Genomic DNA, 199,096 nt, shown 5'->3' with positions numbered 1-199,096 from the left:
GGCGATAGCCAATGGGAAGCCGTTTCAGCAATTTGATACAGGAGAGCGTTCAATTTGTTATGAACGCTCGTAATTGCATTCTGAACCCAGTGAATCTTCAACCACGTGGCACTTTTGGGACGACTTCTATGGGTGGCATAAAGAAAGCCACCTCATTTCCTTTTCTTGCGAGGAACCAGGAGAATTGTGTAAGAAGTATGCGACTATTTCTGGTCCGCACATTTCCTCCTCAGAATCACTATGCTTGTAAGAGGTGCCCTTTATGTCAAGAGATTCTAGGATGTTCACAACTATATCCTTGGACAAGAGCGAGAAAAATTTGGGGTAGTTTCATGGCTAGAGGAGGATCGTGAAGATGCAGGGAAAGAACCTACTTTTCTTGGTTATATGGACGTTTTTCATTCTTGTGCCGGGACCGGTCCTGGGAGAGAGCCCGGGCCAGCAGATCGCCATCGAGTATTCGTTTAACGAGTCGCATGTGCGGATATACGAGCAGATGCTCGCGCAGAACGCATCTGTGGGCGAGTATTATGAGAGGGTCTGCCCTGAGTTCCTGGAGGGCATGTCCCCGGAGACGAGGGCGCACGCCTACAACACGACGATGGCGCGGCACGAGCCTCCCGGGAAACAGGCCGCTATCGGTGTCGCTTCGCCCGTGATCTCGGTCTGCGGAGTACCTACCCACCTTGCAGGTATCGGGACCCTTGCCCTCGTCGGTATCGTTATCCTCGGCCTGCTCGCGGCAATCTGGCTCATCCGGAAGAAGAGGTGAGCCTCACTGCGCCCGGCTCGCCGGGCCCCGCGCACAGTAGAGGTACTCCTGCGCGTACCCGGCATATCCCCCAAAATAGTCCCGGCTAAATCGCCGGATCCGCTCGTACTCCGCCGGTGTGCATTTCCTCCCGGCAAGGTCGGGGAGGTAGGTCTCCGCCACGATCCGGTGTATCCAGACGTCGACGGGGAACGCTTCAAAGAACCCGAATGCAAAGAGCAGCACGCAGTCTGCCGCCTTCGGCCCGATGCCCCGAAACTGCATCAACGCCTGCCGCGCCTCCTCGAAGGGAAGGTCGGCGACCCGCTTTGCCCAATCAGGGTTCTCACTTGTGAATACGGCAGCCTCCCGGGCATAATCCGCCCGGTAACCGAGTTTGCAGTCCCGGAGATCCGCAGAGGAGACGCCCGCAAGCGTTTCCGGATCCGGGAACGTATACGCCGTGCCGAAGGGGCCGTCGATCGGCCTTCCGTAACGCCCTGCCATCAACGCGATGCGCCGTTTCACCGCCGGGATGTTCGTGTTCGTGGCGCAGATGTACGACACCAGGCACTCCCATGCCGGCTGCCCTACAAGCCGGAGGCCACAGCACTCGCTGATCGCGGCGCTGATCGCCGGGTCGCGGTCGATCGATGCGAGGATGGCCAAAAGGTCCTGGTCGAGCCGGAAGTAGTCGCGGACGAACCCCTCATTCGCCCCTTCAAACGTGAGCCGGTCTCTCTCCTGCCGTATTCGGACGGCTCGCCTGTCGACGACGCCCTGCCACCACCCGTCCGCAGTCTTCTCCCAGCGGAAGGCCTGCCCGCAGGAGAGGGTCAGGTTGAGGTCGAACGGCTGGTCTGGCCCGAGTTCGATCGTCTTCATGGCCGGTAACAGCGGCGAACTAAAAAAGAATGGATTATTCTGCCTTCTCATCCTTCATCTGCTGGTAGACGCAGGACTGAACGTCCTGACCCAGTTTCCCGATCGCGTCCGCCCGGCAGCGTGCGCAGTGGCGCATCTGCTTGATGAACGGGGCGCACTTATCCTGCATCTCCCGCTTCTCCTTCGACGTCGGGGGGGTGATACCGGCGAACTTGTACTGCGGGATGAGCGGGATGACGTTGAAGGTGAACGCCCCCATCTCGCCGACCTTCTTTGCAATCTCGGGGATGTGCTCGTCGTTGATCCCGGGGATGTAGACGGTGTTGATCTTGACGAACATCTTCTTAGCGACCGCCATCTCGATCCCCTTCATCTGCTGGGAGAGGAGGAGTTCAGCCGCCTCACGCCCGTGATACTTCTTCCCGTCGTACTCGACCCAGGAGTAGATCTTCTCCCCGATCGCCGGGTCGACGGCGTTGAGCGTGACCGTAACGTTCCCGACATCGTACTTCGCGAGTGCCTCGATCGACTCGGGGAGCATGAGGCCGTTCGTGCTGATGCACATGATCAGGTGCGGGAACTCCTCGTGGACCAGCCGCAGAGCCTCGAACGTCTCGGGGTTTGCGAGCGGCTCACCCGGCCCCGCGATGCCGATCACCTTCACGTACGGGTACTCCTTGACGACGTTCCTGACCAGGTCGAGCCCCTCTTCCGGGGTGAGAACCTTGCTCGTGACACCCGGCCGGCTCTCGTTCACGCAGTCGAAGTCGCGTATGCAGTAGTTGCACTGGATGTTGCAATCTGGAGCGACGGGGAGATGGCATCGTCCGAAGGCGTGGCATGCTTTCTCGGAGTAGCAGGGGTGCTCGCTGATCTTGCGTAACTGCTCCGGATCGTAAGGAACCTCCCTGCCCTGGACCGTCGCGGTCCGGTACTCATCGGCCATATAACTGATCTATGTGCCGGAGGGTATTATATACTGATGGTTTCCGGCGGGCCCAGCGGTTGGTAATAGGTGGCGCGTACTCCGCCATCCTCGCGAGGAGGACTATCCCGGATCCCCAAGAAGTACCTATATATACAGGCAGGTAGTTGTATGTGTGCAGACTATCTGCATGGTTGAAGTATATGGAAGAGAGATATCCCCGCAGGGGCCCCCGTTCTTATGACGACCGTCCCCGCGAGTTCCACAAGGCGGTCTGTTCCGACTGCGGCAAAGAGTGCGAAGTTCCTTTCAAGCCTACGGAGGGTCGGCCGGTCTACTGCCGTGACTGCCTCCCGAAGCACAGAAAACCCCGATTCTAACCCCCTTTTTAACTGATCTCTGATTGCTCGTTACACGACGAGCCGCCTTCGCATCAGCCTGATGGCGAGAACGAAGAAGATCACGGTAGCCACTGCTATCCAGGCAAGGTTGAGGAGATTTATCGGCGAAAACGTCGCGAGCGTGATCGCCCGGTTGAAACCGACGACGTGCGTGAGCGGAAGGGCGGCGAGGGCGAAGTACTGGATCGGTTCGGGCAGGATGTCGAGCGGGAAGAACGTCCCCGAAAAGAGGAACATCGGGGTGATGAAGAGGAACGAGGGGTAGTTCAGCGCGTCGATGCTCGGGGTGATCGCCGTGAAGCACATCGCGATGCCTGCAAAGAGGAGGCCGGCGAGGAACGCGAAAGGTATGAGGAGCAGGGACGACGGCATGGCGACGACGCCGAAGAGGAGGAGCACGGGGAGCATCAGCGTAGCGTAGATCATCCCACGAGTGGCGCCCCAGAGCATCTCTCCCGCGATCACCTCGTCGATGGCGACCGGGGTCGCGATGATTGCATCAAACGTCTTCTGGTAGTACATCCGGACGAACGACGAGTAGGTGCACTCGAAGAAGGCCGAATACATAACCGATATCGAGACGAGGGCCGGTGCGATGAAGACGGGGTAGGGAATCCCGTCGACCGCCTCGATGTACGTCCCGAGACCGAACCCCAGCGCCAGGAGGTAGAGGACCGGCTCGATGAAGGGTGGGATGAAGTTTACCCGGTAGGTCCTGAGGAAGGCGTCCCAGTTCCTCCGCCAGACGCTCTGCACTCTTGTGGTGATGTCGATCATCGCTCACTCCCGCAGGCTCCGGCCGGTCAATCGCAGGAAGACGTCTTCGAGGGTTGCCGGCCGAACCGTCACCGCCGCCTCGTGCCGGCAGACCTCGAGCAGTTCTTGTGCAACATCGTTCGGGCGGTTCGTGAATACCTGGATTATGTCCCCGGCAAGGTCGTAGTTCAGCCTGAGTTCCTCCAGGCGGGCAACCACCTTCTCCGTCCGCTCGACTTCGACGACGTCGTTTCCCGCATGCTCCCGGATAAGGTCCGCCGGGGTGCCTTGGACGAGGATCTTGCCGTGATCCATGATCACCAGCCGGTCGCAGAGGCGTTCTGCTTCGTCGAGGTAGTGGGTGGTGAGGACGAGGGTGTTTCCTTCGGCCCGGAGGTTCCGGAGTTTCTCCCAGATCAGGTGCCGCGCCTGCGGGTCAAGCCCGATGGTGGGTTCGTCGAGGATGAGCAGTTCGGGTTCGTTGACGAGCGCCCGGGCGATGATCAGCCGCCGTTTCATTCCGCCTGAGAGTTTGTCGATCAGGACGTCCCGTTTCTCCTCTAACTGCATGAAAGTGAGGAGTTCTTTTGCCCGTTTCTCCACCTGCCGTTTCGGGATGCCGAAGTAACGGGCGTATATCAGCAGGTTCCGGTAGGCCGAAAAATCCGGGTCGAGGTTGTTCTCCTGCGGCACCACCCCGAGATGGCTCTTGATCTGGCGTTGGTGGGTATCCACGTCCATGCCGAAGACTTCCAGGGTGCCGCCGGATTTAGGGGAGATGCACTGGATCATCTTCATGGTCGTTGTCTTTCCCGCTCCGTTCGGGCCGAGAAACCCGAAGACCTCTCCTTCTCTGACCTGGAAGGCGATATGGTCGACCGCGATGAGGTCTCCGAACCGTTTCTCCAGGTCGTGCGCTACGATGACGTCCCCGATCGTCTCTCCTCCCGAAGGGTCAGTGGAGTCGTGTGACTACAACATTCTTTCGCTCACCCCTCCTCCACGCGGGCACCCGCCGCCGTGGCGCCGGGTTACGGGGCGTTCTGCAACCCTTCCTGCCACGCGAACGCGGATCATGCCTGCGATCGTCTTCAGGGCGTGATCCGCACCTCTGCCCATCGCCCCATCTTAAGGGGCGAGGAGATCACCATCCGCTACGGCGGGCTGCCTGACTGCCCCGGCCCTGTCTGGTTCGGTACGGTGGAGGGGCGAGTGTTTCTAACGCCTCGAATCGTGTCAATTTTCCATTCCCGCCTCAATTTGTTCAGATAAATCCACCCGGATACAGCGTGTTTACCAGTATAGCGAACCGGGTGCCGGAGGACTGCACCATCCTCTCCGGGCCGCTCAGGGTTGTCTGCCGAATTCTCCAGTGGAAATCAAGGGGTTTGGAAGATCCTCACTGAATCATTGAGATTCTCTCGATCGTCGGTAATGTCTGCCGACCCTTGTAACCGGCCCGCCGGTCGTGTAGGTATCTCAGAATCGTCCGACAATTTGAATGGTTTTTAGGGATTCGGGGGTAATTTAGAGATATGGTAGGGGGGTGTCCGGGATGCAGGGGCATGGGAATGGCGATGTGGCCTGGAAATTCTGCGATATGTCTGGAATGGGCGTTCCGGCCGCTACCCTATCGCCTGATGACGAGCTGCACCTGCTCGGTCCGCACGGTGCCTCCGCCGGTCGCCGTAACCACGGCGTCCACGGTCGCGGTGGAGATGAAGGGCGGGAGGTCGGGGGCCGTGACCTCATACGTGAGCGGCGGGTAGGGCACGGAGACCGTGCCAAGGTCACGGTTCTCGCGGTATACGCCCCCGAGCGCCGTAGCGGAGATCTTGATCTTGACGGGTGCGGAGAATCCGCCTTCGGGGTGCACCGTGAGCGTGAACCTGACCGTATCGCCGGGCCGGGTGGTGGTGGACGCCGGGGTGACGGTGATCGAGAACGTGCGGGATGTAACCTGCACCGGGGCGCCCGTCGTGACCGGGGTTCCCGGCGTTCCGGCCGGGGGCGGTCCCGGAGGGGGTGCGCCCTCGTTCGCGAGGAGGGCGTAGGCGCCGGCGAGCACGGTCATCAGGACGCAGATGATGACTGCGGTCAGGAGAGGAGGGTATTCTCGTGCCATGGTTACCCTCACGGTGGGTATGCCGGCAGAACGGTTGCCGGACTATTTATGCGTTGCCGCCCTGCAAGCTGCAGGCCGGGGTAAAAGGGGTGGGTTTTAGTCAATAGCGACCATGACCTCGGTCGATTTGACCACGGCGTAGACCTTTTTGCCGACGGCAAGCCCGAGGTTCTCCACGGACTTTTTCGTGATGACCGCGACGAGTTCGCCGCCGCCGTCCAGCGCGATGACGACCTCGGCGGTGACGACGCCCTCATCGATGGCCTTTACTTTTCCGGGAAGCTGGTTTCTTGCACTTAACTTCATGCTGCACCGCGGCGGTAGTCCGTCTATTCGGGGTATATAGGTTTCGATGCCCGAAACCCCGGTGCGGTGCGCATACTCTCCCTGCAGGCGGGAGTACGGGCGTTTTTTGGGGCGCAAAAAAGTGGATCCGCCTCCCCCAGGTCAGTGTGCCTGCACATCGTTCAGTATGTGGCCCCGACAGAATCATTACATCTTATAGTTACCCATAGTTGGCTATGGCAACCACGATCCAGCTCCAGCCGGAGACCAAGTCCCGCCTGGATACCTTGAAAGCACATCCCCGGGAGAGTTATGACGAGACGCTCAACCGCATTATGGACGCATTAATCGATCCGGAGCCGCTTTCCGAAGAGACGTTGCAGCGGATCGAAGAAAGTGTCGCGGACATGCGGGCCGGTCGGGGTCGCCCCTTTGAAGAGTATGTTCAGAAACGGGGCCTCTGATGATCTGGCGGCTCATCCTGATGCCGGTTGCCGAGCGGATTCTCAATAACATCCCGGACCCTGATGCCGGACGGATTAAGGAAGAACTCTATGCTCTGGCAGATGAGCCGTATCCCCGATTTCACGTTAAGAAACTGAAGGGACACCAGAACAGTCCACTAGACTCTCTTCGTGTAGGACAGTACCGGATCATTCTTGTGATCGAGGACAATGTGATGGTCATCACCGTGATTGAGATTGGAAATCAGAGCAATATCTATCGGGAATATTGATCTGCGTCGCGAGATGTTCGCTGCTCTTGTCTATCAACGTCTCGTCGTCGCAATGGGCCGATGTGTCCTTCCGCTATGAAAAACACATTTCTTTGACAGGAAAATTCTCAAACTACGGCTCTGGAGAATACCTTCCCCTGAGACCGTGGCACCTGCTGTTTCCATTGACGCATGCGAAACATCTCTCCAGGGCGCAAAAAAACGGGTTCGCCGGGCCCCGGGTCACTGTGCCGCATCGACCCGGGATAAAAATTCACGCACGGTCGCGAGGTACGCGTCGGTCTCTTCGAGGTGGTGCTCGTGCGAGGCGCCTTTAAAGACCTTGAGTTCCGATCCCGGCACCTGGCTCCGGAAGTACGCCATGGTCGCGGGCGATGCCTCGTCGTGCTCCCCGCAGGTGAAGAGCACCGGGACCGGGACCTCGGCGAGCCGGCCGGTGACGTCGAACGTCCGGAGGGTTCCCGTGCAGGTGAACTCGCTCGGTCCCCACATCCCGAGGTAGACCGGCAGGGAGATCTTCTCGAACGTCCGGTTCAGGCATTCGGGCCAGGGGTCCGTCCGGCAGACGTGCCGGGCGTAATACGCCGCCATGGCTTCCTGGTACTCCGGCGAGTCGAAGTTCCCGGTCGCCTCCGCTTCCCGGACAACCTCCTGGATCTCTTCGGGGAACGCCGCAAGGTGCGCCCGCTGGTCCGCCACCCACCGGTCCGCGTCCAGCAGCGGCGCGGAGAGGATCAGGCTCTCAACGCCGTCGGATTCTGCGGAGAGCACGTATTCGACCGCAAGTGCCCCTCCCCAGGACTGCCCGAGGAGGTGCACCCGGTCGAGTCCGAGCGCCTGGCGGACCTCGCCGACCTCCGCGACGTAGCGTACCACCGTCCAGAGAGCGGGGTCGTCGGGCCGGTCGGAGTTCCCGCACCCGAGCTGGTCGTAGAAGACGATCGGCCGCTCGTCCGCGAGGGCCGCGAGCGGCTCGAGGTAGTCGTGGGTCGCCCCCGGTCCCCCGTGGAGGATCAGTAGGGGCGTTCCGGGACTGTCGGCACCGACGATGCGGAACCAGACCCGGCCGCCGGTGACGTCGACGTAGCCCTCGTGGGTGTCGCCGTCGGTTCTGGTTATGGTGACGTTCGATCTGTCGGCCGGCCGATCCGTCGTGATGCAGAGCGCGAGCAGGACCGCTGCGGTTGTGAGAAGGAGAAGTAACATGAGATCTCTCCTGAACGTTTTTTTGGTATGGTTGACCCCTGGGGTGCCACGGCCGGGGGGCTGTAGGGGGCCGCCGGCGGTGTGTTCCTGATGTGGTGTTTGTTTTGGAGGGGATTTGAGTTTTTGGGATGGGATAGGTAAGTAAAAAAGTTCGACATAATCCTCTCCATGTGATCCCACAGCACGGGGTGCCTGCAGTTTCGGTGATCCTGAATAATCGATCATTTCTTGTGCGGCAGTCGGTCAGCGGGGTCCCTGACGGCCGCGACTGGCTCGAACCTCGCCAGCCGTCGCCTCCTTAACCCTTCACGCCGGCGGCCGTCCACCCATCCGGTCGCCCAGGTACCGGACATCGTGGAGGCTGGTTTCCGAAAGAATGAGTTCGCGGTTGGCAATGATGTGGCGGTAGTCCCCGGTATAGAGCACTGTGCCGTCGATCGCCGTGGCGACATCGTGGGCGTCGAGGAGCACCTCGCAGTCGTCGTAGTCGTCGATGACCGCACTGAACCGGTTCCAGATCTCGCGGTAGGGTTCCGTTCGCGCGTGAAGCGCCAGCGCCTCCCGGTCGTCGAGGACAGAGCGCCGCTGCTGGCAGAGCCCTTCATACCACTCTTTCACCGCGAGGAGTTTCTTGTGGGCCGCTGCCGGCTGCTCGCGACAGAGTTCGGCAACATGCCGGAGAAGCGGGACGATCTTCCACCCCCGGCTCTCGGCTTCGGCGAGGAGGGTATCTGCCGAACCGTCCCTTTTTAAGTGCGCAACCGCCCGCCGGAACTCGCGAACGAGATTCTGCTGGATGGTGCGGCACCGTCCTCCCGTCCCGTCCCCGAAACACTCGGCCCAGACCCCTGTGCTGGAATGGTTCGGCTCCGGGTCATCGAAGACATCCGCGGCCTCGGTGCCCCAGGTGTCGGCGACGTGAAAATAGTACCCGATGAGAACGTTACTGTCGAGGAAATAGGGCAGGTTACCTCCTCCCTGCCGGAGACTCGCTGCACGCGAGATCGCGAGAGATGCGCATTGCCATATCGACAAGAGTGAGGACCTCGCCATCGGAATCCGGTGGGGGCGAGGGGGGGTTATCGCGGGTGATCGCGTCCCGCTCGGCGTTGAAGCGCCGCTCCGCGGTGTCGCAGAACTCCTGCAACTGCTCCTCCCGATACACACCCGGGATCATATGCGTCGTGACGACATGCGAGACGAAACAGAGGGCATCGCAGCCTTCGGTCGCAAGTGCGGGGGCGTGCGAAGGGTTGTGCCGGAGCATCGAGCGGTAGGCGTCGTCCCACGCCAGGTATGCGTCGTAGAAGATCTCCAGGGCGGGCAGGGGATACGCCGCGATGAAGCTGTCTAAGATCTCCTCAACGGTGGCAATCCGCTCCGCATTCAGAGGGTGGAGCGCATTGCTAACTTCCGTGGAGAGAGGGAGGATGCCGGTGCAGACCGTGCGCTCGAAGCCGTCGGCGTGCAGGCCGGACTGTTCCAGATACATCCTCTCGCGACGATTCAACTGGAAGTAATCGAGAGGAATATCTTCTCCGTCTGAAAACTCCTTCCAGAGGCGGAAGTAGTGGGAAATATCACTGATGAGATCCGTTTTCTTGAACTTCATCCACTGGAGCACCGACTCGAGGAGGACTCGCTCGTAAGGTGTAAAGATCGTGAGGTCTGCCTTGCTCTTGGGCCTGTATTCGTATGACTCGTAGGTGTTTCTCCGGAAAGAACCGCCCGGCACTCTCCTTCCCGTATGCGCATTTGCTGTTGGCGCCTTCACATCGAAATATGCGTTCGATTCGGACGTCAACTGGAACGCCGCAGCCTCGGCAGGTCCTTTCGGCATGCGGATGTAGGTCGTCCCGCAGAGTGTTGTTCCTCTCTGGTTGTAGTAGATGAGGTCCACGAAGAAGATGAACTTCAGGAGCTTCGTCCGGCCGATGCGGCCGTCGCGCTCCACCGCGTATAGCAACGCATTGATCAACTTCTGCTTCCGCATCTTATCACCTTGGCCCTGAAGCTTCCGCTATAACCCGGAAACAAGTCTGTATGCGTGCGTATTACAGGTAATAAAAGATAACTCTTTCTGAACGCAGGTATGAAGGCGCGATTGGCGACTGGCCGGGTCATCAAGGATCAGGTATCTCCCCTCGCAGAGGCGGAGAATCGTCGCCTCAACTATCTTCCTCGGCGCTTTCCGCACAGATCTTACCGGGATCGATGGGGTGGTTTCTCCGGGGATCTGCACTCCAGATTACATGCTGGTTACATGCCCCGCAAAGCGATATACGAGGAGATAGGACGATGCAGTGCACGATCTGGAGTTTTACGATGAGGGGAGGCCTGTTCCTGCGCGAAGGTCTGCACCGGCTCGCCGACGAGTACGCCCGCGAGAAAAGGGGTGCCGGCTCTCCTCCCTGATGGAAGAAGGCAGCAATGCAATGTGGCCGTGTGCGGATCGAGCGATCTTTTTTCCCGCCGGAGGGGTGAGATGAAGGGCCATCCAATGTTTTTTTTCGTTATCTTTTCCTGAAGAACCTCAAAGAATTAATTTATCGATAAATCCGGCTGCAATATCAACCGGATTGACATTTTATTAAATTAAATTTCACGATTTCTCTGAACCCCTTTGCCTGAATGGTATCACAAAGTTAATTTATCGATAAACAAGACTTCAATATCAAACCGATTGGCATTTTGTTGAATTATCGCCCTTCGTGTGCCTTGCCGATGAGTGAAAACGAATATCTGACCCGTAAATCGAGGATCGATCCGAAGTTACGGGTGGCTGGCTGGGATGTCGTTCCCTACAGAGAAGGCAGTTCGCTCAGTGTATACGAACGGTGTGCTATCGAGGAGTATCCGACCGAGAACGGCCCTGCCGACTATGCCCTCTGTGTCAACGGAGAAATCCTGGGGATTGTCGAGGCGAAGAAAGTCTCGCTGGGGCCGCAGAGTGTTCTTGTGCAGGCGGAGCGGTATGCGCGCGGGATCACCGATACTTCGTTCAACTGTGACGGCATCCGCGTCCCGTTTCTCTATGCAACCAACGGCGAGGTGATCTGGTATCGCGATGCACGGCACCCACGGAACCGTTCGCGGGAGATTGCGGGATTCCATTCGCCGGATGCTGTGCTGGAACGCCTGCAGAGCGATATCGATCGAGAGTGTTTGCAGTTCTCCACGGTCCCGGATAATCCCCGGATGCGTCCCTATCAGCGCGAAGCCTGCAATGCCATCGGAAATGCGATCGCAGAGCGCCATCGGGCAATGCTGGTTGCGATGGCGACCGGGACGGGTAAGACGTTCACGATGGTCAACCTCGTCTACCGCCTGATGAAAGCGGGTGTGGCAAAGCGCGTCCTCTTCCTCGTCGACCGGCGGGCTCTCGCGGCGCAGGCGGTGCGTGCATTCGCCTCGTTCGATACCGAGCAGGGGTTGAAGTTCGACAAGACCTACGAGGTCTATAGCCAGCAGTTCCACCGCGGCGACCTGGACGACGACGATCCCTTCGATATCACGGTGCTGCCGAACGCCTACCTCACCGATCCACAGCCCGGACATGCCTTTGTGTATGTCTCGACCATCCAGCGGATGACCATCAACCTCTTCGGCAGGGCTGCCGCCTTCCCCTGCACGGAGGAGGCGGAAGAAGACGCCGAGAAGATGGATATCCCGATCCACGCCTTCGATCTCATCATTGCAGATGAGTGCCACCGCGGGTATACCTCGCAGGAGATGTCGATCTGGCGCAGCACGCTCGACCACTTCGACGCGATAAAGATCGGGCTCACCGCGACGCCCGCCTCGCATACGATGGCCTACTTCAAGCACAAGGTCTACGAGTATCCCTACGAGCGGGCTGTCGGGGAAGGCTACCTGGTCGATTACGATCTCGTTGCCATCGAGTCCAGCGTCCGGATGCAGGGGATCTTCCTCAAGGAAGGCGAGACTGTCGATCTCGTCGACCCCGAGACCGGACAGAAGACGCTCGATATCTTAGAAGACGAGCGTGAATACCCCTCGGAACAGATCGAGCGGAGTATCACATCGATCGACTCGAACCATAAGATCCTCGAAGAGATCAAGCGATACGCTGATGAGCACGAGGAGCGCTACGGCCGCTTCCCGAAGACCCTAATCTTTGCCGTCCAGGACATCCCGCATACATCCCATGCGGATCAACTGGTCGATGCCGCCCGCGAGGTCTTCGGGAGAGAGGATGCGTTCGTCCAGAAGATCACCGGCAAGGTCGACCGCCCCCTGCAGAGAATAAGGGAGTTTCGGAATCGGAAACTACCGGGAATCGTCGTCAGCGTCGATCTCCTTTCGACCGGCGTGGATATCCCCGACCTCGAATACATCGTCTTCCTCCGGCCGGTGAAGTCCCGTATTCTCTTTGAGCAGATGATGGGGAGAGGCACGCGCAAAGGGGAGCATCACCCGGACAAATCGCACTTTACCGTCTTCGACTGTTTCGGCGGGACGCTGATCGACTACTTCCGGCAGGCCACCGGTATCACAGCCGAACCGCCGCAGAGGGAGGCAAAGCCGATCACGAAGATCATCGACGATATCTGGAACAACCGGGACCGCGCCTACAACCTCCGCGTGCTCGTCAAGCGCCTGAACCGGATCGACAAGGAGATGTCGGGGGAGGCGCGGGACCTCTTCCGGAAGTTCGTCGATAAGGGAGACCTGAAGCAGTTTGCCGTCTCTCTGCAACGCCGGCTGGAGGAGGACTTCACCGGGACGATGGAGATCCTCCGTGACCCTGACTTCCAGAACCTCCTGGTAAACTATCCCCGGCCCCCCCGGACGTTCCTCATCGACTACCACACGCAGGACGGGGTGGCGTCGACCTGGGTGGTGCGCGATTCGGCCGGGCAGGAGTACAAGCCGGCGGACTATCTCACCCTCTTCGCCCGGTTCGTCCAGGAGAACCCCGAGAAGATCGAGGCCATCCGGATCCTCCTCGACCGGCCGCAGGAGTGGAGTACGGACGCGCTTGCCGAACTGAAGGAGAAACTCACGGCGACACCGCAGCGGTTCACCATCGAGAACCTGCAGCGGGCGCACCAGGTGCATTACCAGAAGGCGCTCGTCGACATCATATCGATGGTGAAGCACGCCGCCCGCGAGGACGAGGAACTGCTCACCGCGGAAGAGCGGATTGATCGGGCGTTTGCGGCGATCGTGGATGGAAAGAACTTCACCGCAGAGCAGGCTGCATGGCTGGATCGTATCCGCGCTCATTTAACCCTTAACCTCTCAATAGATGAGGAAGACTTTGAGATCATCCCCGTCTTCGCCGATCACGGCGGTTGGGGACGGGCAAACCGCGTTTTTGGAAACCGGCTCTCAAGACTTCTTCACGAGTTGAATGAGGCTATTGCGGCATGAGTGACGTCGTACAGAAACTCTGGGGATTCTGCCATACGCTGAGGCACGAAGGGATCGATTACGGCGACTACATCGAGCAGATCACCTACCTGCTCTTTCTCAAGATGGCCGACGAGCGCGGCGTCGAGCTTCCCGAGGGCTGCGACTGGACCGCGCTCAAAGAGCAGTCCGGGACCGACCTCACCGAGCACTATGCCGACCTGCTCCGCACCCTCGGCAAGGCCGAGGGGTTGCTCGGCGACATCTTCGCCGGTGCGCTCTCCCGCTTCCACAACCCGGTGAACCTCAAGAAGTTGATCGGGGTGATCGACGAGACCGAGTGGACCGGGCTCGACGTCGACGTGAAGGCCGCCGCGTTCGAGGGGCTGCTTGAGAAGGCCGCAAGCGAGGGGAAGAAGGGTGCCGGGCAGTACTTCACCCCGCGTATCCTCATCCAGACGATCGTGCGGTGCACAAAACCCGACCCGCGTAAGAGCCGCGAGCTCACCATCACCGATCCCGCCTGTGGAACCGGCGGGTTCCTGGTCTGCGCCTATGAGTGGCTGAAGGCGGTGACCGGCGGCGGGGCGTTCGACCGGGATCTTGCGCCGCGTATCCGGAAAGGCACCTACTTCGGGCAGGAACTCGTCGAGCGCCCGCGGCGGCTGGCGTTGATGAACCTCTACCTGCACGGCATCGAGCCGGAGATCAAACTGGGCGACTCGATCTACGAGGTGCCCGACTCCCGGCGGTTCGATGTGGTGCTGACCAATCCTCCCTTCGGCACGAAGGGCGCGAACCAGGCACCGCACCGGGAAGACTTCGTGGTGGAGACGAGCAACAAGCAGCTCAACTTCATCCAGCACGTGATGACGATCTTGAAGCCCGGCGGCCGTGCGGCGGTCGTGGTGCCGGACAACGTCCTCTTCGCGGACGCGGCGGGCGAGGTCTTCAAGGTGCTCTGCGAGGACAACGATCTGCATACGGTTCTCCGGCTGCCGGACGGGACGTTCACCCCTTACTCGCCGGGGACGAAGACGAACGTGATCTTCTTCACGAAGGGCATCCCGACCGATCACACCTGGGTCTACGACGGACGGACGAACGTGCCGGGGATCACGAAGAAGGACCGGCCGCTCACGAAGGAGCATTTTGCGGAGTTCGAGCGCTGCTACGGCGAGGACCCGAACGGGAGGTCGCCCCGCCGGCCCGAAGACTCGGCGGAAGACCGCTGGAGGTCGTTCCATATCACCGAACTCAAGGAGCGGGACTACAAGATCGACTCGCTGAAGTGGCTGCGGGATGATTCGCTCTCGGACGGTGATGACCTGCCGGCCCCGGAGGAACTGGCCGCGGAGGCGATCGACGAACTTGAGGCCGCGGTGGAGGAACTGAACGCGATCCTTGAGATGATGGGGAACGGGTATGCCAGAGAGGAGTGAGGTGCCGGAGGGGTGGGAATACGCAAATCTCGGCACTGTTGCAGAATTAATTAGCGGATCGGGGTTTCCACTAGAATATCAAGAAAAGACCGGGCAAAAATATCCCTTTTATAAAGTTGGAAACCTGGGCGAAGTAAAATCAGGACAGTATCTCACCGAATCGAAGCATACGATTAGTGAGGATACTGCATCTGAGTTACGGGCAAAAATAATTCCGAAAGACTCTATTGTCTTTGCAAAAATCGGAATGGCTATAGCTCTTAATCGACGACGGCTGATTGGAGTTCCGAGTTGTATCGATAATAATATGATGGCGGCTGTACCTAATACCTCGATACTATCGCAATACTTACTACGATTTCTTGAAACCATCGATTTTATGCAATATTCGCAAGCCACAACTGTCCCGAGCCTTCGTCGAACAGACTTAGCAGAAATTAAAGTTCCTCTCCCACCCCTCGCCGAACAGCACCGCATCGTCGCCGCCATCGAGGCGCTGTTTGCACGGCTGGACGCCGCGAACGCCCGCCTTGAGCGCGTGCCGGGCATTCTCAAGCAATTCCGGCAGGCGGTGCTCGCCGCCGCGTGCGATGGGCGGCTGACGGAGGATTGGCGGGCTGAAAATCCTAACAGGGAGAATGGAAGCGTCATAATAAGCAGGATTGTTGCCGAACGAAAACATCAGAGTGTAATAGGGAACAAAAACAAAGAGCGGATAGTTACCCCTAAAATAATTCAGAATGGGTATGAAGAATATTTTGAAATACCATCCTCGTGGCTTTGGGTTAATTTCGGCACGGTTTTAGGTGAAATAAAGAACGGCATTAGTATAAAGCCGCACAATGACCCTCCAGGAGACCGAATTCTTCGGATTAGTGCTCTTCGTGCACGAAATGTGAATCTGAGCGATTACCGATACCTCCGAAACTCTGAGATACACATTAAATCGTATCAATTAGAGGATAATGATTTACTATTTACAAGATATAGCGGGAGTGAGGAGTTTGTAGGTATTTGTGGATTAGTGCGTGGTCTAAAAGACAATGTGATTCTATATCCTGATAAATTGATAAGAGTCAGATTTGATCACCAACAGATTCTACCAAATTACGTCGAATTATTCTACCTAAATGGGTTTGCGCGTCAAATGATTATCGACTCCTCAAAATCTTCTGCTGGTCAAAGAGGCATCAGTGGCAAGAATATCAGGGATCTACCCCTTGCACTCCCACCCCTCCCCGAACAACACGAGATTGTCCGCCGGGTCGATGCCCTCTTTGCCCTTGCCGACCGGATCGAGGCCGAAGTCGCCGCGGCACGCGCAAAGACCGAAACGATGCGGCAGTCCATCCTCGCCCGGGCATTCTCTGGCCGGCTGGTCCCCACCGAAGCAGAACTCGCCCGGCGGGAGGGACGCGAGTACGAGCCGGCATCGGTGCTGCTTGAGCGGATACGGTCGGGGGAGAGAGCGAAGAAAGCGGGAAAAGAATCTCAGTCCACGTTGACATGAAGGCGCCGGGATCTTCGAGAAGGAGATCTTCGACCTCGGAGAGCGGGAGGGAGATCGGTTCCCGCCGGCCACCGGGGTACAGCGCCACCTCGATCAGCCTTTTTAGCATCCTCGCCGGAGCGGTCACGCTGCATCCCGCCCGGCGCTCATCCTCAATTGGTTTTCTTATCTATCGTATCGTTCATTCATCGTTCATTCATCGTTCATTCATCGTTCATTCATCGTTCATTCATCGTTCATTCATCGTTCATTCATCGTTCATGTATCCACGCCAGGTTGGGCATCTACCTTGTTTTCGGCCTGGATCAGCCGCTTATTCGCCGGAGCGCTCTGGAAATGCCTTCGATTCATCGTGACCTCTCCCGCAGGATATATCGTGTATTCCTCCTCGACGTGCCCACCTGCTCCAGGATACCGCGGTCAACCAGGCCCTTGAGATCCCTGAAAGCCGTCGGTGCCGAGACGCCGGTGAGTGATTGATAGACACCGCTCGTGATACTCCCCTCGGCCTTGATCCGCTCCACCGCAAGGATCTGCCGTTCACTCAGTTCCATCTTCTGAAGATAACTCGCGCTCAGCGTATCCATCCGCATCGTCAGGGTGAACCCGAGCGAGGTGCTCGCGAAGGCGGGAACCGGCATACCGGCATCGCGGAAGGCCGTGATGATCCGCTCAACCCCTGACCCGTAGCGTTCGACAAGCCCGGCACGGTAGAAGATATCAGCAACCTTCGGGTTGCGGTGAAAGGAGTAGTGCTCCTGTATGATCATCTCAACGGTGACACCTTCGGGAAGATGGCCGGGATTGTGAAAGCGGATATGGTCGTCAAAGATCTTGACCTGCGTCTGGATCGTGTTGTTGAAGTAATCGCGGTGGATAAGCGCGTTGAGAAGCGCCTCCCGGATCGCCAAAAGTGGGTAGTCCCAGATCTCTCTCCTCTGGAAGGACTCTCGCATCGCCTCCTCTGAGATGTCGTACCTGACGCCGAGATACTGCTTGATAATCCGCTCGCCCTCCTCGAACTGCTGGAAGAGATTGCCCCCGATCTCGTGGTCGCCGATGATGATATCCGCCCGCTTGAACCGCCCGATCCGGAGGATGCAGTTCAAGAAATACCGCTGCGGGTTCTTGCCGAAGAGGGCGATGGCGCCGTTGCTGATCCCTCCGTCCCTGGCAAGCCCGAGTCGAGAGAGCACTGTCTCTACTGATTCGGCCGGATCGACAGAAGTGAGTCGGCCCGTCGCATTTGCCCGTGCAAGGAAACGCCGCACCGTCTCTTCGTCGATCTCATCGAACGAGTACGGCCCGGTGACGCTGTCCCACTCAATGCTCTGCTGGAAGTACTCCCTGAGCTCGTCGGGGAGCATCTCGCGGGTTGTATCGCCGACACGGGTGTAGTACCGCCCGTCAAAGGCGACCGGAACGCGGCTCCGCTCGACAGTGACGATGACGATGGACTTCCCCTCGATCTCATGGATATCGATGACCGGATGAACGCCGAGCCGGGTGGTTATGCTGTCCGCGAGTTTCTTAACAGCGTTATTCCTCAGGTCGAGCCCGATGACGGCATGGTCATGGTCCCGGATTCCGATGACGGCGGCACCACCGGCGGTGTTGGCGAAGGCGGACAGGAGCCGGTAAAGGCTTGCGCTCACATCTTCCTTGAAGTCGATCTGCCGCCCTTCAAAGCGGGCGAGCAGGGAGTATAGGTCATCCACGCGCATCTCTCCTGATATCTTCCCTTTGTAGCATGGCGGAACTCCTCTCCGGTTGTACGTTCTTCTGCATGCCTGATCGGGTGAAAGGCAAAGTTGCCGAATTTCCTCCAGGATGAATGGCAGAGCAATGGTAACTCTATTTTTCTGCTGAAAATTTCTTTGTTTGTGGGATGGGATTATGATTTCGGTTTTAAGGCCCTGCTAAACGAGGAGATTCAGGAAATAGAGGGATATACCTCAAAAGTCCCTATGGTGGTGCACGCCACCGTTGACTGTCCATCGTTCACCTCACCCCCTCCCCCACCGTGGCGATACCCGGTGGGAGGCCATGCCGGCGTTTGACCTCAGGCGAACGTGCAGGAGTGCTCAGAATCATGGGGGATATTCTACAAAAGGAATGGGCCTGCCCGGATTCGAACCGGGGATCTTCGCCGTGTAAGGGCGACGTCATAACCAACTAGACCACAAGCCCCGTGGATGCCTTATAGTGTTTTGCACCGTGACGGATAAACGTGTTGCCTGCCGGTGATTCCGGGGGCGTCGTGCGCGGCATCTCCCGTCCTTTGTGGCTCATGCTCGCAGGGATGCTTTATTGGAATAGGCGGGAAGGAAGTTCGGACTCTGCAGACTTCGCGTTCTTCGCGGCTTCGCGTGAGGTAGCTGGCGCAGATAGCGATACAGTCTCACGCGAAGGACGCGAAGCCGCGAAGGGGAGTTGCTCTCAGATTAACCGATCATCGTGCTCTTCGCACCTGACGGTGCTCTAACTCCTTTCCCGCACCTTGCGGTGCTCAAGCTCCGTTCCTACGGAACGTCGCACCCTGCGGGAAAGTCGTTCTGCACGTGAGGTAATGGAGATTGCTGAGCCAATCACAAAAAAAAGAGTTCAGATGAACCCGAAGGACTTCAGCGTCACTTCGGGGTTGACGGCTCCCACGTGGTAGACGGCACCCTCGGAGAGCTCGTTGATGACGACCTCCGCCGGGGAGAAGAGCGAGGTGTCGATCTGGTAGAAGTCGAAGTTGGCTTCCTTGAAGATATCGTAGAACGGCTTCCCGTATCCCTTGGACTTGTTGCTCGGGATCTTGTCCAGGTAGTCCTTGATCTCGGGAGCGTTCATCGTCAGCATGATGCTGCCGTGGTAGATCGTCGCGTCGTTGGTGCTGCCCATCGCCTTCGTGCCGTCCTTCTTGACGGGCGCGATCGGGGCGTGGCCGATACCGGCGGTGATCTTCTTGGTATCGAAGCCGAGCTCGTTCAGCTTGTAGACCGCCGTCTCGACACAGCGGCCCGCGACCTGGATCGAGCCGACGAGGGAGGCCGTGGGGGCGACGACCGCGCAGGTGTTCGCCACGTCCACGTTGCAGGCCTCGGCGATGTTCTCCATCACCGCGGCGTTCGGGAGGTGGTCGCTCTCGAGGCAGATGACCGCGTAATCGAATTCGTCCTCGTAGTCAATGACCTCGTAGGTGTGCTTGGGCTTTAAGGAGAGCGCCCGTGCGGGGCCGCTCCCCATCGCGAAGTACTTGTTGACGCTGACCGTCCAGCCCGCTTTCTGGGCGCCGAGGCACGCAATCGACGGGAAGTCGGTGCTGACCTCAACGAACGGCATGGGGAACTCCTTGATCCGGCCCATCGTAATGTCGACCTCGCCAAGCCCGCCCATGCAGATCTCGGTGAACCGTCGCCCGGTCAGGTACCCGCCGGTTGTGCTGACGCCGCAGTCTACGACGCGTGCGCCGTTGTCGAGCTCGTGCGGGACGGCATGTAACTCCTCGGCGTATTCGAAGAGCTCCTCAAAAATATCCAGTGCCAGTTCGTTCACGCTGAGCATGTGGAAAACCTCATCAGAGTACAAACGCCGGGGGAACAGATAAGGATTATTAAATCGATTGCTCCTGTCCCAGGTGCTCCAGCACACGCCCGGGATCGTAACGGAGACTGATCAGCCTCGTTCGCCCCCTTCCCTGGCGGTAATGGAGGTTCAAGAGCCGCATCGCGTCGAATTTCTGGATGATCTCGTAGAACTTGGTGTAACTGACCCCTCCCACCTGCTCTTTTACGAAACGGTAGACGTCGCCGGCGTTCATCTCCTTATCGTCGCGGGCCGACATATCCGCGATCCTGGCCAGCACCTCCCGCTCCTCGGCCTTGAGCGCCCGGAGCGAGAACGCAAGGTGGAGGTAGCGGGAGACCTCGTAGGCCTTGCAGACGTCGTCCCGCTCGACAGCCCGGCGCGCTTCCCGCTCGGCGTTCAGGGCCGCACGCTTCAGGAGGTCGATACCGACGCGGAGGTCGCCGCTCTTCATCGTCTGCTCCACCACGAGATCCAGCATCTCGGTCTGGATAACGTTCGGGTAGAGTCCCTGCAGGACGCGCTCCTCGAGGATCCCGAAAACCTCTTCCTCCGAGTAAGGGGGGAAGTAGATCTCGGTGGGCCTGAAGACCGACGCCACCCGTGCGTCGACCTCGGTCTGCAGGGTGACGGACATGTCGCTGACGATGGCGATGACACCGATCCGCACGCCCGGATAGGCCTCGTGCGAGCGCAGCAGGGGATAGAGCACCTGGTTGATCTCGCTCTCGTAGAGGAGGTAGTTCGCGTCGTCGAGCGCCACGAGGAGTACCTGCTCTTCCCGCTGCAACGTCCTGGCTATGGCGTCGAACACCTGCTTGAACGACGTGCCTGACGCCGGCGCCGGGTGCCCGGTGACCCTGCGGTAGATCTGGGAGAAGATGGCGAACCTGGTGTTGTCGATCTGGCAGTTGATGTAGACGGGAATGAGTTTCTTCGTAGCCTCTTCGATCTGGACAAAAACCTTCTTCACGCTTGTCGTCTTCCCGGTTCCCGGGAGGCCGCGGCAGATGGTGTTGAGCGGCCTCGCTCCGCGCAGTCCGGGCTTGACCTGAAACGCGAGTTCCTGGATCTGGGCGTCACGATGGTTGAACTGCTCGGGGAGATAATCGATCTCGAAGACCTCCGGGTCCCGAAAAAGCGTCTCGTCCCACATGAGCAGGTTCTTCTTCATTATACAATCCTCGGGTACAGTAGTATTTATATCCTCCAGGTTGGCATTTCTTCATCGTGCGGAGCCTGCAGGAATTAGGGCTGTTCCATGCACTTCTTGCAGAGTGTTTTGCTCATGAAGAGCTGAGAGAGTTTTGCCTGTGATTTCGACACTCCCGCCCCGCAGACCTCACAGACGTCCTCCGCCGGAGCCCCGGACGGCTTCGCCGGGGTCGGTTCCTGTTGCGGCGGTGCCTGCACCGGAGCCGCCTCCGGCTGTGCGGCGGGCTTCTCCTCCGGTTTTTCGGGGGGCTTCAGTACCCGTGGCGGCTCCGGGTGCTCCGGTGCCGGGGGAATCGCCGCCTCGATGACCTCGGGCGAGGGACAGGTTTTCTCCTCCTCCCGGTGAATCGGTTCCGTCACCGGGGCAACCGGCTCAGGCGCCTTCTTCTCCGGGGCGGGTGCCTCTTGAACCGCGGGCCTGCCCGTGAGAACGCGGCGCCGGTATGCGTCCACACGCTCGGCGGTCGCCTGATCGCCGCGCCCGAGCCGGCCAAGGATCCCGTCGAGGAATGTGATAAGGTCGTCCACATCCTCGTGGGTCTCTACATCTCCTTCGACCTCGAGACGGAGATTTTCGTAGTTCTCGAGGTTGATGGTGATCCCGATGGTGACTTCCTTTTTTCTGGACATATATTCACGTAAATATTGTATTCCATTATATACAATTCCACCGGCGACCCGCATCGCCCCGCCGTTCGCCCCTTCGGGTCGCATTCCTCCGCCTTCGGTATCGAAGACGATCCGGGCCGGCAGCCGGCGGCACGATGGGGACTGGGGGTTGCCCCGGGTATCCGTGCCGGTTCCGGCCGCCGCCCGTTCGGGTGCCTGAAAACTCGTGTATGGCGGTGTATGGTCATTTCGCCGCGCATGGATTTTTATATCTCTGCTACTATACTCAGGAAAAGTTCCCGACACCTCTACCCGGTAGCCCGTACAATATGCCCGAGGAGCGTGATGATTGCCCACTTGCGTCAAAAAGCGCCGTTCCCATCCCGGCCACGCCCACCCGCCGCGGACCTGCCGGTCGTACTCCTGGTTGGCGTAGTTGCCGGCCTCCTGCTCGTCCAGAGTGTTGCTGCCGCATCCGTGGCGCCGATCGTTGTGGCGGCGAGCGACAGCAGTGCTGCAGCGGATGCGAACTACACCTGTGACGGCCTCGACGACCAGGTGGAGATCCAGGCAGCGCTCGCAGACCTCCCTGACGGCGGCACGGTCGTCCTCTCGGACGGCACGTTCAACTGTTCTGGTAGCCTCATCCCCGGCGCCGGAACGACGCTTCTCGGGCAGGGGCCAGAGGTAACGTCCATCGAGTTCAGCCGGAACGGGGTGCTCAACGTCTCGGAAGAGCGGGTCACCCTGGATGGGTTTCACATAGCGGGCTCGGGTTACGTGAATGCGAGCACGAACACGACCCTCGATCTCACCCCGTGGCTCGGGGTGCTCACCATCTACGCGAGCCACGCCCGGGTGTACAACGTCACGGGCACCGCCGACGCAAGCATCCAGGCAGTCTTCCTCCTGTTGCACAACCCGAACGTCTACGCCCCCGTCCTCGAAGACGTCGAGCTCGTCAACTGCCGGGCCGCGGACACCGGGACGTACGGGTTCCTCCATAACGCCTGGGGTTCAGAGAACACGACGATTAAAAACGTCCGATACGAGAACTGCGCCGCCGTTAACTGCGGGAGCGACGGCGCGTTCAACCAGTGGGTGACCGGGTTCAACTTCGCGGAGTTAAACGACATCGAGCGTCTCCGGGTGACGGACTGCCTCGCGGAGGGCAACATGGAGTCCGGGTTCCACTTCGAGTGGGATCCAGAGAAACGCGACTGCGTCTTCACCAACTGCGTGAGCCGGAACAACGGGCAAAAACCCTATCCCGACGACTACCTGGTGGGCGATCCTGACTTCTTCGGCGCCGGCTTCTACCTCCCGGGAGGGGAGGTGGCGCTGGTGAACTGCCGGGCAGAGGGGAACGGTGCGTTCGGGTTCTTTGTCATCAACCCGGAAGGCATGCTCCTCTACAACTGCACCGAGAGCGAGACCGGTCGTGATTCGACCGCCGGTGATTCCGCAAAACCCATATCCTACTGCATCCTCCAGTCCCTGCCCGTCACGAAGAGCCCGTCCATCGTGATGGATTACTGCCGGAGTCTCGATTCCTATGGCTGGAGCCTTTTCATCTGCGGCACGAAGAACGCGCTCATCAGGAACTTCACCATGACCAATCCGGCGGGCATCGATGGGATCGGCGCGATGCTGGGGTGCCCATCCCACGAACTCCCGGTAAACTCGACGATCGATGCGGGCATCTCCGACTCGGTCATCGATCTCGCCGCATCGGGAGACCGGCCACAGACGCTGGTCTATATCATCAACAACAGAAACGTCGAATACTCCGGGAGGGTCGTCTCCGATGCCCTCCGGCCGGTGGTGGCCGAGTGGACTCTGGCGGGGGATGTGGATCTGACCGATCTCGAAGTGCTGCCGGCCGGCGGTGCGGCATAGTTGCCGGGGCACCTGTGGTCTGAAATGCGTCGTGCGCGGATATTTGCGGTTCCGGGGGCTGCAGGGTCCGCTGTCCCCCCTGAACCCCTGGATGGAACCCTTCGGTTTGAGGGGGTCGGCTAAACCCTTAAATGGTACTTCCGTGCCATAGGGTATGAGCCGGGGTGAACGGCGTCACCGGGCACTCGCGGCCTCGTGCAATCTCCCGGCAACAGCAATAATGGGCAGGTCGTAGTTCCATGTCGGCAAGACTGCAACTGGGGGCCAGAGAACGGCGCATCCTCATCGCCATCGCGATCATACTCTCGGTGATCGTCGCCGTCGTGCTGATCATGCACTTTTACCCTCCGGTTCCGGTGCCCCCGCCCCCTCCTCCTCCACCCATCACCCCGATCCCGACAACTCCGGCGGTGCCCCCGGAGATCGCCGGGCCGACGATCGTCGTTGCAGCAAGCGACAGCAGCGCTACGGCGAAAGCCCGGGCCGACATCCAGTGCGACGGTACCGATGATCAGGTGGATATCCAGGCAGCGTTCGATGAACTATCATCGGGCGGCACGGTCGCTCTCCTCGATGGCACGTTTAACTGCGCCGGGAGCATCTACCCCGGTGCGAAGACCATGCTTCGCGGGGAGGGGGCGAATGCGACGTTCATCGAGTTCACCAATAACGGGCGGCTTCTTGTTCCCCATGAGTTCGTCACGCTCTACAACTTCCACGTCAGGGGCACCGGGTACCCGAAGGCCGGGGCCGACCAGTGGCTCGGCGTGGTCACCATCTATGCGAGCCATGCGAAGATCCTGGGTGTTGAGGGGACTGCTGATGCCAGCACCCAGGCGGTCTTCCTCCTGATGCACGACCCGGACGTCTACACCCCCACCCTCGAAGACATCGAGTTCGTCAACTGCAAGGCCGTGGACACCGGGACGTACGGGTTCCTCCATAACGCCTGGGGGACGGCGAACCGGGTTATCCGGGATGTCCGCTACGAGAACTGTGCTGCGATCAACTGTGGCAGGTTCGGAGCGTTCAACCCCTGGGTGACCGGGTTCGATTTTGCGGAGTTAAACGACATCGAGGGTCTCCGGGTGACGAACTGCCTTGCGGAAGGCAACCTGGAGTCCGGATTCCACTTCGAGTGGGACCCTGAGAAGCGGGACTGCCTCCTCACAAACTGCATCAGCCGCAACAACGGGCAGAAAGACTATCCTACAAAGCCCTATCGGGAGGACGACCGATCCACGCACTACTTCGGATGCGGCTACTACGCCCCACGGGGGGATATCACCTTCATCAACTGTTACTCCGAGGGAAACAGCCGGCACGGGTTCTACGCGACGAACGGGGGCAAACTCTACAACTGTGTCGACCGAAACGTCGGGGTCGAGAAGACCGATTATCGGATTGTGCAGCCGGCATCGTTCTACGCCGCCCCGACGCGTTCGATTGCCCCGTCGCTCGTGCTCGAGAACTGTTCGAGCATCGACTCGTGCGGCTACGGCCTCCACATCGACCTTGCGAGCGACGTCTGGATCAAGAACTTTCACCTGGAGAATCCGGCCGGAATCGATGGAAAAGCGACGAACCTCGGGGGATCACAGGGGGGCCCGCTGGCAAACTCCGTGGTCAACATCTATGCATCGGGTGACCGGGCTGAGACGCTTATATGGGCAAGGAATAACGAAAATGTCGAGTATTCGGGCAGGATCGTCTCGGACTCGTCAAAGCCGTTCGTGATCGAGGGCGATCGCACCCAGAACGTCCGGGTCAAGGATATGGAGATCGTCTCCGCGAACCTCGCGCCGTTCACCAACGGCGTCATCCTCACGAATACAGTTCCTACCGGTGCGGTGACGTTTGAGAACGTGGCGGTCACCTCGGCTTCGCTCTGACCGTCTGTACATCCCCCGGATCGCCGGTGCTGTTTCCCCGGCTGATCCTGTTCTGGCGGGGGTGCGGCAGGGGGGTTGTTGCCGCCGCGGCCGACGGTCACGGACTCTCATGTGATTTCGTGAGTTTTATAATTCTTATCGTATTATAATGGATATTCAGGCCCCGTTCATCCTCCAGGAATGCCCCCGGGGATCCCCGGGCAGGGTGCGTATTCTGCGGCGGGTATGTATTAAATTCCAAATTTGTATATATTCTTTTTCGTCGGAACACAAATTCCCAAAATGGTGAAAATTGTTGATTACCTCGCTAATGCGAGCTTTTTTTAAAATTCAGCTCTTTCAAATAGGCCCACTTTATTTAAAAAACCTTTTAAAACACAACTATCAGATAATGGAGTATCTCCCAAGAGGTGAGATAATGCGAGATAGACGGACAACCAAGCTTCTTATTGCAGTGTTCCTGATCGTCGGGCTCGTCCCGATTGTCGGGGCACTCGAAGCGACTCCCACCACGATTGTCGCGGCAAGCGACAGCAGTGCGGCCGATAAAGCGGCGGCTGCCTACGTCTGTGATGGGGTCAACGATCACGTGGAGATCCAGGCAGCACTGAATGCCCTGCCGTCGTCCGGCGGTGTTGTCCTCCTCTCCAGTGGTACGTACAACTGTGCAGGGATCATTGCTCCTAAAGCAGGCTCCACCCTCAAGGGGGAGGGTGCAGACAAGACAAACCTTGTGTTCACCCGTGACGGACGCATCAACGTCGACCGTGAGCATGTCACGCTGGACGGGTTCCACATCAAGGGAACCGGCTACAGCAGCGGCGTCAAGTGGCTCGGTGTGATGAACATCCGTGCAAGCCACGCAAAGATCCACAACATCACGGGAACCGCTGATGCAAGCATCCAGGCGGTCTACCTCCTGATTCACGATCCGACCGTATACGCCCCGACCCTCGAAGATGTCGAGTTCGTCAACTGCAAGGCCGTGGACACCGGGACGTACGGGTTCCTCCACAACGCATGGGGTTCGACGAACAAGGTGATCAAGAACGTCCGCTACGACAACTGTCAGGCAATCAACTGCGGTAAGTTCGGAGCGTTCAATCCCTGGGTGACCGGGTTCAACTTTGCAGAATTGAACGACATGGATGGCCTTCACGTGAAGGACTGCTACGCGGAGGGCACCCTCGAGTCCGGGTTCCACTTCGAGTTCGACCCGAAGGTGACGAACGCCGTCCTCGAGAACTGCACGAGCAACAACAACGGGGTTAAGCCCTTCCCGACGCGTGCTTACCAGCAGAACGACATGTCGACCCACTACTTCGGGTGCGGCTACTACGCCCCGAACTGTGACGTGACGTTCATCAACTGCACCGCGGAGGGCAACTCCATGAACGGGTTCTACACGACGAACGGCGGGAAGCTCTACAACTGTGTCGAGAAGGACACCGGCATCGGGAGAACCGACTTCTCCTACCGGGTGCCCGCCGGCTACTACAGCATCCCGACCCGTTCGGTCAACCCCTCTACGGTGATGGAGAACTGCACGAGCATCAACTCGCGTGCGTTCGGTCTCCAGGTTGACCTCGCGAACAACGTCAAGATCCGGAACTTCCACCTGGTCGACCCGGTTGGGTACAACGGCAAGGGTTCCAGCCTCGGCGGCACGAACGGCCAGTTCGACAACTCCGAGGTGAGCATCTATGCATCCGGCAACCGCGTTGAGACGCTGGTCTGGGCGAAGGAGAACATTAACACTGTCTTCTCCGGTCAGATTGTCTCCGACTCCGCGAAGCCGTTCGTGATCGAGGGCTACAGGACCAAGAACGTCCTCGTGAAAGACATGGAGATCGTCTCTGAGACCCTCCCCGCCGGTTCCCCCGGCGTGACCATCGTCGGCACGGTTCCGGCAGGCCAGGCGACCCTCCAGAACGTGAAGGTGACGTCCACCGGCTCGCCGGCCCCGACCCCCACCCCAACCGTTCCCACCACCCCGGCTCCCTCCGGGAAGCCGGACCTTGTGGTGACCGACATCTCCTGGACGCCGGCGAAGCCCGCCTCCGGGGATGCGGTGACGATGAAGGCCACGATCAAGAACCAGGGCGACGCCCCGACGCCTGCGGGCACGAAACACGGCGTCCTCTTCACGTTCGATGACGGTGCCGCCGGGCCCGGTGTCTGGTCTGATGCCCACACCTCGCCGATCGCTCAAGGTGAATGGGTCACCGTGACCGCGAACGGCGGCTCTGCTGGTGCAACCTGGGCGGCCGTCGAAGGCACCCACACCGTGATGGCGCACGTCGACGACGTCAACCGGATTGCAGAAAGCAACGAGAACAACAACATCAGGAGTGAACAGATCACGGTCGCAAAGGCCGCGTCGGGGCCTACCCCGACCCCCACTCCCACCACGCCTGCCCCCTCCGGAAAGCCCGACCTCGTGGTGACCGACATCTCCTGGACGCCGGCGAAGCCCGCCTCCGGGGATGCGGTGACGATGAAGGCCACGATCAAGAACCAGGGCGATGCCCCGACGCCTGCGGGCACGAAACACGGCGTCCTCTTCACGTTCGATGACGGCGCGGCAGGCTCTGGCGTCTGGTCGGACACTCACGCCACGGCCATCGCTCCCGGTGCGTCGGTCACCGTGACCGCGAACGGCGGCTCGGCCGGTGCGACCTGGAAGGCCGTCGAAGGCACCCACACCGTGAAAGCGCATGTGGACGACGTCAACCGGATTGCAGAAAACAATGAGAACAACAACGTAATGAGCAAAGAGATCGTCGTTGGAAGCCTGCCGGCTCCCGTCAGGGGCGACCTTAACGGAGACGGCAACGTCGATTGGGTCGACGTGACGATCGCTGCCGAGATGGCGCAGAAAACAACTCCGTCCAACGCATCTGCTGACTTTAATGGAGACGGCACTGTGGACTGGAAGGATGTTGCCCTGATCGCCGACTTCTTCTTCGGCAGGACCTCTTCTCTCTAAAGCGTCTACCTGGAGGAGCGGTTGATCCCTCCTCTCCTCCTGGTTTTGCCACAGGTGCCGCCCCGTAACACCTGTACAGTACATGGTCATATTGGTTATGGACAGGTCTTTTTCACCTGATCCGAGGAGCATTTTCCGTTGCCACATCGTGCAACACGGCCCTGAGAGTTCTTTCCTGAATGATATCCGGCTCCCCCGGGGTCAGAGTGGTGGATACATCTATATAGGTGCCGACCGATACTGGCGACCGAATGGCAGTAGCGCTCCCGAAAAACTTCAGTGAGGTCAGGCAGCACTTAGAGCAGCCGCTTATCAGGAATTCGTTCTTTATCATGGCCTCGTCGTTCGCTGCAGCGGGGTTTGGATTCTTCTTCTGGATGATCGCGGCCCGGTTCTATTCGCAGGCGGACGTGGGTATTGCAACCGCCCTGATGTCGTCGATGGGCCTCCTCATCCTTATCTCCCGGCTCGGCCTGGACCAGTCGGTGATCCGGTTCTTCCCGACCCGCGACAGGAACCGGGTGCTCGGAACCGCTGTCCTGGTCCCGACGGCGGTCGCGCTCGGTGCGGGCCTCTTCTTCATCGCCGCGGTCGACGTTCTGGCCCCCGAGCTCGCGATCGTCAGATCGATCGCGCCGTTCTACCTCGTCATCCTCGGGGCTTACTCTATCACCTGGGTCTTTGAGGGCGCGTTCAACGCCCTGCGGAAGTCCGAACACTACTTCACCCTGAACCTCCTCTACGGGACACGGATCCTCTTCCTCGTTCCCCTGGTATCCCTCGGTGCGATGGGCATCTTCGGCGCCTTTGGCCTCTCGTTCATCCTCGGGCTCGTCCTGGCGCTCATTCTCCTTGCCCGGTGCTCCGTGAAACCGACGCCCTGCGTTGACCGGGTCTTCATGCGGGAGGCATGGCAGTTCTCCGCCGGCGCATACATCGCCGGGATCCTGATGGCCGCCCCGAACATGCTCATCCCGATTATGGTGCTCAACGTGCTGGGGGCGGAGAGCACCGCCAACTACTACATCACCTACGCGATCGTCTCGATCCTCTTCATGATCCCCTACGCGTTCACGACCTCGCTCTTTGTCGAGGGAAGCCACGGGGAGGAGTTGAAGAAGAGCGTTTTCCGGGCGCTCGGTGGCATGCTCGCCCTGCTTGTGCCGGCGATCATCGGCCTTTCCCTCTTCGGGGAGCAGATCCTCAACCTGATCGGCAAGGACTACCTTGAAGGGATGGCCCTGCTCCGCGTGCTTGCCGCATCCGCCCTCTTTGTCTCTGTCTGCCAGACGTTCATATCCATTGCAAAAGTTCGAAACGATATCCGGAGCCTCGTCGTCCTCAGCAGTTTCATCAGCGTCGCCCTGCTCGGGCTCGGCTATGCCATGATGAATCAGTTCGGCCTCATCGGCATGGGATACGCGTGGCTGGCCACGTATGCGGCGGGAACGCTCCTCGTTGGCCTGCTCCTGAAGAAGAAAGGATGGCTATAACCCTTTTGCGACTCCCAGGTATGGTCACCGGTAGTAAACGGCGGAACCAGCGTTGTCGTATATCTGGTGGTGGCTCCAGATGAACCGGTCCGCATCCGTATACGTTGCCGTCGTGACTGCGTGCTCCTGCGTCTCGATCCGGATGCTGTCCCGCATGAGGTTGTACGTGCCGAAGTAGAGATAGGTGTTGGGCTCCAGCAGCGATGCATCTGCCGGAACGTATCGCTGGCTGTCCGGGTTGAACCCCAATAGAAGCCACCAACGTGTGCCGTCGACGTAGATCGGGCGCTCATTCCCCTCTGAAAAGAGCCATGCCGCTCCCTGCACCTCCATGCCGTTGAAGACCGGCTTATCGCCGGCGGTGTCGAGCGCCATCGATGTCGGGTTGTCGTCCATGACCTGGTAGAGGAGCCCGCTGTTGAAGAGGAAGAAGACGACGAAGAACGCCGACAGCGCCTGGTACGCCGTCCCCATGAATGGAGCGGTCCTGATCGCGCGTATCCACCCGGTTAACTTCTCATACAGCGCTATGCCGCCGATGACCGCGAACGGGGCAAGGAAGATCAGGGTGATGTGGTAGAGCCTGCTGGTGTTGAGGGAGCTTGCGAAAAACGGGACGGCGATACCGGCGACGTTGATGAGCAGGAAGACGAGCGAGACGGCAAGATACTCGGGCTCGATGCGCCACCGCTCGCGTTTTACGAGGGTTGCAAGCAGCCCGACGGCGATGAGGCCCTGGGTGGCGATATGGACGATCTTCGCGAGGCCGTGCAGGACCGTTGTCGATTGGCTGGTGAGGATATGCATGCCCTGGGCGGTTGTCGGGTTGAATGAGTCCATAAAGAGGGTATTCCATATCTTGTCCCCGATGCCGGTGACGGTAGCGAGCGCCGTGCCTCCGGCGACCGTCGAGTACCAGAGGTAGACGAGGGCGGCGAAGATGAGGATGTAGGGGAGGATGAGTGTCCTCACCGGCCCCCTCTCGCCGGTTCCCGCCGGTGGGGCGGAGTCGGGTTTCAGGAGGGAAGCGCCCCGGGCGAGCCTCTTCGGCAGCCAGGACTGCAGGCGTTCGGAAACGGCGAGCAGCAGCCATGCCGGAACGAGCGAGAAGAGGTAGATGTACGAGAGCCCGTAGTGCGAGACGATCATGGCAAATGCAAAGGCGATCATGAGAAACGCCTGCTTCCCCCGGTCCATGGTTTTATCGATCATCGCAAGAACGGTCAGCGCGAGGAAGAGTTCCGCGATCTGCTGGCGGGCAAGGGAGATCATCTCCGTGTAGAACGTGAAGAACGAGAAGAAGAAGAAGATCGAGAGAAACCCGATCCTCGCGTCCGTCTGTTTCTCGACCGCGCGGTAGAGCCCGAGCGGCACAAGCGCAAAAAGGAGGGGGTAGATGATCTTGAAGACCCAGACGGGATCCAGATCGCATATGAGCGAGTAGATGGGAACGAGCGCAACGACGGAGAGCATCCCGTTCGTGTTAAATGGGATGGTCATATCCCAGAGCCCCGGTATCAGCACACTGTTTACAAGGTGGAGTTCGTGGTGGATATCGTAGCCCCAGACATACTCTGATATCAGCGAGGTATGGTAGAGGAGCGACAGCGCGATGGCGTAGATCCCGAGCGGGTAGCAGGACTTCGGGATGAGGCGCTCGAACCCGACGGCGAGGCCGATGACGGCGATCAGGATGAGGAGCAGGAAGAGGAGCGTGACCATGTGGTAGCCGTCGCGCATGTATGTCCCGATGATCGCAAGGAACGGAAGGAGTAGCAGGAACGGTACTGCAGGAGAGGAGGGGACGGCCAGCCCCGGGCTCTCACCGGTACGCCCCTTATCCCTGGTGAGCGCGAGGTAGAGCAGGACCTGCACCACGGCGACGAGCGTGAGAAGGAGGATCGTAAACGAGAACGGCCGCGTATACCCGAGCAGCGGGTACACGAAGTTGGCCGTAAGGCCGGTGAGCATGACGACCACGAGGCTCAGCCCTGCGGAGTAGAGCACCGTCTCGATCGAGCCGAGATCGTGGAGCCTGAGCGCCTTCAGAACGAGGACTCCGGGCAGGAAAGTAAGGTAAAGAAACGCCAGGACTTCCCTGGCAACCGGTATATAATAGCCGACGAGATCGAGGCAGACCACCCCGAGGAAGACAAACTGGAGCGCCTGAAATACCCAGAAAAACGTTCTATTATTCCAGTCATTCATCCGGAACGGGTTTGGAAGGTGCATGGTATCCCTTGTTCAGTCTTTGGTCGGCTACGTGCATGGACGATGGGCCTTCTCCGTTAGCGGCATCCGACAGATCGTGCGCTGCATCAGTGCACCTACTCTCCGGTCAACCTATTAATGTGTTGCGCCGGTCCGGCCCCCATTACGCGAGGGGGGCCAGGTCATCGCTCTTTCCCGGAAGCGGGAGCGGTATCGACGAATGCCTCATCCGCAGGAACGGTTCCCCTCCCCGGAGCGGATCCGAGTTCGCTGTAAACCGCGAGGAGAGATCGCGCTATCGTCGACCAGGCCATGTCCGTCTTCAGTTTTGCGTAACCCTGCTCCCCCATGCGGCGGCACGCCCCGGGATCCTTCAACAGGCGGACGATCGCGTCTGCCAGTGCTTCCGGGTTTCGCGGCGGCACGACATAGCCGGTCACCCCGTCATCGACGACCTCGGGCAGGCTCCCCACGTCGGTCACCACCACCGGCCGCCGGAACCCGTATGCGGTCGGGATGACGCCGCTCTGGGACGCTTCGAGATACGGGAGCGCCACGGCGCTCGCCTGCTGGAAGAGCCGGGCGCCCTCTTCGTAGGGTATCCGGTAGTTGTAGACCTCGAAGGCGTCACGGCCCGCCATCGCCTCCTCATACCTGCCGAAATCCTCGCCCGTTCCGGCGATGACGATCCGGGCGTCCGGGATCTCCCGGGTGATGAGCGGTTCTGCCTGGATCAGGCAGTCGAGCCCTTTATAACGGTGAATGCGTCCGAAGAAGAGAACCCGGTGGCCGTCGGGTTCCAGGTCGTCGCGCTCGAACTTCACAAACGGCGCCACCTCGTGCTCGCCGATGGGGATGACGTGCACGTTCTCTCCGTGGACGTGGTAGTTCTCCACCAGGGTGTCGCGGAGGGCCTTTCCGTGAACGAAGATCCGGTCGGGCATGACCCTTGATACGAGGAGGGTGAGCCGGTAGAGCAGCGAGCCCACATCAAGGAGACGGTCTTCGCCGCGGTGGGGTTCGATGTCGTGAAACGTCGCCACCAGCGGGTACTTCCGGAGCATGGGGAGGAGCGGGCAGAGCATGGGGTTGTTCACCTGGAAGTGGACGACGTCGGGCCCGAAGCCGTTGATTGCGGCGACGATATCTTTGAGCATCGGGTAGCACGACGGGCCCGGCCTTCCGGCGTACCGGGAGTAACCGAAGATATGGACGTTCACCCCCGGGTCGATGCTCTCCACGTACTCCTCCGACCTGTAATCGGGGAGGAGGAGCAGCACCTCGGCATGCCGGGCAAGTTCGTTTGCCATCTGGATGGTGTAGTCGTAGAACCAGAAGGTCAGGCACGCCACTCGCATAGGGGCTCTCTCTGTGAGGATGCTCTATATAGAGGTTGTGCCCTGGAGCGTCGTTGGGTGGATGAACCCTTCTGGTGTGCATGTAACCCCGCCGGCATCCGCCCCGCCAGCCGTTTCCCTCCGGGCGTATTCACATGGTATTCCTGTTGCATCAGGCCGCAGCGGCTCCTGATTCACGCAAGCGATGTGGAATCCGTGCTTTTTAACGCCGTCGCCTCGTAGCGAGGGTCGGGGGGCTCGTGCCGTGCCGGCGCACGAAACTGAATTCCCATCAGTCCCGGATGAAAACGTTTCGGGGAGGGTCACTCCCGGCGAACGGCAGCGAAAAGCGCGAGTATTTGTATCCTTCGATTTTAATTAAATTGATCATATAATATCTTTTTGCAGGAATCGATCTCCGTTATGCTACGGCAGCGTCGCAACTGACGGCATTCCTGCAGTCCATATTGCCGATTAAGCCCTCAAAATAATTTTATTTCAACAATAAAATATTTATATGGCAATGGAAAGACGGTAGTGATACCTCACAGAGAGGCTGAATGGCATGACAGATAGGCAGAATATACTGAGACTGGCTGCAGCACTTCTGGCGTGCTGCCTGATTATTCCGGCACTCTCCCCGGTAAGTGCAGCCGAGTCCGCAAGTCCGGCCACGCTCACCGTGGCTGCAAGCGATAGCACCGAACTGTCGAAAAACCAGGCAGACTATGTCTGTGATGGAGTCGATGACCAGGCCGAGATCCAGGCGGCGCTCGCCGCGCTGCCCGACGGCGGTAAGGTAGTCCTTACGGGCGGTACGTTCAACTGCGCCGGCGTCATCGCGCCGCCTGCGGGCACGACGCTCTCCGGACAGGGTCCGGATGCAACGAACCTCGTGTTCACCAGTGACGGGCGTATCAACGTCGACCAGGAATACGTGACCCTGGACGGGTTCCACATCGAGGGCAGCGGCTACAGCAGCGGTGTCAAGTGGCTCGGTGTGATGACTATCCGGGCAAGTCATGCAAAGATCCACGACATCACGGGTACCGCTGACGCAAGCATCCAGGCGGTCTTCCTCCTGCTGCACGATCCGGCGGTCTATGCCCCGACCCTCGAAGACGTCGAGTTCATCGACTGCAGGGCCGAGGACACCGGGACGTACGGGTTCATCCACAACGCGTGGGGCTCGTCCAACAAGGTGATCAAGGACGTCCGCTACGAGAACTGCGCCGCGATCAACTGCGGAAGCACGGGTGTGTTCAACCCCTGGATCACCGGGTTCGACTTTGCGGAGTTAAACGACATGGACGGTCTCTACGTGAAGGACTGCTATGCGGAGGGCAACCTGGAGTCCGGGTTCCACTTCGAGTTTGACCCGAAGGTGACGAACGCCGTCCTCGAGAACTGCACGAGTGTAAACAACGGGCAGAAACCCTACCCGACGGTGCCCTACAAGCAGAGCGACATGTCGACCCACTACTTCGGGTGCGGCTTCTACGCCCCGAACGCCGACGTGACGTTCATCGACTGCACCGCGGAAGGTAACTCGCTGTATGGGTTCTACGCGACGAACGGCGGCAAACTCTACGACTGTGTCGAGAAGGACACCGGCGCCGGGAAGACCGACTACACCTACCGTAAGCCGGCCGGCTACTACAGCATCCCGTGCCGCTCGACCGATCCCGCCCTGGTGCTTGAGAACTGTACGAGCATCGACTCGCACGGCTACGGCCTCCAGGTCGACCTCGCGAGCAACATCCAGATCAAGAACTTCGAGCTCGTGAACCCGGCCGGGATCGACGGCAAGGGTGCAAGCCTCGGCGGCACGAACGGCCAGTTCAGCAATGCCGAAGTGGACATCCACGCCTCCGGCGACCGGGCCGAGACGCTCGTCTGGGCGAAGAACAACCAGAACGTCCAGTACACCGGAGATATAACCTCCGCCTCCGAGAAAGCGTTCCTGGTCGAGGGCGGAGAGAACGTCCGGACAGAAGGCATGGCGGTTGCGTCTGCCGGCGCGTAAACCGGTCGATACTATCGGGCCCGACGGGCCCGGTCATAATCTTTTTTTGGTTTTGCACCCGGCCGGAGGGCGGGTGCATGAGAAACTCGGAGAATTTTGATAGTGCCGGCCCGCTGTTCCGCCGGAGTCGCAACTCGAAGACCTTTGGCCTTTTCATGCTCCGGCCCTTTGGCCCATCGCAACTCGCACCTTCGGTGCTCGCACCGTGGTGCTTCCAGCCAGTCGCGTTTCGGGACGTCATACTAATGAACCGTCGCACGTTCCGACAGTTTCACTCCGAACGGTTGTATGCTGCGGGCAGTCGTTTCAGTCGGAACATTGCATGCCCCGTGTACGGCTTTCGAGGGGCTATCGGCGAGAGGGGGGTGGGGACAGGGGAGGGGGGAATACTCCCCCCTCCCCGTCAGCCCCTCCCCCATATGGCGATAGCCACCACGGTCCACTTTTTTGGGCTTTTTCCTCGCTTCGGCCTTCCGAACGCCCATCGCAACTCTCACCTTCGGTGCTCGAACTCCTGTCCTACGGGCAGTCGTTCCTAACAGTGCTCATGCACCCGCCGTTCCACCGGGTGCACTCAAAAAGTATCCGGGGCCTTCGGTGTTGTCCCTTTCGAGACCCCCGCCGGGATGCCTCCTTCCGCCTTCCCGGCAACCTTCGCGTAGAACGTCTCGATATCGCTGACGATTGCCTGCCAGTTGTACCTGGTCCGGACGAGTTCTTTCGCCTGCTCCCCGAACCCTGCCCGCAGCGTTTCGTCAGCAAGCAGGCGTCCGATGGCGTCGGCGAGCGCCTCCGGCGTGTACCCGGCATTGAACCCGACGGTGTTGTCGATCCACCCGAGCAGGTCCCCCTTGCCCGTGGTCACGATGGGTGTCCCGCAGAGGCACGCTTCAAGGAACGTGACGGGGAAACCGGTGAAACTCGGCGTCACGAAGACGTCGGCGTCGGTGTACGCGGCCATCTTGTCCTCCTTGCTCACGAACCCCGTGAAGATCACCCGGTCGTCGAGACCGAGCGACTCTACCCGCTGCCTGAACTCCTCGTTGTGGCCCATGTCCCCGCCCACGATCACCAGGACAGCGTCGTCGAACTCCCGCGCGACCACGGCAAACGAGCGGATCAAGAGATCGATCCCCTTCGTGGGGTCGAGCCTCCCGAGGTAGAGCACGATCTTCGTGGCGTCGTCGATCCCCCATGCCACACGGAACCTGCCTCGGGCCGGGAGGGAGGGATACTCGGCAAGGTCGATGCCGTTCGGGAAGATCGCGATCTTCTCGTCGGCAACACCCCGCTCGCGGTAGCGCTCGGCCTCCGTCTCGTTGAGCGCTATAACGCCCGCGGCGCCGAGGATCACCTTGTCCGACCAGAACTGGTCGAAGAGCCGCTTCATCCGTTTTGACCCCGTATCCTGCGGGAGCGCCCCGTGCGCCTGGAGCACGTAGGGTATCCCGTACTTCCTCGCGTAGTGCGAGGCGATGACGGTGAGCATGGTACGGTGGTCGTGGATGTGGACGAGGTCGAATGCGGCAATCTCCCTTCTCGCGACCGCCGGCATCCGGTAGGGCAGCACCGGCGGGGTCACGCCCGGGGCGTATTTTCGTAAATTCTCGAAGTAATAGACGTTCATCCCGTCGACGGAGGTGGCGCGGTTCGTCGGCAGGTCGTTTGGGTAGATGCTCCGGTTCGTCGTGTAGACGGTGATATCGTGCCCGTTCTCGTGCAGGGTCCGGGAAATATCATATGCGACCCGTGCCACCCCGCCCGACTCCCAGAGCGGTTTGAAGAACGGGGTCACCTGTAATACCTTCATTCACATCCTCCTATGTTCCGTGTCTCAACCGTTTCCGGATCACACCTGCGTAGCAGTTCAGGCAGAACGGCGTCACCAGCCAGACTCCGCACTCGATCAGGGGCGCAAGCCCGTGCTGCCGGATCCGGTAGCGGTAACTCTCCAGGTTGTACAGCAGGTAGTCCTCGCCGATCTGCTCGAACCACCACTGGCGGGTAACGTTCCCGTTACGCACCCTCTCGGAGCACCTTGCTATCCAGCGTGCTACCCGTTCCCTGGTTCGGCCCTCCGCCACTCCAGGCTGGAAGTCGCTGTTGATGACGCAGGGAATGGTCGTGTAGTCCCGGATGCCGTGCCGGTCGAAGTCCACCGAGAGGATCATGGAGGTGTTGATCTGCTCCTTGAAGATCTCGGTATCGAACTGGAAATTCCCGAGTGAATAGGCGATCAGGCCGTCTTTGTAGCGTTCCAGCCCCTGGATGGTATGCGAGTGGTGCCCGAGGATCAGGGTCGCCCCGTTGTCGATGAAGGCGTGAGCGAGCCTGACCTGGTCGGGCGAGGGGTAGTAGGTGTTCTCGATCCCCCAGTGCAGGGAGACGACGACATGATCGGTATGCTCCTTTAACGCCCTGATATCTTCGATGACGCTCTTCTTCTTCAGTTTGGCAACGGTGACGCCCGGCGGCGACCGGAACCTCCCGGTCGTGTATGCGAGGAAACCGAACCGGATCCCATTGCGTTCGACGATCAGCCCTTGGGGTCTTTCATCGCCTCTTCCTCCTCCTACGTAGGCGATGCCCCGGCCTTCAAGCTCTTCGAGGGTCTTCTCAAGCCCTTCCCGGCCCATGTCGAGCGTGTGGTTGTTTGCCACGCTGAGGATGTCGAACCCGGCTTCTCTGAGGTACTCGCCCGCCTCCGGGGGGGTTGTATTGACCCAGCGTTTCTTGCTCTCGGTTCCGCTCTCGGAGAGAACCGTCTCCAGGTTCCCGAAGAGCAGGTCTTTCTGTTGGAGTTCGTGCTGGACAAGGGCAAACGGTCTCTTGCCGTTCCTCATCCAGAGGAGCACGTCCCCGACCGCTCGCAGCCGCACCGATGTCACAATTCGCCTCCGGCAGAATCGTTGCTCGGGACGGGAGATCCGGGCCTGCAGCCGGCCTTCATCGTCGACCTGGAGATCCCCAGCCCTATGAACCGTAACGGTGGAACCCTACCGGCGTCTGCGGGAGAAACCATCCTGTACGGGTATTCGTGAATGCTGCCTTCCCTCCTCGATGCGTTGAGTTCCAGACAGGCGATGCGACAATATATATTTTGCCCTGATTATGACCTTGGGCATGCTTATCTCGACGCATATGGCTTCCCGGGAACTCCGGAATCCCGGCGAGGCATGGTGCGGGCCCCGGTAACGGTGGAGCTCATGATGCCGAACCATTAACTGCTTATGCACCGAGTATGTACCTGGATCGCCGGGCGGCAGATGATGAGAGTTACCCCCACTGATCGGTGATGAAGCAGGGGACTGATGCCGCCATCCTGCGGAGATGGTTTTTGCACCGGGGACCACTTATTTTGTATCTTTGCTCTCCGTCATGCGGTCGACGTCGTCGACCGTCGCGGTGACAGTGTGCGTGCCTGCGACCGCGGTCCAGGTTGCACCGTCAACGCCGCCGTTTGCGGTCACCGTAATCCATTCGCCCGGGGCGATGGACGCCGTGTGGCTGTCCGACCAGACCGCGGAACCGAGGTTCCCGTCCGCTGTGAAGGCCACGCCGTGGATCACGCCTGCGGGCGTTGCACCGGTGCCCTGGTTGCGGATCGTCGCCTTCATCGTGATTGCATCACCCGGAGCCGGGCTTGCCGGTATCCAGGAGACGTCGGTCACGACGAGATCGGGCGTTCCCGGCGTGGGCGTCGCGGTAGGCGTCGGTGTTGGCGTCGGTGTCGGGGTTGGATTGGATACCCCGATCTCGATGGGGTTCTGCAGGGCATAGGTTCCTGCCAGAAGGACTACGGTACCGTCACCGACGGCCTGTACTGCGGCCTGGACGACCTCGCTGTCATCCGTTCCCGCGGTTCCGGTGCTGATCACCTGGCCGTTGCTGTCTTCCGCAAGGACCTTCGTATCGTCGATGTACACAACGACATCATACGACCCCTGGGAGGCCTCCTGGTCCTGGGTTGCCAGTGCTGGTGCGACCACAGCGAGCATCACGGACAATGTCAGTACCAGAAACTGGGTTTTTTTCATGCGTCATCTCCTTAGAATGCCTTCTGGAAGCCGATGTAGCCCCAGAGGATTCATAGAGGGTAGCCCCTCAGTAATATGTTCTTGAAGTCTGATATTTATTTGTTTCTTTTTTGGTATCGTCTGATATGTGGCTCAGATCATTTAAATTTTCTATAATCTTCTTTATTTTCATGTAGTGATCTATTTTGGAATAAATTTTGATATTGGAAATATTTATATGGGATTCCTGACGATGGCGGAGTTGGTGGTGTTACACACTTTTTCCGGTGAGCTGGTGTTCTATACGGAGTTTCGCCTGTTGGGCTTGTTATAGTTCCAAAATTTGGTGATATTGTTGTTTTTTTGGCAAACCGATGTTGTTGGTGGGTCGCAGGGCTTTTGGGATGCCTTTCACATGAACCCGGGCCATCGCATCCATATGTCTCTTTCCTGCTGCACCGGTGGCTGCGAGAGCGGATCCGGGAAGCCGATTCGTAAAAATACCCTTAAACCCCTGTAAAAACCGGTGTGCACCGCCCCGATCACCTCCGATCACGCACATCGCGCGGTTCAACTCCCGGCACCCCCGTCGAAGCACCCCTTATCCGCGTTCACCGGCCCCGCAGCGCTAGATATACCCCGGAGGGGATATGCGCGAGAATCAGTGCCCGCCATTTAGATCTCCAGAGCCGCCGCGTCTTACAACCCTTCAAATTGTTCCTCGCGAGATCGGGCCTGCCGGCTTCGAGGTTGCGGCACGCGATCTGGATCTGCCTGGATGCGACGAACTCGAGAACGCTCTCGGTCAACTCCGGCGGCACCTCCCCCGCCTGCAACGCATTCCGTGCGGAGGCTACGAAGGCATGCTCCAGGATCGGCTCTCTCCTGTTGCAGGCTCTGTTCGATGCCTCCGTATGGTAGATCCCCATGCCGTCCCACGTAAACGCGATGGGATATTTCAGGGCAATCCGGCCCCACAGGTCCACGTCTTCCCCGTACCATGCGCCGGTATTAAACCCCCCCACCTCGTTCAGGATGCACCTCGGGACGGCGACGATCGATGACGATATCGGCGGGCTGCCAAGGATGGCGTCGCTGAAATAGTTGGGGAGCAGCCCCTCCCACGGCTCCGGGGGTATGGCGGCACTGTATGAGGGCGTCTGGATCGTCGACCCGTTCCCGGTTATGAGATATGCCGTCCCGTACGCTCCCGCCTGCGGGTACTTCTCCCGCAGTCGTAGCAGGGCTTCAAGATGCCGCGGCATCCATTCGTCGTCTGCGTCCAGAAACGCGACCAGTTCGCCCCGGGCCGCCTCGATCCCCCGGTTTCTTGCCGCCGACACCCCGCGGTTCTCCTGCCGGATCAGCCGGATCCGGGGGTCGCCGAATCCCCCGACCACCTCCGCCCCGTCGTCGGTGGAACCGTCGTCCACCACGATCACCTCGAACTCCCGGACGGTCTGCGCGAGGACCGAGTTTATGGCCCGGGTTATGTAGGGACCTTTGTTGTAGAGGGGGATGACGACCGAGACAGCCGGCAGCGCCGTCTCTCCCTCGACCGGGTACTCGCGGGCATACCCCGAACCGGTGCGGTTCTTTTTGGGAGATGCAGGGGCCTGCCGGCCCCCGTCTCCAGAGATCCCGATGCGGCCGCCGCCTCCGAATCCGGCACCCCCGGCGCGTGCGGACATTCATGCCGGAGGTAATATATAACTATTAAAATGTTCAGAGAGCTGACTGGAGCAGGGTTCATGGTGAGGCCATCCCAGAACATCTCTGCCGGGAGGGGGGCACCCCCTTCGAAGCCTGATGGCTTCTCATGCTCGCTACACTCGCACTTCGCACCTGACGGTGCTCAAGCTCCCTTCGGTCGCACCTCCCCGGTCCCTCCCCCGCGTGGCGATATGCGATGGTTCGTAGAACGATGTTCCGAAGGAACGGAGTTCGAGAAAACCATGGGGTTTCGAGAACCGGAGCAGGAGCACCGGAGGTGCGATAGCCAATGGGAAGCCGTTTCAGCAATTTGATACAGGAGATCGTTCAATTCTCTATGAGCGCTCGTAATCGTATTCGGAATCCCGTGAATCTTCAACCACGTGGTACTTTTGGGACGACTTCAGTACCTGAACAAGGCTTATTTCTTCATCCTGGCCTGGGTGGGACACTTCATCTTGAGGTCGTCCCAAAATGCCTCTGCCGGGAAGGGGCACCCACTCGCGCCTGACGGTGCTCATGCATCCGCCGTCCCGCAAGGTGCGAAGAGCGTGAAGCCGCGAAGTGCGATGTTCCGTTTGAAGCGGAGCATGAGAAACCCGAAGGGTTTCGAAGGACGACGGCCCTTTGGGCCGGAGTTCGAGCACCGAAGGTGCGAAGGAGAGTTACAGGTAATTATACCGAACTTCGCGTTCTTCGCGTGAGCTACTTGCTGGGGATAACAATACAGTCTCACGCGAAGGCCGCGAAGCCGCGAAGGGGCATTCGAGGTCGTCACCCCGCCCGCACGTTCGCCCCGCAGTTCCTCGCCCGCGTCAGGAGCACCGACCCTCCCCGGTCGCCGAGCACCTCCCTTGCTGCCCGGGCTGCATCCTGCATGCCGGAATCCCCGACGGCGTAGACCGTCGGCCCGAACGAACTCAGGCCCGCTCCGGCGGCCCCGGCCTGCACCGTCGCCTCGAGGAGCGAGGAGACGACCGGGTTCTGCAGCCCCACCTCGACCTTCTTAAACCCGAGCGACTGCGTCCGGTTGATTGCCGAACCGAAGAGGTCGAGATCGTGCTCGACGATGCCCGGGATCATCCGCATGAGCACCTCGTGGCAGACCTCGCGGACTTCGTCGAGCGGCACCGGGCAGTGGGTGCGGAAGATGTCGACCTCCCCTCTCCCGTGCGCCCCTGCGCCTACCTCAGGCGTCACCAGCAGGATGCGCCAGTCCTCCGGGAACCGGTGCCGGGCGAGAACCGGCGGGGGCGCGACGCCCCGTGACGCTGCCGACGGGCGGAAATCATCCTTGCCCCCCGGAGAGCCGAACCGGTGCCCGCCGTCCAGGATAAACCCGCCCTGCTCGAACGCCGCCGTGCCGATGCCGGAGGTCCCGCCGCGGCCGACGGCCTTCGCGAGATCGCATACGGAGACGTCCCGCTCGTAGAGGCGGCAGAGGGCGGCGGCCGTGGCGAGAGCAACCTGCGTCCCGCTTCCGAGCCCGGCGTGCTGCCGTGCGGCGGCGTGCAGGGCGATCTCCGCACCCCCCGGGAGCCCGAGCGTCTCCTTCGCTGCCCGGGCCGCATCGGCAACCCTGCGGCGTGCTTCCTCGTCGCCGCCGCGAACCTCGATCCCCGCGGCTTTCCGCGCATCGAGCACGCACCCCGGCTCGTCGAGGGTGACCCCGACCCCGCCGTCCACCCTGCCCGACGTACCGTTCATGTCGAGCAGGGTGATGTGGATCCGGGACGGAGCATCGACCAGCACCCTGATCTCGTCCGTAAACGCCGTGCAGGGGAAAATCTCCTCGATGGCGATCAACGGCTCCTCGCGGTGGATGATCCGGTACTTCCGCGAGAGCATCGGTTCGCACCGGTGGACGCTGAACGTCCGCGCGAGATCCGCGCCGGCACGGACGACGCGGGCGTCGGTGATCTCCCGGCGCGACTCTATCCGGTGACGGCGAAGGATTCTCCCGATGGGGATATCGGCCCGCATGAGGTCCTGCCTGAACTCCGGTGCAAGCCGCCGGAGCGGGGTGCAGGAGACCGCGTAGATGAGCACCTCTCCCGTTACGGCGTCTTTCAGTTCAACAACACGGTAGTTGACCTCGTCGCCCTGCTCGATATCGAGTGCCGCCGCTGCCTCGGTATCGGCGGCGACGACATCCTGCACCAGGGTGGTGATGGTGACGGGATGGCCGGTCGCCATCTCGAGCAGGCCGGTCACCGACCCGTCGGTCCCGATGAGAACCTTCTGCATCGGGGAGAGCCTTCCCACGCCCTGCTCGATCTCCCGTATCTTCTCGACGATGCTGTCTGCCGTCAGGGGTTCCATGTCCTTGGGTAGCGTTGTACATGGAGACTACAAAAAGGTGGTGCCGGAAAATCCGCCCCGTCAGGGGCGGATCACGGCGAAAAGAACAGGGATAGGAAGTCCGGGGCCTCTATGAGCCCTAACGAGCCCCCTTTCGCCCCGCGCTCGGAGAACGCGGAGACACCGTCCTTTCCTTTCCCGAGCACCGCGAACGGCACCGGGTCTGCAGTATGGGTCTTACACCGTATCGGCGTCGGGTGGTCGGGGAGAACCGCGACGGCCGTGTCCGGGCGGTCGAGGACGATCCCGATCGCTTCGTCGAGCCGCTCGATCGCCCGCACCTTCTCCTCCACGCTCCCCATGTGCCCGGCCTCGTCGGGGGCCTCGACGTGCATGTAGACGAAGTCGAGGCGGTCGAGGGCGTCGACCGCGTACCGGGCCTTCGCCTCGTAGTCGGTGTCGATGAACCCGGTGGCGCCGGGGACGTGGATCACCTCCATCCCGGCAAGGCGGGCGATGCCGGCGAGGAGGTCGACCGCGGAGATCACCCCCCCGGCAAGGCCGTACTTCTCGCGGAAGGACGCAAGGGACGGCTTCTTCCCGCCGCTCCATGGCCAGATCTCGGTTGCCGGGGTCTTCCCCTCCTCCCGGCGGCGCTGGTTGACCGGGTGGTCGGCAAAGACCTCCCGTGCCCGCTCCATGCAGCCGAGGAGACGTTCGGCGTCGTCTCCGCGCGGGAGGAACTCTGTAATCGGCTGACCGACGATGTCGTGGGGCGGGGTGGTGACGGCGCCGCGCGCTCCGGGGACGGTCATCAGGTTCCGGTAGCTGATCCCCGGGTGGACCCGGACGCCGTCGAGCGCGGCATCGAGATCGCGGAGGAGCTCGGCGCCTTCGGCACTCGAGATGTGCCCGGCGTTGAAGTCCTCCATCACGCCGTCACGGACCGCGACCAGGTTGCACCGGTAGGCCATCTCCCCCTCCCCGAGATCGATTCCCATGCTGGCCGCCTCGAGCGGCCCCCTCCCGGTGTAGGAGGTGCGGGGATCGTAGCCCAGGATCGAGAGGTTCGCGACGTCGCTCCCCGGCTCGAATCCATCCGGCACGGTCCGGAGCATCCCGCACCGCCCCTCGCGGGCGATCCTGTCCATATTCGGTATCTCTGCGTACTCGAGGGGCGTCCTGCCCCCCAGTTCGGCAAGCGGCTCGTCCGCCATGCCGTCCCCGAGAATGATGATGTACTTCATGTGAATCCTTGTGAGTCCCGATAGTGAACTGTTTCACCTATTTTGTTGTCCTGGTACGTGGAGAACTGCCATCTCACGCGAAGCCGCGAAGTGCGACGTTCCGTTGGAACGGAGCAAGAGCACCGTTAGGTGCGAAGGACGCGAAAGGAGGGCGTAACAATCCCACGGACTTCGCGGCTTCGCGTTCTTCGCGTGAGGCGACGTTGCGTGAAATTTTAAGTGCAGTGGTCCAACAGCGCCCGAAACACCGACCCGGCTGCAATTCCCTGGATGTGCGTCCTTATCCGAGCATGGCGCGGACCGCTGTCCGGACGCTCTCTTCCGATGTGGTGGCGCACCGCCAGCCAAGATCCTTGAGTTTCTCGACCGAGAGCTGCATCCTGGGCACGTCGCCAACCCAGCCGCGCGCTCCGCCGGTGAACCGGTAGCGAACGCCGGAGAGACTCATCTCCTCCGCAACGATGTCGGCGATCGTGACGACGTCGATCCAGTCCTCGGAGCCGATGTTGAAGGTGTTCACGGGGTCGCTCGAGTGCTCGATCCCGAACTGCACGGCGCGGACGCACTCCCCGACCTCCAGGTAGGACTTCGTCTGCCTACCGTCGCCGAGGATCTCGAGTTCCTGCGGGTTCTCGCGGAGCTTGCGGATGAAGTCGGAGATGACGCCGTGCCCGCTCCGCTCACCGATGATGTTTGCGAACCGGTAGACCCAGGACGTCATCCCGAACGAGTGGCAGTAGGACGATATGAGCGCCTCGCAGGCAAGTTTCGTCGCGCCGTAGACCGATATCGGCTGAAGCGGCGTATAGGTCTCCGGCGTGGGAATGACGGCGGCATCGCCGTAGACGGTCGAGGTCGAGGTGAAGACCAGTTCCGGCACGCCGTGCGCCCGCATCGCCTCGAGCACCCGGTGCGTCGCGACGATATTGTTCCTGATCTGGGAGTCCGGGGTCACGGCGCTCTGCCGGACGTCGGGGTCTGCGGCGAGATGATAGACCCGGTCTGCGCCGGAAAATCGCTCCTGCCACCCGTCGTCGAGCAGGTTCTGCCTGACGAAGGCGACCCGCCCGCCCGCCGTGTGGTGGGCAAGGTTCCTCTCGGTGCCCGCACTGCAGTCGTCGATGACCAGCACGTCGTCTCCCCCTGCCGCCAGGGCGTCGACGATGTGCGAACCGATGAAACCGGCACCACCCGTTACGATACAGAACATCATAGAGTAATCTTCCTCTCACGCTATAGGATTTACTTATGGGTAGAGCGGGGAAAAGCCCCCTTCATCCGGCGGGAGCGGGGGAGTCCGACACGGGGAAAGGTTAATGCCCGTATCCGGTTCACTCCACGATCCGATACCCTCGTTCGGGGCATATTTTTCATGATTGCCTCCGATATATGATGAATCACAAGGAGTTGTCCGATTGAGAGAGGTACGCACCTGTTGCAGATCCGGCCGATTTCCCGCCGCCATCACCCTGCAGAGCCGAGTTTTCGTGTTCGTCGATAGCCCGAACGGAGCCGGACGATGAACCTCCGCCCGGACGGTATACGGGAACACGCAGGAATTTATCTCCGCGGCCTTGCGATGGGAGCCTGCGATATCGTTCCCGGCGTCTCGGGAGGGACGATCGCCCTCATCACCGGGATCTACGAGCGGCTGGTCGGGGCCATCGGCAGCATCGACCCTGCCTCGGTAAAACACCTCGCGAGGGGCGACTTCGCCTCTCTCCAAAAGGATCTCGAGAAGATCGACATCCCGTTCCTCGTCGTCCTCTTTGCCGGGATCGGCACCGCTTTCCTCCTGATGTCCCGCGTGGTCCTCTCCCTCCTCGACAACTATACGGTGGCGACCTACTCCTTCTTCCTCGGCCTCATCATCGCCTCCGCAGTAGCCATATTCCTTGAGATCCGCTCGCACAACGTGACCACTGTTGCCTTCCTCGTCGTCGGGACCGGCGCCGGCTACCTCCTCGGGGGCCTCGGGAACTTCGACGCCGGCCATTCCCTGCCGGTTCTCTTCCTCACCGGGATGGCGGCGCTCTGTGCCATGATCCTCCCCGGGATATCGGGCGCTTACATCACCCTCGTCCTCAACCAGTACGAGTTCATGCTTGCGGCGCTCCGGGCCATCTCGCTCCCCGAGATTCTCGCCTACATCGCGGGCGGTGTCGCGGGGCTCCTCCTCTTCACGAAAGCCCTCAAATATCTCCTCGCGACCTACCACGGGGCGATGCTCGCTCTGCTCACCGGCCTGATGCTCGGTTCGGCCAGGATGCTCTGGGAGAAGGGAGCTGCGGCCGGAGATATGTTCACCGGCGGCTGGATGTTCTTCCTTGTCGGTCTCGCCGCTGTCGGCGCGGTGGAGTACATGAAGAGGCGCCATCAAGCCGTTTCAGCCTGATTTTCAGTCTTTTTACAGGTGGCGATCCGAAAACTTACTTCCTATTCTGGGTGCAACGGGATATATTATGTTCATCGGCATCGACCACGGTACCACCGCGATGCGTTTCTCAAGCGGCGATGCGGAATTCAAGATCTCCCGGGAAGAGGCGAGAAGCTTCTCGGTCGCTGATCTTGCTTGCATCGCTCCGCTCGACGAGATCGAGGGCATTGCTGTCTGCTACTCGATGGGTGACGGCATCTCGGCCGTAACCAGTATCAGGAACGTCGAAAACCGCGGCGTCATCTCACGGGAGGGCGCCGGCAAGCACATCGGCGGCGGCACCCGGGTCTACGATGCGATCAGGGAGAGCGGCCTTCCTGCGTTTGTCATCCCCGGGCTGCACCGCGGATCCCCGACCGATCCCCGGTTCAAAGCCTACTCCCACCAGGCGAGCCCCGAGAAGATCGGGATCCTGTATGAGGTCGCGCATGACCTCGGCGGTGATGTCGTGGTCTGCGACGCAAGTTCGAACACCGTCACCCTCCTCGTGACTGGAGGCCGGATAACCGGCGCGTTCGATGCCTGTGTCTTCGCGCCCGGAACCCGGCACGGCGCTCTCGATGTGGACGCCATCCGCCGGATCGACCGGGGCGAATCCACGGCGAACGACGCGTTTCTCCATGCGGGCGTGAACTACACGACCCCCCCCGATCTGCGGGTGGAGACGATGGCCATGTTTGCCGCGATGGAGTGCGCCTCGATGCTTCTCCTCAACCCCGGTGCGAACGTCGCCCTCGCCGGCACCATGGCCCCCGCTATCGCGCCGCGGGTGGAGGAACTCCTCTCCCGCGGCGTCACCGTCTACGACGAGTGGTGCGCGGCCCGGGGGCTCGCCCGGATCGCCCGCGACGTCTTCTCGGGAGCAACCCATATCCTCGGGCTCGCGGTTGAGCGGTAGCCCGGCCCGGGCAGACCGGCGGGAAGCGCCCCTCCGGTTTCATATTCTTTTAAGTGGTGCCGGGTAGTATAGTGGTTTAATTGAGGAGAGGCCGGAACCATGCAGCAGGAATGCCCCAGTATCGCCGATCTCATGCTCCTGATGACGTCGCGTCTTGAAGAGGTGGCGCGCACGATAGATCTGGAGAATGCCGGCCGGTTTCTCGAAGAGATTCTCAACGCAAAGCGGATCTATCTTGCTGGAGCCGGACGCTCCGGCCTTGTCGCGCGGGCGTTTGCCCAGCGGCTGATGCATCTCGGGTTCGAGAGTTACGTCATCGGCGAGACGATCACGCCCGCGTTCGGCCCGGAAGACGTTCTCGTCGCGTTCTCGGGCTCGGGGGAGACCCGATCGGTCGTGGACGCGTGCGAGACCGCCCGGGAGATCGGGGGGAAGATCTGTCTCATCACCTCGACGCCCGACTCGCACATCGGCCGTATGGCCGATTGCATCGTCGAGATCGGGAACAACCGGCTCAAGGATGCGGATATCCCAAGTGACTTTGAGATTCGCCAGCTCACCGGACAGTACCGGTCGGTCTCCGGGTCGTTCGCCCCTCTCGGGACACTCTTCGAGACCGCGGCACTGGTCTTTTCGGACGCGATCGTCTCCGCCCTTATGGAAGTGCGGCACTGCACCGCTGAGGAACTCAAAAGCCGCCTTGCAAACGTCCAGTGAAAGGCGACAGCCTCCGCGCCTCCGCTCCACCTCTCCCGGCACCGGCAATAATTATGTCCTCTGCGGGGCAACGGATGTTCCGGCCTGTTCACGGCTCCGGCGCGCCCTATGAGTGCCGGGTATTTATATTATTAATCATTAAGATTTAAAGGGGGTTTTTGTTTGAGAGAGTTACGCATTCACGGCAGGGGTGGTCAGGGTTCCGTGACCGCCGCCGAACTCATTGCTTACGCGGCTTTTGAGGGCGGTGTCTTTTCCCAGGCATTCCCGGCTTTCGGTGTGGAACGCCGAGGTGCCCCGGTTCAGGCGTTTGTCCGGTTCAGCGACGAGAAGGTACGGCTGCGCAGCCAGATCTATGAACCCGATTACATCATCGTGCAGGACCCGACCCTGATTGGGGATGTCGACGTCTTCAACGGTATGAAAGCAGGCGGGATCGCCATCGTCAACACCGAGAAGTCCGACTTTGATTCCGGTGTTCCGGAGGGCGTCAAGGTCTATACCATCGATGCGACCACTATCGCGCTCGAAGAACTCGGTGTGCCCATCACCAATACAACCCTGATGGGCGCGTTTGCCGCAGCCACCGGAGAGATTGGACTTGAGCCGCTTGAGCACGCGCTGCGGCGCCGGTTCTCCGGGAGCATGGCCGATAAGAACGTCAGGGCCGCGGAACGCGCCTACAACCAGATCGGGGGTGCCGCATAATGGCGCTGCGGGTCGGGTGTGTTGCGCCTCCCGGGAAGGCGCTTGATAACAAGACGGGCGGCTGGCGGGTCTTCAAACCGGTCTTTGATCCCGAGAACTGCACGAAGTGCGGCATGTGTGCCCTGGTATGTCCGGAAGGGTGCGTCCGCGAGACGGAGGAAGGCACGTTCGAGCCCGACCTTGACTACTGCAAGGGCTGCGGGATCTGCGTGGAGATCTGCCCGAAGAAAGGCATCACGATGGAGAAGGAGGAGAAATAATGCTGGAGTTTATGGAAGGATCCCATGCGGTAGCCGAGATTGTGAAACGTTGCCGCCCGCAGGTGATCTCAGCCTACCCTATCACGCCACAGACGCACATCGTCGAAGACCTTGCCCAGATGGTGGCGAACTGCGAGATCGATGCCGAGTACATCACGGTCGAGAGCGAGTTCTCGGCCCTTTCCGCCTGCCTCGGTGCGAGTGCGGCGGGTTCCCGGGTCTATTCGGCAACGACGTCCCAGGGGCTTGCCCTGATGTTCGAGGTCTGCTTCAACGTGGCGGGGATGCGCCAGCCGATCGTGATGACGATCGCGAACCGTTCTCTCGGCGCGCCGCTCTCGATCTGGAACGACCAGCAGGACTCGATATCGTTGCGCGACTCTGGGTGGCTGCAGTTCTACGCGGAGGACAACCAGGAAGCCGCCGATCTCCACATGATCGCCTACAAAGTCTGTGAGGATCACGACATCCTCCTCCCGGCGTTCGTCTGCTTCGACGGGTTCATCCTCACGCACACCTATGAGCCGGTCGCCCTCCCCACTCAGGAGGAGGTGGACGCCTACCTGCCCGCTTTCAACCCGTACCAGCGGCTGGACGCCGCAAACCCGTTGAGTTTCGGGATGTACGCGACGCCCGAGTACTACATGGAGTTCCGCTATGAGGTCGACCGGGCGATGGAGCGTGCCAAGCAAGCGTTTATCAAGGCCGGGCGTGAGTTCGGCGAACAGTTCGACAGGGACTACTCCGCGCTTGTCGAGGGCTACCGGCTCGAGGACGCCGATACCGCGCTTGTCGCCATGGGCTCCATCTGCGGCACCGCAAAGGACGCCGTCGACGAGATGCGCGAGCACGGACGGAAGGTTGGGCTCTTGAACATCCGGGTGTTCCGACCATTCCCCGCTCAGGAGATCGCGGATGCGCTCAAAGATGTCTCGACGGTCGCGGTGCTCGACAAGAACATCTCGCTCGGCAACGGCGGGGCTGTCGGCACCGAGGTGAAAGCGGCGCTCTATGGCTCCGGCATATCCGTATACGACTACATCATTGCCCTCGGCGGGCGCGACGTGAGAAAGCGGGATATCGCCGCGGTCGTCGACCTCGCCGAGAAGGGAGAAGGAGATATGTTCTATGGACTACGGACGGAGGTGCTCTGAATGGCTGAAGTAGAGGGAGGATGCGAACTCTTCTCGGCCGGGCACCGGGCGTGCGGCGGGTGCGGCCCGGCGCTTGCGGCCCGGCTCCTCCTCAAGGCGACCGGAAAGAACGTCATCATCGCCGCCGCGACGGGGTGCATGGAGGTCTTCTCCACACCCTATCCTGAGACGGCCTGGGGCGTTCCCTGGATCCACTCGCTCTTCGAGAACCCCGCGGCGGTTGCCTCCGGCATCGAAGCGTCGCTGAAGAGGCAGGGGCGAACGGAGAAGGTCGTCTGTATCGGGGGCGACGGGTCCACGCTCGATATCGGGGTGCTCTGCATCAGCGGCGCCTTCGAGCGCGGCCACGACATCACCTACATCTGCTACGACAACGAGGCCTACATGAACACGGGCATCCAGCGGTCGGGCGCGACGCCCTACGGCGCGAGCACCACGACGAGCCCGGCCGGGGCGTGCTCGCTCGGCAATCCGCGTCCGAAGAAGGATATGCCCGCGATCCTCGCGGCTCACGGTGCGCCCTACGTCGCAACCGCCTCGATCGCCTACCCGAACGACTTCATAAAGAAGGTCGAGCGGGCAATCAACACCCCCGGCCCCTGCTACATCCAGGTGCACACCCCCTGCTGCACGGGATGGGGCTTTGAGGCCGGCGAAACGCTCAACATGGCCAAACTTGCCATCGAGACCGGTCTCTGGGTGAACTACGAGATGGTCGACGGCCGGGTCGAGAAGGCGAAGAAGGTGAGTCGGAAGCCGGTCGAGGAGTACCTCGCAAAGCAGAAGCGTTTCCGGCACCTCTTCAAGCCCGCCCGCCGGGACGACGTGATCACGCAGATCCAGGGGATCGCCGACGCAAACGCCGAGCGGTTCGGGATCGATATCAAGGCGAAAGAATCGTCAGAGTAAAGTATAGCCCGAAGAGAACCATGGCGAGTCCGCTCGCCTGCACCACTTTTTTGTAATGATGGCCGAGAACATTCGCTCCCCGTGAGACCGCAAAGGCAAGGAGGCCCAGCCAGACGATATCCGCGCCGATATGCCCGACGTAGAACTCTACGAACGCTGGGTGGAGCGCGAGAAACCCGACGCCGAACGTGAGCCACCAGACCCACCAGTAGGGGTTGCCGAGCGTGCAGGCCAGCCCGAGGGCAACCGGTGCCCGGGTTTCTTCCTTCACGATGACACTTTCTCCCGCATGGAGGAACTGCACAATGCCGAACGCGATCAGAATACCTGAGCCGAGAAGAGCAATGAGATCGATATGGGGGATGTCGCGCACACCGAAGGCTATGGCCGCGACCATGGCGGCTTCAGGGATGCCGTGCCCCGCGACAAGCCCCGCAACGAACCGGCCGGGCTGCCGCGACCCGAGGCCGAGGACCGAGGCGGTCATGGGCCCGGGGGAGGCGGCCCCGGAGAACCCGATCAGGAACGATGCCGCGACGACGTCGATCATTCGCCCCCCTTCCTTCGCGAGATGAGGAGGGGAAGGATCAGGACGAGCGCGACCGCGATCCATATGGTGCCGAAGGTGGTGAGCAGGATCTCGCGTTCGGGTGTGTAGAAGCGTGTCTCCACGACACGTATCTGGTCCCAGGCGACCTCCGTGGTCCCGTTCGCCCCGGTAGAGATCACCCCACCGGGGCTGATCATGCCGATGAGCGGGTTTTTGACGTCGACTCCCTCGGGAAGAGCGACGGTTACGGAGTACGGCGTATCGAAGGCCGCGACAAGGTGGTTATCTCTCACGGGGGCCCGGTAGGTGATCGTGTAGTTTCCCTCCGGGAAGGTGATGACGCCTCTTCCCGCGTCCTGGTACTCGATAGGGCCCGCAGAATCGAACACCTCGAGTTCCTCGACCTGAAGTGGAACCCGCTCCCCCAGCATCCCTGGTGTCCAGAAGGTGTGCTCGCTCCCCGTGACCTGGATCGTGGCCTCGTAGGCAGTGCCCCCGGGGAGCACCTGGACGACAGCCTCCTGTGCCGCCGCCGGAGCACCGATCAGGATCAGCGCAAGGCAGAGAGCAGCGAGGACAGATCCGCGTCGATCTCGATGGGGGGCTCGCATTGTCGCACCACTGTTTCGGGATCTTTCAAGAGGTGGCCGGTCACCACGCAGACGATCCGTTCATCCTTATCGATCAGGCCGTTTTCGGCAAGTTTCCGTATTCCGGCTACCGAGGCCGCCGAGGCGGGTTCGACCCCGATTCCTTCTTTTCTTGCAAGGTCGCGCTGCATGGCAAGGATCTCCTCGTCGGTCACGGATGCCGCCGTCCCGCCCGTCGCGCGGATGGCGACGAGTGCCTTCTCCGCGTTCACCGGGGCGCCGATCCGTATCGCGGTCGCAACGGTCTCGGGTGCGGACTCCGGAACCAGCACCTCGAGGTTCTGCTCTATCGCCTTCACCACCGGCTGAGAACCGGCAGCCTGGATGCCGGTCATCATCGGCAGCCGGTCGATGAACCCGAGGGTTTCGAGTTCGCGGAGCCCTTTGTAGACCGCGGAGATGTTGCCTGCGTTTCCTACCGGGAGGACTATCCTGTCGGGCACCTCGCCGCCGAGCTGGTCGATCGCCTCGAACCCGATCGTCTTCTGCCCCTCAAGCCGGTAGGGGTTGACCGAGTTCAAGAGGTAGAGGCCGTGGCTGATACAGAGCTCGTGTACCATCTCGAGCGCCCGATCGAAATTGCCGCGGATGGAGATGACCCGGGCACCGTGCATCAGCGCCTGGGCGACCTTCCCGAGAGCGACCTTTCCCGCGGGCAGGAGGACGACGCAGGGGACGCCGCCCTTCGCCGCGTAGGCAGCGAGGCTTGCGGAGGTGTTCCCGGTGCTGGCACAGGCGACACTCTTCATCCCGAGTTCGCAGGCCATGCTGACGCCCACGGTCATCCCGCGGTCCTTGAACGAACCGGTCGGGTTCATCCCCTCGTGTTTTGCGTAGAGTTCGGAGAGACCCAGTTCTTTGCCGATTTTTTTCAGGTGGTAGAGCGGGGTTCCTCCTTCCTGGAGTGAGACCGGCTCGCCCCGAACCGGGAGGAGTTCGCGGTAGCGCCAGACGGAGAGGGGGCGCCGGTTCCATTCGTCGCGTGAGACGTTGATGCCGTCAAGGTCGTATTCGACGGTCAGCAGATGTCCACAGCGGTTGCACGTATAGATGATCTGGTCCGGTGAGTAGGTTGCACCACAATGAACGCAGACGAGACGGTACATAGAGAATCGTTGATCGCGCGGATACGTATAGATATGCTATGGGCTCCAGGGAAGTCCGGTTTACCGCCGCCGCTCGGGCCGGACGCGAGAGACGAGCATGAAGACCAGCCAGAGGACGGGAGCGGCGACGAGCGCGAGAGATCCGAGTTCTTTGACCGGGATGGCAGTCACGAACGGCGCGATGAACATCCCGGCCGCTGCTATGACAAGCACGATGCCGAAGGCTGCAGGGCGCACCTCAAAGGCTCCCTGGGTCCGGACACGGCCGGCCACTCGCCGCCGGGAGAAGGGGTAGAGCCAGGCAACCCCGGCCGGGGTGCAGGTGTCCTCCACGAGGTGGAGGATGCACCCTGCAAAGAATGCGCACCCGAAAGCCGGAAGAAGCGCGAGGGAACTCCCGAGCCAGGTGAGGATGAGAGCCAGGTAACCGGAGAGGGCGAGGGTTGTCAGCCCGACACCTGAGAACGAGTGGAGCAGCCCGCGGTGCCTGTGCCGGTAACTCTTCCGGAGGATCAGCATGAAGACGAGAGAGAGCGGGTAATAGATGAGATACCTGATGGTATAGCCGAAGATCGGAAGCAACACGGCAAAACCGTTTACGACCTGTCCTCTCTTCCCTTTCGCGCCGGCAATTCTGCCGTTGAATATCGCCGCATCGACGGCGTCAGCGTCCGGGGCAAGCGATCCGACGAAAACGCCGAAGAGAAGCACGGCGATCGCGGCCGGGTCGATTGTGGTGGCCCAGGGAGCGATAAGGAGTGCTGCTGTGGCGAGACTGAGCGATACGTGCTGGTCACCCCGCATGGGAAATCTCTACAGTTTGGAGAGGAGACTGTGATAAAGGTCACTTCTGCGGTCTGAAAGTGAAGGGAGCGCGGATCGGGCATCATGAACCGCCGCTGGATCGACCTCGACGGTGAGGGCCTCTTCTCCGGCCCCGCATCGGCCGATGACGGCGCCGTCCGGATCGGCAGCGAGCGACCCCCCGCAACAGGGCGCGCCCGGTCGGCCGGCCGTGTTGATCCCGGCCACGTAGCACCGGTTCTCAAGAGCGCGTGCGGGGAGCAGGGTCTCCCAGTGGGAGAGCCGGGAGCAGGGCCATGCCGCCGGGACCAGCATGCACTCCACGCCGGCTACGGCGTAGATCCGGAAGAGTTCCGGGAACCGCAGGTCGTAGCAGACGGCGATCCCGAACTTCGTTTTGTCGACGGTGAACGTGGCGATCCGGTCGCCTGCGGTGTAGTATCGGTCCTCTCCCTCGGGGGAGAAGAGGTGGATCTTCGCGTAGGTTGCGAGGAGTTTCCCGTCTCCATCGAGCACCACGGCGGTGTTTTTTGGGAGATGCCCCTCTCCCGCTTCGACGATCGAGCCTGCGACCGCGATACCGTTATCCTGTGCAATCCGCGCAAACGCGACAGTGAGCGGGCCGTCCAGGGATTCGCCGGAGCCCGGCGGGATCTTGGGTGACCATCCGGTCACGAACTGCTCGGGAAAACAGATGAGCGATGCTCCCGCCGCTGCAGCATCCGCGGCCATCCGGCCGGCCGCCTCGAGCCTCTCGGCCGGCCTCTTACCGCCGCCGGCAACCTGGGCAAGCGCTATCTTCGTCATCGTCAGGATGGGATTACGTCCCGGCCCCTGCAGGAGAGAACGAGCATGGCGGCGCCGAGGACGACGAGGGCGGCGAGCGCCACCATGACGTACGGGGCGAACGGGACTTCTACAGCGAATATCTGCGCCGCGATCAGGATCCCGCCTGCGATGATGCAGGTGCTGACCAGGGCGGCTCCAGGAAGCGTAAGGTCGGGTGTCATGCAATTCCTCCGGTGAGTATGGGGAAGGCGGTTCTGATGCCGATGAGGATGAACTGGACCGCAATCGCGATGAGAAGCATCCCCATCAGCCGGTTGACGGCGCGGTACTCTCGTTGGCCGATGCGCCGGACAATAACGTCGGAGCGCTGCATCATGGCGTAGGTGATCCCGATGGCCACAACGGCAGCGAGCGGCACGATGGCGATTGCGGCGACGCTCATGCCCATTGCCTCGTTCATCAGCACGATTGCTGAGGTGATGGCGCCGGGCCCCGCGATCATCGGGATGGCGAGTGGCATGACGGCGATTTCATCCGCGTCCTGCCCTTCGTACTTCTCGGTAGCGGTCATCTTCGTCCGGGAGGTCTTTGCATAGACCATGTCCATGCCTATGCCGAAGAGGAGGAGACCGCCGGCGATGCGGAAGGCCTCGATAGAGATGCCGAAGAGCTGCAGGATCCAGCCTCCTGCGAAGGTGAAGAGGAGCAGGATGACCAGGGCGAACCGGCTTGCGTCGCGTGCGACCCTGAGCTTTGCTGCCTGTTCCATCGTGCCGGTGAGGGAGACGAAGATCAGGGTGGCTGCAAGCGGGTTCACTACGATGAGGATCGAAGAGAACGTCAGCAGCGCAAAACTCAGGAGATCAGCCATTCGTGATCAGGTATGCGGTAGGTTCGATATTAGCGCTTGTGGTTTTGGGGGGGACGGCCGATCCGTTGCTCCGGAAATCTTTTTTTGTGAAGAATGTTTCCGATGATGGGGCCCGGAAGTGCAGGCTTATTCCCGTGCGGGGGCTTTTCGTGGTCTGGAAGGTTTGCGGTGTGGGGGGTGGTCGGGGTTTCCTGTTACGTTGGGGGTGTTTCCGTTTTCGAGATGGTGAGTATAAGCCCGGTTTTTGTCTTCCTAGGGCAGGGTTACTGGACCCCTGCCGTTCGCACTTGATAATTCTCTTCGAGACATCAAACCGTACACGGCTTTCCAGTGGATATCGTGGCTGGGGAGGGGCTGACGGGGAGGGGGTCCCGCCCCCTCCCCTGTCTTCCCTCCTAAAACCATACCTGTAAAACCCCCACCCCGCCCGGCCTTCGGCCTCCCCCTCTGCACCTTCGGTGCTCATGCTCCGGCCCCGTGGCCCGTCGCAACTCGCACCTGCGGTGCTCAAACTCCTGCTGTTCCAGCAGTTGTTCCCCGCCCCAAGGGGCGGGGGCAGTGCGTGGCGATATCCTCACGGTCCACTGCACGGGGTCTTTCCTCGCATTGACCACTTTGTCGCAACTCACCCCGAAACTCTTCCCTATATAGTGATTATCGGTGCAAATCCCTTTGTGCCGTACACAAAATCCAGCAGCCCGGCGCTGTGCAAGCAAAGGTCCGGCCTACACCTTTTCATCCCGGGCGAAAAATCCCCACGCACCGCTACGCAACACAATCTCCAGGAAAAAGAAACGGTATCCCGCCGGAATCCAGCGGTTTCGCCGTTCACTCGTAGAGAACGGGCTCGTCGATACGGGAGTAATCGACCAGTTCGCCCGGCGCGAAGTGGATGCCGAGTTCGCGAGCGGCGCTCTCGGGGGAGTCGGATGCGTGGATCACGTTCCGCCCGATATCGAGCGCGAAATCGCCGCGAATTGAACCCGGCTCGGCCTCCGCGGGGTTGGTGGCGCCGACCATCTTGCGGACGATCGCGACGACACCCTTGCCCTCCCAGGCCATCAGGAAGCAGGGTCCGCTCATGATGTAAGACTTCAGGCCCGGGAAGAAGGGCTTCTCCAGATGCTCACGGTACTGCTCGACGACCCGCTCCTCGGGGAGGAGTTCGAGTTTCGCCCCGACGAGTTTGAGGCCCTTCGCCTCGAACCGGGAGACGATCTCCCCGACGAGTCCGCGCTGGACACCGTCGGGTTTGACCATCACGAAGGTGCGGTCCATGCCGATCACTCTTTGCCGCGGGCCTTGCGTCCCATCGCGGTCCACTCGACACGGCGCGGCACCCGGCCGAGCCTGTAATTGTTCTGGCACTTGGTGCTGCAGAAGTAGAGGATGGTTCCGTCCTTCTTGACGAACATCTTGCCGGTGCCGGGCTCCAGAACCTCTCCACAGAAATTGCAGACGTACTTGTCGACCATGGTTATCGCCTCGAGAGCTTCTTGGCCTCACGTTCGGTCTCGAGCAGCGAAAGGATGTCTCCCTCCCTGATCGGGCCTACCGTGTTGCGGGTGATGATCCGCCCCTTGTTCGGGCCGTCGAGAACCCGGCACTTCACCTGCTGGGCTTCGCCATGCATCCCGGTCATGCCGATGATCTCGATAACTTCTGCAGGCGTTCCGTCGTTTGCCATAATTTATCCCTCACTCTCTCAGTGCAGCAATCTGCTTCGCGATATCTTCGACAAGGTCCTTCGCCTTACCGGACTTGACGATCGCGGCAGCTGCCGAGCCAACCTCGAGGCCGCTTGCGGAGCCGATATCGTTCTGCTTCGTGATGTAAACGAACGGGATCTGCTTCTCCTCGCAGAGCGGCGGCAGATGCATCACAATTTCTTCTGGCTCAACGTCCGAACCAATGAGAACCAGCTGGGCAATGTTGCGCTCAACTGCTTTTGTTGCCTCGTTGGACCCCTTCTTCACCTTGCCGGTATCTCTCGCAATCTCAAGGGCTTCAAGGGCCTTATTCTGGATCTCTTCCGGAATCTCGAATTTTACATATGCCTTTGCCATAACTCACCTCTTTCAGGAGCAGTTCTCTGCTGCTCCGTCATCATTCATCAGTAGCGTAGCTGATCGAATGCGCTCTATTATGTCAATAAGAGGATTGATAAAGGTTTGTCATTCGACCACTTTTTTGGGGTAGGAGTCCGCTGTTTTCGCGCCTGTCCGCATGGGCGTGGCCGCAGACAGTTTATGCGGGGATCCGGTAGATCTGGACTCCCTGCGCATCATAGATGAGTTCCAGGGTTTCCGTCGGGATCGAGACGGCGTAGCGCTCGCGCTCCGCCGCACCCACGTACAGCAGGGTGGCGTTGTACGCCCGCGCAAGGTCGACAGTCCGCGCGGGCTGCTCGTATATCGTCCGTACATCGGCGCTCCGTTCGGTGATGCGGCCTTCGTCGCCCCGCCACATGTACTCATGGAAGGGCATCCCGATGATGGCCGGGATCCCGGTGAACGACGAGACCCGTGAGTAGTAGGTGTAGTCGCCGCCCTCAGCCTCGACGACGACGTGGTCGCCGGGGAGGGTCCGGAGGAACGCGATCGCCGCTGCATCTCCGGGGTGCGAGCCTTCGAGGTATGCCGCCCCGTCGAGGGTGTGGCTCCCGTAGCCGAAGTCGACGTTGATCGCGAACGGTGCGACGAGGAGCAGCACGGCGGCCAGTGCCGGGAGCGCCTTCTCCATCCGGGTAGAGATGTGTCGGTCGATGCCGGCGCCCTGGAGCCACTCCCCGACGATGGCGAGGCTCGCCGTCCCCATCAGGAACCACGCGGGGAGGTAGAACTTGAAGACCGTGTTCATCCGGAAGTAGACCTCTCCCATGTTGTCCACGAGGTAGATGAGTTCGGTAACGAGGATGATCACAAGGCCGAGCATGGCAAGCGTTTCGACTGCCGTAAAGCGGCGGCGGGCGAGAAGGTAGACCAGCGGGACGGCGGCGATGGCCGCTGCCGGGTAGCCAGCGAGCATGAACGGCACCGCGGCGAGCAGGAGGTAGGGGCGCCTCCGGATATCCGGGACGCAGTACGCGACCAGCACCGCGAGGAAGAATCCGTGAACCAGCAGGAACTCCACCGGTTCGGAGGGAATGGGGACGATCCCGATCCCTTCCACGCCGGGGCTGTTGAGTTGCAGGTAGAACGGGAGGTAGGTCGCGATCGCGAGCGGCGGCACCGCTGCAAGCACCATCCAGGATTTCAGGCTGTCCGGCCGAAGGTTCCCGTAGCGCCACCATATCAGGAAGCCGAAGGCCAGCGTGACCGGGGCATAGACCAGCACGTCCCAGGAGTTGAACCCGGGCATCGACCCGAGGGAGAGGGCGGCGAGCCCGCAGAGGAGCGCCCGCCCCCGCATGGAGATGGTCCCCCACCGCATGTAAGCAAAGACCAGAAGAAAAAGCAGGAACCCCTGGTTGAAGAAACTCATGACGTGCGGGTGCACGTCGCCCCAGAGCATCGAGAAGATGGGATATTCATTGATGGTGTTCTCGATCGTCCGGGTGCTTCCCCAGAGGACGTCGAACCAGGCATCCCCGATCAGGATGTGGTAGATGGCAGAGGGGTTCGGAAGGAAGAGTGCAACCACCGGGAGCCACCGGTAACGGTCGAGGAGAAGGTGCCCGAGGGCGTAGAGTGAGACGACGGCAAGACCGAGCACCGTCGGGAGTGCGAGGTTGAAGGCGATCGTCGAAGGCACGCCGGATACAAGCCCGAGCGCCCCGTTCATCCAGTAGCCGAGGTAGTAGTAGACGTCCAGCGTTCCCCCCGCGTACCAGGGATCGAGCGGCGGGACGGTGGGCACCCGCATGATCGAGGCGAGGATCGCGTGGTCCATGAACTTCTCGGCGTAGGAGATGCTCGGGTTGATCCAGCGCACCTCGAGCATGAAGAGGAAGGGGAGCAGGAAGGCGAGGTCCCAGGTGAGCGCGGACCGTAGCCGTTCTTTCGTGAAGAACCGGCGTGACCCTGCATACGCGATCGCGACCACAAACGGCAGAAGACCGAGCACGATCGGGAGTCCCGTCAGTCCCAGGTACCACGTGCCGAGCGTGAAGAGGAGGGCCGATGCCGGGTATGCTGCGGCTGCCGAGAGGTCGCCGAGGGTGCGGTTGAGCGCCGGCCAGACGGCGAGATGGAGCATTTTGACGACCGCAAGCCAGAGCAGGACGGGAACGATGAACTCAACCGCCAAACGTATCCTCCTTCTCGATCTCCCTGTTGAATGCTTTCTTTAAGAGGTTCATCGACCAGTCGCCGAAGTAGTAGATCGACCCGACGCCCCCGACGAGCGTGACGAGATTCTTGATCAGGTGGTCGATGACCGCTATCAACGTTGCAGTGGCCGCCGGGGTCCCCGCGAGCCCGAACGTCAGAGCGAGCGCGAGTTCGTAGGTTCCCACCCCGCCCGGGGTGATTGGAACAGCCTTGACGAGGTTACCGATGACGATCGCGAGGACGACGATGCCGAAGGGAACCGGCGCCTGAAACATCAGGACGACCGCATAGCAGACCAGCACGTCGACGAGCCAGATCAGGAGTGATGACCCGCTGAGCACACCGAGGGCCTGGGGGTTGAGTGAGGCTCGCTTCACTTCATCGAGCATTCGCTGGATGGCGGCGACGATCCGGTTTCCTGATTCCATCCTGCCCGACCAGAGCAGCACGGCGAAGAAGACGGCCCCTGCGGCGAGGGGGACAATGATGACCGTGATGAACCAGTCGGGGACGTCGAGGACCGCGAGGACGAACGGGAGCGCGACGGCACCGAGTACCGCGATCATCAGGATATCGAAGACACGCTCGACGACCAGGGAGGAGAATCCCTGCGAGTAGGTGGCGTCATCTTCGTGCTTTAAGATGAGCATCCGCACGAAATCACCGAGGCGCGCGGGAACGATGAGGTTCGCCGTCTGGGAGATGAAGATGCAGGCGGTTGAGAACCAGAGACTTTTTCTGACGTCGAGCCCCTGCAGGATGAACCGGTACCGGTACCCCCGGAGGATCCAGGCGGTGATGCAGATCCCAACGGCGGCAAAGAGGAAGGGCAGCACCGCATGTTCGAGCGTCAGCAGGAGGTCGTCCCATACGCGGTAGATCATGTAGGCGACGATTCCGACCGCGATCAGGGTGGGGATGACGACCGCGCTAACTTTTTTCCACATGAATCCGCCACCAGAGGCGAAGAATCGCCGATCCCATCTCAACTACGTCTGTTCCCCGTACCGTTGTCCCTTCTCCCTGCCGCCATTGCACGGGGAACTCCCGTATCCGGTAATCGTTCTTCTGTGCCCGAACCAGCACCTCGGTGTCCCAGAACCAGTGATCTGCGGTCACCGACGGGATCAGCGAGAGCAGGCGGTCACGCCGGAATGCCTTGAACCCGCACTGGTGATCGCAGAGTGAACTTCCGAGGATCGTCCTGACAAGCGTGTTATAACCGCGGCTCGCGATCTCCCGCCCGCCGCTCCGTACGATGACGCTCTCGGGAAGGAGGCGAGAGCCCGTTGCAATGTCGTTGCCGTCGCGGATGGCCTCGACCAGTTCGGGGAGGTGCCTCATGTCGGTGGCAAGATCCACGTCGTAGTAGCAGACAATAGACCCCAACGCCTGGGTAAATGCGCGGTTGAGTGCCCGTCCCCGCCCGAGCCGCTCGTCGGAATGGAGCAGGCGAACCCGGGGATCTCCGGCCTCGTACTCCCTGACGAACTCGGTGCTCCCGTCGGTGCTCCCGTCCTCGGCGACGATCAGTTCGAACCTCCCCGGAGCGATCGCCTCGAGTGTCTCGAGCGATCGCGGTATGGCGGTCTTAAGAGCCGCAAGATCGTTGTAGACCGGAAGGACGGCGCTCACCTCGACCTCACGCATCAGGATACCTCGCGAGAACCCTCTTCGCCACTTCCTGCCCGGCGACGACCGAACCGTTCATGCTCCGCTCCGGGTAATTCGGGGGACTGAACATCCCGGCGAGGAAGAGTCCGTGCTCTTCGTAGTCGGGCAACCGGTTGCGGAGCCCCGTCGTGTAGACCGGGCCGGCATACGGGTCGACCGCGAGCCGATGCCAGTGGATCTCGTCTCTGCCGACGGAGAACCGCCGGCAGAAGTCGGCAAGCATCGACTGCTCGAATCCCTCCGGCAGCCGGCCGGTGAAGTAGGATGCAAGGTAGACGATATGCTCGCCGTACCACTCGAGCGGAGCGAAGTTGGTGTGTGAGACCACCGCACCGTAAGGGGCCGCATCCTTCATATTCAGCCAGTATATGCCATTGGTCACGTCCCGGTTGAGTGCAAGGGTCATGCAGGCAGCGCCCTGATAGGGTATCCGGGCGATATCGAGACCGGCAAGGTCTGCGGTCACCTGCGGAGGGAGCGTCGATACGACGGCATCATACGGTCTCCCGTTGACTACCCAGCCGGTCCCCTCCCGCTGGATCTCCTCGACGGGAGTGTCAGGCATGATCGAGGCGCCTCGTCGCGCCGCCTCTTCTTCGAGCCGCGCGACAAAGTGCCGGAAACCCCCTTTCAGGTACCCCAGGCGCTCGCCCCCGGCACCCCGGTCAGATCTGATGGCGATGCGGGATATGAGCCAGGCTGCGGAAACCTCACCTGCGCGGTCTCCGAACTTGCTCTTTAAGAGCGGTTCGAAGAACGAGGAGTAAATCCCGGAACCGAGGTTATCGAGGATAAAGTCCCTTGCCGTGATCCCATCTAGCGCCGAGACGTCGAACCGGCGGGAGCGGAGGGTCAGCAGGCCGAGACGGGCCTTTTCCATGAGCGTGAGATGGGGGTAACGCAGGATCTCGGTCGGGGTGGTGAGCGGGTGGATGGCTCCGTCGACGTAGTAGCCGGTGGATCCTTGAAGCCATTCCAGCCGATCCGACACCTGTAGCGTGTCGAAGAGTTCGAGCAGAGCGGTATCCCCGGCAAAGCAATGGTGGTAGTACTCCTCGATCCAGTAATCGCCGATCCGGTACGATCCGAGGCAGCCGCCCGGAACGGGCCTTCGCTCGAAGAGATCTACCTGGTGTGTCCCGGTGAGTTCAAGTGCCGAGACCAGACCGGACAGACCTCCCCCCACAACGCAGATCTTCATTACTCACCCTTCGTCTGAAAATTATAAGAACACTTTTGGGTTATAATGTATGTATGGTCTTTATACATAAGCGTGGATATAATTAATTAGTCAATATGAGGGTGTGAAGCTGAATGAGGGTCTTCTTCATAGGATTCGGTCAGGCTGGGGGCAAAATTGTCGATATGTTCATCGAACAGGACAAACGAATGCAGACCCAGAGTTTCAGGGGAATCGCGGTAAACACGGCGCGTACCGACCTGATGGGACTGAAGAACATCGAACTTAAAGACCGGCTCCTGATTGGCCAGACCGTGGTGAAAGGCCATGGTGTCGGAACCGACAACGTGACCGGTGCGCGGGTAACCGCCGATGAGATTGATGCCATCATCAACGCCGTCGATTCGCGTGGTACACACGATATCGATGCCTTTGTCATCATCGCCGGCCTCGGTGGCGGAACCGGCTCAGGGGGCTCGCCGGTACTCGCCCGCCACTTAAAGCGCATCTACCGGGAACCGGTCTATGCGATCGGCATCCTGCCTGCCCCCGAAGAGGGGCGGCTCTATTCGTACAACGCAGCGCGTTCCCTGAGCACCCTGGTGAACGAGGCGGATAATACCTTCATCTTCGATAACAGTGCCTGGAAGAATGAAGGGGAAAGCGTCAAGGATGCGTATAACCGGCTGAATGACGAGATCGTCCGCCGCTTCGCGGTGCTCTTCCGTGCAGGCGAAGTCGGCAAGGGGGGTGTCGGCGAGATGGTGGTGGACTCGAGCGAGGTCATCAACACTCTCCGGGGTGGCGGCATCAGTACCGTCGGATACGCCATCAGCGAGAAGATCAGCCCCCGTACGAAGCAGAGCCAGGGGATCTTCTCCGGCCTGGTGCGCAAGAAGGAGAGGACCGAGGAGGTCCTGACCGGGGAGGACAAGTCGGCGAAGATCATTGCCCTTGTCAGGCGTGCCATGCTCGGGCGCCTCACCCTGCCGTGCGATTACTCTACTGCCGAGCGGGGCCTCGTTCTTCTCGCGGGCCCGTCGGAGGAGATGGACCGGAAGGGTGTGGAGAAGTCGAAGAGCTGGGTGGAGGAGAACATCGCCGGTGTCGAGGTGCGTGGTGGGGACTACCCGGTGCAGAGCGACTATGTCGCTGCGGTGGTGGTTCTTGCGACAGTCGGCAACGCTCCCCGGATCACGGAACTTCTCGAGATTGCGAAGGCCACGAAGGAAGATGTCCTGAAATCGAAGGAGAAGCGTTCGACTATGTTCGATGACGGCATAGAGCCGCTGTTTGAGTGAGGAGGGCGTTATGAAGACAAACATCAGCAGATGGCTCGTTCTCCTGCTGGCACTGGTCTGTGTCGTGCAGGCGGCATCGGCATTTGAGGTCACCAACGAAGGGATACAACCCGATAGCGAGATTCTCGAACCCGGTCAGAGCGTGAACGCGCACTATGTGTTCTCTTATAAGATGCTCACCACAGGCAGTGGCTACATGGATGATGAAAAATTCGAGTTCAGTACCGGGCTGGAGAGACCTGCCTGGGATTTCAAAATCCGGCGTGAAAACTATCCTGATATTGAAATCCCCACAAGAGGAGGTCCCTACCAGACCCTGTTAGAGTTCGATGTGGGTTACAGTGGTGAAGTCCAGCTCGAAGTACAGCTGCGCGGTACCGTGCCCACAACTTCAACCGGGAAGTTGGAGGTCGTCAAGATTGAGCATTTCAGGGACAAGACTGTGGAGGATGAATACCTTATGACCCGCGACGTCGTGAGCGCGGCCCAGGCCGCGGGTTCCCTCGCCGCCCAGCAGCAGCGTCTCAAAGACCTGAAGGCCGATATAGATGAGAAGGCTGCAGAGGGCGTGGACGTCGCTGCCGTCCAGACCGAGTACAACGCCGCGAGCCAGGCGCTCACCAGCGCCGCGTCGGCAGGCCCATCACAGGCGGCGAGTTACATCGCTACCGCCAAGAAAGATATCGATGAGGGGATTGCCCTCCTCGATAAGGCATGGGCCGAGAAAGCGGTCGCAGACACCGGTGCGGCAATTGAGTCTCTCGACGGGATGATTAACTACTTCATCGAGGATCGCTCCATGAGCTCCGACCCGCAGGTGGTCGCCATCATGACCAAGCGCGAGAGCGCTGTCCAGTTCTACTCGCAGGCACAGGATAACCTGAATGGCGAGAACTATCCGCTGGCGCGCTCGAAGGCGTCTGATGGCCTGAGTAAGGCGAACGAGGCTCTGGGTGATGCGAATGCGCTCAAGGAGAAGATCGGCGAGGGGTTCAACCTTGGAGGTGACCTTCTCCTCTACATCGGTGTCGGAGTCGTCATCGTTCTTATTGTCGCCGGTGTCGTGATATACCGGAAGAAGACCGGCTGGGACGAACTCGGATAACCCGTCCCTCCCCCTTCTTCGCACTTCCTGCTTCCCTATTTTTTCGCCAGGCTCTTTTGGCCGATGACTGTACATTCGAGTTGACTTCCGGTGCGCGTCTGATTTGTTGCCGGGGGTGCCGTCCCCAAACGCCTCTGCCGGAGGGGGCAGCCATTCGAAAACCGAAGGTCTTTTCGAGCTCCCTCCGGTCACATCTCCCTGGTCTCCGCTCGAAATTCGAAGAATTTCGGCGGCTTTGTCGAACCCCCCTGTTTGTTCCAGATGGCCGCACTCCGGGGTACGGCTTTCCACCGGGTATCGCCATGACTGCCCCCGCCCGCAGGAAGGGGGAGGAGCGCGAAGCGCGGGCGGGGTGGTGCCTGAGATATGCGGTTCTTCGCGCGAGACAGGGGAGGGGGAGACCCCCTCGCACCTATTGGTGCTCATGCTCCGTTCCTATCGGAACATCGCACTCCCCGTCAAGCCCCGCCCCCCCCATGGCGATAGCCACCATGGTCCGCTGCATGCGGAGATGTCCACGAAAAAAAGTCGTCCCGGCGACAGGCCGGGTGAGCACCGTCAGGTATGAAGGCAGGAACTTGAGAAACTTGGGGCTTGTTGAAAACCTCTCAGGAGAGTCATTGATTGCATTCCAGACACGGATTCCGAGGGGACTGCGCACCTACGGTGCTCGTGCTCCTGACCCGAAACCCTTCGGGTTTCTCCAGCTCCGGCCCTTCAGCCCATCGCACCCTTCGGCCAGTCGCATATCGCCATGACGGCCCCCGCCCCAAGGGGGGCGGGGGAGGAGGCCGGGTGGGGTGGGGGTTGACGAGGAGTGTTAACACAGTGAGTTTGAGAGGTCATCCCAAAAAGATCTCCGAACCTTCGGCATACCCTTATCGGAGCCCTTACGTCTCAGGTATCTGTCATCCGAGCCTCATCCTGAGCCAGGAGGGTGAAACGGTTTCCGTTGGATATCGCCACCCGGGGGAGGGTCCGGGAGGGGGTGTCCCCTCCCGGTAACAGCGTTTTGAGACAACTTGTGAGCATCAATGGTATGAGTTGGAGACAGGGGAGGGGGGCACGCCCCCCTCCCCACCTGACGGTGGTCGAGCTCCGTTCCTGCCGGAACATCGCACTCCCCGTCAGCCCCTCCCCGCGTGGCGATATCCCCACAGTCCACTGCACCGTGATATTTCTCCCATTTTGACTACTCTGTTTGTTACACAGCGAAGGCCTTCGGCCTTCTCTAACTCCTGTCGTTCTGACAGTCGCACCTCGCACCTACGGTGCTCGAACTCCGCTCCCAGGAGCGTCGTTCTTCGCATGAGTTGACGGTGGAAGCATTAACGAAATCTCACGCGAACCGCGAAGAAGAGTGGAGGGCATCAGCAGGGTGGGACACACATCTGGTGATGGGGGCTTGCACTGTTGGTGATGCCGGTTACAGCCTCCCGGACTCCCGGCGCCCTCGCGGTCTCAGGCAGTCGTGGGACCTCTCGAGAAGACCTCGAGATTCCTGCTCCCTACCTTCCCGTCCCGCAGGAAGTAATACTCAAGCAGCCTGTCCTTGTTCTCATCGTACGAGAACCAGTAGTTCAGCCGGTAGGTCTCCTTCACGTAGCCGTCAAGAGTCGGGTAGGTATCGGCGTCGTGGGTGATCACGACGTCGAAGTCCCCTCCGTATATCGTCGGCTCGCTCACCTTCTGGCTGTAGTACGCGAGTTTTGAGGCGCGGTCGCCCCGGTAGTACCAGGGCAACGGCCAGTAGGAGTCTGTCGCGACCGCCACCTTATCTGCGGCATCGATCTTCGCGAAGACCTCCCGCAGGTCTTCGGAGTTCTGCACCTGCACGATGGGCTCGTTGATATCCGCCGGGGTGAACGCCACATGGAACGTCATGACGATCAGGAAAATGCTTGCCACGACGGCGATGACCGCCTTCTTTGTGGTCATCATATAGACCGCGACGAAGATCATGGGCAGGAGCTGGTGGAGGATCAGCCACGGCACCTTCTCGCCGATGTAGGCGTAGGCCGCAAGCGAGAGAATCATCCAGAAGATGGCGAACCTCGCGAACTCCTTCTGCCGGTCAATCGGCCGGAGTTCCCCGGTGCCTGAGAGGATCTCGCGGAGCCGGTCTTTGAAGCCCGGTCTCTGCTCGACGGGTGGGAGTTCAGTCTCCCGGCTCGCCTCAGTCTCTACCTCTGCCTCTTCTTCTTCGCCGGGGCTCCTCGTGTGCCCCGCCCGTCGCTCCCTCCAGCGGGAGACGATGCCGGGGATATCGACGAACTGCAGGACCCCGACCCCGGCGAGGATCAGGATCGGCGCCTCATAGAGGAGGAAGAGCAGGATGTAGAAGTACGGCGGCCCCCCGAGACGCTGGGCCTGGTGCATCGAGGTCCAGTGCTCGATAGCCCGGAGCCACCCGTCCATGAGCACCTCGGGGTGGGCGCCGAACGACGAGTAGAAGACCGCCATGATCCCGACCGCGACGAAAGCCCCGAGCGCCAGATCCCGGATCCAGCGTTTCGGGAGCCGAACCTTCCTGGTCCAGACCAGGTAGAGGAGATACGCCCCGAAGATCAGGACGACGATCGGCATGTTCTCCTTCGTGGACATCCCGAACCCGATCGCCGCCCCGGCGATGAGCGCGTACTGCACCTTGTGCCGCTCGAAGTAGTAGAGGAGAGCGACGAGGAGCACCATCGTAAAGAAGATGATGAAGACGTCGTTCCTGAGGAACCGTGAAAAGTAGACCATGTTCGGCGATACGGCGAGGAAGAGCGCCGCGACAACGGTCTGCTTCTTATCGAGATAGCCGAGCCTGTAGATCGGGTAGAGGAGCGGGACGAGCAGGGTGCCGAGCAGCGCCGGGAAGAGCCGGCCCACCAGATCGGAGTCTCCAAGAAGCGAGAAGATTCCGGCCGTCACGTAGTAGAGGAACGGCCCGTGGTACATGGGGTCGTAGCTGTAGGTCCCCTCAGTCAGGAGTCGATAGGCAAACCACGCGTGAATAGCCTCGTCGTGGTGAAATAACTTTACGTCGAGCGAGTAAAAACGGAGGGCAATTGTGGCCAGAAATATGAGGAGAAAAAGCCCCTCAAATGAGAGCAGTCGTTCACGGAATCCTGCCGCGAACACGGCGGCCTTCACGCCGCACTCACCTCAACTCTCCAGCACAATCTCAATGCCGATGTCTTTTGGAACCTGAATGCGCATCAACTGGCGCAACGCACGCTCGTCGGCATCAATGTCGATGAGCCTCTTGTGCACCCGCATCTGCCACCGATCCCAGGTTGCGGTACCTTCGCCGTCAGGGCTCTTCCTGGTGGGGACCACGAGTTTCTTCGTGGGCAGCGGGATCGGTCCTGCCAGATTGACGCCGGTACGCTCTGCTATTTCTTTGATTCGGTCGCAAACCGTCTCGATTTTTTCGAAGTCGGTTCCGGAAAGACGTATTCTGGCCTTCTGCATATTAACCACCAAAAAATTATAGGTACCCTCTTATCTCATCTGCTTGGGCGTGATGTCCATGCACACGCCTGCTGCAATGGTGGATCCCATATCGCGGACAGCGAACCTGCCGAGCTGCGGGATCTCCTTGACTTTCTCGATGACCATCGGCTGGGTGGGCCTGACCTTGACGATTGCGGCATCGCCGGTCTTGAGGAACGTGGGGTTCTCTTCCTTGACCTGGCCGGTCCGGGGGTCGAGTTTCTTCATGAGCTCGACGAAGGAGCATGCGATCTGGGCGGTGTGGCAGTGGAAGACCGGGGTGTACCCGACGGTCAGAGCGCTGGGGTGGTGGAGCACGACGACCTGTGCGATGAACTCCTCTGCAACGGTCGGCGGCACGTCGGCGGCACCACAGACATCGCCACGGCGGATGTCGCCTTTGCCGATACCACGGACGTTGAACCCGACGTTGTCGCCGGGGAGTGCCTGCGGGATCTCCTCGTGGTGCATCTCGATGGACTTGACCTCACCTTCCTTGTTCGCGGGCATGAAGCTGACCTTCATTCCCTTCTTCATGACGCCGGTCTCGACGCGGCCGACGGGCACGGTTCCGATACCGGAGATGGTGTAGACGTCCTGGATGGGGAGACGCATGGGCAGGTTCGTGGGTTTCTCGGGTTCGCTGAGCGCGTTGAGTGCGTCGAGCACCGTCGGGCCCTTGTACCAGGGAGTGTTCTCGCTGGGCTTCGCGACGTTGTCGCCGACGAATGCGCTCATCGGGATGAAACTGATGTCGTCGGGCTTGTAGCCGACCACCTTGAGGAGCTGGGAGAGTTGCTCCTTGACCTCGTTGTAGCGCTTCTCGTCGTACTTGGCGGCGTCCATCTTGTTGATGCCGATGATCAGCTGGTTGATGCCGAGCGTACGGGAGAGGAAGACGTGCTCCTTGGTCTGCTCCATCACGCCGTCGGGTGCGGCGACGACCAGCAGTGCGGCGTCTGCCTGGGATGCGCCCGTGATCATGTTCTTGACGAAGTCACGGTGGCCAGGGCAGTCCACGACGGTGAAGTAGTACTTGTCCGTGTCGAACCGCTTGTGGGCGATATCGATGGTAATACCACGCTCACGTTCTTCCTTGAGGCTGTCCATGACCCAGGCGAACTCGAACGAGCCCTTACCCTTGGATTCAGCCTCCTTCCTGAACGACTCGATGATGTGGGGCGGTACGGTTCCAGTCTCAAAGAGCAACCGACCGACGGTGGTAGACTTCCCGTGGTCGATGTGTCCGATAACTGCTAAATTCATGTGGGGCTTTTCAACTGCCATAGATTGTATCCTCCACTCAATAGGCCTGTCAGCTCGAACAGCCTGCTTATGCGAGTATCTTATACATATGACGTCTACCATATAAAGCATTTCTATGCGCGTCGATAGCGCGCATGCCTCAAAAACCGCCGGCAATCGACAGAATCTTATTCTCGGGAAATCTACGTTCCTCGTACCATGAAGATACTTGAGTTTCACCGTGACGATGGGAGTGACCGGGTGACGGTAGCATGCGCAGATCGCGAGGTGTCGGTCCACTCCCACTGTAGTTACTGCAGGCACTGTGCGGGCGTCCGGGTGGGCAGGCGGACGATCCCGACACCGCAGCGCCAGGCGCTCTCCGGCGTCCGGTTGGGTGGCAACCCTGACGAGAACCTGCTAAATGCAGCCATGATGTTCAACACCCTTGTCCGGGACGGCACCGCTATCGAGTGCGAGGACGACGCGGGTGAAGGATTCTCTTCGATGTACGGCCGCTAGATCCCGGCGCTGAACTCTCCTTTATTACTCCGCTGCCGGGACTTCGGGCCCAAACTCTTTTCGAATCCCCTCTGCGAACTTATCGTATCCAATCTCGTCCATCTGGTCGGCGAGGGGCCGGCCGCTCCATGCGGTCCGGTAGACCCAGTAGACGATGCGATCGATGACTTCGATGACCTCTTCTTCGGTCTCGACGGTGACGAGTTCTCTTCCTGGGGCGGGAGAGTCACCGCGCCGGCCGCCGACCGTGATCTGGTAGTGCGCATACTCGGACTTCAGGAGGTGGTAGGGGCAGGAGTGGATGCAGATGCCGCACTGGACGCATTTGCTCTCGTCGAGAACCGATACACCGTTCTTCAGCGCTATGGCGCACTGCTTGCAGTACTCCACGCAGGTGCCGCATCCCGTGCAGAGCCCCGGAACCCGCAACGGCCGGATCCTGCCGATGATCCCGATGTCGTTTAAGAGCGGGCTGTTGCACATGTAGGTGCAGCCGGATATGGCGATGCGGAGCCGTATCGGGAGTTCCTTTCCGAATACCCGCTCGTCGATCTTCCGGGCGAGGTCGATCGTCTCGCAGTTGGCGTATTTGCACCGTTCCGTGCCCGGACAGGCCATGATGTTGACGACTTCGTTCTGCTCCGCCCCGATGGGCGTCCCGTTCTTCTCGAGGGCTTTTGCGATCTTTACGAGGTTGTCGGGGTTCACGTGCGGGATCTCCACCGTCTGGCGCATGGTGAGGTGGAGCGAACCGTCGCCGTACTTCTCGCTGATTTTTCCGAGTTGCTTGACCTGCGCCGCGGAGAGAACTCCTGCCGGGACCCGCAGCCGTACTGTCGCATAGTCCGCGTCCCGCTCGGTGATGATCCCTCCCCGGGAGTAGAGGGTATGGTCCTGCATCATTCTACAGTAGTAGCGGTCGCCGGGATAAAAAAGGTGATTACGGGAGAACGAGGAGGAGTATGATTCCTGCCCGGACGATCTCGTTTGCGGCGCCGACGACGTCGCCGTTGACGCCGCCGAAGAGCCGCCGGGCGAGGGCGAGCATCAGTGCGGTGATGACGCCCGTAGCTACGAGGGCGAGCGCGACACTCGCCCGCGGCACCGGCAACAGGAAGAGGGGCAGCGCAAGCAGGATGGCCGGAACGACGAACCACGGTTTTACAAACCCATGGAGGTAGGAGTGAATCCCCTCCCGGAACGGTGTGCCGAGCGTGGTGAGCCAGGACATCCCGATCTTCGCGCAGACCTCGGCGATGAGGATGGCTGCCGGGAGGTTCGCGGCGGTCTGGAGTCCGGCGAACAAGAGAAGTGTGACGATGATCCCCGCCGCAACGGCTCCGGCCCCGGTCGTCCGGTCGGTCATGGCCGTGACTCTCTTTTCCCGGCTCCCGTGGGCCATGAGCCCGTCGCCGAAGTCCAGCAGCCCGTCGAAGTGGTTGCACCCGGAGAGGAGAAGCACCACGGCGACGGCGACGGCCGCACCCACCACGGGGGATGCTATCCAGCAGGTGATACCGGCCGCTATCCCGCCGATGACGTACCCGGCGAGCGGGTAGAGGTAGGAGCGGCGGGCGAAGTGCTCGAAGCCGACCGGTCTCCCGAGGGGGAGCGAGGTGCAGAACTGCAGGAGGGCGAGGACTGATCTCACATCGATCCCATCGACTCGCTGTAGAGGCGCGACGTGCAGCCGGCGATCAGCCCGGCGACGGCGTCGTCGAGGAACGGTCCGAGTTTGCCCAGGATCCCCGGCTTCTTCTGGTCGTAGCGGGTGAACTCGAACCGCGCGTAGGTTCCCCCGATCACCTCAGCGATGGCCATCCCGATGATCTCGTCGGAGAGGAGGAAGACCGGGTCGTCGGCGATCTCGGAGTCTTTCCGCTTCACGTAGAGTTCGTCCTCGAGCAGGAGGGCACCGAGGAGGAGCGATGAAATATTCGGATCCTCAAGCGCCTTCCCGATCTTTGCGTCAAGCCTGCGCGCGGCCTCATCCGCCTCTATTCCGTGGGGAACGTAGAGTTCCATCGCGGAGGCGACGATATCTCTCCTTACGATGCCCTTCTCTTCCAATCTGCGCTCTATCTCGAACATTGTTGAATTATTTGGTTTGGGGAGGTATTTTTGGGTTTGGTATTAACGACGCTCGGAGAAGACCGAAGGTCTTCGACGCGTGAGCGTAGCGAACGTGAGCACCGGAGGTGCGAACGGCGATGGGCGCTCGCACTGGACGGTGCGAGCGGCCGGAGCTCGAGAAAACGTGAAGCGTTTTCGAGTGGCGAGGTTCCGTAGGAACCGAGTTTAAGCCCTGTAGGTGCGAGTGGCGAGGTTCCGTAGGAACCGAGTTTAAGCCCTGTAGGTGCGAGTGGCGAGGTTCCGTAGGAACCGAGTTTAAGCCCTGTAGGTGCGAGTGGCGAGGTTCCGTAGGAACCGAGTTTAAGCCCCGTAGGCACGACCGGCGAAGTTCCGATGTGTGGAAACCCACACCCATCCACTGCGCCCCCCTCCCCGCCCACGCCCGACCACCACACTCCTCCCCCACGCTCCGACAGCAATCTCTTCTACCTCACGGTACCTATCCTGTACACAATGTCCAACCCGTTCCTCTCAGAAGACCCGGGGATAAGGCCAAAGCGCCCGATGCTGGCGCTCGTTCTCGGTAACACCATGCTCTCCACCGTCCCCGGCATATCCGGCGCAGGGCCGACCCCCGAAAAGACCCTGCTCACCCCAAACCTGGATGCGGAGCTCGTCACGACCGGCGCGATCACGAGCGTTCCGGCCCGGCCGAACACCCCCACCGGCTGCCCGACGCCCGCGAGCATCACCCGGTCGATGGTGGAACTGACCGGGCTTGCCCCCGTCATCATCAACGCAGGGCTTGCCCATACGCCAACCGTCCCCTGCATCGACGTCTACGGGAGCCCCGGCGGCGATCCGCGGACGGAGGACGCGGTGCCGCAGACGGAAGCCCTCTTCGAGCGGGGCGAAGCGGTTGGGAGGCTTCTCTCACAGTACAGCGATTTATTGATGCTCGGGGAGTGCGTCCCCGGCGGTACGACCACCGCCCTCTGCGTTCTGCGGGCGCTCGGCTACGACGCCTCGGTCAGTAGCGCGTTTGTAGAGAACCCTCTTGGACTGAAAGACGCCGTCTGCCGGGAAGTGCTCGCCCGGGTCGACGCGACGGGCGCAAGAGAGCCCCTCGAGATCCTCCGTGCCGCGGGCGACCCCATGATGCCGGTCGCTGCAGGGATCGCGAGCGCCTACTCCGGCGAAGTCATGTTTGCCGGCGGAACCCAGATGCTTGCCGTTGCGGCCGTCCTGAAGGCGCTCGGAAGACGGGTGCCCGGTCTTGCGACGACGGTCTACGTCAGGGACGATCCGTCCGCCGGGTTCGTCCGGTCGGTTGCCGACGTCGGCACCGCCGCGTACTACGTTGATCCGAACTTCGCCGAGCTCGGGCACGTCGGGCTCGCCCGCTACTGCATCGGCGAAGTCAAGGAAGGGATGGGGGCCGGAGGGGCCCTGACGCTCGCGTACCTCATGGGCCATGAGCCCGAAGAGATCTCCCGCAAAGTCTTCGATTTCGTCAAGAAGTACGCCTGAGGGAAGGACTATTACCTTTTTGCATCTATCTATAAGCAATGCTTCCACTCTATGTGGTCAACAATCACGGACAGTTCAACCACCTGATCCTCCGAACGCTCCGTGACATGGATATCGAGGCCACGATGGTCTCAAACGAGACGCCGCCGGCCGAGGTCGCCCGGGGCTGCCGGGGCATCATCCTCGGTGGCGGCCCGACCCTTGAGCGCGCCGGTGTCGCTCCGGCATACCTCGATCTCGGTCTTCCTGTTCTCGGCATCTGCCTTGGGCTGCATATCATGGCGACAGCCCGCGGGGGCGCGATCCGTCAGGGTGCGAGCGGCGGGTTCGGTGCGGTCGAGGTCGAGACCCTCGAACAAAACACCCTTCTCCAGGGCTACCCCGATCGGATACAGGTATGGGCATCGCACGCGGATGAGGTCTCGGTTGTGCCGGAAGGGTTTGTCCGGCTTGCCAGATCGTCTATCTGCGGCGTGGAAGCAATCGCATCTCCCGATGAACACCTCTACGGCATCCAGTGGCACCCGGAGGTCAGCCATACCGTCAACGGACGGCTTCTCTTTGAGAATTTTGACAGGATATGCTCGGAGTAGATGACGTTGCGGCTCAACTCGGGTCGATTGGATTTCGTTGCAGAGGGTGCGGCGCCTGCTGCCGGCGGGTTGCGGAGGACTCGAACCTCGTGCTGGTGAGCCCGGCCGAGGTCCGGGCAATCATGGCGGCGACCGGTATGGTCTGGGACGAGGTTGCCGAGCCCTATCCCGACTTTATCGATGCCGGGAACGGCGCCGAGTACACCCTTGCATGGTGTCTCAGGCGAACGGCCGATGCCTGCATCTTCCTCCGGGACGGGCGGTGCTCGATCTACGCTCACCGCCCCTGGATCTGCCGCACCTATCCCTTCATGCTGGTGGACGACGACCTCGCAGTATCGGAGTGCCCCGGTCTCGGTGTGCCGCTCTCCCCCTGCGATGCGCACGATGCGGCGGCCAATATCTGCAGGCGGCAGGCCGCCGAGGCGGTAGAAGAAGCCGGTATCCGCGCCGTCTTCCATGACGCGGCGGTGCCGCCGGGGAAACGCGTTGTGATCGACAGCGAAGGCGTGAAGGTGCTCGATGGGTGAGATCCGCCTTGTCGGGACGGCGCATGTCTCGCAGAAGAGTGTCGAGGAGGTTCGGTCTGTCATCGAGGAGTTCCAGCCCGATATTGTCGGTGTCGAGCTCGACCGGGGACGGTTCATATCGCTCAGAGAGGAGGCGGCCGAACCCTCGGTGGGGGAGATCCTGAAAAGCGGGAACTTCGGCCAGCTCCTCGTTCAGTGGGTGCTCACCTACATCCAGCAGCGGATCGGCGCAGAAACCGGCGTGAAGCCCGGTGCCGAGATGCTCGCCGCCGTCGAGGAGGCCGAGGCGCACCAGAAGCCCGTGGCGCTCATCGACCGGGATATCCGGATCACACTTGCCCGGTTCTGGGGCCGGATGGGTATCTGGGAGAAGATCAAACTCATCGGAGCCCTGATCTATTCGCTCGTGAGTGTCGAGGGGCAGAAGATCGACGTCGACGAGTTCACGGACCAGGACGTCGTGAGCGCCGCCATGGAGGAGTTCAGGAAGTTCTCTCCCCGGGGCGCACAGGCCCTGATCGATGAACGGGACGCCTACCTGGCCCACCAGGTTCTGATGCTCACCGGCCGGTACGAACGGGTGCTCGCCGTCGTCGGCGCCGGGCATATCCAGGGTGTGCAGCGCTATCTGGACGCACCGGAGACGCTGCCGCCGCTCCCGACTCTGACCGCCGGGGTGAAGACCCTGCCGTGGGCGAAGATCATCGGAGTGGGCGTCACCATTCTCTTCCTCCTCCTGATCGCCGCGATAGCCTTCTCGGGCGTGGGGCTCGACGTCCTGCTGACCGCTCTCCTCTACTGGGTTCTGATCAACGGGGTTTTGTGTGCTGTGTTCACCCTGGTTGCCGGCGGGCATCCCCTCTCGGCCGCCACGGCGTTTGCGGTCTCCTGGATGACGTCGCTCAACCCCCTGCCCCTGCTTGCGGCGGGATGGTTTGCCGCCATCGTCGAGGCGAAGATACGCAAGCCCGCCGCCGGAGAATTCCGGCAGATCATCGAGGCGGAGACTCTTGCAGAGATGCGGCGGATCCCGCTCTTCCGCGTGGTGCTGGTTGCAGCTCTCGCGAACGTCGGGAGCACGCTCGGGACAATCATCTACTTCCTCTTCATCTTCCCGGTCCTCGGGATCGATCCGACCGTGGTCATCGTCGAGGGGTTCTCGAACATGGTGGAGATGATACGGGGCCTCTTCTAGGCCGGCCTTTCTGCCGGAGTCCTTCCTTCCTCCATTTCCCCAAGGTATTTAGGCCAGGAGTGCCCACCATCGTTGCATGAGTCCGATTGGTGGAACGGTTAATCTCGGTGTCACCGTGATACGGAGCAGGCACAGCGTGCGGAAGTACAAGGACAGCCCTATCGAGGATAAGATTGTAAAAGACGCCCTCGACTGCGCACGGCTTGCCCCGACCGCGCGAAACGAGCAGCCCTGGCTCTTCGGGACGATCCAGAACTGCGATACGTTGAAGGCGATTGCCGATCTCGCCGAGAACGCCAGGTTCATCGCCGATGCGCCCATCTGTTTCGCCGTCTTCGGGAAGCGGGATGCGAAATACTACCTCGAAGACTGCTGTGCGGCGACGATGCAGCTCCTCCTCGCGCTCCAGGCGTGGGGTGTCGGAACCTGCTGGGTTGCGGGGGAGAAGAAGGACTATGCCGAGGATGTCCGGAAACTCCTCAACGTCCCGGAGGAGTACACGCTTGTCTCGCTCGTGCCTGCAGGATACCCCGAGGAAATCCAGATCAAGGAGAAAAAAGTCCCCGACGAGGTCACGTTCTTCGAGCGTTACGAGGAAGAAGAATAAAACCGTATATCGGAGATCTCTTTTTTTTGCTGCGCCTTCTTCATCCGTCGCTCTGCTTTGCCGGGCAGTAGGGGCAGAGGGCGTTCTCGACGTCGTCGGCCTTCTCCCTGACCGGGCAGAGGTATTCCCCGTTCCTGACCTCGACCTCGAACCCGCCGGGAAACGGCGTGCCCACGGGGTGAGCGGGGCGGTCGAGGACGAAGATGTTGAAGGCGGCAAGGAGGAAGTAGAGGAGTTCGAGGTGCCGCTCCTCCTCGCCTCCGCGAAGGCATGTCTCCTCGACCATGTCGCAGAAGTCCTGGAACTCGCCCGGGAGCAGCCTCTCCCCGTCTCCCGGATCTCCGCGGCGGCCAGCGACGATGAGGGTGTGGTGCGTCTCGAAGATCTGCTCCATCGCGCTGGGGTAGAGGCGTCGCCGGTATCCGGCGGGAACTGATCGGAGGTCGCGCTCCACCCTCCCCCGCATCTCCTGGAGGTCGAAGAGCGAGTAGCCTGATACCGCATGGTAGAGGATCTTCGCGAGTTCCCTTTGGGTCTTCGCCGACCGCAGGCGGGCGCAGACCTGCCGGACATCGCCCTTCGTGCTCATCGCATCACGCAGATATGATCTGTACCTCCAGATGCATCAGTCCTTCCGTTGCGCACACAAACAGAAAAATTTATATTTGTAAGAAGGAAACTTCCTTCCGATGAATGGCGAGAACACTTTGTGGGTGAGCCGGGAGCCGGACTATGATTGATTCCGGCGCCACGGCGTTTATCCTTGTCTGTACGGCACTGGTCATGCTGATGACCCCGGGAGTGGGGCTCTTCTATGGCGGGCTCGTGCGGCGGAAGAACTTCATCTCCATGCTTGCGCTGGCGTTCATCGCATTCGCCCTCGTCAGCATCCAGTGGGTCGTCTGCGGCTACAGCCTCTCCTTCGGCGCCGACATCAACGGGCTGATCGGGGGCTTGGAGTACGCCTTCCTGCAGGGTGTCGGGATGGAGGGCGACGGTATTCCGGATCTGCTCTTCATGGCCTTCCAGATGGTCTTTGCGGGCCTCACGCTTGCAATCGTGACATCCGGGGTTGCGGAGCGGATAAAGATCAGTTCGTTCGTCGTCTTCGGCCTCCTCTGGACGACGCTGGTCTACGACCCGCTTGCCCACTGGGCGTGGGGCGGCGGATGGGCGGCGCAACTCGGTGCGCTCGACTTCGCCGGCGGCACGGTCGTTCACATCAGCTCCGGGTTCTCGGCGCTGGCGCTCGCGCTCGTCATCGGGAAGCGTCTCGGGTTCGGCGGCCACGGCATGGAACCGAACAACATCCCGATGGTCCTCCTCGGCGGGGCGCTCCTCTGGTTCGGGTGGTTTGGGTTCAACGCCGGGAGCGCTCTCGCCGCGGACGGCCTTGCGGCAAACGCGTTCGTAGCAACGAACATCGCCGCCGCTTCCGGGGCTCTCGCCTGGCTCTGTGCCGCCTGGGTTCGCGGCAGACCCGGATCGGTCGGGATCATCAGCGGGGCGATTTCCGGGCTCGTAGCCATCACGCCGGCGGCCGGGTTCGTCACACCCATGGCCGCGATTCCCATCGGGGCCGCTGCCGGTCTCGTCTGCTACGGTGCCCTGCTCTTCCGGGTTCGTGAGGGACTCGACGAGAGCCTCGATGCGTGGGCGATCCACGGCGTGGGCGGCATCTTCGGCGCTCTCGCAACCGGGATCTTTGCGGCCGCGGCTATCGGGGGCATTGACGGCCTGTTCTACGGGAACTCGGGCCAGCTCCTCATCCAGGCCGTGGATGTGGCCGTCGTCGTGGCCTACTCGTTCGGCGTGACCTACGTCATCGCAAAGGTCGTCGATGTAGCGATGGGCTTGCGGGTCACCGAGGAGGAAGAGTATGTTGGACTGGACATCGCCCAGCACGGCGAGTCCGTGCGGGTGTGAGGTGGTGCGGATGAAGATGGTTACTGCAGTCATCAGGCCCGAGATGTTCTACACCGTGAGGGCGGCGCTCGAGGCCGACGGCATCTACGGGATGACCGTGAGCGAGGTGATGGGGCGGGGGGCGCAGAAGGGCATCGCCCTCCGGTTCAGGGGAAAGACGGTGCCGGTCGAACTCATCCCGAAGGTGAAGATCGAGATGGTCGTCAGGGACGGCGATGTCGAGCGGATCGTCGGGATCGTCCGGGCGAACGGCCGGACCGGCAGGCCGGGCGACGGCAGGATCTTCGTCCTGCCGGTCGAGAGCATCTGCCGGGTGCGGACGGATCAGGAGGAGCCGGAGGAATTGTAACTTTTTTTGGGCTGGTCTGGGGGTTTTTGCCCGGGGGTGGTTAGTGGCATAGAATGTTTAAGATCAGGACGTTCCGCCTGCTGTCACATGTGAGCGTAGCATCACAATTATGGGCTGGAGACAGGGGAGGGGGGATGCTCCCCCCTCCCCGTCAGCCCCACCCCCAAGGGCGATATCCCCTTGAAATCCGTGCATTGGGCAGGCGATACTCCGAAGAACGGCATATGGAGATCTAACGGGTCGAAAGATAGGAGTACAAACGCTGCCAGATGCGAGTGGCGACAGCCAAAATGCGAAAAAAGCGAGGGAAAAGTCCCGGTGCAGTGGACCGTGGGGATATCGCCATGACTGCCCCCGCCCCCGGGGCGGGGAACGACTGCTGGAACGGCAGGAGTTTGAGCACCGAAGGTGCGTAGCCCCACGGTCCACTGCACTGGGATCTCTCCTCATTTGTAGGTTTTACTTGGCAAGACCCACAATCACTGGTGTTTTCCGCCTACCGCGGCTTGCCCTCGCCCGGGTTTGTGCCTCCAAAACCCTCTTCTGTAGCGCCGTCATTTCCCAAAATGCGGCAGAACCTCCTTCGCGTAAAACTCCATGAACTCCCGCTGCTGCTGCCCGATCTGGTGGATGCAGACGTGGTCGAACCCCTTCCCGATGCTCTCCTCGATCTTCTTGATATGCGCCTCCGGGTCTGGGCCGCAGACGACGTGCTCCGCCACGTCCTCCGGCGTCACCATCTTCGCCGCCTGCTCGTAGTGGGTCGGCGTGGGGAGGAGCCGGTTGAGTTCCCCGGTGTTTGCAGGAATCGGCCACTGCTCGTAAGCCGTCCTCTGCCCTTCCTCCTCGGTCTGGGCCCAGCAGACCGACGCCTCGATGTATGCCGGTTTATCGCCACCCCCCGAGTCGCGGAAGATGATGAGGTTCTCCTCGGCGTTGCTGCCCGGGTTGATGAACCCGTCACCGACCCGCGCGGCCATGGACGCGCTGATCGGGCCTTCCGACGCGATGTAGATCGGGGGGAGTTCCTCCGGGAGCGAGAAGACCTGCGTGTTCTCGAGCGTGTAGAAGGCGCCGTAGTAGTCCTGCATCCCCCCCTTCCAGAGCAGCCGGATAACTTCTACCGCCTCCTCGAGCATCTCGATCCTGACCGGCGCCGGAGGCCAGCGGTCGCCAAAGACGTGCTCGTTGAGGTTCTCCCCCGACCCGAGGCCAAGGGCAAACCGCCCCGGCATCATCATGGCGGCGGTTGCGGCGGCCTGGGCGATGATGCCGGGGTGAATCCGTATCGTCGGGCAGGTGACGCCCGTCACCAGCGGGAGATCCGCCGTCACCTGCGAGATGCCGCCGATGACGCTCCAGACAAATGGGCTCTGCCCCTGCTTACTCGTCCAGGGGTGATAGTGATCCGATATCATGGCAAACGCAAAGCCGGCATCTTCCGCCTGGCGGGCGTTGCAGACGAGTTCCAGTGGGCCGTGCTCCTCGCACGCCAGTTTATAACCGATTTTGACCATCCGTCATCACATCCATGCCGGCGACCATCTCAAGCATCTCACGTCATATAGGTTTCCCCGGCCCGGCACCAGATAAATAGAACCCCGCCATACTGTACTGCATGGCAACGCCTACTCTCCAGGTGGCGCTCGATCTTCTCGAGCTCGATCGTGCGGTTGAGATCGCAGATGAGGCAGTCCGTGGCGGTGCGGACTGGATTGAGGTCGGGACGCCCCTGATCAAGAGCGAGGGGATGCAGGCCGTGCGGACGCTCCGGGAACGCTTCCCCGGCCACGAGATCGTCGCGGACATGAAGATCGCCGATACCGGGGCGGTCGAGGTGGAGATGGCGGCGAAGTCCGGCGCCGGTGTCGTCTGCATCCTCGCCGACGCCGACGATGCCGTGATCGTCGAGGCGGTGCGCTCCGCCCGCAAGTACGGCGTCCGGCTCATGGCCGATCTCATCAACGTCGCCGACCCCGTCTCCCGGTCGCGGGAACTTGCCGCGCTCGGCGTCGACTACATCAATGCCCATGTCGGTATCGACCAGCAGATGATCGGCAGGTCGTCGCTCGACCTCCTCCGCCGCCTTGCCGGGGAAGTGGGCACGCCCGTCGCCGTTGCGGGCGGGCTCGATGCAGAGACCGCATCCGAGGCGGTCGCCGCCGGTGCCTCGATCGTCATCGTGGGAGGAAACATCGTCAAGGCCGCCGACGTGACCGGCGCGGCGCGGCGGGTCCGGGAGGCCATCGACCAGCCCGAGATCCGGCCGCGGGAGGAAGAGAGCCAGGACGCAGCTATCCGCCGCCTCTTCGAAGCGGTCTCCGCACTGAACGTCACCGATGCCATGCACCGGAAGGGCGCAATGGCAGGGGTCGTCTCCATCTGCGGCAGGGTAAAGGCGGTCGGCCGGGCGGTGACCGTCCGGACCCTCGCCGGCGACTGGGCAAAACCTGTTGAGGCGATCGACGTCGCCGGGCCGGGAGACGTCCTCGTCGTCCGAAACGAAGGGAGGACGGACGTCGCCCCCTGGGGCGAACTTGCCACCCACTCCGCGGAGAACCGCGGGGTCGTGGGTATCGTGATCGACGGAGCGGTGCGGGACGTGGATGATATCCGGGAGATGAAGTTCCCGGTCTTTGCCACGGCAACCGTCCCGAATGCCGGGGAGCCCAAGGGTCTCGGGGAGATCAACACCGAGGTCGCCTGCTGCGGACAGGAGGTGCGGCCGGGCGACTGGATCGTCGCCGACGAGAGCGGGGTCGTGGTGGTCCCCCGGGAGCGCGCTTACGAGGTCGCACGCCGGGCGATGGAGGTCAAGAAGAACGAAGAGCGGATCCGCGAGGAGATCCGGCGCGGCCGGACGCTCTCGGAGGTCTCCGAACTCCTGAAATGGGAGAAACGGCACTGATCGGGGGCAAGCGCCGCTTTTATTTCTGCTTACGACAGAATACCTGATCACCGGGGAGGAACGGTAAGGTGATGCAGGATATCAGGGAGTCGGTCTTTGAGGTTCTTCGGGCAGTTCTCCCCATCATCCTCGTCATCACCATCTTCAAGATCGTCCTTCTCCGGGTTCCGCCTTCCGATCTCCTCCTCTTCCTGCTCGGAAGCGGTATGGTGATCCTCGGGATAGCGCTCTTCCTCTCCGGTGTCAAGGCGGGCCTTCTGCCCGTCGGCGAGGCGATAGGTTCGGAACTGCCCGCCCGGGGCTCGCTCCTGCTGGTCGTCGCAGGCTCGTTCCTCTTTGGGTTCCTGACGATCGTGGCGGAGCCGAACCTCCGTGTCCTCACCGAGATGCTTGATGCCGTGCCCGGAGCCGGTATCCCCTCGGGCCCCCTGCTCCTCGCGATCGCGGTCAGTGTGGGTTTTGTCATCACCGTTGCAGTCCTCCGCATCATCTTCGGGTTTCCTCTCGCGTATCTCTTCGTCGTGGGGTATGGTGCAATCCTCCTCCTTGCGCCGTTCTCATCGCCTGAGTTTCTCGCGGTCGCTGTTGATGCGGGGGGGATTACCACCGGGCTCCTGACGATCCCGATCATCCTGGCGCTCGGAACCGGTGTCAGTGCGGTTCTTGCCGGACGTTCGGCTCTCACAGACGGGTTCGGGTTGATCGGGCTCGCCTCGATCGCCCCCATCCTCGGCGTTATGGTAATGGGGTTGGTCTACGCATGATCGCAGCGGCGTTTCTCGCCGGGATCGGCCAGGTTGCCCTCGAGGTTGTCCAGGCACTCCTTCCCCTGGTCATCTTCTTTTCGGTTTTCCAGGTGCTCTACCTGAAACTTCCGCGAGTCTACGTCGTGAACCTCGCCAAAGGCATCCTGCTCGCGTCTCTCGGCATGGTTCTCTTTCTCCAGGGCGTCAACGTCGCGTTCCTCCCGGCGGGCAGGGAGATCGGTGAGGCCTTAGCCGCGTTCGACCAGCGATGGCTGCTCATCCCGTTCGGGTTCTTCCTCGGTTTTCTCGCTACCTATGCGGAGCCTGCAGTCAGAGTTCTCGGCTATCAGGTCGAGGAGTCGTCGAGCGGTTACATCGGGGAGTCCCTGATCCTCTATACCCTCTCTCTTGCGGTCGCCGTCTCCGTATCGCTCGGGATGGGCCGCCTTGTTTATGGTATCCCGCTACTGTGGCTCCTTATCCCCGGCTACCTCCTGGTCATCGTCCTTCTTCTCTTCACCGATAAGGAGTTTGTCGGGATAGCGTTCGACTCGGGGAGTGTCGCCACCGGCCCGATGGCGGTCACTTTCCTCCTCTCCCTTGCCGTCGGGGTTGCGGCGGGGATCGAGGGCCGCAACCCCGTCGTGGACGGGTTCGGGCTGATCGCGCTGATTGCGCTTGCACCCATCCTCTCGGTGCTGATGCTCGGCGTCCTCTACCGGAGAACACGAGGTGAAGATACATGAACGATTACGGTAACGAACTGATCATCACGATCGTAAAACGGGGCTGGTCCGAGCCGGTGCTCGCGGCGGCCCGCGGTGCCGGGGCTGAAGGAGGAACCATTCTCCTCGGCCGTGGAACCGGTATTCATGAGGTAAAGACGCTTCTCGGGATCGCCATCGAACCCGAGAAAGAGATCATCTTAACGGCCGTTGCCGCCGACCGGACGGATGCGGTGCTCGATGCAATCGTCGCCGCCGCAGAACTGGACCAGCCCGGGATGGGCCTTGCGTTCGTCCTCCCGATCAGGCGCATCGCGGGAAGGGTCCACATGTTCCGCAAGGACGAGGCCGAGGGCCCGGGAGCGCCCCGGGCCCCTGTGTGATCCGGGTTACCGGGAGAGGGATGCCTTGAGGAGTTCCCCGCCGCGGGCGAGGATCTGCCGGACGGCGTCCTCGACCAGATCCACGCGCAGGATCAGGACGGCCGCATCTTTTCCCGAGTAGGCGTAGGCGTACTCGATGTTGATCCCGGCGTCCCCGAGGATCGACGCGATCTCCGAGAGGCCGCCGGGCTCGTCGCGCATCTTCACACCGATGACGTCGGTGAACGAGACGCGGAACCCGAGTTCGGTCAGCGTCTGGTATGCGTCCTCCGGCCGGTCGACGAGCGCGCGAACGACACCGAACCCGTCCGCTTCGGCGATACTGAACGCAAATATGTTGATCCCCGCATCCCGCAGCGCGCCGGCGATAGCCGCGAGACGCCCCGGGCGATTCTCCGAAAAGATGGAGATTTGTTTGACGATATACGATTTCTCCATTATAATGACCTCCTGTCAACAACCTTCTTCGATTTGCCTTCGAACCGCGGAAGAGTTCCCGGTTCGACCAGTTCGACATCCACGCCCACGTTTAGCGAGCTCCGCAGGCGGTGTTCCACGGCCTTCTTGATCACCATCAGTTCGGTGATCTTGTCGGAGAACGCCTCCTCGCTCACCTCCACCCGCACGAGCATGGAGTCGAGCGCACCTTTGCGGTCGACGACGATCTGGAAATGCCTGCCGACCTCGGGGATCTCGAGCAGCGCGTGCTCCACCTGCGACGGGAAGACGTTGATGCCCCGGACGATCAGCATATCGTCCACCCTCCCGCGGATCCGGCCGATACGCGGATGGGTCCGCCCGCAGGCGCAGGTTCCTTCCTCGATTGCCGTGAGGTCGCCGATCCGGTACCTGACCATGGGAAGCGCCTCTTTCTGCAGCATGGTGATCGTCAGCTCGCCCTGTTCGCCGGGCCCGAGCACCTCGCCGGTCGCGGGATCGATGATCTCAATGAGAGCGAGGTCGCCCCAGATGTGGATCCCCTGCTGTTCGGCGCACTCGGTGAACATCGGGCCGGAGAGTTCGCTCGTCCCGTATATGTCGTAGGCGCGGATCCCGAGCCAGTCCTCGATCCTGCCCCGCATCTGCTCCGACCAGGGTTCGGCGCCGAGGAAGCCCATGCGAAGATCGGTGTCGTTCTTGATCGAGATGCCCATCTTCTCCGCCACCTCTCCCATGTGGAGGAGGTAGGAGGGGGTGCAGGCGATGGCAGTGACGTGGAGATCCTGCATGAGTTCGATCTGCCGCTCGGTGTTCCCGACGCTCGTCGGAAGAACGGTCGCGCCGACCCGTTCGGCACCGTAGTGGGCGCCGAGGCCGCCGGTGAAGAGGCCGTAGCCGTAACTCACCTGCATAACGTCGCCCCGCCCGAGGCCGCAGGAGGAGAACGCCCGCGCGAGCGACTCGCTCCAGTTCTCGATATCACGCTCCGTGTAGCCAACGACCGTCGGTTTTCCCGTCGTCCCGGAGGAGACGTGGTACCTGACCAGTTCATTCCGTTCGGCGGTGAAGATCTTGTCCGGGTAGCCGTCCCGCAGGTCGCTCTTGTACATGAACGGGAGTTTCGCGACATCCTCAAGTGTCCTGATGTCGTCGGGATGGACCTGGTGCTCCTTCATCCGGCGCCGGTAGAACTCGTTGAAACTGTAGAGCCGATATACCAGGGATTTCAAGAGTTTGAACTGGAGCCGCCGCAGCTCATCGAGCGGCATCTCTTCCGTCCGCGGGTTCCACGAAGCCATCAGATCGCCCCCCGGCGGTCGATCACCCGCTTCGCTTTCCCTTCGAACCGGGGGAGCGTTCCGGGCTCCACCAGTTTCACCGCGGTCCGAAGGCCGAGCGTATTGTGGAGTTCGCCGGAGATCTTCTTCTGCATGCGAGCGAGATCCTGGAGTTCGCCGGAGAACCCTGCCCTGCTCATCTCTACCTCGATAGTCATCTCATCCAGATGTTTGACGCGATCAATATATACGATGAACTGCCCCCCGACCTCCGGGAGAGCCCGCAGCACGTGCTCGATCTGTGACGGGAAGACGTTGATCCCCCGGATGACCAGCATATCGTCGCTCCGGCCCGTTATCCGCTCGATCTTCTGCCCGCGCCCGCAGACGCACCCGTCATCCATCAGCCGGGTCACGTCGCCGGTGCGGTAGCGGACGAGCGGCAGGGCGTTTTTGACGAGCGGTGTGATGACGAGTTCGCCGCGCTCCCCGGGAGCGAGCCGCTCGCCACTCTCCGGATCGATGATCTCGACAAGGTAGGAATCGTGCCAGATGTGAAGCCCGTCCCTCTCCGGGCACTCGAACGCTACGCCGGGACCGTACATCTCCGAGAGCCCGTAACTGTCGTAGGCCTTCACCCCGAGACGCCGTTCGAGCTCTGCCCGCATGCTCTCCGACCAGGGTTCGGCCCCGAATATCCCCGTTTTCAGGGTATCCAGCGTCTTTCCCATCGACTCGGCCACCTCGGCGAGGTGAAGGGCATAACTTGGCGTGCAGTGGATGGCAGTCACCCCGAAGTCCTCGATCATCTCGATCTGGCGGCGGGTGTTTCCGGTCGCGCTCGGGATCACGGTCATCCCGATCTTCTCGGCGCCGTAGTGGAACCCGAGGCCGCCGGTGAAGAGGCCGTAGTTAACCGCGTTCTGAAAGACGTCGTCCTCGGAAAGACCTATCATCATCATGTTCCGTGCGATCAGTTCCGACCAGTTATCCAGGTCCTGCCGGGTGTAGCCGACAACGGTCGGCTTGCCCGTCGTGCCGGAGGTGGTGTGAATTCGGACGATCTCTTTCAAGGGAACCGCGAAGAGGCCGAACGGGTATCCCGCCTGGAGCTCCTTTTTGTAGGTAAAGGGGAGTTTCTCCACGTCGTCGAGCGTCCTGATGTCGTCAGGCGAGACGCTGGCATCTTTCAGTTTTCTCTGGTACAGCCCTACTTTCTGTGCCTGGGCTAGCGACCATTTCAGCCGCTTCAGTTGCAGATCCGCGAGTTCGTCAGGCCGGATCGTCTCCATCTCTCTATTCCAGAACATAGTATCCCATCGGTTGTTCGCCGGTTGGAGAGATCGTGCTCCATTCCGGCTATATTGCCCGGTATCTAGTTGCGATACCCCTGACGGTCCCGCTCCGGCAGGCCGTCGGGCATACTTTACCGTTATATGAGCCGGCGGTGCGGAAAAGGTTTGTCAATGCGTGGCGTGTCACGCCGTGACAGTCCACTGCTCCGGCTCCACTGTCCTGTGCCGTCAGGGTGTTTTCTCCCCGAAACGTCTCCCGAGCAGCCCCCTCAGGCACCCGCACCGGACGGCGGCGGCACAGGTGGCCGCCCGGCTGCTCTGCCACCCTTACCCTGATATTGCATTCTCTCTGTATCCGGGAGATTCGATGCATTAATCACCAAAAACCGCCCAATACTCCTTTCCAGAGTGATTGGATGACAGCGACGGAACCCTGGCTCCCCATCTTCGGCTACGGGGGGCACATCAAGGCGACGACACAGGAGTTAATCATCGCGCGCGGGAGCAATACCCGGCGTTATCCCATACAGGCGGTGAAACATCTCCTTATCGTCGGCGGGCATACCCTGCACACCTCGGCGGTGACAAATCTCCTCAAAGCCGGCGCTGCCATCACCATCTTCGATATCGACGGTACACCCGTCGGGTACCTCTACCCCTACGGCTACCGGCCAGACGGGGCGGTGCGCCTCTCCCAGGAGCGGGCCGGCCCCCACCGGTTCGCGCAGCCGCTCGCGCGGGCCGCCCTCCAGTCGAGGCTCCTTCTCATCGAGGAACTCTACACCCACACGGGACACGACATCTTCTACGCCGGAGAACTCGACTTCCTCCACCAGGCCCGGGAGGAACTCTCGGCCTCGGTCACGATGGAGAATCTGCGGCGGCTCTCCCGCCTGACCGCCGATATGTACTACGAGATCCTCTCCCGCGCACTCCCGCCGGAACTCGGGTTCCGCCGCAGGACGAGCCGCCCGTACCTCGATCCCGTCAATGCCATGTTCTCGCTCGGATACGCGATGCTTTACGGCAACTGTTGCGTCTCGGTGGTCGGGGCGCACCTCGATCCCGACCTCGGCATGCTTCATGAAGGGGCGGGGAGTTTCATCCACGACCTCATCGAACCGCAGAAAGCCTCGATGGTGGATCGCACCGTCATCCGGTTTGCCCGCGAAGAGATCAAAAGCGGGGATTACGAATGCAGCGAAAAGAGGTGCTATCTGGGTAGCGATATCTCGGCCCGGCTGGCCGCGGCGCTCCGTGACTCCATCGATCAGGACCGTATCGACGCGCAGGTGCGCATTGTGCGGGATGCGCTCCTTGCAAACGCCGAGTTTCACGTGCTGTACTGGTAACTGCCCCGCTGGATGGTGAACTCGGGGTAAGGGGCGTGAGAGATCTCCTGCTGGACGAGTTCTCTGATGACGACCCGGGGGCACCCGTACAGCATAGAGACAAACTTGTCGAGAATGACCGGGTCGGCGGTTGCGGTGATGAGCACCCGCCCGTCGGGGAGATTCATTGCCTCGCCGCCGACGCCGAGGTTGGTGGCGATCCTCTTGATGCATGCGCGGAACCCGACGCCCTGCACTCTTCCTGAAACCCGGATCTCGATCGTCTTCACAGCCAGTGCTCCTGGATGATCCGCATGGACATATCCAGCTCGTCGTAGACCTCGTCCCGGATCGTCGAGTCGCGGATGTTGAGCGCCTCGCTCACGGCCAGATCGAGGATCTCCCTTGACCGGTCTTCGTAACGCTCCGCATAGATCCGGCACGCCATGTCGCCGAGCACGAACGCCCGGCGTGAGAGCGGCCTGATGATCCGTGCCTCTTCGAGCGCGCAGAGCAGCATCCTGTCCGCAACCTCCTGCTGCCCCGCGCCCCGGGCGATGAGGTAGAGTTCCGTGTAGTAGGCTGCCCGCTTCGCTCTGTCGGGCGCCGCACGTATCGCCCGATCGAGCGTGACCATGTCCTTTGTGGTGTACTCGCTGTTCCGGATCTTGTCCCGGCAGTCGAGGATCCTGGCATAGACCGTGTTCTTCCAGGACTGAGGCATAGTCTGCTCGAGCTGGACCGTCAGGTTGTACCGGATCCTGTCGTCATCGATGGTGGAGACGATATCGGCGGCACGCTCTCGGGCGGCAGGTTTCCCGCTCGCCCGGTAGAACGAGAAGAGCATCTGGGCCATCCGCTGTTGCGTCATGGCGGTGATGAACGGGATCTGGATGTAACCGGCCGTTCTCTCCATGCCGTTTAGCAGTTCCTCGATCTCCTCTTCGTCACCGTACGTCTCGGCGAACTGCGCCACGTCAAAGAGCATCGAGAGCCGGACGTAGGGAGAGGGGATGTTCACGACAGTGTGACACATCGACGAGAGAATCTCTTTTCTCTGTGCAGGTTCGCTGACCATGTCGAAGACCGCCGCGAGAGCGTCCACGTACTCGACCGGATCCTCGATCCTGCCGACCTGTCCCATAGCCCATTCGACGTCCTTCTCCTGCCGGCTTACAGCACTGAGGTTCCTTGCGGCATAGATCAGGTTCTTCCTGACGAATGCCTCCCGCTCGATCCCTATGTCATCAAGCGTCTTCTGCGCCTCGGCAAGATACTCCCTGGCTGCATCGTGATCGATCCCGGCCATGAGTCCGGCGAGGTCGGAGAGCATGATCGCGCGGACGGATGGGTCGGAGAGATCGCCGATGGTCTCGTGGAGCCTCCGGATGATCGTCTCGGCCTGCTCAACGTTTTCGAGAGCCGAGTAGGCACTCACGATCCGGTACATCCCGGTGTAGCGTGCATAGACGTCGCTGGTGTGCTCGAGGAGCCGGTACATCAGTTCGAGCACCGGCTGCGCTGCTGCACCTCCTTCGATCCCCTCGAGCAGATACGCCGTCACCTCATAGGGATCGGCCGAGTCGAACTCTTTCGTGTAGTCGGTGAAGAACGTGAGGATCCGCTGGATCATGGCGGTCCGCTCGTACTCCCCGTCGATCTCCAGGGAGAGGAACGACATGGGCGCCGCAAAGATCGGGCTTGCGTAGACCTGCGTGTACTCGAGCATGATATCGACGTAACTTGCTATCTTGATCGATATCTCCTCGTGCGGGGTGCTGGCCTTGAGGAGGTCGAGCGCGATCTCGAACGGCTCCATCATGCCGTCGAAGATCTGCGCCTTCCCCCGGGAGATCTGGTCTGCCACCTGCAGGCTCCCGACCCGGACGTAGCCTTCGACGAGGGGATCGGCCAGTTGCCGCTGCAGGGACGGGTCGGCAATCTGGGAGAGGATCTGGGCCGCCTCGTCCAGCGCCTGGAGCGAGAGTTGTTCGATCCCGTACATGATCAGGCCGTGAACGACCTTGCCCATCGCAAAAAGGCAGTAGTCCTGCTCTAAGAGGGACGTGGAGAGAACCCGCATCCCGTGGAGCAGGTCGAGGTCACCGTCCTCGACTGCGAGCACGGCAGCCTGATCGACGATGCCTCCCATCGCTTCGGCCCGCGCTCGCTGATCCATGATCTCGCAGGTGAGTCCGGTCGCGTGCCGGAGGAGATCCCGGTCTTTTCGGGCGACGCCGATCCTTGCCATCTCGACTGCGATGGTTGAGATTGCCTGCTCGCGCAGGTCTTGTTCTCCAATCTGGCTCACCAGATCAACGAGCGCCGACGGCTCCTTCTGGCGGACGAACCCCCGCTCGATCAGGATGGTGTTGCACTCGAGAAGCAGGGTGTCCTGTGTGCGGTGCGAGCCCGCGAGTTCCTTTATGGCCGGTATGTGCCTGACGACCTCGTCAAAGTCGTACTCCTTGCAGAAGTCGGTCACCGCCTGGTGAACCAGCGAATCGGCGATATCGATATCCAGTGTGGCGAGGATGTTCTCGCGGACGAGCCCGATCTCGTCGCGCCGGACACCCTCCTTGATCAGGCGGACACTGGTATCGAAAAATTGGGCGTTTATCCTCTGCGCACTGCTGCTGGCTTTTTTCATCACCTCGATTGCGTGATAGAAGTCCCCCATTCGGGAGAGTGCGTCGGTGATCTGCCGGTAGAGTTGAGCCGCTTTCGCAGCATCGCAGGACTCGTCGATCAGCGGTGTGATGTCGAGGAGGATGGTCGGGTTGCCGCTCTTCTCAACGACCGCGATCCCGGAGAGGACGATCTCTTCGATGGGGAGTTGGGTCTCTGCGCCCCGGGCGTTGAACTCGAATGCCTTCTCGAGGAACCAGCGCTCCCCGCTCCGCTCGGCTTTCTTCAGGAGTTCGAGGACGAGGGTCTGGCCTGCCCACGGTTTTTCGTCGTCGATCCTGAGCAGTTTGGTGTATACCTGTTTCTTGTCCCGCTGGCGGTCGAGGAGCTGCTCGGTCAGGATTGCGAGAACCTCCGTGAGCCGCTCTTCGGGGATATCCGGGAGAGAGTCGAGGGCCCGTTCGATATCAGAGATCTCCTTCTTCAGAGAGGATTTCCAGGCAGCTTCCACGATGTCGGCGATCGAGTTGGTGCGCCGGATCTTCTGGTTGATCTCCGTGGCGCTTGAAAGCCCGCTGATCACGAGGTTAATGTCGCCGGATTCGATCCCCGCTCCGGCGATTGCCCGGGCCACGTCGGCGTGGAGTTGCGATTGCCGCGATATGTCGCCGATTTCGGGAAGCATCTGGAGGGCATATTGCATGATGTCGACGTTCTGATGCTTCTGTCCGTATTGGATGAAGAGCGGGATGATCTCCGAGAGGATTGCTGAACGGTATTTGCGGATGCTGATCTTATCGAAGGCCTCTCCAGCTTTTTCGATGTAGTGGATGTCGCCGGTATCGACCCCGGCCTGGACCAGGTCACGGGAGATCCTGGCGAGGATATCGGATTGATGGCTTTTGCGGTCGAGTTTATCGACAAGGGTGAATATCGCCGAGAACCATGGTGCGTCTTTTTTCTCGCTATAGACAGCGGCGGTGCGTTTGGTGAGGTCGAATATCTCTTCTCTGGTCAGTTCGACGAGCTGGCTTAAGAGTTCCGGTTGGCCTTCGTTAAACGCCGCTTCGACCAGGGCGGCATTCATCTGCTCGTAGAGTGATCGCTTCTCCTTCCTCGTCTGGGTCTCTGATATGTCCGAAACCACCTTTTCAAGCTCACGCAGATCACCAGAAGAGATAGCGGAGTTGATCTTCTGTTTTATCTGTAGTTTTCCATCCATTTTGATCAGCGCTCTCCCGTGGGTTCTGCATCATGCATGTCTATTATCAGATATATAGATTGCCCTCCTCTCACAAGAATGTTTTTCAACGGAATTGGAGTGTTCCTCAAAAATATCGGGGATTAGGTAGAGGATAACGGTCATCCCGAGCACCCCGGGCAGAACTGCTCTATGGGGGTGCCGATCCTGCGGTGAGGGGTCGGGCGCGGTGAGGCGATCGTGCCAGACAGACCGCGTGCACCTGGTGCTCGTGCTCTGGCCCAAAGGGTGTTGTCCTTCGCACTTCGCGGCTTCGCGTCTTTCGCGTGAGGCCGCGTTGTCTCTCATAACCTGTCTGCGAGCCGCGAAGGAGGCAAAGTTCGGTTATATGTATGACTCTCTTTCGCGCCTGACGGTGCTCGAACTCCTGTCCTACTGCAGTCGTTTCTACTGAACCGTCGCAACTCGAAACGCTTCGCGTTTTCTCATGCTCCCGCCCTTCGGCCGGTCGCGTCCCGTCCATCGCACTTCGCACCTGCGGTGCTCATGCTCTGGGCGTCCCGTCCATCGCACTTCGCACCTGCGGTGCTCATGCTCTGGGCGTCCCGTCCATCGCACTTCGCACCTGCGGTGCTCATGCTCTGGGCGTCCCGTCCATCGCAACCATCATAATCTCCCGGTACATGGCGTCCGCGACGGCCGGGTCTTTTGCCTCGATCATGATCCTGATCATCGGTTCCGTGCCCGATGCCCGCACCAGCGCCCAGACGTTGTCCCTGATGATCTTGATGCCGTCGATCTTCTCGACGGTCTCTCCCGCGAATGCCTCTTCGACGGTGCGGACCAGCGCGGACGGGTCGCCAGTGTGGTATTTCTCCTTGACCAGGTGATACGCGGGGAGTTCGTCGACGATATCCGAGAGTTTTCTGTTCTGATGGCTCGCGAGCACCGCCACCATCATGGCGGCGGTCATGCCCCCGTCCCGGCAGAACTGGTGGTCGGGATATATCAGCCCGCCGTTTCCTTCGCCCCCGAACGAGACGTTCCTGCCCTCGCCGATCAGTTCGATCATCCTTCTCGCAACGTAAATGCTCCCTACGGCTGTGTAGTCGACGGTGCAGTTGTGTTTCTCCGCAATATCCCTGATCAACCTGGAGGTAGCGACCGGGGTGACGACGAGCCCGCTGCCGTTCCTACCGCAGACATAGTCCTCGATGAGACCGAACTCGTAGTTCTCTTCTATATAGCGTCCTTTGGTGTCGACGAAGACCGCCCGGTCGGCGTCGCCGTCGTGTGCCACCCCGAAGTCGGCGCCCGTAGCGAGAACCATCTCCGAGAGGGGCTGCAATCCTTCGGGTGTCGGTTCAGGCATCCGGCCCGGGAAGGTGCCGTCGAGCCTGCCGTTGATGGTATGGACCCGGCACCCCATCCTCGAGAGGATGATCGGGGTCGTGAGCGCTGCGGGCCCGGAGCCGGGGTCGACGACGACGGTCATGCCCTTGCCGATGCCTTCCGGGAAGTGGTTCACGACGGCCTCGATGTACTCCTCCAGCCGGACGGGTGCGGCGCTCTCCTTGCCGACACCGTCCCACTCGACCACATCGAACTCCTCTGCAAAGAACCGGCCTTCGAGCCGGATGATCTCCTCATCGGACATCTCGGTACCGTCGGCCTCGACGATCTTCACGCCGTTATACTCGGGCGGGTTGTGGGATGCGGTGATCATCGCGCCGCCGCCAAACCGGTTGGTCTTGATGATGTACTGCAGGGCCGGGGTGGGGAGGACGCCCATGTCCACCACGTCGCACCCCGTCATCAGGAGTCCGGCCTTGAGGGCATGGGTCAGGGCTTCGCCGGATGTTCGCGTGTCTCTGCCGACTGCGATGGTGCCTCTCCTCATCGATCCGAGCGCTGCGCCGATCTTGAGGACGAGGGCCGGCGACATCGTCTCTCCGATCACACCCCGCACGCCGTTCGTTCCAAACATCTGTTTTCCATTTCGCATCCCATCACTTCTCCACGTCGTGTAGTTCTCGTTTTAGCCTGTCAATTGCGTTGGCGGCGGCGGCGAACGCCTCCTGCCGGTGTTCCGCAAGTATAGCAAGATATGTTATATCCTCTCCAGCATAGAGGCGCCCTTTCCGGTGGTAGAACCGGGCGCCGATGATTCCCGGGACGGTTTCCATCTCTTTCCGGATGTTCTCCGCCACGGCGTCGACGGTCTCGTTGAAATCCATGTATTCGGTCCGGTCGTCCCCCGACCATTCCCTGACGATTCCGTTGAACGTGAGGATGGCCCCGGCGTGCGAGATGTCGCACTCGCGCTTCAGTTCCCTGACCAGCCCCTCGACGGTATAGTAGTCTTCGAATCGGTCGAGTGCGGCGATCACCTCCTCGATGGTGGGGTTGCGGAGCACGACGTTCTCGCTATCGAGATCGCCGATCACGATCCTCGGGAACGATCTCGACTTGAATCCCTCGAGTATAGCATACTCGATCCCGGCGTTGCAGAGGGCCTCCAGGGTAGGGTTAAGATCGTTCTCGCGCCTGACGATGACCGATTTCTCTTCATCGACACCACCGGATATAGCGGCATGCGATTCATAATACGCGGTGGTATCCTTGCCGGGCTCAAGCGAAAAGCCGTGGTGCCCCAGATGTTTGACTGCTCCGACGCCCCCATGTCTGGAAAGCGCCCCGATCAGGTTCTTTATGAACGTGGTCTTCCCGGCGTTCGAACGGCCGACGACCTGTATGATCTTCATACTTCTTCCTCTCCTTCTTCTTGATCGTGTACTTCCGGTTCTTCTCCTGGTTCTTCTACTTCCTGGCTCTCGACTTCCGGGGTCACATCCTCTTGGCCGGGCCTGGCCTTTAGGATGACCGAAGCAGCCTCGGCCACGCCCCGCATCACCTCCGTGATTCTGTCCTCGACGTCGATCTCGTCGTCGAGGTTCAGGCTCGTTCCTTCTACCTCTAGCAAGAACCGGGCGACTTCGCTCGCCTCAAAGAGGATCTCGTCGAGTTCCTCCGCGGTGAAAAAGCCGCACATGGCCCCGTAAAAGAACGTGGCTCCGGCTTTCTTCACCTTCTTCTTGAACGAGCTCCGTGCCTGGTTGACCGCCTGCGGCGAGTAGGAGTCAACCATGAACGGGCAGAGTTCGGGAAGGTTCTCACCGATGAACGTCATCTCCGAGCCGCTGGTGGTCTTGAAGTCTGCGCAGAGCCGTGCTATGGCCCATTCACGTGCGGTGATGTGGGTGTGTTTGCGCAGGAACTGGTTGACCCGCTGGTAGGTGGCGCCATCCACCTTCTTGAATTTCTGGTACTTGTTCGGGTCTTTGATGCTGTCAGGATCTTCCATTTTACCTACCTTCTTGTTGGTTTTGCTATTTCAATAAGGCTGGTTGAACGGCGGTGGTTCAAAAGAAACCGGATGCGCCGCCGGGATCGGATTGCTGTGTAGGTGCTGCCGGCGTCACGATCGCCTCCTTTCACTATATAGCATTATGGGGTTTATGTGTGCCTCTTTGCTCCCAGGTGTTGGGGGGGTAAGTCGGTGATGTAGGTGGCGTGGCGCTCCGTTTGGAGTGCAATAATCGCCGCTTGGGGGGCCGGCATCGATCGGGCGGTTGAAATTGTATTGGGCTTCAAAGGCGGTATCGATCGTCGGGAACGGCATTCCTTTAGGCAACTGGGTGAAGACGCCCGAATCAGGTTCAAATTTTTGAGGAGGTCCAATCATCGGTTCCCTTTCGTGACCTGGCGGATTTCTGGCCGCCTTTAGCGTGAGGTGGTGATAAGGTGGTGATAAGGTGGTGATAAGGTGGTGATAAGGTGGTGATAAGGTGGTGATAAGGTGGTGATAAGGTGGTGATAAGGTGGTGATAAGGTCTCACGCGAAGAGCGCGAAGCCGCGAAAGACGACTTTCCCACAAGGTGTAGCGTTTGAGTTGCCTGATCTCGTGGGTGCGATGTTCCGATGAGAGCTGGGTTCGGATAAATACCCGGTTGTATGAAACGCTTGCTGGAGGGTCTCTGCCTTGCCTTTTCTCCCGGGTGTGCTGTGGCCCTGGTATTCTACGCCGGGTCATCGGGATCCGGTGCCCTCGTATCGCAATTTTGAGCGCTGATCATGCCTGGGTCTATAGTGGAGGTTGCTGGAGTGGTCGATCGGGCGCCTGTGCTTGATTGTGGGGGTCATTTATATGTGGGCGGGGGGTGCGGGTCGCGTGGCGCCGGTGCTGCTCCCTGGTCGTTCACTTTCTCCCCGCGCGGTAAGGGGTTCATATACTTGAATGAGGACGTATTCCACAGGGTTTGCTTCCCTGTCCACCTGGGATGGCGGCCCCTTCATACCTCCTAACTCCGACACTATCTGCATCACCATACTTTTTTTAGGGTTCTGGTCGGCCCGATCTGTCTGCAACCTCTGGGATGCGTTTTTGGGCTTTTCTGGAGCCTACGCCGGGGATTCTGGGCCGCCTCCCGTGGGGGCATGCCTCCGGTGGGGTCGTTCCTCCTGTTGTGTATCTGCCCGTCTGTCGCGTTTGTCCGGGGATCGGGATGCCCTCTTGCATTGGCTCTCTCGGCGTGGGTGTGTATGGGGTCGGTGAACCTCCCTGTGTGGGGTCCTGTTTTTGTGGCGATACGATCCGTTGCGGGGAATAGGCATTTACCGCAATATTGATATGCTCCGTTATTTAATTTATTGTACAATGGAAAACGCCTGTTTCTCGGAATGGCTGGATCGCTTCAGCAGTTACCTCCGGATGCGGAATTATTCGCCCCGGACCATCGAAAAATACCTGCAGACCATTCGGCGTTTCGCCCGATACGCCTGGCTGCGGCAGAATTCGGATTCCGGTGAGGTCTCGTTCGATGAGACTGCGTTCGAGAGCGCTCCGCTGGATGCGGACGTCAACGTCTCTGCAGCTCTTGTTACTGATTTCTTCTCGTATCTTGCGGAGAATCAGGATTATAAGCCCAAGACTCTCCACCGGATGATCTCGACGCTCTCTTCGTTTTACAGGTATCTCTACGTGCAGGGGGCCGTTGTCGCCGACCCGATGCTCGGGGTGGAGCGGCCCCGGATCAAGAATCAGGAACTGAAATACCTTAAACACAGTCAGGTCATCCGCCTGATCAACACCATCGAGAACGAGCGCGACCGGCTGATAGTTCGCCTCATCTACGCCACTGGTGTCCGTGTTTCGGAACTCTGTGCTATAAATGTTGAGGACATCGATTTCGAGGAGCAGACGATACGGGTGAAGGGCAAGGGTGACAAGATAAGGACTGTTTTCATCGACGAAGAGACGCTCGAAGAGATTAACCGGTTCATCGGCAACAAGATCGAGGGGCCGCTCTTTATAGGTCAGCAGGGCAACCACATCTCCCCGCGAACCGTCCAGCATCTCTTCAAGCAATGCGCTCCTTCCGGGATTACGCCACATAAAATTCGCCATTCTTACGCGAGCGAACTCTATCGGAGGTCGAAGAACCTCCGCGTCGTGCAGGAGAACCTGGGGCACTCCTCCATCAAGACGACCGAGATCTACCTGCACACCGACATCGACGAGCGCAGACGCGTCTATCAGCAGTATTTCCCGCTCTCGAACGGAAAAAAGGAGGAGTGATCGGGCCGCTCGGGCTATACAAATAAACTATATGGTGCTATATGGGTGTGGTCCGGCATGGGAGTCTTAGAGTGGCTAGCGGGTTCATGCTCCGACGTCAGGAATGGATGGTGACAAGATCTCACGCGAAGGCGGAAGGCGCGAAGTTGGATTTTGTGACTCCCATGGAATCAGCATCCCTTTCACCCTCAGCATAGAGCACCTGTGTGGGTTTGGCATCCTCCACGGGCCGGAGCATGGAAGACTCCCGGCCCGCCGACCGAGATCTGCCATAGACTGGTGATTCGCCGGGGGTATTGACGACTTCCCTTCGCGTTCTTCGCGGCTTCGCGTGATTCGACAGAAATCTGAATCCTCCCGCATCAGAGCGGTGGCGGCGGGGGGTTGGGGGCAGTATCTGAACCCACTTGCAAGGCGCTGACTGCTTGTCCTGTGCAGGCGCATCTTTCTCCCAACCGATCTTCCCCTCCGGCAACGCTCAAATCACTGGAACGCCTACCAATCCATATGCGTTACATCGTCACGGGCGGGGCGGGGTTCATCGGATCCAACCTCGCAGAGCGGCTGGCACGCAACGGTCACGAAGTCGTAATAGTCGACGACCTCTCCGCCGGACGGCGAGAGAACATCGATCATCTCCTGGTTCACCCCCGGGTGATATTCATCGAGGGGAGCGTCACCGATCTCGACCTGCTCATCGACGCCTGCGCCGGGGCGGATGGTATCTTCCACCAGGCGGCCGTCGCTTCGGTTCCCCGATCCGTGGCAAACCCGCTGGAGACGAACGCGGTGAACGTGACTGGAACCCTGAACGTTCTCTGGGCCGCAAAGGAGTGCAACGTCCCGACGGTTGTTGCGGCTTCCACCTCGGCGATCTACGGCGACGATCCGGTCTTCCCCAAACGCGAGACGATGGCGGCGGGACCGCTCTCCCCCTATGCGGTCTCGAAACTCGCGGGCGAGTACTACGGTAAGGTGTTCGCCGACCTCTACGGCATCCGGACGGTATTTCTGCGCTACTTCAACGTCTTCGGTCCCCGGCAGGACCCGAACTCCGAGTACGCGGCGGTGATCCCGAAGTTCATCACCCGCCTGCTTGAGGATAAGCCGCCGATCATCTACGGCGACGGAGAGCAGACCCGGGACTTCATCTTTGTCACCGACGTGGTTCGGGCGAACATCCTGTCAATGGAGGGCGGCGCTTCCGGCGTCTTCAACATAGCCGGGGGCAGCAGGATCAGTTTGAATCACCTTGCATCCATTCTCGCGGAGATCACCAGCATACACCACCAGCCGATATACGAACCGCCGCGGCCGGGGGACGTGCGCGACTCCCTCGCTGAGATCACCCGGGCTCAGGATGCCTTCGGGTTCTCTCCCCACTCCACGCTTGAAGCGGGGCTCCGCGAAACGGTGGCGTGGTTCCGCGACGGCGGCCGGTAACCTTCTGGGGGACCTGATTTGCTGATCCGGGTTCGCCACACTCCCGGGCGCGGGAGGTGCAGGAACCTATATATCGTTACTCCACAGTAAAGGGGGGCGAGGTGCAGACGTATGCCCCAATTGGTTACACCGGAGATGCCCCGCAAGGGTGATGACAGAGATTCGTCACGGGCGTACAGCGACGTCGCCACGGAGGGTCTGTATGATCCGGCTGCCCTGAACAACAGGGGGGTGGCGTTTGAACGGCAGGGGCGCTACGAGGAAGCGCTCGCTGCATTCAGTGCAGCAATACTCTGCGAAAACGATGATGTCTACGCCTGGAACAACCGGGCGGTGATCCTCACCCGGCTCGACCGGCCCCAGGAAGCGGCGCTTGCGTGCAGGCAGGCACTCGCGATCGACCGGTCGTGCATCTTTGCTCTGGTGACGTACGGCATGGTGCTCGGCAGGCTTGGGAACTACCATGAGGCCGAGCATGTTCTTGCGATGGCCGAAGACCTCGACCCGCAGGCCCGGGCTCTCTACCCGGGGAACTCGACGATGACCCGGGCCTGACCGGGCAGGTTCACTCATTTTTCCGGGGGGTCGGGGCCGATACACTGTTGGGTGCGATACGGGTTGCTGTATAGTGTACCCCGCCATGCACTCGTGGCACGAGTGCCCCGGTTCGGCTCGCCGCACCGCGAGAACTCCCGGAGAACCTTACGTTTTTATCCTTCCTGCCGAAAGAGTGTACAATCGAGTGCCTCCGGCACGGAGTCGATCCCATGAAGACGCTCATACTTGCAGGCGGGAGCGGCACCCGTCTCTTCCCGCTCTCAAGGGAACACTACCCGAAACAGTTCATCCCACTCGTCGACGACGAGTCTCTCTTCCAGAAGACCGTGAAGAGGGCGCTCCTCTTCTCCTCGCCGCAGGAAATCGCCATCGTCACGAACACCGATCACCGGTTCCTGGTCAGAGACCAGCTCGCCGCCATCGGGTGCGACTGCCGTGTCCTCGTGGAGCCGGTGGGCAAGAACACCCTGCCGGCGATCTACTACGGCGCCCGCGAGATCACCCGGGACGGGCCGGACACGGTCGCGGTTCTCCCCTCGGATCACCTGATCACCGCGGCCGGTCCGTTCCAGGATGCATTCCGCCGGGCGGAGCGGCTTAGCAAGGACTGCCTGGTGGCCTTCGGGGTGCGGCCGACATCGCCGCACACCGGATACGGCTATATCCGGCCCGGCGAGCCTCTCGAGGAAGGTTCACTCGTGGACGCCTTCGTCGAGAAGCCCGATCTCGAGACCGCCGGCCGGTATGTCGCCGACGGCTACCTCTGGAACTCCGGAATGTTCTGTTTCGACGCGGGTCTCTTCCTCTCCGAGTGCGAGACGTGCGCACCGGAGGTGGCCCGGGCGTTCGAGCAGCCCCTCGAGGAGGCGTACAACGCAACTCCCGCTCTCTCCATCGATTACGGGATCATGGAGAAGACCCGGAAGGCGGCGGTCGTGCCGCTTGAATGTGATTGGAGCGACGTGGGGAACTTCGACGCACTTTACGCCGCTCTCCAAAAGAACGGGAGCGGGAACGCGGTCAGGGGCGAGCATATCGGGATCGACTCCTCCGAAAACCTGATCATCGCCGACCGCCTGGTCGCCACCGTCGGGGTTCACGACCTTGCCATCGTCGAGACGAAGGATGCGATCCTGGTCGCCGCCCGGGACGAGGCCCAGCGGGTGGGCGAGATCGCAAAGGCCCTCCGTGAGAAGGGGGATTCGCGTGCTCTCTTCCACACGCAGGTTCACCGGCCCTGGGGCTCCTACACGAACCTCGAGGAGGGACAGGCGTATAAGATCAAGCGGGTAACCGTCCCCCCGAAACGGCGGCTATCGCTGCAGATGCACCATCACCGCTCCGAGCACTGGGTGGTCGTCACCGGGTGCGCCGAGGTAACGATCGGGGACGAGACCTCTCTTCTGCGCAACGGCGAGTCCACTTTCGTCCCGGCGGGAACGGTCCACCGGCTCGCGAACCCCGGCCTCCTGCCGCTCGAACTGATCGAGGTCCAGATCGGGGAGTACACCGGCGAGGACGACATCGTCAGGTTCGAGGACGACTTCGATCGGACGTGAGCGTCCGGGTGGGTCCCCTCCCCCCCGATCTGCCTGTGACCAAACCGATATAATCCCGCGCTACATAGAATATAGGAGCCGATGCCGCGGGTATCGGTGGTTTAGGTTTCTTGTACCCCCGTAGTGTAGTGGTCAATCATGCAGGACTTTGGATCCGGCGACGGCGGTTCGAATCCGCCCGGGGGTACTACATTCGCCCGGCCTTCACATTGTCGTATCTTGCTTCCGTGTGAGTATTTCGCGGAACCCTCATCCTGTTCGGCGGCGAAACCGGAAGAGATTTTTTGGCGTACGGCAAGCATACGAGAATGACCCATCTCTCTCCTCTCCTGATCGCCCCCTGCGGCATAAACTGCGGGCTCTGCATCGCCTACCTGCGGGAGAAGAACAGGTGCCCGGGCTGCCGGACGGAGGATGCCGGCAGCCTGAACGCGTATTGCGTCCGGTGCAAGCTCCGGCAGTGCGAAGACCGTACGGGGGAGTACTGCTACGAATGCGCCGGATATCCCTGCACGCGGCTGAAACACCTGGACAAGCGCTACACAAAATACCGGACGAGCGTGCTCGACAACCTGTGCGAGATACGGGAGCGGGGAGTCGCGGAGTTCGTCGAACAGGAGAAGGTCCGCTGGACTTGCCTGGAGTGCGGACATATCCTCAGCATGCACAGGGATCGCTGCCTGCACTGTGACCGGACGTGGTGAGGGGGGAGCATCACCCGCACCGCCGCCGGCTCCGTTTGTATCTCGCCAGAACTTCGCATACCTCCCCTGTGCCTCAATAACCTCCGGCGACGAACGAGAACGGGCAATCGGGTTCATCGCAAACGGCAATGTGATATCGACCCATGCTGCCGCCACCGTCCGGACGGATCCGGCGCCGTCGATACCTTTTTTGCGCTCGATACCCTCCCGCCCCACGGTGCCATCGAGTATGACCGAGGTTGATACGAGGATACTATCAATCCATGCCCGCGAGATACTGGACTCAAGGGGGAACCCGACCGTCGAAGTGGATGTCACGCTCGCCGGCGGGGCGTCCGGGCGTGCCGCGACCCCGTCCGGGGCATCGACCGGGAAACACGAAGCCGTCGAGCTCCGGGACGGCGTGAAAGACCGTTACGGCGGCAAAGGAGTGCAGAGACCCATCGCCCGGGTCAATGGCGATATCGCCGTTACCCTGCAGGGCATGGACGCCCGCGATCAGGCGGCGGTGGACGAGTCGCTCATCGATCTCGACGGAACACCGAACAAGCGGAACCTGGGCGCCAACGCCACGCTTGCGGTCTCTATGGCCGTCGCCCGTGCGGCCGCCACCGCAGAGGATCTCTGGCTCTGGGAGTACCTGGGAGACCCGCTAAAGCCGCTCCTTCCCGTCCCCATGATGAACATCCTCAACGGCGGCGTTCACGCCAACTGGCAGGGCCCGGACTTCCAGGAGTACATGATCGCTCCCTACGGCGCTCCGAGCATCGCGGAAGCGGTCCGGTGGGGGAGCGAGACCTACCATGCGCTCAAAGATATCCTCAAAACGCGGGGTTACACGACCGGCGTCGGCGACGAAGGCGGGTTCGCCCCTGCGGTCTCCACGAACATCGAGCCGCTTGACCTGATCGTGGAGGCGATCGAGCGTGCCGGGTATGCGCCCGGCAAGGAGATCGGGATTGCTCTCGACCCGGCGTCGAGCGCGTTCTACAGCGACGACGTCTACAGCCTCAGGACAGAAGGGCTGACCCTGACCGCTGCCGAGATGGTGGACCGATACCGTGACCTTGTGGCGGCATACCCGATCATCGTCATCGAGGACGGCCTTGCCGAGGATGACTGGGACGGCTGGCGGCTCCTGACCAAAACGATCGGCGATCGGGTGGAACTCGTCGGTGACGATCTCTTCGTCACGAACGTCGACCGGATCGATATGGGTATCCGGAAAGGGGCTGCCAACGCCGTCCTGATCAAGCCCAACCAGATCGGGACGGTGACCGAGACGATCGCCGCGGTGCACCTGGCGCAGCAGCAGCACTGGGGTGCGATGGTCTCCCACCGGAGCGGCGAGACGGTCGACACGTTCATCGCCGACTTCACCGTCGCCATGCAGACCGGCCACCTCAAGACCGGTGCACCCGCACGGGGTGAGCGAGTGGAGAAGTACAACCAGCTCATCCGGATCGAGGAGGCGGCCGGGGATACGGCCCGGTATGCCGGCCGGAGCGGGTTCGTCCGATAGTGGCGGGGTGATGCCTTAGACCCGTATCGGCAGTGGAATCTCCGGCGCAGCGGAGAGGCGGTTCCGGATCGCGCTGCAACTCTCCGGTGTTCCACATACTTCTCAAGGCCTCCCTCCCAGATCATGGGTGACAATGGAAAGCGCTGCCCTAGCAATTGAGATTCAAATGAGCCTCCTTCTCTTCCTCGCGCTCGCCGGCTACCTTGTGGCATCCCGCATCAACCAGTCGGCGACGATCGGGGCGATTCTTGTGGGGGTTTTGGTCGGACCGAGCGTGCTCGGCCTGATCACTTACACGGACTTCGTCGCGACCCTGGCGCATCTCGGGGCCATCCTCCTCCTCTTCGTCATCGGTTTCGAGTTCAATATCAAGGACATCGTCGATCCACGCTACGGTGTTATAGGCCTCCTCGGCGTGGTCATACCCTGGATAGGTGGCTACGCAACCGCTGTCCTCTTCGGGTTCGACTTTACAAGTGCGGTCTTCATCGGTACTGCGCTGACAGCGACCAGCATGCTTATCTGGCATCATCGGCGCATTCCTCGCCGGGATCGCCTTCGCCGGAGTCAAACTCCGACAGAGTAAGGGCGTCCACGAGGGTGCCGAGTACTTCCAGATCGTCTTCGCCTCGATCTTCTTCGTATCCCCGGGGTCCTCGCGGACATCCGTGCGCTCACCCCCGACATGGTTCTCTTCCTGGTGGCCCTGACCCTCGTTGCCATCGCCACCAAGGTTATTGAGTGCGGTCTCCCCGCCCCGGTGATGGGGATGTGCCGTGAGGACTCCCTCATTGTCAGGTTCGGGGTGGCGCCGCGGGGCGAGGTGGCGATGACCGTTGCCCTGATCGGGCTCGAGTCAGGACTCATCGGCCAGAACGTCTTCGTGGTGATCGTTCTGACGAGTCTGTTGACCACGCTCATCACCCCGATCGTCTACCGGAACTGGTTCTTCAAGGGGGCCTACTGCGCTGTCGACTGATGCAGGGGAGAGCCTGCACCCCTCTCTTTTTCTCCCTCCGCGTGCAAAAAAAAAAGAATAGCGGAGCCGCGAAGCCCCGCATTCACCAGGCTTCCGGGAACGCCATGTTGGTGTAGATGTCCTCGAGGCGCGCCTTGTGGCCGCGCTCCATCGCGGCGAGGCTCTCGAAGAGCTCGATCTGCTCAGGGTCCACGCTCAGGCTCGCGAGCTGGGTATACATCTGCATCGCATCGAGTTCTTTTCTGATTGCGATGACGAGGCCGTCGAGCGGCTTTAAGTCGGCCGAGAGCGGTGGCGTCTCCAGGGTATCGGCAACCTTGTAGTCCCGCTTTGTGTTGAACGCGAGTTTCGCAGGTTCCTTCGTGAGAAGGGCTTCGAGGGTCTTCCGATGTTGGCTCTCCTCCCCGGCGAGCTCGTTGAAGAGGTTTTTCAGGTTCTCATCCGTGACCTTCTCCCTGACGGTGCGGTAGAAGGTGTATGCCTCGATCTCGCGGTCGATGGCATTCGATATGATAGAACGGTATTCTTCGGTGTCCATGACTTCATGCACCGGTGGGACAGTAGCATCCGGGGTTTTTAAACCTTGTCAGGGGCGGATTTGGTGTGGTGTTGGACCGGCCGGTGGGTGTCTGCGGTGTGGCAGGATGGGGCTGGTTTGGGGATGGGAAGATGGAGTGGCCAAACTGACGATGTCAAACATTGGTTTCCCGCCTTACTGTTTTCAGAAACATCACAAACCGTACGAGGATTTCCAGTGGACATCGCCACGCGGGGAGGGGCTGACGGGGAGTGCGATGGGCGGAACGCCCGGAGCTCGAGCACCCGAAGGGTGCGGAGTGCGAGCGTAGCGAGCTTGAGAAACTCGAAGAACTTCGTTCTTCTCAAGCAACTGCCCTACGGCCAGTTGTCTCCCCAATGGCGATAGCCCCCGCCCCCTGGGTCGGGTAACGACTGCTGGAACAGCAAGAGTTTGAGCACCGAAGGCGCGGAGGAGGAGGCTGGGTGGGGTGGGGTTATAGGAATTCCTTCGTATGTGGAGACAGGGGAGGGGGGATGCTCCCCCCTTCCCACCTGACGGTGGTCGAGCTCCGGTTCTATGAACCGTCGCACTCCCCGTCAGCCCCACCCCCAGGGGCGATACCCCCCATGCGATCCGTGCTAGGTGTCGCCCAACCGCTTCGCCTGCTACTATCCGTTTCATCTGCTTAAACTTCGTTCCTGAGCGTGACAGTCTGAAAGACGCGACGGACGGCACATCCGTTGCAAGGCATACGTGACTAAGCTCCGGTTTTAACGAACCGTTACAAGCCACACCTGACGGTGACCACGCTCCTGTTTTTATGAGCCGTCGCAAGTCACCCGCGGTGCTCGCGCTCCGACCCCGAAAACGCTTCGCGCTTTCTCAAGCTCCGGTCCTTTGGACCATCGCACCCTTCGGGCCGTCGCGCCTCAAATTTTCTCGCAAAAAAAAAGAGTGATTAAATAAACCGGGGCTTCCTCGACAGAAGCTTCGGTGTGTAGGGCGGGCGGAAGGGCTTTCCGGCGGTCTCTATCTTCACCGCCTGGACGAGCTCGCTCTCGGTCATCATCTCCTTGTAGGGCTTTTTCTTCTCCGAGAGTTTCCGGATGGTGACCATGAGCCGGCCGGTCTCGGCTTCCTGGTCGCCGATCACCGCGACGTACGGCACCCAGTCCATCCCGGCCTCGCGGACCTTCTTGTTCACGCTCTCGTCCCGGTCGTCGACGTCCGCCCGGATGCCGGCCGCGTTCAGCCGGGTGCCGATCTCTTCCGCGAAACAGACGTGGCGCTCCGCCACCGGCACCAGCCTGACCTGGGTCGGGGCGAGCCAGGTCGGGAACGAGGGAACCTCCTGTGCCGCGGTGCCCTCGAGCATCGCGCAGATCACCCGCTCGATCGAGCCCGTCGGCGAGCAGTGGAGGATCGGGGGGTGGATCTCCGTCCCGTCCGGGGCACGGTACTTGATATCGAACCGGTCCGCGCTCTCGACGTCGATCTGGACGGTCGGGTTCTCGATGGGTCTTCCCTGTGCGTCGATCGCCGCGAGGTCGACCTTTGCTATCCAGTAGTGGGTCCGCTCCGAGAGAACCTCGATCAGCATCGGCACGCCCGACTTCGCGACGATCCCCTTCACCCAGAGTTCGTACTGGTCGAAAAAGTCGCGGGTGCACCGGAAGATCCCGACGAGCGGGGTTTCGAGGTCGTCGCCGGTCTTCCAGCCTATCGCGAGTTGCTCCTCGAACGCCGTGAGCGCGCCGTCCATGTCCCGGCAGAGGGTGTGCATATCGGGCATCGTGAATGCGCGCAGACGCTTCAGCCCGATCACCTCGCCCTTCTGCTCGTGGCGGAACGAGTAGGTCGAGAGTTCATAGAGCTTCATCGGGAGGGTGTTCGGGGAGATATGCATGTCGTGCATGATCGAGAACATCCCGAAACACGCCGCGAACCGGAGCATCATGTCGCGGTTGCCGCTCTTGAACCGGTACTGGCGCTCCCCGAACTTGGCGGCGTGCTCTGCGATCGCCTTATCGCCGAGGTCGTACATCACCGGGGTCTCGACCGGCATCCCGCCGTAGTCGAGCACCTGTGTAAGGACGTAATCGGAAAGAAGGTCCCGGATCAGCTTGCCCCGGGGCATCCAGCGGTGGTGCCCGACGTCCGAGCGCGGTTCGTACTCCACGAGTTCCTTCGCGCGCATCAGGTCTACGTGCACCGGCTCGCCCCCATCCGGCCCCGGGTGCCCGAGTTCCTTCCGGATCAGGGCGGCGAACGGCGTCTCCTCCTTCGCGTAATCGACCGCATCTTTGCGGTCCCCTTCGGGGGTGATGACGAAGAATTCGTGTTCGATCTCCTTTTTGGGCGCGGGCGCCCCTTCGCCCGGGACGATCGTCCGCGAGAGCTCGGAGAGCGGGTGGCCCTTGCAGGAGAGCGAGAACGCCTTGTACCAGCCGAACGGCGCGCGTTTCACGACGAAGCCGTCCATACCGCTGAGAGCTTCCTGAATGCCCTTAAGAACGTTCACCGCTGCATCAGGTGATGCAAGGTTGGAGGAGAGGTGGGCATAGGGGTAGATCATGATATTGGTGGTGCCGAGCTGCCGGGCGGTGGCAACGATCTCGTCGGCCGCCTGCCTGACGGCATCCTCGATGTTCTCCTCGTCGACAGACTCAACCGCGCAGAAGACGGCAAGCGCCTCATCGAGTGCGTCCTTTGGGACGGCATCCTCTTCGGCGACCTTCGTCTTCTTCCGGGCCTCGTATTCGATGTGATCAGAGTGGATCAGAAGAAGTCGCATTGGTATCCCCAGTTGAATCGTTCAATATCTGTTTTCCTGCTATATAGTGCATGGCGCTCGGCGGCCGGGGAGCATGAGTTCCGGGCCGCTGTTCTCGCCGGATTCCCGGCATCACTCCTCTGCGCGGCGCGCGTTCTCGTGGTAGCGGGAGAGGGTCGCCTGCCGCTGGTCCATGTACTTCGCGTCCTGCTTCATGTTGTAGGGGCGCGCGGCGCGATCTGTTCTGTAGAAGACCAGTTGCCCGATCGGCATCCCCGCGTAGACCTTGACCGGCCGGGAGTTCACGTTGCACATCTCGAGCGTGATCGTCCCTCGAAAGCCCGCGTCGATCCAGCCTCCCGTCTGGTGGAGTTCGACCCCGAGGCGCGCGATGCTGCTCTTCCCCTCGATGCTCGCAACGACGTCGTCGGGGAGTTCGATCGCCTCGAGTGTCTCGGCGAGGAGGAACCGGCCCGGTGCGAGGACGATCGAGTCGGCCACCGTCTCTTCGGTCTCTCTGCAGACGGTCTCGCTGTCGTAGGGGTCGATCACGGTCTCCCCCGGAACGTACCAGACAAAGTGCGAACCGAGCCTTATATCCAGGGAGTTGGGCTGGATCTGGCTGGGTTCGAAGGGATCAACCCTGATATGCCCGCGCCTGATGCGGTCTTCTATCTGCCAGTCGACAAGAATCATTCCAGTACATCTCTCCCGCAAACTATTCTTTGTTTTCGAGATGCCACTCCGTCCGGCGCATCAGCCCATGAAGCGTGCTTGCCTCGCGGATGGTCAGTTTCGTCCGGCCGAGCACCCGGCGGATCAGGGTCATCGTGTTCTCCCGCTTGAAGTCCGGGTGATCGATCCGGTTCAGGAACGCGTCGATATGCCGGTAGAGCGAATCCATCTCGACGGCCCCCGCGAGCGGGTAAGTCCCGCGCGGCAGGTTCGCGAGCTCGTAGCAGAGGATGCCCACCGCGTGGGAGAGGTTGAGGATCGGGTAGATCTCCGAGGTTGGGATGGTGCAGATGAGGTTCGCCCGTTTGAGTTCGGTGTTCGCGAGCCCCCAGTTCTCCCGCCCGAAGAGGATCGCGACCGTCCCGTCGATGTCGGCGACAATCTCCCTGACCTCCGCCGGCACGTAGTAGGGCATCCGCATCGGGGTGCAGACCGACTTGCTCACCTCGCCGGTCGTCGCGACCACGAAGTCGAACTCGTTATAGACCTCTTCGACCGTCATCCGCCGGGCGCCCTCGAGGACGTCACGGGCGTGGGAGGCACGCATGATCGCGTCGTCGCCGAGTGCGCAGGGGTTGACGAGAACCAGCTGGGTGAACCCGAAGTTCTTCATCACCCGGGAGGTAAACCCGACGTTCCCCTCATAGAGAGGTTCGATCAGGACGATTGAAATCTCGGGCATGCCTCAATGTACCGCCCGGACCGTCGCCCGGAGCACGTCGATCCCTTCCTCGTAGACCGCGTTCCCCACGACGATCGTGTCGGCATACCGGCCCATCTCCGCCGCCTGCTCGGCCGAACGGATCCCGCCGCCGTAGTAGAGAACGGCGTGCTCGACCGCCCCGGCCGCCGCCTGCACGATTGCGGGATCCCCGTAGGTTCCGCTGTATTCTATGTAGACGATCGGGAACCGGAAGTAACGGTCCGCGATCTGCGCGAACGCGGCAACGTCCTCAGTCGAGAGGCTGCAGTCTGCTCCCGTCACCCGCCCGACGGCCGAGTTCGGGTTGAGGACGATGTAGGCCTCGGGCACCACCATCTCCCAGTCGACGCTGCTCGCCTGGTGGAGCCAGGTGTAGTGCTTCCCGACGACCCAGCGGACGTCGTTCGTGTTCATCACGCTCGGCACGAAGAGGTAGTCGATCCCCCCATCGAAGATGGCGCAGTCGGGGCTCGCTGGTTCCACCACCAGCGGCAGCCCGTAGGAGGAGACCAGATCCAGGAGTTCATGGAGATTCTCCTGCGTCACGTTCAGCGTGCCCGAGAGCATCAGGGCGTCGGTCCCGCTCGTCGCGATCTCCTCAACGGCTCCCTCGGGGAGGCGTTTATCGGGGTCAAGTTTCGTTACGTGTGCCCAGGTCTTCCAGTTCGCGTGCATGGTGTCACTTCAGGTGGCCGATGTAGTCGCGGAGTCTGGCCTTCGGGATGCCGGTGATGGAGGATATCTCCTCGGGATTGGCTTCCCGAAGCGTTGCGGCGTCGTAAATGCCTGCAAGGTAGAGCCTGTCCACGGTCGCCTCGCCGAGCCCTGGGATCTCCAGGAGTTCTTTGCGCCCGCGCTCAAACATCGGTTTGGTGATCTTTTGCGGGGTGGGGCGCCCGCGGTGCCTGCAGACCAGATCCACATGTTTATGTACGGTTTCTGGGTTAATGCCGGTTTTGCTTGCAAGGTAGGGGATGGGGAGGTAACAGAGGTCATCGGGACTTGCGACGCCGCCTGCCTGGTACTTCTTCAGGCTGACCGCGGGAACCCCGGCCTCCCGGAGGGCGCGTTCGTTGCAGAGCCCGCGGGCCGATTCCAGGAGTTCGGTTCCGGCGGTCTCCGGGATGCCGGCCTTCTTGAGCGCCGCAATGTCGGCCACCGAAAGCGCGTGGATATCGCCGATCCCCTGTTCGAGGAGGTTTTTGATGATCTTCGCGTGGCTCCGGCCCCTTCTCGGGGGGACAATCTTGCGGACGAACTTCCTGAGTTCCGAACGGCGGCGGAGAACCTCGAGCGCATCCTCTGCCTCTCTCGCGAGTTGCGCAGCCTCTTTTGTGTCGACATCGACGGTGTTTGCGAGATCTTCAGGCTGCATGCCCGCGATCTCGGAGACCGTGTAGATATGGTGCGCGTGCAGACGCTGCATGAGGTCGTCGGTCATCGAGGGCATCATCCGGAGCGCCTCGACGTTCGAGGCGATGTGGCTGCAGAGCGGGCAGCCTATGTCCCACGGGCGGGCGCCCTTCCTGATCAGGCGGACGTGGGAGAGGTTGTGCTCCGGGCAGGTCGCTTCGACCCGGATTGCCTTACCCCAGGTGCTGCCGGGCAGACTGATGTTGAACCGGCACTCGGGGTAGCCAGTGCACCCGATGAATTGCGAGACGCCGATGTGCCGGATCCGGAGATCGTGGCCGCAGGCGGGGCAGGGGCCGACGGTATGCTCCTCGGCGGTCTGCTCCATGATCTCGGTGCCGATCTCCGACTTGTGCGCCTCGAGTTTGTCGAAGACCCGGTGCAGCATCTCGCGGGACTCGGTGACGACGTCGTCGCGGGAGCGCCGACTCTGCTTGATGAACTCCATGTGTTCCTCGAGCGTCCGGGTCATCTCCGGCTCCGTGATCGTCTCGGCGTGGTTGTCGAGCGCGTCTATGACCGCCCTGCCGACGAGTGTCGGGCGGAGGGGGTTGCCTTCCACGTAGCGGCGGGAGACGAGTTTGCCGATCACCTCGTGTCGGGTGCTCTTCGTGCCGAGGCCGTGTTCCTCCATCACCTGGATGAGCCGGCTCTGGGAGTAGCGCGCTGGCGGCTGCGTCTCCTTCTCCTCGAGGCTCACCTTCTTGATCGGCAGCCTCTCGCCGGGGGCGAGCACCGGGAGGATGTTCTCCTTGGCCTCCGAGTAGGGGTAGACCCGGCGCCACCCGGCGTAGAGGAGCCTGCCGCCCGTGGCTTTGTAAGGCTCTCCAGACGCATCGAAGGTGCACCTGGTGGTCGCCCACTTCGCATCGGGGGAGAGGGTCGCGAGGAACCGCCGTACGACGAGTTCGTAGACCTTCCACCGGTCCTGTCCGAGAGCCTCGCGGGTCGCGGAGCCCGTCGGGTGGATCGGCGGGTGATCGGTGCTCTCCTTCTTGCCCCGGGTCGGGACGGGCCGCCGGTTCTGCTGCACCCAGGCGACGTCCTTATCGAAGACTCCCCCTTTGAGGGTATTGAGGATCGCGTTCAGGTTCAGCGATTTAGGATAGACCGTGTTGTCGGTCCTCGGGTAGGATATGTACCCGTTCATGTAGAGGTCTTCGGCAAGCCGCATCGCGTTTGCCGCCGAGAGCCCCAGGCGGCTCGCCGCGACGATGAAGGTCGTGGTGTCGAACGGTGTCGGCGCCCGGTCGTTCTTCTGCCCCTCTTTGATGTCCGCGACGACGAGCGGTTCCTTTGTCCCCGCCTCCGCGGCGAGGGCTGCTTCGTGGTCGGTGAATCGCCCGGCGGTGTGCCGCGCCTCGATCGGTACGCCGTCTTTCTCGGTTGCAAGCGAGAGCATCCAGTAGGTCTGGGGGACGAAACTCTCGATCTCGCGCTCCCGCTCGACGATCATGGCGAGCGTCGGGCTCTGCACCCGGCCGACGGAGAGGATGTTCGTGCCGCCCCGGCGTGCCGCGAGGCTGATGAACCGGGTCAGCGCTGCCCCCCACATCAGGTCGACCGTCTGGCGGGCCTCGCCGGCAGACGCGAGGTCGAAATCGAGGTCGGTCAGGTTCTCAAACGCGGTGCGGATCTCCGCCGGGGTTATCGCGGAGAACCGGGCACGGTTGATCCTGACGCCGGGGTTCACCGCACGGACGAGTTCGTAGGCTTCCTTCCCGATCAGTTCTCCTTCCGTATCGTAATCGGTCGCGATGGTGACGAGATCCGCCTTCTTCGAAAGTTTCTGGATGAGGCTGACGATCTTCTTCTCGGTCGGCTTCTTGACGATGCCTGCGTCGATGAGGGTTCGCGGCGTGTGGGTCTCGCTTCGCCAGTTCGTGTAGCCGGGTTCGAAGTCCACCTCCACCACGTGCCCTTTGAGGCCGACCACCGTCTTCGTGTCGAAGGAGTAGGTGGATACCTTTCCGTCTTTTTTCGCTCTTACTTTCTCGTTGCCGGCGAGGATCTGCGCGATACGATTTGCCGAGATGTTCTTCTCTGCGATGATCAAGTGCACTGCGGATTACACCCCGCCTGTGTCAATATATTCGGATACGATCTTCCCGAGTTCCCTCGGGTCCGCCCGTCCGCGGGTCTCTTTCATCACCTGCCCCACGAGGAAGTTCAGGGCTCCCTTCTTGCCTGCCCGGTAGTCCTCCACGGCGTGGGGGTTCGCGGCGATAACCTTCTCGACGACCTGCGTGAACTCGTCTCCCGTGGCCCTGGCAAGCCCCTCGCGCTCCACGATCATGGCGGGAGGCTCGCAGGGCTTGCCGGCGGCACAGGTGTCGAGCATCTCCCGCAGAACCTGGACGCCGGCCGTATCGGTGATCGTCTCCGACCGCAGAAGCGCGAGGAGTTCCGCGATGCGTTCGACCGGGACGGCAGCGATGCCCATGTCACGATAGTTGAGTTCTCCAAGCAGCGTGTCGGCAACCCAGGTGGCGGCAAGAACCGGATCGACGTGGGCGACCGCCTCGTAGAAGTCGGCGAGTTTTGGGTCGCCGGTCAGTGTCCGGGCGTGGTTGAGCGATATGCCGTACTGCGTCATGAACCGGTTCTTACGGGCGGTGGGAAGTTCGGGGAGGTCGATCGCCGCGACCCAGTCCGCGACGCGGAGCGGCCGGAGATCGGGCTCGGGGAAGTAGCGGTAGTCGTGCTCCTCCTCCTTGCTCCGTGAGGAGGTGGTGATCCCGCGGCCTTCCATGAAGTGGCGGGTCTCTCTCGTCACCCTCTGTCCGCGCCGGAGCAGGTTCTTCTGCCGGGTCACCTCGAAGGTGAGGGCCTTCTCGACGCCCTTGTAGGAGGAGATGTTCTTGACTTCGACCCGTTCGGAGCCTTCAAGGGAAATGTTTGCGTCCACGCGGAGGCCCCCCTCCCGCTCGCCGTCGAAGACGCCGAGATACTCGAGGACCGTCCTGAGTTTGTTCAGGAACCGGCGTGCCTCCTGCGGGGAGCGCATGTCCGGTTCGGTGACGATCTCAAGAAGCGGGATACCCGATCGGTTGTAGTCGACGAGCGAGTACTTCGAGCCGCCCGCGACGTGGACGAGCCTCCCCGGGTCCTCTTCGAGGTGCACCCGGGTGATCCGGACGATCTTCTCATGTCCTTCGTCGTCCTCGATCTCGACCGTCCCTTCGACCGCGAGCGGTTTGTCGTACTGCGTGATCTGGTAGGCCTTCGGGAGGTCGGGGTAGAAGTAGTTCTTCCGGGCGAACTCCGACTCTTCGAGAACCTTCATGTCGAGGGCTTTTGCGACGCGGAGGCCGTATTCGACCGCCCTTTTGTTCAGGCGCGGGAGGGCTCCGGGCAGGGCGAGACAGACCGGACAGCAGTGGGTGTTCGGCTCGTCGTCGCGGTAGTCCGTCGAGCACCCGCAGAAGAGCTTTGTCGCGGTCGAGAGCTGGACGTGGATCTCGAGCCCGACGATCGTCTTCATGCCCTCACCTCCTGCTCGTAGGCAAACGCAGCATCGACGACGCGCTCGTCCTCAAACTGTCTCCCCATGATCTGGAGGCCCACGGGGAGGCCGTCCACCGTACTGCACGGGACGGATATCGCCGGGATCCCGGCGAGGTTCGCGGGTGCCGTGAGGATGTCGGAGAGGTACATCGAGATCGGATCGGACCTCTCGCCGAGGCGGAAGGCCGTCGTCGGCATCGTCGGGCCGGCGATGACGTCCGCGTCGCAAAATGCCCGCTCGAAGTCCTCTCTGATGTTGCGGCGGGCTATCTGCGCCTTCGCATAATATTTCCCGGCGTAGCCTGCGGAGAGCGCGAAGGTTCCGAGCATGATCCGGCGCCGGACCTCCGCGCCGAACAACTCCTGCCGCAGGTCCTGATAGGCCTCGTGCCAGGACTTCCTGGTATCGACCGCCGGGCCGTAGCGGACGCCGTCAAACCTCGCGAGGTTCGAGGAGGCTTCGCTCGTGCAGATGACATAGTAGGCCGCGAGCGCGTGCCGCATGCCGGGGATGCTCACCGGGACGGTCTCGGCGCCGAGCCCTTCGAGGATCCCGACGGCGTCGCGGACGCTCTCCGCGACACGGGGGTCGACGCCTTCGCCGAAGTACTCCTCCGGTATCCCGACCCGGAGCCCTTTGATCTCGGCCGACGGCCGGTGGTCGTACGGACGGTCGATCATCGTCGAGTCGCGGGGGTCGTACCGTGCGATCACCGACATCAGTTTCGAGACGTCCTCCACCGTCTGCGCCATCGGCCCGATCTGTTCGAGGGAGTTCGCGTAGGCAATGAGGCCGTAGCGGGAGACCCGGCCGTAGGTGGGTTTGAGCCCTACGATCCCGCAGAACGCCGCGGGGCACCGGATCGAGCCGCCGGTATCGGTGCCGAGTGCCATCGGGACGAGGCCCGCGGCGACGGCGGCGGCGCTCCCGCCGGACGACCCGCCGGGCACCCTTGACGGGTCCGCTGGGTTTTGGGTGGGGCCGAACGCGCTCGTCTCGGTGGTGGTGCCCATCCCGAACTCGTCCATGTTGGTCTTGCCGACGATCGCGGCTCCAGCCTGCCGGAGGAGTTCCACGACGTAAGCGTCATACGGCGGGACGTAGCCTTCGAGGATCTTCGATGCGCAGGTGGTCTGGATGCCCTTCGTGGATATATTGTCCTTGACCGCGACGGCGGTGCCGGCGAGCGCCCCGTCAGAGAACGGCGCCTGGCGGCAGGTGGTGATGAAGGCGTTGTACCGGTCGTCCGGCGAGAATTCGAGGGTTCCCGCCACTCACATCACCCTCGGCGCCTTGATGAACCCGTTCTCGGTCGACCCTGCGTTTTCGAGGGTTTTTTCCTGCGAGAGGCACGGCCGGGGCTCGTCGTCCCGGAAGACGTTCACGATCCCGGCGTCTGGGGCGCTTTCTCCCTCGACGGTGTCGAGAACCTCGAAGTAGTCCAGGATTGCATTGAACTGGGTGGTGAACTCCGGCACCTCGTCTTTTGAAATGCCGATATCCGCAAGTTCTGCTATATGTTCAATATCGCTCTCAGTAATCATGTTCCGCCCTACTGATATCCGTTAAGTACCCTTGTACCGACTTTTTATAACCATTGTCACGTGCGAGCCGTCGCATCGTTCTCCAGATTCCGCTCCCGTATTGCATCGCTTTCTTCTCGGACCGGGCGATTTCAGCGGGAATGTGCAGTTCTGCGATCTTGCGCAGGGGGTGTTTTCTCACCCCGCCGCGCACCTTCTCCTCGGCCGGGATTGCTCGAGCGGCGCGCACCACCCTGACGTCGAGGTAGGGCATCGAGAAGTATGCCCCGTGGAGCGCCGCAACCGCCTGGTCCCGCGTTCTCTGGCGTCCGAGGTCGGCGAAGTCCCGTTCGAGCTCCGCCGCGAGGTCGGGGGAGGTGAGGTAGCGGGCGTAGCCGCCGAAGAGTTCGTCCGCTCCCTGCCCGGCGAGGATCCGGGTGTGTCCGTGCTCTTCCGCCCATGCGGCGACGAAGGAGAGGGTCGTTGCGATCGAGGCCTCGAGGGGGTTCGTCGGGTCGGGGATGACCCGGACGACCCGGGCGAGGGCCTCCGCGACCTCTTCCTCGGTCGGCGTGACGATATCGAGGTCGAGTTCCATCATCCGGGCGGCTGCGGCGGCCCGCCTGACGTCGTGCGACCCGCGGAGCCCCACGACCACGCAGGGGAGGCGGGCGAGGTGGGCGACGAGAGCAGAGTCCACGCCGCCGGAGAACGCCACCGCGCCTTCATCGCTCCGGAGACTGACCGCGGTGACGATCGCCTCTTCGAGGGTGCAGGGCGCCGGATCGGGGGTTATCCGGGCAACCTCCCGCCCGTCGCAGCATACGGTTCCCGGCGGAACCGGGCCGGGCATGATGCCGAGAGCGTCGCGGGCGGTGCAGTCACCGTAGGTGAGCAGGAACTCGCCGCCGCACCGGGCGAGGGCCTCTGGTTCGTCTTCGAGCATCCGCTCCGCGTCGGCAGGGGAAAGCCGCACCCCGTCACGTTCGATCCAGCCCGTCAGGTTCATGGTCGGCATATTCCGTAATCCGGCAGTTGTCGCCGTGAGGTTCACGCGGTGCGCGATCGCCTCAAAAAACGGATCCGTGTCAGTGTTTGCACTGTTGGACTATAAATGTGCGTACACCGGCCGGCACGAAATGCGGGCGGGTTGGAGGGTTTCAGCCTGAATCTGCCCTCCCCGGGCTGAGACGGCTGCCCGAACCCGGCGAAGCGTCACCTCGGGCGCGTGGCCTTGCCGCCTCGCTACGTGTTTGCATGGTATCTATTGGGGGTGGCGATATATGTTGTGTGCTATTTGTTGCGGGTATAATTACATATGATCATATTTTTATTATTGTTAGTATTATTCCCTCATAGTCAGCCGCGGAGAGACTTGCCCGGCTGAAGAGGCAATGGTGAATGTTGCATGAGAGAGGGAACGATGAGAACACTGTCTCGCTGGTTATCGGCGTGATGCTTATGCTGGACGTGACGTCAGGGTCACGTTGTGGTATCGCTACGGGAAGAGACCGGTGCATTCTGCGCCGCCCGCAGACCTTGAACTGATTACAATGGAGGCCGCGCATCCCTCCCGGTTGAAATCCGGGATTCCTGCGCGACGATACTATGAAGAATGTTATTAAGCTGTTATCCGGCATCCTGCTGGTATGCCTGCTCTGCTTCCCGGCAATGGCGGCATTGCCGGACGCGGATCGTATGGACGAACTGGGACAGCGTGCGGCATTGACCGCGATGGACCAGTTGAAATTCAGTAAAGGTGATCCGAATGTCCTTGTTTTGACCAACGCCGGTCGTGCCGTCGTGGACGGCCAGACGACCGAGCGGGCGGTATCGGGGATCACAAAGGTAAGCGGCCTGCAGAACGGGGACAACACGCTCTGGCAGGTGAACCGGGCCGACTGGAAACCGCTCTGGTTCTACTTTTATAACAAGAAGTCCGGAGAGGCCGTCTACCTGGTGCCCGACGAAGCCAGTTACACCAAAAGTCCGGCCGAACTGAAGGCGACGCCCCTCCTTAAGACATTCTCGAAGGTCGTTGTCGTCACCGGCGACCTGAATAAGATGCTCGCCGACACCGAGGTAGGGAATGCGACCATGAAGGACCTGGGTGACGCGTCCTCGCTGGTTCCGATCGCCAACGCATGGGCGCACGGGGCACCGTACGACCTCATGTCGTGCGTCATGCTCCACAATCACTTCTGTCCCGGTGTATCCAGCGGATATCTGCTCGCAACGTACGTCGAGCAGGAGATGCCGATCACCAACGATACTTCCTATGTGGTCATCTCCTGTCCCATGTGGTGCAAGGACGACATATTTCCGATCCTCTGGGACCTTACCCCCGGAAAAGGCGGCCACTACATCTTCCCGCTCTCCGGGGAAGACGAACAGGCACTGACGGAGGCGTACGGCACCCGCCCGGCGGGAATCTTCATCCGCTGGGATGGTCAACAGAAGACCGGCCGTGCGCTTGCCCTTGGGTTCCAGTTCGATTCGACGCCCTGGACCGGGCCTTCGTGGGGAGAGAAGCCCACACGGACCGTCGAGATGGTCCAGAACATCGGGAACCCCGGGGACTACGTCACGGTGATGGAGGAGTTCGAGGTGAACGAACAGATGCTTGCCGACCTGAAGAATCCGGCCAACAATCCCTATGAGGTGGTGGGGATGCTGTGCGCGACCAGTGCGTAATCCGAGAAGTGTTCCTTTGATCCGGGTCTTTGGACTCATGGTTCCCGTAGTGATGCAATGAGTTTGTCCCAAAACATCACTACCGGGAGGGGGATACCCGCTCACACCTTGCGGTGCTCACGGATGAAGGATTATCTCCATTGGGTGGTTGCTGAGCGCTTCTTGGCTTACCATACTGGTCTGGCTGGATGGGTTATATCGCCGCTGCCGTCCGCGTGGTAACCGCACGGTGGGGAGCACGGGAGAAGGAGAGTGATATGTGAAGGCGGCGATGGCGCAACCTGTTAACGTTTTGCGGTCCATAATGCCACCGGTAATCGCCTTCATGCGGCATGTCTCCGCTCTTCACTCATTCCTGCTTTCGCAGTCTGAGCAGACATGCCGTGAGAAGCAGTGCACCCGCTGCAGAAACTACCTCAAATCCCGGCGATGCGGGTGCCGCCGGATCTTCGAGCGGGATCGCATACAGGTCGTTTCCATCGCTCACGACGATCGTTCTGCCGTCGGGAGACCACTGGTGCATCATGTATGCCGGATTATCAGGACCGAGGGGTGCGAGGCCGGAACCATCGCTCTTCATCACCCAGAGCGCCCGGTCCCGCGACTCCGACCGGAAGGCGATCCTGGTACCGTCCGGCGACCAGACTGGTGATGTGTCCCGGTTTCCGGTTGTCAATTGCTCCGAACCCGATCCGTCGCTATCGATAACCCAGAGAGAGAACTCCGGCAATGTCCCCGGCGGTGACGCGACGACGTAGGCGATCCTGGTGCCGTCCGGGGACCAGGAATACCCGGATACGCTCCCCTCGCTGAACGTCACCTGTGTCTTGCCCGTTCCGTCGCTCTGCATGGTCCAGATCTCCCGGTTCCCGGTTCTGTCTGCGAGGTATGCGATCCTGTCCCCCTGCGGCTGCCACAGGGGCAAACGCGCATCTCCATCGGTCGTCAGCTGCTTCTTGTTACCCCCGTCCGCGTCCATGATCCAGATGTCCGCTTCCGTGCGGATGGCCGAGAGGTTCACCGCAGGCGACCCTTCCTGGATGGCCGCATCATCGAAGAGGCAGGAGGTATAAACGATCCCCCTCCCATCGGCGCTCCAGTCCGCCCCGTAGCCGGAGAGCCCCGGAATGGGGACGATGCAGCCGCTTTCGGTCAGGCGCACCTTCCCGGTCCCATCCGGGTTCATCGTCCAGAGGTCGAGCCCTCCTCCGTCGTCGGAGAGGAAGAGGAGTTTCTTCCCGTCCGGCGACCAGGGATCGAACTCGGTGAAAAGATTCCACGAACGGTCGTCCGTCACCGGTACCGGGTTTTGGCCGTCGCGCTCCATCACCCGGATACCGGCATGGACTCCGTCGGATGAGACGAAGGCGATCCTGGCACCGTCCGGCGACCAGAAAGGATACGAATTGAATGCCGAATCGTTTGTTAGCTGGACGGCGGGTGCAGCCGCTGCCGGGAGAGCGGACGCGATCAGCAGCAGGACGATACATATCGCTTTTCGGTTCATACAGGCCTCTCCTGTGCGTCTCATGGATATATTTCGGCACATTTCTTTCCCATTGCAATACTATGTCACTCGAAATTCCGTAACAGTGCCTGGAGGAACACGGAACCGCAACGGCTATCCTCTGGCACCCAGCAGCCCTATTGCCCTCCGGGCACGCTTTTGGGGCCGGGATACGACGGCAATCGGGGTTCCCGGCCCCCGCGGGATACCGTACGCGGTGTCACCGTTCAAGGCGTCAACGTTCCCCCATATACCTTTTCTGTGACAAACATCGAACTGTCGTGGCTGTACCCGGGCCGTCTCCTTCTCCTGACATGCCCTCGTTGTTCCATCTCCCGGCAGTACGGCCGATATCCAGTGGAAATGTACCTCAGTCCCCGGATCGCGGGTATGAGTGCGTACCCCGGTAAGAATCCTGCATACCTCCCCCAAATATCGAAACCCGGTGGAATAATCGGCCTGCCTCTGATGCAGCCCCTCCCGGGAGCGAAAGTGCGCGCCCGTCTATCATCGGATATCCGTCCGCATGAACCGCGTGTCTGCGACGGCAAAGACGACGACGGGGTAGAGGATCAGCGCCACCACGCTCGACCATATCTCGCTGAGTGTATCTTCAAGGGTCGCCCCGGGGAGGCGTGAATCCTCAGGATCAGGATGCTCCTCAGGGAGCGTCCTTTGAGCATCGTCAGGTGCGCGTCCGGTGAACCGTCGTGCCCGGGAGTTGCGTTCGTCGGGAGCAGGCGCGGAAGAGGTTCAAGAGATCTGGTTTTTCTTGTATCGGTTGGTTCCCGGGGGACCGTCCGGCATGCCGGGGAGCGAGGTACTACGGTCCTACGGTTACGGCATCGCGGAAGAGTTCTGAGCGACTCCTTCCGTTTCGCCCAACCACTGTCCTCGTGCAGAAGCGGCCATCGTTCACACCGGTGAGATAACGCCACCCTGTGCCGCGTTGGTAAAAAGATGTGGTGAAGGGACGTTTTTTTTATCGCGATGATGGCCGTCGTTGCCGGTGATCGGACGGGATGCGGCGGCGCACCCCGCCCCGGGATCCCTTCACCGGCAGAGCGGCGTGAGTTTCTCGATCAGCCGCTCCACCTGCCGGACGGCCGTCCCGATGTAGGCGTCCGGGTCGAGGAGTGCGTTGAGTTCCTCGCGGGTGACGAACGCCGTGACCTCGGGCCGCTCGCCGAGCACCTCGGCGAGATCGCGGTCTTCGGCGAGGGCCTGCATGCTCGCCGTCCGCATCGCTTCGTGGGCCTCCTGCCGGCTCATGCCCCGCTTCGTGAGGTCGATCATCACCGACTCGGCGAGGTTCACGCCCCGGAGCAGCATCAGGTTCTTCCGGATGTTTGCCTTGTTGAACTCGAGGCCATCCATCACGCCGATCATCACGTTGAGGATATGGTCGGCGAGCACCGACGCCTCGGGGAAGAGCACCCGTTCGGGGGAGGAGTTCGTCAGGTCGCGCTCGTCCCAGAGGACGTTGTTCTGCAGTGCCGGTTCGACCGCGGAGCGCACGATCCGGGCAAGGCCGCAGACCTGCTCGCTCTTGATCGGGTTTCTCTTGTGGGGCATCGTGCTCGAGCCCACCTGCTTCTTCCCGAACGCTTCCGCGAGTTCCCCAATCTCGGAGCGCTGCATCAGCCGGAGTTCAAGCCCGATCTTGTCGAGCGTCGTCGCGATGTTAGCGAGGAGCATGAAGTACTCCGCGTAGCGGTCCCGTGCGATGATCTGGTTCGAGACGTCCACGGCGCCGATCCCGAGGAACTCCATCATCGTCTCCTGGATCTCGATACCGGCATCCCCGAGGGCCGCCTGGGTGCCTACGGCACCGGTGAGCTGCCCGACAACGACCCGGGGTCGCATCTGGCGGAGCCGCTCGATGTGCCGGGAGACCTCGCTCGCCCAGATCGCGAACCGGAGGCCGTAGGTCGTCGGGACGCCGATCTGCCCGTGGGTGCGGCCGGCGCAGACGAGGGTCTTCGTCTCGGCGCTCCGGGCAAGAAGCACACAGAGGAGTTTACCGAGTTTCTCCTCGATGAGCGCAAGGCTCTCGCGGACCTGCAGGGCGGTTGCCGTATCCAGGATGTCGTTCGAGGTCGCGCCGTAGTGAATCCACCGCCCGGCGTCGCCGCAGACCTCGGTGACGGCCTTGACGATCGCCATCATATCGTGGTTGATCTCGGCCTCGATCTCCTTCGCCCGCTCGAGGCGCGCGTCATGCGCAGAGATCGCGATCGTCTCCGCATCCTCGCGGGGGATCATCCCGTGCGCCGCCTCCGCTCGTGCCAGCGCCACTTCGGCCGTGACGATAGCCCGGAAGCGGTTCTCCTCACTCCAGACGGCACGCATCTCCGAAGTGCCGTACCGGTAGTCGATGGGATGGATTGCCATAATGGAGAAGTGTTGGCATTCTCGCTACAAAAAGGGGGTTGCCGCCCCTCTCCCCGTGCCGCGGGGCCCGCCGTCATATCCACTCTTTCTTCCTGAAGTAAAGGAGCATCGCGAACGCGACGCCTACCATGAGGAGGAGGACGAACGGATACCCGAGCGGCGAGTCTTCGAGCGGTATGTCCCTGAGATTCATCCCGTAAAACCCGGTGATGAAGCTTAAAGGAATGAAGATGCTCGCGACGATGGTGAGGATCGTTGTGATCTCGGCGAGCCTGTTGTTCTGGTTCGAGGTATGGAGATCCATCACGCCGGAGAGGGTATCCCTGGTATACTCCGCGACCTCTGCCGCCTGGATGCACCGGTCGTATATATCCCGGAAGTACGGGATCGTCTCCTTCCGGACAAGGCTCAACTCCCGGCTTGCAAGCGCCCCGAGAACCTCGCGTGCCGGGACGGCCGCTCTCCGGATGGTCAGGAGATCTTCTTTGAGTTCGTAGATCTGTTTTAAGGCAAGCGGGTCCGCGGAGGCCAGAACCCTGCCCTGAAGGTCTTCCACCCGGTCGTCGACCGCGTCGAGGATGGCGAGGTAGACGCCCACCATGGCGTCGAGGAGCGTGTAGACGAGAAAATCCGGCCCCGATCCACGGGTGACGCTCAGCTCGTTCCTGAGCCGCTCCCTGACCTGTTCGAAGACCTGGAAGGGCTGCTCGCGGAACGTTATGATGTAGTTCTCCCCGAAGATCAGGCTGACCTGCTCGCTTGCGACCCTGCCGTCTCTCTCCGAGAGCATCCTCGCAATGACGGCGACGTAACTCCCGAACTCCTCCACCTTCGGCCGCTGGTCCGGGGCCGTGATATCCCCCATCGTAAGCGGGTGGATCCCCGCCTGTCTGCCGAGAACCACGAGTTCGTCGCGCTCCGGCACCCCGACGACGTCGATCCAGGTGACCGTCTCCCGGCCGATCCACGACCAGGCCTCGTTGAGTTCGATGCATTCGTGCTCCTCGAGGCGGTCTACTGTGTAGTCGATTACCCGGATCGAGAGTATCCCACAGGTTTTTCCGGCCGCATCACCACCTCCGGACTGCCTGCTCCCGGGAGAAGAGGCGGATACACCCTGCCGGTCCCGGCGAGCCGCCCGGCAGGGGCCACGGACACCTTCTCGGGGAAGGGGCATTCATCCCAAGGTATAAAACATCACTGTCGGGCCGATCACGCGTCTTTGAACGGCCCGCCGTCGTAGACGATGATGTTCTCGGTCGCAATGGCGATACCGTCGGCCGCTTCGACCGCCTCGAGGAGTTTACGGGAGAGGTCGTCTTTCGTGGCCCGCTTCCTCCGGACATCGGTCACGTACCGGATAGAAAAGTCGATCCAGTTGTCGGTGAGGGTCAGGTAGACGGACGGCTCCACCTCTCTCCTCGGCAGGTAGTAACGCATGCCGATCCTCTCGATCTCCTGCTCGGCCCGTCCGGACGTCGCCGCTGTCTCCCGGCGAACGATATCGAGGAAGAGGGAGACCGCCCGCCGCCAGTCCGACCCGTAGGTGATGGGGATAGAGATCTCGTCCCAGACGAAGGTGTGATCCATCGTGTAGTTGAAGACCCTTGATGACAGGACGGCACCGTTCGGGACGACGGCGATCCTGCCCGTGGCCTGATCACCCTTGACGTCGCGGGCGTGGATCTCCAGGATCTTCGTCGCGAGGATCCCGATATCGATCACGTCGCCCATCGTCTCGCTGATCTCGATACGGTCGCCGATCTGGTAGGTGCGCGAGACGATGATCAGGATCCCGCCGACGAAGTTCTTGAAGAGATCCTGGAGCGCGACGGCGATCCCGGCACCGATGATCCCGTAGGCGACGAAGATGTAGTTGGTGTCGATCCAGACCCGGAGGAGGATGACGGCGACGACGACGAACTTTAAGATGGACACCGTTCTCCGAAACGAGTAGCGCTCCCGCTCGTCCTTGATGCGCCGGAGGGTGAGCGACTCGACGACGAGGAAGAAGAAGTAGACGAGGCTGATCGTGAGGGACGTGTAGAAGACGCGTTCGAGGAAGATGTCCGGGTAGAGGAGTGCTGCAAGCAGGAACAGGGCCGTGGCGGTGCCGGAGATCACGATGACGGCGACGGTTCTCAGCGTCGCCCGTCTCTCTTCCTGCCTCTCCGGGTTTCTTCGGTCCGCCTGCATACCCCTCGCCCTGCTGCTCCCGGCGCACGCGGCCTGCTTCTCCCAGCAGCAAGATGGCGCGGGTTTTGACGTTGCGCGATATAATGGTATCCGGGCTTATGGGGCGGGAAAGGGTGGCGGCCGCGGTTCAGATCCACCCTTTCTTCCTGAAGTAGAGGAGCATCGCGACCGCGACCGCCGCCATCGAGGCGAGGGCCAGGGGATAGCCCCAGGGATGGCTGATCTCCGGCATATATGCAAAGTTCATGCCGTAGACCCCGGCGATGAAGGTGAGCGGGATGAAGATAGTGGCGATGATGGTGAGGACCTTCATGATCTCGTTCATCTTGCTGCTCTGGCTCGAGAGGTAGACATCAAGGGTTCCGGACATTGTATCCCGGTAGGTCTCCACCGTCTCGGCGACCTCTATGGTGTGGTCGTAGACGTCCCGGAAGTAGACGAGCGTCTGTTCCCCGATCAGGGACGATTCGCCCCGTTCAAGTTGTGCAACCGCTTCGCGGAGCGGCCAGACCGAGCGTCGGAGCGCTATAAGAGACCGCTTCAAGGCGTAGATTGCCTGCAAGGTCTCCCGGTCGGGGTCCGCCACCACCTCCTCCTCGACCGTCTCGATGCGCTCCCCGAGTTCCTCGATCACGGCGAAGTAACCGTCGACGATCGCGTCCAGCAGAGCATAGAAGAGGTAATCGGCCCCCTCGCTTCGGAGCCGCCCGGCTCCCGCACGCAGCCGCTCCCGGATGCGCTCGAAGACGTCGCCCGGGTGTTCCTGGAAGGATATGACGTAGCCTCTCCCGAGCACCAGGCTGACCTGTTCGCTGTGGAACTCGCCGTCGCCGGGAGCGAGCATCCGGACTGCAACGTAGAGGTAATCACCGTAATCCTCGATCTTCGGCCGCTGGCGGGTGTTCGAGATGTCCTCCAGGGTCAGGGGGTGAATCCCGACGGCATCCCCGACCGCCTGGATCACCTTGGTATCGTGGACGCCGTCGACGTCGATCCAGGTGACCGCCGGACGGCGAGCCGGGAGCCGGATCTCCGGCAGCGTATACGTTCGCTCTTCGAGGTGGGACTCATCGTAATCGATGACTGTGACGGTGACCGGTCGTGAGCGGGGAGTCGTTCCACCCGTCACCCGGTCGTCGTGCAGGCTCATAGGGTATCCGACTGGTTCAGGAGGGTTTATCGAAAATGAAGGGATTTTTGGGCTTCATCTTCTTGTTGCCGCTACCTCATCCTCTCTCTTCGCCTTCGCTGCAGCGCGGCCGATCAGGATGACCGCGATCACCGCGATGATCGTCACGATGACGGCGTACGCAAACAGTGCAACGAGCGAGCCCTGCTCACCGAATATAACCGTGAAGAGTTCCTGGATGGCGCCGTTCCATGCGAGAGCGGCGATCAGGCCGAATGCAGCCGCGAGAAGAGCCGATACCTTTTCAATGACCTCGGTCTTGAAAGACATGTGATTTTTCACCGGCGAGCGATAACTGGAGTGGCATATAATACTTTCGTCACCCCGTCCTGGTCTGCGCTCACCTTCCCTTCCGCCGTTCGGGCAGCACCGCCACCGTTCACTTTCGCCCCGGGCACCCAAACTACATTGACGTAAGACGTCGAACTATATGCAATGGATAGCCTCGACGACTGGTTCCCGTACCGGGAGTACCGGCCCCATCAGCGGGAGATGCTTGAAGCGGCCGCTTCCATCGCACGCGACGGCGGCATCGCCATGATCGATGCGCCGACCGGGAGCGGTAAGTCGAGCGTGGCCGCCGCGCTCCTTGCGGAGAGCCGGGGACGCAAAGTCTTCGTCGCCGTCCGGACCATCAGCCAGCTTGCGACGTTCATGCGCGAGCTTGAGCTCATCCGGAAGAAGCGCGGCAACCTCAAGTTCGCCTACCTCATCGGCAAGTCCAGCATGTGCCCGCTCGGGGGCGAAGGCGATATCTACCGGCGATGCGAGGGCGTCAAATCCTTCTCGACCGCGCTGATGCGGGAGCGGGCCCAGAAGGGATCGCTCGTCCCGGCAAACGATCGCCAGATAAAACAGCAGATCCGCAAGATGGATCCGGAGCACCCGCTCATCTGCCCCTACTTCGTCCACGGCAAATCCTTCGTGGAGCCTGAGGACGGGGGATTGAAGATGATCCCGTCGGCGGCCCTGCGTGTCCGGGCCGAGCGGGTGAGCACCGAACTGATCTGGCCTGACCAGCTCGCCGGGTTCTGCGGCGACATCTGCCCCTACGACACGATGATGCATGCCGCCCGGGACGCCGATGTGGTGCTCGTGAACTTCTATCACCTCTTCGACGACGCCATCCGGGAACAACTCTACCAGTCGCTCGGGATCGAGGGGCACGACGCCCTGCTGCTCATCGACGAGGCCCATAACTGCGGGGACGTCGTCCAGAGCATCGAGAGCGTGACGATCGAGGAGCGCGATGTCGTACAGGCCGGCCACGAACTCTCCGGACGCCGGCGGTCGCCGCAGGCGGACGCTATCGTCCAGATCCTGCCGCAGATCACCCGGTTCATGGAGGCGCTCAAGGGTTCGCATGAGGCCGAGGACTGGTTCGACCCCGCCATCTTCCAGCGGATGATCCTCTCCGGCACGCTCTACCGGAGCATAGAGGAGATCGTGGACGACCTCCTCAAGATCAGCGAGGGGATCCGCGAGAAAAACATGCAGGCGGGAGATTTCCGGGAGAGTGCGATCGAGCGGCTGACCGAGTTCTTCTATCGGATCTTCCGCTCCGCCGCCGACCCGGCCTACCTCACGGTCTACCGCAAAGAGGACGAGGGGGCCGTGGCGCTTGAGGTCAGAAACATCGACCCGAGCACCAAACTCCAGGACATCGCCCAGGCGCACGCCTGCTGCGTTCTGATCTCGGGGACACTCTCCCCCATCGAGAGTTACCGGCGCTACTACTTCGGCGACCTTCCCGTCACGACGATGTCGCTCCCAAACTCTTTCCCCCCGGAGAACCGCCGTATCTTCTGCGCAACCGACATCACCACCGCCTACTCAATGCGCCGGGATAAAGAGAACCTCGCACGAACCGAGGACTACATTACCACGTTTGCCCGCCTCCCGGGCAACCTCGCGGTCTATTTCCCCTCCTACGACCTCCTGAACACCTTCGCGGATCGCTGCGCCCCACGCATCAGGAAGAAGCAGATCTACATCGAGTCCAAGGATACCGCGGCATCGGCTGTGATGCTCCGGGAGTTCATGGCCCTCCCGGGAACCGGCCGCTCGGGCATCCTCTTTGCGGTCTGCGGCGGCAAGTGGAGCGAGGGCCTGGACTACCGTGGCGAGATGCTCTCGGGGGCGCTCGTCATCGGTCTCCCGCTCGCGCCGTTCAACCGCGTCCGCAGGATGGTGATCGACTACTTCCGGATGAAGTTCGGCGAGGAGGGGGAGTTCATCAGTTACACCCTCCCGGCGGTCAACCGCGCCCTGCAGGCGCTCGGCCGGGTGCTCCGGACGCCTGAGGACAGGGGTATGCTCATCCTCGGGGAGAAGAGGTTCCAGGAGCGCCGGGTTCATGCGGGGCTGCCGCCGTGGATGCAGGAGGAGATGACGGCATGCACCGTAGAAGCTTTCAAAAAAGAGGCCAAGAGATGGCGATCCTGACCGGATCGTGCCGGTTCGGCCTCTGGCACGTCCACGTCGCGTGGCAGGACGACCTCGTCTACCGGGTGCGGTTCGCTCGTGACGGCATCCCCGGCCGGGTCCCGGAAGAGATCCTGCGCTACTGTTCCGGGCGGCCGGCGGATCTCTCTTCGCTCAAGAGCGTTGCGACCGAGGGCGACACCACCTTTGCCGGGATTTACCGTGCGGTCCTGACAATCCCCTGCGGGGAGACCGTCACCTACGGCGAGGTTGCCCGGATGGTCGGAACCGCGCCCCGGGCGGTCGGGGCGGCGATGGCCCGGAACCCGACCCCGATCGTGGTGCCCTGTCACCGGGTCGTCGCGAAGACCGGTATCGGCGGGTTCTCCCCTGATCTCGCGATCAAAGAGATCCTGCTTGGTATGGAGCGCCGGGGAGATGTCTGCACGCCGAAAAAGCGAGAAGTTAACAGGTAACTCCGCCATAATATTATTGAAATGAAGATCGTGGTCCTGGGTGCCGGGGCGGTCGGGCTGACCGTTGCCGCAAAGTTGTCCCGCGTCGCGGACGTTCACGCCGTAGCGAGGACGCGGCACGCTGATGCTGTGCAGGAACGGGGCTTTCTGATGACGGGCATATGGGGGGAGGACGCATACCGGTTCAGCTGCTCCGAGGATCTCCCCGACGCGTGGCGGGACGCCGACTACTACATCGTCGCCGCAAAGTCCACCGGCACGGAGGCGATCTGCCGCCAGTTCGCCGACGTCATAGGAGGGCGCGAGGTGGTGAGCCTCCAGAACGGTATCGGGAACGAAGAGATCATCGCGCGGTTCACCGACCGGGTCATCGGCGCCATGATCATCACCGGGTTCGAGTGGCGGGGCGATGCGTCGGTTCACGTCTCTGTGGAGGCGGCGCCCATGAAACTCGGGCGGTTCCCGTCCGGTACAGATGACGCGGTCGAGCGTCTCGCCGCCCTCATCCGGGAGGCCGGTATCCGGGCGGAGGCGACCGCCGGCATCAGGACGGACATCTGGGGCAAGACCCTCTATAACTGCGCGTTAAACCCGCTCGGCGCCCTCATGAACGTCCCTTACGGCGCGCTCGTCGATCCGCACGCATGGGCGGTCGTCACCGGGATTGTGGAGGAGGCTTACCGGGTGGCGGAGGCCGAGGGCGTCCCCCTCCCCTGGGAGACCGCGGAGGCGTACCTGGAGTATCTCCGGACGACCCAGCTCCCAGCGACGGCCGCCCACCACTCGTCGATGCTTCAGGACATCGCCGGCGGGAGGAAGACCGAGATCGACTTCATGAACGGTGCGGTGGCGGCACTCGCCGAAAGGCACGGCATCAAGGCGCCTTATAATGCCTGCATCGCCGAGCTGATCCGTTTCCGGGAGCGGCTCTGACGGCCGGGAGAGAGGAGCATGCGATCTGCGATAGTCCTTGTTGGCGGAGCGGCACAGCGTGCCGGCGGGCGGGAGAAGTACTTCTTTACGTTCAGGGGCAAGACCTTCATCGAACGGCTCACCGACACCCTGAAGGAGGCGGTCGACGAGATCGTGGTCGTTGCGCGGGATCCCGGGCAGTGCGAGCGGTTCGGCAATATCGGGGATATCAGGTGCATATCGGACGTCCGGAGAGGTCTCGGCCCCATCGGCGGCCTGCACGCGGGGGCGCTCGCGGTGCACGGCGATTACGTCTTCGTTGCCGCCTGCGATATGCCCTGCATCCACCCGGGAGTGATCCGGCTGCTCTTCGATGCCGCCGTCGGCTACGATGCCGCCATTCCCTGCTGGAACGCCGATATGCTCGAACCACTCCACGCGGTTTACCGGAGGAGCGCACTGCTCGGCTATCTGGAGGAGCACAAGTCGCTCTCGCTCCGGGCGATGATCTGGAGCCTTAACACCCGGTACGTGTGCGTGGATAAGATTCGCGAGATCGATCCGGGTCTCCTGACGTTTACGAATATCAACAACCTTGAAGACCTGGAGTCGATCGATCCCACGGCAGGACGTGACACTGACAACCTGCGTGATCCTTGCTGAACGTCTCGCGCTGATTTTACGGATGCCTGGCCCATAAGCCGGCAGGATACCGCCCTGCCTGCCGCATCCCTGCGAGCTACCCTTTTTCCCGTGCCCGGGCCGGTGTGTTCCCGGCTCCGGCCCTTGCGATCCCTCAAAATGTTCTACCGGCATTCCCGAAACCGCGGCAACCTTTGCCCGTCCCTGGTTGAGGGCGGGCAGGAACCGCCGAACCGTGCCGGAAGCCGGAGGGGGTAGGTTGCCCGAAAATAATATATACACTCTCTGAGATGTCAGGCCTGATGTCATCGGGGGAAGCGACTCCATCCAGTTCTGCCGTCAGTGCTCGGGCTGATTCCGGGATAACGCCTTTCAGGCGTGAGATCCATGGATGCCGGGCCGGGCGCATTGCGACACTGCTCCTTCTCTTCTGCTGCCTTATCGCTGTCCTGTGTGGGGTTGCCTCCGCGGACGAGGGGGAGTACATTCCCGTCTGGAAACTGGGGGCAAACGGCCCGGTCAGTTCCGTGGCGGTCACGCACGACGGTTCTGCGATCGTTGCCTCTGCGGGTTCGGTGGTGTACCTTCTCGACCAGCAGGGCGATGTCCTCTGGCAAAGCGCCGTCGGTTCACGTGTGAACGGCGTCGGGATATCGCCCGAAGGGTCGCGGGTCGGCGTTGCTGCGGACAAACTCTATCTCTACAGCAGAGATGGAGACCTCATCTGGGCCGAGAAGACGGGTTATATCTACCGGAGCGTTGATATATCGTCAAACGGTGCGTATATCGCAGCTGGATGCGACAACGGTGCGGTATGCATCTTTGATCGAAACCAAAAGCAGCTCTGGGATTATGATATGGGAACCGATAGTTACGCCCTCGCGATATCGGAGAACGGCCGCAGAATAGCGATCGGCTGCGATAACCATGGGGTCTACCTCCTCAATAGCAGGGAAGGGGAGTCCTGGAGTTACGGGACCGGCAAACTGGTGAGGGGCATTGACCTCACCCCGGACGGGCGGTTCGTGGCGGCCGGATCGGGCGACCGGTGCGTCTACTTCTCTACGGGAGAGGGCGAACACCTCTGGAAGTACCCCGTGGGGGACGCCATCTTCTCGACGGCCCTGACGAACGAGGGTAGGAGGATCTTCGCTGCAGCCGGCAGGACGGTCCACGTCCTCGACCGCACGGGAGCCGAGGTCCAGAAGATCGGCTTCGGCGGTCGTGCTGAGTCCGTTGCCGTGACCCCCGACGGGTCGTTCCTTGTCGTCGGGGGCGGCGAGGGCGATCGGTCGATCCATCTCTTCACAAACGATCCGGACCTGGTCGAGGCCTGGAATCCGCCGGAGGGCGTGGTCAATGAGACCGAACCGTCGGGCAACACAACGCCCAGCATGACCGTCCCCCCGGCTCCTGAGGATGCCAGCGCGGATACGGCGGCGGAAGTGAGTGCCGGGGGCCGGGAGGAAGTCCCGATAACCTCAAGGGTGCTTGGGTGGGTGGAGAACATCATCTCCCTTCTCTTCGAGCCCCAGGATGACTTCCTGGCCTGACCCCCTCTTTTCTGGCAGGAGGGGCGCACTAGATCCGGTGCCTGCTCCCGCTCGCGTCACGCGCGTAATGCCCGAACTCGCTATCGAGCAGGACATCGCCGGAGAAGACGGGGCCGTCCCTGCAGACCCGCAGGCCGTGCGGGTCGGTGCAACACGAACCGCAGAGGCCGACCCCGCACTTCATGTAGCGGTGGAGTGAGAACAGCCCCCGCTCGGCACACCCTTCACGGTCGAGGACGGCGAGCACCGCCGTCATCATGATCTCGGGCCCGCAGACACAGATGTGGTTGAAGTCGGCGAGATCCACCCGTGCCATGAGTTCCGTCACGAACCCGTGATGGCCGGCGGTGCCGTCGTCGGTCGCGACCATCAGCGTCGCCGCATCGCGTATCCTCTCCGCGAAGAGGAGCTCGGAGGCCGTCCTGGCGCCGAGGAGGAAGGTGTCCACCTGCCCTGCTGTGACCAGCGGCAGCAGCGGGGAGGCCCCGACGCCGCCGCCGACGGCAAGCGTTCTGCCGGAGACGGGAAACCCGTTCCCATAGGGCCCCCTGACACCGATCCGGTCGCCCTCGTGCATCGCAAAGAGCGCGGCGGTCGCGTCGCCGACTTTCTGGACGGTGATCGAGGACGGGGAGGAGAGGGCCATCGGGACCTCGTCCACGCCTGGCACCCAGACCATCACGAACTGGCCCGGCCGCGCTGCAATCTCGCGGTCAAAGACGAACGTTCTGATCGACGGCGTCTCCTCCACGATATCCGTTATCACAACCCCTGCGGGCATCTGCTCATGCATGGGCGCACCCCACGATCTCGCCCGCGTCGATGCCGTCGCTGCTGTAAAGTTCGTCTGCGATCGCAGCAAAGATCCCGATGTCGTCGATGATGGCGCTCCCGATCTCGACGGCGCTGGCTCCTGCCATCATCATTTCGACGACGTTGTCGGCGGTGGAGACCCCGCCGCACCCGACGATGGGGATGGAGCACGCCTCGTAGAGGTCGTAGACGCACCGAACCGCGACGGGGAAGATGGCTTTACCCGAGAGTCCGCCGAACCGGTTCCCGAGCACTGGCCGGCGGAGCGCCGTCGAGATCCGCATCGCTTTCACGGTGTTGACCGCGACGATCGCGTCCGCCCCGCCGCGCTCCGCTGCCGCCCCGATCTCGGCGATATCGGCGACGTTCGGGGTGAGTTTCACCCAGGTCGGAACCCCGAGGGAGGCTACGGCCCGGGTACACTCCTCCACGAGAGCCGGGTCGCTCCCGATGGCTGCCCCGTAGCCCTCCGCGTGGGGGCAGGAGAGATTCAACTCGAGCCCGGATGCCGTACCGGCGAACCACCCGGCGACCGTCCGGAACTCCTCCGGCGTCCCCGCAAAGATGCTCACGATCACCGGTTCCCCTTGAAGGGCGGCCAGTTCGTCCTTGAACGCGGCCGAGGGGTTCGGAAGGCCCATGGCGTTGATGATGCCGCCGTCGACCACGACCAGACAGGGCCCGGGATGCCCCTCTTTCGGGCTCGGGCCGATGGATTTCGTGACCACGCCGCCCGCACCGTTCGCGAGAATGCGGGCGAGCGACGCCCCGGTGGTACCGAGGATACCGGCCGCGAGCAGCAGGTGGTTCCTCAACCGGATGCCGCCGACCTCGATGGGGCCTGGATAAAGCGCAACCATTGAAAAAAGGTAGGAGTAGAGTATTATTATACTCTCGCGCCAAGTGTACTAACAGGAAAAAATGTGCTCCGCTCTCCGGAGCCCGGGTACCGGCACGGGAGGCGGTAAAGAGGCTCTTTTCCCCGCCGGATTGTTATTCTCCGTGCTGTCAGGGGCCTCTTTGCGCGCACAATATGTACGATAACTCTGATCAGGATCGATACTATGACCTCGCTTGCAATCTTGGGCGTCGGAAAAGTGGGGGGTGAGACGGCGTTTCTCTCCGCCGCGCTTGGTCTCGCAGACGAGATCGTCGTCTACGACGTATACGACCCCCTCCTCCGGGCGCAGGTGCTCGACCTGCAGCACACGGGTATCGACATCGCGGTCTCCACCAAAACGGCGGCAATGCGGGATGCCGATATATTCGTCTTTGCGGCGGGCACCCCGAGGACACCGGATATCAAGACCCGGGCCGACCTTCTCGAGGCCAACATCCCGGTAGCGAAGCGGTGCAGCGAGCTCCTGCAGGAGTTCCCCGGGATTGTCATCTCCGTCACGAACCCGATGGATGCGAACAACTACGGCCTCTGGAAGATGATGGGCAGCGACAGGCGCCGGTGCATCGGTTTCGGCGGCCAGCTCGACAGTGCGCGATTTGCCGGCTTCCTCCACGAAGCGGGGATCAGCGGGCCTGCCTGGGTGCTCGGGGAGCACGGCGATCGCCAGGTGCCGGTTTTCTCGAAGACCGGCAGGGATGTTGATTCCAGAGAGCGGGAAGCAATCCTCTCCCGCATGCGGGGGGCGAGCATGGAGGTGATCCGCGGCAAGGGCGGTACGGTCTTCGGGCCCGCATACCATATCGCCATGCTGATCCGGGCGATCCTCGACGACCGGCGGGAAGTGCTCCCCTGCTCATGCGTGCTCGACGGCGAATACGGTCTTTCCGGCTGTTCCCTCGGCGTCCCCGCCCGGATAGGCCGCGAGGGTATTCTCGGCATCGAGGAGTGGGAACTCGATGACTGGGAGTCCGCGAAGATGGCGGAGGCGGGAGCGTTCGTGCGGGATCTCTGCAGGAGATTCGATGGTTGACCGGGTGCTTGAGTCCGGCATGAGCGTTCCGGCAACGCTGGAGGACTTCGGGAAGATCCGTGTCGGTATTCATCAAGTGGAGTACGGTAACGTCGGTGCCGATACCCCGGTCGTTTATATCTTCGGTCGGGACGCATCTGGAAAGGCCATTCAAGTTAGGGTGAGCGGTTTTCGGCCCTATTTCTATGCGCCTGCCGATCAGGTGGATGGCAGATCTCTCCCGCAGGAGATCGTCGGCGTTGAAGAGAATACGACCTACCGCTCTATCCAGGCCGTTCCCCTCCGGCGGCTCTACACCCGGCGTCCCGGCGATGTCCGTGCCGTCCGCGATGTCTTTTCGCAGCACTATGAGGCTGATATCCCGTTTACCACCCGATTCATGATAGACTGCGGTCTTACCGCCGGTGTCGAATTGCCTGCCGATGCAGTTGAATCGTTCGATGGTGCCTTTGAGATCGAGTGTCGCGAACTCGCGCCGGCCGAGATCAAGGCTCCGGCCCGCACCTGCATCATGGATATCGAGTGCGTGGACGAGCAGGGGTTCCCCGAACCTGAGCGCGACCCGATCATCTGCGTCACCTGCTGGGACTCGTTCGACGACGACTACACGACGCTCCTCTGGCAGCCCGGCGAGGCGGCGGCCGACGTGCCCGACCTCTCTGTCAACGAGCGGCACCGGGTCGTCCGGTACCCGGATGAGGTCTCGATGCTCAAGGGGCTCGTCGATTACGTCAAAGAACGCGACCCCGATATCCTCTCAGGCTGGAACTTCGTGGAGTTCGACATCCCTTACATCGTGAAACGGATGGGGGCGCTCGATCTTAAGGCCGAGGGTCTCGCCCGTATCCCCGGGCAGACCGAGCGAAACGCCGTCCGTGGACGGTCGATCTTCGATCTCCTCGGCGCTTACCGGAAGATGCACCAGGCCCAGAAGGAGTCGTACCGGCTCGATGCGATCGCCGAAGATGAACTCGGGGTGACGAAGGTCCGCTACACCGGGACGATCACCGAGCTCTGGCGGTCTGACCCGAAACGGCTCGTGGAGTACAACTACCGCGACGTCGAACTCTGCGTCGGGATCGACCGGAAAAATAACATCATCGAGTTTTACCGGGAGATCGCCCGGTACGTCGGGTGCCCGCTCGACCGAACGCTGAACTCCTCAAACGTCATCGACATCTTCGTTCTCCGGAAGGCGTCGGGCAGGTTCGTTCTCCCATCAAAAGGGCTCGCCGCCGGGGACGAGTTCGAGGGGGCGACCGTCTTTGAGCCCGCCACCGGTCTCCGGGAGAACGTGGTTGTTCTCGACCTGAAATCGCTCTACCCGATGGCGATGATGACGATCAACGCCTCGCCCGAGACGAAGAACCCTGACGGCGAACTGCGGGCGCCGAACGGTATCCGGTTCTCCCGGGAGCCGGATGGGTTGACACGGAGCATCATCGCGGAACTCCTCGAGGAGCGGGACGAACGCAAGCACCTCCGAAACCTTTACCCTTTCGGGTCGCCGGAGTACGTCCTCTACGACCTCCAGCAGAACGTCCTGAAGGTGATCATGAACTCCTACTATGGGGTCTCGGGCTATACCCGGTTCAGGCTCTACGACCGTGAGATCGGGTCGGCCGTCACCTCGGTCGGCCGGGCGATCATCGGGCACACCCGGGATATCATCACGGGGCTTGGGTACACCGTCCTCTACGGCGACACCGACTCCTGCATGGTCGAGGTCCCGCCGGGGAACCTCGAAGAGACCATCACACGGGCGAGGGAGATCGAGGCGGAGCTGAACGCGGGCTACGGCGACTTTGCGAAAGCTGAACTGAACGCCGATATGCACTACTTCTCCATCAAGTTCGAGAAGGTTTACCGCCGCTTCTTCCAGGCCGGCAAGAAGAAGCGCTACGCCGGGCACCTGGTCTGGAAGGAGGGCAAGGACGTCGACGAGGTCGATGTCGTCGGCTTTGAGATCCGGCGCAGCGACTCCCCACAGATCACGCGGGAGGTGCAACGTGCCGTCATCGAGATGATCCTGCGCGGGGACGCGTTCAGCGACGTGCAGGCATACCTGCGCGACGTCATCAGGAAATACCGGCGTGGTGAGTACTCCCTCGACGAAACCGGCATTCCGGGTGGGATCGGGAAAAACCTGGATAGTTACGAGAACGCCGACGCCCACATCCGGGGCGCCAAGTACTCGAACGAGCATCTCGGAACCGACTTCAAGCGGGGCAGCAAGCCCAAACGGATCTACATAAAGACCGTCACGGCGAAATACCCGCGAACGGACGTGGTCTGCTTCGAGTACGCCGATCAGGTGCCGCCGGAGTTCGTCGTCGACTGGGAGACGATGCTCGAGAAGACGCTCAAAGGCCCCATCTCACGGATCATTGAGCCGCTCGGGTGGGACTGGCACGACGTCGATCCCTCAAGGACGACGCTCTTTGACTTCGGGATGTGAGAAAAGTTTTGAGGGGCCGCGTTACGCGAGCCCCCTTCTCGCGCGCTCCTCCTCGAGGAACGCGCTCTTCTCGATGTTCTTCGCCCAGGCGATGCGACCGCCGACGATCTGCCAGTTGCCCATCTCCAGGACGTCGACTCCCTCGGGAACCTCCGGGACGGCTGCCCCGCCCGGCACGACGAGAACAGCCCTGTCGGCTTTGCCGGCGCTTGCGGCTGCCGCAAGCGCCTCGATGGTGCCTGCCGGGACACTGGGGGTCATCTTCACGTTCACGAGCACCCGTTCCGTCTTGCCGGCAACCCGGCGGGAGACCAGACCCTCCGGCTGTGCACTGCCGGCAGGGGACCATGCGAACTGCCACCCGTCCTGGGGAGAGAACCGCCGGGCGAGGGCTTTCTGAACATCAAGATACGTAGAATCCTTTATGCCACCCATATCAATAGCCTCTACTTTACTGTATGGTTACGGTCGGATATAAGCGTTATAGTTCTTTCATCTTCTCGCGCATTCGATGGCAGTGCCAGCGTTTTCCCTTCTCCAGGACCTGTACGGTGCTGAGAACCTACGTCGATCCGGGCGGCGCGTCAGGAAAACACGGAGGAACACTTTTATCCTACCACTGATATTATGCACCGGGGTTTGTTAGTATGGCAGAGGCAACGCAGACAGAGGCCGGGGTTGTGGAAGCGTACGAGAGGCTGGCCCGTCAGGTGCTGGATCGGCCGGAGAGCATTCCGAGCTCCATCCACAACCTCCTCCTGAAACTGGCGGAGACGCACCCGGGAGCAGTCTACTGGATCGTCCGGAAGTTTTACCAGGAGTATCTCCGGCTCTACGTCTCCGATACCGGCTACATCGGTATCGCCGATCGCTACGAGCCGGAACTGATGTACCCGGGTGATATCGTCCTTTACATGGTGCCCGAGAGCCCGCAGCCGGGCGACGTCGTCCAGATCTCCTTCACCGACAAGGACGATGTGAGCGTCTACGTCATCCACGCCCGGGTCGTCGGGTGCAACGACGACCGGTCGGTACAGGTGGCGGATACCAGCACCGGGGAAGAGTACCGGGTCGTCGACTGGAACATTCTCGGAAAACTTGTCAGGGTCATCCCGTTCGGCTCCGGGGAGTGGCAGGAACTCTTTGCGGCGTCGGGCGTCCCGAAAGAGTGGATGGCAACCTCGGTCGAGGAGAACATTCGTTCCGTCCAGGATTCGGATGTTTCCGGGAAGGACGAGGCGATCACCGAACTCAAACGCCGCCTTGCGGATCTGGTGTAGCGGGGACGGTTCCGGGGCGCAATTCTCCTGGATGGCTGGCGGATCGGCTTTCCTGTCGGCTGTGACCGCCGCCGCTCCGATATCGCCATCCCTTTTGCACGAACATTTTTGAGGTGGAGCGATCTATCGGGCCGTATGAAGCATCTGGCAGTGCTGATCCTCGGCCTGCTGCTCATCCCGTCCGGGGCTCAGGCGCTCACGTTTCTCGGCGGGGACCAGCAGGTGATCGATACCGCCATCCCCGACGATGTGGTTGCCTCGGGCGGGTCCGTGACCGTCAACGCTCCCGTAGACAGCCTGACGGTCGCCGGCGGCATGGTGACGGTGGATGCGCCGGTCGCCGGCGACGTCATCGCCGCGGGAGGCACCCTGGTCATCAACGGGAATGTCGGCGGGAAGGTGCTTGCCGCCGGAGGCGAGATCGAATTGAACGGGAACGCGACGAACGCCCTCATCACCGGGGGAACGGTCACAATTGGGGAGAATGCTGTCATAGAGCGCGACGCGTTCATCTCGGCGGGGGAGGTCACCAACGCAGGATCGGTTCTCCGCAACCTGACGGTGTCGGGCGCGACGTTCAACAACCCCGGTACGGCCGGGAACGTGACGTTCGAGGAGCCGCCGGAGCCCGGGCTGCTGCCCGACCTCTTCTCGGTGTTCTTCGCCATCGGGTTCCTGATCCTCGGGCTTCTCCTCATCCGGGGATTCCCCGATCTGTTTGCGGCGGTGGTCGGGCAGGTCAAGAAGAACCCGGTTCTCCTGACGGTTCTTGGGTTCGTCGCGATCATCGTATCGGTGATCATCCTCGTCATCGTCGCAATCACGGTCATCGGCCTCCCCATCGCGCTCGTAGCGGGGTTGCTCTTCATCGTCGCCTTGATGCTCTCGTCGCTCTTTGTCGCATACGCCCTCGGGGACATCATCGCTTCCCGGGCAGGGTGGGAGACGGGACGTTCGTGGATATTTGTTCTGGGGTTCGTGATCCTGCAGATCCTCTTCTTCATCCCGCTGCTCGGGGCGATCGTCCAGATTATCGCGGTCAGTCTTGGTTACGGGGGATTGCTCTACGCGCTCAGGAGTTTCTGCCCGTTCCGTGCCGGTGGGGGGGAGGCGTAGTATCTTTTTTTGGCCGAATGCCCTCAGTCCGGCAGATTCACCGCAACCTTGCTAATATCATAGGGTTTTTCCGGGGACGTTATCGGCATGCGGAATCGCCGGTGGTACTTGCTACCTGCTATACCCCATTTACGGATTTCGAGGGGGTATCGCCATGGGGGGTGGGGACAAAGGGGAGTGCGAGCGCAGCGAGCATGAGAAACTCGAAGAGTTTCGAGGGGGGTCTCCCCCCTCCCCTGAAACCCCTCCCCCAGACGCGATAGCCACCACGGTCCAGTTGATCGGGTTTTTATCGAGCTCTTACTGCTCTGAGGTGCTATCGAAGAGCCCGTTCTGCAATCGGTTCCTGTTTTCTCTTCTCGCCTGTGATGATAACGGTAACTATACCTGAGTGCCGGCAGGAGGAGTAACTCCTGCTTACATATCCGCCACTCTGCCCCCTTCTCCCCCCGAACACCCGACCGGCTCGATCCGCGTCCCCGGCAGGACGACCAGGTTGTAGGCGCCGTGGTCGCGGTTGAACCGGACGAGAATCCCGTAGAGCCGGACGATATCGCCGTAGGGGAGACCTTCGAGCGCGTCGCGGTTCGTGCCGCGGAGGGTTGCCGGGACGACGGCATACGTTGGGTCCGCAGGCGTCCCGTCGCAGACCTTGTAGACCTTCGTCCGGTTATCCCCGAGGTTGCCGGACATCAGCGCGGCGACGACGTTGATCTTTTTGTCGCGGTGACGGCGGAGGTGGGAGAGCCGGGCGAACTTCGCTCCCGGCGGGACGTGGTAGGCGTGCTGCGTTTTTGTATCCTTTCGCAGGAGTGCCGATGAGTATTTGATATCGACGTTCACGAACCGGTAGCCGTCTTTCCGCGCTGCAAGGCGCTCCATGAGCCGGGTCGGCCGGATGTCGCCCTTCTGCTCGAACGTCCAGCACCGGGTGGGGTTGCAGGCGGTTCCCCGGATGAACGAGCAGGGACTGTAGATAGCAAGGCCGCGCTCCGCGATCGCCCGTACGGTCTGCCGCATAGTGGTGGAGTTCGCGAGATCGGCGGGCTCCACGACGACGATCGTCCCGTCTGGCGCGAGCTGTTCGGCAAGGCCGGTGACAAGGTCGGCGCGCCGGTCGATATCGAGGTGGCGGAGTTCGTTTAAGACGTTCGAGAAGACCATGAGGTCTATCCGGTCGGGCAGGTTCCCGGCCTCGAGCGCCCCGATATCGGCGCGGATGGGCTTTTCCACCCGCACGGCGTTACCTCGCGCCACGGCAGCGGCCGGGACGAGGGCGTTGTAGGCCTCGAGGTGCTCCTCCGATTGCTCGACGGCGTAGACATCCGCGGAACCGTTCCCGAGCCGTCCGAGAAGGTCGATGACGGCGAGCGGCACGACTCCCGGCCCGGTGCCGAGATCGAGGATGCGCATATGGGGTTTTGCGAGCCCCTGGTGGATGATCTGCCAGAGGATGTGCTCAAACTGCACCAGGTAGACCGGCGCGTGGTAGGCCAGGTAGCCGAGAACCTGGTAGGCCTTCCGGTAACTCACCCGCCTCTCCTTCCAGTAGCGGCTCTTCTGGGCAAGGATGGCGTTACGCATCCGGTCGAGCACGACCGGGTCGTCCCGGGACTTGGCGGTCTTCTTCTCGATGTAGGACTCGACCAGACGCTGGATATAGTCCGGAACCTCCGGCTTCTCGAAGAACGCGAGCTGTCGCTCGCGCCCGGCATCGTCGACCGCTAACGGCCCTTCGACGCTACCCTGCTCACTCATGGCATACCAGCTCGGCAGGATGGGTAATACAGGTTGCGGGCGCCAAAAGGTGCTTCATGTTTCGCGCCTTCGCGTGAGCCAAAGGTTTTGAGACTCGGATTGGGTCTCACGCGAAGCCGCGAAGGGCGCGAAGGGGCATATGAAACGCCTGGATGCGGTTGACCGTAGTGATGGGGAGAGCGGGGAAACCCCGGGAGCCTCCCGATCAGGGCGTGCCGGCGCCCTTCTCCCGGCCGATCCGGAAGGCTACGGTGTTGACCTCGACGGTTTTTGGCGGCACGCACCGCCGCACCGCCTCTTCGAGGGTCTCGGGCCGGAGCGGAATGTCTCCCGACGCCGCCCCGAGCATCACGATGTTCTGCGAAAGGATGCTTCCCGCCTCCTCTGCGAGGCTCGCGGCGTCGATGCAGGTGACGTCGAGGTCGGCGAGCGCGGCGAGGATGCTCTCCTCGTCGGGGACGTCCAGATCCTGCTGGTAGACCGACGTCGGGACGACCAGGTGCCGGTTCACCACGAGTTTTCCCCCCACGGGGAGGTAGTGGCGGTAGCGGAGGGCCTCGAGGAGGTCGAAGGCGATGAGAAGATCGGCCGTCCCCGGCACGATCAGGGAGCCGTGCTTCCCGTCGATGCGGATGTGGCTCTCCACCGACCCGCCGCGCTGTGCCATCCCGTGAGTCTCGGCGCTCCGGACGGTCCGGTTCTCGATGATGCACGCCTCCCCGAGGACGTTCGAGGCGAGAACGGTTCCCTGGCCGCCTATCCCGACAATCAGGACGTCGAACGAGGGTTTCATCGCCGTCCCTCCAGGATGATCGCGCCCGACGGACAGATGTCTGCGCAGACGCCGCAACCGGCGCAGAGTTCGGTTATCGTCGCATTCTTATCGACGAACGCGATCGCCGGGCAGCCGAACGACCGGCAGGCGCCGCAGCCCGTGCACCGTTCGGGGTCGACCGTGTAGGGTTTGCGTTTGATCCCGCTCCGGCGGGCGGTGATGACGCAGGGCTGTTTTGCGATGACGACCCGGACGCCCTTGCGCTCCTTTGCCCTCCGGAAGGTGTCGAGGAGCACCGGAAGGTCGTAGGGGTCGACCGTCTCGACCCAGGAGACCCCGCACGACCGGCAGATCGCGTCAAGCGATATTGGGGTGCTCTCGACGCCTGTCGCCGTCACTCCCGTATTGGGGTTTGGCTGGTGGCCGGTCATAGCGGTGATCCGGTTGTCCAGGATGACGACGACCATGTCCGCGCCGTTGTAGACGGCGTTTAAGAGCCCCGGTATTCCCGTGTGCAGGAACGTCGAGTCGCCGATGGTCGAGACCACGGGGCGCTCCTCCCCCGACCGGGCGATCCCGCTCCCGACGGTGATCGAGGCGCCCATGCAGATGGTGGTATCCACCGCGCCGAGCTGGAGCCCGAGGGTGTAACACCCGATGTCGCTCGGGAAGATGCCGTCGCGGAAGACTTTCCGCATCGCGTAGAATGTCGGCCGGTGCATGCACCCTGCGCAGAGGATCGGCGGACGGGGCGGCACTCCCGGGACCGGAGCGGCCGCCGGGAAGTTCGCCGTGGGGGCCATGCCCGCTTGCTCAAGGGCGGCGGCGACGGTCGCCGGGGTGAACTCCCCTTCGTATGGAACCGTGCCGTCTATCTTACCGAATACTTCGGTCTTCGTCGCCGCCTGGCGCACCACCTCCTCGACGACCGGATCGAGTTCCTCGACAACGAGAACCTTCTCGTGCCGGTCGACGAAGTCCGCCAGCCACTCCTCGTCGATCGGGTAGGCGCCGACGATCGCGAGCGAGACGTCGTCGGGGAGCACTTCCTGGACGTAGGCGGCCGAGACGCCGCTCGCGACGACGGCGGTCCTGCCCCGGACGGTGTGACGGTTGTAACCGAGTTCGACCAGCCGCCGTTTAAGTGCCGGCTGTTTCTCGTTCAGGACCTTATGCAGAACCCGGGTGTGCGCGGGGATGACCACGTACTGCTTCGGGTCGCGCCGGAACTCGGCGGCCCGGTGAACGGTTCCGACCTCTCCGAGGTCGACGTCGCCCTTCGAGTGGCAGATCCGGGTGGTGGGGCGGAAGATCACTGGCAGACCGACCTCCTCGGAGAGGGCGAAGGCGTCCCGCATCATGTCGTGCGCCTCCTGGACTGAAGCCGGGTCGAGGCAGGGGAGCCGGGCGAAGTGCGCGTAGCGCCGCGTGTCCTGCTCGTTCTGGGAACTGTGCGCGAAGGGGTCATCGGCGGAGAGGATGACGAACCCGCCGGTAACCCCGGTGTATGCGCTCGTCATCAGGGGATCGGCCGCCACGTTCAGCCCGACGTGCTTCATGGTGCAGAGTGCGCGGACTCCACACCAGGCGGCGGCGAGTGCGTTCTCGAAGGCGACCTTCTCGTTCGTGGACCACTCCACGGTGAAGGGCCGCTCCTTCTGCATCCGGAGGACGTCGATCACTTCGGAGGACGGTGTTCCGGGATAACCGCTGGCAAAGTCGATGTTTGCCTCCAGGCATGCGTGAGCGATGCCCTCGTTTCCGAGTAGGTATCGTATTGCCATTGTTCCACTCAACTATACTTCTATCATCTGTTTTCAACATAGCCCTTTGGATGCCTGTCCGGAACAATTCGGTGCTGAAATACCGGGTATTGCGACCGTGCGCGCCGGATCCTTTTCCGGAAGGCTACCGATATCTGGAGTTCGCCGCCGTGCTGCTGCCCCTGCGTGTTCTTCGCCGGTGCCATACCCAGACGATTCAGGAGCAGAGTCCTTGCACAACCTTTAAATTGAATATTGTACAATATTTGTAGGCACTAATACAGGTGTATCAGGGCCCGTAGCATAGCTGGTGGTGCACCCGGCTGATAACCGGGAGGTCGTGCGTTCGAATCGCATCGGGCCCATCGTTTCTCATATTATCTCGTTTTCAGGAGTTTTTTGAACAGGTAGTGTGCCCGATAGATCACCGGGTTGGTGTATGTCCGAATCTCGCCTTCCCACAATCCAATTTATTTTATGTCGGCTATGGGGGACCCTATGGAGAATCCGTGCCGCATTTGGTGTTCCCCGGGGATACTCTCTCTGGTCCTGGATTTCGAGAAACGGGAGGCGGTGGGCGAGCGCACCCGTTCAGGTTTGGTTCTCTTGTCGCTGCCGGTAAATGATGTGCTCGAGCCCGAGAACGGTGACGATGCCCACAACGAAGCCGTTCGTGATCAGCGGGCGGATGAGTGCCGGGAACCCTGCGGCGACCTCCGGAGGCAGGAAGGCCACCAGCGTCCCGAGAAGGAGGGGGACACCGATGATCAGCCCTTCGTCAAACGTCCCGACCGCCCTGTTCTCCTGGCTGAGCATCAGCCCCGCTGCGATCTGGGAGGCCATGACGTAGGCGAGGACGACGCCGATGACCGGCCCGGGGATGCTCGCAAGGCCGGCGATGGCGAGGGGAGATAGAGCCATGAGTGCGAGCGCGATACCTGCCGGGACCAGGGCGAACCGAGACGCGCACCCGGTCGCGGCGATGACGCCGGGGGAGAGGGAGAAGTTCACGGGGCCGATCACCCCGGTGAGGCCTGCGAGGACGTTCCCGAGACCGGTGACGGCCACCCCGCGGTTTGTGCGTTCGCCCATCTTATCTGCCCCGAGAAGGCCGCCCACCGACTGGATGGATCCGAGATCGTTGATGGCGAGCGCAAGGAAGCAGATCAGGAACGCTGCAAGAACCCCGACATCGGGTAGGGCGAGCGGCGCGAGCAGGCTGGGAGGGAGCGCAAGCAGCGCGGTGCCTTCTGGCGGCAGGGGAACCGGACCAAAGAGGACGATGTAGGAGAGCGTCCCGAAGATGATCGCCCAGAGCGCCAGGGTCGACTTCCATATCCCCTTCAGGCGCCCGTTTGCAATGAAGAGGGCGAGGGCAAACGCGACGGCGAAGAAGAAGGTCTGCGTCGCCGGAACCGTGCCGCCCCCGTCCGTGATCAGGTTGAGGATGGTGGGTGCGAGGGTGAACGCGATCAGCATGAGGACGACCGCGATCACCCGGGGCGTGAAGAAGCGTTTAAGATACTCAAAGAGACCGACTGCCGCTATCCCTGCAAGGAGGAGCCCGCCGATCAGGATCGATGCGTTGATCGCTGCAAAACCACCTTCAAGGCTTGCAAGGATGCCGATCAGGAGCACCGTCGCCGGGCCGAGCACCAGGGGGAGCCTGTGGCCGAGGTAGATCTGCGCGAGCAGCAGCAGGGCGACGAGGAGGAAGAGTTTCTGAAGGTAGGGAATGGCTGACCCTTCGGTCTGGAGGGTGGCCAGCACCTTGCCGATGATGAGGATGGCCGGCACGCTCACCGCGAGCCATTGCAGGCCGAAGATGAGAAGGGATGCCGGTCGCGGCCGGTCGTCGATGCCGTAAGAGAACTCCATGGTAGTGGCTCCTGGCGAAACGACCGGCCCGGGGTGGAGCACGGGGCGTTCCTGCCTATAATGATGATAATCTCCTCTCCGCCTCCATAATAGTTCCCATTTCAGCGGGAGAAGGTCTGGGCCGGATGGAGGATATGGGGCGCGGTGCGTCCGGGTGTTTGGCGATACCTCTTTGCAGCCTCTTACCAATCCGGTATATCTGTTGTAACCCCACCCCACCCGGCCTTCGGCCTCCTCCTCCGCACCTTCGGTGCTCAAACTCCTGCTGTTCCAGCAGTCGTTCCCCGCCCCTTGGGGCGGGGGGCAGTCATGGCGATACCCCCACGGTACACTGCCTGGGGATAGGCTCTAGATAGGGGGATGTATGGCCCCCCTCCCGGATACGGCTTTCGTGGGGGTATCGCAATTGGGGGAGGGGCTGACGGGGAGGGGGGAGCATCCCCCCTCCCCTGTCTCCACCTGCCGCGGATAACTGTAGCCCCCACCCCACCCGCGCTTCACGCTCCTCCCCCTTCCTGCGGGGCGGGGGCAGTGTGTGGGGATAGCCGGTGGGAAGTCGTGTCCGGTTCATCTCGGGTTCTTCGCGGCAATGCGAGGGAGAAGAGCCGGGTGAAACTTCAGATGCGTTCCTTCTCCGACCTCCCCTACCCTACAGGATATGGTTCCGGCGCAATCTCATGGTTGTTTCCGCACAAACCGATGGATTGATGCCCCGTGGCCGGGAATTGATCGGTATGCTTTCACCCAGTCATGCGGCTGGATCCTGTATCCGTCCCGCCCTCTCCCGGCCCTGTGCCGTGCGGCGCGGGAGGAGGAGGCAGGCGTGAACGCCGTCGAGGTAAGGGGGCTCTCGCGTTCCTTCGACGGCCGCGATATCCTCCGCGACGTCTCGTTCACCGTCGGGCACGGGGAGATCTTCGGCTACCTGGGGCCGAACGGCGCCGGAAAGACCACGACAATCCGGATTCTGCTCGGCCTGCTTGCTCCCGGCACGGGCGAGGTCCGGGTTCTCGGCCGCGACCTTGCCGCCGATGACGAAGCACGCGCGCACGTAGGGGTGCTCTTCGAGAACAACGGTCTTTCCGACCGGATGAGCGCCGCCGGCAACCTGGCCTACTACGCCGGGCTCTACGGCGTCGAAGACCCCGCAGAACGGATCGACGAACTCCTCGCACTCGTCGATCTCGCCGACCGGCGGGACGACCCGGTCGGGACGTTCTCGACCGGCATGAAGCGGAAGCTCGGTATCGCCCGGGCGATCCTTCACCGGCCCGAGGTGGTCTTCCTCGACGAACCTTCCTCCGGGCTCGACCCCGGCGCGCAGAGGATGGTCCGCGACCTCATCATCGAACTCTCCCGCCGGGAGGAGATGACCGTGTTCTTAAACTCCCACCACCTCGATGAGGTTCAGCGGATCTGCTCCACGGTCGCGATCCTTGCGGGAGGGAGGATCCGGGCCTTCGATTCGGTAGAAAACCTCACCACGGCCTCCGGCCGCCCCTCCGTGACGGTCACCCTCGCCGGTGCCGGCGAGGGCGCGTGCGAGGTCGTGGGGAACCTGCCGTATGTCACGGAATGCGACGTGGACGGCGACGCCCTCCACTGCACCCTCGCCGACCCGACCGCGACCCCCGACCTCATCACGGCCCTCGTCGGGGCAGGGTTCCGTATCGAGGAGGTTCGCCGGTCGTCGCGGTCGCTTGAGGAGATCTATCTCGAGCACGTCGGCCGAGCGGAGGATGAGGCATGAACACGTTTCGCGTCATCGCCGGCCGCGAGATGCGGCTCGCCCTCCGGAACCGGAGCGTCCTCATCTCGGCGCTCATCTTTGCAGTATGGTTCCCGGTCATGTCGGCTCTCAGTATCGCTGTGGGTGCCGAGGGAGATGCTGCCGCCGTCGCCGGCGGGATCGCTGGGATCACCCTCCCGGTCGGGGTCTTCATGGGCTACATCTTCTGCGCCGACGCTTTCCTCCGCGAGAAGCGGGACGGCACCATCGAGACACTCCTCTGCGCCCCGGTCTCGCTCCGCCGCCTCTGGGAGGGGAAGGCTATCGGGGTCACCGTCCCGGCTTATGTGATGATGCTTCTCTCGGCCGCAGTAAGCGTCGCGGCGATCACCGCCCTCACCGGCGTCTCCATCGCCGCTGAACCCCTGCTCATCCTTCACTTCGTAGCCGTCGTCCCGGTCTGGATCGCCGCTTCGGCCGGTCTCATCGGCGCGGCCCAACTCGCGCTCGGGATGCGGGAGAACCAGATCCTCGGTTTCGTCTTCATCTTCGGGTTCATCTTCCTCATCGTCGTGCTCCAGGGCGTCGCACCGGGTGGCGGGGGCCTCTCGGTGACGACGGAGGGTATCTTCGCGGCAGCAGGGCTCGCGCTCCTCGCTCTCGCCCGATTCATTGCCGGGAAGGTGACGAAGGAGCGGATCGTCCGGACGATCCCGTGAGGTGCGGGGCGGGGGGTCGATCCCCCTTCCCGTACGGCATTCGGCCGGCAATTCCCGGCTGCAGGTGGTTGCTGACGGACCCGCCTGTGCATACAAAAGTGTTCTTTGCCAGTTTCGCCGTTCCGTTCGCATCCGGGGTGCTCCGGAAAACGGGTGGTTCATGGAGCCCGTTGCCCCAAAGATCCCGGGTTGCTGGCAGGCTTACTGCCCGCCTGCTGCCTCGTCCTTGAGGTACAGGAGCACCGGGGCGAGGATCTCCCGGTTAACTGCACCCGCTTTTGCCGCAGAGTTGCTGTTCATGGCGATATAGGTGTCCTTCTCAGCCCAGTAGTAGAGGATCGTGTACGAGCCGTAATACCCGCCGGTATGGCCGTAGAGGGTCAGGCCCTCCGACACGTTCTGTTGTGCAAAGTATCCATAACTGCATCCGACGCTCATCTCTCCGAGACCCTGCACCTCCCCGATCTTTCGGGACTGCGGAGAGGTATTCTCCATTGCAGCAAACGATGCCGGGCTGATCAGCGCCCCGGAGCGGAGTGCCCGGTGGAACCTGTTGAGGTCGGCCGTCGTGCTCACGATGTCCCCGGCGCCCCGGTCGAACTGGATGTAGAGATCGCTGAAGTCCATGACGGTGCCGTCCTCTCCGCTCTCCTGGGCCCGCATGTGCGGTCCGGGTATGTGGTTGGTCCGGTGGACGAAGGTGTCGTTCATCCCGGAGGGCACGAGGATCTCCCGGGTGACGTAGTCCTCGTAGGGAACGCCGGACGCTTCATCGATGATCAGGGTCAGGAGGATGTAGTTCACGTTCGAATAGGTGTAGTTCGTTCCAGGCGGGTACAGGGGGCCTGTATCGAGGCTCTGGCGAATCCCTTCCTGGTAGGGGACGGGGGTGTCGGGGTTCTCGTACTCTTCAAAGACGATCGCATCCTCGTCGTAATCCGCGATACCGCTCGTGTGGTCGAGGAGCTGGCGGATCGTGATCGCGTCGCTCTCCGGGATCATCGCCGCCACGTCCGCTGGCAGCCGGCGGTCGATGGGGTCGTCGAGCGAGAGTCTTCCGTCCTCGGCGAGCTGCTGGATGGCGACGCTCGTGAAGGTCTTCGTCACGCTCGCGATGATGAACCGCATCTCCGGCGTTGCAGGTCTCGCGGGAGCGGTCGAGGCGTTGCCGGCCGCGTAGTTCCAGGTCCATTCAGGCGTCGAGATCTCGATCAGGGCGCCGGGGACGCCGGCGCTGACAACCCCGGCCGAGACGACCGACTCAAGGTCGGCAGATGTCGCCGGCGGCGGGGGATTTTTGTAGGCATCATCTGCTTCCTGCACGGGTCCGGCGCTCTGCATGCACCCGGAGGAGAGGACGGCCGCCGCTACGACGATACCGACGAGAAGGAGGATATGAAACCTCGGATTTGAGAAGAGGGGCATAATCATTCCTATGAGATTTTTCACATATATGCCATCCTTTTCTTCCGGAGGAGCACCCGGCGTGCCTCTGCCGTCGAGCATCGACTCCGGCCGTTCGGTGGCACCTGTGACGGGTTTGACGAGGGACACGTCGACTTTCGGAGTTGATCCGGCCCGCTGCGCGGAGTCCGGTGGCGAGCCTCCCGCTGAGGGTTATGGATTACGTCACCTACGATAAGCTCGCCGAGGAGCGCCGGCTCTACGGGGTGCTGCTCGGGAAGATCGCAGGGCTGCGGCAGAAGTAGGCTGCCGTCCTGCCAAAAAGAAGGTGTTTCCGGGCTCCTGGAGGCCCGGTGCGCCTACAGCGTCTCCTCGCCGTAGAGGTAGGGCCTGAGGGCCTCGGGGATCGTGACCGAACCGTCCTCATTCTGGTTGTTCTCGAGGATTGCGCGGATCGCGCGTGACGTCGCGATCGCGGTGCTGTTTAAGGTGTGCACGAAGCGCTTCGAGGTGAATTCAACGGGGTCGCGCACCTTGATGTTCAGCCTGACCGCCTGGTAGGCCGTGCAGTTCGAGCACGATACCGCTTCGCGGTAGCGCTCCTCGCGTGGCATCCAGACCTCGAGATCGTACTTCTTCGCAGCGACCGTCCCGATATCCCCCGTGCAGATCGAGACGATCCGGTAGGGAAGTTCGAGTTGCTGGAAGACCTCCTCGGCGTTCGCCATCAGCTCCTCGTGAAGGTCCCAGGACTGCTCCGGCGTCGCATAGATGAACTGCTCCACCTTGTGGAACTGGTGGACTCGGAAGAGCCCTTTCGTATCGAGCCCGTGCGCCCCGATCTCGCGCCGGAAGCACGGGCTCAGGCCCGCAAGCCGGAGCGGCAGATCCTTCTCCTCGAAGATCTCGTCGCAGTACATCGCGGCCATCGGGTGCTCGCTCGTCGCGATCAGGTACTCGTCCTCGCCGTCGATCTTGTACATGACGTTCTCGAAGTCGGCGAGATCGGTCACGCCCTCGTATGCTGCCCGGTTCATCATGTAGGGCGGGACGATCGGGGTATACCCGCGCTCGACGAGGATATCCATCGCAAACCGCTGGAGCGCCATATCGAGCAGGGCGAGCCTGCCCTTCAGGAAGTAGAACCCGGACCCGGCAACCTTCGCCGCGCGTTCGAAGTCCGCCCAGCCGTGCTCGACGGCGAGCGCGCCGTGGTTCTCCAGGTCGAACGCGGGAATCTCTGGTTCACCCCAGCGCCGGATCTCGACGTTCTCGGTGTCGTCCTTGCCGACGGGCACGCTCTCGTGGAGGATGTTCGGGAGCCGCATCAGGCGGTAGCGTACCGCTTCGGTGAGCGTCTCGCGCTCCGCCTCCGCCTCCTTGATCCGTTCGGGAAGCCCTGCGGCTTCGGCGAGGAGCTCGGTGATGTCGTTCCCCGCCTTCCTCGCCTGGCTGATCTCGCGGGATATGACGTTTCTCCGGTTGCGGAGATCTCCGATCGCAACGGTGAGTTCCCGTGCCCTCCTGTCCATCTCCAGCACCTCGTCGACCCAGGCCAGTTTCTCGGTGTCTCCTCTCTTCGTGAGGTCTGCCCGGACGATCTCGGGGTGTGCACGAACGAACTTCAACTCAAGCATACTGTCTCGTACGTACTTCGTTATGACGGTATATGGTCATGTTGCCCTTCCTGTGTGATGAACGCGGGCGACTCCCGGGGCACGGCGCCCGGGCTGCGCCCCGCCACTCCCGCACAAAAACCTACTCTTATAATTCCCGGCGAACCAACTCATTAACATGGATAAGAACCAGAAGATCGTTCTGGTGATGGGGGGCCTCATTGCGCTCGGGCTGTTCATCATCGAGCCTTTCTTCGGCCTCATCGCGCTGGTATTCATGATTGCCATCCTGATGAGTCTGCGTATTATGGGGGATGCGGGAAACTACCCGCTCGTCACCGCGGATCTCTCGGAGAATGCGCGGGAGATCATCGTCACCAATACGGGGACTGCGGAGGCGCAGAAGATCCGTGTGGCCCTCGTTCCGCTCGACATCGAGTTCGATATCGCCTCGCTCGACCCGGACGAGGAGTCCGGGTTCAGCCTGTCGTCGATGGTTTCGGAGGCAAAAGCGGTCGTCACCTACGAAAACGCCGAGGGGCAGCGGTTCCAGCGCTCGTACCCTCTCACGGCGCTCAGGGCCGGGTGCGATCTCACCGAACCGATCATTCCCATCTTCGGGCGCCGGTGAAGGGTTAGGTGGTGCATAGTAGGACGGGCAGGACTCGATCAAAAGTCCAGTGCAGTGGATCGTGAGGCTGCGCACCTCGAAGCCTCACGGCTTCTCGTGCTCCGCTCCTCCGGAGCATCGCATTTTGCACCTCCGGTGCTCAAACTCCATTCCCGAAACCCTTCCGGTTTCTCCAGCTCCGATTTTGACGAACCGTCGCATCCTGAAGGAACGTCGTTCTTCGGTGCTCGGTCTCCTGCCCCCGCACCTAACGGTGCTCAGGCTCCTGTCGTCCTGGGAGTTGTTCTCCGGAACATCGCACCTTCGGTCAGTCGCTAGTCTTAAGACCTTCGGTCTTCTCCTGCTCCGGTTCTTCGCACCTCACGGTGCTCACGCTCCGGCTCGAAGACTGGAGGTCTTCGAGTGGGGGTTATACGAACACATTAGTACGTGGAGACAGGGGAGGGGGGCAAGCCCCCCGCCCCGTCAGCCCCTCCCCCTGGGCGATATCCAGTGGAAATCCGTGCACGGGTACGGTGTCCCACCCATTGCTCTTCGGGACGCCCCGGGGCTCGGAAGCTGCTGGCCTCCCACCGCACGCATGCAGTGACTCAAAGCCTCCAGGGGTGCCCGCTGCAGCCGCCTCTCCCTCGATATCCGGGGGCCGCCTTCGGGAAAAAAGTGTTTTTCAGGAGCCGAGATAATCGAGCGTCCGCGCGAGTGCGGCCGTCAGTTCCTCGTCCATCTTCGCGTACTCGTAGAGCGCCCGGTAGAGCATGAAGACGAGTTCGTAGCTGTAGATGTCGAACGCCTCATCCGGTGTGAGTGGGGCGAGATAGGAATCCGTCCGGATATCGGTGTTGGTATACATCAGTTCGTGGAAGGCTCCATCCTCGTCGAGGACGCAGATCTGCGCATCGACGGGCTTTGTCGGGTCGTCAGGGCGGTAGGGGAGCGGGTCGCCTTTTCCGAGAACGATCATCCTCTTCTCGTAGAACTCCTGGTCGTAGAGTTCCCCTGACGCCTCCCTCTTTGCGCGCCGGAGCATCTCGAGCCCGATCTGCTTCACGACCGGCGCCGTATCGGTGCCCATCCGCGCAAGAAGGGCACCCATGTTGCCCCGGATCTCCGAGGCCGATTCTTCCTTCTTCGCCTGCAGGTCCTCAAGGGTTTCGAGGAGGCGGGCGTATCCCTCTTCGATGATCGGATCCATTGCTCACTCACCTCTTACGTATGCCGGCATAAGCGCACCGGTTTGTCCCGCTAGTCGCCCTGCCGGAGGCGTTCGGCCCCGAGGGCGCCCGCATACGCGAACGTGCTCACGAGGATGATCGTCGCGCCCGACGGGACGTCGAGGAGGTAGGAGAGCCCTATGCCCGTCAGGGTGAAGGCGATGCCGAGGGCGACGGCGAGAAGCATCATGCTCCATATCCGGGTGGTGTAGAGGCGGCTGATCGCCGCCGGGAGCGTCAGGAGCGCGATCACGAGGATTATCCCCACCACCCGGATCAGCATCACCACCGTGAGCGCAACCAGAACGAGGAGGAGGAGCCAGAGCCGCTCGACCGGGAGGTTCATGACCCTCGCGTAGTCCGGGTCAAACGTGACCGCCTGGAACTCCCGGTAGAGGAAGGCCACGACGGCGACGATGATGGCGACGAGCACCCCCATCAGCAGGATATCTCCCTGCGGCACAAGGAGGATGTTCCCGAAGAGGTAGGAGAAGAGGTCGGGGGCGAATCCCGGCGTTAAGTAAACAAAGAGGATCCCGATGGCCATCCCCGCCGCCCAGACCGCACCGATGATGGTGTCCATCTGCTGCCGGGCCCGGAGCTGGAGCGTGCCCATCCCGAGCGCCGTCGCCACGGTGAATCCGGTCGCGCCGAGGAGCGGATCGATCCCGAGGAAGTAGCCGAGGCCGATCCCGCCGAAGGCCGCGTGGGATATGCCGCCGCTGACTGAGACCATCCGCCGCACCACGACGTAGGTGCCGATGATGCCGCAGGCCACGCTCGCGAGCACCCCGGCGATGAGGGCGTTCCTGAAGAACTCGAACCCGAGCACCTCGAACATGCTCACTCCTCCTTCGTATGCTCCGAAAAGACCCGGTGCGGAACCCCATGAGCGATGAGATCGACCGGGCAATGATACGCGGCTTCGAGCATATCCGGCGTGATCTCGTTCGTGTCGTGCGTATAGAGGCGCCGGTTTAAGCAGGCGACCCGGGTCACGTGCTCAGGGATCACCCCGATGTCGTGGGTCACGAGGACGATCGCCATCCGTTCGCGGAGCCGATCGAGGACACTGTAGAACTGGGCCGCAGTCGGGGCGTCCACGTAGACCGTCGGTTCGTCGAGGAGCAGCACCTTCGGGTCGCTAACGAGCGCCCGGGCGATGATCGCCCGCTGCTGCTCCCCGCCGGAGAGATCCCGGATCTGCCGGTCGGCAAGATCGATGATGTGCATCGTCTCGAGCGCCTTCTCCGTCCGGGCGCGGTCTTCGGCGTCGTAACGCCGCGGGATTCGGGTGATGTGGCCGAGGCGGCCGGAGAGAACCATCTCCCGCACGGTGATGGGATACTCGAAGTCGAACGTCCGGAACTGGGGGACGTAACCGAGATCCCTCCTTGCCGCCGCCCCCGTGGCGCCGAGGATCCTGACTGCGCCGCGGGAGGGCTGAAGGAGACCGAGGATCACCTTAAGGAGCGTCGTCTTCCCGCCGCCGTTCGGCCCGATGATCGCGTAGAAGTCGTCCTGGTGGACGGCAAAGTTCACGTCTTCGAGGACAGTATGGCCGCGCAGCCTGATCCAGACGTCCTCGACCTCGATCACGGGTGCGGTCATGGTCTGCCGCTCCCCGTAAACGCCGAGACCACGTGCCGCATGTTCGCGAGGTAGTCTTTCGCGAGCGGGTTTACCGTCACCACGGTGCCCCCGATCGCGTCCGCAATCACCTCTGCGCTCCGGGTGGAGTGCTCGGGCGACGCGAATATCACCCGGACCTCCTCCTCCTCTGCCTGCTTGATGAGGTGCTCTATCCTCTGCGGCGAGGGCTCTTTTCCCTCGCTCTCAATCGGCACTTCAATAAACCCGTAGTCCCGGGCAAGGTAGGCCCACGACGAGTGGTAGACCATGACCTTTTTCACCCCTGATTCGGCAAGCGCGCCGGCGATCTCCGCGTCAAGGGCGTCGAGTTCCCCGAGGTAGGCATCGGCGTTCCGGCGGTAATCTTCGGCGTTGTCCGGATCGACCGTGATGAACCCTTCGCGAATGTTCTCGACCATGATCTTCGCGTTTTTCGGAGATGCCCAGATATGTGGGTCAGCTCCCCCGTGTTCGGCGTCACCGACCGCGATCAGGTCGACGCCGCGCGAACAGTCGACGACCAGCATCTCAGGGTTCAGGGCGGCGATCTTCCCCTGCCAGGTGAGTTCGAACTCGATCCCCGAACCGACCACGGCGTACATATCCGCCTCTGCGACGTCGGCGAGGACCCCCGGCGGGGGTTCGTAGGTGTGCGGGTCGGCCCCCGGCGGCACCAGCAGGATAACCCGAACATGATCGCCCCCCACCTGTTCTACGAACTCCTGTTCGGGCGGGATGGTGACCGCGACGATGACATCCCCGCCGTTCTGCCGGTCGGTGTTGGTACATCCCGCTGTGGCTGCTGCCAGCAGAAAGACTGTGAATACGGCTGCGACGAGAGATTGAGATCTGGTGGTATTGTTGTTGCCTTTCGTCTCCATCGTTCTCCACTCCTGATTTGGCAGGTATCTAAATTTATCCCATGTGAAAGACGAAGACGTTCCGTCGTCACCCGTGGTACCCGCCGGGAGGACTACAGTAGCGGTGATCGTGCTCAATCTCCCCGCAGACGCTCATCATCGGGTGCCCGAGCGACATGCACATCCTGTTGGTAAGGTCCTTCGAGAAGCACTGCTCGATCTTTTTTGCCTCCCTGCAGGCCTCTTCGGGCTCGAGCCCGTGGCGGCTGAGCACCAGGGCAACGATCCGGTGACGGCGAACCAGGAACCGGGCGTATTCGGTGCCGAAAGGTGTGAGTCTCACCCCACGGTAGGGCGTATGCTCGATATATCCTGCTTTTGCAATCTCCGTGAGCGCCTTTGTTACCGTCGAGGGTGCGACAGAGAAGTGGGCGGCGATCTCGGTCGTCTTTACGACATCGGCTTGCATATGGATGTATTTGAGGTATTCTGCCTTCTTTGAAGAGAGTTCTTGCCCGGTGATCTCTTGCATGGAGGGAGATAGGCCTTGACGGAAGAAAAAGTTTCGGTGGGGCTAAACCTCTTCTTCTCCGGACGGAACCAGTTTGGCGATGACGTAGTGCCGGCGGTTCCCGGTTATCACCGCCTTTCCGGTGAATCCGAACGGCAGATCCTCTTCTACGACGACATTGAGGTAGCAGGGATTGCGGCAGACGGTCGATCCCGGCATGTTCTTCTCGGTCGCGACGACCGGTGTCTCCCGCCCGATCCAGCGTTCGTTGTAAGTGTCGTAGTTCCGGTTTGCTTCGGCAAGCAGTGTGCGGGAACGGTCTTTGCGTATCCGCTCGGGGAGGTCTTTTAGGGCCGCGGCGGGCGTCCCGGGTCGCCGTGAGTAGCGGGTGATGTTCACCTTTACGAACGCCGCCCGTCGAAGGAGTTCGAGCGTCTGTGAGAACTCTTCGTCCGTCTCCCCGGGAAACCCGGTGATGAAGTCGGAAGAGATCATCATATCCGGGTAACGTTCCCGGAACGTATCGACGATCCGGACGACGTCGGCTGCAGTGTAGCCGCGCTGCATCCGTTCGAGAACGGCATCCGAGCCCGACTGGACAGGGAGGTGGAGGAACCGGAAGACCTTTTCGCTCTCGCAGGCATCAGTGAGCGGCTCAAGGATTCCGAGCACCGCAGCCGGGTTCATCATCCCCAGCCTGACGGCGAACCTCCCGGGTATGTTCGTTATCTCCCGCAAGAGTTCGGGGAGCGATTCGCCCCGATCAAGCCCCCATGCGGCCACGTCCTGCCCGGTCAGCTGGATCTCGTAGGCGCCCGACGCGACGAGGGCCCGGACGGCGTCGAGTATGTCCTGTGCAGGCACACTCGCGAGCCGCCCCCGGGCGAACCGGGTGATGCAGTAACTGCACCGGCCGATGCATCCGCTCGCTATCTGCACCACGCCGGTTGCCCCCGGCCCACGGGTACCGACGCTGCCGGATCGTTCGTGGATCTCATCCGGGCGGATGACTTGCGGGGTGCAGACCGAACGAATCTTATCCATCTGGACGAGCGGCATGCATCCGGTCACGTAGAGGTCGCGGTCGGCAAACGCCGCCAGGCGCCGGAGCATCTTTCGTTCGGTCGCGCCGATCACCGTGCAGGTGTTGACGATCACAGCATCCGCCTCCTCCGCCCGGCCGGTCAGTGTGCAGCCGAAATCTTCCAGTATCGCCGTGAGCCTCCGTGCGTCAGCGTGGTTATAAGTGCACCCGTAACTCTCGATGTAGATCTTTTTTTCTCGTAGATCTTCAAAGGTGATGATTATCGACTTCCTGTGTATGATTGGCAGCCTGTCCTACTGCTGAAATTTGGTGTTCTTTTTTCGCTGTGTGGAGCACAATACTTAACCGCTGATATTACAATTTCTTTATTTGATGATTAAAATAGGGTTGCTGGGATGCGGCAACGTTGGACATATCATCGCCACACACGCTGAGAGCATCCAGGTTGTTGCGGTCTTCGATATCATCCCCGGGCGGGCGGAAGAATTGGCGGCGCTCTGCCATGCCCGAGCGTATACGGACTTTGACGCCTTCATGCAGGAAGATTTCTCGATAGTTGTAGAAGCCGCCTCTGTCGGTGCCGTCAGGTGCTATGCGGAAACGGTTCTTCGGTCGGGAAGGGATATTATCCTCCTCTCGGGCGGAGCTCTCGCGGATGTGGAGTTCCGCGACCACCTCATCGAGGTTGCACGAGAAGCGGGGAAGAAGATCCGGGTTCCGAGCGGCGCAATCATCGGGCTTGATAACATCAAGATTGGCCAGGTTTCGCCGCCGAAAAAACTTCTCCTGCGTACGACAAAACCTCCTGCGTCGCTCGGGTTGCCAGTTACGACACGAATGGAGATATTTAAGGGTCTGGCACACGACTGTATTAAGCAGTACCCGAAAAACGTTAATGTCGCAGTTGCGTTGGGACTCGCTGCAGGCAGGGACATTGATGTGGAACTCTGGATTGACCCTGAAGCAGAGAGGAACATTCACGAGATATTCGTTGAGGGCGACTTCGGGGACATCTATGTCCGGGTCAGGAATGTCCCGAGCCCCGATAATCCTGCAACCAGTTATATGGCGGCCCTCTCCATCCTGACGCTCTTAAAGAACCTTGAGAACCCTCTGGTGGTGGGAACGTAACAATGGAGACGGAAATTCGTGCGCTCAAGACCGAGAAGAACGCGGTCATCATGGCGCATAACTACCAGCCCATGGAGATCCAGGCGCTCGCCGACGTGGTGGGCGACAGCCTCGAGCTCGCGGTGAAAGCGAAGGAGACCGCGGCGGACCTGATCGTCGTCTGCGGTGTCCGGTTCATGGCCGAAACGGCAAAGATCCTCAACCCTGATCGGAAAGTTGTCCTCCCGGTGGAGGACGCAGGATGCCCGCTTGCCGATTTCCTGACCCCCGATCTGATCCTGGAGGCGAAAGAACAGTATCCCGATGCGGCCGTGGTGGTCTACGTCAACAGCACGGCGGAGAGCAAGGCGCTCGCCGACATCACCTGCACCTCGGCAAACGCGGTTCGGGTCGTAGCGTCGCTTCCAAACGATACGATCCTCTTTGGGCCGGACTCAAACCTCGCAGCATACGTCCAGCGGGAACTCCCCGAAAAGACGATCATTCCTCTGCCTCCCGGCGGTCATTGCTACGTCCATATGGGATTCACCCTTGCCGACGTCGAAGCGGCCCGGAAAAAGGGCGGCACGATCGTCTGCCACCCTGAATGCCCGCCGGAAATCCAGGAGCAGGCCGATCGGATAGCCTCCACGGCGGGCATGATCCGCGCCGCCGCGGCCGGCGGGGACGAGCCCTGGTGGGTCTTCACCGAGCGGGAGATGGCTTCCCGTCTGCGTGTGCTCTACCCCGGAAGGGTCTTTTACGAGAATCCGGAGGCAGTCTGTGCGGATATGAAGGAGATATCCATTGCCGATCTCCACCACGCGCTTGAGTCCGAAGAGCACGAGGTTGTCCTCCCCCCTGAGGTTATGGATCGGGCGCGGCGGGCGATCGAGCGGATGATTACCGTCGGAGCGTGAGAGTGCGGATGATCCCGATCGACGACCTGCTCCGTTTTGTCCGGGAGGATGCCCCGTGGGGCGACGTCACCTCTGAGACGGTCGTCCCCGACGTCGCCTGCCGGGCGGTGATCCAGGCGAAGGATACAGGGATCGTTGCCGGCCTCGAGGAAGCACGGGCGCTCTTCGAGCATTTCGAGGTTGTGGTGCGTCAGCGTTCCACCGATGGTAGATCGGTTGCTCGCGGCGCGGTTCTCCTCGAGATCGAAGGTCGTGCGAGAACGATCCTTCTTCTGGAACGGACGGTGCTCAATATCATCGGGCGGATGAGCGGGATTGCGACCCGGACCCAGGAGGCGGTCGAAGCCGTCCGTGCGATCTCTCCTGACGTGCGGATTGCCGCAACCCGGAAGACGGCTCCAGGACTCCGGATGCTCGATAAGAAGGCGGTGATCCTCGGCGGGGGCGACCCGCACCGCTACTGCCTCTCGGATATGGTCCTGATCAAGGATAACCACCTCACGCTGGTGCCGCTACCGGAGGCGATCCGGAAGGCAAAGGAGCAGAGCCGCTACCGGGCGGTCGAGGTGGAAGTCGAGACGGCACGGGACGCCGTCGAGGCTGCGGTTGCCGGTGCCGACATAATCCTTCTCGACAACATGACACCGAGCGCCGTCCGGGAGACGGTCGGGACGCTGGCCGCCCGTGGTCTCCGGGAGGGGGTCACTCTCGAGGTCTCGGGAGGCGTCGCCGGCGACGATCTTGCCGGGTATGCCGCTACCGGGATCGATATCATCAGTATGGGCGCGCTCACCCATACGGTCAGGAACTTCGACGTGAGCCTGGATGTCCTGAAGGGCGCGGGCACCGTCAGGCTTTCCTAAAATAAGGGGATTCAGGATGCGGTCTGGGCATCCTCCATCGTGAGTTCGTCCAGAAACGGCATCAGCCCTTTGACGTACGGCGCGATTTTGCCCTCTTCTGTCGTGAGTTCCCCGTAGGCCATGACTTCGATGACCAGCGGAAGCTCGTCCAGGCGCCCGGTGAAGAGGGGATCCTGTTCGGCGGCGTACTGGAGGAATGCGTTCAGGTTGACGAACGGGCGTTCCAGGTCGGGCACGTCGCCGTATTCCTGCAGGTCTTCCCGGAGCGTAGAATCTCTGGCCAGATCCTCCTCGAAGTAGAGGAAGACGTGGAAGTTATGGCGGCGACCCATCGCGTCAAGGTCTCTGATATCGATCTTCGCTCCGGCAACGACGCCGAGGCGCTCCAGATCCGGGGGAAACGCCGTACCCTCCGGTGTAACCGTCGGACTTTCCATACTATGGTGAAGGCAGGGAGAGTAGAAAAAGTGCACCCTTGTGGGCATCTTCCGGGGCAAAGCCTTATACCCGGCCGACTCCAGTTGGGCGTGAGGTGGCCTATGGCAGAGGGGGATCCGCCAGTGCCGGGGAGAGAGACCAAAGGCCTCGATAGCGAGAAGAAACTCCACAGATACCTTTTGATGCTTGCGTCCGGGGATCTCAATGAACGGTGGCGGGCTGCGGACGCGCTCGGGGAACTCGGCGACCGTCGCGCGGTACAGCCGCTCATCGAGGCGCTGGAGGATGACTACGTCGATGTGCGGTGGAAGGCGGCGAAGGCGCTCGGACTCATCGATGGGCGCGAACCCATCCTCCCGCTGATACGAAGCCTGGAAGACGACAGCCCCTGGGTTCGGATGGGAGCGGCCTGGGCGCTCGGAAAGATCGGCGACCCCCGGGCGGTTGAGCCGTTGATCCGGCTGCTCGATGACGCAAAACCCCGGGTCAGGAGGATGGCGGCCTGGGCGCTTGGCCGGATCGGCAACCCGCGGGCTCGGGAACCCCTTTTGCGCCTCCTCGGGGATGCCAACCGTGATGTCAGGATCGCCGGGCGGCAGGCGCTCGACGAGATCGGAACCGAGCGGGAGATCCCAAGCGTCTGAAGGGGCGGCGCCCCTGCCTGTCCGGCTACCGCGCCCATCGCTCTCTCGAGTTGCTGTTCTCGTCCCGTATGCGTTTATTATCCAGGAACGTCTTCTTATATCTGATAGGGTGTTGCAATAGGTTTATCTATGGTATTGAGCGCCCGAGAGGAGATGGCTATGGACATATTCATGAAGTGTGCCCTCGAGGAGGCGGAAGCGGGCCTGAAAGAAGGCGGAATACCTATTGGTTCGGTGTTGGTGCGCGATGGGCGGATCATCGGGCATGGTCGGAACCGGCGCGTCCAGAATGATGATCCCGTGCTCCACGCCGAGATCGACTGCCTGAGGAACGCCGGGAGAATCGGTAGTTACGCAGAGTGCACGCTCTACTCCACGCTGATGCCCTGCTACCTCTGTGCGGGAGCGGTCGTCCAGTTCGGGATCGGGAAGGTCGTGGCCGGGGAATCGGTAAATTTCGCGGGGGCACGGGAGTTCCTCGAGTCGCACGGTGTCGAGGTGCTCGATCTGGACCTCGACGTCTGCAAGGCGATGATGGGTGCGTTCATCGAGCAGCATCCCGATCTCTGGTATGAGGATATCGGGGAGTTGTGAGGCGGTTCACGGCTGAAGATAGATTGCTCCATACGCTACCGTTGCCGTTGTTTCGCTCCTTGTCGGGGTCTGGATCGGCTTGCGGCCGCTCCTCTCCCGGCCGCGCCCGTGCGCGCGGAAAGCGCAGATAGGGAATATGCTCTTTCAGGTCTCGACCATTGATGTGCTCCTTCAGGGCACCTACGACGGCAGCATGACGTTTGACGAGCTCGCGGAGTACGGGGACTTCGGTATCGGGTGCGGTGACCGGCTCGACGGGGAACTGATCGGTGTCGACGGCGAGTGGTACCTGATCCGGGTCGACGGACGGGCCTACCCGGTTGACGGAGACGCGACGACGCCCTTCGCGTCTGCGACCTTCTTCGACACGGACATTACGGGCTTACCGAGGCGTCGGTCGACTCCCCGTCGGCGTAGCGGCGGCAGAGCGCGACCATGTCGTGGTTCTTCGCCATCCGGGCGACGTCGTCGCCCTTATGCCCGACAAACATCCGTGTCTGGGCCGAAAAGCTGTGTTCTTCGAGTTTGGCTGCAGTCCGTTCGAGGAGTTTTTGGCCGTACTCTTCCTTCTTTACCCGGAACTCCTCCGTCGATTCACGGTCGAGCGCCTGTTTTAGGAGTTCGATCACCTCGACATCCGTGATGTTGGCGAGCGAGATCGCGGCGTCATAGGCGGAGAGCACGTCGATTGCTTCTTCGGTGATGTCATGAACGAAGAGGTCGAGCGGCACCAGGATCGACCGGACCTCAGGGACGAGCATCTCCTCGTCGGTCGTCAGGAACTCGCCGTAGTCCTTCAGGACCGAGTCATACCGCCTTCCGACGATATCTTTGAACTTTCGCTAGATCAAGGAAGAAGAGTATCCCATCGTGATCGAGGTTTCCCGGCGCGTTCGTTTGATACTTTTGTTTGCCGGCTTCTCTGCCCCGCCCTGTCGAAAAGCCGGAAGCCGTTCTCTCGGCAGGAGTTATCGGGAGCAGGGATCGGGCTTATGGAAGGTACACCGGGTTTGCCGTCATCGCGTTGCCCGCGACGCGAGCGCCTCCCTGCAGACTGGACAGAGCATCTTCCTCTTTCTGTCCAGTTCATCCAGCGTCCGCGGCCGGAACATGACGCATTCGGGGTCTGGGCAGTGGTCGAGCCCGAGGAGGTGTCCGAGTTCGTGTGCTCCTTCTTTTGCCGCCCGGTCGATGAGGTCGGTATCGTCCGGCATCCTGTCGTAGTAGTCGTTTTCGAGGCGGGCTGTTGAGACGACGGCAACGCCGCATGCGGGTCGTGCAAGGCCGAAGACGAAGTCGTACCCGTTGACGTAGAGGTCGCGGGAGGTGACGAGCAGCAGAGGGCCGTCGATCTCGTACCTGCGCGTGAAGGTGTCCTGCAGGCGGTCCAGGATCTTTTGAGCATCGTGCTGGTCGCGGTTTCGGTCGTAGCCGTCGATGAGGAACGGGTATTCGACGAGCGCGGGCTCTTTCCTGAGGATCATCGCGATCATCCTGGCGACCGGGAGTTCGATACCTGCCGGTGCCTGCGGGTCCCAAAGAATATTGATGCCCATTACCTAATCTCTGGGTGATGTGTCGGTATAAACGTATTGAACGGAGTATCGGGGAGTATATCGCTGCCCGATATCGCCGGGCTGTTGAAGTAGGTATCGGCAACAACCCCGAGGCCGCAAGGTTGATCGCGGCTGCCGGCGCCCTGATGCTCTGCACCGACATCCGGCTGGGTATCCGGCACGACGGGCTTGCTGTGGTGACCGACGACGTCTTCGAACCAGACATCCGGCTGTATGAGGGTGCGGACCTGATCTACGCCGTGCGGCCCGGCGTGGAGATGGTTCCGCCGCTGATCGCGCTTGCCGGGCGGATTGATAGTGACCTCCTGGTCTACCACCTGGGATGCGAGATCTTCGGGGACGGCGGCGAGGTCGTGGACTGCGGCCCGGTTCTCCTCCATCGCTACCGCCGGCGCGCTCTGTAGTGGAGCCATTTCGTCTAAACGCTCACGTGCATCATAGCCTCACATGAAGTGCGACGTTCCGCAAGGAACGACTGTCTGAAGGACAGAAGTTCGAGAAACCCAAAGGGTTTCGAGGAACGGAGTTTGAGCACTCGAAGAGTGCGAATTGCGCAAAGAGGCTGCCAGCACCCGTTAACCAGACTTCGCGCTCTTCGCGGCTCGAAGCCTACGGCTTCTCACGCTCCCGTCCTGTGGACAGTCGCGGCTCGAAGCCTACGGTGCTCAAGCTCGCTACGCTCGCACTTCACGTGCGCCTTCCGGCTCCCCGGTCAACGACACGCTAGAACAGCGTCGCCTGGCCCGGGGGTGGATCCCGTCGCGATTCTCCGGTATCGGCGGGCTGGTCGTCGTCCCGGGCCTTCTTGCCTTTCCCGGTTGCCTTCTCTTTAGCGGAGGCCTTCTTCGCCTTCGCTTTCTCTTCCTTTGCCACCTCTTTGACGGCTTTCGTGGCCCGGGCTTTGTCGTGGATGAAGAGGTTCAGTTCGTCGGCATCGAGTTCGAACTCGCGGACGTATTTTGCAGGGTCCTGCTCGACGAGGATGCTGATTGCGGTGAAGAAGTCTTCCCGGAGTGCGTCCTGTGGAATATGCGTCATCTCGCTGAGTTTCCGGGAGAGGCCCGCCCGGACTGCTTTTTGCTTCTTCGAAGCCCCCATCTTCTTCCAGCGCGCCGGCGGCATGATGCGGCCATGGACGCCGTGCCCGCCGGCGGCGTCGGCGACGCCGAGGAGCATGACCGCGCTCGCGTAGCGCCAGAGGGTGTAGTACTGCCGCCGGTAAGTCCGGCCGATGTACTCGTCCGCTCTTGATATGCAGGCGTAGCCCTTCGCATGGGAGGCGGGATCCGGCATGTGGTCGAGGTTCCCCTCGAGCCACTGTTCGACGGTGTCGGGAGTATCCTCGACCTCCACCGCCATGCGGAGCAGGTCGGCATCTCTCTTCCCTTTGAAGGTCGCTCCGACGAGTGCGAAGATGGTCGAGCGCTCGTCCTTTGCGGAAGTATGGACGTCGCCCACCGCGAGGTGCTCCTTCCCGATGGACACGGCGTAGAGCATGTTCACCGCGGCCCGCATATCGCCGTCGGCGCGGCTCGCGATATTTTCGAGCGCGGCGGGATCGCATGTCACGCCTTCCGCGGCGCAGATCTGGCGGAGGCGAGGAACGATCGATCGGGCCTGTAGTGCCCGGAACTGCACCGGCTCCGTGACCGACTTAAGTTCTCTCGTGAGGGAGTAGTAGTCGTTTGCGATCAGGATGATCGGTTGCTGCGACGCTGCGATAATCTCCACGATCGCCTTCGCCCCGCCCCGGTCGGCCTGCCCGTGCAGGTTGTCGGCCTCATCCAGCAGGATGAGTTTGCGGCTCGCCCCGGTGAGGCTGGCCGTGGTGGAGCCTGAGCCCGCCACCTTCTCGAGGGCCGCTTTCGTCCGCTGGTCGGAGGCGTTCAGTTCCACCACCTCCCAGTTCATGTCGTTCGCGAGGGCATATGCGCTCGAAGTCTTGCCGGTGCCGGGTTTTCCGTACAGGATGAGCGGCTTCTTCTGCCGCGACCAGTCCCGCGCCCACTCGTAGATATGCCTGACGGCGCTGGAGTTCCCCACGACATCCTGAAGGTGCTGCGGCCTGTACTTCTCCACCCAGTCCATACCAGACTATTCGACGCGGTGCATCAAAAATGCCACCCCGATGCGGATGCAAGACGATCCGGTGGATGCGCTGTAAGGAGACTGTACCCGGCCGGACCGGATACCTGCCGGTAGTTTCCTTCCCGATCGGTTCGCGGAACAGAGTGCATAATACCGGTGAATCAAATACATTATCTCTGATGAGGCAGAATACCATAAAGAAACACGGAGTGTTGGTGTTCTTGTGGTGAAAGATTGCTCCACCGATACGGTAGCACAGGCTGTCAGGGAATACGAGGGCGTCACCCGAAAGAAGGAGATCGGTGACATGATCCGGTCTCTCCGGATAGAAAGTCCCGATGTTGTCGCTTCGTTCGGTGAGGATGCCGCGGTCATCAGGCATAATGCAGAGGACGCGCTGCTTCTTGCGGCGGACGGTATCTGGAGCAAGCTGATGGAGGCGGACCCGTTCTGGGCGGGGTACTGTGCCGTGCTCGTGAACGTTCACGACATCGCCGCCATGGGCGGAAGGCCGGTTGCGATGGTCGATATCCTCTCCGTTACGAATGATCAGCTCCGCGACGAAGTGACCCGGGGCATGGTCGCGGCATCCGCCCAGTTCGGTGTCCCGATCGTGGGCGGGCACCTGCACCCGAATACGCCTTACAGCGTCGTAGATGTGGCGATCCTCGGAACGGGCAGAATGGATCAGATCATCTTCTCGGATACGGCAGAGGAGGGCGACGTGGTCGTCGCGGCGATAGATCTTGACGGCCGGGTACACCCGTCGTGCTGCTTCAACTGGGACTCGGTCACGATGAAGTCGGCGGACGTGGTGCGTGCCCAGATCCGGGTGATGGAGGATCTCGGGAAGGATCACCTGGTGACTGCCGGGAAAGATATCAGCAACCCGGGTGTCATCGGGACACTCGGTATGCTCCTTGAGGTGAGCGGGAAAGGCGCGGTGATCGACCTCGACGCGGTTCCCCGGCCGGACCTCACGGCGATCGGCCTTCCCTTCGAGCAGTGGGTGCGCATGTATCCCGGCATGGGGTTCATCCTGACCGTTAAACCGGAGGACGTGGAGGAGGTCTGCCGCCGGTTTGCCGACGTCGGGATCACCGCCGCCGCTATCGGGGAGGTGAACGGGAGCCGGAGGCTCTCCGTCAGGTACCTGGGCCGGGAGACGCAGGTCTTTGACCTCGACCAGAACGGCATCATGCGGATCTTCTCGGACGGCGGAGCATGCCAATAACGGTCGGGCTTGGTGCGGCGTCCCCTGACGCAAAGATCCTCTCGACCGCCCGGGCGGTCGGCCGGGAGGTCGATCTCATCCTTTTCTCTCCCCCCGGGACCGCCGGGGCGTTCGGTGACGCGGTTACGGTCGTCGAGGCCGTGGAGCCGGAGATAGCCCTCATCGAGGCACTCTATGCGGAGAGGATCGATGCCGCCGTCAGGGGCACGCTCCCAGCATCCTCCACCTTAAAGGCCCTCAAGCAGGCCGCAGGTGTCGACCATCTGGAACGGATCGCCCTCCTTGAGACCTCTGACGGGCGCCTCTTCCTCCTCGCCCCGGTCGGGGTCGACGAGGGCTGGACGGTCGAGGAGAAGGTGCGCTTCGTCAGGGTCGGGAGGAATATCGCCCGGAATTTCGGCCTCGCTGAAGGGGTGGCGGTCCTCTCAGGAGGGCGGCTCGGGGATCTCGGGCGGCATTCGGTCGTCGACCGGACGATGGCGGATGCCGAGCTTGTCGCACGCCTGACCGGTGCGGAGCACGCCGAGATCCTGATCGAGGAGGCAGCGGGGAGGTATGGGATGGTCGTGGCTCCTGATGGGATCTCCGGGAACCTGATCTTTCGCACGCTCACGTTCCTCGGAGGCGGGGCGGGGCATGGTGCTCCGGTGGTAAATATCGGTAGAATTTTCGTAGATACGTCGCGCGCCTCTGCAGATTATACCAATGCAATAATGCTTGCGAAATCTCTGGCGCAATCGGAAAGTCTGTAATTTTCCTCCCGATTTTGTCTGGGGGCTTGCATTTTGCTTTTTTCAATCGGCACCGATCCCTGCCGATTATCAGGATGCTCTGTCCAGACATACCCTCAATGGGGAAGAGAAACGCAAATTTCCGAGATAATCCCGAAATGTTTAAATATTAACTAATACACCTCTTTTTAGAGGTGGAATGAGATTATGGCAGATCTACCTATTGCTGCGGTTGTACGTATCGCAAAGAAGAATGGTGCTGAGAGAGTCGGCAGCGATGCCGCTGCCGCACTGGTTACCAAGGCTGAGGCGTACATCGCCGAGCTGACCAAGGAAGCCAACAGGCTTGCCCAGCACGCGGGACGCAAGACGATCAAGGCGGAAGACGTCGACCTCGCGGTTAAGTCCGCGTAAGTCGGCCACTCTTTCCTTCTCTTTACCGGGGTCCTTGCAAGGCCCCATTTCAGATCTTTTCCAGCAGTATACATGCTGAAAGCCCGGGCGGCTTGGTGCTCTTTTCGGGACGATATCGTGACCGGTGACCGGGGCGGCGAGAATCGAGGATGAGCAGAGCGGGAGCAGCGTCGGATACCAGGATCTGCTCTTGCGACCCGGCAGACAGATCGCTGATGCGCGTCAGACGTCCACATCTGCGATTCCAGCCTACTTATGCCGTCATACTATACCTTTTCACATCTGTTGCACAATGCGCGATCTGTGAGCCGATGCGTCGCTCCCTGGATGGCGGTTGTTTTTGCTACCGGTAAGAAAAAAAGGGTTGCTTTTCTGGTGGAATCAGAGCGTCCCCTTGGTGCTCGGCACGTCGCCTATCGCAGGATCGATTGCCACGGCGGCACGGAGCGCCCGGGCGAACGCCTTGAACGCCGCTTCGCAGACGTGGTGATCGTTCCTACCCGAGACCGTGATGTGGGCGGTGATCCCGGCATGGCTGCAGAGGCTGTAGAAGAAGTGCTCGATGAGATCGCCGGGGATGCCGCCCGGGCCTACCGGGGAGAAGCCGCCCTCGAAGACGAGGTAGCCCCTGCCGCCGAGATCCAGCGCCACCCGGGCGAGCGCCTCGTCCATCGGGACGGCGGCGTCGGCGAACCGGGTGATCCCCTTCCCATCCCCGACCGCCTCGGCAAGAGCCGTCCCGAGGACGATCCCGATATCCTCGATGGTATGATGGGGGTCCACGGCGAGGTCGCCGGCCGCGTGGATGGTGAGGTCCATTCGGCCGTGCCGGGCAAACGACGTCATCATGTGGTCAAAGAACGGTATCCCGGTCTCGATGGTTCCTGCCCCGGTTCCGTCGAGGTCGAGGGAGAGCCTGATATCGGTCTCCCGTGTCGTGCGGTGGATCTCACTCGTTCGCATGCGCAACCTCCATGGCCTCTGAGAGGCGCACCTTCCCGGCGTAGAGGGCGGACCCGAGGACTGCCCCTACCGCTCCGGCTTTCCGGAGCGCCGCGACGTCCCCGGGACTCGATATCCCGCCCGAGACGACGACCGGAACCTTCACCCGGCGGAGGAGTTCCGCCACGGGCTCGATGGCGACCCCCTGCTGGAGCCCCTCAACGTCCACGTTCGTGTAGAGGAGCGATCCCGCGCCGAGGCTCTCGAACCGCTCCGCCCAGGAGAGGTAACTCCCTGCAGGGCGTTCCCATCCCTCGATCATCACCTCGCCGGCCCGGGCGTCAATGCCCGCCATCACCCGCTCGCCGCCGAACTCATCGGAAAGCGTTCGGACGATCTCCGGCTCCCGGACGGCCTGAGTCGAGACGATCACCCGGTCGACGCCGGCGTCTAGCCACCCCGCGGCATCCTCGACACTCCTGATTCCACCGCCGAGTTCCACGAACGTCTCCGTATCGCGGGTGAAGGCGCGTATCAGGTCGGCGTTCTTGCGCGCCCGGCCGAACGCCCCGTCGAGGTTGACGACGTGCAGGCCGTCTGCACCCTGATCCAGCCACCGGTGCGCCCAGGCGGCCGGATCGCCGTAGACCGTCGCCGCCTCCGGCCGTCCCTGCACAAGCTGCACGCACCGTCCGTCCAGGATATCAACTGCAGGATAGATCTCCATGCTCTCAGCGTATGATCCGTTCGATGGGCATGACTAATATGTCTTTTGCGCCGGCCTGCTTTAACTGGTTGATCAGCTGATAGACCCGTTCTTCGTTCACGACGGCGTGAACGGCGACCAGGTTCTCGTCGGAAGCCACGTCCATCACCGTCGGCCCGGAGAGGCCGGGCAGCACCTCCCGCACGTCCGCAAGAGCGCTTTTGTGGACGTTCATCATCAGGTAGCACTGTCCCTTCGCCCGGATGACGCTCTCGAGGGCGAGGACAAGCTCGTCGATCTTCTCACGCTTGACCGTGAGCGAGGCGGGATTCGCCACCAGGATGGTCGTGGACGCAAGCACCTCGTCGACGACGCGGAGGTGGTTCGTGCGGAGCGTCGTCCCCGAGGAGGAGAGGTCGACGATGGCGTCGGCGATCCCGAGGTGCGGCGTCGCTTCACACGCCCCGCCGACGGTCACGATCGTGACGGCAACCCCGTGGTCGGTAAAGAACGCACGGGTGATCGCCGGGAACTCGGTCGCCACCTTTGCGCCTGCAAGGTCGGTGACGGTCTCGACGTCCGACTCCTCCGGCACGGCGACGACGAGCGTGGCCTTCCCCGTCTGCAGGTCGAGAACCTGCTCGACCGCGGAACCCCGCTCCATGACCATATCCTTCCCGGTAATCCCAAGGTCGGCGACGCCGTTCGCCACGTACTCCGGTATATCGATCGGGCGGGCGAAGAGGATCTCCACGTTGGGATCGCGGGTCCGGGTGATGAGTCTGCGCTCGCTGCCGCCTTCGGCCAGGTGGAGGCCGCTCTTCTCGATCAACTCGTTGATGGGCCCGGCGATTCTTCCTTTGTTCGGGATCGCGAGACGTACGAGCCCGGGACCGGGCACGGGATGCCGGGGTGACGGTTTACTCATGGATTAGAACAACTCCAAAATGTTAGAGGGGTTAGAAGGTAGAGAGTTCTCCCCTGATAACCTTCTCGGTGATGGAGGGGGTCTCCTTCAGCCACTCGTCGATGATTGCCTCGACATCGGGCTGTATGGACTTGATATCGTAGCCGGGTTTCGTGAGTATCTGGGCGCTCGCCACGTGCGGCTGGTCGATCGGGTAGCCGATCTGGGAGAGCATGCGGACGTACATCTCCTCGATGCCGTCGACCTTCGCGACACAGTCCTGCGCAACCTGGGTCGCGAGGAGGTTGTAGATCTTGCCGATGTGGTTGATCGGGTTCTTGCCGCTCGTCGCCTCCATGCTCATCGGGCGGTTCGGGGTGATCAGCCCGTTCGCGCGGTTGCCGCGGCCGACCGAGCCGTCGTCGCCCATCTCGGCGGAAGTGCCCGAGACCGTCAGGAAGACGCTGGCGGCCTCGAGGTCGTCAGCGGTGTTGATGGCGACGTTGACCGCTCTTGTGGTGAACTGCTTTGCGACCGCTGCGATCTGCTCGGTCAGGAAGTTCTTCTGCTCGATGTATTCGGCGATGCTCGAGCAGTAGCGATCCACAAACGCCATCGCGATGGTCAGGGTGATGGTGTCGCCGTCACGCAGGCACATGATCTTGCAGTCCTGGCCGATGACGGGATACTTCGGGCGGAGCGTGTCGTCGATGAACGTGGCGACGCCTCTAATGATGCTCTCCGCCTCGCTGAACGGAGCGTGCCCGACACCGAACGAGGTGTCGTTCGCCCGCGGGACCTTCCCCTCGCACGACCGGAAGACGTCCTGCAGGTCGGTCGACCCCTTCCCCATCCGGCAGTCGACGATGACGTCGCGGTCCATGTTGATGGTGGGGAGGATCTCCTTGATATAGTCCCGTGCGGCCTCGACGGCGATCGCGTCCGCGGGGATGTTTATGCCGTTAAAGGTCTTCGTGGCACGGCCCGATATGAGGAAGTAGATCGGCCTTGTGATCGTGCCGCCGCCGAACATCGGGATCGACTCTCCTGCAACGACCTCGCCCTGGTCGGTGTTGTGATGCAGGACGCTGCCGCACTCTTCCAGGTACGACCTGCTGAGCGCCCTGCTGATCGACTCCGCGATACCGTCTGCGAGACTGTCCGGGTGCCCGAGGCACTTGCGCTCCACCAGTTCTATCCGTTGCTTCTCGATCGGGATCTGGTCAAGCCCTTCTACGCTGATATTCCTGGTCATCAAATCCACCGTAGTTCTAAAGTGTGATAAGAGAAATGATTGCAACTCATATAACCATTTCTAACCGTCACTACGGAGGCGAATATCGGAACGGATGCTGATCTTGCATTGTCCGTCCCTGAAGATGCGCACCATGCCTCCGCTCTCGGAGACCGTGATGCCGATGGCCGGGATCTCGTGGGTGATGGACGCGGTTGCGCGGTGCCTCCCGCCGAGGCCCCCGGGAAGAGAGATGCCCCGCCCGGTGACGTCCAGGTAGCGGCCCGCCGCCCGCACCTCGCCGGTTTTATCGATGACGAAGACACCGTCGAGCTGGGCGAATTCTTTGACGCTCTCCCAATTGTCCCGGTTCTTGATGTCCCGGAGTGTTCCGGGCTGCCCCTGGTAGGGGTTGAGGATCGCCTGGTGGGAGTGCCGGAAGATCTCCTCCGGGTCGCCGATGATGAACGCGGTGCCGATGGCTCTCCCTTCCCTCCCCTCGACCGCGATCTCGAGGGCCAGCGTGAGAGCTGCGTGGAGCACCTCGCGGGGGGCGATGTCGGAGAAGTCTTTGAGGTTGATGAAGTTCTTCCCCTCCTCGATGTCGTAGAGGATGATCGCGTAGGAAAAAACGCCGACGACGAGGCCGCTCTCCAGGTTGCGCCGGAGGTAGAGGTGGACGGCAGCGTCGAGCATGTGCCGCTCGCTCACCTCCAGGATGTCGTGCATGGTGAGGTCTTTTAAGACATCGAGCTGGAGTTCCTGCACCCGGATGATCGGGATGTCGGGCACCTTTGCGAGCACCGGGGCCGGTTCGATGAACGAGACGACCGCCCGCGCCCCGATCTTCTCCGCCACTTCGCAGGCGGTTGCAAGCATCAGGTCGCCGTTCATAACACCTCACGGATCAGTCCCGGTATCTCCGATGGACGGGACGCGACGGGGATGTCGAGGCCGCGGAGCCGCCGAACCTTGGACCGGGCGTCCCCCTCGCCCCCCTCAATGATCGCACCCGCGTGGCCCATACGCTTCTCGGGCGGGGCGCTCACGCCGGCGATGTAGGTGACGACGGGGAGATCGGTCGACCGGACGCCTTCTTCTTCCAGGTTGCCGCCCACCTCGCCGATGACGACGACGGCCTTCGTCTGCGGGTCGTCCTCGAACCGGGCGAGCGCATCCACGAACGTCTGGCCGATCACCGGGTCGCCGCCGATCCCGACGACGGTGCTCTGGCCGATGCCGGCGCGGGTGAGCTCGTCGACCACCTCGTAGGTGAGGGTGCCGCTCCGGGAGACGACGCCGACCTCTCCCCGGGTGGCGAGGTGGGCCGGCATGATCCCGAGTTTGCACTCTCCCGGCGAGAGGAGTCCCGGGCAGTTCGGGCCGATGACTGTGCAGTCGTGGAGTTTTGCGTAAGCGATGGCTTTCATCGCGTCGTGAACCGGGATGTGCTCGGTGATGACGACCGCGAGTTCGATCCCCGCGTGCGCTGCCTCCATGACTGCGTCCCCGGCAGCGCCTGCCGGGACGAAGACGACGCTTGCGGTCGCGTCGTGCTCGGCGAGCGCATCCTTGACGGTGTTGTAGACGGGTACACCGTGAACCTCCCGGCCGGCCTTCCCGGGCGCGACCCCCGCGACGACGCCCCGTCCCCCGACCTCGTGGGCGTAGGCGTTCATCAGTTCCGTGTGAAACGTGCCCTGCCGGCCGGTGATGTTCTGGACGATCACGCCGAGATTCTTATCCCCGTAAATCATTCTGAGACCTCCATCGCCGCTTTCACGGCAGCATCCATGCTCTCGAGCATCCGGTAGCCGCACTCAGCGAGCAGCCGCTGGCCTTCCTCCTCGTTCGTCCCGGCCATCCGGACGATAATCGTCGGCGCGACGCCGGCGGCGATGATCCCCTTCGCCACCTCGTCGCACCGGGTGATGCCCCCGAGAAGGTTGACGACGATCACGTTCACCCCGGGCATGCTCGCGACGAGTTTGACGGCGTGCATCACGCGTTCCTGTTCGGCGCCGCCCCCGACGTCGAGGAAGTTCGCTGCCCGCCCGTGGTAAAACTCGATCAGGTCGAGTGTCGACATCGTGAGCCCGGCGCCGTTGCCGATGACCCCGATGCTCCCATCCAGTTCCACGTAGGAGAATCCGTGCTTCTCGGCCTCGCGCTCGCGTTCCGAGAGGTCGCGGTTGACGGTTACCCCCTGGCGGGCGAGGGCGTTGTCGTCAACGATCAGTTTCGCGTCCGCCGCGTAGACTCCCCGCGCCGTCGTCACGAGCGGGTTGATCTCCGCGAGCATGGCGTCCTTGCCCTGGAATACGTGGTAGAGGTTGTTGATGACGGGGGCGAGTTCCTTCGGCGCACCGCCGAGGAGTTCCCGCATCAAAAACGGCGGGATGTCCTTAAGAAGCGGAGATACGATGACTCTCCGTACAGCGGACTCATCCGCCGATGCCATATTCTCGATCTCCACCCCGCCGGCGTCGGCGAAGAGCACCACCGGTTGTCTGCTCGACCGGTCGATAGCGATGCTCACGTAATACTCATGCTCAATCGGGAGACGCTCCTCCGCGAGGATCTCCCTGACCGGGATGCCCTTGATCTCCCGGGAGAAGAGCTCCCGGGCAGTCCCGGCCGCTGTTGTGCGGTCGGCCATCAGGACGCCGCCGGCCTTTCCGCGCCCGCCGACGTCCACCTGTGCCTTCAGCACCAGGCCGTCGCCGAGGTCCGGCAGGTGTGCCGCGACCTCCTCCGGTGCCCGTATCACGACCCCGTTCGGGACCGGTATTCCGTACTCTGCAAAGACCCGTTTTGCCTCGTATTCCAGTAACTTCATAGGTTCACGCCCGTTCTCCGAGTTCAAATCCCCTCTTTAACGCCTTCACATTCAGTTCCTCGGTGCCTTTCGGGACGCTGTCGAGCACCGCACGCTCGATCGCCTCCCTGCTCACGACCCCGGTTGCGGTCACGAGGGCGCCGATCATCACGATGTTCGCCACGATCTCCCGTCCGAGAGTGCCTTTCGCCTCCGATGTCGCCGGGATCTCGTAATAGCGGCAGTCCGGGCGCGACCGGACGAGGTCGGCATCGAGGAGCATGACTGCATCCTTTCCGGCGCGAATCCCGTACTTTTCGAACCCCTGCTGGGACATGATGACGAAGATATCCGGCTCGGTCACCTCAGGGTAGAGGATCGGTTCGTCGTCGATCACCACCTGCCCCATCGAGGCGCCGCCCCGCGCCTCCGGACCGTAGACCTGGGTCTGGACGGCGTATTTGTCGTCGTAGAGCGCCGCCGCCCGCCCGAGGATGACCGCGGAGAGGAGGACCCCCTGTCCGCCGTATCCCGAGAACCTGATCTCGTGCCTCATCTCTGCACCCCCATCGCCGGCCGGTTCCGCCGGACCAGTTCTCCGACGGTGAAGGCCCCTTCGGGGATTGGCTTTCCTTCTGCGACCAACCGGTCGTGCTTCTGGACGAGTATCGCGTGGCTCCGGAGATGCTCAATCATGTCCGAGACCCGTCGGAGCTTGTTGTGGCGGCCGTAGTTGGTCGGGCACTGGGTTCTCGCCTCGATGAAGGCGAGCCCCGGCGTCTGCAGCCCGGCGGCGACGGCTTTCGTGAGTTCCTTGACGTGGTAGGACGTCCACCGGGCGACGTAGTTCGCGCCGGCAGCGACGGCAAGTTCCGCGAGGTCGAAGGCCGGTTCGCTCATGCCGTAGGGCGTCGTCGTCGAGATGGCTCCCGCCGGGGTTGTCGGGCTCCCCTGCCCGCCGGTCATGCCGTAGATATGGTTGTTCATGCAGATCACGGTCATATCCACGTTCCGGCGGCAGGCGTGGATGAAGTGGTTCCCGCCGATGGCGGCAAGGTCGCCGTCTCCCGTGAAGACGACGACGTGCAGGTCCGGCCGCGCCATCTTCACGCCCGTAGCGAACGCGAGCGCCCGGCCGTGGGTGGTGTGGAGCGAGTCGGTGAGGATGTAGCCGGGGGCCCGGGAGGAGCACCCGATTCCGGAGACAAAGACCGTTTCATCCCGTTTCCAGCCCATCTCCTCGACTGCCGCAAGGGTGCAGTTGATGACCGTCCCGTTCCCGCACCCCGTGCAGTAGATGTGCGGCAGGCGGTCGTCCCGGAACCAGTCGGGCGCGATCATCGGTACGCCTCCAGCGCCCGGACGAGTTCGGTGGGGGTATGCAGTTCGCCGCCGATCTTCGGGATGGAGATGACCGGCTGGTCGACGTGGCGCTGCACCTCCCGCACCATCTGGCCCATGTTCAGTTCCGGCATCAGGAAGGTCCTGGCGTTCGGGAAGACCTTGAGGGCGAACTCAGGGAACGGCCAGACGACCCGGAGACGCAAATGGCCGATCGATTCATCGGGACGGTCGCGCATCACCTGCTCCACCGTCCGCGACGGCGGGCCGTAGGTGACGAAGACCGTCTCGGCGTCGGGGTTGACGGCCTCGTAGTCGGCGATATCCCGGCGTGCCGACTCGACCTTCGCGACCAGCCGGCGCACCAGCCGGTCATGCGCCTCGGGATCGGTCGTGTCCGGGTAGCCCCGCTCGTCGTGGGTGAGCCCGCTCACGTGGACGGCCCTCCCCGAGCCGAAGGGTGCGAACCCGGGGATCCCATCGTCCCCTCCCTCGAACGGGAGAGCGCCCTCCGCAAGCGGGCGGGGGCGTCCGGCTTCGACCGCGTCGGGGATGGTCACCCGCTCGCGCATGTGGCCGACGATCTCGTCGGACATCACGAACGTGGGGACCCGGTACCGGTCGGCGAGGTCGAACGCCTTTGCGGTCAGGTCGAACATCTCCTGGACGGAATTCGGGGTGAGCGCGATGGTGCTGTAGTCGCCATGTGACCCGAACCGGCACTGGAGCATGTCCCCCTGCGCCGCCCGTGTCGGCTGCCCGGTGCTCGGGCCGCCGCGCTGAATGTTGACGATGACGCACGGCGTTTCGGTCATGGCCGCGTAGCCGATGTTCTCCATCATCAGCGAGAACCCGGGGCCGCTCGTCGCGGTCATGGCTCTCGTCCCCGTCCAGGCGGCGCCGATGACCGCGGCGATGCTCGCGAGTTCGTCCTCCATGGAGATGAAGACCCCGCCGGCCTTTGGGAGTCTCCGGGCCATGGCCTCGGCTATCTCGGTCGACGGCGTGATGGGGTAGCCGCCGAAGAACCGGCACCCGGCGGCAAGCGCGCCTTCAGCACAGGCGGCGTTCCCCTGCATGAACTCGGTTCGGCTCAAAACTCCACCTCCACTTTGTGCGGTTCGAACGGCTTCTCCTCGACCCAGTTGATTGCCTGGTCGGGGCAGATCATGTGGCAGACCCCGCAGAGCATCCGGCCGTAGAGGGCCTGCAGCCTGCAGTTCGTGCACCGTTCGGGGCGGTCGAGGACCGGGGTGACGATTCCCCGGCTGTTGAGTTCCGTTCCCTCCTGAAATATACCGTAAGGGCAGACCAGCACGCAGAGGTTGCATCCTTTGCAGCGGCTTTCATCGATGACGAGTTTCATGAGACGGTATCCTGTTTGATATTGAATCGCTGGTGAAATTGTGTTTTCGCTTTCTCGCGTACGGCGCGGAAGAGATCGCCGCCGTGGGCGTCGATCCCGACCGTCAGCGGCAGGTTGTCGGCCTCGATAACCCAGACCGCCTCGGCCATGCCGAGATCTTCGAAATAGACGCCTTTGAGGGTCATTCGGGAGGCGGCGAGCGCGGCGCACCCGCCCGTGAGCGCGAGGTAGACGGCGCGCCCCCGGAGGTGCTCGACCACCTCCGGCCCCATGCCGCCTTTGCCGACGAGGGCGCGGACGCCCGCGTCGATGAGGAATTCCGAGAGCCTGTTCATCCGGGCGGATGTCGTGGGGCCGGCGACGACGAGCCGGCCGTCCTGCACCACCGGGCCGCAGTGGTAGACCGCGGCGCCCTCCGGATCGAAGGGGATGCCTTCTTCCATCATCCGCACGTGGGCCTCGTCCCGGGCGGTGTAGATTGTCCCCGAAAGCGTGACCGTATCGCCTGCCCGGAGGTCGAGCACCTCGGTGCCGAGCGGGGTCTGGAGGTTCACCATTCCACCTCCACGGTCGCCCGGCGGCAGGCCCAGCACTGAACGTTCACCGCCACCGGGAGGGACGCGGTGTGGCAGCCGGCGCGTTTCACTTTCACTGCGAGCGCCGTCGTGTCGCCGCCGAGCCCCATCGGCCCTATTTCGAGTGCGTTGACCACGTCGCAGAGTTCCTGCTCGTAGTTGTCCATGGTGTCCACTGGGAGGAGCAGCGCTTCCTTTGCAAGGGCGGCCGCCATATCGAACGTCCCGCCGATCCCGACGCCGAGGATGACGGGTGGGCAGGGCTTCCCTCCCGCAAGAAGCATCGTCTCGGCGACGAACCGGGGGATCTCCCCTGCCTGCGAGGGGAGGAGCATCCCGACCCTCGAGACGTTCTCCGAACCCGCGCCTTTCGGGAGAACCGTCACCGTGAGCCTCTCCCCGGGCGTCACGTGGACTGCAGGCATCCCCACACCGGTGTTGTCGCCGGTGTTCTCACGGGTAAGGGGGTCGACGACGTTCGGGCGGAGGGGAATCGTGACCGTCGCTCTCTGCACCCCTTCCCGGACTCCCTCAAAGAGGGCGGGTGAGAACGGGACGTCGGGCGGGAGGGTGAGGTAGACCACCGGCACGCCGGTATCCTGGCAGATCGGCACCTGCCGTTCTTCTGCAAGCGCGATATTCTCGAGGATATTTCCGAGTTCCTGGCGTGCGATCTCGTCCCTCTCGGCAACCGCTGCCCTCCGGAGCGCCGCGAGCACATCGGGAGGCAGCCGGATCTCAGCCTCTTGCAACGCCCTCTCTGTGGCGTCTGCCAGTGCGCTCGAAAGCGTCGGATCTGCCGGATGAACCATCATGTATACTGGTGGGAAGAGACTATAAATACCTATATTTTCCCTGGTAGCGGATACGCCGCCTGCGGGGAGTCCCCCGGAAAAAAGATGGGAAATGATGCGGGTTTATGCTGTCGGCGCCCGCTCTTCGATGATCCTTGCGGGGGTCGGAAGTTTGTATATGCCGCGCTTGAGCGAGACCTTGGCCTTCTCGACGTACTGCGGGCTCGTCCAGACGGAGAAGACCTTCTGGCCCTTATCCACCCGCGCCGCGGTGCCGACGGCCTTCCCGAAGGCGAGGCGCATGCCTTCCGAGACACGGTCTGCGCCTGCGCCGGTCGCCTGTTTGTTCTCACGGAGGACGTGGTGCGGGAACGTCCGGATCTTCAAGTGGAAGTTTGCTCTCCCGACCTCCTTCTGGAGCTGCCGGTTGATGCCGATACGGGCGGCCTCAAGGGCCGTGTGGCGTATCTGGCAGGCCTCCTCGGCAACGATGGAGAGTTCGACCGGGTACTCCTCGGTGAGGTTGCCCATATCAAACTGCACGATCTTGCTGCCCGGCACGCCGCCCATGTATTCCCTGCGCGTATATGCTTTCTTTGCGAGATTCCTGTACATCTTCGCTGGTTTTCGTACCATCGTTAAAAACTCCTGCCGATCATTGAGTGCTTTATAAAATGGAGATGTCCTCTAATAAACCTTACTGGGTGTTTTCGGTCTCGTCGATCATCCGGAGCACCCTTCGCCGGACTTCTGCGAACTCTGCACTGGTGCGGTCCCGGGGGTGCGGCCAGGGGATCTTGATGACTTCCTGGACAGATCCCGGGCGCGGTGAGAGGACGACGATCCTGTTGGCGAGGTAGACCGCTTCGTCGACGCTGTGGGTGACGAAGACGATCGTCTTCTTCGTCTGCTCCCAGAGGGAGAGGAGTTCTTTCTGCATCCGGTTCCGGGTCTGGGCGTCCAGCGCCCCGAACGGTTCGTCCATGAGAAGGACGTCAGGGTCGTTTGCGAGCGCTCGTGCGATCGCAACGCGCTGCCGCATCCCCCCGGAGAGCTCGTAGGGGTAGGCGTCCCGGAACTGGGAGAGGCCGACCATCTCGATGTAGCGATCCGCCGTCTGCCGGCGCTTCTCCTTTGCGACGCCTTTCATCTCGAGGCCGAAGGCGACGTTGTCGATCACCCTCCGCCAGGGGAAGAGGGAGTACTCCTGAAAGACCATCCCCCGCTTGGGGTCCGGGCCGGTGACCGCGTGGTCGTCGACGGTCACGACCCCGGTGGTCGCGGTCTCGAGCCCGGCGATGATCCGGAGAAGCGTCGTCTTCCCGCATCCCGACGGCCCGACCAGGCAGACGAACTCAGTATCGCCGATCTCCAGGTTGACGCCCTCGAGTGCCTGTGTCGCGGTTCCGTCCTCCTTCGGGAAGGCTTTGCCGAGATCCCGTATCGTAACCCCGCTCATCCTAGGCCACCTCCCCGGCATGCCACCGCAGGAGCCTCTGGTCGACGTAGTTTCGGAAGATGCGGTCGATGATGAGGCCCGCAAACCCGAGGATCAGCATATAGACGACGACGTTGGGCATCTGGTGGAGGTAGTAGTTATGCCAGAGCTGGTAGCCGAGCCCTGACCGGGAGACGCCGAACATCTCGGCGGCCACGAGGCACATCCACCCGACACCCATGGCGATCCTGATCCCGGAGGCGATCGCCGGGACGGCGGCGGGAAGGGCGACGTAGCGAATCACTTCAAGAGACGTGTCGCACCCGAGCACCTTGCCCGCCTCGACAAAGACCTTCGGGACGGATCGGAACGCGGCGTAGGTCGCGGTCAGGATCGGGAAGAACGCCCCGACGAAGATGACGAAACCGGCCGCCTGGGTGGTGAGCCCGAACCAGATGATGGCGAACGGGATCCAGGCGAGTGGCGGTATGGGGCGGAGGATCTCGATGATCGGGTCGAGCAGGAAGTCCGCTACCCGGAACCATCCCATCAGGATCCCTACGGGGACGCCGAGAAGGAGCGCTGCGAGGAGCCCTACTCCGAAATGCTGTAAACTTACTGCGATATCGGCAACGAGGGTGCCGGACTCGAGGAGGTTTACGAATGCGCCGGCGACGTCGGTGACGCTCGGGAGGATGAAGGATCGCCTCACCACGTATTCGGCGACGATCTGCCAGATCGCAGCCGCAACGACGAGCGCTGCGATGCCGAGTAGTCGTTTCTGTGTCTGTCTGTTCATGTCTTTATTCCGTTGGCTGATTGTTGTCGATGCGGGGGGCTTACCCAGGATGATTCTCCAGTATTTCATCGGCACGCCCATAAAAGATACTTTTGGGGTGAAAATGGGTGAAGTTCCCGGGTTATGCCCGGGCCCTGTCGTAAAACGAGAAGTCGAAGAGGTCGTCTTCCGTGAGGGGGTTGCTGATGTAGCCGAGTTCGTACTGGAGCTCGGTGTACTCGACGACCGATGTCGTGATGACGTGCGGGTCGGCGGTCCAGGTGCCGTCCCAGTCCCGGAAGGACGCCTTCACGGTCTCGACGTTCTGTCCGGTCTTCGTTGCGTAGATGGATGCGGCCTCGTCGGGGTGTTCGAGGTTGTACTCCGTCGCTCTGATGTGGGTCTTCACGCTCTGCTCGACGATCTCGGGGTGGTCGCGGATCAGGGAGCCGCTTGCAACCATGACGCAGCAGGCGTGGTCTTTCATCATCTCGCCCGATTTAACCACGGTTCTTCCCGTGCCCTCCGCCGCGATGATGGCCGGGGACGGGTGGGGCAGGAAGACGCCGTCGACCTGCCCTGCAGAGATGGCGGTGGTGGCGGCGCCGGGGTCCATGGCGATGATCTCAACGCTTGCGGGGTCGACGCCGTTCTCTTCAAGCCAGGACCGCAGGATGGTGTCCTGGATTGTTCCCGGTGGGAAGGTGGCGATCTTCTTGCCCACGAGGTCTTGCGGGCTCTCATACGGGATCTCGCTCCTGAGCACCAGGTCGGACCCTTGTGTCTGCACCGCGGCTATGATCTTCGCGTCGAGCCCGCTGCTCACGGCCGCGACGAACGGGGCGGCGCCGACGAAGGCGATGTCAAGGTCGCCGGCAAGCATCGCCTGCATCTCGGGAGCGCCGGTGCCGAACTCATAGTCGGTCACCTGCGTGATGCCGAGTGTTTCGAGGTCTTCCTGCCACCATCCCTTCTCCATCGCGGTGGTGTGGGATACCTGGTGCGTGCTCGGCTGGTAGCCGATCCGCAGGTGCGTTGCGTCGCTGGTTTCGGTGCACCCGCTTACAAACGTGAACGCCGCGACCAGGGCCACGGCCAGAAGAATTGCGGTTAACGATCTCATTGGTCTCTCCATCCGTATATGGATGTTTTAGTCTTCATGTTATCAGTATATAGTATTGTCGAAAATCCGGGAATTGTTATACTTTGGTGGTAAATTTTGCTTCTGTTTTTTCCTTATAGGGGTGATCGAGTGCGGGGTGGGGAGATGTGTGGGCACCACGGGCTGACTATCGGAGTCCACTGTGGCGCTCGTTCTGATTACAACTGCCAGAACATAGGAGTTGCCAACAATTCCGATGCACTGGATCGTGGGGGTATCACATTAGGGGGGAGGGGACAGGGGAGGGGGGATGCTCCCCCCTCCCCGTCAGCCCCACCCCTCTACGGCGATATTCGGTGGAAAGCCGTGAACGGGGATGTGTGGTCGAAGGAAGGGTCAATGTCGATTAACTGTTCGAAGTGCGGTATGCCCCTGTAAAGCGAACTGGCATTGCGTTGACAGACGCACGCCACTCTCACATCCCCGTCCTCGTAACGTGCGGGCAGGGGGAGCGTGGTTTTAATCTCTCCCCCGGTCAAACGGTACAGACAGGATTGTTGATATAATGCGTTCGGATCAGATTCGGCAGGGCCGTCTTGCCGGCGAGCGGTCGGGCGATCTCGAGCACTTTCTTGCATCGATGGACGCCGACCGCTGGATTGCAAGGGCGGACCTCCTCGTGGATATGGCGCACCTCCTCGGTCTCTCGCGGCAGGGGATCATCGACGAGGCCCCGGCACGTGCGCTGATGGCGGCGCTCCTCGATCTTTACGACCACGGCCTCCCGGAGGAGGCGTTCGACGAGCGGTTCGAGGACGTCCATGCGGGCAAGGAGGCATACCTCATCGACCGGGTGGGCGAGGACTTCGGCGGCCGCCTCCACATGGGCCGGTCCCGCAACGACGAAGTCGCGACCTGCATCAGGATTCGGTTGAAGGAAGAGATCCTCGCTCTCGTGCGGTCGCTCATCGATCTCAGGGTGACCCTGCTCGACGTCGCCGCCAGCCATACGGAGACGGTGATGCCGGGCTTCACGCACCTCCAGCACGCCCAGCCCACGACGCTGGCTCACTACCTCCTCGCCTACGAGCAGGCCTTCTCCCGCGATACGGCCCGGCTGCGTGAGGCGTATGCCCGGGTGGATGCCTCGCCGCTCGGTTCGGCGGCGTTCGCCTCGACAGGGTTCCCCCTTGACCGCGCTTACACCACCCGGCTCCTCGGGTTCGCCCGCCCGGCACCAAACAGCATGGACGCGGTCGCAGCACGGGACTTCGCAATCGAGGTGCTTGCCGATGCCTCCATCTGCATGACGTCGGTGAGCCGGCTCTGCGAGGAACTCGTCCTCTGGAGCACCGCGTTCGTCGGGTTCGTCCGGCTCGACGACGCCTACTGCTCCTCCTCCTCGATCATGCCCCAGAAGAAAAACCCGGACGTGGCGGAGATCATGCGGGCAAAGGCCGGGTCGGCCGCAGGCTCGCTTGCAGCGGCGATCACGATCACGAAGGGCCTCCCTATGAGCTACAACCGCGACCTCCAGGAACTGACCCCGCACCTCTGGCGCGGCGTCGAAGCCGCCCGGCAGAGCATCCCGCTTCTCGCCGGAATGCTCGACTCTGCAGCATTCGATACAGAGCGGATGGCCGCCGAGGCGGGGAGAGGTTTCTCAACCGCGACGGAACTCGCCGACGTCCTCGTCCGGGAGTACGGGCTCCCCTTCCGCACCGCCCACCGGATCGTCGGGCGGGCGGTCAGGCACGGATCGCTCGACCTCGCGACACTCGAGGCCGCCGCTCGCGAAGCGGCCGACCTCTCGGTCGTGGACCTGGGGATAACCCAGGAGAAGATCGACGCCGTCCTTGATCCCCGCCACGCTGTTGCCGTGCGCGGGATCGTCGGCGGCCCGGCGCCCGCGGTGGTCGCGGCGCAGATCTCGGAAGAGAAAGAACGCCTCTCCCGCGATGCAGCTTGGGCGGAGGAGACGGATTCAGCACTAACGAACGCATTCGAACACCTTATCCTTGAAGCACGGAGGTTTGCAGCATAATGGAGAGTCTTCAGACCGGTGACCTGGTGCGGTACGCAAACGGCGGAACCGCGCTCACCGGCACTTACATCGCCGAACGGGACGGAATGGCCGTCATCAAACTGGAGAGCGGCTACAATATCGGGACGTCGCTTGAGAAGATCGAGTTCGTCGAGCGCCCGGCCTCACAGCCGGCGGCAGGCGCGGGGGTCGTCGTCCAGAACCCCGATCTCCCCGACCTCGCCGTCATCTCCACCGGCGGGACGATCGCGAGCAGGGTGGACTACCGGACTGGTGCGGTGATGAGCCAGTTCTCGGTGAGCGATATCCTGCGGGCGATCCCGGAACTCGGGGATATCGCCCGCTACCGCGACTGCCAGATTGCAAGCATCCTCTCGGAGAACATGCAGCCGGCGCTCTGGCGGGAGCTCGCCCGGGCGGTCTATGACGAGATCCGGGCTGGCGTCGCCGGGGTGATCGTCACTCACGGCACCGACACGATGGCCTACTCGGCCGCGGCGGTCAGGTTCATGCTCAAGACCCCGGTGCCGGTCGTCTTCGTCGGGTCGCAGCGGTCCGCCGACCGCCCGAGTTCCGACAACGCCATGAATGCCCTCTGCAGCGCCGCCGTCGCCGCCGGCGATCTCGGCGAGGTGGCGGTGGTGATGCACGCGACGACGAACGACGACCGTTGCGCCGTCCACCGGGCGACGAGAGTCCGCAAAATGCACACCTCCCGGCGCGACGCCTTCCAGAGCATGGGGATGGAGCCGCTCGGCTACGTCGACTACCCATCGCTCTCCGTCACCCTCTCGGACGAGGCGGTCCGGCGGGGAACCGAAGAGCCGGAACTCCATGATGCGCTCGAGGAACGGTGCGCCCTCCTCCACTTCTACCCCGGGATGCCTCCCGCGGTCCTCGACGCCTTCGAGGGCTACGCCGGCCTGGTCATATCGGGGACGGGGCTCGGACACGTGGCGACTGAGTGGATCCCGCGGCTCAGGGAGATGATCGAGGATGGGACGACCGTTGTCATGACATCGCAGTGCCTGCACGGCCGGGTCTGCGACCGGGTCTACAACACGGGAAGGGACCTGCTGTCCGCCGGCGTCATCGAGGGCGAGGATATGCTTCCCGAGGCGGCGCTCGTCAAATTGATGTGGGTGCTCGGGAACGAGCCGGACCCCGAACGGGCAAGGGTGCTGATGCAGACCGATCTTGCTGGCGAGATCCGGCGGAGGTCGATATGATGGATTACGAGAAACTCGGCCTCAAGGCCGGTATCGAGATTCACCAGCAGCTCGACACCGCCGAGAAGCTTTTCTGCCGGTGCCCGACCACCCTCAGGGATGCCTCCGAGCGAACCGGGGATTTTCACCGCTACCTCCGTGCGACGGAGAGCGAGCTTGGCGAGATCGACCGTGCGGCACGCGAGGAGATGAAACTCGTCCGGAAGTTCCGCTACTACACCTACGACACGGTCTGCCTGGTGGAGCACGACGAGGAGCCCCCGGCCCCGATGAACCCCGAGGCCCTTGAGGTCTGCCTCACGATAGCAAAGATGCTCGAGATGACCCCGGTCGAGCGGGTGCATACGATGCGGAAACTCGTCATCGACGGTTCGAACACCAGCGGGTTCCAGCGGACGGCGCTCGTCGCGCTCTCCGGCGCCCTTCCCGGCGGCTGCCAGGTCGAGACGATCTGCCTGGAGGAGGAGGCGGCGCAGCGGGTGGAAGACGAAACCTTCTCTCTCGACCGCTTGGGGATCCCGCTTGTCGAGATCACCACCGCCCCCTGCATGCACACCCCCGAGGCCGTCCAGGAGGTCGCGGCGCATATTGGGATGGTGCTCCGCTCCACCGGCCGGGTGAAGCGCGGGCTCGGGACGATCCGCCAGGACATCAACGTCTCCATCGCCGACGGCGCCCGGGTGGAGATCAAGGGCGTCCAGGACCTCGACCTGATCGCCGAGGTGGTGCGCCGCGAGGTCGAGCGGCAGACGAACCTCCTCGCGATCCGTGACACCCTCCGTGAGAGGGGCGCCCGGGTCGACCACACCGTCATCGACGTCACCGCCCTCTTTGCCGAAACGAAGTCCTCGATCCTGAAGAAGGCGAAGGCCGTCCTCGCCGTCCGGCTCTGCGGGTTCGCGGGCCTCGTCGGCCGGGAGATCCAGCCCGGAAGGCGTCTCGGGAGCGAGATGTCGGACTACGCGAAGAAGTGCGGCGTCGGCGGGATCTTCCACACCGACGAACTCCCTGCCTACGGCGTCACGGCAGAAGAGGTGGCTCGCCTGCGCGAGTTCGTCGGCGCCGTGGAGGGGGACTGCGTCGTCATCGTCGCGGCAGGGAGAGAACGTGCCGGGTGTGCCGCCGAGCAGGTGATGATCCGCGCGGAGATGGCCCTCTCGGGCGTTCCTGAGGAGACCCGGAAGATGCTCGAAGAAGGGAGCACGGCCTACATGCGTCCGCTCCCGGGAGCCGCCCGGATGTACCCCGAGACCGACGTCTTTGCGATCACGATCGACGAGAAACTCTGGGAGAGTGTCGAGATTCCCGAACTCCTCACCGACCGGGTGGCGCGGTTTGTCCGGGAGTTTGGGCTCGACGAAGGGCTGGCGCGGCAGGTGGCGTTCTCCGAGCGGTTGCCGCTCTTCGAGGAGGCGGTCGCCGCCGGTGTCCGCCCCACCCTTGCTGCACGGACGTTGCTTGCCACCTGCCGGGAGCTCGCCCGCGACGGTGTCGAGGTCGCCCGGGTGAGCGAGGAGGAGATCCTTGCCCTTCTCTCGGCGGTTGAGGGCGGCCGGGCGGCAAAGGAGGCGATTCCCGATCTCCTCACCGAACTCGCGCGGACCGCCGGAGACGCCGGAGCGCCCGGAGAACGGGTGGACGCGGCCATCGAGAAGATGGGGCCCGCCGTCTCGCAGGCAGACGTGGAGGAGATCGTGCGCCGCATCGTTACCGAGCGCGAGGCGTTCGCCCGGGAGAAAGGTATGGGCGCGCTCGGCCCCCTGATGGGCGTCGTCATGCAGGAACTCCGCGGGAGCGTCGATGGGAAGGTCATCAGCGAGACCCTCCGACGCGAGCTCCAGCGGTTACTCTCCTGATCCCCGGCCCGGGCCCGTCCCGGCCGGGTTACTTTTATCATCGGATCGGTGCATAAATATAAAGGAGTTTATCATGGGAAAGACAGGAAGTGTTCAGTGGGCCCAGGTCAAGGGCGTTAAGGGGCAGATTCGGCTCGTCCCTGCACGTGAAGGCGAAGTGAAGAAACCCGGCCCGAACCAGCGGTTCAAGCCTGCAGCGGCTATCAAGAAGCGGGAAAGCAGGGAAGGACAGGATCAGCGCCGCGGCGGACGTGGCGGGCGCGGCGGCCGGGGCCGGGGAGGAAGAGGCTCGGTGGTCGATGTGCGGGTGCGCCGGGGCATACGCCGCGCGAAGGTTTCGGCTCTCGGAACCAAGCAGAAATCGAGATAAGCCATCCCCCTCTTCTCCTTCAATACTTTTTATACTTGAGAGTTCCAGTATGTGGTATGGATCTCAAAACCGCCATCAGGACATATCAGTTTGCCGAACGGGCGAAGTCCGAACTGATTGTGGGGTCGCAGCTGACGACAGCCCTGATCCAGTTTCCGCTCCAGGAGAAGCCCGGCGGAAAACGGATGCTTGTGATGGTGCTGGAGTCGATCCGTTCGGAACTCGAGTTTGCGTATGGGGATACGGAACTCTCTGAATTCAAGAAGGCCATCGATCACCTCAACGAGGCGATCAGCCTGACAGAGAGTATGGACCTGGGCGCCGCGTCGGAACGGATGAGCAGGGCCGTCAGCGCCGCCACGACCGCAGCCCAGGCCGCATGGGAAACGCTCAAAGAACATGAACTCCTCTGATCTCCTCCGTTTCCTGAGAGCACGGTCGTCGGTCCGGGAATACTCCGGGGAGCCGTTCGATCTGGAGGATATCGACTACATCCTCGCCTGCGCGAGTACGGCACCGAGCGCTGGCAACCGTGAAGCCTGGGACGTCGTCGTCGTCACTGACGACGATGTCAGGCTGGAACTCGCGGCCGCGGCTCTCGAACAGGTGCACATCCGGGAGGCCCCGGCGGTCTTCGTGGTCTGCGCGAACTACGTCCGGTCGATGTCGCACTACGGGGAGCGGGGGATCCTCTACGCGCTTGAGGACGCCACGATCGCCTGCACCTACATGATGCTCGCCGCCCACGCCCGGAACCTGCATTCGTGCTGGACGGGGGCGTTCGAGGAGAGCGAGGTTCGCGATCTCCTCGGTCTCCCGCAACATATCCGTCCCGTCGCGCTCCTCGCGGTCGGGAGGGGGAGGCCGCCGCTCGAGCCCATGGAACGGATGCCCATTGAGGAGCACCTGCACCGCGAGACCTGGTAGGATCTAACATTCTCGGAGAGAATATGCCGGATTATTTGGTTACGCTTGAATCAGCGTGGATAATTAAAGACGTCAAGTCTATGGACGATGCCGTGAGCATCGCGATCAGCGAGGCCGGAAAACGGCTCAACCCCTCGGCGAAGTTCGTGGAGATCGAGGCGGGGATGATCGCCTGCCCCTTCTGCGAGGGGGAGTTGAACACCGCTCTCGTGGTCGCCGGCACCGCCCTCGTCGGGCTCGTGCTGCAGATGAAGGTCTTCCGGGCCGAGTCCGAAGAGCATGCGGCCAGGATAGCGAAGTCGGTCGTCGGGAAAGCACTTCACGACGTGCCGCTGAAAGTCCAGGAAGTGCAGGAGTTATGATCTCCGTCGTCGGGCACACCGCCATCGACCATCTCTTCCGGGTGCCGAAACTCCCCGGGCGGCACAACTCGACTTACATCACCGGTCACGAGGTCTACTTCGGCGGCGGAGCGGCGAACATCGCGGCCGGGATTGCGATGCTCGGGGAGCGGTGCCGGCTGGTTTCTGCGGTCGGCGGGGACTTTCCGGGCAGCGACTACGACCGGTGGCTGCACAGTCTTGAGATCGTGCAGGACTTCACCCAGGTGGAGGATGCCCGGACCGCGACCGCGTACGTCTTCACGGACGACGACGGCGACCAGGAGACTTTCTTTGAGTGGGGGGCGTCCACCGGGTTCTCCCGTGCGGAGGCTCCCGCTCTCGACTTCGTCCATATGGCGACGGCCGACCCCGACTTCAACGTCCGGGTGGCCCAGAAGAGCAAGTTCGCCTCCTTCGACCCGGGGCAGGATCTCCTCCGCTACACCCCGGATCAGCTCGAGATCATCCTCGCAAACATCGATATCCTCTTCTCGAACAACCACGAGATGGACCGGATGTGCGATATGCTGGGGCTGGAGAGCACCGCACTCGTCGCGTCGGTTCCGATGACGGTTACAACCCGGGGGGCGGAGGGGAGCATCCTCTGGATTGACGGCGAGGAATACCACGTCCCGGCCGTCACGGTCGAGGCTGTCGATCCCACCGGTGCCGGCGACGGCTACCGTGCCGGGTTCCTCACGGCGTTTCGGAGGGGCTACGCCCCGGTCGACTGTTGCCGTATCGGCGCGGTGGTCTCATCCTTCGTCGTCGAGCGGACAGGCACCCAGACAAACCTCCCCGACTGGGAGCGGATGCTTGCACGGTATCGGAAGGTCTTTGACGAGCCCGGCGAAATTATTGTCTGAATTATGGGAAATACAGCGCTGATGGCCGGGATCGTTGTGCTGGCCGGCGGGTCCGGCCCGAGATCTTCCGGAGGCGCTTGATGGAGTCCGGCCCCGACGTGCGCGTCGAGCGGCTCACCCGGTACATTTTCTCCGCCCCGTCCTGGCCGCGGTCGCTTGCGATCATCGTGGTGCTCGGGCTCGTCATCGACATAGCTACCTACCGGCCCGGGACCGAGTTCTTCCTGGTCGGCACCCTCGGGTTTTCGGTTCCGGCACTGATCGCTTTCCTGCTGACGGTGCCGCTCGTGGGGGTCTTCGGCCGGCATATCACCTGGAACCGGTCGGCTCTCCTCGCCCTGGCCTGCACGGTCCTTACGGTGATCCTGAGCCTTTCGCCGGTTCTCCTCTTTGGCCGTGGGCTCTTTCCCACGCTCTATGCGATCGCGCTCGGCCTGACCTTCGGTCTCCGGCTACTGGTTCTCGTAGCCGTGGCCGACTACCGGATCAGCCGGATGGCTCTTCCCGCGTTCACCCAGAGCGCAGCCGCCATAGCGGTCGGGGCCTGGTTCTTCACTCCCGGATTCGTCCCCTACGCCCTCCTCCTCCAGGCGGTCTTCGGGCTGGTCTTCGTCTTCCTGATCTGGCTTATCGAGCGGCCGCTGAAACGGGCGTTCCAGATCAGCGGGCTCAATTTCCTCAACACCTTCATCGCTCATTTGACCGACGGCTCGAAGAACATGGAGGATTTCTTCCGCGAGATCGGCGAGGAGGTCTATGTTCCCCAGGTCTCACTCTTCTTCTCCCGCGAGTCCGGGAAAGACGTCCTCTTCACCGTCCCGAACGTCCACCCCGGCCCGATGGGGGACGTGGGGGGCGGTAACCTTCCCCGGATACTCCACGATGCGTTTCCCGAGGAGACGCTGGTCGCCCACGGCTGCGCCACCCACGACTTCAACCTGGTCTCGGAGAGCGAGATTGAAAAGATCGCCCGCGCCGTGGAGGCGTCCCGGGAGGGGCTCGCCTTCTCCGCAGTCGCGAGCCGTCCTGTCCGGGTCGAATCGGGCTCGGTCTCGATCCTCTGTCAGCGGTTCGGGGACGCCCTCCTGATGGTGAGCACCCGGTCGCCGGAGCGGACGGAGGATCTCGATTACTCGATCGGGATGGCTATCATGGCGGAGGGGCGTGGTTCCCTCTCGGAGGTCGCCTTTGTGGACGCCCACAACTGCATGACCAGCGTGGGCTCCCCGGTTCTCCCGGCGACGCGGATCGCGACGGAGTACATCGCCGCCGCACGCGAGGGATTCCAGGTCGCGCGGGACCTGCCCCTCGAACCTCTCGCGATCGGCGTCTCCCACGTCCGGGTTCCGTTCACCCGCGAGCAGGGGTTCGGGTCGCTCGGGGTGCAGGCGCTGGTGACGGAGGTCGAGGGGAAGCGGGCGGCCTACGTCCTGATCGACGGGAACAACGTGGCGCAGGGTGTCCGGGAGCAGTTGCGGGCGGTGGCCCTCGCCCACGTCGATGAGGCGGAGATCATGACGACCGACACGCATACGGTGAACACGATCAGCGGGAAGAACCCGATCGGCTACGCGGTGCCGGCGGAGGAGTTCGTCCCCTACATTGAGCAGGCAGTCCACGAAGCGCTCGCTGACCTCTCGGGGGCCCGTGTGGGAGCGGCGACTGCCTCGTGCGAGGGGATCACGGTCTTCGGGTCGCAGCGGGTCTCGCAGCTCGCGAGCACCGTGAACGCGATGCTCGCGTTCATCGCCCCGCTGAGTTTCATGATCCTGGTGCTCGCATTCCTGCTCTCGGTCTTCGCCTACATCATGCTGCAGTAGGATACCCGGCATCTTTTCTTTTGGGCCGTTCAATACTGGTTATGGAGTACCGGTTTTCTTCCCGGATGGGGCGGGTTCCGGAGTCGTTCCTCGAAGAACTCTTCCGGGTCTCGGGAGTCCCCGGGGTGATATCGTTTGCAGGAGGGCTGCCGGGCTCGGCATACATCGACGTCGAGGGAATCCGGGAGGCGGCCCGCGAGGTCTTTTCCGAAGAGGGGCGGACGGCGCTGCAGTACACGACGACGGACGGCTACCTGCCGCTCCGTGAGTTCATCGCCGACCGTTACCGGAGAAGGCTCGGCCTCCCGGCGATGCCCGAGGAGATCCAGATCGTGAACGGTTCCCAGCAGTGCCTGGATCTGGTCGCGAAGATCTTCCTCGATCCCGGCGACGCCGTCGGGATGGAGCGACCGGGCTACCTCGGCGCGATCGAGGCTTTCTCCCTCTACGAGCCGGATTTTTATTCGGTTCCCCTGGAAGAGGACGGGCCGGATCTCGCGGCGTTCGAGTCGCTCATCCGCGGTCACGCACCGAAGTTCTTCTACGGCATCCCGAACTCGCAGAACCCCTCGGGAAGAACCTACTCGGAAGGGAAGCGGCGGGCCGTCGCGGAGGTCCTCGAGGGGGCGGATACGGTCTTCTACGAGGACGACGCTTTCGGGGAACTCTTCTTCGACGGGAAGCCGCGGCCGCCGGTGAAGCGCCACCTCCCGGAGCAGACGGTGATCTCGGGGTCGTTTTCGAAGATCGTCGCACCCGGGATGCGGATCGGCTGGATATACGCGCCGGCGCCGGTTCTCCGGCAGTTCAACGTCGCGAAGCAGGCGGCCGACCTGCACTCGAACTTCCTCTGCCAGGTGATCCTCCACCGCTACCTCTCGACCCATGATCTCGACGCCCACGTCGCCCGGGTCTCGGCGGTCTACGGCAGGCACTGCCGGCTGATGTGCGACCTCCTCGATGACCTGATGCCGCCGGGCACGACCCACACCAGCCCCGAGGGCGGGATGTTCATGACCGCGGCCCTGCCGGACGGCGTCTCGTCGATGGAGGTCTTCCGTGAGGCCGTCAAAGAGGGTGTTGCGGTCCTTCCCGGGGTGCCGTTCTACGTCGGCGGCGGCGGGGAGGACACGATCCGGCTGAACTTCTCGGCGGCGGGCGAGGAGGAGATTACGGAGGGGATGCACCGGCTGGCGAGGGTGGTAAGGAGGCTGGCGTGAGGGCGGCTACCGGCGTTTTATCATGCTCCACGCCACGAGCCAGCACCCGACCATGACGAGCAGGCCGTGGGCGATCCGGACGGCCGGTGGGGTGAAGAACTGCGGGAGGAAGAGCGCGAAGCCGAGCGCGAGAGGGATGCCGCTCCACCGGGCGAGGATGCCCGAGCGCCAGATCGCGGCTGCGAAGAGGATGGCCCCGGCCGCAAGAGCGAGAAGGCCCGCACCGAAGAGCCAGACGCCTTCCCCGAACCGGATCGCGTCTGTGAGCGTGAGGAGGAGATCGACGCTGTTCTGCTCGATCGCCTCCCGGCCCACGGCGGCGAGCGCGAACGTCTCGGCCCCGTAATAGGGGAGGGTCAGCCCGACGCCGGCCCAGGTCAGGACGAGCGCCGCGATGGCCCGGGGTTCGGCCTTAGTTTCGTGGAGACGGCCATAGAGGCCGAGCAGCCCGAGCACGAGCAGGATGAACCCGACCATGGCGAGCGTGTGTGAGAGGAGCCATGCGGGGGAGGCGAATGCCCCGGCGCCGGCGAGGGACGCTTCATCGGTGTACGGCCGGATCGCAGGGTACGCGAAGAAGCAGGCGCCTGCAACCGCGAGCGAGAGCGCCGCAAGGAGTGTTCTGGTCATCGGTTTCTCCCCGGATTCGCATTCCCTTCGTGTCTTCGTACTTAACGGTGCTCATGCCCCGGACGTTCCGTCCGTCGCACTTCGCATGAGGCCGTACCATCGCTCATAAATCGTCATCTCACGCGAAGAGCGCGAAGCCGCGAAGGGCGGTCCCCTCTCGGATAAGCCGATCTTCGCGTCCTTCGCGGCTTCGCGTGAGATTATATTGCTATCTGCACCTACTAACTTACGCGAAGAACGACTTCCCTTTGGGGAAGGAGTTTGAGAAGCCGTAGGCTTCGAGCCGCGGAGTTCAGGAGTTGGGTCTATGCCTCCACGATCAGGTCTTGCTATCCCTCCAGGCACGGCCGGCCGGGGTCGGGCCCGCGCTCCACCTGGACGAGCATCAGCACCGCGGGCTCGTCACCCACCGTCCCCGAACGGTGGCCCCTCTGCCCCCGCTCGTCGGGCTGGGTGTTCTGGTCGTTCCCGAACGAGAGGTCGCCTGCCTCCATCTCCACGCGGGTGCCGTCCATGGTCTCGACGAACCAGCGGCCCGAGAGCGGCACGATCCACTGCGGCTCCGGGAACTCGCGCCACTCGCCCACCCAGCCCGCGGGCAGGACGACGACGACGCGGCACCGCTCGATACGCTTGCGAATTCGAAGTCGCTCATCCGGCAGCGGTCCTGCCGGCTCACGCCGTTCTCGTCGGTCCAGACGTGCCAGTAGGGGACTTCGGGACTGTCCGCGCCGCTATTCTGCGATTTACGATCTGTTTCCATTCTGCCCTCTGTTATTTCGGGATATCTCTGAACGCATAACGATATCGTGCGCAGGTTCGGCCCCGGCCTCAAATACCTTTTGACACCTGCGTGCAAACCCGGGCGGCCGATGCAGGACAGACGCTGGCCGGGGAGTTCCGGCAGCTGCCTTGAAATAGTGCAGCGTTCGTGAAGGGTTGCCATGGAACCAGAGTCACGTCGAACGGCCGGCATGCTCCTGGTCGTCCTGCCGGCCGTCATATACGGCGGCGTCAGCATCCTCTCGCTGCTGACGAGCGATCCCGCCTATATGGAAAACCCCCTGCGGGAGGCCCTCTGGCGGGCCGGGCACGGGCACGCGGGCGTCGTCCTCGTGCTCGCGCTCGTGGCGCTCCGGTACGTTGACGAGGCGAACCTTTCGGACGGGTGGAAACGGGTCGCGCGGGAGGCGATCCCGTTCTCCGCGATCCTGCTGCCGCTTGGCTTCTTCCTCTCCGTCCTCGATCCGGGGGCGACGGAGCCGAACGCGTTGATCTACCTCGTGTATGCCGGAGCGGTGCTCCTCGCCGTGGGGCTCCTGGTACTCGGGATCGGGCTTATCAGGACACGTGCGGGGTAGGCGGCCGAACATCCGGGGGTTGCGGCGGGAAGGGGTTGCCGGACTCGGTTTTTTTCGAAGGCTCCCCCGGGCGTCGGACTTAATACCTGCGGTCGACAATAGGTACTGGTTCTCTTCGAGCGAGGGTAGCCAAGCCCGGCCAACGGCGCCGGACTTAAGATCCGGTCCCGAAGGGGTCCGTGGGTTCGAATCCCACCCCTCGCATGTTGTCATGGTTATTCTTGAATAATTAGTGCCCTTTTTGCAATTGAGCGCTTCTTCTGCAAATACGCGGGTTTTATCGCCCGGGGGCACGGTTGCCCTTGAGATCTCTTACGCCCCCGCCTCCCGCAGGCGCGCGGAGCAGATCGGGCGTGTGGTGACGGAACCCTGATGCTCGCACGTTACGATCGTCGGTATGCGTCTAAGACGATTCATGCAACTATGCCCTTTATGCCGGGTTCCTCGCATTACAATCCGGGAAAACTCCCGGTGGTCATAAAATGATTCTGATCGGCAAAGTCGCTACTGTAAAGGCTATTGTTATTATCTCCCGGGGAAAATACCCTCTTATCATTTAAAAGGAACCTCTGATTCAGATGCCGTCTCCCTCAGAAAACATACCCGAATGTTCCTATCCCGCCGGACTGGGCAAAACGGCGCCGGAAATCTCCGGAGAGGTCGAACAGTGTGTTCGAGAGCGGTTGCAGGAGTTCCAAACAGAAATCGATGCGCTTCGGCGTGAAAATGAGAGGCTGAAACGCGTTGAAAACGAGGCATTTCTGAATGGCAAGCAGGAGCTCGATCTGATCTACGCATTGGCCCCAATCGGACTATGCCTTATTGACACTGATACCCGGTACCTTCGTATCAACAGAATTTTTGCGGAGATGAATGGATATTCCATCGGAGAGCACATCGGTAAGAGAGTCCGGGAGATCTTGCCGGACCTTGCGGATGCGGCAGAGGAACTCACGCGAAAGGTTGTAAAGACGGGTGAAGCCGTGCTCAATACGGAGATTCAGGGGGAGACCCCGGCACGGCCCGGTGCGGTGCGGTACTGGAAAGAGACCTGGTCGCCGCTCAAGAATGACCGGGGGGAAGTCGTGGCTATCAATATAGTCGCCCGGGAGATCACCGGGCAAAAGCAAGCCGAGGATGCATTGCATCGCAGCGAAGGGCAACTGGCGCTCGAGGTAGAAACGCTGACCAAACTCCACACCTTCAGCACCCGTCTGCTCGCGATGTCGGATATCGAAACCGTGGCGCAGGAAGCGCTGGATGAGCTGATCGATCTGGTCGGCGCGGAGATGGGAACCCTTCAGGTCTACGACCCTGTTACCGGCGGTTTGAAATTTATGGCGACCCGAGCCCTCGATGAGGCCGCGATCGCGTCCCTGCCGGCAGTCATCGCTCCGGATTACCCCTCGACATGCGGCCGTGCGCTGAAGACGCGGCAACGCATTATCGTTGAGGACACTCTGAGCGATCCTGCTGCGGCCGCCCATCGCACGCCCGCTGCCAAACTCGGCTACCGGGCGGCTCAAAGTACGCCGCTGCTCGCCAACGGTGAACTCTTCGGCATGATCTCAACGCACTTCCGTCAGCCGCATCACTTCACGGAGCATGATCTGCGGTTGATCGATCTGGCGGCATCGCACACCGCTTCGCTCATGGAACGAACGCGTGCGGCCGAGATATTGCGCGAGAGTGAGGAACGTCTGTCTCTCGCGCTCGAAGCCGCCCAATTCGGGACGTTCGACTTCGACCTCAGGACCCGGAAGGCCAACTGGGACGAACAATCGAAACGGATATTTGGCGTCTCCGGAAGGGGGGGGCCTGGATACGAAGGGTTCATCGGGTTAATTCATCCCGACGATCGGGCGCGGGTTGAGGCTGTGCTTGCCCGGGCCTTCGATCCGGCCACAGACGGTACCTACGAGACCGAGTTTCGCATTATCCGCCCGGATGGCGGTATGGTGTGGAACCGGACGGCAGGGAAGATGTACTTCGAGGGCGAGGGACCGGAACGAAAGGCTGTTCGTCAACTTGGAATAAACCAGGATATCACCGAGCGCAAGAGGGAGGAAGAGGCGCTCAAGCGGCATACCGCCGAGCTCGCCAGGCTCCACCGCGACCTGAAGATAGCAAACCGGGAGGCGAACCTGTATCTCGACATCCTGACCCACGACATCGGCAACACCGAGAATGTCTCGAATCTCTATGCCGACATTCTGATTGAGGCATTGCAGGGGAAGGAGGAAGAGATCGGATACGTGAAAAAACTCCAGCGTAGCGTCCAGAAGAGCATCGAGATCCTGAGGACCGTCTCCACCATCCGCCGGATTCATCGGACGACCTCCGAACTCCGGCCGGTGGGTCTGGATGCGGCGATCAGGGGAGTGATCCGGAGCTCCCCGAGCAGCACCATTCTCTACGACGGAGCGAGTTCCCGGGTATGGGGCGACGATCTGTTCCCGGTGGTCATGGATAATCTCGTCGGCAATGCCGTCAAGCACGGCGGTCCGGATGTCGAGATCGTCATCCGGGTGGAAGAACTGGACGGCAGGGTGCTGGTCTCTGTCGAGGATACCGGGCCGGGTGTCCCTGACACAGAAAAGCAGGAGATCTTTCACCGATACGAGCAGAAACGCCGGGGCGTCGGCGAAGGGCTCGGGCTGTACCTCGTGCGGATCCTGGTCGAGCGCTACGGTGGAATGGTCTGGGTCGACGATCGGGTGCCGGGCCGGCCGGAGGAAGGGGCGGCGTTCCGGTTCACGGTTGCAACGGCGCCGGAGAGTGACTGATGTTTTCGGAAGCACATTCGCAGGTGTTTTGCTTGCCGAGAGGGCCTGGTTACGATCCGCTCCCGCAGGGGTCCGTGGGTTGGAATCGTGTCCCTTGCATTCCGCAAATTCTATTTTGGCACGATATTATTATTTAACCGGAGAAGTCAGATTTTGTTATGGGAGATTGTCCGGGAATGTCTCCTCTCAAACAAAGCTCGCCCCACATTTTCCAAGATTTGGACCTCCTTAGCCTTGGCGAAATCGTCTTAATTCTGCATTCCTTTCGAAGCGGAAGGGCTTTATTGGTAACGTCTCAGATCTTCTGTAATTTGCCTGAGCCCCGTCTCCTTGCCTGATCATTCCTTCTCCATGGTCAAATACCTTCTGCCGGTGACCCACTCCTCGTTGATGTCCATCAGGATAGATCCGACCAGCCGGAGAAGGGCTTCCTCATTTGGGAACGCTCCTACGACCTTGGTCCTTCGTTTTAGCTCCTTATTGACCCGTTCCATCAGGTTTGTGGTTCGGATCCGTTTCCCGTGCTGTTTTGGGAATGCCGTGTAACTCATCAACCCCGGGAGGAACCGTTCGATGGTATTGGCTGCTTTCCGGTACCCCCTGGCATTCAGGTCATCGGCGAGATCTTGAAGCCTTTGTTCACTTCCATAGGCCTCCTTCAGCCCCTCTACAACCTCCTTCTGATGTTTCCGAGGAATATTCCTCAAGACGGCTCGGGTACAATGAACCTGACACATCTGCCAGGATGCACCGAGGAAGGCGGCTTCAGCCGCCTTCTGGATGCCGGTATGCCCATCCGAGACGACCAGTTGAACCCCGGTGAGTCCCCGTTCGTTGAGCTCCTCGAACATTCCTGACCAGAATTCTTCATTCTCACAATCGGTGACTCTCGCGCCCAAGATCTCCCGGTAACCATCCTCGCGCACTCCGGCGACCACCAGGACCGCCTTGGTGACGTACCGTGCTCCGTCCCGGATTTTGTAGTAGGAAGCATCCACGAAGAGAT

General features: G+C 61.8%; 185 protein-coding genes, 4 tRNA genes and 2 pseudogenes. 81 read left to right on the top strand and 110 right to left on the bottom strand.

The window, feature by feature from the left end; all coding sequences use genetic code 11:
* The first annotated feature begins 406 nt into the window (after nucleotides 1-406).
* Nucleotides 407-772: a hypothetical protein gene (locus tag FGW20_RS04750; protein ID WP_301676944.1), complete on the top strand. Its 366-nt coding sequence runs from the start codon at nucleotides 407-409 to the stop codon at nucleotides 770-772.
* Between the two features lie 3 nt (nucleotides 773-775).
* On the opposite strand, the gene FGW20_RS04745 is transcribed toward FGW20_RS04750, so the two are convergent.
* Both FGW20_RS04745 and nifB read right to left on the bottom strand, forming a co-directional pair.
* On the bottom strand, nucleotides 776-1,636 hold the full coding sequence (locus FGW20_RS04745) for a DNA-3-methyladenine glycosylase family protein (RefSeq protein WP_301676943.1): 861 nt from the start codon (nucleotides 1,634-1,636) through the stop codon (nucleotides 776-778).
* Nucleotides 1,637-1,670: 34 nt separating this feature from the next.
* The gene (gene nifB, locus FGW20_RS04740) at nucleotides 1,671-2,582 is read right to left on the bottom strand and encodes a nitrogenase cofactor biosynthesis protein NifB (RefSeq protein ID WP_301676942.1); all 912 of its coding nucleotides are present in this window, start codon (nucleotides 2,580-2,582) and stop codon (nucleotides 1,671-1,673) included.
* Between the two features lie 182 nt (nucleotides 2,583-2,764).
* On the opposite strand from nifB, the gene FGW20_RS04735 reads away from it, so the two are divergent.
* Complete coding sequence (locus FGW20_RS04735; protein WP_074370462.1) at nucleotides 2,765-2,941, top strand: CxxC-x17-CxxC domain-containing protein; 177 nt, start codon at nucleotides 2,765-2,767, stop codon at nucleotides 2,939-2,941.
* Between the two features lie 30 nt (nucleotides 2,942-2,971).
* Here FGW20_RS04735 and FGW20_RS04730 read toward each other — a convergent pair whose 3' ends face one another.
* On the bottom strand, nucleotides 2,972-3,739 hold the full coding sequence (locus FGW20_RS04730; RefSeq protein WP_301676941.1) for an ABC transporter permease: 768 nt from the start codon (nucleotides 3,737-3,739) through the stop codon (nucleotides 2,972-2,974).
* A 3-nt stretch (nucleotides 3,740-3,742) separates the two neighbouring features.
* Nucleotides 3,743-4,627, bottom strand: a complete 885-nt coding sequence (locus FGW20_RS04725; protein ID WP_301676950.1) for an ABC transporter ATP-binding protein — start codon at nucleotides 4,625-4,627, stop codon at nucleotides 3,743-3,745.
* 111 nt (nucleotides 4,628-4,738) lie between these two features.
* On the opposite strand from FGW20_RS04725, the gene FGW20_RS04720 reads away from it, so the two are divergent.
* Nucleotides 4,739-4,990 carry an SET domain-containing protein-lysine N-methyltransferase gene (locus FGW20_RS04720; protein ID WP_301676940.1) on the top strand — a complete coding sequence of 84 codons (252 nt, stop codon included), beginning with the start codon at nucleotides 4,739-4,741 and terminating at the stop codon, nucleotides 4,988-4,990.
* A gap of 358 nt (nucleotides 4,991-5,348) precedes the next feature.
* Here the strand turns inward: FGW20_RS04720 and FGW20_RS04715 are convergent, their stop codons facing one another.
* On the bottom strand, nucleotides 5,349-5,843 hold the full coding sequence (locus tag FGW20_RS04715; protein ID WP_301676939.1) for a hypothetical protein: 495 nt from the start codon (nucleotides 5,841-5,843) through the stop codon (nucleotides 5,349-5,351).
* A 96-nt stretch (nucleotides 5,844-5,939) separates the two neighbouring features.
* Nucleotides 5,940-6,149, bottom strand: a complete 210-nt coding sequence (locus tag FGW20_RS04710) for a TOBE domain-containing protein (RefSeq protein ID WP_301676938.1) — start codon at nucleotides 6,147-6,149, stop codon at nucleotides 5,940-5,942.
* A gap of 215 nt (nucleotides 6,150-6,364) precedes the next feature.
* Here FGW20_RS04710 and FGW20_RS04705 point away from each other — a divergent pair, with 215 nt between their 5' ends.
* Nucleotides 6,365-6,592: a DUF7557 family protein gene (locus FGW20_RS04705; RefSeq protein WP_301676937.1), complete on the top strand. Its 228-nt coding sequence runs from the start codon at nucleotides 6,365-6,367 to the stop codon at nucleotides 6,590-6,592.
* Nucleotides 6,592-6,864 carry a type II toxin-antitoxin system RelE family toxin gene (locus FGW20_RS04700; RefSeq protein ID WP_301676936.1) on the top strand — a complete coding sequence of 91 codons (273 nt, stop codon included), beginning with the start codon at nucleotides 6,592-6,594 and terminating at the stop codon, nucleotides 6,862-6,864. Before FGW20_RS04705 ends, FGW20_RS04700 begins: the two co-directional genes overlap by 1 nt.
* 222 nt (nucleotides 6,865-7,086) lie before the next feature.
* Here the strand turns inward: FGW20_RS04700 and FGW20_RS04695 are convergent, their stop codons facing one another.
* The 3 genes from FGW20_RS04695 to FGW20_RS04685 form a co-directional block, all read right to left on the bottom strand.
* Nucleotides 7,087-8,070 (bottom strand): proline iminopeptidase-family hydrolase, encoded by a 984-nt coding sequence (locus FGW20_RS04695; protein WP_301676935.1) that lies wholly within the window; start codon nucleotides 8,068-8,070, stop codon nucleotides 7,087-7,089.
* Between the two features lie 306 nt (nucleotides 8,071-8,376).
* Nucleotides 8,377-9,105, bottom strand: coding sequence for a hypothetical protein (locus tag FGW20_RS04690; protein ID WP_301676934.1), 729 nt, complete (start codon nucleotides 9,103-9,105; stop codon nucleotides 8,377-8,379).
* A complete protein-coding gene (locus tag FGW20_RS04685; RefSeq protein WP_301676933.1) occupies nucleotides 9,038-10,063 on the bottom strand; it encodes a type II toxin-antitoxin system antitoxin SocA domain-containing protein in 1,026 nt (341 codons plus the stop codon). The genes FGW20_RS04690 and FGW20_RS04685 overlap by 68 nt, the downstream gene beginning before the upstream one ends.
* Before the next feature lie 731 nt (nucleotides 10,064-10,794).
* On the opposite strand from FGW20_RS04685, the gene FGW20_RS04680 reads away from it, so the two are divergent.
* The 3 genes from FGW20_RS04680 to FGW20_RS04670 are packed head-to-tail and all read left to right on the top strand — an operon-like array spanning nucleotide 10,795 to nucleotide 16,398.
* The gene (locus FGW20_RS04680; RefSeq protein ID WP_301676932.1) at nucleotides 10,795-13,467 is read left to right on the top strand and encodes a type I restriction endonuclease subunit R; all 2,673 of its coding nucleotides are present in this window, start codon (nucleotides 10,795-10,797) and stop codon (nucleotides 13,465-13,467) included.
* Nucleotides 13,464-14,888: a class I SAM-dependent DNA methyltransferase gene (locus tag FGW20_RS04675; protein ID WP_301676931.1), complete on the top strand. Its 1,425-nt coding sequence runs from the start codon at nucleotides 13,464-13,466 to the stop codon at nucleotides 14,886-14,888. The genes FGW20_RS04680 and FGW20_RS04675 overlap by 4 nt, the downstream gene beginning before the upstream one ends.
* Nucleotides 14,872-16,398 (top strand): restriction endonuclease subunit S, encoded by a 1,527-nt coding sequence (locus tag FGW20_RS04670; protein WP_301676930.1) that lies wholly within the window; start codon nucleotides 14,872-14,874, stop codon nucleotides 16,396-16,398. Before FGW20_RS04675 ends, FGW20_RS04670 begins: the two co-directional genes overlap by 17 nt.
* Before the next feature lie 347 nt (nucleotides 16,399-16,745).
* On the opposite strand, the gene FGW20_RS04665 is transcribed toward FGW20_RS04670, so the two are convergent.
* The 5 genes from FGW20_RS04665 to FGW20_RS04645 form a co-directional block, all read right to left on the bottom strand.
* Nucleotides 16,746-18,116: an ATP-binding protein gene (locus FGW20_RS04665; protein ID WP_301676929.1), complete on the bottom strand. Its 1,371-nt coding sequence runs from the start codon at nucleotides 18,114-18,116 to the stop codon at nucleotides 16,746-16,748.
* Between the two features lie 398 nt (nucleotides 18,117-18,514).
* Nucleotides 18,515-18,588, bottom strand: a tRNA-Val gene (locus FGW20_RS04660).
* Nucleotides 18,589-19,002: 414 nt separating this feature from the next.
* Nucleotides 19,003-19,950, bottom strand: a complete 948-nt coding sequence (gene mch / locus FGW20_RS04655; protein WP_301676928.1) for a methenyltetrahydromethanopterin cyclohydrolase — start codon at nucleotides 19,948-19,950, stop codon at nucleotides 19,003-19,005.
* A 49-nt stretch (nucleotides 19,951-19,999) separates the two neighbouring features.
* Nucleotides 20,000-21,145, bottom strand: a complete 1,146-nt coding sequence (locus tag FGW20_RS04650) for an ORC1-type DNA replication protein (RefSeq protein ID WP_301676927.1) — start codon at nucleotides 21,143-21,145, stop codon at nucleotides 20,000-20,002.
* A 74-nt stretch (nucleotides 21,146-21,219) separates the two neighbouring features.
* Nucleotides 21,220-21,816 carry a hypothetical protein gene (locus tag FGW20_RS04645; protein WP_301676926.1) on the bottom strand — a complete coding sequence of 199 codons (597 nt, stop codon included), beginning with the start codon at nucleotides 21,814-21,816 and terminating at the stop codon, nucleotides 21,220-21,222.
* A gap of 324 nt (nucleotides 21,817-22,140) precedes the next feature.
* Here FGW20_RS04645 and FGW20_RS04640 point away from each other — a divergent pair, with 324 nt between their 5' ends.
* From FGW20_RS04640 to FGW20_RS04625, 4 genes are all read left to right on the top strand, one after another.
* Nucleotides 22,141-23,694, top strand: coding sequence for a right-handed parallel beta-helix repeat-containing protein (locus FGW20_RS04640; RefSeq protein ID WP_301676925.1), 1,554 nt, complete (start codon nucleotides 22,141-22,143; stop codon nucleotides 23,692-23,694).
* 239 nt (nucleotides 23,695-23,933) lie between these two features.
* On the top strand, nucleotides 23,934-25,586 hold the full coding sequence (locus FGW20_RS04635; protein WP_301676924.1) for a hypothetical protein: 1,653 nt from the start codon (nucleotides 23,934-23,936) through the stop codon (nucleotides 25,584-25,586).
* 418 nt (nucleotides 25,587-26,004) lie between these two features.
* Entirely contained in the window at nucleotides 26,005-28,575 is a 2,571-nt protein-coding gene (locus FGW20_RS04630; RefSeq protein WP_301676923.1) for a CARDB domain-containing protein, read from the top strand.
* A 251-nt stretch (nucleotides 28,576-28,826) separates the two neighbouring features.
* Nucleotides 28,827-30,068: a lipopolysaccharide biosynthesis protein gene (locus tag FGW20_RS04625; protein ID WP_301676922.1), complete on the top strand. Its 1,242-nt coding sequence runs from the start codon at nucleotides 28,827-28,829 to the stop codon at nucleotides 30,066-30,068.
* 24 nt (nucleotides 30,069-30,092) lie between these two features.
* Here the strand turns inward: FGW20_RS04625 and FGW20_RS04620 are convergent, their stop codons facing one another.
* A complete protein-coding gene (locus FGW20_RS04620; RefSeq protein WP_301676921.1) occupies nucleotides 30,093-32,276 on the bottom strand; it encodes a DUF2206 domain-containing protein in 2,184 nt (727 codons plus the stop codon).
* Between the two features lie 185 nt (nucleotides 32,277-32,461).
* Nucleotides 32,462-33,637, bottom strand: a complete 1,176-nt coding sequence (locus FGW20_RS04615; RefSeq protein WP_301676920.1) for a glycosyltransferase family 4 protein — start codon at nucleotides 33,635-33,637, stop codon at nucleotides 32,462-32,464.
* A 544-nt stretch (nucleotides 33,638-34,181) separates the two neighbouring features.
* Between FGW20_RS04615 and FGW20_RS04610 the strand changes: the two genes are divergently transcribed.
* Nucleotides 34,182-35,642 carry a right-handed parallel beta-helix repeat-containing protein gene (locus tag FGW20_RS04610; RefSeq protein ID WP_301676919.1) on the top strand — a complete coding sequence of 487 codons (1,461 nt, stop codon included), beginning with the start codon at nucleotides 34,182-34,184 and terminating at the stop codon, nucleotides 35,640-35,642.
* A 574-nt stretch (nucleotides 35,643-36,216) separates the two neighbouring features.
* Here FGW20_RS04610 and FGW20_RS04605 read toward each other — a convergent pair.
* From FGW20_RS04605 to FGW20_RS04575, 7 genes are all read right to left on the bottom strand, one after another.
* The gene (locus FGW20_RS04605) at nucleotides 36,217-37,452 is read right to left on the bottom strand and encodes a glycosyltransferase (RefSeq protein WP_301676918.1); all 1,236 of its coding nucleotides are present in this window, start codon (nucleotides 37,450-37,452) and stop codon (nucleotides 36,217-36,219) included.
* A gap of 10 nt (nucleotides 37,453-37,462) precedes the next feature.
* Nucleotides 37,463-38,530, bottom strand: a complete 1,068-nt coding sequence (locus FGW20_RS04600; protein WP_301676917.1) for a CapA family protein — start codon at nucleotides 38,528-38,530, stop codon at nucleotides 37,463-37,465.
* Nucleotides 38,531-38,995: 465 nt separating this feature from the next.
* On the bottom strand, nucleotides 38,996-39,679 hold the full coding sequence (locus tag FGW20_RS04595) for a CARDB domain-containing protein (RefSeq protein ID WP_301676916.1): 684 nt from the start codon (nucleotides 39,677-39,679) through the stop codon (nucleotides 38,996-38,998).
* A 590-nt stretch (nucleotides 39,680-40,269) separates the two neighbouring features.
* Complete coding sequence (locus tag FGW20_RS04590) at nucleotides 40,270-41,349, bottom strand: glycosyltransferase family 2 protein (protein ID WP_301676915.1); 1,080 nt, start codon at nucleotides 41,347-41,349, stop codon at nucleotides 40,270-40,272.
* 796 nt (nucleotides 41,350-42,145) lie between these two features.
* A complete protein-coding gene (locus FGW20_RS04585; RefSeq protein ID WP_301676914.1) occupies nucleotides 42,146-43,693 on the bottom strand; it encodes a beta-ribofuranosylaminobenzene 5'-phosphate synthase in 1,548 nt (515 codons plus the stop codon).
* A 71-nt stretch (nucleotides 43,694-43,764) separates the two neighbouring features.
* Nucleotides 43,765-44,919, bottom strand: coding sequence for a cofactor-independent phosphoglycerate mutase (locus FGW20_RS04580; RefSeq protein ID WP_301676913.1), 1,155 nt, complete (start codon nucleotides 44,917-44,919; stop codon nucleotides 43,765-43,767).
* A gap of 280 nt (nucleotides 44,920-45,199) precedes the next feature.
* A complete protein-coding gene (locus FGW20_RS04575; protein ID WP_301676912.1) occupies nucleotides 45,200-46,129 on the bottom strand; it encodes an NAD-dependent epimerase/dehydratase family protein in 930 nt (309 codons plus the stop codon).
* 309 nt (nucleotides 46,130-46,438) lie between these two features.
* Here FGW20_RS04575 and FGW20_RS04570 point away from each other — a divergent pair, with 309 nt between their 5' ends.
* The 7 genes from FGW20_RS04570 (at nucleotide 46,439) to FGW20_RS04540 (ending at nucleotide 52,002) form a co-directional block, all read left to right on the top strand.
* Nucleotides 46,439-47,314 carry a DUF368 domain-containing protein gene (locus FGW20_RS04570; protein ID WP_301676911.1) on the top strand — a complete coding sequence of 292 codons (876 nt, stop codon included), beginning with the start codon at nucleotides 46,439-46,441 and terminating at the stop codon, nucleotides 47,312-47,314.
* Nucleotides 47,315-47,381: 67 nt separating this feature from the next.
* Nucleotides 47,382-48,254 carry a methanogenesis marker 12 protein gene (locus tag FGW20_RS04565; RefSeq protein WP_301676910.1) on the top strand — a complete coding sequence of 291 codons (873 nt, stop codon included), beginning with the start codon at nucleotides 47,382-47,384 and terminating at the stop codon, nucleotides 48,252-48,254.
* A gap of 99 nt (nucleotides 48,255-48,353) precedes the next feature.
* Nucleotides 48,354-48,971: a 6-phospho-3-hexuloisomerase gene (gene hxlB, locus FGW20_RS04560; protein WP_301676909.1), complete on the top strand. Its 618-nt coding sequence runs from the start codon at nucleotides 48,354-48,356 to the stop codon at nucleotides 48,969-48,971.
* A 162-nt stretch (nucleotides 48,972-49,133) separates the two neighbouring features.
* Nucleotides 49,134-49,679, top strand: a complete 546-nt coding sequence (locus tag FGW20_RS04555) for a pyruvate ferredoxin oxidoreductase subunit gamma (protein WP_301676908.1) — start codon at nucleotides 49,134-49,136, stop codon at nucleotides 49,677-49,679.
* Nucleotides 49,679-49,939, top strand: coding sequence for a 4Fe-4S binding protein (locus tag FGW20_RS04550; protein ID WP_301676907.1), 261 nt, complete (start codon nucleotides 49,679-49,681; stop codon nucleotides 49,937-49,939). Before FGW20_RS04555 ends, FGW20_RS04550 begins: the two co-directional genes overlap by 1 nt.
* A complete protein-coding gene (locus FGW20_RS04545; RefSeq protein WP_301676906.1) occupies nucleotides 49,939-51,093 on the top strand; it encodes a transketolase C-terminal domain-containing protein in 1,155 nt (384 codons plus the stop codon). The genes FGW20_RS04550 and FGW20_RS04545 overlap by 1 nt, the downstream gene beginning before the upstream one ends.
* Nucleotides 51,094-52,002: a thiamine pyrophosphate-dependent enzyme gene (locus FGW20_RS04540; RefSeq protein WP_301676905.1), complete on the top strand. Its 909-nt coding sequence runs from the start codon at nucleotides 51,094-51,096 to the stop codon at nucleotides 52,000-52,002.
* Here the strand turns inward: FGW20_RS04540 and FGW20_RS04535 are convergent.
* The 15 genes from FGW20_RS04535 to FGW20_RS04465 all read right to left on the bottom strand — a co-directional run bounded on the left by FGW20_RS04535 (nucleotide 51,977) and on the right by FGW20_RS04465 (nucleotide 63,918).
* On the bottom strand, nucleotides 51,977-52,552 hold the full coding sequence (locus FGW20_RS04535; protein ID WP_301676904.1) for a LysE family translocator: 576 nt from the start codon (nucleotides 52,550-52,552) through the stop codon (nucleotides 51,977-51,979). The two genes, FGW20_RS04540 and FGW20_RS04535, sit on opposite strands and share 26 nt — an antisense overlap.
* Nucleotides 52,549-53,163, bottom strand: a complete 615-nt coding sequence (locus tag FGW20_RS04530) for a DUF5803 family protein (RefSeq protein ID WP_301676903.1) — start codon at nucleotides 53,161-53,163, stop codon at nucleotides 52,549-52,551. Before FGW20_RS04530 ends, FGW20_RS04535 begins: the two co-directional genes overlap by 4 nt.
* On the bottom strand, nucleotides 53,103-54,308 hold the full coding sequence (gene thrC / locus FGW20_RS04525) for a threonine synthase (protein WP_301676902.1): 1,206 nt from the start codon (nucleotides 54,306-54,308) through the stop codon (nucleotides 53,103-53,105). Before thrC ends, FGW20_RS04530 begins: the two co-directional genes overlap by 61 nt.
* Before the next feature lie 60 nt (nucleotides 54,309-54,368).
* Nucleotides 54,369-55,112, bottom strand: a complete 744-nt coding sequence (locus FGW20_RS04520; RefSeq protein WP_301676901.1) for a metal-dependent hydrolase — start codon at nucleotides 55,110-55,112, stop codon at nucleotides 54,369-54,371.
* 9 nt (nucleotides 55,113-55,121) lie between these two features.
* Nucleotides 55,122-55,919: a nitrilase-related carbon-nitrogen hydrolase gene (locus FGW20_RS04515; RefSeq protein ID WP_301676900.1), complete on the bottom strand. Its 798-nt coding sequence runs from the start codon at nucleotides 55,917-55,919 to the stop codon at nucleotides 55,122-55,124.
* A 2-nt stretch (nucleotides 55,920-55,921) separates the two neighbouring features.
* On the bottom strand, nucleotides 55,922-56,122 hold the full coding sequence (locus FGW20_RS04510; RefSeq protein WP_301676899.1) for a hypothetical protein: 201 nt from the start codon (nucleotides 56,120-56,122) through the stop codon (nucleotides 55,922-55,924).
* Nucleotides 56,119-56,772 carry a MarC family protein gene (locus tag FGW20_RS04505; protein WP_301676898.1) on the bottom strand — a complete coding sequence of 218 codons (654 nt, stop codon included), beginning with the start codon at nucleotides 56,770-56,772 and terminating at the stop codon, nucleotides 56,119-56,121. The genes FGW20_RS04510 and FGW20_RS04505 overlap by 4 nt, the downstream gene beginning before the upstream one ends.
* Nucleotides 56,773-57,600: 828 nt before the next feature.
* Nucleotides 57,601-58,050: a nucleoside-diphosphate kinase gene (gene ndk, locus FGW20_RS04500; RefSeq protein ID WP_301676897.1), complete on the bottom strand. Its 450-nt coding sequence runs from the start codon at nucleotides 58,048-58,050 to the stop codon at nucleotides 57,601-57,603.
* Between the two features lie 5 nt (nucleotides 58,051-58,055).
* Complete coding sequence (locus FGW20_RS04495; protein WP_048113882.1) at nucleotides 58,056-58,247, bottom strand: 50S ribosomal protein L24e; 192 nt, start codon at nucleotides 58,245-58,247, stop codon at nucleotides 58,056-58,058.
* Nucleotides 58,248-58,249: 2 nt separating this feature from the next.
* Nucleotides 58,250-58,459, bottom strand: coding sequence for a 30S ribosomal protein S28e (locus FGW20_RS04490; RefSeq protein WP_011843564.1), 210 nt, complete (start codon nucleotides 58,457-58,459; stop codon nucleotides 58,250-58,252).
* 10 nt (nucleotides 58,460-58,469) lie between these two features.
* Nucleotides 58,470-58,838 (bottom strand): 50S ribosomal protein L7Ae, encoded by a 369-nt coding sequence (gene rpl7ae, locus FGW20_RS04485; RefSeq protein WP_301676896.1) that lies wholly within the window; start codon nucleotides 58,836-58,838, stop codon nucleotides 58,470-58,472.
* A 181-nt stretch (nucleotides 58,839-59,019) separates the two neighbouring features.
* Complete coding sequence (locus FGW20_RS04480; RefSeq protein ID WP_301676895.1) at nucleotides 59,020-61,020, bottom strand: DUF2298 domain-containing protein; 2,001 nt, start codon at nucleotides 61,018-61,020, stop codon at nucleotides 59,020-59,022.
* Complete coding sequence (locus tag FGW20_RS04475; protein ID WP_301676893.1) at nucleotides 61,010-61,990, bottom strand: lysylphosphatidylglycerol synthase transmembrane domain-containing protein; 981 nt, start codon at nucleotides 61,988-61,990, stop codon at nucleotides 61,010-61,012. Before FGW20_RS04475 ends, FGW20_RS04480 begins: the two co-directional genes overlap by 11 nt.
* Nucleotides 61,974-62,693, bottom strand: coding sequence for a dolichyl-phosphate beta-glucosyltransferase (locus FGW20_RS04470; RefSeq protein WP_301676892.1), 720 nt, complete (start codon nucleotides 62,691-62,693; stop codon nucleotides 61,974-61,976). The genes FGW20_RS04475 and FGW20_RS04470 overlap by 17 nt, the downstream gene beginning before the upstream one ends.
* A complete protein-coding gene (locus FGW20_RS04465) occupies nucleotides 62,686-63,918 on the bottom strand; it encodes an NAD(P)/FAD-dependent oxidoreductase (RefSeq protein WP_301676891.1) in 1,233 nt (410 codons plus the stop codon). The genes FGW20_RS04470 and FGW20_RS04465 overlap by 8 nt, the downstream gene beginning before the upstream one ends.
* 113 nt (nucleotides 63,919-64,031) lie before the next feature.
* On the opposite strand from FGW20_RS04465, the gene FGW20_RS04460 reads away from it, so the two are divergent.
* On the top strand, nucleotides 64,032-65,198 hold the full coding sequence (locus tag FGW20_RS04460) for a tubulin/FtsZ family protein (protein WP_301676890.1): 1,167 nt from the start codon (nucleotides 64,032-64,034) through the stop codon (nucleotides 65,196-65,198).
* A gap of 10 nt (nucleotides 65,199-65,208) precedes the next feature.
* Nucleotides 65,209-66,303 (top strand): hypothetical protein, encoded by a 1,095-nt coding sequence (locus tag FGW20_RS04455; protein WP_301676889.1) that lies wholly within the window; start codon nucleotides 65,209-65,211, stop codon nucleotides 66,301-66,303.
* Nucleotides 66,304-67,764: 1,461 nt separating this feature from the next.
* Here the strand turns inward: FGW20_RS04455 and FGW20_RS04450 are convergent.
* From FGW20_RS04450 to tuf, 3 genes are read right to left on the bottom strand one after another with little or no spacing between them, the layout of a single operon-like run.
* Entirely contained in the window at nucleotides 67,765-69,441 is a 1,677-nt protein-coding gene (locus FGW20_RS04450) for a flippase activity-associated protein Agl23 (protein WP_301676888.1), read from the bottom strand.
* A 12-nt stretch (nucleotides 69,442-69,453) separates the two neighbouring features.
* Entirely contained in the window at nucleotides 69,454-69,762 is a 309-nt protein-coding gene (gene rpsJ / locus FGW20_RS04445; RefSeq protein ID WP_301676887.1) for a 30S ribosomal protein S10, read from the bottom strand.
* Between the two features lie 30 nt (nucleotides 69,763-69,792).
* On the bottom strand, nucleotides 69,793-71,070 hold the full coding sequence (gene tuf, locus FGW20_RS04440) for a translation elongation factor EF-1 subunit alpha (protein WP_301676886.1): 1,278 nt from the start codon (nucleotides 71,068-71,070) through the stop codon (nucleotides 69,793-69,795).
* 177 nt (nucleotides 71,071-71,247) lie between these two features.
* Between tuf and FGW20_RS04435 the strand changes: the two genes are divergently transcribed.
* Nucleotides 71,248-71,550 (top strand): hypothetical protein, encoded by a 303-nt coding sequence (locus tag FGW20_RS04435; RefSeq protein ID WP_301676885.1) that lies wholly within the window; start codon nucleotides 71,248-71,250, stop codon nucleotides 71,548-71,550.
* 24 nt (nucleotides 71,551-71,574) lie between these two features.
* On the opposite strand, the gene FGW20_RS04430 is transcribed toward FGW20_RS04435, so the two are convergent.
* From FGW20_RS04430 to FGW20_RS04420, 3 genes are read right to left on the bottom strand one after another with little or no spacing between them, the layout of a single operon-like run.
* Nucleotides 71,575-72,450, bottom strand: coding sequence for a ferredoxin-like domain-containing protein (locus FGW20_RS04430; RefSeq protein WP_437178572.1), 876 nt, complete (start codon nucleotides 72,448-72,450; stop codon nucleotides 71,575-71,577).
* Nucleotides 72,451-72,490: 40 nt separating this feature from the next.
* Nucleotides 72,491-73,201, bottom strand: coding sequence for an adenosylcobinamide-GDP ribazoletransferase (cobS, locus tag FGW20_RS04425; RefSeq protein WP_301676883.1), 711 nt, complete (start codon nucleotides 73,199-73,201; stop codon nucleotides 72,491-72,493).
* Nucleotides 73,198-73,641: a phosphatidylglycerophosphatase A gene (locus FGW20_RS04420; protein ID WP_301676882.1), complete on the bottom strand. Its 444-nt coding sequence runs from the start codon at nucleotides 73,639-73,641 to the stop codon at nucleotides 73,198-73,200. Before FGW20_RS04420 ends, cobS begins: the two co-directional genes overlap by 4 nt.
* A 495-nt stretch (nucleotides 73,642-74,136) precedes the next feature.
* Between FGW20_RS04420 and cobT the strand changes: the two genes are divergently transcribed.
* The 5 genes from cobT (at nucleotide 74,137) to FGW20_RS04395 (ending at nucleotide 78,078) form a co-directional block, all read left to right on the top strand.
* On the top strand, nucleotides 74,137-75,153 hold the full coding sequence (cobT, locus tag FGW20_RS04415) for a nicotinate mononucleotide-dependent phosphoribosyltransferase CobT (RefSeq protein ID WP_301676881.1): 1,017 nt from the start codon (nucleotides 74,137-74,139) through the stop codon (nucleotides 75,151-75,153).
* Nucleotides 75,154-75,191: 38 nt separating this feature from the next.
* Entirely contained in the window at nucleotides 75,192-75,746 is a 555-nt protein-coding gene (locus FGW20_RS04410; protein WP_301676880.1) for a GMP synthase subunit A, read from the top strand.
* Nucleotides 75,734-76,276, top strand: coding sequence for a YkgJ family cysteine cluster protein (locus tag FGW20_RS04405; protein WP_301676879.1), 543 nt, complete (start codon nucleotides 75,734-75,736; stop codon nucleotides 76,274-76,276). Before FGW20_RS04410 ends, FGW20_RS04405 begins: the two co-directional genes overlap by 13 nt.
* Complete coding sequence (locus FGW20_RS04400; protein WP_301676878.1) at nucleotides 76,269-77,471, top strand: TraB/GumN family protein; 1,203 nt, start codon at nucleotides 76,269-76,271, stop codon at nucleotides 77,469-77,471. The genes FGW20_RS04405 and FGW20_RS04400 overlap by 8 nt, the downstream gene beginning before the upstream one ends.
* A 76-nt stretch (nucleotides 77,472-77,547) precedes the next feature.
* A complete protein-coding gene (locus FGW20_RS04395; protein WP_301676877.1) occupies nucleotides 77,548-78,078 on the top strand; it encodes a nitroreductase family protein in 531 nt (176 codons plus the stop codon).
* A 40-nt stretch (nucleotides 78,079-78,118) separates the two neighbouring features.
* Here the strand turns inward: FGW20_RS04395 and FGW20_RS04390 are convergent, their stop codons facing one another.
* Nucleotides 78,119-78,667 carry a DUF2115 domain-containing protein gene (locus FGW20_RS04390; RefSeq protein ID WP_067075153.1) on the bottom strand — a complete coding sequence of 183 codons (549 nt, stop codon included), beginning with the start codon at nucleotides 78,665-78,667 and terminating at the stop codon, nucleotides 78,119-78,121.
* A gap of 143 nt (nucleotides 78,668-78,810) precedes the next feature.
* On the opposite strand from FGW20_RS04390, the gene FGW20_RS04385 reads away from it, so the two are divergent.
* Together FGW20_RS04385 and FGW20_RS04380 are read left to right on the top strand one after the other, a co-directional pair.
* A complete protein-coding gene (locus FGW20_RS04385; RefSeq protein WP_301676876.1) occupies nucleotides 78,811-80,004 on the top strand; it encodes an ammonium transporter in 1,194 nt (397 codons plus the stop codon).
* A gap of 10 nt (nucleotides 80,005-80,014) precedes the next feature.
* Nucleotides 80,015-80,353: a P-II family nitrogen regulator gene (locus tag FGW20_RS04380; RefSeq protein ID WP_301676875.1), complete on the top strand. Its 339-nt coding sequence runs from the start codon at nucleotides 80,015-80,017 to the stop codon at nucleotides 80,351-80,353.
* 554 nt (nucleotides 80,354-80,907) lie between these two features.
* Here FGW20_RS04380 and FGW20_RS04375 read toward each other — a convergent pair.
* A complete protein-coding gene (locus FGW20_RS04375; protein WP_301676873.1) occupies nucleotides 80,908-81,870 on the bottom strand; it encodes a TIGR03557 family F420-dependent LLM class oxidoreductase in 963 nt (320 codons plus the stop codon).
* 101 nt (nucleotides 81,871-81,971) lie between these two features.
* Here FGW20_RS04375 and hxlA point away from each other — a divergent pair, with 101 nt between their 5' ends.
* The 4 genes from hxlA to FGW20_RS04355 all read left to right on the top strand — a co-directional run bounded on the left by hxlA (nucleotide 81,972) and on the right by FGW20_RS04355 (nucleotide 85,115).
* Nucleotides 81,972-83,261, top strand: coding sequence for a 3-hexulose-6-phosphate synthase (gene hxlA / locus FGW20_RS04370; protein ID WP_301676872.1), 1,290 nt, complete (start codon nucleotides 81,972-81,974; stop codon nucleotides 83,259-83,261).
* Nucleotides 83,262-83,332: 71 nt separating this feature from the next.
* Complete coding sequence (locus FGW20_RS04365) at nucleotides 83,333-84,025, top strand: DUF1538 domain-containing protein (protein ID WP_301676871.1); 693 nt, start codon at nucleotides 83,333-83,335, stop codon at nucleotides 84,023-84,025.
* A complete protein-coding gene (locus FGW20_RS04360; protein ID WP_301676870.1) occupies nucleotides 84,022-84,753 on the top strand; it encodes a DUF1538 domain-containing protein in 732 nt (243 codons plus the stop codon). The genes FGW20_RS04365 and FGW20_RS04360 overlap by 4 nt, the downstream gene beginning before the upstream one ends.
* Nucleotides 84,750-85,115, top strand: coding sequence for a P-II family nitrogen regulator (locus FGW20_RS04355; RefSeq protein WP_301676869.1), 366 nt, complete (start codon nucleotides 84,750-84,752; stop codon nucleotides 85,113-85,115). The genes FGW20_RS04360 and FGW20_RS04355 overlap by 4 nt, the downstream gene beginning before the upstream one ends.
* 6 nt (nucleotides 85,116-85,121) lie before the next feature.
* Here the strand turns inward: FGW20_RS04355 and FGW20_RS04350 are convergent, their stop codons facing one another.
* From FGW20_RS04350 to FGW20_RS04340, 3 genes are read right to left on the bottom strand one after another with little or no spacing between them, the layout of a single operon-like run.
* Complete coding sequence (locus tag FGW20_RS04350; RefSeq protein ID WP_301676868.1) at nucleotides 85,122-85,553, bottom strand: ACT domain-containing protein; 432 nt, start codon at nucleotides 85,551-85,553, stop codon at nucleotides 85,122-85,124.
* Complete coding sequence (locus FGW20_RS04345) at nucleotides 85,553-86,854, bottom strand: phenylacetate--CoA ligase family protein (protein WP_301676867.1); 1,302 nt, start codon at nucleotides 86,852-86,854, stop codon at nucleotides 85,553-85,555. Before FGW20_RS04345 ends, FGW20_RS04350 begins: the two co-directional genes overlap by 1 nt.
* Nucleotides 86,854-88,143, bottom strand: coding sequence for a phenylacetate--CoA ligase family protein (locus FGW20_RS04340; RefSeq protein WP_301676866.1), 1,290 nt, complete (start codon nucleotides 88,141-88,143; stop codon nucleotides 86,854-86,856). Before FGW20_RS04340 ends, FGW20_RS04345 begins: the two co-directional genes overlap by 1 nt.
* 401 nt (nucleotides 88,144-88,544) lie before the next feature.
* On the opposite strand from FGW20_RS04340, the gene cas1 reads away from it, so the two are divergent.
* Nucleotides 88,545-89,480, top strand: coding sequence for a CRISPR-associated endonuclease Cas1 (cas1, locus tag FGW20_RS04335; RefSeq protein ID WP_301676865.1), 936 nt, complete (start codon nucleotides 88,545-88,547; stop codon nucleotides 89,478-89,480).
* Here cas1 and FGW20_RS04330 read toward each other — a convergent pair.
* The 6 genes from FGW20_RS04330 to FGW20_RS04305 all read right to left on the bottom strand — a co-directional run bounded on the left by FGW20_RS04330 (nucleotide 89,462) and on the right by FGW20_RS04305 (nucleotide 96,652).
* Nucleotides 89,462-89,749 (bottom strand): acylphosphatase, encoded by a 288-nt coding sequence (locus FGW20_RS04330; protein WP_301676864.1) that lies wholly within the window; start codon nucleotides 89,747-89,749, stop codon nucleotides 89,462-89,464. The genes cas1 and FGW20_RS04330 overlap by 19 nt on opposite strands.
* Nucleotides 89,746-93,309, bottom strand: a complete 3,564-nt coding sequence (locus tag FGW20_RS04325; RefSeq protein ID WP_301676863.1) for a hypothetical protein — start codon at nucleotides 93,307-93,309, stop codon at nucleotides 89,746-89,748. Before FGW20_RS04325 ends, FGW20_RS04330 begins: the two co-directional genes overlap by 4 nt.
* Nucleotides 93,310-93,773: 464 nt before the next feature.
* The gene (locus FGW20_RS04320; protein ID WP_301676862.1) at nucleotides 93,774-93,926 is read right to left on the bottom strand and encodes a hypothetical protein; all 153 of its coding nucleotides are present in this window, start codon (nucleotides 93,924-93,926) and stop codon (nucleotides 93,774-93,776) included.
* Nucleotides 93,923-95,293, bottom strand: a complete 1,371-nt coding sequence (glmM, locus tag FGW20_RS04315) for a phosphoglucosamine mutase (RefSeq protein ID WP_301676861.1) — start codon at nucleotides 95,291-95,293, stop codon at nucleotides 93,923-93,925. The genes FGW20_RS04320 and glmM overlap by 4 nt, the downstream gene beginning before the upstream one ends.
* 4 nt (nucleotides 95,294-95,297) lie before the next feature.
* Complete coding sequence (gene mobB, locus FGW20_RS04310; protein WP_301676860.1) at nucleotides 95,298-96,053, bottom strand: molybdopterin-guanine dinucleotide biosynthesis protein B; 756 nt, start codon at nucleotides 96,051-96,053, stop codon at nucleotides 95,298-95,300.
* On the bottom strand, nucleotides 96,050-96,652 hold the full coding sequence (locus FGW20_RS04305) for a DUF5806 family protein (RefSeq protein WP_301676859.1): 603 nt from the start codon (nucleotides 96,650-96,652) through the stop codon (nucleotides 96,050-96,052). The genes mobB and FGW20_RS04305 overlap by 4 nt, the downstream gene beginning before the upstream one ends.
* A gap of 1,354 nt (nucleotides 96,653-98,006) precedes the next feature.
* Between FGW20_RS04305 and xerA the strand changes: the two genes are divergently transcribed.
* The 8 genes and pseudogenes from xerA (at nucleotide 98,007) to FGW20_RS04265 (ending at nucleotide 105,692) form a co-directional block, all read left to right on the top strand.
* Nucleotides 98,007-98,927: a site-specific tyrosine recombinase/integron integrase gene (xerA, locus tag FGW20_RS04300; protein WP_301676858.1), complete on the top strand. Its 921-nt coding sequence runs from the start codon at nucleotides 98,007-98,009 to the stop codon at nucleotides 98,925-98,927.
* A 507-nt stretch (nucleotides 98,928-99,434) separates the two neighbouring features.
* Complete coding sequence (locus FGW20_RS04295) at nucleotides 99,435-100,370, top strand: SDR family oxidoreductase (protein WP_301676857.1); 936 nt, start codon at nucleotides 99,435-99,437, stop codon at nucleotides 100,368-100,370.
* A gap of 111 nt (nucleotides 100,371-100,481) precedes the next feature.
* Entirely contained in the window at nucleotides 100,482-100,925 is a 444-nt protein-coding gene (locus tag FGW20_RS04290) for a tetratricopeptide repeat protein (RefSeq protein WP_301676856.1), read from the top strand.
* 212 nt (nucleotides 100,926-101,137) lie between these two features.
* Nucleotides 101,138-102,487 carry a mannose-1-phosphate guanylyltransferase/mannose-6-phosphate isomerase gene (locus FGW20_RS04285; protein WP_301676855.1) on the top strand — a complete coding sequence of 450 codons (1,350 nt, stop codon included), beginning with the start codon at nucleotides 101,138-101,140 and terminating at the stop codon, nucleotides 102,485-102,487.
* 114 nt (nucleotides 102,488-102,601) lie between these two features.
* Nucleotides 102,602-102,674: transfer RNA gene (locus FGW20_RS04280), tRNA-Gln, on the top strand.
* A 121-nt stretch (nucleotides 102,675-102,795) separates the two neighbouring features.
* Complete coding sequence (locus tag FGW20_RS04275; protein ID WP_301676854.1) at nucleotides 102,796-103,191, top strand: DUF3795 domain-containing protein; 396 nt, start codon at nucleotides 102,796-102,798, stop codon at nucleotides 103,189-103,191.
* Nucleotides 103,192-103,420: 229 nt separating this feature from the next.
* Complete coding sequence (gene eno, locus FGW20_RS04270) at nucleotides 103,421-104,713, top strand: phosphopyruvate hydratase (RefSeq protein ID WP_301676853.1); 1,293 nt, start codon at nucleotides 103,421-103,423, stop codon at nucleotides 104,711-104,713.
* Nucleotides 104,714-104,846: 133 nt separating this feature from the next.
* Nucleotides 104,847-105,692, top strand: a pseudogene (locus tag FGW20_RS04265) (cation:proton antiporter).
* Between the two features lie 82 nt (nucleotides 105,693-105,774).
* On the opposite strand, the gene FGW20_RS04260 reads toward FGW20_RS04265, so the two are convergent.
* The 10 genes from FGW20_RS04260 to FGW20_RS04215 form a co-directional block, all read right to left on the bottom strand.
* Complete coding sequence (locus FGW20_RS04260; protein WP_301676949.1) at nucleotides 105,775-106,230, bottom strand: ferritin-like domain-containing protein; 456 nt, start codon at nucleotides 106,228-106,230, stop codon at nucleotides 105,775-105,777.
* 940 nt (nucleotides 106,231-107,170) lie between these two features.
* Entirely contained in the window at nucleotides 107,171-109,006 is a 1,836-nt protein-coding gene (locus FGW20_RS04255; RefSeq protein WP_301676852.1) for a threonine--tRNA ligase, read from the bottom strand.
* A gap of 111 nt (nucleotides 109,007-109,117) precedes the next feature.
* Nucleotides 109,118-109,681, bottom strand: coding sequence for a dCTP deaminase (gene dcd, locus FGW20_RS04250; protein WP_301676851.1), 564 nt, complete (start codon nucleotides 109,679-109,681; stop codon nucleotides 109,118-109,120).
* A gap of 22 nt (nucleotides 109,682-109,703) precedes the next feature.
* Nucleotides 109,704-110,402 carry an RNA methyltransferase gene (locus FGW20_RS04245; RefSeq protein ID WP_301676850.1) on the bottom strand — a complete coding sequence of 233 codons (699 nt, stop codon included), beginning with the start codon at nucleotides 110,400-110,402 and terminating at the stop codon, nucleotides 109,704-109,706.
* 3 nt (nucleotides 110,403-110,405) lie between these two features.
* Nucleotides 110,406-111,098 (bottom strand): phosphoglycerol geranylgeranyltransferase, encoded by a 693-nt coding sequence (locus FGW20_RS04240; RefSeq protein ID WP_301676849.1) that lies wholly within the window; start codon nucleotides 111,096-111,098, stop codon nucleotides 110,406-110,408.
* Nucleotides 111,099-111,102: 4 nt separating this feature from the next.
* Entirely contained in the window at nucleotides 111,103-113,898 is a 2,796-nt protein-coding gene (locus tag FGW20_RS04235; protein WP_301676848.1) for a DNA topoisomerase I, read from the bottom strand.
* Nucleotides 113,899-113,904: 6 nt separating this feature from the next.
* On the bottom strand, nucleotides 113,905-115,320 hold the full coding sequence (gene gatB, locus FGW20_RS04230) for an Asp-tRNA(Asn)/Glu-tRNA(Gln) amidotransferase subunit GatB (protein ID WP_301676847.1): 1,416 nt from the start codon (nucleotides 115,318-115,320) through the stop codon (nucleotides 113,905-113,907).
* Complete coding sequence (gene gatA, locus FGW20_RS04225) at nucleotides 115,317-116,618, bottom strand: Asp-tRNA(Asn)/Glu-tRNA(Gln) amidotransferase subunit GatA (protein ID WP_301676846.1); 1,302 nt, start codon at nucleotides 116,616-116,618, stop codon at nucleotides 115,317-115,319. The genes gatB and gatA overlap by 4 nt, the downstream gene beginning before the upstream one ends.
* Nucleotides 116,619-116,888: an Asp-tRNA(Asn)/Glu-tRNA(Gln) amidotransferase subunit GatC gene (gatC, locus tag FGW20_RS04220; RefSeq protein ID WP_301676845.1), complete on the bottom strand. Its 270-nt coding sequence runs from the start codon at nucleotides 116,886-116,888 to the stop codon at nucleotides 116,619-116,621.
* Nucleotides 116,878-117,885, bottom strand: coding sequence for an asparagine synthase C-terminal domain-containing protein (locus tag FGW20_RS04215; protein ID WP_301676844.1), 1,008 nt, complete (start codon nucleotides 117,883-117,885; stop codon nucleotides 116,878-116,880). The genes gatC and FGW20_RS04215 overlap by 11 nt, the downstream gene beginning before the upstream one ends.
* A 383-nt stretch (nucleotides 117,886-118,268) precedes the next feature.
* Between FGW20_RS04215 and FGW20_RS04210 the strand changes: the two genes are divergently transcribed.
* Both FGW20_RS04210 and FGW20_RS04205 read left to right on the top strand, forming a co-directional pair.
* Nucleotides 118,269-118,415 carry a hypothetical protein gene (locus tag FGW20_RS04210; protein ID WP_301676843.1) on the top strand — a complete coding sequence of 49 codons (147 nt, stop codon included), beginning with the start codon at nucleotides 118,269-118,271 and terminating at the stop codon, nucleotides 118,413-118,415.
* A 60-nt stretch (nucleotides 118,416-118,475) separates the two neighbouring features.
* The gene (locus FGW20_RS04205; protein WP_011843619.1) at nucleotides 118,476-119,561 is read left to right on the top strand and encodes an FmdE family protein; all 1,086 of its coding nucleotides are present in this window, start codon (nucleotides 118,476-118,478) and stop codon (nucleotides 119,559-119,561) included.
* 349 nt (nucleotides 119,562-119,910) lie between these two features.
* Here FGW20_RS04205 and FGW20_RS04200 read toward each other — a convergent pair whose 3' ends face one another.
* The 6 genes from FGW20_RS04200 to FGW20_RS04175 all read right to left on the bottom strand — a co-directional run bounded on the left by FGW20_RS04200 (nucleotide 119,911) and on the right by FGW20_RS04175 (nucleotide 127,129).
* Nucleotides 119,911-121,068, bottom strand: a complete 1,158-nt coding sequence (locus FGW20_RS04200) for an LpqB family beta-propeller domain-containing protein (protein ID WP_301676842.1) — start codon at nucleotides 121,066-121,068, stop codon at nucleotides 119,911-119,913.
* 1,053 nt (nucleotides 121,069-122,121) lie between these two features.
* Nucleotides 122,122-123,462, bottom strand: a complete 1,341-nt coding sequence (gene purB, locus FGW20_RS04195; RefSeq protein ID WP_301676841.1) for an adenylosuccinate lyase — start codon at nucleotides 123,460-123,462, stop codon at nucleotides 122,122-122,124.
* Between the two features lie 73 nt (nucleotides 123,463-123,535).
* Complete coding sequence (gene corA / locus FGW20_RS04190) at nucleotides 123,536-124,639, bottom strand: magnesium/cobalt transporter CorA (protein ID WP_301676840.1); 1,104 nt, start codon at nucleotides 124,637-124,639, stop codon at nucleotides 123,536-123,538.
* 35 nt (nucleotides 124,640-124,674) lie between these two features.
* Nucleotides 124,675-125,658, bottom strand: a complete 984-nt coding sequence (locus FGW20_RS04185) for a mechanosensitive ion channel family protein (protein WP_301676839.1) — start codon at nucleotides 125,656-125,658, stop codon at nucleotides 124,675-124,677.
* 127 nt (nucleotides 125,659-125,785) lie between these two features.
* Nucleotides 125,786-126,808, bottom strand: coding sequence for a magnesium/cobalt transporter CorA (corA, locus tag FGW20_RS04180; RefSeq protein ID WP_301676838.1), 1,023 nt, complete (start codon nucleotides 126,806-126,808; stop codon nucleotides 125,786-125,788).
* Between the two features lie 54 nt (nucleotides 126,809-126,862).
* The gene (locus FGW20_RS04175) at nucleotides 126,863-127,129 is read right to left on the bottom strand and encodes a DUF5654 family protein (protein ID WP_301676837.1); all 267 of its coding nucleotides are present in this window, start codon (nucleotides 127,127-127,129) and stop codon (nucleotides 126,863-126,865) included.
* Nucleotides 127,130-127,282: 153 nt separating this feature from the next.
* Between FGW20_RS04175 and FGW20_RS04170 the strand changes: the two genes are divergently transcribed.
* The 5 genes from FGW20_RS04170 to FGW20_RS04150 all read left to right on the top strand — a co-directional run bounded on the left by FGW20_RS04170 (nucleotide 127,283) and on the right by FGW20_RS04150 (nucleotide 132,854).
* A complete protein-coding gene (locus tag FGW20_RS04170; RefSeq protein WP_301676836.1) occupies nucleotides 127,283-129,292 on the top strand; it encodes an ATP-dependent DNA helicase in 2,010 nt (669 codons plus the stop codon).
* Nucleotides 129,280-129,747, top strand: coding sequence for a methylated-DNA--[protein]-cysteine S-methyltransferase (locus FGW20_RS04165; protein ID WP_301676835.1), 468 nt, complete (start codon nucleotides 129,280-129,282; stop codon nucleotides 129,745-129,747). Before FGW20_RS04170 ends, FGW20_RS04165 begins: the two co-directional genes overlap by 13 nt.
* A 21-nt stretch (nucleotides 129,748-129,768) precedes the next feature.
* The gene (locus tag FGW20_RS04160) at nucleotides 129,769-130,680 is read left to right on the top strand and encodes a ketopantoate reductase family protein (protein WP_301676834.1); all 912 of its coding nucleotides are present in this window, start codon (nucleotides 129,769-129,771) and stop codon (nucleotides 130,678-130,680) included.
* Nucleotides 130,681-130,698: 18 nt separating this feature from the next.
* Complete coding sequence (gene mobA / locus FGW20_RS04155; protein ID WP_301676833.1) at nucleotides 130,699-131,322, top strand: molybdenum cofactor guanylyltransferase; 624 nt, start codon at nucleotides 130,699-130,701, stop codon at nucleotides 131,320-131,322.
* A 281-nt stretch (nucleotides 131,323-131,603) separates the two neighbouring features.
* The gene (locus FGW20_RS04150) at nucleotides 131,604-132,854 is read left to right on the top strand and encodes a WD40 repeat domain-containing protein (protein ID WP_301676832.1); all 1,251 of its coding nucleotides are present in this window, start codon (nucleotides 131,604-131,606) and stop codon (nucleotides 132,852-132,854) included.
* Nucleotides 132,855-132,882: 28 nt separating this feature from the next.
* Here FGW20_RS04150 and FGW20_RS04145 read toward each other — a convergent pair whose 3' ends face one another.
* Both FGW20_RS04145 and FGW20_RS04140 read right to left on the bottom strand, forming a co-directional pair.
* A complete protein-coding gene (locus FGW20_RS04145) occupies nucleotides 132,883-133,647 on the bottom strand; it encodes a dihydroorotate dehydrogenase electron transfer subunit (RefSeq protein ID WP_301676831.1) in 765 nt (254 codons plus the stop codon).
* Nucleotides 133,640-134,527 (bottom strand): dihydroorotate dehydrogenase, encoded by an 888-nt coding sequence (locus tag FGW20_RS04140; protein WP_301676830.1) that lies wholly within the window; start codon nucleotides 134,525-134,527, stop codon nucleotides 133,640-133,642. The genes FGW20_RS04145 and FGW20_RS04140 overlap by 8 nt, the downstream gene beginning before the upstream one ends.
* 204 nt (nucleotides 134,528-134,731) lie before the next feature.
* Between FGW20_RS04140 and FGW20_RS04135 the strand changes: the two genes are divergently transcribed.
* Nucleotides 134,732-135,598 (top strand): malate dehydrogenase, encoded by an 867-nt coding sequence (locus tag FGW20_RS04135; protein ID WP_301676829.1) that lies wholly within the window; start codon nucleotides 134,732-134,734, stop codon nucleotides 135,596-135,598.
* A 19-nt stretch (nucleotides 135,599-135,617) separates the two neighbouring features.
* Nucleotides 135,618-138,056 carry a DNA-directed DNA polymerase gene (locus tag FGW20_RS04130; RefSeq protein WP_301676948.1) on the top strand — a complete coding sequence of 813 codons (2,439 nt, stop codon included), beginning with the start codon at nucleotides 135,618-135,620 and terminating at the stop codon, nucleotides 138,054-138,056.
* Nucleotides 138,057-138,077: 21 nt separating this feature from the next.
* Here FGW20_RS04130 and FGW20_RS04125 read toward each other — a convergent pair whose 3' ends face one another.
* The gene (locus FGW20_RS04125) at nucleotides 138,078-138,491 is read right to left on the bottom strand and encodes a hypothetical protein (protein WP_301676828.1); all 414 of its coding nucleotides are present in this window, start codon (nucleotides 138,489-138,491) and stop codon (nucleotides 138,078-138,080) included.
* A gap of 212 nt (nucleotides 138,492-138,703) precedes the next feature.
* Here FGW20_RS04125 and FGW20_RS04120 point away from each other — a divergent pair, with 212 nt between their 5' ends.
* Nucleotides 138,704-139,336 carry a hypothetical protein gene (locus tag FGW20_RS04120; RefSeq protein ID WP_301676827.1) on the top strand — a complete coding sequence of 211 codons (633 nt, stop codon included), beginning with the start codon at nucleotides 138,704-138,706 and terminating at the stop codon, nucleotides 139,334-139,336.
* 135 nt (nucleotides 139,337-139,471) lie between these two features.
* Complete coding sequence (locus tag FGW20_RS04115) at nucleotides 139,472-140,452, top strand: DUF8173 domain-containing protein (RefSeq protein ID WP_301676826.1); 981 nt, start codon at nucleotides 139,472-139,474, stop codon at nucleotides 140,450-140,452.
* A 417-nt stretch (nucleotides 140,453-140,869) separates the two neighbouring features.
* On the opposite strand, the gene FGW20_RS04110 is transcribed toward FGW20_RS04115, so the two are convergent.
* The 3 genes from FGW20_RS04110 to iorA all read right to left on the bottom strand — a co-directional run bounded on the left by FGW20_RS04110 (nucleotide 140,870) and on the right by iorA (nucleotide 144,769).
* Nucleotides 140,870-142,210: a small ribosomal subunit Rsm22 family protein gene (locus FGW20_RS04110; protein WP_301676825.1), complete on the bottom strand. Its 1,341-nt coding sequence runs from the start codon at nucleotides 142,208-142,210 to the stop codon at nucleotides 140,870-140,872.
* Nucleotides 142,211-142,415: 205 nt separating this feature from the next.
* Nucleotides 142,416-143,003, bottom strand: a complete 588-nt coding sequence (locus FGW20_RS04105) for an indolepyruvate oxidoreductase subunit beta (RefSeq protein WP_301676824.1) — start codon at nucleotides 143,001-143,003, stop codon at nucleotides 142,416-142,418.
* Nucleotides 143,000-144,769: an indolepyruvate ferredoxin oxidoreductase subunit alpha gene (gene iorA, locus FGW20_RS04100; protein ID WP_301676823.1), complete on the bottom strand. Its 1,770-nt coding sequence runs from the start codon at nucleotides 144,767-144,769 to the stop codon at nucleotides 143,000-143,002. Before iorA ends, FGW20_RS04105 begins: the two co-directional genes overlap by 4 nt.
* A gap of 271 nt (nucleotides 144,770-145,040) precedes the next feature.
* On the opposite strand from iorA, the gene FGW20_RS04095 reads away from it, so the two are divergent.
* A tRNA-Ile gene (locus FGW20_RS04095) sits at nucleotides 145,041-145,113 on the top strand.
* Between the two features lie 226 nt (nucleotides 145,114-145,339).
* Here FGW20_RS04095 and FGW20_RS04090 read toward each other — a convergent pair.
* Nucleotides 145,340-146,626 (bottom strand): uracil-xanthine permease family protein, encoded by a 1,287-nt coding sequence (locus tag FGW20_RS04090; protein ID WP_301676822.1) that lies wholly within the window; start codon nucleotides 146,624-146,626, stop codon nucleotides 145,340-145,342.
* Nucleotides 146,627-147,449: 823 nt separating this feature from the next.
* On the opposite strand from FGW20_RS04090, the gene FGW20_RS04085 reads away from it, so the two are divergent.
* Together FGW20_RS04085 and FGW20_RS04080 are read left to right on the top strand one after the other, a co-directional pair.
* Nucleotides 147,450-148,376: an ABC transporter ATP-binding protein gene (locus FGW20_RS04085; protein ID WP_301676821.1), complete on the top strand. Its 927-nt coding sequence runs from the start codon at nucleotides 147,450-147,452 to the stop codon at nucleotides 148,374-148,376.
* The gene (locus FGW20_RS04080; protein ID WP_301676820.1) at nucleotides 148,373-149,074 is read left to right on the top strand and encodes an ABC transporter permease; all 702 of its coding nucleotides are present in this window, start codon (nucleotides 148,373-148,375) and stop codon (nucleotides 149,072-149,074) included. Before FGW20_RS04085 ends, FGW20_RS04080 begins: the two co-directional genes overlap by 4 nt.
* A gap of 201 nt (nucleotides 149,075-149,275) precedes the next feature.
* Here the strand turns inward: FGW20_RS04080 and FGW20_RS04075 are convergent, their stop codons facing one another.
* Entirely contained in the window at nucleotides 149,276-150,499 is a 1,224-nt protein-coding gene (locus FGW20_RS04075; RefSeq protein WP_301676819.1) for a serine hydrolase domain-containing protein, read from the bottom strand.
* A gap of 338 nt (nucleotides 150,500-150,837) precedes the next feature.
* Nucleotides 150,838-152,115 carry a serine--tRNA ligase gene (serS, locus tag FGW20_RS04070; protein WP_301676818.1) on the bottom strand — a complete coding sequence of 426 codons (1,278 nt, stop codon included), beginning with the start codon at nucleotides 152,113-152,115 and terminating at the stop codon, nucleotides 150,838-150,840.
* 157 nt (nucleotides 152,116-152,272) lie between these two features.
* Here serS and FGW20_RS04065 point away from each other — a divergent pair, with 157 nt between their 5' ends.
* On the top strand, nucleotides 152,273-152,725 hold the full coding sequence (locus FGW20_RS04065; RefSeq protein WP_301676817.1) for a hypothetical protein: 453 nt from the start codon (nucleotides 152,273-152,275) through the stop codon (nucleotides 152,723-152,725).
* A gap of 667 nt (nucleotides 152,726-153,392) precedes the next feature.
* Here the strand turns inward: FGW20_RS04065 and FGW20_RS04060 are convergent.
* The 6 genes from FGW20_RS04060 to FGW20_RS04035 all read right to left on the bottom strand — a co-directional run bounded on the left by FGW20_RS04060 (nucleotide 153,393) and on the right by FGW20_RS04035 (nucleotide 158,205).
* Entirely contained in the window at nucleotides 153,393-153,917 is a 525-nt protein-coding gene (locus FGW20_RS04060; RefSeq protein WP_301676816.1) for a hypothetical protein, read from the bottom strand.
* 50 nt (nucleotides 153,918-153,967) lie between these two features.
* Complete coding sequence (locus FGW20_RS04055; protein WP_301676815.1) at nucleotides 153,968-154,777, bottom strand: metal ABC transporter permease; 810 nt, start codon at nucleotides 154,775-154,777, stop codon at nucleotides 153,968-153,970.
* A gap of 2 nt (nucleotides 154,778-154,779) precedes the next feature.
* Nucleotides 154,780-155,547, bottom strand: a complete 768-nt coding sequence (locus tag FGW20_RS04050) for a metal ABC transporter ATP-binding protein (RefSeq protein ID WP_301676814.1) — start codon at nucleotides 155,545-155,547, stop codon at nucleotides 154,780-154,782.
* A complete protein-coding gene (locus tag FGW20_RS04045; protein WP_301676813.1) occupies nucleotides 155,544-156,449 on the bottom strand; it encodes a metal ABC transporter solute-binding protein, Zn/Mn family in 906 nt (301 codons plus the stop codon). The genes FGW20_RS04050 and FGW20_RS04045 overlap by 4 nt, the downstream gene beginning before the upstream one ends.
* 67 nt (nucleotides 156,450-156,516) lie before the next feature.
* The gene (locus FGW20_RS04040) at nucleotides 156,517-156,960 is read right to left on the bottom strand and encodes a metal-dependent transcriptional regulator (RefSeq protein ID WP_301676812.1); all 444 of its coding nucleotides are present in this window, start codon (nucleotides 156,958-156,960) and stop codon (nucleotides 156,517-156,519) included.
* A 42-nt stretch (nucleotides 156,961-157,002) separates the two neighbouring features.
* Nucleotides 157,003-158,205 (bottom strand): tRNA (N(6)-L-threonylcarbamoyladenosine(37)-C(2))-methylthiotransferase, encoded by a 1,203-nt coding sequence (locus FGW20_RS04035; protein ID WP_437178571.1) that lies wholly within the window; start codon nucleotides 158,203-158,205, stop codon nucleotides 157,003-157,005.
* Between the two features lie 151 nt (nucleotides 158,206-158,356).
* Here FGW20_RS04035 and nadX point away from each other — a divergent pair, with 151 nt between their 5' ends.
* From nadX to nadC, 3 genes are read left to right on the top strand one after another with little or no spacing between them, the layout of a single operon-like run.
* Entirely contained in the window at nucleotides 158,357-159,115 is a 759-nt protein-coding gene (nadX, locus tag FGW20_RS04030; protein WP_301676811.1) for an aspartate dehydrogenase, read from the top strand.
* 2 nt (nucleotides 159,116-159,117) lie between these two features.
* Nucleotides 159,118-160,014, top strand: a complete 897-nt coding sequence (gene nadA / locus FGW20_RS04025) for a quinolinate synthase NadA (protein ID WP_301676810.1) — start codon at nucleotides 159,118-159,120, stop codon at nucleotides 160,012-160,014.
* Between the two features lie 8 nt (nucleotides 160,015-160,022).
* The gene (gene nadC, locus FGW20_RS04020; RefSeq protein ID WP_301676809.1) at nucleotides 160,023-160,877 is read left to right on the top strand and encodes a carboxylating nicotinate-nucleotide diphosphorylase; all 855 of its coding nucleotides are present in this window, start codon (nucleotides 160,023-160,025) and stop codon (nucleotides 160,875-160,877) included.
* An 11-nt stretch (nucleotides 160,878-160,888) separates the two neighbouring features.
* Here the strand turns inward: nadC and FGW20_RS04015 are convergent, their stop codons facing one another.
* Complete coding sequence (locus FGW20_RS04015; protein ID WP_301676808.1) at nucleotides 160,889-161,314, bottom strand: hypothetical protein; 426 nt, start codon at nucleotides 161,312-161,314, stop codon at nucleotides 160,889-160,891.
* A gap of 102 nt (nucleotides 161,315-161,416) precedes the next feature.
* Here FGW20_RS04015 and FGW20_RS04010 point away from each other — a divergent pair, with 102 nt between their 5' ends.
* The 3 genes and pseudogenes from FGW20_RS04010 to FGW20_RS13330 all read left to right on the top strand — a co-directional run.
* Complete coding sequence (locus FGW20_RS04010) at nucleotides 161,417-161,959, top strand: HEAT repeat domain-containing protein (protein ID WP_301676807.1); 543 nt, start codon at nucleotides 161,417-161,419, stop codon at nucleotides 161,957-161,959.
* A gap of 159 nt (nucleotides 161,960-162,118) precedes the next feature.
* Nucleotides 162,119-162,553, top strand: coding sequence for a nucleoside deaminase (locus FGW20_RS04005; protein ID WP_301676946.1), 435 nt, complete (start codon nucleotides 162,119-162,121; stop codon nucleotides 162,551-162,553).
* A gap of 136 nt (nucleotides 162,554-162,689) precedes the next feature.
* Nucleotides 162,690-162,872 (top strand): annotated as a pseudogene (locus FGW20_RS13330) (acetolactate decarboxylase); the annotation flags it as partial.
* Nucleotides 162,873-162,927: 55 nt separating this feature from the next.
* On the opposite strand, the gene FGW20_RS04000 reads toward FGW20_RS13330, so the two are convergent.
* Together FGW20_RS04000 and FGW20_RS03995 are read right to left on the bottom strand one after the other, a co-directional pair.
* Nucleotides 162,928-163,314 (bottom strand): universal stress protein, encoded by a 387-nt coding sequence (locus tag FGW20_RS04000; RefSeq protein ID WP_301676806.1) that lies wholly within the window; start codon nucleotides 163,312-163,314, stop codon nucleotides 162,928-162,930.
* A gap of 255 nt (nucleotides 163,315-163,569) precedes the next feature.
* Entirely contained in the window at nucleotides 163,570-164,109 is a 540-nt protein-coding gene (locus FGW20_RS03995) for an archaemetzincin family Zn-dependent metalloprotease (RefSeq protein WP_301676805.1), read from the bottom strand.
* 17 nt (nucleotides 164,110-164,126) lie between these two features.
* Between FGW20_RS03995 and FGW20_RS03990 the strand changes: the two genes are divergently transcribed.
* Nucleotides 164,127-164,534, top strand: a complete 408-nt coding sequence (locus FGW20_RS03990) for a UPF0146 family protein (RefSeq protein WP_301676804.1) — start codon at nucleotides 164,127-164,129, stop codon at nucleotides 164,532-164,534.
* 319 nt (nucleotides 164,535-164,853) lie between these two features.
* On the opposite strand, the gene FGW20_RS03985 is transcribed toward FGW20_RS03990, so the two are convergent.
* Nucleotides 164,854-166,218 (bottom strand): replication factor C large subunit, encoded by a 1,365-nt coding sequence (locus tag FGW20_RS03985; RefSeq protein WP_301676803.1) that lies wholly within the window; start codon nucleotides 166,216-166,218, stop codon nucleotides 164,854-164,856.
* A gap of 223 nt (nucleotides 166,219-166,441) precedes the next feature.
* Between FGW20_RS03985 and FGW20_RS03980 the strand changes: the two genes are divergently transcribed.
* The 3 genes from FGW20_RS03980 to FGW20_RS03970 all read left to right on the top strand — a co-directional run bounded on the left by FGW20_RS03980 (nucleotide 166,442) and on the right by FGW20_RS03970 (nucleotide 168,597).
* Nucleotides 166,442-167,452: a methanogenesis marker 2 protein gene (locus FGW20_RS03980; RefSeq protein WP_301676802.1), complete on the top strand. Its 1,011-nt coding sequence runs from the start codon at nucleotides 166,442-166,444 to the stop codon at nucleotides 167,450-167,452.
* On the top strand, nucleotides 167,443-168,204 hold the full coding sequence (mtxX, locus tag FGW20_RS03975) for a methanogenesis marker protein Mmp4/MtxX (RefSeq protein ID WP_301676801.1): 762 nt from the start codon (nucleotides 167,443-167,445) through the stop codon (nucleotides 168,202-168,204). Before FGW20_RS03980 ends, mtxX begins: the two co-directional genes overlap by 10 nt.
* A gap of 186 nt (nucleotides 168,205-168,390) precedes the next feature.
* A complete protein-coding gene (locus tag FGW20_RS03970; RefSeq protein ID WP_011843678.1) occupies nucleotides 168,391-168,597 on the top strand; it encodes a histone family protein in 207 nt (68 codons plus the stop codon).
* A 381-nt stretch (nucleotides 168,598-168,978) separates the two neighbouring features.
* On the opposite strand, the gene hisB is transcribed toward FGW20_RS03970, so the two are convergent.
* From hisB to FGW20_RS03885, 17 genes are all read right to left on the bottom strand, one after another.
* On the bottom strand, nucleotides 168,979-169,560 hold the full coding sequence (gene hisB, locus FGW20_RS03965) for an imidazoleglycerol-phosphate dehydratase HisB (protein WP_301676800.1): 582 nt from the start codon (nucleotides 169,558-169,560) through the stop codon (nucleotides 168,979-168,981).
* Nucleotides 169,547-170,266 carry a 1-(5-phosphoribosyl)-5-[(5-phosphoribosylamino)methylideneamino]imidazole-4-carboxamide isomerase gene (hisA, locus tag FGW20_RS03960; RefSeq protein WP_301676799.1) on the bottom strand — a complete coding sequence of 240 codons (720 nt, stop codon included), beginning with the start codon at nucleotides 170,264-170,266 and terminating at the stop codon, nucleotides 169,547-169,549. Before hisA ends, hisB begins: the two co-directional genes overlap by 14 nt.
* Nucleotides 170,267-170,270: 4 nt before the next feature.
* On the bottom strand, nucleotides 170,271-171,173 hold the full coding sequence (gene hisG / locus FGW20_RS03955; protein WP_301676798.1) for an ATP phosphoribosyltransferase: 903 nt from the start codon (nucleotides 171,171-171,173) through the stop codon (nucleotides 170,271-170,273).
* A 31-nt stretch (nucleotides 171,174-171,204) separates the two neighbouring features.
* Nucleotides 171,205-172,407 carry a methionine adenosyltransferase gene (locus FGW20_RS03950; RefSeq protein ID WP_301676797.1) on the bottom strand — a complete coding sequence of 401 codons (1,203 nt, stop codon included), beginning with the start codon at nucleotides 172,405-172,407 and terminating at the stop codon, nucleotides 171,205-171,207.
* Nucleotides 172,408-172,467: 60 nt separating this feature from the next.
* Complete coding sequence (locus FGW20_RS03945; RefSeq protein ID WP_301676796.1) at nucleotides 172,468-173,280, bottom strand: DNA integrity scanning protein DisA nucleotide-binding domain protein; 813 nt, start codon at nucleotides 173,278-173,280, stop codon at nucleotides 172,468-172,470.
* Nucleotides 173,277-174,143, bottom strand: coding sequence for a succinate--CoA ligase subunit alpha (gene sucD / locus FGW20_RS03940; protein ID WP_301676795.1), 867 nt, complete (start codon nucleotides 174,141-174,143; stop codon nucleotides 173,277-173,279). Before sucD ends, FGW20_RS03945 begins: the two co-directional genes overlap by 4 nt.
* A complete protein-coding gene (locus FGW20_RS03935; RefSeq protein WP_301676794.1) occupies nucleotides 174,140-175,225 on the bottom strand; it encodes a succinate--CoA ligase subunit beta in 1,086 nt (361 codons plus the stop codon). Before FGW20_RS03935 ends, sucD begins: the two co-directional genes overlap by 4 nt.
* 4 nt (nucleotides 175,226-175,229) lie before the next feature.
* Complete coding sequence (locus FGW20_RS03930; RefSeq protein ID WP_301676793.1) at nucleotides 175,230-175,760, bottom strand: 2-oxoacid:ferredoxin oxidoreductase subunit gamma; 531 nt, start codon at nucleotides 175,758-175,760, stop codon at nucleotides 175,230-175,232.
* Complete coding sequence (locus tag FGW20_RS03925) at nucleotides 175,757-176,545, bottom strand: thiamine pyrophosphate-dependent enzyme (protein WP_301676792.1); 789 nt, start codon at nucleotides 176,543-176,545, stop codon at nucleotides 175,757-175,759. The genes FGW20_RS03930 and FGW20_RS03925 overlap by 4 nt, the downstream gene beginning before the upstream one ends.
* Entirely contained in the window at nucleotides 176,542-177,642 is a 1,101-nt protein-coding gene (locus FGW20_RS03920) for a 2-oxoacid:acceptor oxidoreductase subunit alpha (RefSeq protein WP_301676791.1), read from the bottom strand. The genes FGW20_RS03925 and FGW20_RS03920 overlap by 4 nt, the downstream gene beginning before the upstream one ends.
* A complete protein-coding gene (locus tag FGW20_RS03915) occupies nucleotides 177,639-177,911 on the bottom strand; it encodes a 4Fe-4S dicluster domain-containing protein (protein ID WP_301676790.1) in 273 nt (90 codons plus the stop codon). The genes FGW20_RS03920 and FGW20_RS03915 overlap by 4 nt, the downstream gene beginning before the upstream one ends.
* The gene (locus tag FGW20_RS03910; RefSeq protein ID WP_301676789.1) at nucleotides 177,908-178,468 is read right to left on the bottom strand and encodes a FumA C-terminus/TtdB family hydratase beta subunit; all 561 of its coding nucleotides are present in this window, start codon (nucleotides 178,466-178,468) and stop codon (nucleotides 177,908-177,910) included. Before FGW20_RS03910 ends, FGW20_RS03915 begins: the two co-directional genes overlap by 4 nt.
* Nucleotides 178,462-179,301, bottom strand: a complete 840-nt coding sequence (locus FGW20_RS03905) for a fumarate hydratase (protein ID WP_301676788.1) — start codon at nucleotides 179,299-179,301, stop codon at nucleotides 178,462-178,464. Before FGW20_RS03905 ends, FGW20_RS03910 begins: the two co-directional genes overlap by 7 nt.
* A 102-nt stretch (nucleotides 179,302-179,403) precedes the next feature.
* Nucleotides 179,404-179,916, bottom strand: a complete 513-nt coding sequence (locus tag FGW20_RS03900; RefSeq protein WP_301676787.1) for a 50S ribosomal protein L16 — start codon at nucleotides 179,914-179,916, stop codon at nucleotides 179,404-179,406.
* Nucleotides 179,917-179,977: 61 nt separating this feature from the next.
* Nucleotides 179,978-180,739 carry an ABC transporter ATP-binding protein gene (locus FGW20_RS03895; protein ID WP_301676786.1) on the bottom strand — a complete coding sequence of 254 codons (762 nt, stop codon included), beginning with the start codon at nucleotides 180,737-180,739 and terminating at the stop codon, nucleotides 179,978-179,980.
* Between the two features lies 1 nt (nucleotide 180,740).
* Nucleotides 180,741-181,517 carry an ABC transporter permease gene (locus FGW20_RS03890; protein ID WP_301676785.1) on the bottom strand — a complete coding sequence of 259 codons (777 nt, stop codon included), beginning with the start codon at nucleotides 181,515-181,517 and terminating at the stop codon, nucleotides 180,741-180,743.
* A 121-nt stretch (nucleotides 181,518-181,638) separates the two neighbouring features.
* The gene (locus FGW20_RS03885) at nucleotides 181,639-182,619 is read right to left on the bottom strand and encodes an ABC transporter substrate-binding protein (protein WP_301676784.1); all 981 of its coding nucleotides are present in this window, start codon (nucleotides 182,617-182,619) and stop codon (nucleotides 181,639-181,641) included.
* Nucleotides 182,620-183,163: 544 nt separating this feature from the next.
* Between FGW20_RS03885 and argH the strand changes: the two genes are divergently transcribed.
* From argH to FGW20_RS03835, 10 genes are all read left to right on the top strand, one after another.
* Nucleotides 183,164-184,642 carry an argininosuccinate lyase gene (gene argH, locus FGW20_RS03880; RefSeq protein ID WP_301676783.1) on the top strand — a complete coding sequence of 493 codons (1,479 nt, stop codon included), beginning with the start codon at nucleotides 183,164-183,166 and terminating at the stop codon, nucleotides 184,640-184,642.
* Nucleotides 184,642-185,871, top strand: a complete 1,230-nt coding sequence (gatD, locus tag FGW20_RS03875) for a Glu-tRNA(Gln) amidotransferase subunit GatD (protein WP_301676782.1) — start codon at nucleotides 184,642-184,644, stop codon at nucleotides 185,869-185,871. Before argH ends, gatD begins: the two co-directional genes overlap by 1 nt.
* Nucleotides 185,871-187,727: a Glu-tRNA(Gln) amidotransferase subunit GatE gene (gatE, locus tag FGW20_RS03870; protein ID WP_301676945.1), complete on the top strand. Its 1,857-nt coding sequence runs from the start codon at nucleotides 185,871-185,873 to the stop codon at nucleotides 187,725-187,727. Before gatD ends, gatE begins: the two co-directional genes overlap by 1 nt.
* A gap of 73 nt (nucleotides 187,728-187,800) precedes the next feature.
* Nucleotides 187,801-188,097, top strand: coding sequence for a DUF5350 domain-containing protein (locus FGW20_RS03865; protein ID WP_301676781.1), 297 nt, complete (start codon nucleotides 187,801-187,803; stop codon nucleotides 188,095-188,097).
* 56 nt (nucleotides 188,098-188,153) lie between these two features.
* Entirely contained in the window at nucleotides 188,154-188,510 is a 357-nt protein-coding gene (locus tag FGW20_RS03860) for a hypothetical protein (RefSeq protein ID WP_011843700.1), read from the top strand.
* Nucleotides 188,497-189,024: a nitroreductase family protein gene (locus tag FGW20_RS03855; protein ID WP_301676780.1), complete on the top strand. Its 528-nt coding sequence runs from the start codon at nucleotides 188,497-188,499 to the stop codon at nucleotides 189,022-189,024. The genes FGW20_RS03860 and FGW20_RS03855 overlap by 14 nt, the downstream gene beginning before the upstream one ends.
* A 23-nt stretch (nucleotides 189,025-189,047) precedes the next feature.
* A complete protein-coding gene (locus FGW20_RS03850) occupies nucleotides 189,048-189,386 on the top strand; it encodes a DUF555 domain-containing protein (protein ID WP_048185638.1) in 339 nt (112 codons plus the stop codon).
* The gene (locus tag FGW20_RS03845; RefSeq protein WP_301676779.1) at nucleotides 189,383-190,273 is read left to right on the top strand and encodes a carbohydrate kinase family protein; all 891 of its coding nucleotides are present in this window, start codon (nucleotides 189,383-189,385) and stop codon (nucleotides 190,271-190,273) included. Before FGW20_RS03850 ends, FGW20_RS03845 begins: the two co-directional genes overlap by 4 nt.
* A gap of 80 nt (nucleotides 190,274-190,353) precedes the next feature.
* The gene (locus tag FGW20_RS03840; RefSeq protein ID WP_301676778.1) at nucleotides 190,354-192,093 is read left to right on the top strand and encodes a DUF2070 family protein; all 1,740 of its coding nucleotides are present in this window, start codon (nucleotides 190,354-190,356) and stop codon (nucleotides 192,091-192,093) included.
* Nucleotides 192,094-192,134: 41 nt separating this feature from the next.
* Nucleotides 192,135-193,313 (top strand): aminotransferase-like domain-containing protein, encoded by a 1,179-nt coding sequence (locus tag FGW20_RS03835; RefSeq protein ID WP_301676777.1) that lies wholly within the window; start codon nucleotides 192,135-192,137, stop codon nucleotides 193,311-193,313.
* A 6-nt stretch (nucleotides 193,314-193,319) separates the two neighbouring features.
* On the opposite strand, the gene FGW20_RS03830 is transcribed toward FGW20_RS03835, so the two are convergent.
* Entirely contained in the window at nucleotides 193,320-193,943 is a 624-nt protein-coding gene (locus tag FGW20_RS03830; RefSeq protein ID WP_301676776.1) for a hypothetical protein, read from the bottom strand.
* Between the two features lie 329 nt (nucleotides 193,944-194,272).
* On the bottom strand, nucleotides 194,273-194,530 hold the full coding sequence (locus FGW20_RS03825) for a cupin domain-containing protein (RefSeq protein ID WP_301676775.1): 258 nt from the start codon (nucleotides 194,528-194,530) through the stop codon (nucleotides 194,273-194,275).
* A gap of 357 nt (nucleotides 194,531-194,887) precedes the next feature.
* Here FGW20_RS03825 and FGW20_RS03820 point away from each other — a divergent pair, with 357 nt between their 5' ends.
* The 3 genes from FGW20_RS03820 to FGW20_RS03810 all read left to right on the top strand — a co-directional run bounded on the left by FGW20_RS03820 (nucleotide 194,888) and on the right by FGW20_RS03810 (nucleotide 198,090).
* On the top strand, nucleotides 194,888-195,304 hold the full coding sequence (locus tag FGW20_RS03820) for a hypothetical protein (RefSeq protein WP_301676774.1): 417 nt from the start codon (nucleotides 194,888-194,890) through the stop codon (nucleotides 195,302-195,304).
* A 119-nt stretch (nucleotides 195,305-195,423) separates the two neighbouring features.
* A tRNA-Leu gene (locus tag FGW20_RS03815) sits at nucleotides 195,424-195,508 on the top strand.
* 374 nt (nucleotides 195,509-195,882) lie between these two features.
* Nucleotides 195,883-198,090 (top strand): PAS domain-containing sensor histidine kinase, encoded by a 2,208-nt coding sequence (locus tag FGW20_RS03810; protein WP_301676773.1) that lies wholly within the window; start codon nucleotides 195,883-195,885, stop codon nucleotides 198,088-198,090.
* A gap of 338 nt (nucleotides 198,091-198,428) precedes the next feature.
* Here FGW20_RS03810 and FGW20_RS03805 read toward each other — a convergent pair.
* Nucleotides 198,429-199,096: IS256 family transposase (locus FGW20_RS03805; protein WP_301676772.1), on the bottom strand; the 668-nt coding region annotated here is incomplete at its 5' end.

This window comes from Methanoculleus methanifontis (assembly GCF_030464365.1).
Taxonomy (GTDB): domain Archaea; phylum Halobacteriota; class Methanomicrobia; order Methanomicrobiales; family Methanoculleaceae; genus Methanoculleus; species Methanoculleus methanifontis.
This window is presented reverse-complemented; position numbering and strand designations above follow the sequence as displayed.

Excerpts from the sequence above, each read along its gene's own strand:
- FGW20_RS04325 (WP_301676863.1), bottom strand. The coding sequence starts at position 93,309 with ATGGATGGAAAACTACAGATAAAACAGAAGATCAACTCCGCTATCTCT.
- FGW20_RS03865 (WP_301676781.1), top strand. The coding sequence starts at position 187,801 with ATGGGAAAGACAGGAAGTGTTCAGTGGGCCCAGGTCAAGGGCGTTAAG.
- mtxX (WP_301676801.1), top strand. The coding sequence starts at position 167,443 with ATGCCAATAACGGTCGGGCTTGGTGCGGCGTCCCCTGACGCAAAGATC.
- corA (WP_301676840.1), bottom strand. The coding sequence starts at position 124,639 with ATGCCCCTTCCCCGAGAAGGTGTCCGTGGCCCCTGCCGGGCGGCTCGC.
- FGW20_RS04240 (WP_301676849.1), bottom strand. The coding sequence starts at position 111,098 with ATGCACGCGAACTGGAAGACCTGGGCACACGTAACGAAACTTGACCCC.
- thrC (WP_301676902.1), bottom strand. The coding sequence starts at position 54,308 with ATGTACCGTCTCGTCTGCGTTCATTGTGGTGCAACCTACTCACCGGAC.
- FGW20_RS04680 (WP_301676932.1), top strand. The coding sequence starts at position 10,795 with ATGAGTGAAAACGAATATCTGACCCGTAAATCGAGGATCGATCCGAAG.
- FGW20_RS04545 (WP_301676906.1), top strand. The coding sequence starts at position 49,939 with ATGCTGGAGTTTATGGAAGGATCCCATGCGGTAGCCGAGATTGTGAAA.
- FGW20_RS04510 (WP_301676899.1), bottom strand. The coding sequence starts at position 56,122 with ATGACACCCGACCTTACGCTTCCTGGAGCCGCCCTGGTCAGCACCTGC.
- FGW20_RS04125 (WP_301676828.1), bottom strand. The coding sequence starts at position 138,491 with ATGGGTGGCATAAAGGATTCTACGTATCTTGATGTTCAGAAAGCCCTC.
- FGW20_RS03945 (WP_301676796.1), bottom strand. The coding sequence starts at position 173,280 with ATGAACGGCGACCTGATGCTTGCAACCGCCTGCGAAGTGGCGGAGAAG.
- FGW20_RS04645 (WP_301676926.1), bottom strand. The coding sequence starts at position 21,816 with ATGTCCAGAAAAAAGGAAGTCACCATCGGGATCACCATCAACCTCGAG.
- FGW20_RS04105 (WP_301676824.1), bottom strand. The coding sequence starts at position 143,003 with ATGAAACCCTCGTTCGACGTCCTGATTGTCGGGATAGGCGGCCAGGGA.
- FGW20_RS04490 (WP_011843564.1), bottom strand. The coding sequence starts at position 58,459 with ATGGCAAACGACGGAACGCCTGCAGAAGTTATCGAGATCATCGGCATG.
- cas1 (WP_301676865.1), top strand. The coding sequence starts at position 88,545 with ATGACAGCGACGGAACCCTGGCTCCCCATCTTCGGCTACGGGGGGCAC.
- FGW20_RS04735 (WP_074370462.1), top strand. The coding sequence starts at position 2,765 with ATGGAAGAGAGATATCCCCGCAGGGGCCCCCGTTCTTATGACGACCGT.
- FGW20_RS04110 (WP_301676825.1), bottom strand. The coding sequence starts at position 142,210 with ATGAGTGAGCAGGGTAGCGTCGAAGGGCCGTTAGCGGTCGACGATGCC.
- purB (WP_301676841.1), bottom strand. The coding sequence starts at position 123,462 with ATGGCAATCCATCCCATCGACTACCGGTACGGCACTTCGGAGATGCGT.
- FGW20_RS04000 (WP_301676806.1), bottom strand. The coding sequence starts at position 163,314 with ATGCTCGTCCCTGAGGTCCGGTCGATCCTGGTGCCGCTCGACCTCTTC.
- FGW20_RS03910 (WP_301676789.1), bottom strand. The coding sequence starts at position 178,468 with ATGGTGAACCTCCAGACCCCGCTCGGCACCGAGGTGCTCGACCTCCGG.
- FGW20_RS04360 (WP_301676870.1), top strand. The coding sequence starts at position 84,022 with ATGATCGCAGCGGCGTTTCTCGCCGGGATCGGCCAGGTTGCCCTCGAG.
- eno (WP_301676853.1), top strand. The coding sequence starts at position 103,421 with ATGACCGAGGTTGATACGAGGATACTATCAATCCATGCCCGCGAGATA.
- FGW20_RS04405 (WP_301676879.1), top strand. The coding sequence starts at position 75,734 with ATGCTCGGAGTAGATGACGTTGCGGCTCAACTCGGGTCGATTGGATTT.
- FGW20_RS04375 (WP_301676873.1), bottom strand. The coding sequence starts at position 81,870 with ATGGTCAAAATCGGTTATAAACTGGCGTGCGAGGAGCACGGCCCACTG.
- FGW20_RS04060 (WP_301676816.1), bottom strand. The coding sequence starts at position 153,917 with ATGGATCCGATCATCGAAGAGGGATACGCCCGCCTCCTCGAAACCCTT.
- FGW20_RS03905 (WP_301676788.1), bottom strand. The coding sequence starts at position 179,301 with ATGATGGTTCATCCGGCAGATCCGACGCTTTCGAGCGCACTGGCAGAC.
- FGW20_RS03810 (WP_301676773.1), top strand. The coding sequence starts at position 195,883 with ATGCCGTCTCCCTCAGAAAACATACCCGAATGTTCCTATCCCGCCGGA.
- FGW20_RS03855 (WP_301676780.1), top strand. The coding sequence starts at position 188,497 with ATGAACTCCTCTGATCTCCTCCGTTTCCTGAGAGCACGGTCGTCGGTC.
- FGW20_RS04090 (WP_301676822.1), bottom strand. The coding sequence starts at position 146,626 with ATGGAGTTCTCTTACGGCATCGACGACCGGCCGCGACCGGCATCCCTT.
- FGW20_RS04050 (WP_301676814.1), bottom strand. The coding sequence starts at position 155,547 with ATGACCGCACCCGTGATCGAGGTCGAGGACGTCTGGATCAGGCTGCGC.
- xerA (WP_301676858.1), top strand. The coding sequence starts at position 98,007 with ATGGAAAACGCCTGTTTCTCGGAATGGCTGGATCGCTTCAGCAGTTAC.
- FGW20_RS04585 (WP_301676914.1), bottom strand. The coding sequence starts at position 43,693 with ATGGAACCCCTGACGGCAGACAGCATCGTCGAGAAGATACGGGAGATC.
- FGW20_RS04575 (WP_301676912.1), bottom strand. The coding sequence starts at position 46,129 with ATGTTCTGTATCGTAACGGGTGGTGCCGGTTTCATCGGTTCGCACATC.
- FGW20_RS04015 (WP_301676808.1), bottom strand. The coding sequence starts at position 161,314 with ATGGAAAGTCCGACGGTTACACCGGAGGGTACGGCGTTTCCCCCGGAT.
- hxlA (WP_301676872.1), top strand. The coding sequence starts at position 81,972 with ATGGCAACGCCTACTCTCCAGGTGGCGCTCGATCTTCTCGAGCTCGAT.
- FGW20_RS03935 (WP_301676794.1), bottom strand. The coding sequence starts at position 175,225 with ATGAAGTTACTGGAATACGAGGCAAAACGGGTCTTTGCAGAGTACGGA.
- FGW20_RS04045 (WP_301676813.1), bottom strand. The coding sequence starts at position 156,449 with ATGGAGACGAAAGGCAACAACAATACCACCAGATCTCAATCTCTCGTC.
- FGW20_RS03900 (WP_301676787.1), bottom strand. The coding sequence starts at position 179,916 with ATGGTACGAAAACCAGCGAAGATGTACAGGAATCTCGCAAAGAAAGCA.
- FGW20_RS04140 (WP_301676830.1), bottom strand. The coding sequence starts at position 134,527 with ATGGTTGCGCTTTATCCAGGCCCCATCGAGGTCGGCGGCATCCGGTTG.
- FGW20_RS03895 (WP_301676786.1), bottom strand. The coding sequence starts at position 180,739 with ATGAGCGGGGTTACGATACGGGATCTCGGCAAAGCCTTCCCGAAGGAG.
- FGW20_RS04505 (WP_301676898.1), bottom strand. The coding sequence starts at position 56,772 with ATGGCTGATCTCCTGAGTTTTGCGCTGCTGACGTTCTCTTCGATCCTC.
- FGW20_RS04305 (WP_301676859.1), bottom strand. The coding sequence starts at position 96,652 with ATGGAAGATCCTGACAGCATCAAAGACCCGAACAAGTACCAGAAATTC.
- FGW20_RS04410 (WP_301676880.1), top strand. The coding sequence starts at position 75,192 with ATGCTTCCACTCTATGTGGTCAACAATCACGGACAGTTCAACCACCTG.
- FGW20_RS04390 (WP_067075153.1), bottom strand. The coding sequence starts at position 78,667 with ATGAGCACGAAGGGCGATGTCCGGCAGGTCTGCGCCCGCCTGCGGTCG.
- FGW20_RS04695 (WP_301676935.1), bottom strand. The coding sequence starts at position 8,070 with ATGTTACTTCTCCTTCTCACAACCGCAGCGGTCCTGCTCGCGCTCTGC.
- FGW20_RS04615 (WP_301676920.1), bottom strand. The coding sequence starts at position 33,637 with ATGCGAGTGGCGTGCCTGACCTTCTGGTTCTACGACTACACCATCCAG.
- FGW20_RS04005 (WP_301676946.1), top strand. The coding sequence starts at position 162,119 with ATGGACATATTCATGAAGTGTGCCCTCGAGGAGGCGGAAGCGGGCCTG.
- rpl7ae (WP_301676896.1), bottom strand. The coding sequence starts at position 58,838 with ATGGCAAAGGCATATGTAAAATTCGAGATTCCGGAAGAGATCCAGAAT.
- FGW20_RS03890 (WP_301676785.1), bottom strand. The coding sequence starts at position 181,517 with ATGAACAGACAGACACAGAAACGACTACTCGGCATCGCAGCGCTCGTC.
- FGW20_RS04130 (WP_301676948.1), top strand. The coding sequence starts at position 135,618 with ATGAGCGTTCCGGCAACGCTGGAGGACTTCGGGAAGATCCGTGTCGGT.
- FGW20_RS04165 (WP_301676835.1), top strand. The coding sequence starts at position 129,280 with ATGGCGATCCTGACCGGATCGTGCCGGTTCGGCCTCTGGCACGTCCAC.
- FGW20_RS04475 (WP_301676893.1), bottom strand. The coding sequence starts at position 61,990 with ATGTGGAAAAAAGTTAGCGCGGTCGTCATCCCCACCCTGATCGCGGTC.
- FGW20_RS04650 (WP_301676927.1), bottom strand. The coding sequence starts at position 21,145 with ATGAAGAAGAACCTGCTCATGTGGGACGAGACGCTTTTTCGGGACCCG.
- FGW20_RS03930 (WP_301676793.1), bottom strand. The coding sequence starts at position 175,760 with ATGAGGCACGAGATCAGGTTCTCGGGATACGGCGGACAGGGGGTCCTC.
- cobT (WP_301676881.1), top strand. The coding sequence starts at position 74,137 with ATGTCCAACCCGTTCCTCTCAGAAGACCCGGGGATAAGGCCAAAGCGC.
- FGW20_RS04345 (WP_301676867.1), bottom strand. The coding sequence starts at position 86,854 with ATGGCTTCGTGGAACCCGCGGACGGAAGAGATGCCGCTCGATGAGCTG.
- FGW20_RS04350 (WP_301676868.1), bottom strand. The coding sequence starts at position 85,553 with ATGGAGAAATCGTATATCGTCAAACAAATCTCCATCTTTTCGGAGAAT.
- FGW20_RS03915 (WP_301676790.1), bottom strand. The coding sequence starts at position 177,911 with ATGAAACTCGTCATCGATGAAAGCCGCTGCAAAGGATGCAACCTCTGC.
- FGW20_RS03835 (WP_301676777.1), top strand. The coding sequence starts at position 192,135 with ATGGAGTACCGGTTTTCTTCCCGGATGGGGCGGGTTCCGGAGTCGTTC.
- FGW20_RS04730 (WP_301676941.1), bottom strand. The coding sequence starts at position 3,739 with ATGATCGACATCACCACAAGAGTGCAGAGCGTCTGGCGGAGGAACTGG.
- serS (WP_301676818.1), bottom strand. The coding sequence starts at position 152,115 with ATGCTTGAGTTGAAGTTCGTTCGTGCACACCCCGAGATCGTCCGGGCA.
- FGW20_RS04185 (WP_301676839.1), bottom strand. The coding sequence starts at position 125,658 with ATGCAGGCGGACCGAAGAAACCCGGAGAGGCAGGAAGAGAGACGGGCG.
- FGW20_RS04460 (WP_301676890.1), top strand. The coding sequence starts at position 64,032 with ATGAGGGTCTTCTTCATAGGATTCGGTCAGGCTGGGGGCAAAATTGTC.
- FGW20_RS04520 (WP_301676901.1), bottom strand. The coding sequence starts at position 55,112 with ATGCGGGGTGACCAGCACGTATCGCTCAGTCTCGCCACAGCAGCACTC.
- FGW20_RS04495 (WP_048113882.1), bottom strand. The coding sequence starts at position 58,247 with ATGGTCGACAAGTACGTCTGCAATTTCTGTGGAGAGGTTCTGGAGCCC.
- FGW20_RS03970 (WP_011843678.1), top strand. The coding sequence starts at position 168,391 with ATGGCAGATCTACCTATTGCTGCGGTTGTACGTATCGCAAAGAAGAAT.
- FGW20_RS04455 (WP_301676889.1), top strand. The coding sequence starts at position 65,209 with ATGAAGACAAACATCAGCAGATGGCTCGTTCTCCTGCTGGCACTGGTC.
- FGW20_RS04255 (WP_301676852.1), bottom strand. The coding sequence starts at position 109,006 with ATGCGACTTCTTCTGATCCACTCTGATCACATCGAATACGAGGCCCGG.
- gatD (WP_301676782.1), top strand. The coding sequence starts at position 184,642 with ATGGAGAGTCTTCAGACCGGTGACCTGGTGCGGTACGCAAACGGCGGA.
- nadC (WP_301676809.1), top strand. The coding sequence starts at position 160,023 with ATGATCCCGATCGACGACCTGCTCCGTTTTGTCCGGGAGGATGCCCCG.
- nadA (WP_301676810.1), top strand. The coding sequence starts at position 159,118 with ATGGAGACGGAAATTCGTGCGCTCAAGACCGAGAAGAACGCGGTCATC.
- FGW20_RS04135 (WP_301676829.1), top strand. The coding sequence starts at position 134,732 with ATGACCTCGCTTGCAATCTTGGGCGTCGGAAAAGTGGGGGGTGAGACG.
- FGW20_RS04470 (WP_301676892.1), bottom strand. The coding sequence starts at position 62,693 with ATGCGTGAGGTCGAGGTGAGCGCCGTCCTTCCGGTCTACAACGATCTT.
- tuf (WP_301676886.1), bottom strand. The coding sequence starts at position 71,070 with ATGGCAGTTGAAAAGCCCCACATGAATTTAGCAGTTATCGGACACATC.
- corA (WP_301676838.1), bottom strand. The coding sequence starts at position 126,808 with ATGAGCCTGCACGACGACCGGGTGACGGGTGGAACGACTCCCCGCTCA.
- FGW20_RS04705 (WP_301676937.1), top strand. The coding sequence starts at position 6,365 with ATGGCAACCACGATCCAGCTCCAGCCGGAGACCAAGTCCCGCCTGGAT.
- FGW20_RS04630 (WP_301676923.1), top strand. The coding sequence starts at position 26,005 with ATGCGAGATAGACGGACAACCAAGCTTCTTATTGCAGTGTTCCTGATC.
- FGW20_RS04435 (WP_301676885.1), top strand. The coding sequence starts at position 71,248 with ATGAAGATACTTGAGTTTCACCGTGACGATGGGAGTGACCGGGTGACG.
- sucD (WP_301676795.1), bottom strand. The coding sequence starts at position 174,143 with ATGATTTACGGGGATAAGAATCTCGGCGTGATCGTCCAGAACATCACC.
- hxlB (WP_301676909.1), top strand. The coding sequence starts at position 48,354 with ATGCAGCAGGAATGCCCCAGTATCGCCGATCTCATGCTCCTGATGACG.
- glmM (WP_301676861.1), bottom strand. The coding sequence starts at position 95,293 with ATGCGAAATGGAAAACAGATGTTTGGAACGAACGGCGTGCGGGGTGTG.
- FGW20_RS04010 (WP_301676807.1), top strand. The coding sequence starts at position 161,417 with ATGGCAGAGGGGGATCCGCCAGTGCCGGGGAGAGAGACCAAAGGCCTC.
- gatB (WP_301676847.1), bottom strand. The coding sequence starts at position 115,320 with ATGAAGACGATCGTCGGGCTCGAGATCCACGTCCAGCTCTCGACCGCG.
- FGW20_RS04580 (WP_301676913.1), bottom strand. The coding sequence starts at position 44,919 with ATGAAGTACATCATCATTCTCGGGGACGGCATGGCGGACGAGCCGCTT.
- FGW20_RS04670 (WP_301676930.1), top strand. The coding sequence starts at position 14,872 with ATGCCAGAGAGGAGTGAGGTGCCGGAGGGGTGGGAATACGCAAATCTC.
- FGW20_RS03850 (WP_048185638.1), top strand. The coding sequence starts at position 189,048 with ATGCCGGATTATTTGGTTACGCTTGAATCAGCGTGGATAATTAAAGAC.
- FGW20_RS04715 (WP_301676939.1), bottom strand. The coding sequence starts at position 5,843 with ATGGCACGAGAATACCCTCCTCTCCTGACCGCAGTCATCATCTGCGTC.
- rpsJ (WP_301676887.1), bottom strand. The coding sequence starts at position 69,762 with ATGCAGAAGGCCAGAATACGTCTTTCCGGAACCGACTTCGAAAAAATC.
- FGW20_RS04080 (WP_301676820.1), top strand. The coding sequence starts at position 148,373 with ATGAACACGTTTCGCGTCATCGCCGGCCGCGAGATGCGGCTCGCCCTC.
- FGW20_RS04635 (WP_301676924.1), top strand. The coding sequence starts at position 23,934 with ATGTCGGCAAGACTGCAACTGGGGGCCAGAGAACGGCGCATCCTCATC.
- FGW20_RS04420 (WP_301676882.1), bottom strand. The coding sequence starts at position 73,641 with ATGTTCGAGATAGAGCGCAGATTGGAAGAGAAGGGCATCGTAAGGAGA.
- FGW20_RS04075 (WP_301676819.1), bottom strand. The coding sequence starts at position 150,499 with ATGCCCCTCTTCTCAAATCCGAGGTTTCATATCCTCCTTCTCGTCGGT.
- FGW20_RS04550 (WP_301676907.1), top strand. The coding sequence starts at position 49,679 with ATGGCGCTGCGGGTCGGGTGTGTTGCGCCTCCCGGGAAGGCGCTTGAT.
- FGW20_RS04700 (WP_301676936.1), top strand. The coding sequence starts at position 6,592 with ATGATCTGGCGGCTCATCCTGATGCCGGTTGCCGAGCGGATTCTCAAT.
- FGW20_RS04625 (WP_301676922.1), top strand. The coding sequence starts at position 28,827 with ATGGCAGTAGCGCTCCCGAAAAACTTCAGTGAGGTCAGGCAGCACTTA.
- FGW20_RS04160 (WP_301676834.1), top strand. The coding sequence starts at position 129,769 with ATGAAGATCGTGGTCCTGGGTGCCGGGGCGGTCGGGCTGACCGTTGCC.
- FGW20_RS04055 (WP_301676815.1), bottom strand. The coding sequence starts at position 154,777 with ATGTTCGAGGTGCTCGGGTTCGAGTTCTTCAGGAACGCCCTCATCGCC.
- FGW20_RS04400 (WP_301676878.1), top strand. The coding sequence starts at position 76,269 with ATGGGTGAGATCCGCCTTGTCGGGACGGCGCATGTCTCGCAGAAGAGT.
- FGW20_RS04380 (WP_301676875.1), top strand. The coding sequence starts at position 80,015 with ATGAAGATGGTTACTGCAGTCATCAGGCCCGAGATGTTCTACACCGTG.
- FGW20_RS04540 (WP_301676905.1), top strand. The coding sequence starts at position 51,094 with ATGGCTGAAGTAGAGGGAGGATGCGAACTCTTCTCGGCCGGGCACCGG.
- FGW20_RS04170 (WP_301676836.1), top strand. The coding sequence starts at position 127,283 with ATGGATAGCCTCGACGACTGGTTCCCGTACCGGGAGTACCGGCCCCAT.
- FGW20_RS04605 (WP_301676918.1), bottom strand. The coding sequence starts at position 37,452 with ATGAAGGTATTACAGGTGACCCCGTTCTTCAAACCGCTCTGGGAGTCG.
- FGW20_RS04355 (WP_301676869.1), top strand. The coding sequence starts at position 84,750 with ATGAACGATTACGGTAACGAACTGATCATCACGATCGTAAAACGGGGC.
- FGW20_RS04275 (WP_301676854.1), top strand. The coding sequence starts at position 102,796 with ATGACCCATCTCTCTCCTCTCCTGATCGCCCCCTGCGGCATAAACTGC.
- FGW20_RS04595 (WP_301676916.1), bottom strand. The coding sequence starts at position 39,679 with ATGAAAAAAACCCAGTTTCTGGTACTGACATTGTCCGTGATGCTCGCT.
- FGW20_RS04205 (WP_011843619.1), top strand. The coding sequence starts at position 118,476 with ATGAAGAATGTTATTAAGCTGTTATCCGGCATCCTGCTGGTATGCCTG.
- ndk (WP_301676897.1), bottom strand. The coding sequence starts at position 58,050 with ATGGACCGCACCTTCGTGATGGTCAAACCCGACGGTGTCCAGCGCGGA.
- FGW20_RS04295 (WP_301676857.1), top strand. The coding sequence starts at position 99,435 with ATGCGTTACATCGTCACGGGCGGGGCGGGGTTCATCGGATCCAACCTC.
- FGW20_RS04395 (WP_301676877.1), top strand. The coding sequence starts at position 77,548 with ATGAGTCCGATTGGTGGAACGGTTAATCTCGGTGTCACCGTGATACGG.
- FGW20_RS03885 (WP_301676784.1), bottom strand. The coding sequence starts at position 182,619 with ATGAGATCGTTAACCGCAATTCTTCTGGCCGTGGCCCTGGTCGCGGCG.
- FGW20_RS04620 (WP_301676921.1), bottom strand. The coding sequence starts at position 32,276 with ATGAATGACTGGAATAATAGAACGTTTTTCTGGGTATTTCAGGCGCTC.
- FGW20_RS03985 (WP_301676803.1), bottom strand. The coding sequence starts at position 166,218 with ATGGACTGGGTGGAGAAGTACAGGCCGCAGCACCTTCAGGATGTCGTG.
- FGW20_RS04285 (WP_301676855.1), top strand. The coding sequence starts at position 101,138 with ATGAAGACGCTCATACTTGCAGGCGGGAGCGGCACCCGTCTCTTCCCG.
- FGW20_RS04710 (WP_301676938.1), bottom strand. The coding sequence starts at position 6,149 with ATGAAGTTAAGTGCAAGAAACCAGCTTCCCGGAAAAGTAAAGGCCATC.
- hisG (WP_301676798.1), bottom strand. The coding sequence starts at position 171,173 with ATGAGTAAACCGTCACCCCGGCATCCCGTGCCCGGTCCCGGGCTCGTA.
- FGW20_RS04340 (WP_301676866.1), bottom strand. The coding sequence starts at position 88,143 with ATGTTCTGGAATAGAGAGATGGAGACGATCCGGCCTGACGAACTCGCG.
- FGW20_RS04675 (WP_301676931.1), top strand. The coding sequence starts at position 13,464 with ATGAGTGACGTCGTACAGAAACTCTGGGGATTCTGCCATACGCTGAGG.
- FGW20_RS04115 (WP_301676826.1), top strand. The coding sequence starts at position 139,472 with ATGAAGCATCTGGCAGTGCTGATCCTCGGCCTGCTGCTCATCCCGTCC.
- FGW20_RS04465 (WP_301676891.1), bottom strand. The coding sequence starts at position 63,918 with ATGAAGATCTGCGTTGTGGGGGGAGGTCTGTCCGGTCTGGTCTCGGCA.
- nadX (WP_301676811.1), top strand. The coding sequence starts at position 158,357 with ATGATTAAAATAGGGTTGCTGGGATGCGGCAACGTTGGACATATCATC.
- dcd (WP_301676851.1), bottom strand. The coding sequence starts at position 109,681 with ATGATTCTTGTCGACTGGCAGATAGAAGACCGCATCAGGCGCGGGCAT.
- FGW20_RS04685 (WP_301676933.1), bottom strand. The coding sequence starts at position 10,063 with ATGCGGAAGCAGAAGTTGATCAATGCGTTGCTATACGCGGTGGAGCGC.
- FGW20_RS03860 (WP_011843700.1), top strand. The coding sequence starts at position 188,154 with ATGGATCTCAAAACCGCCATCAGGACATATCAGTTTGCCGAACGGGCG.
- FGW20_RS04430 (WP_437178572.1), bottom strand. The coding sequence starts at position 72,450 with ATGCAGGACCATACCCTCTACTCCCGGGGAGGGATCATCACCGAGCGG.
- argH (WP_301676783.1), top strand. The coding sequence starts at position 183,164 with ATGCGTTCGGATCAGATTCGGCAGGGCCGTCTTGCCGGCGAGCGGTCG.
- FGW20_RS04570 (WP_301676911.1), top strand. The coding sequence starts at position 46,439 with ATGAACCTCCGCCCGGACGGTATACGGGAACACGCAGGAATTTATCTC.
- FGW20_RS04150 (WP_301676832.1), top strand. The coding sequence starts at position 131,604 with ATGTCATCGGGGGAAGCGACTCCATCCAGTTCTGCCGTCAGTGCTCGG.
- FGW20_RS04610 (WP_301676919.1), top strand. The coding sequence starts at position 34,182 with ATGACAGATAGGCAGAATATACTGAGACTGGCTGCAGCACTTCTGGCG.
- FGW20_RS04260 (WP_301676949.1), bottom strand. The coding sequence starts at position 106,230 with ATGGACACCGAAGAATACCGTTCTATCATATCGAATGCCATCGACCGC.
- mobB (WP_301676860.1), bottom strand. The coding sequence starts at position 96,053 with ATGAAGATCATACAGGTCGTCGGCCGTTCGAACGCCGGGAAGACCACG.
- FGW20_RS03830 (WP_301676776.1), bottom strand. The coding sequence starts at position 193,943 with ATGACCAGAACACTCCTTGCGGCGCTCTCGCTCGCGGTTGCAGGCGCC.
- FGW20_RS04365 (WP_301676871.1), top strand. The coding sequence starts at position 83,333 with ATGCAGGATATCAGGGAGTCGGTCTTTGAGGTTCTTCGGGCAGTTCTC.
- hisB (WP_301676800.1), bottom strand. The coding sequence starts at position 169,560 with ATGCGAACGAGTGAGATCCACCGCACGACACGGGAGACCGATATCAGG.
- mobA (WP_301676833.1), top strand. The coding sequence starts at position 130,699 with ATGCGATCTGCGATAGTCCTTGTTGGCGGAGCGGCACAGCGTGCCGGC.
- FGW20_RS04745 (WP_301676943.1), bottom strand. The coding sequence starts at position 1,636 with ATGAAGACGATCGAACTCGGGCCAGACCAGCCGTTCGACCTCAACCTG.
- FGW20_RS04210 (WP_301676843.1), top strand. The coding sequence starts at position 118,269 with ATGTTGCATGAGAGAGGGAACGATGAGAACACTGTCTCGCTGGTTATC.
- FGW20_RS04320 (WP_301676862.1), bottom strand. The coding sequence starts at position 93,926 with ATGAGCACCGCAGGTGCGAAGTGCGATGGACGGGACGCCCAGAGCATG.
- FGW20_RS04120 (WP_301676827.1), top strand. The coding sequence starts at position 138,704 with ATGGCAGAGGCAACGCAGACAGAGGCCGGGGTTGTGGAAGCGTACGAG.
- gatC (WP_301676845.1), bottom strand. The coding sequence starts at position 116,888 with ATGATTACTGAGAGCGATATTGAACATATAGCAGAACTTGCGGATATC.
- FGW20_RS04515 (WP_301676900.1), bottom strand. The coding sequence starts at position 55,919 with ATGACGAAGATAGCGCTTGCCCAGGTTGCCGGCGGCGGTAAGAGGCCG.
- FGW20_RS03950 (WP_301676797.1), bottom strand. The coding sequence starts at position 172,407 with ATGACCAGGAATATCAGCGTAGAAGGGCTTGACCAGATCCCGATCGAG.
- nifB (WP_301676942.1), bottom strand. The coding sequence starts at position 2,582 with ATGGCCGATGAGTACCGGACCGCGACGGTCCAGGGCAGGGAGGTTCCT.
- FGW20_RS03995 (WP_301676805.1), bottom strand. The coding sequence starts at position 164,109 with ATGGGCATCAATATTCTTTGGGACCCGCAGGCACCGGCAGGTATCGAA.
- FGW20_RS04200 (WP_301676842.1), bottom strand. The coding sequence starts at position 121,068 with ATGAACCGAAAAGCGATATGTATCGTCCTGCTGCTGATCGCGTCCGCT.
- FGW20_RS04640 (WP_301676925.1), top strand. The coding sequence starts at position 22,141 with ATGATTGCCCACTTGCGTCAAAAAGCGCCGTTCCCATCCCGGCCACGC.
- FGW20_RS03845 (WP_301676779.1), top strand. The coding sequence starts at position 189,383 with ATGATCTCCGTCGTCGGGCACACCGCCATCGACCATCTCTTCCGGGTG.
- FGW20_RS04215 (WP_301676844.1), bottom strand. The coding sequence starts at position 117,885 with ATGCCGACCATGAACCTGACGGGCTGGATCGAACGTGACGGGGTGCGG.
- FGW20_RS03820 (WP_301676774.1), top strand. The coding sequence starts at position 194,888 with ATGGAACCAGAGTCACGTCGAACGGCCGGCATGCTCCTGGTCGTCCTG.
- FGW20_RS04290 (WP_301676856.1), top strand. The coding sequence starts at position 100,482 with ATGCCCCAATTGGTTACACCGGAGATGCCCCGCAAGGGTGATGACAGA.
- FGW20_RS04145 (WP_301676831.1), bottom strand. The coding sequence starts at position 133,647 with ATGCATGAGCAGATGCCCGCAGGGGTTGTGATAACGGATATCGTGGAG.
- FGW20_RS04040 (WP_301676812.1), bottom strand. The coding sequence starts at position 156,960 with ATGCAAGAGATCACCGGGCAAGAACTCTCTTCAAAGAAGGCAGAATAC.
- FGW20_RS03840 (WP_301676778.1), top strand. The coding sequence starts at position 190,354 with ATGGAGTCCGGCCCCGACGTGCGCGTCGAGCGGCTCACCCGGTACATT.
- iorA (WP_301676823.1), bottom strand. The coding sequence starts at position 144,769 with ATGGCAATACGATACCTACTCGGAAACGAGGGCATCGCTCACGCATGC.
- FGW20_RS04530 (WP_301676903.1), bottom strand. The coding sequence starts at position 53,163 with ATGCGAGCCCCCCATCGAGATCGACGCGGATCTGTCCTCGCTGCTCTC.
- gatE (WP_301676945.1), top strand. The coding sequence starts at position 185,871 with ATGGATTACGAGAAACTCGGCCTCAAGGCCGGTATCGAGATTCACCAG.
- FGW20_RS04245 (WP_301676850.1), bottom strand. The coding sequence starts at position 110,402 with ATGCCCGAGATTTCAATCGTCCTGATCGAACCTCTCTATGAGGGGAAC.
- FGW20_RS04535 (WP_301676904.1), bottom strand. The coding sequence starts at position 52,552 with ATGATCGACGTCGTCGCGGCATCGTTCCTGATCGGGTTCTCCGGGGCC.
- FGW20_RS03990 (WP_301676804.1), top strand. The coding sequence starts at position 164,127 with ATGTGTCGGTATAAACGTATTGAACGGAGTATCGGGGAGTATATCGCT.
- mch (WP_301676928.1), bottom strand. The coding sequence starts at position 19,950 with ATGCTCAGCGTGAACGAACTGGCACTGGATATTTTTGAGGAGCTCTTC.
- FGW20_RS04590 (WP_301676915.1), bottom strand. The coding sequence starts at position 41,349 with ATGTCCGCACGCGCCGGGGGTGCCGGATTCGGAGGCGGCGGCCGCATC.
- FGW20_RS04385 (WP_301676876.1), top strand. The coding sequence starts at position 78,811 with ATGATTGATTCCGGCGCCACGGCGTTTATCCTTGTCTGTACGGCACTG.
- FGW20_RS04065 (WP_301676817.1), top strand. The coding sequence starts at position 152,273 with ATGGATAAGAACCAGAAGATCGTTCTGGTGATGGGGGGCCTCATTGCG.
- FGW20_RS03925 (WP_301676792.1), bottom strand. The coding sequence starts at position 176,545 with ATGATCGCGCCCGACTGGTTCCGGGACGACCGCCTGCCGCACATCTAC.
- FGW20_RS04565 (WP_301676910.1), top strand. The coding sequence starts at position 47,382 with ATGTTCATCGGCATCGACCACGGTACCACCGCGATGCGTTTCTCAAGC.
- hisA (WP_301676799.1), bottom strand. The coding sequence starts at position 170,266 with ATGGAGATCTATCCTGCAGTTGATATCCTGGACGGACGGTGCGTGCAG.